This window comes from Streptomyces sp. AHA2 (genome assembly GCF_036857595.1).
Taxonomy (GTDB): Bacteria; Actinomycetota; Actinomycetes; order Streptomycetales; family Streptomycetaceae; genus Streptomyces.
The window spans coordinates 112266-284310 of record NZ_JAUQWJ010000010.1 but is presented as its reverse complement, the minus strand read 5'-3'; the positions used below and the strand labels follow the sequence as shown (position 1 = coordinate 284310).

The 172045-nt window shown below is 72.9% G+C and carries 149 protein-coding genes and 3 pseudogenes; 85 read left to right on the top strand and 67 right to left on the bottom strand.

Features of this window, described 5'->3' with window-relative positions; translation table 11 throughout:
* The 7 genes from Q5694_RS22200 to Q5694_RS22170 all read left to right on the top strand — a co-directional run.
* Positions 1–824: acyltransferase domain-containing protein (locus Q5694_RS22200; RefSeq protein WP_333934955.1), on the top strand; the 824-nt coding region annotated here is incomplete at its 5' end.
* Positions 817–1938, top strand: coding sequence for a DNA alkylation repair protein (locus Q5694_RS22195; protein WP_333934954.1), 1122 nt, complete (start codon positions 817–819; stop codon positions 1936–1938). The genes Q5694_RS22200 and Q5694_RS22195, both read left to right, overlap by 8 nt.
* A complete protein-coding gene (locus Q5694_RS22190; protein WP_333934953.1) occupies positions 1935–6056 on the top strand; it encodes an aminotransferase class I/II-fold pyridoxal phosphate-dependent enzyme in 4122 nt (1373 codons plus the stop codon). Before Q5694_RS22195 ends, Q5694_RS22190 begins: the two co-directional genes overlap by 4 nt.
* Before the next feature lie 102 nt (positions 6057–6158).
* A complete protein-coding gene (locus Q5694_RS22185; protein ID WP_333934952.1) occupies positions 6159–6461 on the top strand; it encodes a hypothetical protein in 303 nt (100 codons plus the stop codon).
* Positions 6458–7627, top strand: coding sequence for a class II histone deacetylase (locus Q5694_RS22180; protein WP_333934951.1), 1170 nt, complete (start codon positions 6458–6460; stop codon positions 7625–7627). Before Q5694_RS22185 ends, Q5694_RS22180 begins: the two co-directional genes overlap by 4 nt.
* A complete protein-coding gene (locus Q5694_RS22175; RefSeq protein WP_333934950.1) occupies positions 7624–8454 on the top strand; it encodes a thioesterase II family protein in 831 nt (276 codons plus the stop codon). Before Q5694_RS22180 ends, Q5694_RS22175 begins: the two co-directional genes overlap by 4 nt.
* A 22-nt stretch (positions 8455–8476) precedes the next feature.
* On the top strand, positions 8477–10045 hold the full coding sequence (locus Q5694_RS22170; protein ID WP_333934949.1) for an MFS transporter: 1569 nt from the start codon (positions 8477–8479) through the stop codon (positions 10043–10045).
* Positions 10046–10125: 80 nt separating this feature from the next.
* Here the strand turns inward: Q5694_RS22170 and Q5694_RS22165 are convergent, their stop codons facing one another.
* On the bottom strand, positions 10126–10566 hold the full coding sequence (locus tag Q5694_RS22165; protein ID WP_333934948.1) for a VOC family protein: 441 nt from the start codon (positions 10564–10566) through the stop codon (positions 10126–10128).
* 182 nt (positions 10567–10748) lie between these two features.
* Here Q5694_RS22165 and Q5694_RS22160 point away from each other — a divergent pair, with 182 nt between their 5' ends.
* Positions 10749–11096, top strand: a complete 348-nt coding sequence (locus tag Q5694_RS22160; RefSeq protein WP_333934947.1) for a VOC family protein — start codon at positions 10749–10751, stop codon at positions 11094–11096.
* A 44-nt stretch (positions 11097–11140) separates the two neighbouring features.
* Here the strand turns inward: Q5694_RS22160 and Q5694_RS22155 are convergent, their stop codons facing one another.
* Positions 11141–11734 carry a TetR/AcrR family transcriptional regulator gene (locus Q5694_RS22155; protein ID WP_333934946.1) on the bottom strand — a complete coding sequence of 198 codons (594 nt, stop codon included), beginning with the start codon at positions 11732–11734 and terminating at the stop codon, positions 11141–11143.
* Positions 11735–12163: 429 nt separating this feature from the next.
* Between Q5694_RS22155 and Q5694_RS22150 the strand changes: the two genes are divergently transcribed.
* A complete protein-coding gene (locus Q5694_RS22150; protein WP_333934945.1) occupies positions 12164–12946 on the top strand; it encodes a 4'-phosphopantetheinyl transferase family protein in 783 nt (260 codons plus the stop codon).
* Between the two features lie 46 nt (positions 12947–12992).
* On the opposite strand, the gene Q5694_RS22145 is transcribed toward Q5694_RS22150, so the two are convergent.
* Positions 12993–13262 (bottom strand): DUF3253 domain-containing protein, encoded by a 270-nt coding sequence (locus Q5694_RS22145; protein WP_333934944.1) that lies wholly within the window; start codon positions 13260–13262, stop codon positions 12993–12995.
* Positions 13263–13550: 288 nt separating this feature from the next.
* Here Q5694_RS22145 and Q5694_RS22140 point away from each other — a divergent pair, with 288 nt between their 5' ends.
* The 8 genes from Q5694_RS22140 to Q5694_RS22105 all read left to right on the top strand — a co-directional run bounded on the left by Q5694_RS22140 (position 13551) and on the right by Q5694_RS22105 (position 18278).
* Positions 13551–13952, top strand: coding sequence for a hypothetical protein (locus Q5694_RS22140; RefSeq protein ID WP_443040917.1), 402 nt, complete (start codon positions 13551–13553; stop codon positions 13950–13952).
* A 39-nt stretch (positions 13953–13991) separates the two neighbouring features.
* A complete protein-coding gene (locus tag Q5694_RS22135) occupies positions 13992–14387 on the top strand; it encodes a DUF5994 family protein (protein WP_333934943.1) in 396 nt (131 codons plus the stop codon).
* Positions 14388–14502: 115 nt separating this feature from the next.
* Positions 14503–14997 (top strand): DUF5994 family protein, encoded by a 495-nt coding sequence (locus Q5694_RS22130; protein ID WP_333934941.1) that lies wholly within the window; start codon positions 14503–14505, stop codon positions 14995–14997.
* A 368-nt stretch (positions 14998–15365) separates the two neighbouring features.
* Complete coding sequence (locus tag Q5694_RS22125) at positions 15366–15872, top strand: DUF2243 domain-containing protein (protein ID WP_333934967.1); 507 nt, start codon at positions 15366–15368, stop codon at positions 15870–15872.
* Positions 15873–15918: 46 nt separating this feature from the next.
* Complete coding sequence (locus Q5694_RS22120) at positions 15919–16167, top strand: hypothetical protein (protein WP_333934939.1); 249 nt, start codon at positions 15919–15921, stop codon at positions 16165–16167.
* 372 nt (positions 16168–16539) lie between these two features.
* Positions 16540–17601, top strand: coding sequence for a peptidoglycan recognition protein family protein (locus tag Q5694_RS22115; protein ID WP_333934938.1), 1062 nt, complete (start codon positions 16540–16542; stop codon positions 17599–17601).
* 104 nt (positions 17602–17705) lie between these two features.
* The gene (locus tag Q5694_RS22110) at positions 17706–17936 is read left to right on the top strand and encodes a DUF2945 domain-containing protein (protein WP_333934937.1); all 231 of its coding nucleotides are present in this window, start codon (positions 17706–17708) and stop codon (positions 17934–17936) included.
* A 6-nt stretch (positions 17937–17942) separates the two neighbouring features.
* Positions 17943–18278: a DUF3140 domain-containing protein gene (locus Q5694_RS22105; RefSeq protein ID WP_333934936.1), complete on the top strand. Its 336-nt coding sequence runs from the start codon at positions 17943–17945 to the stop codon at positions 18276–18278.
* Here the strand turns inward: Q5694_RS22105 and Q5694_RS22100 are convergent.
* Both Q5694_RS22100 and Q5694_RS22095 read right to left on the bottom strand, forming a co-directional pair.
* On the bottom strand, positions 18268–18435 hold the full coding sequence (locus tag Q5694_RS22100) for a hypothetical protein (RefSeq protein WP_333934935.1): 168 nt from the start codon (positions 18433–18435) through the stop codon (positions 18268–18270). The genes Q5694_RS22105 and Q5694_RS22100 overlap by 11 nt on opposite strands.
* A 163-nt stretch (positions 18436–18598) precedes the next feature.
* Positions 18599–18688: pseudogene (locus Q5694_RS22095) on the bottom strand (carbohydrate ABC transporter permease); the annotation flags it as partial.
* Positions 18689–18792: 104 nt separating this feature from the next.
* Between Q5694_RS22095 and Q5694_RS34860 the strand changes: the two are divergent.
* On the top strand, positions 18793–18954 hold the full coding sequence (locus Q5694_RS34860) for a hypothetical protein (RefSeq protein WP_443040916.1): 162 nt from the start codon (positions 18793–18795) through the stop codon (positions 18952–18954).
* 10 nt (positions 18955–18964) lie between these two features.
* Here Q5694_RS34860 and Q5694_RS22085 read toward each other — a convergent pair whose 3' ends face one another.
* The 4 genes from Q5694_RS22085 to Q5694_RS22070 form a co-directional block, all read right to left on the bottom strand.
* Positions 18965–19138 carry a hypothetical protein gene (locus tag Q5694_RS22085; protein WP_333934934.1) on the bottom strand — a complete coding sequence of 58 codons (174 nt, stop codon included), beginning with the start codon at positions 19136–19138 and terminating at the stop codon, positions 18965–18967.
* Between the two features lie 258 nt (positions 19139–19396).
* The gene (locus Q5694_RS22080; protein ID WP_333934932.1) at positions 19397–19624 is read right to left on the bottom strand and encodes a class IIb bacteriocin, lactobin A/cerein 7B family; all 228 of its coding nucleotides are present in this window, start codon (positions 19622–19624) and stop codon (positions 19397–19399) included.
* Positions 19625–20010: 386 nt separating this feature from the next.
* Positions 20011–21033 (bottom strand): hemolysin family protein, encoded by a 1023-nt coding sequence (locus Q5694_RS22075; protein WP_333934931.1) that lies wholly within the window; start codon positions 21031–21033, stop codon positions 20011–20013.
* The gene (locus tag Q5694_RS22070; RefSeq protein WP_333934930.1) at positions 21030–22382 is read right to left on the bottom strand and encodes a hemolysin family protein; all 1353 of its coding nucleotides are present in this window, start codon (positions 22380–22382) and stop codon (positions 21030–21032) included. Before Q5694_RS22070 ends, Q5694_RS22075 begins: the two co-directional genes overlap by 4 nt.
* 324 nt (positions 22383–22706) lie before the next feature.
* Between Q5694_RS22070 and Q5694_RS22065 the strand changes: the two genes are divergently transcribed.
* From Q5694_RS22065 to Q5694_RS22050, 4 genes are all read left to right on the top strand, one after another.
* Positions 22707–23102: a cell division protein SepF gene (locus Q5694_RS22065; protein WP_333934929.1), complete on the top strand. Its 396-nt coding sequence runs from the start codon at positions 22707–22709 to the stop codon at positions 23100–23102.
* Between the two features lie 96 nt (positions 23103–23198).
* Positions 23199–24413 (top strand): ATP-binding protein, encoded by a 1215-nt coding sequence (locus tag Q5694_RS22060; protein WP_333934928.1) that lies wholly within the window; start codon positions 23199–23201, stop codon positions 24411–24413.
* Positions 24406–24756, top strand: a complete 351-nt coding sequence (locus Q5694_RS22055) for a nucleotide pyrophosphohydrolase (protein WP_333934927.1) — start codon at positions 24406–24408, stop codon at positions 24754–24756. The genes Q5694_RS22060 and Q5694_RS22055 overlap by 8 nt, the downstream gene beginning before the upstream one ends.
* A 195-nt stretch (positions 24757–24951) precedes the next feature.
* Positions 24952–25422: a DUF6099 family protein gene (locus Q5694_RS22050; RefSeq protein WP_333934926.1), complete on the top strand. Its 471-nt coding sequence runs from the start codon at positions 24952–24954 to the stop codon at positions 25420–25422.
* Positions 25423–25602: 180 nt separating this feature from the next.
* Here Q5694_RS22050 and Q5694_RS22045 read toward each other — a convergent pair whose 3' ends face one another.
* Positions 25603–25854, bottom strand: a complete 252-nt coding sequence (locus Q5694_RS22045) for a hypothetical protein (protein ID WP_333934968.1) — start codon at positions 25852–25854, stop codon at positions 25603–25605.
* Positions 25855–26092: 238 nt separating this feature from the next.
* On the opposite strand from Q5694_RS22045, the gene Q5694_RS22040 reads away from it, so the two are divergent.
* The 6 genes from Q5694_RS22040 to Q5694_RS22015 all read left to right on the top strand — a co-directional run bounded on the left by Q5694_RS22040 (position 26093) and on the right by Q5694_RS22015 (position 35177).
* Entirely contained in the window at positions 26093–27016 is a 924-nt protein-coding gene (locus Q5694_RS22040) for an LLM class F420-dependent oxidoreductase (RefSeq protein WP_333934925.1), read from the top strand.
* Between the two features lie 159 nt (positions 27017–27175).
* A complete protein-coding gene (locus Q5694_RS22035) occupies positions 27176–28639 on the top strand; it encodes a 3' terminal RNA ribose 2'-O-methyltransferase Hen1 (protein WP_333934924.1) in 1464 nt (487 codons plus the stop codon).
* Complete coding sequence (locus tag Q5694_RS22030; RefSeq protein ID WP_333934923.1) at positions 28636–31176, top strand: polynucleotide kinase-phosphatase; 2541 nt, start codon at positions 28636–28638, stop codon at positions 31174–31176. The genes Q5694_RS22035 and Q5694_RS22030 overlap by 4 nt, the downstream gene beginning before the upstream one ends.
* 137 nt (positions 31177–31313) lie before the next feature.
* Positions 31314–32537, top strand: coding sequence for an arginine deiminase (locus Q5694_RS22025; RefSeq protein ID WP_333934922.1), 1224 nt, complete (start codon positions 31314–31316; stop codon positions 32535–32537).
* A gap of 98 nt (positions 32538–32635) precedes the next feature.
* On the top strand, positions 32636–33643 hold the full coding sequence (gene argF / locus Q5694_RS22020; protein ID WP_333934921.1) for an ornithine carbamoyltransferase: 1008 nt from the start codon (positions 32636–32638) through the stop codon (positions 33641–33643).
* A 103-nt stretch (positions 33644–33746) separates the two neighbouring features.
* On the top strand, positions 33747–35177 hold the full coding sequence (locus Q5694_RS22015; RefSeq protein ID WP_333934920.1) for an amino acid permease: 1431 nt from the start codon (positions 33747–33749) through the stop codon (positions 35175–35177).
* On the opposite strand, the gene Q5694_RS22010 is transcribed toward Q5694_RS22015, so the two are convergent.
* Positions 35134–35601 (bottom strand): ATP-binding protein, encoded by a 468-nt coding sequence (locus Q5694_RS22010; protein ID WP_333934919.1) that lies wholly within the window; start codon positions 35599–35601, stop codon positions 35134–35136. The two genes, Q5694_RS22015 and Q5694_RS22010, sit on opposite strands and share 44 nt — an antisense overlap.
* A gap of 310 nt (positions 35602–35911) precedes the next feature.
* Here Q5694_RS22010 and Q5694_RS22005 point away from each other — a divergent pair, with 310 nt between their 5' ends.
* Positions 35912–36739: an enoyl-CoA hydratase family protein gene (locus Q5694_RS22005; RefSeq protein WP_333934918.1), complete on the top strand. Its 828-nt coding sequence runs from the start codon at positions 35912–35914 to the stop codon at positions 36737–36739.
* Between the two features lie 74 nt (positions 36740–36813).
* Positions 36814–39075 (top strand): bifunctional salicylyl-CoA 5-hydroxylase/oxidoreductase, encoded by a 2262-nt coding sequence (locus Q5694_RS22000; protein WP_333934966.1) that lies wholly within the window; start codon positions 36814–36816, stop codon positions 39073–39075.
* Positions 39076–39084: 9 nt separating this feature from the next.
* On the opposite strand, the gene Q5694_RS21995 is transcribed toward Q5694_RS22000, so the two are convergent.
* From Q5694_RS21995 to Q5694_RS21985, 3 genes are all read right to left on the bottom strand, one after another.
* Positions 39085–39654: a cysteine hydrolase family protein gene (locus tag Q5694_RS21995; protein WP_333934917.1), complete on the bottom strand. Its 570-nt coding sequence runs from the start codon at positions 39652–39654 to the stop codon at positions 39085–39087.
* A gap of 88 nt (positions 39655–39742) precedes the next feature.
* Positions 39743–40555, bottom strand: a complete 813-nt coding sequence (locus Q5694_RS21990; RefSeq protein WP_333934916.1) for a PaaX family transcriptional regulator — start codon at positions 40553–40555, stop codon at positions 39743–39745.
* A gap of 32 nt (positions 40556–40587) precedes the next feature.
* Positions 40588–42204 carry an AMP-binding protein gene (locus tag Q5694_RS21985; RefSeq protein ID WP_333934915.1) on the bottom strand — a complete coding sequence of 539 codons (1617 nt, stop codon included), beginning with the start codon at positions 42202–42204 and terminating at the stop codon, positions 40588–40590.
* Positions 42205–42331: 127 nt separating this feature from the next.
* On the opposite strand from Q5694_RS21985, the gene Q5694_RS21980 reads away from it, so the two are divergent.
* Both Q5694_RS21980 and Q5694_RS21975 read left to right on the top strand, forming a co-directional pair.
* A complete protein-coding gene (locus Q5694_RS21980; RefSeq protein WP_333934914.1) occupies positions 42332–43462 on the top strand; it encodes an acyl-CoA dehydrogenase family protein in 1131 nt (376 codons plus the stop codon).
* Positions 43459–43857, top strand: coding sequence for a RidA family protein (locus Q5694_RS21975; protein WP_333934913.1), 399 nt, complete (start codon positions 43459–43461; stop codon positions 43855–43857). The genes Q5694_RS21980 and Q5694_RS21975 overlap by 4 nt, the downstream gene beginning before the upstream one ends.
* Before the next feature lie 78 nt (positions 43858–43935).
* On the opposite strand, the gene Q5694_RS21970 is transcribed toward Q5694_RS21975, so the two are convergent.
* Positions 43936–44130 carry a DUF5999 family protein gene (locus Q5694_RS21970; RefSeq protein WP_333934912.1) on the bottom strand — a complete coding sequence of 65 codons (195 nt, stop codon included), beginning with the start codon at positions 44128–44130 and terminating at the stop codon, positions 43936–43938.
* A gap of 247 nt (positions 44131–44377) precedes the next feature.
* Between Q5694_RS21970 and Q5694_RS21965 the strand changes: the two genes are divergently transcribed.
* The 6 genes from Q5694_RS21965 (at position 44378) to Q5694_RS21940 (ending at position 50147) form a co-directional block, all read left to right on the top strand.
* On the top strand, positions 44378–44812 hold the full coding sequence (locus Q5694_RS21965; RefSeq protein WP_333934911.1) for a DUF6299 family protein: 435 nt from the start codon (positions 44378–44380) through the stop codon (positions 44810–44812).
* Positions 44813–44987: 175 nt separating this feature from the next.
* Positions 44988–46577, top strand: a complete 1590-nt coding sequence (locus Q5694_RS21960) for an ABC transporter substrate-binding protein (RefSeq protein ID WP_333934910.1) — start codon at positions 44988–44990, stop codon at positions 46575–46577.
* Positions 46578–46597: 20 nt separating this feature from the next.
* Complete coding sequence (locus Q5694_RS21955; RefSeq protein WP_333934965.1) at positions 46598–47566, top strand: ABC transporter permease; 969 nt, start codon at positions 46598–46600, stop codon at positions 47564–47566.
* On the top strand, positions 47556–48455 hold the full coding sequence (locus Q5694_RS21950; RefSeq protein ID WP_333934909.1) for an ABC transporter permease: 900 nt from the start codon (positions 47556–47558) through the stop codon (positions 48453–48455). The genes Q5694_RS21955 and Q5694_RS21950 overlap by 11 nt, the downstream gene beginning before the upstream one ends.
* Positions 48456–48571: 116 nt before the next feature.
* On the top strand, positions 48572–49501 hold the full coding sequence (locus Q5694_RS21945; RefSeq protein ID WP_333934964.1) for an ABC transporter ATP-binding protein: 930 nt from the start codon (positions 48572–48574) through the stop codon (positions 49499–49501).
* Complete coding sequence (locus Q5694_RS21940) at positions 49494–50147, top strand: ABC transporter ATP-binding protein (RefSeq protein WP_333934908.1); 654 nt, start codon at positions 49494–49496, stop codon at positions 50145–50147. Before Q5694_RS21945 ends, Q5694_RS21940 begins: the two co-directional genes overlap by 8 nt.
* Positions 50148–50188: 41 nt before the next feature.
* On the opposite strand, the gene Q5694_RS21935 is transcribed toward Q5694_RS21940, so the two are convergent.
* The 5 genes from Q5694_RS21935 to Q5694_RS21915 form a co-directional block, all read right to left on the bottom strand.
* Entirely contained in the window at positions 50189–50488 is a 300-nt protein-coding gene (locus Q5694_RS21935) for a hypothetical protein (protein ID WP_333934907.1), read from the bottom strand.
* Positions 50489–50718: 230 nt separating this feature from the next.
* Positions 50719–51483, bottom strand: coding sequence for a class I SAM-dependent methyltransferase (locus tag Q5694_RS21930; RefSeq protein WP_333934906.1), 765 nt, complete (start codon positions 51481–51483; stop codon positions 50719–50721).
* 90 nt (positions 51484–51573) lie between these two features.
* Complete coding sequence (locus Q5694_RS21925; protein WP_333934905.1) at positions 51574–52770, bottom strand: aminotransferase class V-fold PLP-dependent enzyme; 1197 nt, start codon at positions 52768–52770, stop codon at positions 51574–51576.
* A 2-nt stretch (positions 52771–52772) separates the two neighbouring features.
* Positions 52773–54092: a pyridoxal-phosphate dependent enzyme gene (locus Q5694_RS21920; RefSeq protein ID WP_333934904.1), complete on the bottom strand. Its 1320-nt coding sequence runs from the start codon at positions 54090–54092 to the stop codon at positions 52773–52775.
* Positions 54089–55582 carry an alanine racemase gene (locus Q5694_RS21915; RefSeq protein WP_333934903.1) on the bottom strand — a complete coding sequence of 498 codons (1494 nt, stop codon included), beginning with the start codon at positions 55580–55582 and terminating at the stop codon, positions 54089–54091. The genes Q5694_RS21920 and Q5694_RS21915 overlap by 4 nt, the downstream gene beginning before the upstream one ends.
* 310 nt (positions 55583–55892) lie before the next feature.
* Here Q5694_RS21915 and Q5694_RS21910 point away from each other — a divergent pair, with 310 nt between their 5' ends.
* On the top strand, positions 55893–56966 hold the full coding sequence (locus tag Q5694_RS21910) for a type I phosphomannose isomerase catalytic subunit (protein ID WP_333934902.1): 1074 nt from the start codon (positions 55893–55895) through the stop codon (positions 56964–56966).
* 33 nt (positions 56967–56999) lie between these two features.
* On the opposite strand, the gene Q5694_RS21905 is transcribed toward Q5694_RS21910, so the two are convergent.
* From Q5694_RS21905 to Q5694_RS21895, 3 genes are all read right to left on the bottom strand, one after another.
* Positions 57000–57530, bottom strand: a complete 531-nt coding sequence (locus Q5694_RS21905; RefSeq protein WP_333934901.1) for a DUF488 domain-containing protein — start codon at positions 57528–57530, stop codon at positions 57000–57002.
* Between the two features lie 73 nt (positions 57531–57603).
* Positions 57604–59133: a helix-turn-helix domain-containing protein gene (locus Q5694_RS21900; protein WP_333934900.1), complete on the bottom strand. Its 1530-nt coding sequence runs from the start codon at positions 59131–59133 to the stop codon at positions 57604–57606.
* Between the two features lie 83 nt (positions 59134–59216).
* Entirely contained in the window at positions 59217–59417 is a 201-nt protein-coding gene (locus tag Q5694_RS21895; RefSeq protein WP_161368811.1) for a DUF4236 domain-containing protein, read from the bottom strand.
* 291 nt (positions 59418–59708) lie between these two features.
* Between Q5694_RS21895 and Q5694_RS21890 the strand changes: the two genes are divergently transcribed.
* Positions 59709–62543, top strand: coding sequence for an aconitate hydratase (locus Q5694_RS21890; RefSeq protein WP_333934899.1), 2835 nt, complete (start codon positions 59709–59711; stop codon positions 62541–62543).
* 145 nt (positions 62544–62688) lie between these two features.
* Here Q5694_RS21890 and Q5694_RS21885 read toward each other — a convergent pair whose 3' ends face one another.
* The 4 genes and pseudogenes from Q5694_RS21885 to Q5694_RS21870 all read right to left on the bottom strand — a co-directional run bounded on the left by Q5694_RS21885 (position 62689) and on the right by Q5694_RS21870 (position 67668).
* On the bottom strand, positions 62689–63039 hold the full coding sequence (locus Q5694_RS21885) for a hypothetical protein (RefSeq protein WP_333934898.1): 351 nt from the start codon (positions 63037–63039) through the stop codon (positions 62689–62691).
* Positions 63036–63410 (bottom strand): annotated as a pseudogene (locus Q5694_RS21880) (ATP-binding protein); the annotation flags it as partial. The gene Q5694_RS21885 and the pseudogene Q5694_RS21880, both read right to left, overlap by 4 nt.
* A 6-nt stretch (positions 63411–63416) precedes the next feature.
* Positions 63417–63938 carry a hypothetical protein gene (locus Q5694_RS21875; RefSeq protein ID WP_333934897.1) on the bottom strand — a complete coding sequence of 174 codons (522 nt, stop codon included), beginning with the start codon at positions 63936–63938 and terminating at the stop codon, positions 63417–63419.
* 133 nt (positions 63939–64071) lie between these two features.
* A complete protein-coding gene (locus Q5694_RS21870; protein WP_333934896.1) occupies positions 64072–67668 on the bottom strand; it encodes an ALF repeat-containing protein in 3597 nt (1198 codons plus the stop codon).
* A 700-nt stretch (positions 67669–68368) separates the two neighbouring features.
* Between Q5694_RS21870 and Q5694_RS21865 the strand changes: the two genes are divergently transcribed.
* From Q5694_RS21865 to Q5694_RS21855, 3 genes are all read left to right on the top strand, one after another.
* The gene (locus Q5694_RS21865; protein ID WP_333934895.1) at positions 68369–68839 is read left to right on the top strand and encodes a hypothetical protein; all 471 of its coding nucleotides are present in this window, start codon (positions 68369–68371) and stop codon (positions 68837–68839) included.
* A gap of 83 nt (positions 68840–68922) precedes the next feature.
* Entirely contained in the window at positions 68923–71115 is a 2193-nt protein-coding gene (locus tag Q5694_RS21860; RefSeq protein WP_333934894.1) for a trypsin-like serine protease, read from the top strand.
* Positions 71116–71238: 123 nt separating this feature from the next.
* Entirely contained in the window at positions 71239–72159 is a 921-nt protein-coding gene (locus Q5694_RS21855) for an alpha/beta hydrolase (RefSeq protein ID WP_333934893.1), read from the top strand.
* Positions 72160–72836: 677 nt separating this feature from the next.
* Here Q5694_RS21855 and Q5694_RS21850 read toward each other — a convergent pair.
* Positions 72837–76634 carry a GH92 family glycosyl hydrolase gene (locus Q5694_RS21850; protein ID WP_333934892.1) on the bottom strand — a complete coding sequence of 1266 codons (3798 nt, stop codon included), beginning with the start codon at positions 76632–76634 and terminating at the stop codon, positions 72837–72839.
* 368 nt (positions 76635–77002) lie between these two features.
* On the opposite strand from Q5694_RS21850, the gene ngcE reads away from it, so the two are divergent.
* The 9 genes from ngcE to Q5694_RS21805 all read left to right on the top strand — a co-directional run bounded on the left by ngcE (position 77003) and on the right by Q5694_RS21805 (position 89247).
* Entirely contained in the window at positions 77003–78457 is a 1455-nt protein-coding gene (gene ngcE / locus Q5694_RS21845; protein WP_333934891.1) for an N-acetylglucosamine/diacetylchitobiose ABC transporter substrate-binding protein, read from the top strand.
* A gap of 43 nt (positions 78458–78500) precedes the next feature.
* A complete protein-coding gene (locus Q5694_RS21840; protein ID WP_333934890.1) occupies positions 78501–79427 on the top strand; it encodes a carbohydrate ABC transporter permease in 927 nt (308 codons plus the stop codon).
* Positions 79427–80350, top strand: a complete 924-nt coding sequence (locus tag Q5694_RS21835) for a carbohydrate ABC transporter permease (protein ID WP_333934889.1) — start codon at positions 79427–79429, stop codon at positions 80348–80350. Before Q5694_RS21840 ends, Q5694_RS21835 begins: the two co-directional genes overlap by 1 nt.
* 410 nt (positions 80351–80760) lie before the next feature.
* The gene (locus Q5694_RS21830) at positions 80761–81972 is read left to right on the top strand and encodes an ROK family transcriptional regulator (RefSeq protein ID WP_333934888.1); all 1212 of its coding nucleotides are present in this window, start codon (positions 80761–80763) and stop codon (positions 81970–81972) included.
* A gap of 133 nt (positions 81973–82105) precedes the next feature.
* Positions 82106–83206: an ABC transporter substrate-binding protein gene (locus Q5694_RS21825; RefSeq protein WP_333934963.1), complete on the top strand. Its 1101-nt coding sequence runs from the start codon at positions 82106–82108 to the stop codon at positions 83204–83206.
* Positions 83207–83390: 184 nt separating this feature from the next.
* Positions 83391–84182, top strand: a complete 792-nt coding sequence (locus tag Q5694_RS21820; RefSeq protein WP_030838725.1) for an ATP-binding cassette domain-containing protein — start codon at positions 83391–83393, stop codon at positions 84180–84182.
* Positions 84179–85471, top strand: a complete 1293-nt coding sequence (locus Q5694_RS21815; protein WP_333934887.1) for a sugar ABC transporter permease — start codon at positions 84179–84181, stop codon at positions 85469–85471. The genes Q5694_RS21820 and Q5694_RS21815 overlap by 4 nt, the downstream gene beginning before the upstream one ends.
* A 181-nt stretch (positions 85472–85652) precedes the next feature.
* Positions 85653–87575: a 1-deoxy-D-xylulose-5-phosphate synthase gene (gene dxs, locus Q5694_RS21810; RefSeq protein WP_333934886.1), complete on the top strand. Its 1923-nt coding sequence runs from the start codon at positions 85653–85655 to the stop codon at positions 87573–87575.
* A 169-nt stretch (positions 87576–87744) separates the two neighbouring features.
* Positions 87745–89247, top strand: coding sequence for an amino acid permease (locus Q5694_RS21805; RefSeq protein ID WP_333934885.1), 1503 nt, complete (start codon positions 87745–87747; stop codon positions 89245–89247).
* Between the two features lie 95 nt (positions 89248–89342).
* On the opposite strand, the gene Q5694_RS21800 is transcribed toward Q5694_RS21805, so the two are convergent.
* Positions 89343–89714 (bottom strand): NTP pyrophosphohydrolase, encoded by a 372-nt coding sequence (locus Q5694_RS21800; protein ID WP_333934884.1) that lies wholly within the window; start codon positions 89712–89714, stop codon positions 89343–89345.
* 82 nt (positions 89715–89796) lie between these two features.
* On the opposite strand from Q5694_RS21800, the gene Q5694_RS21795 reads away from it, so the two are divergent.
* Entirely contained in the window at positions 89797–90816 is a 1020-nt protein-coding gene (locus Q5694_RS21795) for a hypothetical protein (protein ID WP_333934883.1), read from the top strand.
* Between the two features lie 100 nt (positions 90817–90916).
* Here Q5694_RS21795 and Q5694_RS21790 read toward each other — a convergent pair whose 3' ends face one another.
* From Q5694_RS21790 to Q5694_RS21770, 5 genes are all read right to left on the bottom strand, one after another.
* Complete coding sequence (locus Q5694_RS21790) at positions 90917–93046, bottom strand: 3-hydroxyacyl-CoA dehydrogenase NAD-binding domain-containing protein (RefSeq protein WP_333934882.1); 2130 nt, start codon at positions 93044–93046, stop codon at positions 90917–90919.
* Positions 93043–94260, bottom strand: a complete 1218-nt coding sequence (locus Q5694_RS21785; RefSeq protein WP_094052740.1) for a thiolase family protein — start codon at positions 94258–94260, stop codon at positions 93043–93045. Before Q5694_RS21785 ends, Q5694_RS21790 begins: the two co-directional genes overlap by 4 nt.
* 227 nt (positions 94261–94487) lie before the next feature.
* On the bottom strand, positions 94488–95777 hold the full coding sequence (locus tag Q5694_RS21780; protein WP_333934881.1) for a ribonuclease D: 1290 nt from the start codon (positions 95775–95777) through the stop codon (positions 94488–94490).
* A gap of 128 nt (positions 95778–95905) precedes the next feature.
* Positions 95906–96568, bottom strand: coding sequence for a response regulator transcription factor (locus Q5694_RS21775; protein ID WP_003993737.1), 663 nt, complete (start codon positions 96566–96568; stop codon positions 95906–95908).
* 327 nt (positions 96569–96895) lie between these two features.
* Positions 96896–97570 (bottom strand): DUF3000 domain-containing protein, encoded by a 675-nt coding sequence (locus Q5694_RS21770; RefSeq protein WP_333934879.1) that lies wholly within the window; start codon positions 97568–97570, stop codon positions 96896–96898.
* Between the two features lie 100 nt (positions 97571–97670).
* Between Q5694_RS21770 and hemE the strand changes: the two genes are divergently transcribed.
* The gene (hemE, locus tag Q5694_RS21765) at positions 97671–98738 is read left to right on the top strand and encodes a uroporphyrinogen decarboxylase (protein WP_333934878.1); all 1068 of its coding nucleotides are present in this window, start codon (positions 97671–97673) and stop codon (positions 98736–98738) included.
* Positions 98739–98751: 13 nt separating this feature from the next.
* On the opposite strand, the gene Q5694_RS21760 is transcribed toward hemE, so the two are convergent.
* Positions 98752–99570, bottom strand: a complete 819-nt coding sequence (locus tag Q5694_RS21760) for a rhomboid family intramembrane serine protease (RefSeq protein WP_333934877.1) — start codon at positions 99568–99570, stop codon at positions 98752–98754.
* A 134-nt stretch (positions 99571–99704) separates the two neighbouring features.
* On the opposite strand from Q5694_RS21760, the gene Q5694_RS21755 reads away from it, so the two are divergent.
* Positions 99705–100037, top strand: a complete 333-nt coding sequence (locus tag Q5694_RS21755) for a hypothetical protein (RefSeq protein WP_333934876.1) — start codon at positions 99705–99707, stop codon at positions 100035–100037.
* A 95-nt stretch (positions 100038–100132) separates the two neighbouring features.
* Here the strand turns inward: Q5694_RS21755 and Q5694_RS21750 are convergent, their stop codons facing one another.
* The gene (locus tag Q5694_RS21750) at positions 100133–101524 is read right to left on the bottom strand and encodes an FAD-dependent oxidoreductase (protein WP_333934875.1); all 1392 of its coding nucleotides are present in this window, start codon (positions 101522–101524) and stop codon (positions 100133–100135) included.
* 27 nt (positions 101525–101551) lie between these two features.
* Positions 101552–102553 carry a DUF4349 domain-containing protein gene (locus Q5694_RS21745; RefSeq protein WP_333934874.1) on the bottom strand — a complete coding sequence of 334 codons (1002 nt, stop codon included), beginning with the start codon at positions 102551–102553 and terminating at the stop codon, positions 101552–101554.
* Between the two features lie 156 nt (positions 102554–102709).
* Between Q5694_RS21745 and hemG the strand changes: the two genes are divergently transcribed.
* Together hemG and hemQ are read left to right on the top strand one after the other, a co-directional pair.
* Positions 102710–104170, top strand: a complete 1461-nt coding sequence (gene hemG, locus Q5694_RS21740) for a protoporphyrinogen oxidase (RefSeq protein WP_333934873.1) — start codon at positions 102710–102712, stop codon at positions 104168–104170.
* A gap of 5 nt (positions 104171–104175) precedes the next feature.
* Positions 104176–104907: a hydrogen peroxide-dependent heme synthase gene (hemQ, locus tag Q5694_RS21735; protein WP_333934872.1), complete on the top strand. Its 732-nt coding sequence runs from the start codon at positions 104176–104178 to the stop codon at positions 104905–104907.
* A gap of 72 nt (positions 104908–104979) precedes the next feature.
* On the opposite strand, the gene Q5694_RS21730 is transcribed toward hemQ, so the two are convergent.
* From Q5694_RS21730 to Q5694_RS21700, 7 genes are all read right to left on the bottom strand, one after another.
* Entirely contained in the window at positions 104980–105750 is a 771-nt protein-coding gene (locus Q5694_RS21730; RefSeq protein ID WP_333934871.1) for a TIGR04222 domain-containing membrane protein, read from the bottom strand.
* A 150-nt stretch (positions 105751–105900) separates the two neighbouring features.
* Positions 105901–107334 carry a DUF692 domain-containing protein gene (locus Q5694_RS21725; RefSeq protein ID WP_333934870.1) on the bottom strand — a complete coding sequence of 478 codons (1434 nt, stop codon included), beginning with the start codon at positions 107332–107334 and terminating at the stop codon, positions 105901–105903.
* Between the two features lie 239 nt (positions 107335–107573).
* Positions 107574–108035: a DUF7144 family membrane protein gene (locus Q5694_RS21720; protein WP_333934869.1), complete on the bottom strand. Its 462-nt coding sequence runs from the start codon at positions 108033–108035 to the stop codon at positions 107574–107576.
* 150 nt (positions 108036–108185) lie between these two features.
* Positions 108186–108905: a peptidyl-tRNA hydrolase gene (locus Q5694_RS21715; RefSeq protein WP_333934868.1), complete on the bottom strand. Its 720-nt coding sequence runs from the start codon at positions 108903–108905 to the stop codon at positions 108186–108188.
* Positions 108906–108946: 41 nt separating this feature from the next.
* Complete coding sequence (locus tag Q5694_RS21710) at positions 108947–109129, bottom strand: hypothetical protein (protein WP_333934867.1); 183 nt, start codon at positions 109127–109129, stop codon at positions 108947–108949.
* A gap of 18 nt (positions 109130–109147) precedes the next feature.
* The gene (locus Q5694_RS21705) at positions 109148–110002 is read right to left on the bottom strand and encodes a polysaccharide deacetylase family protein (RefSeq protein ID WP_333934866.1); all 855 of its coding nucleotides are present in this window, start codon (positions 110000–110002) and stop codon (positions 109148–109150) included.
* A gap of 62 nt (positions 110003–110064) precedes the next feature.
* Positions 110065–111582: an FAD-dependent oxidoreductase gene (locus Q5694_RS21700; RefSeq protein WP_333934865.1), complete on the bottom strand. Its 1518-nt coding sequence runs from the start codon at positions 111580–111582 to the stop codon at positions 110065–110067.
* Positions 111583–111668: 86 nt separating this feature from the next.
* Between Q5694_RS21700 and Q5694_RS21695 the strand changes: the two are divergent.
* Positions 111669–111818: pseudogene (locus Q5694_RS21695) on the top strand (transcriptional regulator); the annotation flags it as partial.
* Positions 111819–112018: 200 nt separating this feature from the next.
* On the opposite strand, the gene Q5694_RS21690 reads toward Q5694_RS21695, so the two are convergent.
* The 6 genes from Q5694_RS21690 to zapE form a co-directional block, all read right to left on the bottom strand.
* Positions 112019–113401, bottom strand: a complete 1383-nt coding sequence (locus Q5694_RS21690; RefSeq protein WP_333934864.1) for a PhoX family protein — start codon at positions 113399–113401, stop codon at positions 112019–112021.
* Between the two features lie 90 nt (positions 113402–113491).
* Positions 113492–114346: a slipin family protein gene (locus Q5694_RS21685; protein WP_333934863.1), complete on the bottom strand. Its 855-nt coding sequence runs from the start codon at positions 114344–114346 to the stop codon at positions 113492–113494.
* Between the two features lie 160 nt (positions 114347–114506).
* Positions 114507–116003 carry a SulP family inorganic anion transporter gene (locus Q5694_RS21680; RefSeq protein ID WP_333934862.1) on the bottom strand — a complete coding sequence of 499 codons (1497 nt, stop codon included), beginning with the start codon at positions 116001–116003 and terminating at the stop codon, positions 114507–114509.
* Positions 116004–116011: 8 nt separating this feature from the next.
* Positions 116012–116593 (bottom strand): carbonic anhydrase, encoded by a 582-nt coding sequence (locus tag Q5694_RS21675; RefSeq protein ID WP_333934861.1) that lies wholly within the window; start codon positions 116591–116593, stop codon positions 116012–116014.
* A gap of 78 nt (positions 116594–116671) precedes the next feature.
* Positions 116672–117094, bottom strand: coding sequence for a hypothetical protein (locus Q5694_RS21670; RefSeq protein ID WP_333934860.1), 423 nt, complete (start codon positions 117092–117094; stop codon positions 116672–116674).
* Positions 117095–117292: 198 nt separating this feature from the next.
* The gene (zapE, locus tag Q5694_RS21665; RefSeq protein ID WP_333934859.1) at positions 117293–118390 is read right to left on the bottom strand and encodes a cell division protein ZapE; all 1098 of its coding nucleotides are present in this window, start codon (positions 118388–118390) and stop codon (positions 117293–117295) included.
* A gap of 37 nt (positions 118391–118427) precedes the next feature.
* Here zapE and Q5694_RS21660 point away from each other — a divergent pair, with 37 nt between their 5' ends.
* The 4 genes from Q5694_RS21660 to msrB all read left to right on the top strand — a co-directional run bounded on the left by Q5694_RS21660 (position 118428) and on the right by msrB (position 121862).
* A complete protein-coding gene (locus Q5694_RS21660) occupies positions 118428–119240 on the top strand; it encodes a pyrimidine reductase family protein (RefSeq protein ID WP_333934858.1) in 813 nt (270 codons plus the stop codon).
* 240 nt (positions 119241–119480) lie between these two features.
* Positions 119481–119954: an indole-3-glycerol phosphate synthase gene (locus Q5694_RS21655; protein WP_333934857.1), complete on the top strand. Its 474-nt coding sequence runs from the start codon at positions 119481–119483 to the stop codon at positions 119952–119954.
* A 94-nt stretch (positions 119955–120048) separates the two neighbouring features.
* Positions 120049–121434, top strand: a complete 1386-nt coding sequence (gene murC, locus Q5694_RS21650; RefSeq protein WP_333934856.1) for a UDP-N-acetylmuramate--L-alanine ligase — start codon at positions 120049–120051, stop codon at positions 121432–121434.
* A 20-nt stretch (positions 121435–121454) separates the two neighbouring features.
* The gene (msrB, locus tag Q5694_RS21645; RefSeq protein WP_333934855.1) at positions 121455–121862 is read left to right on the top strand and encodes a peptide-methionine (R)-S-oxide reductase MsrB; all 408 of its coding nucleotides are present in this window, start codon (positions 121455–121457) and stop codon (positions 121860–121862) included.
* A 12-nt stretch (positions 121863–121874) separates the two neighbouring features.
* Here the strand turns inward: msrB and Q5694_RS21640 are convergent, their stop codons facing one another.
* From Q5694_RS21640 to Q5694_RS21625, 4 genes are all read right to left on the bottom strand, one after another.
* Entirely contained in the window at positions 121875–124784 is a 2910-nt protein-coding gene (locus Q5694_RS21640) for an ABC transporter substrate-binding protein (protein ID WP_333934854.1), read from the bottom strand.
* A gap of 149 nt (positions 124785–124933) precedes the next feature.
* The gene (locus Q5694_RS21635; RefSeq protein WP_333934853.1) at positions 124934–125665 is read right to left on the bottom strand and encodes an FAD:protein FMN transferase; all 732 of its coding nucleotides are present in this window, start codon (positions 125663–125665) and stop codon (positions 124934–124936) included.
* Between the two features lie 5 nt (positions 125666–125670).
* A complete protein-coding gene (locus Q5694_RS21630; RefSeq protein WP_333934852.1) occupies positions 125671–126081 on the bottom strand; it encodes an FMN-binding protein in 411 nt (136 codons plus the stop codon).
* Between the two features lie 13 nt (positions 126082–126094).
* Positions 126095–127381 carry a ferredoxin reductase family protein gene (locus tag Q5694_RS21625; RefSeq protein WP_443040918.1) on the bottom strand — a complete coding sequence of 429 codons (1287 nt, stop codon included), beginning with the start codon at positions 127379–127381 and terminating at the stop codon, positions 126095–126097.
* A 207-nt stretch (positions 127382–127588) separates the two neighbouring features.
* Between Q5694_RS21625 and Q5694_RS21620 the strand changes: the two genes are divergently transcribed.
* The 6 genes from Q5694_RS21620 to Q5694_RS21595 all read left to right on the top strand — a co-directional run bounded on the left by Q5694_RS21620 (position 127589) and on the right by Q5694_RS21595 (position 133340).
* Positions 127589–128287, top strand: a complete 699-nt coding sequence (locus Q5694_RS21620) for a response regulator transcription factor (protein WP_333934850.1) — start codon at positions 127589–127591, stop codon at positions 128285–128287.
* Positions 128284–129741 carry a sensor histidine kinase gene (locus Q5694_RS21615; protein WP_333934849.1) on the top strand — a complete coding sequence of 486 codons (1458 nt, stop codon included), beginning with the start codon at positions 128284–128286 and terminating at the stop codon, positions 129739–129741. Before Q5694_RS21620 ends, Q5694_RS21615 begins: the two co-directional genes overlap by 4 nt.
* 83 nt (positions 129742–129824) lie before the next feature.
* Positions 129825–130949 (top strand): ABC transporter ATP-binding protein, encoded by a 1125-nt coding sequence (locus tag Q5694_RS21610; protein ID WP_333934848.1) that lies wholly within the window; start codon positions 129825–129827, stop codon positions 130947–130949.
* Positions 130946–131647: an ABC transporter permease gene (locus tag Q5694_RS21605; RefSeq protein WP_333934847.1), complete on the top strand. Its 702-nt coding sequence runs from the start codon at positions 130946–130948 to the stop codon at positions 131645–131647. Before Q5694_RS21610 ends, Q5694_RS21605 begins: the two co-directional genes overlap by 4 nt.
* Positions 131644–132309, top strand: coding sequence for an ABC transporter permease (locus tag Q5694_RS21600; protein ID WP_333934846.1), 666 nt, complete (start codon positions 131644–131646; stop codon positions 132307–132309). Before Q5694_RS21605 ends, Q5694_RS21600 begins: the two co-directional genes overlap by 4 nt.
* 77 nt (positions 132310–132386) lie before the next feature.
* Entirely contained in the window at positions 132387–133340 is a 954-nt protein-coding gene (locus Q5694_RS21595; protein WP_333934845.1) for an ABC transporter substrate-binding protein, read from the top strand.
* Between the two features lie 67 nt (positions 133341–133407).
* Here Q5694_RS21595 and Q5694_RS21590 read toward each other — a convergent pair whose 3' ends face one another.
* From Q5694_RS21590 to Q5694_RS21560, 7 genes are all read right to left on the bottom strand, one after another.
* A complete protein-coding gene (locus Q5694_RS21590) occupies positions 133408–133989 on the bottom strand; it encodes a GTP-binding protein (protein ID WP_333934844.1) in 582 nt (193 codons plus the stop codon).
* On the bottom strand, positions 133976–134335 hold the full coding sequence (locus tag Q5694_RS21585) for a DUF742 domain-containing protein (protein ID WP_333934843.1): 360 nt from the start codon (positions 134333–134335) through the stop codon (positions 133976–133978). The genes Q5694_RS21590 and Q5694_RS21585 overlap by 14 nt, the downstream gene beginning before the upstream one ends.
* A gap of 1 nt (position 134336) precedes the next feature.
* Entirely contained in the window at positions 134337–134768 is a 432-nt protein-coding gene (locus tag Q5694_RS21580) for a roadblock/LC7 domain-containing protein (RefSeq protein WP_333934841.1), read from the bottom strand.
* Between the two features lie 14 nt (positions 134769–134782).
* Positions 134783–137269: a sensor histidine kinase gene (locus tag Q5694_RS21575; RefSeq protein WP_333934840.1), complete on the bottom strand. Its 2487-nt coding sequence runs from the start codon at positions 137267–137269 to the stop codon at positions 134783–134785.
* Between the two features lie 178 nt (positions 137270–137447).
* Positions 137448–138449 (bottom strand): substrate-binding domain-containing protein, encoded by a 1002-nt coding sequence (locus Q5694_RS21570; protein WP_333934839.1) that lies wholly within the window; start codon positions 138447–138449, stop codon positions 137448–137450.
* Positions 138450–139120: 671 nt separating this feature from the next.
* Positions 139121–139573, bottom strand: coding sequence for a DUF6114 domain-containing protein (locus Q5694_RS21565; protein ID WP_333934838.1), 453 nt, complete (start codon positions 139571–139573; stop codon positions 139121–139123).
* Positions 139573–140241: a DUF6230 family protein gene (locus Q5694_RS21560; protein ID WP_333934837.1), complete on the bottom strand. Its 669-nt coding sequence runs from the start codon at positions 140239–140241 to the stop codon at positions 139573–139575. The genes Q5694_RS21565 and Q5694_RS21560 overlap by 1 nt, the downstream gene beginning before the upstream one ends.
* A 632-nt stretch (positions 140242–140873) precedes the next feature.
* On the opposite strand from Q5694_RS21560, the gene Q5694_RS21555 reads away from it, so the two are divergent.
* Positions 140874–141515, top strand: coding sequence for a Tat pathway signal sequence domain protein (locus Q5694_RS21555; RefSeq protein ID WP_333934836.1), 642 nt, complete (start codon positions 140874–140876; stop codon positions 141513–141515).
* An 18-nt stretch (positions 141516–141533) separates the two neighbouring features.
* Here the strand turns inward: Q5694_RS21555 and Q5694_RS21550 are convergent, their stop codons facing one another.
* Entirely contained in the window at positions 141534–142466 is a 933-nt protein-coding gene (locus tag Q5694_RS21550) for a lytic polysaccharide monooxygenase (protein ID WP_333934835.1), read from the bottom strand.
* A 357-nt stretch (positions 142467–142823) separates the two neighbouring features.
* Between Q5694_RS21550 and Q5694_RS21545 the strand changes: the two genes are divergently transcribed.
* From Q5694_RS21545 to Q5694_RS21515, 7 genes are all read left to right on the top strand, one after another.
* Positions 142824–144623, top strand: coding sequence for a S8 family peptidase (locus Q5694_RS21545; protein WP_333934834.1), 1800 nt, complete (start codon positions 142824–142826; stop codon positions 144621–144623).
* Positions 144624–144917: 294 nt separating this feature from the next.
* On the top strand, positions 144918–145565 hold the full coding sequence (locus tag Q5694_RS21540; protein ID WP_333934833.1) for a ScbR family autoregulator-binding transcription factor: 648 nt from the start codon (positions 144918–144920) through the stop codon (positions 145563–145565).
* Positions 145566–145621: 56 nt separating this feature from the next.
* Positions 145622–146809, top strand: a complete 1188-nt coding sequence (locus Q5694_RS21535) for a damage-control phosphatase ARMT1 family protein (RefSeq protein ID WP_333934832.1) — start codon at positions 145622–145624, stop codon at positions 146807–146809.
* A gap of 145 nt (positions 146810–146954) precedes the next feature.
* Positions 146955–149120, top strand: a complete 2166-nt coding sequence (cyc2, locus tag Q5694_RS21530) for a germacradienol/geosmin synthase Cyc2 (RefSeq protein ID WP_333934831.1) — start codon at positions 146955–146957, stop codon at positions 149118–149120.
* Positions 149121–149397: 277 nt separating this feature from the next.
* Positions 149398–149967: a PDZ domain-containing protein gene (locus tag Q5694_RS21525; RefSeq protein WP_333934830.1), complete on the top strand. Its 570-nt coding sequence runs from the start codon at positions 149398–149400 to the stop codon at positions 149965–149967.
* 145 nt (positions 149968–150112) lie between these two features.
* Complete coding sequence (locus tag Q5694_RS21520) at positions 150113–151240, top strand: aminopeptidase P family protein (protein ID WP_333934829.1); 1128 nt, start codon at positions 150113–150115, stop codon at positions 151238–151240.
* Positions 151241–151287: 47 nt separating this feature from the next.
* Complete coding sequence (locus tag Q5694_RS21515; RefSeq protein WP_333934962.1) at positions 151288–152283, top strand: aminoglycoside phosphotransferase family protein; 996 nt, start codon at positions 151288–151290, stop codon at positions 152281–152283.
* Positions 152284–153076: 793 nt separating this feature from the next.
* Here Q5694_RS21515 and treZ read toward each other — a convergent pair.
* Positions 153077–154822: a malto-oligosyltrehalose trehalohydrolase gene (gene treZ, locus Q5694_RS21510; RefSeq protein WP_333934828.1), complete on the bottom strand. Its 1746-nt coding sequence runs from the start codon at positions 154820–154822 to the stop codon at positions 153077–153079.
* Positions 154823–154994: 172 nt separating this feature from the next.
* On the opposite strand from treZ, the gene Q5694_RS21505 reads away from it, so the two are divergent.
* The gene (locus tag Q5694_RS21505; RefSeq protein ID WP_333934827.1) at positions 154995–155594 is read left to right on the top strand and encodes a DUF1707 and FHA domain-containing protein; all 600 of its coding nucleotides are present in this window, start codon (positions 154995–154997) and stop codon (positions 155592–155594) included.
* A 275-nt stretch (positions 155595–155869) separates the two neighbouring features.
* Positions 155870–157207 (top strand): M14 family zinc carboxypeptidase, encoded by a 1338-nt coding sequence (locus Q5694_RS21500; protein ID WP_333934961.1) that lies wholly within the window; start codon positions 155870–155872, stop codon positions 157205–157207.
* Between the two features lie 69 nt (positions 157208–157276).
* On the opposite strand, the gene Q5694_RS21495 is transcribed toward Q5694_RS21500, so the two are convergent.
* The 3 genes from Q5694_RS21495 to glgX all read right to left on the bottom strand — a co-directional run bounded on the left by Q5694_RS21495 (position 157277) and on the right by glgX (position 163322).
* Positions 157277–158527: a M14 family zinc carboxypeptidase gene (locus tag Q5694_RS21495; RefSeq protein ID WP_333934826.1), complete on the bottom strand. Its 1251-nt coding sequence runs from the start codon at positions 158525–158527 to the stop codon at positions 157277–157279.
* A gap of 168 nt (positions 158528–158695) precedes the next feature.
* Positions 158696–161059 (bottom strand): malto-oligosyltrehalose synthase, encoded by a 2364-nt coding sequence (gene treY / locus Q5694_RS21490; protein ID WP_333934825.1) that lies wholly within the window; start codon positions 161057–161059, stop codon positions 158696–158698.
* A 127-nt stretch (positions 161060–161186) separates the two neighbouring features.
* The gene (gene glgX / locus Q5694_RS21485) at positions 161187–163322 is read right to left on the bottom strand and encodes a glycogen debranching protein GlgX (protein WP_333934824.1); all 2136 of its coding nucleotides are present in this window, start codon (positions 163320–163322) and stop codon (positions 161187–161189) included.
* Between the two features lie 182 nt (positions 163323–163504).
* Here glgX and Q5694_RS21480 point away from each other — a divergent pair, with 182 nt between their 5' ends.
* From Q5694_RS21480 to Q5694_RS21465, 4 genes are all read left to right on the top strand, one after another.
* Positions 163505–164317 (top strand): Tat pathway signal sequence domain protein, encoded by an 813-nt coding sequence (locus Q5694_RS21480; protein WP_333934823.1) that lies wholly within the window; start codon positions 163505–163507, stop codon positions 164315–164317.
* 56 nt (positions 164318–164373) lie between these two features.
* Entirely contained in the window at positions 164374–165690 is a 1317-nt protein-coding gene (locus tag Q5694_RS21475; RefSeq protein ID WP_333934822.1) for a copper amine oxidase, read from the top strand.
* 132 nt (positions 165691–165822) lie between these two features.
* Positions 165823–167064: an SAV2148 family HEPN domain-containing protein gene (locus tag Q5694_RS21470; protein WP_333934821.1), complete on the top strand. Its 1242-nt coding sequence runs from the start codon at positions 165823–165825 to the stop codon at positions 167062–167064.
* Positions 167065–167191: 127 nt separating this feature from the next.
* The gene (locus tag Q5694_RS21465; RefSeq protein ID WP_333934820.1) at positions 167192–167914 is read left to right on the top strand and encodes a 3'-5' exonuclease; all 723 of its coding nucleotides are present in this window, start codon (positions 167192–167194) and stop codon (positions 167912–167914) included.
* An 18-nt stretch (positions 167915–167932) separates the two neighbouring features.
* Here the strand turns inward: Q5694_RS21465 and Q5694_RS21460 are convergent, their stop codons facing one another.
* Entirely contained in the window at positions 167933–168796 is an 864-nt protein-coding gene (locus Q5694_RS21460; RefSeq protein WP_333934819.1) for a phosphotransferase enzyme family protein, read from the bottom strand.
* 160 nt (positions 168797–168956) lie between these two features.
* Here Q5694_RS21460 and Q5694_RS21455 point away from each other — a divergent pair, with 160 nt between their 5' ends.
* The 3 genes from Q5694_RS21455 to Q5694_RS21445 are packed head-to-tail and all read left to right on the top strand — an operon-like array spanning position 168957 to position 172017.
* Positions 168957–169901, top strand: coding sequence for a carbohydrate ABC transporter permease (locus tag Q5694_RS21455; protein ID WP_333934817.1), 945 nt, complete (start codon positions 168957–168959; stop codon positions 169899–169901).
* Positions 169898–170731 carry a carbohydrate ABC transporter permease gene (locus tag Q5694_RS21450; protein ID WP_333934816.1) on the top strand — a complete coding sequence of 278 codons (834 nt, stop codon included), beginning with the start codon at positions 169898–169900 and terminating at the stop codon, positions 170729–170731. Before Q5694_RS21455 ends, Q5694_RS21450 begins: the two co-directional genes overlap by 4 nt.
* Positions 170731–172017, top strand: coding sequence for an ABC transporter substrate-binding protein (locus Q5694_RS21445; protein WP_333934815.1), 1287 nt, complete (start codon positions 170731–170733; stop codon positions 172015–172017). The genes Q5694_RS21450 and Q5694_RS21445 overlap by 1 nt, the downstream gene beginning before the upstream one ends.
* Positions 172018–172045: the final 28 nt, after the last annotated feature.

Genomic DNA, 172045 nt, shown 5'->3' with positions numbered 1-172045 from the left:
TGGGGGATCTGCTGCGTTTGGCGGTGGTGCGTGGTGGGTTGATGCAGTCGCAGCCGGGTCGGGGTGCGATGGCGGTGGTGCATGCGGATGTGGATGTGGTGCTGGGTGTGGTGCCGCGGTTCGCGGGTGTGGAGGTGGCGGCGTTCAACGCGCCGAGGTCGGTGACGGTGTCGGGGCCGGCGCAGGCGGTGGAGCGGTTCGTGGCGGGGTCGGGGTTGCGGGCGCGGCCGTTGGTGGTCAGTCACGCGTTTCACTCGGCGTTGATGGAGGGTGCGGTGCAGCCGTTCGCCGAGGCGGTGGCGGGTGCGGTGTTGTCGGCTCCGCGGGTGGCGTTCGCGTCGTCGGTGACGGGTGGGTGGCATACGGCGCAGTCGGCGGTGGATCCGGGTCATTGGGGGCGTGGGGTGCGTGAGCCGGTGCGTTTCGGTGATGCGGTGGGGTTGCTGGGCGGGGTGGGTGCGGGTGTGGTGTGGGAGATCGGTGCGCAGCCGCAGTTGACGTCGTCGGCGCGTGCTTCGTGGCGGGGGGAGCAGCAGCCGTTGTGGTTGACGACGTTGCGGCGTGAGCGGGTCGATCAGCGTGAGATGCATCAGGCCCTGGCCGCCTACGCCGATGTCGTCCCGGGTGCGATCGACTGGGCCGGAGTCCATGCCGGCAAGGGACACCGGACCATGACCCTGCCCACCTACCCCTTCAACCGAAAGCGGTACTGGGTGTCCCCACCCCCGCACACCCCCGGCAGCGCCGTCCCGAACCACCGTCAGGACCTGCAAGACGGGCAACACCCGCACCACCCGAACGAGAGGCACCAGCACCATGGCTAGCGAGTACGGACTGAAGCGTCACTTCAACGGCGAGGCCGCCCGGCTCATCGGCGGCAAGATCCGAGCCGTCCACCCCGACTTCGATGTGGAGGACTATGCGGCCGAGGTCGACAAGCGCATCCCCGGACTGGAGCTGAAGGACCGCGTCCTGGTCCTCGCGGAAGGGCTGCGGGCGCGCCTGCCCGAGGAGTACACGAAGGCCGTGCCGATCCTCCTCGCCATCCTCGAGGACGAACTCGCCGAGGGCGAGGGCATGTTCAACAGCAGCTGGTTCCTGATGCCGGTGGCCCGCTTCGTGGAGGAGTACGGCCTCGGCCACCCCGAGCTGTCCCTCGACGCCATCGAGGAGATCACCAAGCGGCACACGGGCGAGTACGCGATCCGGCCGTACCTCGAACAGCACTACGAGCTGACCATGGACCGGGTGGCCCGATGGGCCCTCAGCCCGAGCCACAACGTGCGGCGGCTGGCCACCGAGGGCGTCCGTTCCCGGCTTCCCTGGGCCCGCACGCTCACCGTGTTCGTCAAGGATCCCCACCCGGTCCTGGAGATCCTCGAACCGCTGCGCAGCGACCCCTCCGAGTACGTGCGCAAGTCCGTCGCCAACAACCTGAACGACATCTCCAAGGACCATCCCGAGGTCGCACTCGCCACCGCGCTGCGCTGGCTGGAGGAGAGTCCCACCCCCGAGACCCGGTGGATCGTCAAGCACGGGCTGCGCACCCTCGTGAAGAAGGGCGACCAGCAGGCCCTGGCCCTCCTCGGGGCGACCGGAGGCGAGCACGTCCTGGTGCCCCGGCTGCGGATCGCCCCGGACGCCGTGACCGTCGGCGACACCCTCGTCATCGACTTCGACATCGAGAACACCGACGACCGCCGGCACAGCATCGCCATCGACTACGTGGTGCACCACGTCCGCAAGAACGGGCGCAGCATCCCCAAGGTCTTCAAGCTGACCACCCTGGAACTGGGCCCCGGTGAGAGGCGGACCCTGGAGAAGTCCCACCCGATCAGGGAAGTCCAGACGCGCAAGTACTACCCCGGCGAGCACGCCGTCGACATCCAGGTGAACGGCCTCGTGCGGGCCAGCGGGCGTTTCGGGTTGCGCACGTGAGCGCCCGCCGGATCACCCTGAGGGCCGCCGATCCGCTGGTCGCCGACCACCGGATCGGCGGCGTCCCGGTCGTGCCCGCCGCCGCGCAGATCGACGCCCTGCTCTCCGCCTGCGACGCCGACCGGCCCGACCGGGTGTGGACGCTGGAGCAGCTCGCCTTCAGTACGCCGCTGACGGTCCCCGGCACCGAAACCGGCATCGAGGTGCGGGGCACCGGGGACGGGCGGTACGCGGTCCGCTCGGTGCCGTCCGTCCCCGGCGCCGAGCCGGTCGAGCACAGCACCGCCCGGGTGTCCGGCGCCCCGCTCCCGCCGCCCCGCTACGTCGACGTGGCCGGGCTCGGGGCGGGCTGCACCCAGCAGGTGCCGCTGGCGGACATCGCCGCCTGGCGGGACGCGAGCGGCATCGCGTACGGGCCCGCCTACCGGGTGATCCGGTCGGCGCACCGGGGTCCCGGCCGCATGCTGCTGATGCTCCGCGCCGAGGACGGCCCCGGCGGCGCTGCGCCGCCCCCGTTCGTCCCGCCGCCGCTGCTCGACAGCGTCTTCCAGGCGCTCGGGATGCTCGACGACGGCTCGGCCGGGGCCTGCCTGCCGTGGTACGTCGGCCGGCTGGTGGCCCGCCGCCGTGTCTCCGGCACGGTGATCGCCGTGATCGAGCGGGACGAGCCCGGCGGCGGCGGTGGCGCGCCCGGCCGGGGCGTACGCGGCCGGGCCGTGGTGTGCAACCAGCAGGGAGAGGTGCTGCTGGAACTGGACCGCATCACTCTCAAGGCCGCCGGCCCCGCGAGCCCGCCCGCGCCACCCGCTCCGGCCTCCGCACGTGTCCCGGTCACCGGGTCCGCGCCGGCCACGGCGTCGGCACCGGCACCCGCCCCGGCCGCCACCCGGTTCCCGGCTCCCGCGCCCGCCCCGGCCGCCTCACCGGCGTCCGCCCCGGCGGCCCGGTCCGGTCGCGTTCCCGCGGTGCCCGCCGTGGGCGGCCGGGCCTGTGACGAGCCGGCACCGGCGGTGGTCCCGACGACCGAGACCCTGGTCTGGCTGAGGGCGGACCCGTTACCCGCGCGTCCCGCCGGACCCGGCACGGCGGCCGAGGCCGAGGGCGCCGTCCTGGTGGTGGCGGCGCACGCGCCCCGAGCGCCCGAGGGCCGGCGGGTCCTGCACCTGACGCCGGACCAGGTCGTCGGCGAGGGCCTCGGCGACCTGCCGGACGGCACCACCGTGCGGGAGGTCGTCTACGTGGCGCCCGACGGGCCCGCCGACGACGCGGCTGCGGCGACCGAGGCCCTCCAGGGCGTCTTCGCACTGGTCCGTCGGCTCGCCGCCCGCCCGCCGATGCCCGACCTGCTGATCGTCACGGGCACCGCGCACGCGGTGACGGAGGGGGAGACCGTGGACCCCTTCATGACGGCGTTGTGGGGCCTCGGCCGCACCCTGCGCGTCGAGCACCCCCGCAGCAGGATCCGTCTCGTCGACCTCGGTTCCGGCCGGGGCGCGACCGTACCGGAGGGCGAGGAACGGCCGCCCCTGTGGGAGGCACTGCGCCGGGACGGTTCGGAGCTCGCACTCCGCGACGGCGATTGGTACGAGCCCTCCCTGCTGCCGGCGCCCCCGGCACCCGCCCGCGACGTGCGGTACCGGGGCGGACGCTTCCTCATCACCGGGGGCATGGGCGGCATCGGCCTGCGCGTGGCGGAGTTCCTCGCGGACGAGGGCTGCGCCGGGCTCACCCTGGTCGGGCGCACCGTCCCGGACCGGGGCGAGGCCCGCGAGCGCCTCGACCGGCTGGCCGGGCGCTGCGACCTCGACGTCGTCGCCGCGGACGTCCGTTCCCTCGGCGAGGCGGTGTCCGGGCCCTTCGACGGGATCTTCCACGCGGCGGGTGTGCTCCGCGACGGGCTCGCCCGCAGTCTGACACCGGACCGCGTGGACGCCGTCCTCGGCCCCAAGGTCGGCGGCGTACACGTCCTCGCCGACCTCGTCGCGGACGGCGAGCACCCCGGTTTCGTCGCCCTGTTCTCCTCGATCGCGGCCGTCCGGGCCAACCTCGGCCAGAGCGCCTACGCCGCGGCCAACGGCTACCTGGACGGCTACGCCGCCCGCCGTCGAGCCGAGGGCCTGCCCTGGTACAGCCTCGGCTGGGGCCTCTGGACGGTCGGCATGGGCGAGGCCGTCGCCCCCAAGGCCGCCGCGCACGGCATCGCCGCACTGGGCGAGGACGACGGCATCGCACTGCTCCGCACGGCCCTGGGCCGCCCGCCCGCGCACTACGTACTCTCCGCCGCGAAAGCGAAGGACGCACCCATGACTGCTGTCACGCCCGACGCCGGCCTTCGGCCCTCGCTCACCCTCGCCCTCAGCAGGATCCTGCACGTCGAGTCGGTCTCCGCCGACGACGACCTGCTGGAACTGGGCCTCGACTCCATGATGGCCGTCGAACTGGCTGCCGCGCTGAGCACCGACGGGCTCGACGTGGATCCCATGGTGTTCTTCGAGCACACCCGGGTCGGCGCCCTCCTCACCCACCTGGAGACCCTCCCGCGCGGCACCGTGACCGCGGCGGCCGCGGAGCCCTCCGCCGTCCCCACGCTGCGCGCAGCGCCCTACGAGACACCCATGACGTCGACCGCACCGGCTCCGGCGCCGGCCGTGCGGGCCCCGGCGCAGCCGCCCGTACCGGAGCCGGCCGCCGTCCGGGGCGGTGGCGACGGCTTCGTCCCCGACTGGGACCGCTTCCGCGCCGCGGAACCCGCGCCGCCGATCCCCGTGGCGCGGGTGGCCCCGGCACCGGCGCCCGCCGCGGTGGCACCCGTCCCCGCGAGCCCCGCCACCGCCTCCGCCGGACCGTCCGCCCTCGGCCCGGAACCGGCCGCCGGGACGCGCCCACCCCGGCGGACCCTGCCCGGCCGGCTGGCCGACGCCCCGCACGGCACCTTCCTCGACCGCCGCATCGACGCGCTGTCGGCCGATGACCGCAGGATCGTCGCGCAGGGCGAGTACTTCTACGAGCCGGTGATCGAGGAGGCCTCCGGCTCACGCATCAAGTTCGACGGCCGCTGGTACCTCAACTTCGCCTCGTACAGCTACCTCGGCCTCATCGGGCACCCCTACATCGACGACCAGGCACTGCGCGCCGTCGAGCAGCACGGGACCGGCGCGCACGGCGTGCGGCTGCTGGCCGGCACCCTGCACCTGCACCGCGAGCTGGAGCTGGCCCTCGCCCGCTTCCTCGGCGCGGAGGACGCCATCGTCTTCTCCAGCGGCTACATGGCGAACGTGGCCACCGTGGGTGCCCTGGTCGGCCCCGGCGACACCGTCATCGGCGACGTCTACAACCACGCCAGCATCCTGGACGGGTACCGGCTGTCCGGCGCGAAGGTCGTCACCTACGCCCACAACGACCTCGCCGACCTCGAACGAGCCCTGCGCAAGGCGGGCGACGGCGGCCGTCTGGTCGTCACCGACGCCGTGTTCAGCATGGACGGTGACGTGGCCGACCTGCCCGGCATCCTGGAGCTGTGCGAGCGCCACGACGCCCCGCTGATGGTCGACGAGGCGCACAGCCTGGGCGTGCTGGGCGACACCGGCCGGGGCATCACCGAGCACTTCGGCATCGACCCGGACCGGGTCCACGTCAAGATGGGCACGCTCTCCAAGACCGTGCCGAGCGCGGGCGGCTACGTCGCGGGCTCCCGTGACCTGATCTTCGCGCTGAAGAACAACGCGCGGGGCTGGATGTTCTCGGCGGCGGCGACGCCCGCCCAGGTGGCGGCGGCCAAGGCGGCCGTCGAGGTGATGGCCGCCGCACCGAACCTCCCCCGCGAGCTGAAGGCCAGGACCACCCGGTACCGCGACCAGTTGCACGCCCTCGGGTTCGACACGCTGGCCAGCGAGACGCCCGTCGTCCCGCTCGTGTGCGCCACCGCCGACCAGGCCGTGGCCATGGCGCGGCTGTGCCAGCTCGACGGGCTGTTCGTCCAGCCGATCGTCTACCCGGCCGTGCCGCGGACCCTTCCCCGGCTGCGGACGATCGTCAACCTCAGCCACACCGACGCCGATCTGGACGCGGCGGTCGTCACGCTCGAGAAGGCGGGCCGCGCCTGCGGCCTCATCCGCTGACCGCCCGGGCCGCCCGGCCCCGGTCCCGGGGACCGGGGATCACCCTGCACACGCATCGACCGATGCACCGACCGATGTACCGCGAACAAGGGGGATACGACCATGACCGACACCACGGCGTTCTTCGGAGCGGTTCTCAAGACCATCGCCTCCACCCGCGACCACGGCAGTGACCCGGAGGCGTTCGCGTCCGGCGTGGCCGAGCCGGCGGCGCGCATCCGCGCGCTGGAGAAGGAGATCGGCGAAAGGGGACTGACCCCCGCCGAGGCCGAGGAGATCCTGCGCCTGCTGGAGACCACGCTGAGCACCAAGCGCACGCCCGACGAGGAGCGCGAGTACTACCTGCAGTACATCGAGAAGGTGTCCGGCGTCAGCCGCGCCTCGCTGGGTGTGTCCGGCTGGTGAGCGGCTCGCGTCTCGCGTGGTTCAGCCACGAGATCTGCTTCTGGCACGACCCCGGCGCGGGGTCGGGGTACGTGCCGGTCGGACCGGGCGTCGAACCGCTGCGGCAGTTCGCGGTCGACCCCGATCTGCGGCGGGCCGAGGGGCTGGTCAAGGCGACCGGGGTGATGGACCGCTACAGCGCCCTCACCCCGGCGCCCGCCACCGACGAGGAACTGCTGCTCGTCCACCTGCCCGGCCACATCGAACGCGTCGAGGCCGCCTCGGCGGCCGGCGCGGGCGACGCCGGTGTCTACGCCCACGTCAACTACCACAGCGCCCGGGCCGCCCGGCTCGCCGCCGGGGCTTGCGTCCAGGCGGCGCTGGGCGTCCTGGACGGCCGGTTCGACCGCGCCTACTGCCTGGTGCGCCCGCCCGGCCACCATGCCGAACCCGACAGGGCCATGGCGCTGTGCCTCTACAACAACCTGGCGGTGGCCGCCCGTGCGGCCCGGCGCCACGGGGCGCGGCGGGTCCTCGTCCTCGACTGGGACGTCCACCACGGCAACGGCATCCAGCGCACCTTCTACGAGGACCCCGACGTCCTGTACATCTCCGTTCATCAGGACGGGCTGTTCCCGGCGGCGTCGGGTCTCGTCATGGAGACCGGTGCCGGCGCGGGGACGGGCAGCACGCTCAACGTGCCGCTGCCCGCCGGCTCCGGCCACGGTGCCTACCTGGCGGTGATGGAGCGGATCGTGGAGCCGGCCGCCCGCGCGTTCGCCCCCGACCTGATCCTGGTGGCGGCGGGCGTCGACGCGGGCGGCCACGACCCGATGGGCCGGATGATGTGCACCAGCCGGACCTTCCACGCCATGGCCTCGGCGATGTGCCGCCTCGCCGGGGAACTGACCGGCGGCCGGGTCGTGTTCGCCCACGAGGGCGGTTACTCGGCGTGGTACCAGCCGATGCTGGTGCTCGGGACGGCCACCGGGATCGCCGGGCTGCCGGCTCCGGAGGACCCGTTCCTGCACTCCCTGGAGCACCTGCCGGGGCAGCGCCTCCAGCGCCACCAGGAGCGGGTGATCCGGCACCTGGAGGAGCACCACCCGCTGCTGGCCGGCCGGCCGGCCGCCGAGCGGCCCGTGCCGGCCGGACACGCCGTGTCCGGGGACGCGGGGCCCTCATGAGCGGCTGGTGGATGAGGGCGGGCAGCGGGGCCCGCCGGGCGGCGGGCGGCGGCTCGGGGTCCGCGCCCTGGGCCCGCCCGCGGTTCCGGCTCGTGGCGCTCCCGCACGCCGGCGGGTGGCCGTCCGCCTTCCGCTCCTGGTGGCAGGTGCTTCCCGAGGACGTCGAGTGCGTCGTCGCGCAGCTGCCGGGCCGGGGCGCGCGCATCAACGAACCGCTGCTGCACCGGGTGGAGCCGATGGTCGACGCCCTCGCCCGGGAGCTGGCCGAGCTGGAGCCGCTGCCGTACGCGGTCGTCGGCCACAGTTTCGGCAGCGTGCTCGGGTACGAGCTGACCCGCGCCATGGAGGCGAAGGGGCTGCCTCCGGCGCTGCTGGCGGTGTCGGCGCGGCAGCCGCCGTGCTTCCCCAGCGAGCCGCCCTTCGCCCACCGCAGGACCGACGCGGAGCTGCTGCAGCACCTGACGGACATCGGCGGGATGTCCCCGGGCCTGATGGGCCGCGCCGACCTGGTCGGTCCGTCGCTGCGGGCGATCCGTGCCGACCTGGAGGCGATGGAGACCTACCGGCGGCCCCGTTCCGGCACGGGAGTCCCGATCCTCGCCCTCGGAGCGGTGGACGACCCGGTGGTGATCGGCGACCGGATGCACCTGTGGTCGCTGGAGACCTCCGGCGCGTTCGGCCACCGCACCTTCACCGGCGGCCACTTCTACCTCTACACCCCCGCCAACGCGGCGGCCGTGGCGGCACTCGTGCTGCCCGCCTCCGCCGTGCCGCTGCCCGCGGCCTCCTCGACCCCCTCGCCCGACGTCCCCGTCGGGCACCGATGAGCACGATCCCGAAAGGAACCCCGTGAGCACCGAAGACGACACCCCCACACAGGCGGGGCCACGCGAGTGGCTGGGTCTGGCCGTACTGGCGCTGCCGACCCTGCTGCTCTCGATCGACGTGAGCGTCCTGCACCTCGCCGTGCCGCACATCAGCGCGGCGCTGGACCCCTCGGCCTCCCAGATGCTGTGGATCATCGACATCTACGGCTTCCTCATCGCGGGCTTCCTGGTGACCATGGGCACCCTGGGCGACCGCATCGGCCGCCGGAAACTGCTGTTGATCGGTGCCGCGGCGTTCGGCGTGGCCTCGCTGGCCGCGGTCTACGCCGACGGCCCGGTCACGCTGATCGCGGCACGCGCGGCGATGGGCCTCGCCGGAGCCACCCTGATGCCCTCGACGCTCGCCCTGATCATCAACATGTTCCGTGACCCCAAGCAGCGCGGTGTGGCGATCGCCGTCTGGGTCACGATGTTCTCCGTGGGCATCGCGCTCGGGCCGGTGGTCGGCGGCGCCATGCTGGAGTACTTCTGGTGGGGCTCGGTCTTCCTGCTCGGCGTGCCGATCATGGCGCTGCTGCTGGTGGCCGGTCCGCTGCTGCTGCCGGAGTACCGTGACGAGGAGGCCGGCAGTCTCGACCTGACGAGTGCGGCGCTGTCGCTGGCCGCGATACTGCCGGTGATCTACGGCTTGAAGGAGATCGCCAACGACGGGTTCGGGGCGGTCCCGGTCACCGCGCTCGTCGTGGGCCTGGTCGTCGCAGTGCTCTTCGTCCGCCGGCAGAGCACCCTGCAGAGCCCGTTGATGGACCTCGCGCTCTTCCGTACGGCCACGTTCCGCACCGCGCTGGTGACCCTGCTGCTCAGCATGCTGGTGGCGGGCGGCACCTACCTGACGGTGACGCAGTACCTGCAGCTCGTCGGCGGACTGACCCCCATGAAGGCGGGTCTGTACCTGCTGCCGGCGGCGTTCGCGCTGATCGTCACCGCGGTCCTGTCCCCGATGGCCGCGAGCCGCTTCCGTCCCTCGTACGTGGTTGCGGCCGGTCTGGTCGTGTCGGCGATCGGCCACGTGACGCTGGGCCTGGCCGACAGCTCCTCGGGCATCGCCCAGGTGGTGACCGGCTTCGCCTTCGTGTACGCCGGCGGCGGCCCGCTGATCGCGCTGGGCACGGACATCGTGGTCGGCTCGGCCCCGCCGGAGCAGGCCGGTTCGGCGGCGGCCCTCTCGGAGACCAGCACCGAACTCGGCATGGCGCTGGGTGTGGCGCTGCTCGGCAGTCTCGGCGCCGCCGTCTACCACGCCGGTGTGGAGATCCCGGCCGGGGCTCCGGAACACGCCGGGGACTCGCTGGCCGCAGCGGTCGACGTGTCGCAGGGCCTGCCCGCGGACATGGCGTCGGGTCTGCTCGCGTCCGCACGGGACGCCTTCACCGACGGCCTGAACCTCATCGGAGGCATCGGCGCCGTCGTGGCGGTCGCCTCCGCGGTCCTCGTGGCGGTCGTCGTGAAGCTGCCGCCCACGGGCGCGGACGCCGACGACTCCGGCGCCGTCACCGACGACGCCGTGCCCGCCGTCGGTGTGGAGGGATAAGGGGAGGGCGCTTCGCACGTCCCTCAGGTGAGGGACGGCCCCTGATGCGGCCCGCGTCGTCACGACGCGGGCCGCATCCGTCATGCCCCGGTGCCGGAGCCGTCCTGGTAGGCGTCGACGTACTCGCCGGTGGGAGCGATGGGGGTGATCACGTCCACCAGGACCCCGTCCGGGGCGGCCAGGATGAAGTGGCGCTGCCCGAAGTCCTCGCTGCGCAGGTCGAGTGCGACCCGGAGCCCGGCCTCCCGCACCAGCCGGGTGTACTCGGCGTCGACGTCCGCCACCTCGAAGTTGAGGAGGACGCCGCCGGCGGGGCGGCGGTGGCCCTCGGGCACGGTGGGATGGCTCGCCGAGACCAGCGCCAGCTCGTAGTGCGGTGGTTCGGGCCGGCGCAGGCTGACGTACCAGTCACTCGTGTAGGTCGTCTCGAACCCGAAGTGCGCGCGGTAGAAGGCCACGGACTCATCGATGCGTTCGCTGCAGAGCACCGGATAGAAGCTGGTCAGAGCAGAGGAGGTCATGACGGCACCGTTCTGGGTGGGGCACATGGTCGCCCGTGTCAACGAAGCCCGCGCCCCGGCGTCACGCTGACGGGTGACCTCGCCGTCGCCGGCTCGTTGTCCTCTCAGGGGCGCGTTGACATACCTGCGGTATGGCTTTAGCGTCGACTGACATACCGTCGGTACGCGAGCGGAGCCTCTCCATGCTGACCAGTTTCTGTCCGGTGATCTGCACCTCGCGCATGGACGAGTCCCGCAGCTTCTACGGCGAACTCTTCGGCTTCACCGCCGCCCATGCGACCCCCTGGTACACCGCCCTGGCCGGGTCCGAAGAGCGCCACCCCGTGCTCGCCCTGCTCGACCACACGCACCCCGCCCTGCCGGAGTCCCTCCGCACCCCCGTGCGCGCGGTCCGGCTCACCCTCCGCGTGACGGACCGGGCGCCGGTGTGGGAGAGGGTCGGCGTCCGGGCGGCCGTCCGGTCGGGGGAGCGGCGGCGCACCGCCGTCGTCGACCCCAACGGGGTCCGGCTCGACGTGGTGACGGCCTGACCCGGGCGGAACCCACCCGGCGGGCAGCCCTCGCCGACGGACCGTCACTCGGCCCGCAGCGCCTCCAGTATCCGCGTCAGCGCCTGCCGTGTGGCCTCCAGGTCGGCGGCGTCCTCGGAGGTGGCCAGCCACAGTGCCGCCTCGTTCATCGCGCCGGAGAGCAGATGCGTCAGCGGTGCCACCGGCTGTGCCGGGACGGTGCCCTCCAGGACCAGCGCGCTGAGGGCGCTGGCCAGATGGCGGCCGGAGGTCGCCTCGGTCATCGCCCGCCAGCTGCGCCAGCCGAGCACGGCCGGTCCGTCCACCAGCATGATGCGCTGCACCGAGGGTTCCGTGGTGGCCCTGAGGAACGCGTGGCAGCCCGAGGTGAGCTGGCTCCAGGAGTCCTCCTCGGCGTCCGCCGTCGCCGCGACGTGGGCGGCCACCTCGTGCTGGACCTCTTCCAGCACCGCCCGGAAGAGCGCGGCCTTGCTCTCGAAATAGTGGTAGAGCGCCCCCTTGGTGACACCCGCCGCCCGGACGACCTCCGACAGGTGGACGGAGGCGTATCCCTGGGCCGAGAAGAGCCGACGGCTCTCGCGCACGAGGGAACGCCGAGTCTGTTCGCGCTGCTGTGCCCGGACCCCGTTCCCCACCATGCGCCCCCGTCCTCCCCCTGGCCTGCCGCGACCTCGTCCACACGGTACTCGGTGGCCCTCGCGGACCCGTCGCGGTCCTCGCCGGCCGCCCCTGTGCCGCGGCCGGGGGAGCGGGACGCCGTCACCGCACCGGCGCGCCCGAGTGCCCCGCCTGCCGACTCGTCAGCGGTCCACAGAAGTATGGCATTTCGGCCTGTGAGCCGACGTGTTCCTCCCTCCCGCGACGAGGACCGCGCACCGGGAGGGCCGCCGGCCGGTGCCCCGCCCGGGGCATCGCGCCGGCCCCGCCGGAACCGGCCCGGGTTCCGCTAGTGTGCCCATGAAGCGGGCGGTACCCGGAACCGCGACGCCCCGGTGGCAGCGGCGCGTGATCCGTCGGGCACACCGGACCGGGGGACCGGGAACCGACACTGCGATGGAGAACCCCACATGCATCAGGTACCGGCGACGGGTCACCGGGAAGCCGGGCCCGGCACACCCGCTCCCGGCGAGTGCCACCTGTGGCACGTCCCCGTGCGGGAGCGTCCCGACTGGCTGCCGATCCTGAGCCGCGAGGAACGCGCCACCGCCGACCGTTTCACCCGGGTCCGCGCCCGCCACGTCTTCACGACCTCGCGCGCGGTCCAGCGCCTCGTCGGCGCGCACTACCTCGGGCTGCCGCCCGGTGACGTGGTGATCACCCGCCACTGCCACCGGTGCGCAGCCCCGACGGCCGCCCCGCACGGCCGGCCCCGCTTCGCTCACGGCACCCCGCCCCCGGTCGACTACTCCGTCTCGCACACCGAGGAGCACCTGCTCGTCGCCGTGACCGGACACGGGGCGGTCGGCGTCGACATCGAGGGCCCCGGCTCGCTCCGGGACGTCGACGGTCTGGCCAGGGCGGCACTGACGACGGCGGAGAGGGAACACTTCGGGACGCTGTCCGCCGGGGACCGGGCCCGCTGGCTGCTGGCCGTCTGGACGCGCAAGGAAGCGGCGATGAAGCTGACCGGTCTCGGACTGCGCGTCAACCCCCGCGAACTGGACGTGCGCGGTCCACTGCTGTCCGCCGGCTCGGTGCCCGAGTGGCCGGACACCCCCGTCCACCTGTACGACCTGCCGGCCCCTGAAGGCCACGCCGCGGCGCTCGCGTCGACCGTTCCGATGACCCGGACGCGCACCTGCGCACTGCCGGCCGCCGCCGACGCGGGCCCCCGGCCGGCGAGGCGGTGAGACGACCGCCGGACGCGTCAGCCGTCAGGCGCGGGTCCGGACGGCATCAGGCGCGGCGGATCCGGACCGGGCCGCGAGCCTCGGCCTGCGTGACGGGCCGGCCGGCCTGGGTGACCTGGACCTCGCCGGCCGCCACCAGCCGCCAGGCCGCCCGGCGGGCCGGCTCCATCAGCGTCCGCCAGCCGTCGTCGTCGCTCTCGTAGACCTCGCGCGCGGCGTCGGACGGGCAGATGGAGGCCGTGGCCGCACGTCGCTCGAGCAGGTCCACGATGGCCCGCTCCAGTCGCCGGCCGAGCTGCCGGTCCCTCTCCGTCACGCGTTCCAGTCTGGCACCGTTCCCGCCGACCCGGCGCGATGATCGCCGGGGCACGGAGCCGCGCCGGGCCGCCGGGGGGCCGGAAGCGGCTGTGCCGGGTGGTGACAGGGCCTGGAGTACGGTGGGGGACACCAGCACCTTCTGCGCCGGTACCCTCCGGCCCCGGACCGTCGCCTCGTCTCCGGCGCGTCCCTTCGCTCGCGCTCCCTCCACAGCACGTCGACCGTCCGCACTGGTTCAGCCCGTGACCCCGGCCGCGCCATCCGCATCCAGGCCGAGGAGCCCCGCATGTCGTCCCTGCCGCAGACGCTCACGGCGGGTCACGCCGTCCGGCCCCGGGCCACGACGGCGTCTCCCCCTTCCCGCCGGGCCTTCCCGGCCCTGTGCCTGCTCACCCCGGCCCTTCCGTTCGCACCGGGCCGGGCGATCGGCGGCAGCCGGCTGTACGGCGAGACCGCCCTGCTGTGCGCAGGCATCGTGCGCAGGGCATCGCTCCACCACGTCACCCGGAGCGTCAACTCCCAGTGCCACCTGATCGGTGAGCGCCCGTTGCGCACCCGCCGGCACGACCGGGCCACCGACCTGTGGCCCCTGGCGCTGTCGTCGTTCGGCGGAAGCCGGCACACCCTGCACCACGCCCACCCCACCAGCGCCCGCAGTGCCGAGCGCGTCGCGGCCCGTCGCCCGTGACGCGTCCCCCTCCCCCCGACAGACGGCAGGAGCCCAGTCGTGACCACCTCGCCACCGCCCCCCTCCCACCCCTCCTCCCTCCGGCTGCGTCTCGCACCCCGCATCGGTATGCCACGGCCCATCGACGGCGCCTGGTGGCCACGCTCCTACGACCTGCCGGCCGAACTCCCCGCACTGCTCGCCGGACTGCCACGGGCCTGGGGCGACATCACGAGCGTCACCGTCAGCGGGGCGACGTGGTCCCGCGTACCCGGCCGGATGCTCGTCGCCGACCAGACGGTGCGGCTGCACCGGGCCCTCGCGGCGTCCGCCCCGGACACCATCGTCCTGCTCGCTCCCGGCCAGGGGCGCTGGGACCTGCTGGTCGTACCGCCGGAGACGGCCGAGGAGGCGGCGGGGCCCCTGATGGCGGCCGCGGTGGACCCGCAGGACTGACCGCACGGCGCCGGGCGCGGAACGGCCCACGCAACCGCTCCGGCGGCGGGCGGGCGGAGAGTACCGTGGGACGAGGAGGCTGTTCGGCCTCCTGTCCAGGGAAGCAGGCCGTGCCATGTCCGACTCCGACCGGGCGCGTGAGACCAGCCCCCTGCCCGATGCCGTCCACGGGAGCGTGCGGCCGGGGTCGGCCCTCGTGCGGCTGGAGACGACGCACGACCGGCAGGGCACGCTGGACGGGGCGTGGTGGCCGCGGTCGCGGGACGTCGCCGCCGAACTCCCCGGCCTGCTGGCAGTGTTGACCGAGTACCTCGGACCCGTCACGCGCGTCGGCCTGGACTCCGCCGCCTGGGAGGGACTGCCCACGCGGATGACCATCGACGACCGGGTCGTCCACATCGACTCCTCCCCGGTCGGCGACGACACCGTGCTCGTCACCCGCGGTGGGCAGGATCTCTTCTCCCTCCTCGTGATCCCGCCGCACGCGACGCCGGAAGCCGCGCGCGCCGCCATGGCCGAGGCCGTCCGCGCGGGAAGCGTGACCCGGGCCGGGCAGATCCTCCTCGACACCGGCACCGGTCGGGCGGGCCAGCGGCCGCCGGACGCCTAGTACCCCCCCGGCGCACGGCCGGGGCGCCGGGCGCCGGTGGGGTCGCGCGGCGGTACACGCCGGGTGTTCGGCGCGGGCAGGCGCGTGCAGCCGACGTGTGGTCAGGCGGCCGGCCCGCGGGGCCGCCGTGCGGAGTAGGTTCACGGTGCCGAGGATTCTCCGCACGCCGGCTCCTGGCCGGCGGCGGGTCCGTGCAGTGCGAGGGACGTGACCGGCCGGTGCGCCGCCCGCGCGGGGCCGTCGGGTCCCGGAGGAACCGGAACCGCGTCGCGGCGGGTGCAGGATGCGCGGATCCGTGGGTACCCGGTGCGGGCCGCCGCGGTCGTGGGCGGCGGGCGGTGCCCACGTACGGACGGAGGCGGATGTCCATGACGCGAGCGGCCCGGCCGGGCACCTCGGCGGTCGCCCGGCCCGAGCCACGGCGGACGGCGGCTGTCTGCGCGCTGATCGGCGCTGCCGTGATGGCAGCGGTGGACGAGATCGTCTTCCACCAGATCCTCGGCTGGCACCACTTCTACGACCGGTCCACCACCGGCGTGGGTCTGCTGTCGGACGGCCTGTTGCACAGCGCCGAGCTGCTGGCTCTGGTGGCCGGATTCTTTCTCCACGCCGATCTCCGCCGCCGCGGATCGCTCGACCGGGCCCACGCCTGGGCGGGCTTCTTCCTGGGACTGGGCGCCTTCCAGCTGTTCGACGGGATCGTCGACCACAAGCTGCTGCGCGTGCACCAGATCCGCTACGGCGTGGACGTCACCCCGTACGACTGGGCCTGGAACATCGCGGGGCTCGTGCTGCTGCTCGTCGGCGCCGGGCTGGCCCTGCGCGCCCGGGCGCGCAAGGGAGCCGCGCGGGGGCCGGGCGACGGGACGCCATGACCGCACGGTCGGAAAACGAGTCACGAACACGGAGGACGCTGCTGACATGATCACCCCCGAGCAGATCAAGGACCTGCTGGAGTCCGACGCCGATGAACCGGTCCTCGTCGTGGTGGCCGGCGCCGCCGAGGTCGTGCCGGCGTCGGCGCTGGAGACCGACGACTACCGAGGGGCCCTGGAGATCGCCTCCCGCAAGGACCTCCTCACCGAGCTGGACGGCGAGGTCCCGTCGCGGCACGAACTGGAGGAGATCGCCGCCCGTCTGGACGCCTCCGTGACCCGGCTCGGCGCCTGACACACCGGTCCGAACCGAACTCCGGCCGGGGGCCGGGTGCGCGCAGCCACGTGCGCACCCGGCCCCGGAGGGCGCTCCCGCGCGGGGGACGCGGCCGTCGCACAGCGTCGTAATCGCGCCTAATTCGCGATCGCGGTCCGGCGAAGGTGAGCAAAGGGGTGGACCGCGGGAATAACCGCATCCCGGACGCGTGCGCGGCACCGCACCTCGCGCAGCCCCGTACGCATCACGGCCCGGCTCGTTCAACGCATCCCCCCGATCGCACGTACGTACAGGCAAGTTCACTTTCGCGTCCTTCCGCGGACGCGCTCCCCAGGTGTGTTCGCACCGTCTTCAGACCGGTACCCCCACGCCGGAACGGAGGACCGACTCATGGCCACCCCGCTCACCGCCGCCCGGCTCGTCGCCGCGCTGAAGGCCGAGGGCTGCGCCGTCCACGAGGTGGCCGGATGGCGCACCAACAACCGCAACCACGTGGGCCCTTGGGGGCCCGTGCACGGGGTGATGATCCATCACACCGTCACCGGCCCGGGCACCGACGTCGTCGGGCTGATCTACCGCGGCCACAGCGCCCTGCCCGGCCCGCTCGCCACCGGCTGCATCACCAAGGACGGCGTGGTCCACCTGACCGGCAACGGCCGGGCCAACCACGCCGGGGGCGGTGACGGCGACGTGCTGAACGCCGTCATCGGCGAGTCCTACGGCACGTACCCGCCCGCCACGCACGAGCACGACGGCTCCGCCGGCTCCGTCGACGGCAACGCCCGCTTCTACGGCTGGGAGTGCGAGAACAAGGGCGACGGCAAGGACCCCTGGCCGCCCGCCCAGTACCTCGCGATGGTCAAGGCCACCGCCGCGGTCTGCCGCGCGCACGGCTGGGGCCGCAGAAGCACGATCGGCCATCTGGAGTGGAGCGACTGGAAGGTCGACCCGCGCGGGTTCGACATGGCCGACTTCCGGCGTGACGTCGCCGACGCCCTGGCCCTGCCCGCGGGCCGCTGGAAAGGAGAGGACCCCATGCCCCAGTACGTCAACCTCGGAGTCGCGCGGCCGTACGCACTGCGGCCCGGTGCCTGGGACTCGGTGGAGTTCACCGCCGAGTGGGCCGACGAGGCCGGCGGCCACGCCTCCGGCGGCAGCGTGTTCGTGCGCGGGCCGGCCCGCTTCACCGGCACCGTCAGCCTGCACCTGGAGGGCCTGCCGGTGGGCGCGGTCGTCCAGGCGCGCATGTCGGAGTACCAGGGCGACCAGCTCCGGACCGACCACCCGATCCACGAGATCACCGGGACCGCCGGCGGCACCTTCGCCGTGGTGCCCCTGACCAAGCGGCTCGCCTCGGGGCGCGGCATGCGGGTGCGGCTGCTGAACCAGGCCGCCGTCCCGGTCACCGTCGCGGGCGCGGTGCTGACGGTGCTCGTGTGGGAGGAGCCGTGAGCGCACCCCGCCCACGGGCACCCGGCTGACGCCCGCCGAGCTGCGCCGTCCAGGCCGGACCCGCACGCTGGAGGGAGAGCACGTCACCCCGAGGGAGCATCGGCATGGCGAAGAACCGCAGCGAGGGCGACCAGCCGAAGAAGGGCGACAAGGTCGCCTGGAGCAGTCACGGCAGCAGCACCGAGGGCAAGGTCGAGCGGAAGATCACCGAACGGACGGAGGCGGCGGGCCGGACGGTCGACGCCTCCCCCGACGACCCCCAGTACGAGGTGCGCAGCGACAAGTCCGGCCGGACCGCCGTGCACAAGCCGTCCGCGCTCAAGAAGAAGAAGTGAGGCGGCGTGGACGACGGGCAGCGCGAGCAGACCTGGGAAGAGTTCCGTGAGCTGGTGAACATGACGCCGGCCGAACTGGAGAGGTGGCTGGAGTCGGACGACTCGCGCGCCGCCGGTCAGCACAAGGACGGGGGCGAGTCCACCGGGCACGCCTCCGGCCGGCGGATCCTGGAGATCCTGCGGGCCGGCAAGGGCGACCTCACCGACGACGACTACCAGCACATGCGCAAGGTCGTCGGCTACGTCCGCCGCCACCTGGCCCAGAAGCCCTCCGGGGACGTGCGGGACACGAAATGGCGGTACTCGCTGATGAACTGGGGCCACGACCCGCTCAGCGGGTGACGGCCCGCTCCAGCAGCGTGTGCGGGTACCGCCCGCGCCGGGCGTCGAACGCGCCCGGCGTCCTCGTGACCACGGCCGTGGCGAAGTCGCGGCGCAGCGCCGGCCGGCACTCCTCGCGGTCGATGCCCGCGGTGCCGTGGACCAGGGGTCGTGCCACGCGAACAGCTCGACCCGGGTGAGGACCCGGGGCACGGCCACGGAGTCCGGCAGGGACGCGCGGCTCACGGCGCCGTTCTCGTGCTCGCAGGTCGGCTCGATGCGGTGGCGCGGGGGTCACCGGTGGTGCCGCGCACGTCCGTGACGGGGCCGGCGGCGGCGTCCAGCACGGTCGACATCAGGGAGGGCGGGGACAGAGGCAGGGTCATCCTGCGCACGGCCTGCAGCCGGGAGCAGCCGTCCAGGGCCGCGGCCGTCCTGCCGAGGGGCGGCGCCTGGCCGCACGGCAACGCGATCACCGCGCTCGGCCGCGCGCCGAGGTCTCGCCGACCGGCCGGCGCGGCTCACGGAGGGGCTCGTGGCGACGGCCGCGCACCACGGGCACCGGCTGCCCGAGGTCATCGCCGGCGACGACCGCTCGGTCGCGCCCCGGCCGGTGCCGTACCCGCGCGCCTGCTCGCCGCAGGCGTGGGCGGCGGCCACCCCGCTCGCCCCGCGCACGACTCGGCGGCACATCTGACGGCCGGCGTTCAGCCCGCGGCGGGCTCTTCCTCCGAGGGCACGGAAAGCCCGCCGAGCGCCTGGCTCATCCGGTGCTGGGTCTCCTCGGAGACCGCGCGGGCCTCCTCGACCACGTCACCGCGCTCGCGTATGAGGCTCGCGTAGATCGGCAGTTCTTCGGTCCGGGTCGTTTCGGTCGTCACCACGGTTTTCCTATCGCTGTCTCGGGCGGGGCCTGAAGGGACCGAGTAAGTCTGCGACACGCCCTTCCGGCGTGTCGGCCACCCCCTTCCCGTGCAGATTTCCGTCACGGGTTTCGCACAATCCCCACATGTGTGACGCGGTGATGCCGGGGTAGGGCGCGATGTTCTTGCCGTATCGCCCGTGCCGGTGCGTTCGTGCCGTGCGGGCACGTGAAAAGCCCCGGGATTCGTCCCGGGGCCTTTCACGGGGCTGTGCGATCAGAGCGAGGTGGTGTGCACGCCCGTGTGCGCGCCCGCCGCGGCGCCCTGCGGCGACAGCGCGGCCTGGAGGTCGGCGCAGGCACCGGCGGTCAGCGGCTCGACCAGGCCGGTGGACAGGCCGCCCACGAGGCTCGCCGAGGCGCTCACGGCGGCGTTGCCGCCGGAGACGTTCTCCAGCTCGGCGTCGGAGAGCTCGACGGCGGTGACCGGGGAAGTGAGGTCCATGGGAATTCCCTTCGCGTGAATGTCGCAGGATCAAAACACTCGCCGGAGCGGAACTGCCAATCGAGGAGGGGCAGTTCGGCCTGTCATTCCATGACGCTTTTCACCGCTGTGGCCGCACGGTCACCCGAAACCCGCACTCGTTCACGATTCCCGTCGCCCCGCCGCACTCCCAGGGGTTGCGCCCCGAATTCCGAAGCGGGCTTTTCGGTGCCGATTCCCCGCGCAGCGCCACCCGGGCGGCGGCGGCCCGGCCGGGCCGCCGTCCCCGGACGGGCGATGTGCAGATCCGCGGGAGGTTCGGGCGCCGGGCCCGATCGGGCAGGGGGCCTGCCACGGCCTCGCGTCCGCCGACCGGCGCCCGCCCGCGGGAACGACCCGCCGGGGCGTCAGGCCGCCGCGGCCGGCTGCATCAGACGGGCCAGGAGGTCGTCCAGGGTGACCAGGCCGGTCAGCCGGCCCGTGTCGTCCCGGACCACCGCCAGGGAGGCCCGGCGGCGGCGCAGCACCTCGATCGCGTCGGCGACCGTGGTGGCCTCGGTCAGCTCCGGAACCGGCCGGGCCAGTTCCCGTGCGGACGTGGCGCGGCCCCGGGCCCGGGCGACCAGGGCGTCCCGGGCGTGCACGGACCCCAGGACCGCCCCACGCTCCCGCACCAGGAGCCGCGTGCGGTCGTGCTCGGCGGCCAGCCGCAGCAGTGCCTCGACGTCCGCGCCGCCCTCGACCCAGGTGATGTCGGCGGCCGGGATCCGCAGCGCCGCCACCGGCGTCTCCGGCTCGGTCAGGGAACGGGTCAGCAGCTCCGAGTCGGCCGTGCTGATCAGGCCCAGCCGCTCGGACTCCTCCACGAGGTGCGTCAGCTGCTCCCGGTTGTGCACCGAGGCCAGCTCGTCGCGCGGTGCGACCCGGCACAGCCGTACCAGGCCGTTGCTGACCCGGTTGAGCAGCCGGATCAGCGGGCGCACGGCCCGTACCACGGCCCTGAACGGCGGGGAGAGCAGCATGGCCGAACGCTCGGGGTGGGCGATCGCCCAGGACTTGGGGGCCATCTCGCCGACCACCATGTGCAGGAACACCACCACGATCATGGCGACGGCGAACGCCACGCCGTAACTGACCGCGCTCGGCAGGCCCACGGCGTGCAGCAGCGGGTCGAGCTCGTGGGAGATCGCCGGCTTGGACACCGAGCCCAGGCCCAGCGTGCACACGGTGATGCCCAGCTGGGCACCGGCCAGCATCAGCGACAGCTCACGCATCCCGGCCAGGGCCGCCCCGGCACCGCGCCGCCCCTCGGCCGCCGCCTTCTCCATGCGGTGCCGCTTGGCGGCGACCAGCGCGAACTCGGCCGCCACGAAGAAGCCGCTGCCGATCAGCAGCAGCACGGTCACGAAGACCGCCATCGGGAAACTCACGCCATCTCCTCGGCTTCAGCGGCTTCCTCGGCCGCCACGAGCGGACGGATCCGGACACGGTCGGCCACGTGCCGGTCGAGCGTGCGCACCTCGATCAGGGCGCTCCCGCCGCCGGACACTCCGACCGTGACGCGGTCCCCCACGGTCGGGAAGCGGCCGAGCCGGTCCACGACCAGTCCGGCCACGGTGTCGTAGTCGTCGTCCTCGGGCAGCCGGACGCCGGTGGCCTCGGCCACCTCGTCCAGCCGGCGGCCGGCGTCCACCAGCCAGCCGTCGCCGTCGGCCACGGCGACGGCCGTGACCGTGTCGGACTCGTCGGCGATGTCGCCGACCAGCTCCTCGGCGATGTCCTCGTAGGTGACGATGCCGGCCACGCCGCCGTGCTCGTCCAGGACGACCGCGAACTCGTCGTCCTGCTCCCGCATCCGGGCGACCGCGTCGGGCAGGGCGAGGGTGTCGGGCAGCAGCAGCGGCCGCCGGGCCAGCTCCCCCGCCCTCGCGCCGTCGACCCGGGAGGCGGGCAGCGCCATCAGCTCGCGTACGCCCAGCACCCCGGAGACGTCGTCCGGGTGGTCGCCGAGGACCGGGTAGTTGGAGTGGCCGTGCCGGGCGATCAGGCCGATGGCCTCACCGGCGCCGGCGTCCTTGCGGACGAAGACGGCGTCGGCGCGCGGCACCATCACCTCGTCCAGGGTGCGCTCGGAGAACTCCAGCGCGTGGTCCAGCAGCGCGGCCGTGTCCTTGGGCAGCGCGCCCTGCTCGTGCGACTCGCCGATCAGATGGCCCAGCTCCTCCAGCGTGGCGCCGTGGTGCAGCTCCTCGACCGGCTCGATGCCGGCCCTGCGCAGCAGCCTGTTCGCCGCGGAGTCGAAGACGTGGACGACGGGACCGACCACCTTGAGGTAGGCCAGCGTCGAAGGGGCCAGGGCCTTCGCCAGCCGCTCCGGCACGGCGATCGCGAGGTTCTTCGGGGCCAGCTCGCCCAGCACCATCTGCACGACGGTGGCCAGCACGAACGCGAGCACCACGGAGACGCCGCCGACGGCGGCGCCGGGCAGGCCGAGGCCGGACAGGGCGGGCCGGAGCAGGGCGGACACCGACGGCTCGGCGATGAAGCCGACGACCAGTCCGGTGACGGTGATGCCGAGCTGCGCGCCCGACAGCATGAACGACAGCCGCTCCAGCACCGTCAGTGCACGGGCGGCCTTTCGGTCACCGGCTTCGGCCTCGCGCGCGAGGGTGAGCCGGTCGGCGGAGACGTAGGCGAACTCCTGGGCCACGAAGTAGCCGGTGCCGGCGGTCAGCACGAACACGGCGAGCAGGCCCAGCAGGGCATCGGCGGCACTCATCGAACACCACCCCGCCGTGTGCCGCGATCCGTGATGCCGTGGCGGGATGGTCGGGGACTGTGCCCCGGAGGGTCCGTCGATCTGGCGGACAAGAACGTGCTCCTTAAGGTGCGGTCTGTTCCCGGGTCAACGTCTGCCGCCGCCCCGGTGTTCCCGGATTCTACGGTCGTGTAGATGACAGCGCCCGGGCGGAAGCCGGCGACGCGGTCCGAAGAGGCCGTTGCGCGCCGCATTGACATCGCGGAGCGTGTCGCATTGGGCCGAACGGGTGACGGTGCGCAACAATTGGCCGATGCAGACAGCCAGTGCGAGCCAGGACGGAGCATGCCGGTGAACAGCCACGATGTCACCGACGAACAGTGGGAGGGGCTCGCCCAGGTCGTGCCGCTGCGAGGCAGGGACGCCTGGCCCTCGTCCGTCGGCCACCGCGCGGTGCCCGAGGCCGCGACGGAGGCCCGGCGCCGCTTCGTCGTGCTGCGGGTGAACGTCTTCGCCGACGCCCGTGAGGTCGCCGAGACGCTCATGGCGGGCGTGCCGGTGCTGCTCGACCTGACCGGCGCCGAGACGGACGTCGCCAAACGGGTGCTGGACTTCAGCACCGGGGTCGTCTTCGGCCTCGCGAGCGGGATGCACCGGGTCGACCGCAACGTCTTCCTGCTGACGCCCGCGGGGACCGAGGTGACGGGCCTGATGGAGGGCATCGGCGTCCCCGGGACGTGAGGCCGGGTCGGCTGCGCCCCGAGCGGGTCGCCCGTTCGTAGGAACCCGCCGGTGACGGAACGGTTCGGCCCGGCCGCGCGGCCCTACCGTCCGGGCATGACCCACCCCCCGCACCACGACCGCCCGCGCGTCACCGAGCTGCGCCTGGCCGCCTTCGCCGCCCACCGCCGCGCCGCGCTCCCGCTCGGGCCGCTCACCCTCCTCGCCGGCCCCAGCGGAGCGGGGAAGACCAGCGCGCTGCGGGCGTACGAGGCGCTCGCCCGGCTCGGGGGCGGCGCCGAACTGGGGGAGGTGTTCCCGGAGCCCGTCGCCTGCGTCCCGGAAGGGGCCCGGCCCGACGGCCAGAACCGGCGCGGCTTCCGCATCGGCTGCACGGCCGACGGCCCGGCCGGTCCCGTGCGGCTCGACGTCGCCGTGCAGGCCGAGCCGGACTTGCGCATCGTGGGCGAGCGGCTGTCGGCGGACGGAACGGTCCTGCTGGAGACCGCGCTGCGCGACCCGCGCAAAAGCACCGTGCAGGCCGCCTGGCACACGGCCGGTCCCGCCCCGGTGACCCGCGGCCCACTGCCGGACGACCGGCTCGGCACGGCGCTGCTCCCCTTGCGTGTGGCGGGCCGCACTCCCGGCCAGCGGCGGGTGCTGGCCGCCGCCGAGCAGATGGTGGTCGCCCTGCGCTCCGCCTACTCCTGCGACCCCGAGCCCTCCCGCATGCGCGGACGCGTCCCGGCCGGTTCGGGCAGGCTGCTCGGCGACTGCGCCAACCTCGCCGACGTCCTGTGGCGCACCCGCGCCGAGTGCGGCCGCCGGCACGCCCTGTTCGTGGCGGCGGTACGGGCCGGCTGCGCCGGGCCGGTTCGGGACGTGTGCGCGGAGCGGACGGGCGCCGTCCCCCCGCCCGCCCGGCAGGGCACCGGCACCCTCAGCGCCGGGCCCCGGGCGGCCGGCTCCACGCGCCCCGACGGCCTCGCCTCGGTCCGCGCCCTGCTGGACCGCGGCACCGGTGTGCGCACGGACCTCGCACGGCTCGGGCACGGCGAACTGCGCTACCTCGCCCTCGCGCTGGTCCTGCTCACCGGTCCCGGAGTCCTGGAGGTCGACCCGGCCGGCGAGGTGCCCGCGGCCCTGCAGACGCTCACCGTCCTCGCCGACGGGTTCGACCGGGGCCTGGACCGGCGGCAGCGGCGGGAACTGCTGGACCTGGCGGTGCGGATGTGCGACCGGGGGCACATCCGGCTCGTCGGGGCGGTCAGCGACGCCTCCTGGGCGGCCGGGACCGAGGGCGTGACGGTGGTAGACCTGGACCGTGACTGATCCGTCTCCCGTACCGCGCGACGAACGCCCGGACCTGGCGGCGCTCCGGCGCCGGCTGGCCGATTTCGCCGCAGCGCGCAACTGGCAGCCGTACCACACCCCCAAGAACCTGGTCGCCGCCCTCAGTGTCGAGGCGTCCGAACTGGTCGAGATCTTCCAGTGGTTGACACCCGAGGAGTCGGCCCGGGTGATGGACGACCCGGAGACCGCGCACCGCGTGAGGGACGAGGTCGCCGACGTGCTCGCGTACCTGCTCCAGCTGTGCGAGGTGCTCGGCGTCGACCCGCTGGCCGCGCTGGCGGCGAAGATCGACCGCAACGAACAGAGGTTCCCGGTCGAGTGACACCGCGGTGAACAGCAGGAGTCAGACAGTCCGCTTGTACTCTGCGTAGTCGAATCGCGGCCCGAATCCGAATTGTTGTCCGTTAATTTCCGTCTTCCTCTGGCTTTTCGTCTCAGGGCACCTCACTCTGGGTAGTGAACAGGGGAGTTCGGGCAGCGGACGCGCGCGGCGCGTCGGGACAGACGGGGGCAGCGCATGGAAGCGGTGCGGCTCATCGTGACGAGCAAACGGTCCCTGGCCGCCGGCGGCGAGGTCCGGGAGATCCTGGCCGAGGTGTGGCAGGCGCAGGCCCTCGCGCAGGCGATCGGCAGCCGCCTCGCGGTCGCCGGGCCACCCGAACTGCGCGGCGAGGCACTGGGGTTGACAGAGCTGGCGGGCCGCGGCTGCGGTGTCCTGGACGCGCCCGAACTGGCTCCCGGCGAGCTGCGGGCGGGCCAGCTCACGGAGTTGGGCGACGCCCGCCACACCCTGATGTACCTGGGCGGGCTCCTCGGCGAGGTCGGCATCGCGCTGGTGGCCCTGGCCTGCGCCGCGGACGACGAGGGCACGTACTGGCAGTGCATGGAGGCCATCGACGCGGCCGACGAGTCCCGCGACCGCGTCCTGGAGATGCTCCGCAGACTCGCCGACCGCGAACAGGCCCTCCCGGCACGAGAGGCGGGCTGACACCTGCCTGGCCATTGCCGTCTGCGCACCGGCGCGTCGGGCCGGCGGTGGCCGTCTCCGCCCGTGTCCGGCGGCCGCACGCGCCGGTGAGGACACGTCCCTCGCGCGGGGCGCCCCGCCGCGGGGCGGCCGGCCCGGCCCGGCCGGCGCCGCGCGACCGCAGCTCGGTCCGCGGGAGGGTCAGCGCAGCTCCCGGTCGGCCCTCTCGCGCCGCCTGGCGGCCCCGCTCGGGAGGGCGGCCGGTCCAGCCCCCGGGCGGCCGGTCTGGCCCGCCCGTTCCTCCTCCGTCGCGCGGGCCGCCTCGCCCGCGGACTGCAGGTCCGCGTCCAGCGCCGACAGGTCCGCGTTCAGCGCCGCCATCAGCTCCTCCATCTGCTGCAGCAGCCCTTTCGGCTGCGCCCCGCCCTGCTGCGGCACGGTCTCTTCGGACATGACGGCCTCCTCGGCCCCTGGCCCCCGGGGAGGCCGACACGGACGACGCCCCGGCGCTCACCGGCCGGGCGCGGAAGCCGGGTGCTCCGGCTCCGCCCGAGCCAACGATCACCACCGGGGCCGGTCACTGGCCGGATCGGGCGCGGACCGCGGTATGGACGTAATTTCGCCCGACCGGGGACCGGCCGGGCCGGGGTCCGGTCGCGAGATCGCCCACCCCGGCGTGCAGGATGGAGGCATGGACCTGCGCATCTTCACCGAGCCCCAGCAGGGGGCCACCTATGACACGCTGCTCGCCGTCGCCAAGGCCACCGAGGACCTCGGCTTCGACGCCTTCTTCCGTTCCGACCACTACCTGCGCATGGGCAACGTCGACGGCCTGCCCGGCCCCACCGACGCCTGGATCACCCTGGCCGGGCTCGCCCGCGAGACCAAGCGCATCCGCCTCGGCACCCTGATGACGGCCGGCACCTTCCGGCTGCCCGGCGTGCTCGCCATCCAGGTCGCCCAGGTGGACCAGATGTCCGGCGGCCGGATCGAACTCGGCCTCGGGGCGGGCTGGTTCGAGGAGGAGCACAAGGCGTACGGCATCCCCTTCCCCAAGGAGAAGTTCGCCCGCCTCGAGGAGCAACTGGCGATCGTCACCGGCCTGTGGGCGACGGAGACCGGCAAGACCTTCGACTTCCACGGCACGTACTACGACCTCACGGAGTCCCCCGCGCTGCCCAAGCCCGCACAGCGCAAGATCCCCGTCCTCGTCGGCGGTCACGGCCCCACCCGCACCCCGAGGCTCGCCGCCCGCTACGCCGACGAGTTCAACATGCCCTTCGCCTCCGTCGAGGACAGCGAGCGCCAGTTCGCCCGGGTGCGGGCCGCGGCCGAGGAGGCGGGCCGCGGCGGTGACGACCTGGTCTACTCCAACGCCCTGGTCGTCTGCGTCGGCCGGGACGACCAGGAGGTCGCCCGCCGGGCCGCGGCCATCGGCCGCGAGGTGGACGAGCTGAAGCTCAACGGCCTGGCGGGCTCCCCGGCCGAGGTCGTCGACAAGATCGGCCGCTACGCCGAGGCCGGTTCCGGCCGCATCTACCTCCAGGTCCTCGACCTGCAGGACCTGGACCACCTGGAGCTGATCTCCGCCCAGGTGCAGTCGCAACTGTCCTGACCGGCCGGGCCCCCGGCCGCCTCGATAACCGAAGGCGCTGGTGGGCACGGGTGTGCGAAGCTGTGGGCGTCGTCCTGCCGGGCCCCCGGGATCACCACTCCCGGGGGCTTTCGCGCGCACGGCATCCCAGACGTCCACCCAGCCGGAGAGGCCCTCCGCATGTTCCTGACGATCACCACCACCGGCACGCCCGAACGCCCCGCGACCGACCTCGGCTACCTGCTGCACAAGCATCCCGGCAAGGCGCAGGCGTTCTCCACCTCCCACGGCACGGCCCACGTCCTCTACCCCGAGGCGGACGACCGGCGCTGCACGGCGGCACTGCTGCTGGAGGTCGACACGGTGGCCCTGGTCAGGAAGGGCAAGGGCAAGGGCCGCGGCGGCGCCCCGGACGCGGCCCTCGCGCAGTACGTCAACGACCGCCCCTACGCGGCTTCCTCGCTGCTCGCCGTCGCGCTGAGCAGCGTCTTCTCCAGCGCGATGAAGGGCGTCTGCAACGCCCGTCCGGAACTGCCCGGCCGGGCCAGGCCGTTGCGCGTGGAGGTGCCCGCACTGCCCGCCCGCGGCGGCCCAAGCCTGGTGGCGGAGCTGTTCGAGCCGCTGGGCTGGACGGTCACGGCCGAACCGGTGCCGCTGGACGCCGAGTTCCCCGAGTGGGGCGACTCGCGGTACGTGCGCCTGGTCCTGGAGTCGGACGCGCTCACCCTCGCCGAGGCCCTGCGCCACCTGTACGTGCTGCTGCCGGTCCTCGACGACGCCAAGCACTACTGGGTCGCCCCCGACGAGGTCGACAAACTGCTGCGCGCCGGCGAGGGCTGGCTGCCCGGGCACCCGCAGCAGAGGCTCATCACCAGCCGCTACCTGACGCGCCGCTGGTCGCTGACCCGCGCGGCGGCCGAGCGGCTGGAACTGGTGCGGCTCGCCGAGGCCGACGACAGCGAGGTCGAGGACATCGACAACGCGGTCGCGGCGGAGACCGAGACGGAGGAGAAGCCGACCCCGCTGGCGGTGCAGCGCCGCGAGGCGATCGTCACCGCGCTGCGGCGGTCCGGGGCCGCCCGGGTTCTCGACCTGGGGTGCGGTCAGGGCCAGTTGGTGCAGGCGCTCCTCAAGGACCCGGCGTTCACCGAGATCGTCGGCGTCGACGTGTCGATGCGCGCGCTCACCATCGCCTCCCGCCGGCTGAAGCTGGACCGCATGGGCGAGCGCCAGGCGTCCCGCGTCACGCTCCTCCAGGGCTCGCTCGCCTACACCGACGTCCGGCTCAAGGGCTACGACGCGGCCGTGCTCAGCGAGGTGATCGAACACCTCGACCTGCCCCGGCTGCCCGCCCTGGAGTACGCCGTGTTCGGCTCGGCCCGGCCGCGCACGGTCCTGGTGACGACCCCCAACGTCGAGTACAACGTCCGCTGGGAGAGCCTCCCGGCCGGCCACGTCCGGCACGGAGACCACCGCTTCGAGTGGACCCGCGCCGAGTTCCGCGCCTGGGCGGACGCGGTGGCCGCACGGCACGGCTACGGCGTCGAGTTCGTCCCCGTCGGCCCCGACGACCCCGAGGTCGGGCCACCCACGCAGATGGCCGTGTTCACGATGACCACCCCGAAGGAGGCGAAGGCGGCATGACCGACGAGACGCAGGGGCGCGTGCTGCCCGTCACCGACCTGTCCCTGGTGGTGCTGATCGGGGCCTCGGGCTCCGGCAAGTCCACCTTCGCCCGCAGGCACTTCAAGCCCACCGAGGTGATCTCCTCCGACTTCTGCCGCGGTCTGGTCTCGGACGACGAGAACGACCAGAGCGCCACCAAGGACGCCTTCGACGTGCTGCACTACATCGCCGGCAAGCGCCTGGCCGCCGGCCGCCGCACGGTCGTGGACGCGACCAGCGTGCAGTCCGACGCCCGCCGCCAGTTGATCGACCTGGCCAAGCGGTACGACGTGCTGCCCATCGCCATCGTCCTCGACGTGCCCGAGGAGGTGTGCGCCGAACGCAACGCGGCGCGCACCGACCGCGCCGACATGCCCCGCCGGGTCATCCACCGCCACACGCGCGAACTGCGCCGCTCCCTGCGTCACCTGGAACGCGAGGGCTTCCGCAAGGTGCACGTCCTGCGCGGCGCGGAGGAGGTCGAGCGCGCCACGGTCGTCACCGAGAAGCGCTTCAACGACCTCACCCACCTCACCGGCCCCTTCGACATCATCGGCGACGTGCACGGCTGCTCCGCCGAACTGGAGACCCTGCTGGGCAAGCTGGGCTACGTCGACGGAGTCCACCCCGAAGGCCGTACGGCCGTCTTCGTCGGCGACCTGGTCGACCGCGGCCCGGACAGCCCGGGCGTGCTGCGCCGTGTGATGGGGATGGTGAAGTCCGGCAACGCCCTGTGCGTGCCCGGCAACCACGAGAACAAGTACGGCCGTCACCTGCGCGGCCGCAACGTGCAGCACACGCACGGGCTCGCGGAGACCATCGAGCAGATGGCGGGCGAGAGCGAGGAGTTCGTCGCCGAGGTGCGCCGGTTCCTCGACGGGCTCGTCAGCCACTACGTCCTCGACGGCGGGCGGCTCGTGGTCTGCCACGCCGGCCTGCCCGAGAAATACCACGGCCGCACCTCCGGCCGGGTCCGCAGCCACGCCCTGTACGGCGACACCACCGGGGAGACCGACGAGTTCGGTCTGCCGGTGCGCTACCCGTGGGCGGAGGACTACCGGGGCCGTGCGGCCGTCGTCTACGGGCACACCCCCGTCCCCGAGGCCACCTGGCTCAACAACACCATCTGCCTGGACACCGGCGCCGTCTTCGGCGGCAAGCTCACCGCGCTGCGCTGGCCGGAGCGCGAGCTGGCCGAGGTGCCCGCGGAGCGGGTCTGGTACGAGCCGGCGAAACCGCTGCGCACCGAGGCGCCCGGCGGCCAGGACGGCCGGCCGCTGGACCTGGCCGACGTGCGGGGCCGCCGGGTCGTGGAGACCCGGCACCAGGGCCGGGTCACGATCCGCGAGGAGAACGCGGCGGCGGCCCTGGAGGTGATGAGCCGCTTCGCGGTGGACCCGCGCCTGCTGCCGTACCTGCCGCCGACGATGGCCCCGACGGCCACCAGCCGGGTCGAGGGCTATCTGGAGCACCCGTCCGAGGCGTTCGCCCAGTACCGCCAGGACGGTGTCGCGCGCGTCGTGTGCGAGGAGAAGCACATGGGCTCGCGCGCGGTGGCCCTGGTGTGCCGCGACGCCGAGGCGGCCCGCCGGCGCTTCGGCGTGGACGGGCCCACGGGGTCGCTGTACACCCGGACCGGCCGCCCGTTCCTGGACGACGAGGCGCTCACCGAGCAGATCCTCGACCGGGTGCGCGCGGCGGCCGGCGAGGCGGGCCTGTGGGACGGGCTGGAGACGGACTGGCTGCTGCTGGACGCGGAGCTGATGCCCTGGTCGCTGAAGGCCTCCGGGCTGCTGCGCTCGCAGTACGCGGCCGTGGGCGCCGCGTCCGGCGCGGTGTTCCCGCCGGCGCTGGAGGCGCTGCGGGGCGCGGCCGGCCGGGGCGTGGCGGTGTCCGGCCTGCTGGAGCGCACCGGTGAACGCGCCCGGGACGCCGCCGCCTTCACGGCGGCGTACCGGCGCTACTGCTGGACCACCGACGGGCTGGACGGCGTCCGCCTGGCGCCGTTCCAGATCCTCGCGGTCCAGGGCAGGAGCCTGGCCGCGCTGCCGCACGACGAGCAGCTCACCCTCCTCGACCGGCTGGTCGAGCACGACGGCAGCGGCCTGCTGCAGACCACCCGGCGGCTGTACGTCGACACCGCCGACCCCGAGTCCGTGCAGGCCGGTGTCGACTGGTGGCTGGAGATGACCGGCCGCGGCGGCGAGGGCATGGTCGTCAAGCCGGTGGGCGCCGTCGTCCGGGACGGGCAGGGCCGCCTGGTGCAGCCCGGCATCAAGTGCCGCGGCCGCGAGTACCTGCGGATCATCTACGGCCCGGAGTACACGCGTCCGGAGAACCTGGCCCGTCTGCGCTCGCGGTTCCTGAACCACAAGCGGTCCCTGGCGATCCGCGAGTACGCCCTGGGGCTGGAGGCCCTGGACCGCCTGGCCGGGGGAGAACCGCTGTGGCGGGTGCACGAGGCGGTCTTCGGGGTGCTGGCCCTGGAGTCGGAGCCGGTGGATCCGAGGCTGTGACGGCGGCCGGGCCGGGCACCCACCGGGATGCCCGGCCCGGCGCCACCGTCCCCGTTTCCGCCCGCGGAAGCGAACAACCGGGGACGGAAACGTGCGAGGAGCGCGTCAATGCGGCCTTCCGTGGTCAGGATGGAGGCATGGCATACCACGTCCACTCCGAGGCCGGGCGGCTGCGCCGCGTCATCCTGCACCGGCCCGACCTGGAGCTCAAAAGGCTCACCCCCAGCAACAAGACCTCGCTGCTCTTCGACGACGTGCTGTGGGTGCGCCGGGCCCGCGCCGAGCACGACGGTTTCGCCGACGTGCTGCGCGACCGCGGTGTCGCCGTCCACCTCTTCGGCGATCTGCTGGCCGAGACGCTCGAGGTCCCGGCGGCCCGGAACCTCGTCCTGGACCGGGTCTTCGACGAGAAGGAGTACGGCCCGCTGGCCACCGACCACCTCAGAGCCGCCTTCGAGGCCCTGCCCGGCCGGGAACTGGCCGAGGTCCTGGTCGGCGGCATGACCAAGCGCGAGTTCCTGGACGCGCACCCGGAGCCCACCTCCGTGCGCTTCCACGTCATGGAACTGGACGACTTCCTCATCGGCCCCCTGCCCAACCACCTCTTCACCCGGGACACCTCCGCCTGGATCTACGACGGCGTGTCCATCAACGCCATGCGCTGGCCCGCCCGGCAGCGCGAGACCGTGCACTTCGAGGCGATCTACCGGCACCACCCGCTGTTCCGTGACGAGTCCTTCCGCGTGTGGTCCGAGGGGCAGAGCGACTACCCGTCGACCATCGAGGGCGGGGACGTGCTCGTGATCGGCAACGGGGCCGTCCTCATCGGCATGAGCGAGCGCACCACCCCGCAGGCCGTCGAGATGCTCGCGCACAAGCTGTTCGCCGCGGGTTCCGCCGAGACGATCGTGGCGCTCGACATGCCGAAGCGGCGGGCGTTCATGCACCTGGACACCGTGATGACCATGGTCGACGGCGACACCTTCACCCAGTACGCGGGCCTGGGCATGCTCCGCTCCTACACCATCGAGCCGGGCGTCGGGGAGAAGGAGCTGAAGGTGACCGACCACCCCCCGGAGCACATGCACCGGGCGATCGCCGCCGCGCTGGGCCTGAGCGAGATCCGGGTGCTCACCGCCACGCAGGACGTCCACGCGGCCGAACGGGAGCAGTGGGACGACGGCTGCAACGTGCTGGCGGTCGAACCCGGGGTCGTCGTCGCCTACGAGCGCAACGCCACCACCAACACCCACCTGCGCAAGCAGGGCATCGAGGTGATAGAGATCCCGGGCAGCGAACTGGGCCGGGGCAGGGGCGGACCGCGCTGCATGAGCTGCCCGGTGGAGCGCGATCCCGTGTAGCCCCGACCGGGGGCGCTCCGGGACCGCCACCGTATAGACATGCCGACGCTCGTATACTGTTCCAATCGTCCGTGTCCCCGTATCCCTGGAGCGCCCCCATGGCGACTGTCCCGACCGCCCTCGCCGGCCGCCACTTCCTCAAGGAGCTGGACTTCACCGGGGAGGAGTTCCGCACCTTGGTCGAGCTGGCGGCGGAGCTGAAGGCCGCCAAGAGGGCCGGGGACGAGACCCGGCACCTGCGGGGCAGGAACATCGCCCTGATCTTCGAGAAGACCTCCACGCGCACCCGTTGCGCGTTCGAGGTCGCGGCCGCCGACCAGGGCGCCTCGACCACCTACCTCGACCCCTCCGGCTCCCAGATCGGGCACAAGGAGTCGGTCCGGGACACCGCGCGGGTGCTGGGCCGGATGTACGACGCCATCGAGTACCGGGGCGACAGCCAGCAGAAGGTGGAGGAGCTGGCCGCGTACGCCGGGGTGCCCGTCTACAACGGGCTCACCGACGACTGGCACCCCACCCAGATGCTCGCCGACGTGCTGACCATGACCGAGCACTGCGCCAGGCCGCTCACGGAGATCTCCTTCGCCTACCTGGGCGACGCGCGCTTCAACATGGGCAACTCCTACCTGGTGACCGGAGCGCTGCTCGGCATGGACGTCCGCCTGGTCGCACCGAAGGCCTACTGGCCCGCCGAGGAGGTCGTCGACCGGGCCCGGGCGCTCGCCGAGCGCAGCGGGGCCCGCATCACGCTCACCGAGACGCTCGACGAGGGCGTGCGCGGCGCCGACTTCGTCGCCACCGACGTCTGGGTGTCCATGGGCGAGCCGAAGGAGGTCTGGGCCGAGCGCATCGCCGCCCTCGCCCCCTACGCCGTGACCATGGACGTGCTGCGCGCCACCGGCAACCCGGACGTGAAGTTCCTGCACTGCCTGCCCGCCTTCCACGACCTGGGCACCCAGGTCGGCCGGGACGTCCACGCCGCGCACGGCCTGGAGTACCTGGAGGTCTCCGACGAGGTCTTCGAGTCGGCCCACTCGGTCGTCTTCGACGAGGCGGAGAACCGGATGCACACCATCAAGGCGGTCATGGTGGCAACGCTGGCCTGAACAGGCCCTATGCTGACCGGCGGCCCGGAACCACCCCTCCTCCGCGGCCGTCCGCGCGACGCACCCGTCGCACTCCGCACCACCAGAAACGAGCACCACCCGCATGCCCCGCTACAAGTCGCCCCGTCTGCTGGTGGCCGAATCCGGCGCCGACCGCGAAGGCCACGGCCTCAAGCGCACGATGGGCCTCTTCCAGCTCGTCTGCTTCGGCGTCGGCGCCATCGTCGGCACCGGCATCTTCGTCGGCCTGTCCGACTCCGTCGCCCAGGCCGGTCCGGCCGTCGTCGTCTCCTTCGTCCTGGCCGCGATCACCTGCGTCTTCACCGCGTTCGCCTTCGCCGAGCTGGGCGGAGCGATCCCGGTGTCCGGTTCCTCGTACTCGTTCGCCTACGCCGGGCTCGGCGAGGGCACGGCCTTCCTGGTCGGCTGGTGCCTGCTGCTGGAGTACGGCGTGTCGGTGTCCGCGGTGGCGGTCGGCTGGAGCCAGTACGTCAACGAGCTGCTCGACAGTCTCGTCGGGCTGCAGCTGCCCGCCGCACTGTCGGCGGGCCCGGCCGAGGGCGGGGCCGTGAACCTGCCGGCCGTCCTCGTCATCGCCATGGCCGCCGTGCTGCTGGTGCGCGGCGTGCGCGAGAGCGCCCGGGCCACGGCCGCGATGGCCGTGCTGAAGCTGGCCGTGCTCGTGGCCTTCGTCGCGATCGGGTTCACCGCCTTCGAGGACGGCAACCTCACGCCGTTCTCGCCGGAGGGCCTGGCCGGCATCGGCGCGGGCACCACCGCCGCCTTCTTCTCCTACATCGGCTTCGACGCGATCACCACGGCCGGTGAGGAGGCGAAGAACCCGCGCCGGGACATCCCGGTGGCGATCCTCGTCTGCATCGGCCTGGTCACGCTGCTGTACTGCGCGGTCGCCCTCGCCGCGATCGGCGCCATCGGGGGCGACGCGGTCGGCGGCCGTCCCGCCGCCCTCTCCTACGTCGTCGACCGGGTCACCGGTTCCGGCGTCGGCGGCGGCGTGATCGCCTTCGGCGCGGTCGTCGCCATCGCCTCGGTGGTGCTCGCCGTGATGTACGGCCAGACCCGGATCCTGCTGTCCATGTCCCGTGACGGACTCATCCCGCGCGTCTTCGAGAAGGTCTCGCCGCGGACCGCCACGCCGGTCGCCGGCACGCTGATCGTCGCCGTCGTCTTCGCGGTGCCGGCCGCCTTCGCGCCGCTGGACGCCGTGGTGAACCTCTGCACCATCGGCACGCTCGCCGTCATGGCCGCGGTCAACATCGCGGTGCTCGCGCTGCGCCGCCGCGAGCCCGACCTCGCCCGCACCTTCCGGGTGCCGCTGTACCCGGTCGTCCCGGTGCTCGGCGTCGGCTTCTGCCTGTACCTGATGTACGAGACGGGCGTGACGACCTGGATCCAGTTCGCGGTGTTCCTGGCGGTCGGGGCCGCCCTGTACCTGCTCTACGGGCGCCGGAACTCCCGGCTCGCCCGCGTCACTCCGCCGGACGCCGAGGAGCGGGTACCGCAGGCAGTCTGAACCAGACCGCCTTGCCCGACTCGGTCGGCCGGTGCCCGCAGGAGGAACTCAGGGCGCGGATGAGGAGCAGTCCGCGCCCGTGCTCCTGCCAGGGGTCGGGCGGCCCGCCGACCGGGCTGGTGAGGTCGCCGGGCGGGGCCGGGTCGGTGTCGTGCACCTCGACCCGGCAGCCCGACGGCATCAGCTCCACGACCAGCTCTATCGGCTTCTCGCCGGTGGTGTGCTCCACGGCGTTCGCCACCAGCTCGGCCGTGAGCAGCTCCGCGGTGTCGCAGTCCGCCCCGTGCTCCAGCTCGGCCAGCGCCGTGCGGACCAGGGCACGGGCCACCGGCACCGCGGCGGCGGTGTGCGGCAGCGCGACGCGCCAGGAGGCGGGGGCTGAGGGGAGTTCGTACAAGGCGGGTCCGTTCATGGAGCAGGACATCCTGCTTTCAACCTTATGAATGGTACGGCGCCGCTTTCCGGAGACGTCCGAGGGGCACCGCGGGAGGCACCGTCGCCCCCTCGCCGGACGGCTTACCCAGGTGAACGCGGGCTTGCGCACCGCCGCTCCCGCCGTTACGCCGGTGTGGACGATCTGTGACGGATGTAACCGGCCCAGGTCACCTCCGGGCCCCTCACCAGGGTCCTACCCCGTCGGCGTATCGCGCACTCATGACGACGGTCACGAATGAGTGATAGCTTCGTGGGGTAGAGCTCAGTGAGGCAGTGCCCGCCCGAGGAGGCCGCCCGTCATGAGTCCCTTCACCGGCTCCGCCGCCCGCACCCCGCGCTGGGAGCATCTGCGCGTCGAGGTCTCCGACGGCGTCGCCACCGTCACCCTGGCCCGTCCCGAGAAACTCAACGCGCTCACCTTCGGCGCCTACGCCGACCTGCGCGACCTGCTCGCCGAGCTGTCCCGGGAGCGGTCCGTCCGGGCGCTGGTGCTGTCCGGTGAGGGCCGCGGCTTCTGCTCCGGCGGTGACGTCGACGAGATCATCGGCGCCACCCTGGCCATGGACACCGCCCAGCTCCTGGACTTCAACCGGATGACCGGACAGGTGGTCCGCGCGATCCGCGAGTGCCCGTTCCCGGTGATCGCCGCCCTGCACGGCGTGGCGGCCGGCGCCGGCGCGGTCCTGGCCCTGGCCTGCGACTTCCGGATCGCCGACCCCACCGCCCGCCTCGCCTTCCTCTTCACCCGCGTCGGCCTGTCCGGCGGCGACATGGGCGCGGCCTACCTGCTGCCCCGCGTCGTCGGCCTGGGCCACGCCACCCGCCTGCTGATGCTCGGCGACCCGGTCCGTGCCACCGAGGCGGAGCGCATCGGCCTGATCAGCGAGCTGACGGAGGAAGGCCGGGCCGACGAGGCGGCCGGGCAGCTCGCCCGGCGCCTGGCACAGGGCCCGGCCCTGGCCCACGCCCAGACCAAGGCCCTGCTGACGGCGGAGCTGGACATGCCCCTGGCGGCGTCGGTGGAGCTGGACGCGGCGACCCAGGCGCTCCTGATGAACAGCGAGGACTACGCCGAGTTCCACGCCGCGTTCACAGAGAAGCGCCCTCCCAAGTGGAGCGGACGGTGACAGCCGCATCCTCGAAGACGCGGGGAACTGCGCGACAAGCCACGAACGAGCGGCACCCGCACACCACCCCCGGCCTGGCCCGGCGCGTCGCGGTCGTCGGCGGCGGCCCCGGCGGCCTCTACGCCGCCGCCCTCCTCAAACGCCTGGACCCCGCCCGGGAGGTCACCGTCTGGGAGCGCAACCCCCCGGACGCCACCTTCGGCTTCGGCGTCGTCCTGTCCGACGAGACCCTCGGCGGCATCGAGCACGCCGACCCGGAGGTCCACGAGGCCCTGCAGAAGGACTTCGTCCGCTGGGACGACATCGACATCGTCCACCGCGGCACCCGGCACACCTCCGGCGGCCACGGGTTCGCCGCACTGGGCCGGCAGCGCCTGCTGGAGATCCTGCACGCCCGCTGCCGCGACCTCGGCGTCGACCTGCGCTTCACCGCCGAGGCCCCACAGGACCTCGCGCGGACCCACGACCTGGTCATCGCGGCCGACGGCGTCCACAGCACCACCCGCGAGCGGCACGCGGACGTCTTCCGTCCCCGGATCACCCGCCACCGCTGCCGCTACATCTGGCTCGCCGCCGACTTCGCCTTCGACTCCTTCCGCTTCGAGATCGCCGAGACCGAGCACGGCGTGATGCAGCTGCACGGCTACCCCTACTCCCCGCACGCCTCGACGGTGATCATCGAGATGCGCGAGGAGGTCTGGCAGGCCGCCGGCCTGGACGAACTCGGCGAGAGCGAATCCGTCGAACGCTGCGCCAAGATCTTCGCCGACGCGCTGGACGGCCGCCCGCTGAAGTCGAACAACTCCACGTGGACCACGTTCCGCACGGTGGTCAACGACCGCTGGTCGCACGGCAACGTCGTCCTCCTCGGCGACGCCGCCCACACGGCCCACTTCTCCATCGGCTCGGGCACCAAGCTCGCCGTCGAGGACGCCCTCGCCCTGGCGGCCTGCCTGAGCGAGCACCCCACGCTGCCCGATGCCCTGGACGCCTACGAGGCGGAGCGGCGTCCCGTCGTGGCCTCCACGCAGCGCGCCGCCCGGGCCAGCCTGGAGTGGTTCGAGAACCTCGCCCTGTACCTCGGCCAGCCGCCGCGCCAGTTCGCCTTCAACCTGCTCACCCGCAGCCGCCGCGTCACCCACGACAACCTGCGGCTGCGGGACGCCCGTTTCACGGAGGCGGTGGAGCGCGAGTTCGGCTGCCCGCCCGGCACGCCCCCGATGTTCACCCCGTTCCGGCTGCGCGGCCTGACCCTGCGCAACCGGGTCGTCGTCTCGCCGATGGACATGTACTCGGCCGCCGACGGCGTCCCCGGCGACTTCCACCTGGTCCACCTGGGCGCGCGGGCGCTGGGCGGGGCCGGGCTGGTGATGACGGAGATGGTGTGCGTCAGCGAGGAGGGCCGGATCACGCCCGGCTGCACCGGCCTGTACAGCGGCCGGCAGGCCGAGGCCTGGAAGCGGATCACGAATTTCGTGCACGACCGGGCCCCGGGCACCGCGATCGGCGTGCAGCTCGGCCACAGCGGCCGCAAGGGCTCGACGAAACCGATGTGGGAGGGCATGGACGAGCCGCTGGACGACGGCAACTGGCCGCTCGTCGCCGCCTCCGCGCTGCCCTACAAGCCGGGCGGCCGGACGCCGCGGGAGCTGTCCCGCGCCCAGCTGACGGACCTCCGCGAGCAGTTCGCGGCCGCCGCCTGCCGGGCCGCCCGGGCCGGGTTCGACCTGCTCGAACTGCACTGCGCCCACGGCTATCTGCTCTCCGGCTTCCTCTCCCCGCTGACCAACCGCCGCACCGACGCCTACGGCGGCGCCCTGGACAAGCGGCTGCGCTTCCCGCTGGAGGTCTTCGACGCCGTGCGCGCCGTGTGGCCGGCGGAACGGCCCATGACGGTGCGCGTCTCGGCGACCGACTGGGCACAGGGCGGCACCACGGCCGAGGAGGCCGTCGAGATCGCCCGGGCCTTCGCCGCGCACGGCGCCGACGCCATCGACGTCTCCACGGGACAGGTGGTGGCCGACGAGCAACCCGAGTTCGGGCGCTCGTACCAGACGCCGTTCGCCGACCGGATCCGCCACGCGACCGGCGTCCCCGTGATCGCCGTCGGGGCGATCTCCTCCTGGGACGACGTCAACTCCCTGATCCTGGCGGGCCGCGCGGACCTGTGCGCCCTGGCCCGGCCCCATCTGTACGACCCGCACTGGACCCTGCACGCCGCGGCCGAACAGGGTTACACGGGCGGGGGAGCGGTGTGGCCCGCCCCCTACCGCGCGGGCAGCCGCCGGCCACGGACGGGACGCACGGACGCGCCGAAACCCCGGTTGAGCCTGTGAGCGGAGCTCCTACGAAGCACCCTCGCCGAAGTCGGTCTCCTCGGCCGTGGTGATCCGGGCGCCCATGTTGAGTTCCATCATCTCCAGGGCGGCGGAGGCCAGATGGGGATGGATGGAGGCGACGGCGTCCTTGGGGATCGTGACGTCCAGGTGCCGGATGTGGGCGTCCAGGGCGGAGTACAGCACGCACTGCTCGGTGACCTGGCCGGTCAGCACCACGTGACCGACGCCCAGGCTCCACAGCAGGTAGGCCAGGGGCGTCTCGTAGAAGACGGAGTGGCGGGCCTTCATCACGAAGAGCGACTCGTCGTCGGGCCGGATCGGCTCGATGAGGTTCGCGTGCGGCCGGGAGAGGGCGGTCTCGACCAGCTCCCCGTGGTGCGAGCGCCACCGCCCGAAGTTGTCGTTGGCGTAGATGACCGGCACGTCGGCCTCCCGGGCCCGGCCGATCAGGCCGGCGATGACCGGCACGACCTTCTCCACGGAGGGCAGCAGCAGTTCCGCGTCCTCGTGGTCGTACGTGTTGATCATGTCGACCACGATCAGCGCCGGCCGCTTGGGGCCCGACTGTTCTTCCATGGGAGCGTCTCCCGGTGTGCGGCGTGGGGTGCGGGGACGCGCCGGGTACCCGGGGGGCCGGGGGGACTAACAACACCGTACGGGCAGGTCACAGCCCCACGAATCCGGCCCCCGCGTCCCGCAGCCGCTCGTGCAGCCCCCGGAACACCTCCGCCGAGCGGGCCCCCGGCCAGTCCTCGGGCAGCAGCGCCGAGGGCAGGCCCGGGTCCGTGTACGGCAGGTGCCGCCAGGAGTCCAGGGCGAGGAGGTAGTCGCGGTAGGCCTCCTCCTCGGGGGTGCCGTCGCGCTTGTCCCAGTCGTGCAGCACGCGCTCGTGGCGGTCGAGGAAGGCCTCGTGCTCCTTGGCGATGGCGGCCAGGTCCCACCAGCGGGCCACGGCCTCGGCGGTCGGCGCGAAGCCCAGGTGGTCACCGCGGAAGAAGTCGACGTACGCGTCCAGCCGCAGCCGCTGAAGGGTGTGCCGGGTCTCCTCGTACAGCCGCGCCGGCGCGATCCACACGCCCGGGGCCGCTGTGCCGAAGCCGAGGCCGGCCAGCCTCGAGCGCAGCACGTGCCGCTTCTGCCGCTCCGACTCCGGCACGGAGAACACCGCGAGCACCCAGCCCTCGTCCTCCGGCGGGGCGGTCGCGTAGATGCGCCGGTCACCGTCGTCGAGCAGTTGACGGGCGTCCGGGGACAGGGCGTACCCGGCGGCGCCCTGCGCGGTGCGGGCGGGCACCAGCAGGCCGCGTCTCTTCAGCCGTGACACCGAGGAGCGCACGGAGGGGGCGTCCACGCCGACCGCGGCCAGGAGCCGGATCAGTTCGGCGACGGGCACGGGGCCCGGCGCGAAGCGCCCGTACGCGCCGTAGAGCGTGACGATGAGAGACCGTGGTGCATGCTGGTCGGACACGTTGATCATCTTAGGTCGTACGGATCACTAGGTCGTACGGATCAGTGCCGGTCCTCCTCAGCCGAGCCGCCCCCGGCCGCGCGCAGCCGGAAACGCTGGAGCTTGCCCGTGGCGGTGCGCGGCAGGGCGTCGAGGAAGACGATCTCGCGCGGGCACTTGTAGGGCGCCAGTTCGGCCTTGACGAAGGCGCGCAGCGCCTCGGCGTCCCGCGCGGCGCCCTCCTTGAGGACGGCGAACGCCACCACGACCTGCCCGCGCGCCTCGTCCGGGCGCCCCACGACCGCCGCCTCGACCACGTCCGGGTGCCGCAGCAGCGCATCCTCCACCTCGGGGCCCGCGATGTTGTACCCGGCCGAGATGATCATGTCGTCGGCGCGGGCGACGTAGCGGAACCAGCCGTCGGGCTCGCGGACGTAGGTGTCGCCGGTGATGTTCCAGCCATCGCGTACGTACTCCCGTTGCCGTGGGTCGGCCAGGTACCGGCAGCCGACCGGACCGCGCACGGCGAGCAGTCCGGGCTCACCGTCGGGCACCGGGTCGCCGTCCGGGTCCTGCACGCGCGCCTGCCAGCCCGGCACGGCCGTCCCGGTGGTCCCGGGCCGGATCCGGTCGTCGGCCGCGGAGATGAAGATGTGCAGCAGCTCGGTGGCGCCGATGCCGTTGATGATGCGCAGGCCCGTCCGTTCCCGCCAGGCCCGCCAGGTGGCCGCGGGCAGGTTCTCGCCGGCCGAGACGCAGCGGCGCAGGGACGACACGTCGTGGCCGTCCAGGTCCTCGAGCATGGCCCGGTAGGCCGTCGGGGCCGTGAACAGCACCGACACCCGGTGCCGGGCGATCGCCGGCAGCAGCTGCTTCGGCCCGGCCTGCTCCAGCAGCAGCGCGCTCGCCCCGGCCCGCAGCGGGAAGACCACCAGGCCGCCGAGGCCGAAGGTGAAGCCCAGCGGGGGGCTGCCGGTGAAGACGTCGTCGGGGCGCGGCCGCAGGACGTGCCGGGAGAAGGTGTCGGCGATCGCCAGGACGTCCCGGTGGAAGTGCATGCAGCCCTTGGGGCGGCCCGTGGTGCCCGAGGTGAAGGCGATCAGCGCCACGTCGTCGGCCGCCGTGCCGACGGCCTCGTAGGGGGTGCCGGGCGCGGGGCGGGCGAAGAGGTCGTCCGGGCCGTCACCGCCGTAGGTCGTGATGCGCAGGTCCGGGACCTCGGCCTTGGCGAGGTCGTCGACGGCCCGGATGTCGCACAGCGCGTGCCGGACCCGGGCGATCTCGCACATCGTGCTCAGCTCGTGCGGCCGCTGCTGCGCGAGCACCGTGACCGCCACGGCCCCCGCCTTCAGCACCGCCAGCCAGCAGGCGGCGAGCCGGGGCGTGGTGGGGCCGCGCAGCAGCACACGGTTGCCGGGGACGACGCCGAGCTCGCCGGTGAGCAGGTGGGCGACGTGGTCGACCCGGGCCCGCAGCTCGCCGTAGGTCCACCGCCCGCCCGCCGGGGTGAGGAACGCCGGGCGGTCGTCGGGCGGGCCGCCGAGCAGCTCGGCGGCGCAGTTGAGCCGGTCGGGGTAGCGCAGCTCCGGCAGGTCGAAGCGCAGTTCGGGCCACTGGTCCGGGGGTGGCAGATGGTCGCGCGCGAAGGTGTCGACATGCGCCGTGCGCCGTGCATCCATACGGTTCGCCCCCTTGGCGTGGGTGGCTCGCTCCTGGAGCGTATCGTGTTGGTGACGGCAGTCAACGGTTCGCGATAGCCTCGGAGTGGCCCAGCCGGAACGCAGGGTGGCGGAGAAGGGACCGGCGATGACCGCATTCTCGCTCGAACCCGCACAACTCGCCTGGTGCGCCGAGCTGCGCACCCTCGGCGCGGAGCGCCTGCGCCCGCACGCCGAGAAGGGCGAGCCCGGCCGGGTGAACCGCCCCCTGGTCGCCGAACTCGGCCGGGCGGGGCTGCTCGGCAGGCTGTTCACCTCCGGCGCGCTCGACCTGTGCCTGATGCGCGAGTCCCTCGCCCACGGCTGCACGGAGGCCGAGACGGCCCTGGCCCTCCAGGGCCTCGGCGCCCACCCCGTCCACCTGCACGGCACCCCGGAGCAACGGGACCGCTGGCTGCCGGGCGTGGCCGACGGCACCACGATCGCCGCCTTCGCGCTGAGCGAGCCGGGGGCGGGCTCGGACGCCGCCGCCCGCGCGCTGGCCGCGGTCCCCGACGGCCCGGCCCGCTGGCGTCTGACCGGTGAGAAGTGCTGGATCTCCAACGCCCCCGAGGCCGACTTCTACACGGTCTTCGCCCGCACCGGCCCGGATGGCGGAGCCCGCGGCGTCACGGCCTTCCTGGTGCCCGCCGACCGCCCGGGGCTGACCGGCCGCGGGCTGGACATGCTCTCCCCGCACCCCGTCGGCGCGCTCGACTTCGACGCCGTACCGGTCACCGCCGACGACGTACTGGGCGAGAGGGGCTCCGGGTTCCGCGTCGCCATGGGCACCCTCAACCTGTTCCGGCCCAGCGTCGGCGCCTTCGCGGTCGGCATGGCCCAGGCGGCCCTCGACGCCACCCTGGCCCACACCGCCGCCCGGGACGCCTTCGGCGGCACCCTGCGCGACCTGCAGGCCGTCTCCCACCAGGTCGCCGAGATGGCCCTGCGCACGGAGGCCGCCCGGCTGATGGTCTACGCGGCGGCCACCGCGTACGACGACGACGCCCCCGGCGTGCCCCGGCGCTCGGCCATGGCGAAACTGCTCGCCACCGAGACCGCCCAGTACGTCGTCGACACGGCCGTCCAACTGCACGGAGCCCGGGCGCTGCAACGCGGCCACCTGCTCGAACACCTCTACCGCGAGGTACGCGCCCCGCGCATCTACGAAGGCGCCAGCGAGGTGCAACGCGGCATCATCGCCAAGGAGTTGTACGCCCACCAGGAGGACCACCGGTGACCACCCAGCGCGTCAACCCGCCCCACCTGGCCCCGCCGGCCGGCTTCTCCCACGCCGTGGTGGCCTCCGGCTCGCGCGTGGTGTTCCTGGCCGGCCAGACCGCCCTCGACGGCGACGGCACGGTGGTCGGCGCGACCCTGCCCGAGCAGTTCGCGCGGGCCCTCGCCAACCTGCTCGCGGCGCTGGCGGCCGCGGGCGGCGCCCCGTCCGACCTCGCCCGGGTCACCGTCTACGCCACCGACGTCGAGGACTACCGCGCCCACGCGCCCCGGCTCGGCGAGATCTGGCGCGAGGCGGCCGGACGCGACTACCCGGCGATGGCGGTCGTCCAGGTCGTCCGCCTGTGGGACACGGAGGCCCTGGTGGAACTCGACGGCTTCGCCGTCCTGTCGTAAAGCCTGCCGTCCGGGCACGCCGCAGGCGGCTGATCCGGCAGGCGGCCGCCGTCCGGGCGGTGCCCCGGCGCCCGCGCGTCAGGCCGCGACGGTCAGGCCCTGCGCCGTGACCCGGTGGGGCTCCACCACCCGGCCGTCCGGCAGGAGCTCGCCGGTGTCGTCGAAGACGATGACGCCGTCGCACAGCAGGCTCCACCCCTGCTCGGGGTGGGCGGCGACGACGTGCGCGGCGGACGAGCCGGTCGCGGGGCACTGGGTCCGGTGGGCACACATGGCGCACCTCCACGTCGATAGGGCCGTGTGAAGCATTCCCATACCTCTTACGGACAGACGGTCCTCCCGTCTCGACCGCGGCGGAACGGGGTGCCGGCAAGTGTGACGAGTCCAGGACATCGCCGCGACCGTTCCACGACGGCCGGTGCGGACTCGCCACCGAAGGGGTGAGGGTCACGGACCCCGGCCCGAAGGGCCGGTACCAGTGGGGACCGGACATTCCACCTCATTCGGGAGGTTCCTCCTCATGCGTCCACGTTCCCTTCTCGGCGCCGCGGCCGGTGCCGCGCTGCTCCTGCTCACCGGCGCGGGCGCGGCCCCCGCCACCGCGTCCGCCGTGGCCGACAGCGTCACCGTCGACGCCGCCGGCCGGATCGCCGCCGACGGCACGGTCACCCTGACCGGCACCTACCGCTGCGCGAGCTCCAGCGGCCCGGTCTTCGTCAGCTCCTCCGTGAGCCAGGGCGTGTCCACCACCCGCTACGGCATCGGCGGCACCCGGGCCGTGTGCGACGGCGCCGAGCACCGCTGGGTGAACACGGGCCGTCCCATGCCCGGCTCCCTCGTGCCCGGCGCGGCCCGGGTCGAGGCCACGCTGATGGAACTGCGCCTCTTCGGCGGCCTGCCGCTGCCCAGCGTCCACGCCGCCTCGGACCAGGCGGTCACCCTGACCCGAGTCTGAGGTCGGGGACCCCGGCGGACCGGCGCGCGAGCCGCACACGCGGCCGCCGCCGGTCCGTCGCGCGTCGTCGACCAGGGGCTTCCTTGCGGGGGGTGGTGCGCCGCAGCCCTCGTTGACTGTTTAATTGCGAGGTCTGTGCAAAAGCCTGATGGAAGCAACAAGGGTGTGAGGTCACATGTCGACCCGTCGGATACGAGGGGCCGCCGCCACGGCGGCACTGGCCGCGGCGGTCACCGCCTGCTCCGCTCCCGGCGGCGGGGAAGGCGACGGCGCCGGGTCCGCGGCGTCGGTCGTCATCGGAGTGGCCACCGAGCCCGACACCCTCAACCCGCTGCTCGGCTACGGCAAGGACGGCAACTCCAAGATCTTCGACGGGCTCTTGGCCCGCGACGCCGAGCTGAAACTGAAGCCCGCCCTGGCGAAGGCACTGCCCGAGATCACCGACGGCGGCCGCACGTACACCTACACCCTGCGCGACGGCGTCGAGTTCAGCGACGGCGAGCCGCTCACCTCCGCCGACGTCGTCTACACCTACCGCACCGCGCTGGACGCGAAGACCAACAACACCTTCAAGAGCGAACTGGACGCCGTGAAGGAGGTCCGCGCGGACGGTGACGACAAGGTCGTCTTCACGCTGAAGTACCCCTACGCGCCCTTCGCCGCCCGCACCGTCCTGCCCGTCGTCCCCGAGCACATCGCGGGCAAGCAGGACCCGAACACCGGCACCTTCAACACCGAGCCCGTCGGCACCGGCCCGTACGTCCTCAGCGCGTGGAGCAAGGGCGAGAAGCTCACCTTCAAGGCCAACCCCCGCTACTGGGGCGGCAAGCCGAAGGTCACCTCCTTCACCATGGCCGTCATCGGCGACGACAACGTACGCGCCACCCGGCTGCGCTCCGGCGACCTCGACGGCGCCGTCCTGCCGCCCAACCTCGCCGCCACCTTCGAGCACGACGACGGCAAGCGCACTCACGAGGCCCGGTCCTACGACTTCCGCGCCGTCACCCTCCCCACCGCGAACGAGGTCACCGGCGACCGCGCGATCCGGCGCGCCCTCGACGCCGCCGTCGACCGCAAGGCCATGGTCGACAAGATCCTCGACGGCGCGGGCCGCCCGGCCTACGGCCCGCTGCCCGTCGACGACCCCGCCTTCACCCCGGACATCGAGCGCACCCGGGACCTGGACAAGGCCCGCGAGATCCTCGACGAGGCCGGCTGGAAGCCCGGCAAGGACGGCGTCCGCGCCAAGGACGGGCAGCGCGCCACCTTCACCCTGCTCTACCCCTCCGGCGACAAGGTCCGCCAGGACCACGCCCTCGCCTACGCCTCGGACGCCAAGGAGGCCGGCATCGAGGTGAAGGCCGAGAGCGCCACCTGGGAGGTCATCGAGCCGCGCATGAAGGACACCGCCGTCCTCGCGGGCTTCGGCAGCACCGGCGACCCCGACTTCGGCCTCTACACCCTGCTGCACTCCTCCCTCGCCGGCGACGGCTTCAACAACATGGCCCGCTACGACAACCCAACCGTGGACCGCGCCCTCGACGAAGGACGCCGCAGCCAGGACCCGGCCGAGCGCAAGGCCGCGTACGACAAGCTCCAGCGCGCCCTGGTGCGGGATCCCGGCTACACGTTCCTCACCCACATCGACCACCTCTACGTGCTGGCCGACCGCTGGGACGGGCTGAGCACCCAGCTGGAGCCGCACGAGCACGGCTTCGCCAGCGGCCCGTGGTGGAACATCGAGGACTGGCGGCCCGCACGGTGATCCGCCTGCCCTGGGCCGCGATGGCGCGGCTGGCGGGGCGGCGGGCGCTGTTCGCCGGCCCCGTCCTGCTCGTCGTCACCTTCGGCGTGTTCGCCATCGCCGCCGCCTCCCCGTTCGACCCCGTGAAGGCCTACGCAGGGACCGCCGCGCTCGGCGCGGACCGGCAGACCCTGGACCGGCTGCGCGAGAACCTCGGGGTGGACGAGCCGTTCGCGGCCCGATGGTGGCACTGGCTGACCTCCGCCCTCGGCGGCGACCTCGGCCACTCCACCGTCATGCGCCAGCCCGTCACCCAGGTCATCGGCGAACGGCTGGTGTGGTCGGCGCTGCTGTGCGCGGCCGCGTTCGCCGTCGCCGTGCTCGCCGGCACGGTCCTCGGCGTGCTCGCCGCCCGCCGCCCCGGCTCGGCGGTCGACCGGGCCGTCACCTCCCTCGCCTACACCCTGGAGGCGGCCCCGGTCTTCTGGATCGCGCTGCTGGCCGTCTGGCTGCTCGCCCTGCAGTGGGACGTCCTGCCGGCCGGCGGTCTGACCGACACCGGCAGCGAACAGGTCACCTTCGGGCAGGTCGCGAGCCATCTCGTCCTGCCCGCCGGGGTCCTGGCGGTGTCCCAGCTGCCCTGGTTCACGCTGTACGTGCGCCAGGGCGTCGGGGACGCCCTGGCCGAGGACCCGGTGCGCGGCGCCCGCGCCCGGGGCCTGAGCGAACGCACCGTCCTGCTCGGCCACGCCCTGCGCTCCGGGCTGCTGCCGGTGCTCACCCTCATCGGCTCCCGCGTGCCGGAACTCATCACCGGCGCCCTGCTCGTGGAGAGCGTCTTCAGCTGGCCGGGCATCGCCGCGGCCACCGTCGAGGCGGCCACCGCGGTCGACTTCCCGCTGCTCGCGGCCCTGACGACCCTGGCCACCGCCGCCGTGCTCGCCGGGAACCTGCTCGCCGACCTGCTGTACGGACTGTTCGACCCGAGGGTGAAGCTCAGTGACATGTGACGCACCCGCGCCCGCCGGCGCCCCGGAGGAGACCGAGTGGCGGTCGCACGGCCCGCGGCGCCGGTCCACCCGCACCCTGCGCGTGCGCACCTCCGCCGCGCTGGTGGCCCTCACCGTCCTGGCCGTGCTGCTCGTCCCGCCGCTGGTCCAGCTCGACCAGCAGGCCGTCGACCTGGCCGCCAAGCTGCGACCGCCCTCGTGGGCGCACCCCTTCGGCACCGACGACGTCGGGCGGGACCTGCTGCTGCGCTGCGTGTACGGGCTGCGGGTCTCGCTGCTCGTCGGAGTGGCGGCGGCCCTGACGGCGACCGTGGTCGGCACGGCCGTCGGCGCCGCCGCCGGGGCGCTGGGCGGCTGGGCCGACCGGGCGCTCATGCGGCTGGTCGACACCTTCTCGTCCGTGCCGCACCTGCTGCTCGGCATCTTCATCGTCGCCATGTTCCGGCCGGGTGTCTGGCCGGTGGTGATCTCCGTGGCCCTGACCCACTGGCTGTCCACGGCACGCATCGTCCGCGCCGAGGTGCTGTCCCTGCGGTCCCGGCCCTACGTCGACGCGGCCGTCTCGGGCGGGGCGTCGCGGTGGCGGGTGACCGTACGGCACCTGCTGCCGGCGGTGCTTCCGCAGGCCGCTCTCGCCGCCGTGCTGATGGTGCCGCACGCCATGTGGCATGAGTCGGCCCTGTCGTTCCTCGGGCTCGGCCTGCCGACGCACACCGCGAGTCTCGGCACCCTCATCCAGACCGCCCGCGGCTCCCTGCTCGCCGGCCAGTGGTGGCCGACCCTCTTCCCGGGCCTGTTCCTCATCGTCCCGACCCTCGCCGTCGCCGGCCTCGCCGGTGCGTGGCGGGAGCGGATCAACCCCCGTCACCGATCGGAGCTGATGCTGTGAGCACCGAGACCGACTCAGGGACCGGCCCCGCCGAGACGGTCGCCGCCACCGGCCGCGGCTTCGGGGCCGGGCCGGCCCCCGTGCTGTCCGTGCGGGGACTGTCCGTGCGGTTCCTGATGCCGGGTGGGCGTCGGGTCGCCGCTGTGACCGACGCCCGGTTCGACGTGGCGGCGGGGGAGTGCCTCGCCCTCATCGGGGAGAGCGGCTGCGGCAAGTCCGTGCTGGCCTCCGCCCTGCTGGGGCTGCTCCCCGGCAACGCGCAGACCGCCGGATCCGCCCTGCTCGGCGACCTCGACCTGCTCACGGCCGGCGAGCGCGTCCTGGCCCGGACCGTGCGCGGCCGGCTCATCGGCCTGGTCCCGCAGAGCCCGGCCGCCCACCTCACGCCCGTGCGCACCGTCCGCTCCCAACTGGAGGAGACGGTCGCCGCCCTGACCGCGACCCGGGGCCGGTCCGCCCTGCGCGCCGCGGCGGAGGCCGCCGCCGCACGGGCGGCCTTCCCCGCCGACCACCTCGACCGCCATCCCCACCAGCTCTCCGGCGGCCTGGCCCAACGGGCCGCCACCGCCCTCGCCCTGGTGGGCGGCGCACCCCTGCTGCTGGCCGACGAACCCACCACCGGACTCGACCGCGACCTCGTGGACCGCACCGTCGACGAACTGCGCCGGCACGTCGACGACCCCGCCACGACCGACGGCCGCGGACGCGCCCTGCTGATGATCACCCACGACCTGTCCGCCGCGGAACGCATCGCCGACCGGGTCGCCGTCATGTACGCGGGCCGGATCGTCGAACTGGCCGACGCCCGCGACTTCTTCGGCTCGCCCGGCCCCCGCCACCCCTACAGCCGCGGCCTCCTCCAGGCGCTGCCCGACCGGGCCTTCACCCCGATCCCCGGCATGCCGCCCGAACTCGGCGACCTCCCCGCCGGCTGCGCCTTCGCCGCCCGTTGCGACCGGGCCACCGACACCTGCGTCACCGGCGCCCCGCCGACCGGTACGGTCGCCTGCCACCACCCGTACGTGCCGGAGGACGTCCGTGCTTGAACTGCGTCGCGTCACCGCCGGATACGACCGGCACGCCCCGGTGGTCCGCGGTGTCTCCCTGACCGTGCAGGCGGGGGAGTCCGTCGGCCTGCTCGGGCCGAGCGGCTGCGGCAAGTCCACCCTGGCCCGGGTCGCGGCGCTGCTGCACCGTCCCGACGCCGGCACCCTCCTGCTCGACGGCGTGCCCGTCCGGCGCTGGCGCCACCGCGCCCCGCGCGAGCTGCGTACCGCCTTCGGGGTCGTCTTCCAGCAGGCCAGGCTCTCCGCCGACCCGCGGCTGCCGCTGGCCGACCTGATCGCCGAGCCGCTGCGCGCCACCGGCCGGGGCGGGCAGGCGGCGCAGCGGGTCGCGGAACTGGCCCCGGCCGTCGGCCTCACCGCCGACCTGCTGACCCGCCGGCCGCACGAGGTCAGTGACGGCCAGCTGCAACGGGCCTGCCTGGCGCGGGCGTTGGCCCTGCGGCCGCGCGTGCTGGTCTGCGACGAGATGACGGCCATGCTGGACGCCTCCACGGCCGCCGCCCTGGTCGCCGCCGTCGAGGACTACCGCTCCACGACCGGCGCCGCCCTGCTGGCCGTGGGGCACGACCGCACGCTGCTGCGACGCTGGTGCGACCGCACGGTCCACTGGGACGACCTGGGCTGAGCGGCGCTGCTTCCCGCCCGTGGGGCGGACGCCCGGCTTCGTCAGTGATCGTCCCAGTGGCCCTCGTGGGCGGCGTGCCGGTGGCCGTCGTGCACGTAGTCGGTGTGGTCACCGTGCCGTACGGCCTGGTGGCCGCAGCGGTCCCCGTGCTGGTGGTCGTGGTTGTGGTGCACCTCGTGGCCGTCGTGGCCGCACTCGTCGGCGTGGCCTTCGTGCATCCGGTGGATGTGGCCGTCGTGGGCGTAGTCGGTGTGGTCACCGTGGGGGAAGGCGAGGTGACCGCAGTCGTCGCCGTGCGTGTGGGCGTGGTCCCGGTGGGTGCGGTGTTCGGCGGTGGTCATGGCGGGGCTCCTTGCCTGTGCGCCGGGCCGCCCGGCGGACGCGGGGGCTTCCTGGCGACATCGACCTATAGCGGCTTCTGTGCCGATTGTCCCGGCGGCGGGCCGCCGTGCACCATTCGGCGGGAGCGCGGACGGGTGACCGGGCCGGGTGCGAGCCGCCGCGGCCGGCCCGCGGGCCGGGGATGACCGAGGCGGTCGTCGCACGAGCCGCCCCGGGCGGGCGGCCGCGCTCAGCGGACCGCCACGACCACGCAGCTGTCGCCGTACTGCCACACCGGGCCCGCCGTGCGGAAGCCGGCCTGCCGGAGCAGCTCGAGGTGGGCGGGCAGGGAAAGCTCGGCGGGGCGGCCGCCGCCGGCGGCCTCCTCCCGGCGGTCGCGGTCGGCCAGCAGGTCCGTCAGCTCCGGGTCACGGGCGGCGCCGGCCCACCAGGAGTCCCAGTCCTCCTGCGCGAACACCCGCTGCCGGACGGCCCGGCACCGCCCGACGTGCGCGGCGATCGCGGCCGGGCCCCCCTCGCCCTGGGGCAGGTGGTCGCCGTTGACCAGGACGCCCCCGGGCCGCAGCGCGGCGGCGAGCTGCCGGTACACGGCGGACAGGGTGTCCCGGTCGAGGTAGTGCAGGGCCGTGGTGGAGACGGCCGCGTCCAGGGGCCGGTCCAGGTCCAGGGCCCGCAGCCAGCCGGGCGCGCCGATCTCCGCGTCCACGTAACGGGCCGCGTCCGGGTGGTGGGTGCGGCCCAGCTCCAGCAGCAGCGGATCGCGGTCCACGGCCACCACCTCGGCGTCCGGCAGCCGCCGGACCAGCCGGGCGGCCAGCGAACCCGGTCCGCAGCCCAGGTCCACGACCAGCGGCCGTGCCGCACGGCCCGCCGTCACGTGCTCGACGACGTCGGCGATCACGGTGAACCGCTCCTCGCGGTCGACGGCGTACCGCTGCTGCTGCAGTTCCCAGCGCTCCACCCACCGCTGCGCCGTCGCCAGACTCAGCCCCATCCGCCTCGCGCCACCTAGCCGTCTCGCCCCGACCCTTGCCGGCCCGAGCCTACAGGTGGAAACGGTTCCCATTACGCACTGCCGCCGCCGTCACGCGAGTGAGGCGAGAACGGACAGCAGCCGGTCGATCTCCTCCTCGGTGTTGTACACGTGCAGACTCACCCGGACCGAACCGGTCCGCTCGCCGGCGTCGCCCTGGCAGAGGTGGTCGGAGCGGACCATGAAGCCGTGGCTGAACAGCACGAAACCCAGGTCCCCCGAGTCCACGGCCCGGTGCCGCAGCGTCACGATCCCCCGCCGGCGCTGCACCGCCGAGTCGGCGGCCAGACTCAACGGGCAGCCCAGCACCTCGTAGGCGTCCAGGCCGCGCAGGCCCTCGGTGAGCCGGGCGGCCAGGTCGACCGTCCAGCGCTCGACGCGCTCCACCCCGGCCGCGTCCAGCCAGTCCAGGGCCGCCTCCAGGGAGGCGACGCCCACGGTGTTCGGCGTGCCGCTCCATCCGCCGGGCGTGAAACGCGGCCCGCGCTCCTGCCGTGCCCACACCGCCCCGGAGCCCGGCAGGGCCAGCGCCTTGTGCCCGGAGAACACCACGAAGTCCACGTCCAGGTCGTCCACGGACAGCGGCACATGACCGACGCCCTGGGCCGCGTCGAGGCAGATCACCGCCTCCGGGCCGACCGCCCGGCGGATGCGGTGCACGTTCATGTCGCCGCCGTACACGTGGTGCACATGGGTGGCGGCGACGAACCGGGTCCGCGGTCCGGCCCGTTCGGCCAGCGCGCGGTGGTCGTAGTCCCACGAGCCGCTCTGGTACGGCATCGGCACGACGTGCACCCGTACGCCTTCGCGGGCCAGTTGGCGCCGGGCCTCCAGCCAGGGCTCGATGTTGGCCCGGTGGTCGGCCCCGGGCACGACGATCTCGTCGCCGTCCCGCAGGAACCCGGGCAGCCAGTCCCGCGCGATCGTGCGCAGCCCCTCGGTCGTGCCGCTGGTGAAGTGCACGGCCGACCGCTCGGCACGGGTGTCCCCGAGAAACCGGGCGACCCGCTCCCGGGTGCGCTCCACCAGCTCCGTCGTCCGGTTGGCCCAGGTGTACGTGCCGCGCGCGGCGTTGGCGTTCGAAGTGGTCAGATACGTCTGCACCGCGTCCAGCACCGCCTGCGGCTTCTGCGAGGTGGCCGCGCTGTCCAGGTACGCCAGTTCCGGGTGCCCGGCGACGATGGGGAACTGGGCGCGCAGCTCCCGCTGCCACGCGCGCAGGTCCTCGCAGATGGTGGGTGCCGTCATGGTCAGTCCCGCACCAGGGGCGCGCCCGCGTCCCGCCAGGCGATGATGCCGCCGGCCAGGCTGCGCACGTCCGGGTGGCCCATGCGGGTCAGCAGCGCCGCGTACCGGGCGGACTGCTCACCGACCGGGCAGGCCAGCAGGACCGGGCGGCTGCGGCTGAACGGCAGCCCGCCGCGGGCGAGTTCGGCGAACAGCTCGTCGACGATGTTGACCGATCCGTCGATGTGCAGCGCCGCGTAGGCGAACGGGCTGCGCAGGTCGACCACGAGCGGAGCGCCCGTTTCGATCCAGCGCCGGGCCTCGTCCACGGTGACCGTCGCCGCCCCGGCGACCTCGGCCTCGGTCAGGTCCGCCGCCGAGTTCCGCCGGGCCGGCCGCCCCAGCAGATCGGGCCGGCGCTCCCTGACGTAGCCGAGGTAGCTCTCCACGCGGTCGCAGACGATGAACACCGCCGTGCGCCGGCCGGCCGACCCCTCGTCCAGGGCGCGCAGGTGGCGTACGGCGCCGAAGTAGGCCGCGCCGCCGGTCGGCCCGCCCAGGATGCCGCAGCGGCGGTTCAGCGTGAGCATCCCCTCGATGGCCTCGTCCGCCGTCACCGCCTCCATCGTGTCGTACGTCCCGGGGTCGAACAGGCCGACCTCCTGCACCTCGTCGATGGTGCGGATGCCGGGGATGAAGTCCGACTTGGCCGCGACCAGGCCGACCACGCGCACCGACGGGTCCTCCTCGCGCAGCGCCCGGGCGACGCCGGTGGACGAACCCGCCGTGCCCACGCAGGCGACGAACCAGTCCGGGACCCGGCCGTCCAGGTCCTTGACGATCTCGGGGCCGGTTCCGGTGAGATGCGCCTCGGTGTTGCGGTGGTTGAAGTACTGATCGGTGTGCAGGTACGAGTCGCCCGACGCGGACAGGGTCCGGTGGAACAGGGTCAGCGGGTCGTCCGTCGCGGTCGGGTCCAGGCACTCGCTCTGGCCCGGCAGTTCCTCGATCTGTGCGCCGAGCAGCAGCAGGAGGTCCTTGATCTCCGGCACCCGCATGCGGTTGGTGACGCTCCGGAAGCCCAGGCCGTGCATGCCCGCGATGACCGCCAGGGCCTTCGCCGTGTTGCCGCTGGACAACTCGACCACCTGGCTGCCCCGTTCGACCGCCTCGGCCAGCAGCGGCTCCGCCATGCTCCAGGCGGCCCGGTCCTTCACCGAACCGAAGGGGTTGAGCATCTCCAGCTTGGCGTACAGGTCGATGTGGCGCAGCCCGTGCACGGCCGGGTCGATCCGCACCAGCGGAGTGTTGCCTATCGCCTCGGTGATGCTGTCGTACCTCACTGGACTCCCCCCGAGGGCGTGATCGGCCAGAACTGCTCGTCGAGACACCACCGCCACGCGTCGCCGTCCTGCCAGGCGGCCACTTTCCGTGCGGCGGGCTGCAGTTGGGCGCCGGTGGCGTGGAAGTCCATCGCGTACCCGGCGGTGTTGGCGAAGGCCAGCAGGTCGCCCGGTTCGGGGCGGCGCGGCAGGAACACCGTGCGCCGGGTGATCAGGTCCGACTCCAGGCACAGACTCCCGAAGAGGTGGACCGCGACGGGCCCGTCGCCGGCTCCGGCGGCGCTCCTGGGGACGACGACCGGGTCCACCAGCACGCCGTGGTCCTCCAGGGCGACGTCGTCCGCCTTCGCGGCCAGCCGCACGAGCAGGGGGCCGCCGCCGTCCTGGGTGCGCACCTCCAGCACACGCGCCAGCGTCAGCCCGCACTGGTCCAGCAGTGCCCGGCCGGGCTCGGTGTGCAGGTCGTACAGGTGCTCCAGCAGCAGCGAGGCCAAGGGCCGGCCGCCCAGTGACGCGGCGGGCCGGCCGAGCAGCTCGTCCAGGTAGGCCGCGCCCGCGACGGGCCGGTACGCCGGGTACAGGCCGAGCGCGCCGCGCAGGGTGCCGGACTCCTCGCGCAGCCCGTACCCGTGACCGCCCCAGGTCAGCGGCGGGCGGCGGCCCAGGACGGCCGCGGTGAGCTCCGTCGTGTACGCGTCCCACTGCTCCCGCTCGGCGAGATAGCTGACCCCGAACCCGCCGCCGATGTCGACGGCGCGGGGCCGCAACCCCCGGCTGCGGAACGCCTCCAGCGCCGCCAGGCACCCCTCCAGGGCGACGGCCTTCTCCGCGACGCTCGTGGTGTCCAGGTGGAACGCCACCCCGGCCGGCTCCACCGCGTCGCCGTGCCGCTCGACCGCCTCCAGGAGCACCTCCGACTCCCGTACAGGCGTGCCGAACCGGCTGCGCCGGCTGAGCACCCGGACCCCCGGCGCCTCGAACCCCGACAGTCTCAGCATCACCGGCACCGGGGGCAGCGCGTGTTTGCGCACGAGCGCGGCCAGCTGCTCCAGTTCCGCGGCGGAATCGGCGCTGACGGTGACGCCCGTGCGGGCCGCCAGCCACAGGAACTCGGGGTTCTTGGGGCCCGTGGCCGTGATGCGCCGCGCGTCGAACCCGGCCCCCAGCGCGTGCTGCAGCTCGCCGAGGGAGGCGACGTCCACCCCCGCGTCCGTGGCCGCCAGCCGCCGCAGCAGGGCGCTGGAGCGGCTCGCCTTGTGGGCGTAGAAGATCTGCCCCGGCAGCCGGTGCGCCCGGTACACGGACCGGAAGCTCTCCACGTTCTCCGCGATCTGGTCGGGCACCACGATGTGCAGGGGCGAGCCGAGGGCGTCCGCGAGCGAGTGCAGCGTCCCGTGCGCCGCCATGAGCGACCGGAGCCGTGGCTCCAGCCGTGGTGCGAGGTACAGAGGCTCCGGCTGTGGTTCGACGTACAAGGGCCGGCCGTCCATGCGCGCTCCCTCCCCTGAAGCCGCTGGGCCCGCTGTCCGGGCACGTCGGACACTCCCCGTGTGTCGCCGTATGACCCCTATCCATTCCCCGGTCGCTTTACGCCCTGCGCGGCCCGGGCCCGCCGCCGCGCCGGTGTGAAGCGGATCACGGGCCGGGCCGGGGCGCGCGCCGGGCGTGAGGGGGCGGTCGCCGCGGCGCGGCGGGTCCGTGCGAACGCGCCCCGGCGCCTCCCCGGGCCGCGCGCATGCGCCTGCCCACCCGGGGTACTCCGGGTGTCCGGGACCGGCCCCGACCTGCCCGAGGAGGCCCGTGCACTGGCACCCGCTGCGAGTCACCGCACCCGTCAAGCAGCACGTCTTCGGCGGCCGGGCCATCGCCGAGCGGCTCGGCCGCACCGGACTGCCCGACGGCCCGATCGCCGAGACGTGGGAGGTCAGCGACGTCGAGGGCGACGCCTCGACCGTCCTGGACGGCCCGCTGGCCGGACGCACCCTGCGGCAGATCGTGGCCGAGCACCCCGGAGAGCTGCTGGGCCCCCGCCTGCGGCCGGGGCCCCGCTTCCCCCTCCTCACCAAGTTCATCGACGGCCGCGGCGCGCTGCCGGTGCACCTGCACGCCGACGACGCCACCGCGCGGCGCCTGGAGGGCGAGCCCAACGGCAAGACGGAGGCGTGGCACGTCCTGGACGCCGCACCGGGAGCCACCGCCCTGGTCGGGGTCCGCCCCGGCGTGGACCGGGACACCCTGCACCGGGCGCTGCTCGCGCAGGACTTCGACGCCGTCATGCGGCGCCTGCCGGTCCGCGCCGGACAGACCGTCTACATCCCCGGCGGCACCCTGCACAGCTTCGGCCCCGGCACCCTCGTGTACGAGATCGAGCAGACCTCGGACATCCAGCAGCACGCCATGCGCAACCGCATGGAGGACGGCTCGCCCGTGCCCGACGACGAGTGGCACGACAACCTCGGCCGCCTCCTCGACGAGTGGCGCCCCGGCCCCCGGCCCGAGTTCCACCCGGGCCTGAGCGTCCCCGTGGCCGACGGCGTCGTGCGCACCGTCCTGTGCGCGGGCCCGTACTTCGCCCTGGAGCGCTGGTCCGCCGCGGCGGCGACGCCCCTGGTGCACCGCTTCTCCACCGTGCGGATCCTCACCAACGCCGGCGCCCCGGTCACCGTGACCGCCGGCTCCTTCACCGGAACGCTGGAGCGCGCCCGCACCCTGCTGCTCCCGGCGGCCCTGGAGGAGGTCCGGATCGAGGGCCCCGCCGACGTCCTGCTCGGCCACGTCCCCGACCTGGAGCGCGACATCCGCGCCCCGCTCCTGGCCGCCGGGCACGGCACGGCCGCGGTGGCCGCGCTCGGGGAGGGCCTGGAGCCGCGCTAGGACGCGCGGGTCGCGCACGCAGTCCGGGGCCGGTCAGGCGGGGGCGTCGTACACCAGGAGCCCGTCGTCGCGCAGACGGGCCCCCGGCGTCGGACGGTGGGCGTTCAGGCGCCCGTCGTGCATCAGGTGCAGGACCGGCACGCCCCGGGCGAGCACGGCGAAGTCGGCGATCAGCCGCCGGTGACAGCGCCACCAGACCGCTTCGCTGCACATCACGGCGGTCCGGGCACCGGCCGCCTCACGCAGCAGCCGGTCCATCGCGGCGACGAACCCGGGGGAGCGGGTGTGGGCGGCGTACCCGCGGAAGGACTCGTTGCGCCAGACGACGTCCGGGCTGTCCTGCGGCAGCGGACGGAAGCCCCCGAGGTCGCGCTCCCACCGGTACGCGACACCACCGTCCGGCAGCCACTCGGCGAGCCGCTCCCGCAGCAGGTCGGGGTCGCGCCGGCTGCCGGGGGCGGTGCGCACGTCCACGAGCGCGGCGACACCGGCCCCCCGCAGCAGCTCGAGGATCCGCTCCCGCCCGGCGGTGCTGTGCCCGAAGGTCACCAGAGGTGTGTCCACGGTGTCGGACTATCCCGTTCGGGCGGGCGCACACGTGGTCGCCCACACCGCCGGCGGACGGGGCGACGTGCCGTCAGATGTCCCGGAACGTCTCGATCTGCGCCCCGATCGAGTTCAGCCGCTCCGCCAGATCCTCGTACCCCCGGTTGATGACGTAGACGTTGCGCAGCACCGACGTGCCCTCGGCCGCCATCATCGCCAGCAGGACGACGACCGCGGGACGCAGCGCGGGCGGGCACATCATCTCGGCGGCACGCCAGCGGGTCGGTCCCTCGACCAGGACGCGGTGGGGGTCCAGCAGCTGGAGCCGGCCGCCGAGGCGGTTCAGGTCGGTGAGGTAGATGGCGCGGTTGTCGTAGACCCAGTCGTGGATGAGGGTCTTGCCCTGGGCGACCGCCGCGATGGCCGCGAAGAACGGGACGTTGTCGATGTTCAAGCCGGGGAACGGCATGGGGTGGATCTTGTCGATGGGCGCCTCCAGCTTGGAGGGCCGGACGGTGAGGTCCACCAGCCGGGTGCGGCCGTTGTCGGCGAAGTACTCCGGTGTGCGGTCGTGGTCGAGGCCCATCTCCTCCAGGACCGCCAGCTCGATCTCCAGGAACTCGATGGGCACCCGGCGCACCGTCAGTTCCGACTCCGTCACCACGGCCGCGGCCACCAGGCTCATCGCCTCGACCGGGTCCTCGGAGGGGGAGTAGTCCACGTCCACGTCGATGGTCGGCACGCCGTGCACGGTGAGCGTGGTGGTGCCGATGCCGTCGACCTTGACGCCCAGCGCCTCCAGGAAGAAGCACAGGTCCTGGACCATGTAGTTGGACGAGGCGTTGCGGATGACGGTGGTGCCGTCGTGCCGGGCGGCCGCCAGCAGCGCGTTCTCGGTCACCGTGTCGCCGCGTTCGGTCAGCACGATGGGCCGGTCCGGGACGGTCGAGCGGTCCACCTGGGCGTGGTACTGCCCCTCCGTCGCGGCGATGTCCAGGCCGAACCGGCGCAGCGCGATCATGTGCGGCTCGATCGTGCGCGTGCCGAGGTCGCAGCCGCCGGCGTAGGGCAGCTTGAAGTGGTCCATGCGGTGCAGCAGCGGACCGAGGAACATGATGATCGAGCGGGTGCGGCGGGCCGCGTCGGCGTCGATCGAGGCGAGGTTCAGCTCGGCCGGCGGCACGATCTCCAGGTCGACGCCGTCGTTGATCCACCGGGTGCGCACACCGATGGACGCCAGCACCTCCAGGAGGCGGTAGACCTCCTCGATGCGGGCCACGCGGCGCAGCACCGTGCGCCCCTGGTTGAGCAGCGAGGCGCACAGCAGCGCCACGCACGCGTTCTTGCTCGTCTTCACGTCGATGGCGCCGGACAGGCGCCGCCCGCCGACGACCCGCAGGTGCATCGGACCGGCGTAGCCGAGGGACACGATCTCGCTGTCGAGCGCTTCCCCGATCCGCGCGATCATCTCAAGGCTGATGTTCTGATTGCCGCGCTCGATCCGGTTGACGGCGCTCTGGCTGGTGCCGAGCGCCTCCGCCAGCTGCGACTGGGTCCAGCCCCGGTGCTGCCGGGCGTCACGGATGAGCTTGCCGATGCGTACGAGGTAGTCGTCTGCCATGGGGCCGAGGTTATCTCAGATATGAGATGGCGCCTGCCCGGGGGTCCGTTCGGGTGACGAACCGTCAACCCCGCCCGGCCGTCTCAGTGTCGCGACGTGCGCGTGGTGCGCCGCCAGCCGAAGGGTCCCGGCAGGTCCATCGACGTCGTGCGGCGTCCGGTACTGCTGCGGGTGTAGCGGGGGCCGTTCTTGCCGCCGCCGGTGGTGATGGACCAGGAGCGCTTGTTGATGTTCAGCCGCACCCCCGGAAGAATCCGGAAACTCTTGCGGAACGTGAGGGGCATTCAGGGCCTCCTTCCGGTGTTCACCGGGCCCATCCCGGTCCCGTTCGCTTACCCCGGGTTCCCGGATGGATGGCAGGCGGGATCCGGCCCGTCCCACATCTCGTCGGGTCAGGGCATGACCATCCGGCCCTCGTGTACTAGAGTTATCTCGACATCGAGATATCTGCCGAGAAGCACCGCACGCCGCCACTCGGTAAGGGTTACCTAACTTAGCCTTACCTTAGCGGATCGGTCGAGATGCCGTGGCGGCAGGATCGTGGTGGTACGCGCACATCAATGAAGGAGACTGTCGTGTCGGCGAACAGCTTCGACGCCCGCAGCACGCTGCAGGTGGGCGACGAGTCGTACGAGATCTTCCGGCTGGACAAGGTGGAGGGCTCGGCCCGCCTCCCCTACAGCCTCAAGGTCCTGCTGGAGAACCTGCTCCGCACCGAGGACGGCGCGAACATCACCGCCGACCACATCCGTGCCCTCGGCGGATGGGACTCGCAGGCCCAGCCCAGCCAGGAGATCCAGTTCACGCCGGCCCGCGTGATCATGCAGGACTTCACCGGCGTGCCCTGTGTCGTGGACCTCGCCACCATGCGTGAGGCCGTCAAGGAGCTGGGCGGCGACCCGGCGAAGATCAACCCGCTCGCGCCCGCCGAGCTGGTCATCGACCACTCCGTCATCGCCGACAAGTTCGGCACCAACGACGCGTTCAAGGTGAACGTCGACCTGGAGTACGGCCGCAACAAGGAGCGCTACCAGTTCCTGCGCTGGGGCCAGACCGCCTTCGACGAGTTCAAGGTCGTCCCGCCGGGCACCGGCATCGTCCACCAGGTGAACATCGAGCACCTGGCCCGGGTCGTGATGGTCCGCGACGGCAAGGCCTACCCGGACACCCTGGTCGGCACCGACTCGCACACCACCATGGTCAACGGCCTCGGCGTGCTCGGCTGGGGCGTCGGCGGCATCGAGGCCGAGGCCGCCATGCTCGGCCAGCCGGTCTCCATGCTCATCCCGCGCGTCGTCGGCTTCAAGCTCACCGGTGAGCTGCAGCCCGGCACGACCGCCACCGACCTCGTGCTGACCATCACCGAGATGCTCCGCAAGCACGGCGTCGTCGGCAAGTTCGTCGAGTTCTACGGCGAGGGCGTCGCCGCGACCTCCCTGGCCAACCGCGCCACCATCGGCAACATGTCGCCGGAGTTCGGCTCCACCGCCGCGATCTTCCCGATCGACGACGAGACCCTGAACTACCTCAAGCTCACCGGCCGCTCCGAGCAGCAGGTCGCGCTCGTCGAGGCGTACGCCAAGGAGCAGGGCCTCTGGCTGGACCCGAAGGCCGAGCCGGACTTCTCCGAGAAGCTGGAGCTCGACCTGTCCACGGTCGTGCCCTCCATCGCCGGCCCGAAGCGCCCGCAGGACCGCATCGAGCTGTCCCGCGCCGCCGAGCAGTTCGCCGCCGACGTGCTCAACTACGTCGACGCCGACGTCACCGGCGGCGACGACCGCAAGGCGGGCGTCCCGCAGCAGGAGCAGCCGCACGGCGTGCAGTCCCCGGTCGACGAGGCGTCCGCCGAGTCCTTCCCGGCCTCGGACGCCCCGGCCTACGGCAGCGACGACAACGGCGCCGGCGCCCCGCAGCACTCCGCCGTCGTGGCCGGCCCCGGCCCGTCCAACCCGGTCCGCGTCACGGCCCCCGACGGCTCCTCCTACGAGCTGGACCACGGCGCGGTGACGGTCGCGGCCATCACCTCCTGCACCAACACCTCCAACCCGTACGTCATGGTCGCCGCCGCCCTGGTGGCCAAGAAGGCGGTGGAGAAGGGCCTGACCCGCAAGCCGTGGGTCAAGACCACCCTCGCCCCGGGTTCCAAGGTCGTCACCGACTACTTCGAGAAGGCGGGCCTGACCCCCTACCTCGACAAGGTCGGCTTCAACCTCGTCGGCTACGGCTGCACCACCTGCATCGGCAACTCCGGCCCGCTGCCGGAGGAGGTCTCCAAGGCCGTCAACGACCACGACCTCGCGGTCACCTCGGTCCTGTCCGGCAACCGCAACTTCGAGGGCCGGATCAACCCCGACGTCAAGATGAACTACCTGGCGTCCCCGCCGCTGGTCGTCGCCTACGCGCTGGCCGGCTCCATGAGGGTCGACATCACCAAGGACGCCCTGGGCACCGACCAGGACGGCAACCCGGTCTTCCTGAAGGACATCTGGCCTTCCGAGGCCGAGGTGAACGACGTCGTCGCCAACGCCATCGGCGAGGACATGTTCGCCAAGTCCTACGCGGACGTCTTCGCGGGCGACGCCCAGTGGCAGGCGCTGCCGATCCCGACCGGCGACACCTTCGAGTGGGACAGCGAGTCCACCTACGTGCGCAAGCCCCCGTACTTCGAGGGCATGACGATGGAGACCACCCCGGTCTCCGACATCTCCGGCGCCCGGGTGCTCGCCAAGCTCGGCGACTCGGTCACCACCGACCACATCTCCCCGGCCGGTGCCATCAAGGCCGACACCCCGGCCGGCAAGTACCTCACCGAGCACGGTGTGGAGCGTCGTGACTTCAACTCCTACGGCTCGCGCCGAGGCAACCACGAGGTCATGATCCGCGGCACGTTCGCCAACATCCGCCTGCGCAACCAGATCGCGCCGGGCACCGAGGGCGGCTACACCCGCGACTTCACCCAGGACGGCGGCCCGGTCTCCTTCATCTACGACGCCTCGCAGAACTACCAGGCCGCCGGCATCCCGCTGGTCGTCCTGGCCGGCAAGGAGTACGGCTCCGGCTCGTCCCGCGACTGGGCGGCCAAGGGCACCGCGCTCCTCGGCGTCAAGGCCGTCGTCGCCGAGTCGTACGAGCGCATCCACCGCTCGAACCTCATCGGCATGGGCGTGCTGCCCCTGCAGTTCCCCGAGGGCCAGAACGCCGAGTCCCTCGGCCTGACCGGCGAGGAGACGTTCTCCATCACCGGCGTCACCGAGCTGAACGACGGCACCACCCCGCGCACGGTGAAGGTCACCACCGACACCGGCGTCGAGTTCGACGCGGTCGTCCGCATCGACACCCCGGGTGAGGCGGACTACTACCGCAACGGCGGCATCATGCAGTACGTGCTGCGCAGCCTGATCCGCAAGTAGGCGGACCGGCACAGCAGTTGGGCCGCGCTCCCGGTGACCGGGGGCGCGGCCCGCGCCGTTGTCCGGGGCAGACGCCCTCTTCGGCCGGCCGTCTTCACGGGGCAGGTGCTCCCGCCCGGCGGGGTTCCTCGCCGGGCCGGCGGTCTCACGGGTGCCCGCGACGGCCGCCGCGACCTGCTGCGAGACCACCGTGAACCGCGGCGTCGGCCCCCGCCCCTACGGCGGCACCGGCTTCCCGGACATCCGCGAGTTCGCGGTGCTGGGCGGTGCCGCAGGCGTGCATCCCCGTGCACTCCGCCCACAGTTCCTCCGGCCGCTTCTCCAGCCGCTTCCGCGGCAACGGCCTGTCGGCCCGCTCCCGGCGCGGCACCGCCCGGCTCGGCGGCAGCACCCCGGCGGTGAGGCCCTCGCCGCCCCGCCCGCCGTCCTTGCAGCACCCGGCGGGAGACACCGCCCGCAGCGCCGCCGGCAGGGTGACGGCCGCACGCCGCCTCACCTCGGGCCCGCCTCCCCGGGCTGCCGTCCCTCACGGCCGGGCCCGCGCAACCGCGCCCGTCCCGCGTCCCTGCCCCGCCCGCGGTTCCGGGCGCGGCCCACGCCCCAGCTCCGGCCGCGTTCCCCGTCCGTCTCCTCCTCCGGCGCGGCCACCGGCTCCTCGTGCGCACCCGCCGCCGGATCCGGCTCGGCCCGGTCGACCACCAGCTCGCTCCACACCTGCTTGCCGCCACCGACCGGCAGCGTGCCCCAGGCCGCCGACACCGCCTCGACGAGGAAGAGCCCCCGGCCGCCCGTCGACTCCCAGTCCACGACGACCGGCTTGGCGGGTGCGCGCGGCGAGGAGTCGCTCACCGTCACCCGCAGCCGGTCCGCCGCTTACATGTACTGGAAGTACCGGTCGTACCAGGCCGGCGGAAGGTCGTCTTCCTCGTCGTCTTCCTCCTCGTCCGGTGATGAGGCGGCCAACGCCGCCAGGGTCGCCTCACCGGCCTCGTCGTCTCCCAGCCGAGTTGGTCCGTCGTACGGCTCCATCACCAGCTCGATGGGCACATAGATGCAGCCGAGCTCCTCGCACAGCTCGTCGAGCCAGGCCACGAACTCGTCACTCAGGCCCTCCTGGCAGCCCGGCAGACCCCATGCCCTTCCCGTTCCGGCGGTGACGAAGGGACCGAAATTGCTCATCAGCACCCACAAGGACCGGCCCGACCCCGTGGCCTCAGCGGGGACCGAGACGGCGCCGAGAAAGCTCGAATCCTGCCCCATGCCTGCCGATACGGACGGCCCGAACCGCCGCTCGAGGGCGTCGGCGAACTGCCGAAAACGCAGCCGGGCGGCCGGAACGTCATAGTCCCGGGGCATCTCGCGATGGTCGGGATCGGGATCGTCCAGCTCGCGCAAGAGCTCCCGGAGGCGGTCTAGGGGAAGCATGGGTTGTCCTTCCTGGTGATCGCCGTTCTCCGGCGTTCAGTGGTTGATTCTCGCGTCTCGACTTGCGGCTGGACCCAGTCGGCTCCGATCGCGGCTGGGTAGCTCATTCCGTCGGGCACGTCTTCGACATCGACGGGTACGCCGTGATGACGCGGTACTTCTTCTTGAACCGAGTGACGATGCACAGAAACCTCTCGCCGCCGTCTCCGACCGCTTCGTCGTACTCGACGGGGAAGACCTTGTTGCCCCGCTTGAGGATCGGATCGTTGCCGCGCTTCTTCCAGGCGTCGTCGATCAGCGCCAGGAGCTTGCCCTGATCCTTCTCCTTGAAGATGCTGTGCAATGGCTTGCCCGGTTTCGGCCTTGTGTGGTCCATGACATGGTCGATGCGGTGTTTGGTCGCACTTTCCCGCATGTACACCAAGCCCGCCGGCGACTGGAACACCTCGTTGCCCAGGTCCTGGAACCCCACCGGACAGCTGAGCGCATTCGCCGACCGTGCGAGCGACATGGCGCGCATCGACCGCGCGCACAACGCGAACGCCGGGTTCTTGCCGAAGAGCTTGCGGAAGAAGTCGTCGGCCTTGGTGCCCCACTTGCCGAACTTGACGCCCGCGGCGCCCCATCCGACGAACGGCACGGCACCGGCGCAGGACAAACCCGCGTCGATCTTGTTGTCCTCGCCGAAGTACCAGACGCAGTTGATGCCGTCGGCGGCTTCTCCGAAGCCGGGGACCAGCCCGAGGACGTCGAGTGCGAAGTGGCCGCCCTCGGAGAAGAGCCGGCCCCAGTCGATCTCGTCGAGCTCGGCCATGTACTCCGCGAACTGCTCGTCCTCCGCTCGCAGAGCACGCTCCTCGAATTCGGCGGCGACATCCGCGAAGTGCTCCCGGATCTCTTCCTGAAGCTTGCGGAACGCCGCGTCACCGGCTGCGTCCGCTGCCTTGCTCGCGGCGGCCGCGTCCTTGCCGGCGGCGATCGACGAGGCGTACGCGGCGTCCGCCGCCGCCCAGGCGTCGCTTGCGGAATCCCGGGCCGCTGCGGCGGATGCCGCCGCGCGGTCCGCCGACAGGTCGGCCGAACGCGCGGCGTTCCTCGCGTCGGCTTCTGCGGCGCGCGCACGGCGGGCCGAGGCCGCGGCCTCGGCTGCGGACTTCTCGGCGGCGTCGGCGTGCGCGTCCGCCTCCTTGGCGTACTCTCCGGCCTGCGTTGCCGAGGCCTTTGCCTGCTTGGCATGGTCAGCGGCCTCGTCGGCCGCCTTGCGAGCCTCGGCCGCCACTTTGGCGGCCAGCGCCGAATCCTGCTGAGCCGTCGCCGCCACCTTGGCCGCTCCGGCGATCACGCCCTGGACGCGCGAGACGTGGGTGGCGGTGAGCTTGTCCTGGCGCGCCGCGCGATACTGCTCCACCTCGATGAACTGGTGCAGCACCGCCGGCGGTCCGGCCAGCGCCACATCGGCCGCGGCCTTGAGCTCCGGTCCACCCGTGCTGCGCAACTGGGTGGCCCGAACCCGCTCGTCGCTCGTCCGGGCCGTGTAGTACTGGGTATGGATGAAGTCCCGCATCGTCTCGGCCGACCCGGAGTCGAGCGCGTCCTGGCCGGCCTTCTTCACCGCGGAACCGGCGTTTTGCATCAGCTGGGTGACCCGGACACGGTAGTCATTGCGGGCGGCTTCGTGCTGACCGGTCGCGATGAAGGCGGTGATGCGCGCCACGTCGCCGTCCAGCGCCGTCTTGGCGGCCGTCCGGACGGCCTCGTACTCGGAATCCCACGCCAGATTCACCGTCCGCGCGTACTCGTCGCGCTGGGTGGCCTCCTTCCAGCCGCTCCTGATGTACTCCACGACCAGCGCGTCCGAACCCGCGAGCGCGGCCTCGGCCGTGGTGACGCTCCACGGGCCGCGGGTCTTGGCAACGTGCAGCGCGACCTTCCGGGCCTTGGCGGCGGCGGTCGGCAGGTCAGCGCCCGGCGAGTTCACCTCGGCGGCGAGGCGCTGTGCCTCCTCGTCAGCCGCACGGATTTCCGCGGTGGTCCTCTGCTCACCTGTCTTGCGTTCGTCGTGCGCGGCCTTGAGAGCCTTGGCCTTCTCCACCTCGATGTAGCGGCGGTCGGCCAGTTCCTCCGCCTCCACCTCGCGAGCCAGGTCGAATGTGTTCTTGGCCGTGACGACGGCCGCAGTCGCGGCGTCGGCAGCCTTCTTGGCCTCGGTGGCGTGCTTCGCGGACTCGGCGGCGGCGGTGGCGGCCTCACCGGCGTTCTTGGCCGCCTCGTCGGCGGCCCTTCCGGCGTTGCGTGCGTGCGATGCCGCCGAGTTGGCGGCATCCCGGGCCTCCCGGGCGGCCTGGGCGGCCTTCCCCGCCAGGGTCACCGCCCGGTTCGCGGCCCGGGTGGCCTCTGCTGCCTGCCGCCGGGCATCGGCGGCCGCGTCCCTGGCACGCTGGGCCTGGGCGGCGGAGACACCGGCGTGACCGCTCGCTTCCTGTGCCGCGCTCGCCGCGCTGTCTGCGTTCGCACCCGCGCTGGCGGCTGCCTTGGCCGCCTTGCCGGCCTCGTCAGCCGCGGTGGCCGCGTGATCGGCCGCCTTTGCGGCGGTCTCCGCGCCTGCGGCCGCAGTGTAGGCGCCCTTGGCCGCCTTGCGCGCGGATTCTGCCTTCCCCGCGTCCGTGGCCGCGTCGGCGGCAGCGCTACGGGCCCGGGAGGCGGCTTGTGCCGCGGCGGCGGCGGCGGATGCCGCCTGGGCCGCGGCGTTGGCCGCGATCCGTGCCGAGGTGTTGGCAGCCCGGGCGGCGCTGATCGCTTCCTGAGCCGCCTTCGCGGCACCGTGCGCGGCGTCGGCGGCGCGGCCGGCGGCGTTGGACGCCTTGGTCGCGTCGTTCTTGGCGGCCGCCGTCTCGACAGCGGCCTTCTGTGCGGCTTCCTTGGCCAGCTTGGTCGCCGCGATGGCGCGTGCGGAGGCCTCCTTGGCCGCCTCCGTCTCCTGTCGTGCCTGTCGACCGGCTTCCTGCACCAGGGCGGCCAGGTCCTCGACGGTGGCTTGTTCCTGGTCCCGCGCCCGGGCGATGTGCTGGCCCACCGCCAGGAAGTCGGTGACGTCCTCGGGCGTACCGTCCAAAGCCGCTTGCGCAGCCTCCCGGGTGGCCGCTCCGCCAGTGCTGAGGATCTGCACCACCTGCACGCGCTCGTCGTTGCGTCGGGCGTCGTACTGACCTTCGGTGAGGAAGCGCTGCACGTCCTCGGGCGTGCCGTTCAGGGCGGCCTGGCCGGCCTTCCTCACCTCCGGCCCGGCCCCGCTGACGATCTGGGTCGCGCGGACTCGCTGGTCCTGCACCAGCGGTGCCTGCCAGCCCGACTTCAGGAAGGCGTCCAGTTCTTCGGGCGTTCCGGCCAAGGCTTTCTCGGCGGCCTCCCGTACTCCCCGGCCGCCGACCGAGAAGATCTGCACGGTGGCCACCCGGTCGTCCGCCAGTTCGGCTACCGCCCTCTCACGGTCCAGGAAGGCCCGCACCTGTTCGTCCGAGCCCAGCAGAGCCGCCTCCGCGGCGGCCTTCACACCGGGCCCACCCGACTTCCACGCCTCGAGTACCTGGCCCCGGGGAGTCTCGGGTATGTGGTCTGTACCCCCCGCGGCGCCATGGCCGGGGACGGCTGCCGTCGGCGCCGCAAGTGCCGGGACGCTGAGGCCGCCTGCGGCAAGGGACAATAACAAGGCCAGGCAGAGCGCTCGAAAGGAGCGTTGCGCGGCTTGCGAACGGTGGATCCCACCGGCTGTCCGGGATCCAGTGGTCCGGTCTCTGAGTCTCAAGGGTCAGAAAACTTTCTGTTCCGGTCGGCTGAGAAGCCGATCACGAATTGGATCCAGTGAGGATACGCCCGCAGATTTACTCCGTCAGTCGTAAATCTCGACGAGTTGAGCCGACTGGTGTGCGGGGTAACGCCGAGATGACCGGATGCCCGCATTCCGAATGTGGTATCGGTCACGGCTCGATCGTGATGAAGCAGCAAACAGGCTGCTTTCGGACTCTGCTGGAGCAAGTATGCGTCACCCTTATTGGCGCAAATCCGGACCAATGGGCGTGATCAACGCTTTAAGCTCGCTGGATGCCTGGGCGGTCGGCGCTTGCTATCGTGCATCCGCCGCCATGACCGGGTGGCCACGAGGGGGCGTTCGGGCGACTGTGCAGAACGCATTCCGGGGGATTAGGGGAAACGTATTCCGGCCGCGCGTCTTACCCTTGCTTTTCACGTCCATTACCACCCGTCTGCACTCCTGGCTTCCTTTCTCGACGGGTCACTCCGGCATGCTTGCGGTGCTGGCCGGCATTTACCGGACAGTCCTTGTTCGCATGCGTTGCATGTCGTTCCGAAAGGAATCCTGCGTGATATCCAGAGCCCGTAGAGCTTTGGCCGCCAGCATCATGGGCGGCGCCATCCTCATTGGCGGAACGGCGCTGGCCGTCGCCGTCCCGGTCACGGCGCCCGCCGGTCCGGCCGAGGCCCAACCGCCGGTCGCGGTGGAGGACTTCTCCTACCCTGGCGCTGAGCGGATCCTCGCCGAGCAGGGCATCCAACTCAAACGAGGCGACGGCCGCATCACGCTGGCCACCTGCAATGAGGCCGCCGACCAGATCAAGGTCCTCACCCGGGTCGGCGGTGGTGAGTTCTGTTTCACCGCCACGCACACCAGCGGCCACCTCACGTTGGAACTGCCTGACGTCTTCGCCATCCAGACGGAGAGCCACCCTGTGCGGGCCGAGCTGACCGCTGAGGGCAAGAGCCAGACCGTCAACGTCCCGAAGAACGAGATGAAGGGCGTCGGCGAGGGTCTGGGCGAGCCTCCGGCCGTGCTCCTGGAGATTCGCGTCACCGGCTGACCGGCGTGATGACGCCCCTCCTGCCCGCCCGGCGGTGGCTGTGCACGGCCACCGTCTCCCGACCGACCTCAGAGGAATGCAACGTGTCTCCCCTCCGTCCACACGCGGCGCTGGTGCGCACGGCCGTCGCCGCCGCCCTGCTGACCGGCGTGTTCAGCGGCAGCCCCGCACAGGCCGTGACCGGCGATCAGGCCCCCGACGGGCGCTTCACCTTCGCGGCCCGGATCGATATCGGCTCCGGTGAACGGGCTTGCTCCGGAGTGCTCGTGGACCCCCGCTGGGTGCTGACCGCCGCAAGTTGCTTCGCCGACACCCCGCAACAAAGCTTCCAGATCCGCGCCGGCAAGCCTGCCAAGGCGACCACCGCCACCATCGGTCGCACCGATCTGACCACCACCGCCGGTCAGGTCCGCCAGGTCGTGGAACTCGTACCGCGTACCGACCGCGACGTCGTGCTCGCCCGTCTCGCCACGCCGATCACCGGTGTCACGCCGGCGCACGTGGGCACCACCATGCCCGCCGGCGGCGAAACCCTCACCGTCCCCGGCTTCGGCCGTACCAAGGCCGAGTGGTCCCCGCTGAAGCTGCACTCCGGCGACTTCACGGTCGGCGCGACGGCGACCGAGACACTCGACCTCACCGGCAAGGACGGGGTCGCCGTGTGTGCCGGGGATACCGGCGGCCCGGTACTGCGCCCACGTACAGGCGGAGCCGGCGGATACGAGGTAGTGGCCCTTGCGACGAGGTCATGGCAGGGCGGTTGCTTCGGTCAGGATCCCGCCGAGACCCGCACCGGCGCGATCGGCGCACGGGTGGACAATCTGCGCCCTTGGTTGGACACCACCATCCAGGCCGCCCCGATCACCGACTTCAACTGCGACGGCGTTCGCGACACCGCGATAGGCGATCCCGACGCGGCCGTCGGCGGTGACGCCGGGGCGGGTCTGGTGCGGGTCGTGTACGGCGGGGGCAAGGGGGTCGCCGAAATCACGCAGGATCTTCAGGCCGTGCCCGGCGGATCGGAGGCGAAGGACCGGTTCGGCTCTTCGCTCGCCACGTACGATCACAACCTCGACGGCTGCACCGACCTCGTGGTCGGTGCCCCTGCCGAGGACCTGGGAACGGCCACCGATGCCGGCGCCGTGAGCATCGTCTACGGTGCCCCGGCGGGTCTGACAACGGGCAAGGCGGCCGTCAGCCTGGAGCAGGGCTCCGGGAGCGGTGCTCTCGCCTCCATGGCGTCCGAGGCCGGAGACCAGTTCGGTGCCGCCCTCGTCGCCGGCACGACGCTCTCCGGTGAGCCGTACCTGGCGGTCGGCGCGCCCGGCGAGGACGCCGCAGGCGGCGTCACCGACGCGGGCGGGGTCATCTACCTACGCGGCACCGGCGCGACGAACGTCCTGATCCACCAGGACAAGACGGGTGTGCCCGGCGCGATGGAGGCGGGCGACAAGTTCGGCTCCACCCTCGCCGGCTCACCGCAGCACCTCGCCGTGGGTGCTCCCGGAGAGGCCATCGGCGCGCTGGCCGCCGCGGGCGGCGTTGCCCTGTTCAGCCACACTCTCAACGCCGACAAGTCGCCCACCGGTGTGACCGGGATCGACCAGGACCTCGACACCGTCGAGGGCGGCGCGGAAGCGGACGACCGGTTCGGTGCCTCGCTGGCCATGGTGCAGTTCAGGGCCAACGCCTCCGCGAACGGCACCGAGTCGATCCTGGCCATCGGCTCACCCGGCGAGGACGGCTCCCAGGTCGCCAACGCCGGCCGCGTCGACACCTTCCGCCTCACGGGCTCCGGGTTCACGCAGCTCTCCGGCATCTACCAGGGCGTCTCCGGTGTTCCGGGCGCCCTCGAAGCCAACGACCACTTCGCCCAATCCCTGTCTGCCGTGAACACCGCCCCGGGCGCCGTCAGCACTGCACAGAACACCCTGCTCGCGGTGGGCGCGCCCGGTGAGGACAGCCCCGGAGCGACCGACGGCGGCACTGTCTACACCTTCGGCCTGACCAGCGGGGCCTTCATCAACACGGTGTACCCGGGCAAGTTCGGCATCCCCGGTGCGCTGGGCAACGCGCAGAAGGTGGGTACCGCGATTCACGCCACCGCTTCCGAGCTCTACGTCGGCCTGCCCAACGGCCCCGTGTCGTTCGGCTCCGCGCACGCCGTGCCGTGGGGCAACGTCCTCAGCGGCGGCACCCAGCCGGTCACCACGTTCCAGCCGGGCACCGGTGGCCTGCCTGCCGCCGGTGAGACCTTCGGCTCCGTGATCCGCTGAGCGCAGACCTGTCGGCCCGCCGTTCGCCGGGCTCGCGGCCGGCTCACGCCGCCGCGGGCCCGGCCGGTCACCCAGCCCTTCCTTCCCTTCGCGTCCTTTGCCCCCGTTCGAAAGTACACGCCCATGCGTCGTTTACTGCTGCCCGCGTTCGCCGCCCTCACCGTGGCCGGCGCCGCCGCCCTCTCCACCACCGCATCGACGGCCTCGTCCGCCCAGGGCACCCGCACAACGCAGACGGTGCGGGACGCCGCTGCGAGCTCCACCCACCGATACGGCACACACCCGCGCCAGACCCTCGATGCCCACTGGAAGCAGAGCGGTTCGGGGCCCAGACCCGCGCTGGTTCTGATCCACGGTGGTTACTGGTACCACCAGACTGACTGGTCGTCCTCCGCTGAGCGCTTCGCCGCCGAGGGGTTCCAGGTGTTCGCCATCAGATACCGACTGAACTTCGAGGCAGGCTGGCCGGCCCAGCGCGACGACGTGGCGGACGCGGTGGCCTGGATCCGTTCCCATGCCGCCGACTTCGACGTCGACCCCGACCGAGTGCTGCTCCTCGGCTCGTCCGCCGGCGGTCAGCTCGCCACCGACGCCGCGACCCATGGTGCCAACGGCCTGCGTCTGAAGGGCGTTGTCGCCCTCTCTCCCGTGGCCTCCCCGTACCGGGCGTACAACGACGGCAACAGCGCCACCGACACGAAGAAACGTAAACTCCGCGACAACGCGGTCATCCTCGCCCGCTGCCACCCGGACTCCAAGGACACGTCGACAACACTTCACCCCTCCTGCTGGGAGACCTGGCGCAGCATGGTGTCGAAGAACTGGGTCGATCCGGCGGACGCCCCCATGTATCTGATCCACTCCGACGACGACTTCGTTCCGCCTACGCACTCCACGGATCTGGAAGCCACGGCTGAGTCCCGAGGTGTGCCAAGCGGCCGGATACAGACACACGTCGTCACCGGCTCCGCGCACGGCGGGTCTCTGCTGAGCGAGCCGGGCGTCTTCGACCGCGTCGTCGTCTGGCTCAAAGGCAAGGTGTGACCTTCCGTGCTCCCACACGGCCGGGCTGACACGCGGTGCGGAGACGCGCTGTCTCACCGCAGGGCACGGCCCAGCTCACGCGGGGGGCGGCACTCGCCGTGATCGGCGTCGTCCGTGCACGCGCCGGGTCAGGCGCGGCGGCGTGCCCGGGCCGGCCAGGCCGCGCACGCGGGCGCCACGCCCAGCCCCGTCTGAGGTCACGGCACGTCAGCCGGCAGTGCGGCCCCGGCCGACGCCCCCTGTGCGTCGGCCGGAACCCGTGGGGGCCCGGTGGGGCGGAAGCACCGGTCATCGGGCCCCACAGGCGCGCCCGGTTCGCCCCATCCGGCACGGCAGGCTCGTGGTGCTGTCATCTCCCGGCGGACGTGACGTAGCCGAACGGCGGCGGAGCGGAAGCGACCGCTGCGGGCGGGTTCCGGTCCGTCCACGTGTGGGAGCGCTCCCACTCCGCCTGGGCGGACGGTAGCGTCGTACACCTCCGTTGTCCACGGCCCGCGCGGCCCGCACCGCACCGGCAGCCCGCCGGGCCCTGGCACGAAGACGAAGCGGGCGCCGGCACGAAGCGGGCCCCGGCACGAAGCGGGCCCCGGCACGAAGCGGGGCCGGGCCGTGCGTGCCGCCGTCCGGCGGTCCCGCACGACCCGGCCCCGAACTCCGGCCGGCTCCGCATTCCCGGCTCAGCCCAGCAGTTCCACCTCCGCCAGGGTCGCTTCGCCGTCGAGGACCAGGCGGTACTTCGCGTAGGTGGCCGGTGACTTCACCGAGAACGCCCGGGTCTGCCGGTCCCAGGCGAAGGACTCGCCGGAGCGCCGGTCCAGCGTCCGCCAGGTCTCACCGTCCGAGGAGCCCTGCAGGGTCCACGCGGCAGGTGCCTTCGTGCGGTCCTCGGGCGACGTCAGCGTGTACTGCACGGCCTCGGTGCTCTCGCCGGCCGGCAGGTCGATGGACGTCAGTGTCGCCTCCGTCGCCGACGTGTCGTCGAACAGGGCACCGTCGCCCTTCAGCACGTCGGCCCGGGGCTCGGGCACCTCGTCGTCCTCGGTGATCGACACCGGGGCCGCGTCCTTGCCGGTGCCCCACGACGACGGCCTCGGGCCCATGTCGAACTCCAGGACACCGCCCCTGGCGACCACCGAGTGCGGCAGGGAGGTCTTGGACCAGGTGCGGCCGTTGACCTTCAGCCCCTGCACGTAGACGTTCTTCGCGCTGTTGCGCGGCGCCTTCACCACCAGCTCACGCCCGTTCTCCAGGTGCACGGTCGCCTTCGTGAACAGGGGCGAGCCGATGGCGTACTCGCCGCTGCCCATCACCAGCGGGTAGAAGCCGAGCGCGGAGAACAGGTACCAGGCCGACTGCTCGCCGTTGTCCTCGTCGCCGTGGTATCCCTGCCCGATCTCGCTGCCCGTGTACAGGCGGGACAGCACCTCGCGGACATTCTTCTGCGTCTTCCAGGGCTGCCCGGCCGCGTCGTACATGTACAGGGCGTGGTGGGCCACCTGGTTGGAGTGGCCGTACATGCCCATCCGCACGTCCCGCGCCTCGGTCATCTCGTGGATGACGCCGCCGTAGGAGCCGACGAACTCCGGGGAGGCCGTCTCGGGGGTGGAGAGGTACTCGTCCAGCTTGTCGGCGAGGCCCTTGCGCCCGCCGTAGAGGTTGGCCAGGCCCCGGCTGTCCTGGGGGGCGGTGAAGGCGTAGCCCCACCCGTTGGTCTCGGTGTAGTCGTGGCCCCACACCCGCGGGTCGTACTTCGAGGACTCGACCCGCCAGTCACCCTTGGCGTCGCGGCCCTGGAAGAACCCGGCCTTCTCGTCGAAGAGGTTGACGTAGTCCTGCGCCCGGTTCAGGAAGTACTCCGACTCCTCCTTGTAGCGCCGCTCGCCGGTCTCCTCGTACAGTTTCCGGCCCATGCGGGAGATGCCGTAGTCGTTGAGGTAGCCCTCCAGGGCCCAGGACAGGCCCTCGTGGGTCTCGGTGCTCGTGTAGCCGAGGAACGGGGAGGTGGCCATGCCCTTGCGGCCGACGCCCGGGTTCGGCGGCACGACCGTCGCGTTCTTGACGGCCGCGTCGTACGCCGCCTTCGCGTCGAAGTCGACGCCCTTGACGTACGCGTCCGCGAACGCCACGTCCGAGGAGGTGCCCGTCATCAGGTCCGCGTAACCGGGGGAGGACCAGCGGGAGGTCCAGCCGCCGTCCTTGTAGTGCTGCACGAACCCGTCGACCAGCTCACCGGCCCGGGACGGCGTCAGGAACGAGTAGGCGGGCCAGGTCGTCCGGTAGGTGTCCCAGAAACCGTTGTTGACGTACACCTTGCCGTCGACGATCTTCGCGCCGGTGTGCGTCGGGGAGTCGGGGTTCGGCATGCGCGAGAACGGCGAGGCGTACTTGTACTCGCCCCCGACCTTCTCGTGCCCGGAGTTCGGGTACAGGTACAGGCGGTACAGGCTGGAGTACAGGGTCGTGAGCTGGTCGGGCGTCGCGCCCTCGACCTCGACCTTGCCGAGCAGCCGGTCCCACTGGCGCTGGGCGCTCTTCTTGACCGCCTCGAAGGACCGGTCCCGGGGGATCTCCTGGCGGAGGTTGTCCTTCGCCTGGTCGATGCTGATGAGCGAGGTCGCCAGGCGCAGGGTCACGGTCCGGTCGTCGGCCGCGAAGCGCAGGTAGCCCTTGACGCCGGACGCGTCCCCCTCGGTCACCGGCTTGTCGAACTCGCCGTAGACGAAGAGCCGCGTCGCGCCCGTCGACAGCCCGGACTTGACGTCCGAGTAGCCGGTGACGACGCCGTTGTCCTTGTCGAGGGTCAGGCCCGCCTGGTCGGTCACGTTGTCGAACACGACGCTCGCGTCGTCGCCCGGGTAGGTGAAGCGCAGGGCCGCCGCGTGGTCGGTCGGCGCCATCTCGGCCTTCAGCCCGTTCTCGAACCGCACCCCGTAGTAGTAGGGCCGCGCGATCTCGTTCTCGTGCCGGAAGGCCAGTTCCCGCGCCTCGCGGCCCAGTTCGGGCGTACCGGCGGCCACGGACGGCATCACCTGGAAGGTCTGCCGGTCACCCATCCAGGGGCTCGGCTCGTGGCTCGCGCTGAACGCCTGGATCGTCGGCAGGTTGTCCGCGTTGTTCGACCGCGCGTAGTCGTACAGCCAGCTCAGCGAACCGGCGTTGGTCACCGGCGTCCAGAAGTTGAAGCCGTGCGGGACCGCCGTCGCCGGGAAGTTGTTGCCCCGGGAGAAGCCGCCACTGGAGTTGGTGCCGCGGGTGGTCACCGCGTAGTCCGACAGGTGCGCCTTCGGCCGCTCGGGGGCGACGGAGGCGATGCTCACGTCGTCCAGCCAGCCGCGGAACTTGGCCGGGCCCTTGGGGGAGTCGTAGGCCACCAGGATCCGGTCCACGGTCTTGCCGGCCGCGACCGAGCCGATCCTCGAGGCCACGTTGTTCCACTGGTTGACGTAGAGAATCTTCGAGGCGCCCTGCCCCTGCGGGGTCAGCGGGAAGCCGTGCTGGTCGGTGGCGCGCAGCTCGCTCAGGTGGGTGCCGTCGGTGAACGCCAGGTCGACCGAGACGTTCGTGGCGTCGTAGTCCAGGTCGCCGTCCGCCATGGAGGGGAAGATCCGGTAGGACAGCCGCGTGTTCCGGCCGACGGCCACGTTCACGTCGAAGACCTTGTTGTACGAGTACGCCCGCCCCTCGGCGGTGTGCCGGCCGGCGTAGCGCAGCGCCCGCTTGCCCGTGAACCCGGCGCCCGCCTTGGCGGTCGGGGAGCCGCTCGGGCCGCGGTCGACCAGGGAGAGCATGTCCTGCGGGACCGGCCCGTCGCTGCCGCCCGTGGAGAGCTGGAGGTCGGCGAGCTGCAGGATGCCGGCGCCGTTGTTCCGGGTGACCTCCAGCCGGAAGTGCCGGTACTCGGCGGGTTCGGCCAGGTCGTACGTCTTCGTCTGGAACCGCTCCGGGAAGGACTCCCCGGAACGGGTGTCGAGCGTCGTCCACTCCTTGCCGTCGGCCGACCCCTTCAGGGTCCAGTCCGCGGGGTCGCGCTCATCGGCGTCATTGGCCGACGTCAGCGCGTAGCGCACCAGTTTGACCGGCTTGTCCAGGTCGAACTCCACCCAGCCGGTGGGCTCGAAAGCCAGCCACTTGGTGCTCGGTTCGCCGTCGACGAGGTTCTCCTTCACCTCGCCGCCGCCCGTGTTCTCGGCACTCGCCCGGACGTTGGTGACCTGGTCGGTCACATTGCCCGGTATGCCACTGCTGTAGCCGCCGTCGACGCCCGAGGCGCGTTCGGCGCCGCCGGGGCCGGTGTCGACGGTGTTCGTCCAGTCCGGAAGCGGGTCGTCCGCCTCGAAGGAGGACGCGAATTCCCGATCGGGTTTCGCCGGGGCCTGGGGCAGTGCGACCGCAACGCCCTGCGAACCCAATGCCAAGGCGAAGGCGGTCGCCGACACGACCGCCGAACCCCATCTGTGCCGAGCTTTCCGCTGCATCAACGGGTACCCTCCCTGCGCAGTGGACAACGTTGTCAGATTCAATGCGCAAGGACCAGTAGTTGCCCAAGTGCCGGGATGTGTCAAGGGTGTTGCCTGTGCCATTCGAGGGCGGCGACCGGGATTTTTCCGTCGGGAAACGTACAGGCCGCGCATACTTCCACGAGGTCTCAACTCGGATAAGACCCGCGGCGAACCTTGTGTTCGATCTTGATCCGTTGGCGGGAAGTGGACTATACCTGTCGGGCGATTCACACGATCCGCACGTCACCAACCGCACTTTCCTGCACGACCCAGCTTGACCCGATCGCGGTGCCGGCAAGGATCCGGTTCACCGCCTGAGTCCTGGAGAAGGCGAGGACTTGAGCATGGGATCCACTTCCGCCGAGCACCGCGGCACCGAGGGTGTCGGCCGCCGTGATCTGATCAAAAGGTCCGCCGCGCTCGGGCTGATCTCCGTCCCCACCATGAGTTTCCTGTCCGCCTGTGCGAGCAGCGGCGGGGACGACAGCGGGGACAAGGCCAAGGCCGGCAAGAAGACCGCGAAGAACCCGCTCGCCGTCAACGACACGGCCGGCATGGAATTCGTCCTGTTCGACGGTGGTTTCGGCAAGGAGTACGCCGAGGACGCCGTGAAGATCTACGAGAAGAACTTCCCCAAGGCGTCGGTGAAGTTCTCCGCCACCCAGAAGATCCAGTCCACGCTCCAGCCCCGCTTCAACCAGGGCACGCCGCCGGACCTCATCGACAACTCCGGTGCCGAGCAGATGGACATGGGCGTCCTCGTCGGCAAGAACCAGCTCACGGACCTCACCCCGCTGCTGGACGCGCCCTCCTACGACGACCCGGCCAAGAAGGTCCGCGACACGCTGCGCCCCGGCATCGTGGAGATGGGCCAGTTCGACGGCGACAAGGTCTGGATCCTGTACTACGCCTACACGGTGTACGGCGTCTGGTACTCGCAGAAGGCCCTGGACTCGCTCGACGAGCAGTACCCGGAGACCTGGGACCAGATGCTCGCGGTCTGCGCCAAGGCCAAGAAGAAGGGCATGGCGGGCTGGACGTACGCGGGCAAGTACCCGTACTACATCCCCTTCTCGCTCTACCCGATGATCGGCAAGGTCGGCGGCCGCGAGGTCCTCGACGCCATCGACAACCTGGAGCCGAACGCCTGGAAGCACCCGGCCGTCAAGGCCTGCTTCGAGGCCTACTACGAGCTGTACAAGAAGGGGTACGTCCTCAAGGGCACGCCGGGCCTGGACCACATCCAGTCGCAGACGGCGTGGGCCGAGGGCAAGGCGCTGTTCATCCCGAACGGCTCCTGGGTGGAGAACGAGTCGGCGAACGTCATCCCGGAGGACTTCGACCTGGCCGTCTCCGGGCCCACCGGCCTCGACTCCTCCGACAAGCTGCCCTTCGGCACCATCTGGGCCTCCGGCGGCGAGCCGTTCATCGTCCCGGCCAAGGCGAAGAACGCCGCCGGCGGCATGGAGCAGCTGCGCATCATGCTCAGCGAGGCGTCCTCGAAGAACTTCACCAGCAAGGTGAAGTCGCTGACCGCCTACGACGGCGGCACCGACGGCATCCCCCTCACCCCCGGTCTGAAGTCCGGTGTCGCGGCACTGGACAAGGCGGGCGAGAACGTGGTGAACCCCCGTCTGCAGGACTGGTACGTGCAGTTGCAGAAGGAGAAGATCGGGGTGTCCGGCCTCGGCGAGATGATGGCCGGCCGCCTCACCCCGGCCGAAGCCATCAAGAAGATCCAGGGCTTCGCCGACGAGGCGGCCAAGGACGACTCCATCAAGCACTACAAGCACCAGTAACGGCAACCGGAAACCCAATTCCCGCAACGGCACCGGAGTGGCGATGCAGCACGGCAAGTACCGGTTCATCGTGGGCTTCCTCGCGCTGCCCCTGGGACTGTACGCGCTCTTCGTGGTCTGGCCGTTCATCCAGTCCATCTACTACTCGTTCACGGACTGGACCGGCCTGAGCCCCGAATTCCAGATGGTCGGTCTCGACAACTACAGCCGGATGCTCGACGACGACATCTTCTGGAAGTCGTTGCAGCACAGCCTGCTGTTCGCCCTCCTGCTGCCGGTGGTGACGATCGGCCTCGCGCTGTTCTTCGCCTTCATGATCAACGTGGGCGGCAGAAAGAGGAGGAACGGCCCGGTCGTCACCGGTGTGCGCGGCTCCTCCTTCTACAAAATCGTCTACTTCTTCCCGCAGGTCCTCTCGATCGCCATCGTCGCGCTGCTGTTCGCGTTCGCGTACAACCCGGACAGCGGCGCGATCAACTCGGTCCTGCGCGGGATCGGCCTCGACGACGTCCAGCCCCTGTGGCTGGGCGATCCCGACCTCGCGCTGTGGGCCGTGATGGCGGTGCTCGTCTGGTCCACGGTCGGCTTCTTCGTGGTCCTCTTCTCCGCCGGCATGGCCTCCATCCCGGCGGAGATGTACGAGGCGGCCCTGCTGGACGGGGCCAACCGCCTCACCACCTTCTTCCGCGTCACCCTGCCCCTGCTGTGGGACACCGTGCAGTCCGGCTGGGTCTACATGGGCATCCTCGCCCTGGGCGCCGAGTCGTTCGCGGTCGTGCAGATCATGACGACCGGGCCGGGCGGTCCCGACTACTCGACCACCGTCATGGTCCTGTACGTGTACCAGAAGGCGTTCCGGGACGGGCAGGCCGCCTACGCCACCACCATCGGTGTCGCCCTGCTCGTCGTCACGCTGGCCTTCGCGGCCGTGGTGATGCGGCTGGGCCGCCGCGAGCGGCTGGAGTACTGATGAAGACCACCGAATCCCCCGCTCCGCTCCCGGCCGAGTCCGGTGCCCTCCTCACCAAGGAGGACCTGCCCCCGGCCGCACCGCCCCGGGCGAAGAAGGAGGGCACGGTCCTCAACGTCTTCTCCCACGGCGTCCTGGTCATCTGGGCGATCATGGTGGTCATGCCGCTGCTCTGGGCGGTCATGACGTCCTTCAAGGACGACCGCTCCATCTTCAGCTCACCCTGGTCCCTCCCGGACTCGCTGCACTTCAACAACTGGTCGAGGGCGTGGACCCAGGCCAACATGAGCGACTACTTCCTCAACACGGTCCTCGTGGTCGGCGGTTCGCTCGTCGGCACGCTCGTCCTGGGTTCGATGGCGGCCTACGTCCTGGCCCGCTTCGACTTCCCGGGCAACCGCTTCATCTACTACCTGTTCATCGGCGGCATGAGCTTCCCGATCATGCTGGCCCTGGTCCCGCTGTTCTACGTCGTGAACAACATGGGCCTGCTGAACACCATCCACGGCCTGATCCTGGTCTACATCGCGTACTCGCTGCCGTTCACGGTGTTCTTCCTGACGGCGTTCTTCCGTACCCTGCCGACCTCGATCGCCGAGGCGGCCTTCGTCGACGGCGCCTCCCACAGCCGTACGTTCTTCCAGATCATGCTGCCCATGGCCAAGCCGGGCCTGATCAGCGTGGGCATCTTCAACTTCCTGGGCCAGTGGAACCAGTACATGCTGCCCACGGTCCTCAACACCGACCCCGACAAGCGGGTCCTCACCCAGGGCCTGGTGCAGCTGGCGGTGAGCCAGGGCTACAAGGGCGACTGGTCGGGTCTCTTCGCGGGCCTGGTCATGGCGATGCTGCCGGTCCTCGCCGCGTACGTCGTCTTCCAGCGGCAGGTGGTCCAGGGGCTGACGGCGGGCGCGCTGAAGTAGCGCGGCCGATCCACCCAGCGAGGTGCTGCGCGCCGGCGCAGAGGTGCCCGCAGCCGGGTCGGACCCGCACCCGCCGTCGTACGCGAGGGGGCCCGTGTCGAGGGGTGCCCGCCCGCAGCGGTGGGCGCGTCGACGCCGGTCGGTCGGCAGGAAGGTCGATCGCGCCGTTCCGCGGACGGACACCCTCCGGCGCGGCCCCGACCCGCCCCCCACGGTCAGGCGATGCGGACGCGCACCCACCGCCCCCGATGCGAAGGCGAAGCCCCGTGTAGCCGTCCGCGACGAGACGCACACACCCTGGAATCAGTTCAACCTCTTGACGGGAGGCAACCCGAACGGCTCAGCTTAGAGTTCACTAGTTGGACATGGACGGGGCCTCATCGATGCGGTCCCGCGCGCAGGAGGTCGTCGTGGAGACTCCGGGGTCGCAGTCGTCGCTGCACCGAGCCAACCTGGAGCGTGTCGTACGAGCCGTGCGCCTGGCGGGCTCCCTCACCCAGGCCGAGATCGCCCGGACGACGGGCCTGTCCGCGGCGACGGTCTCCAACATCGTCCGGGAGTTGAAGGACGGCGGCACGGTCGAGGTCACCCCGACCTCCGCCGGCGGCCGCAGGGCCCGCAGCGTGTCCCTGAGCGGCGACGCCGGCATCGTCATCGGCGTCGACTTCGGCCACACCCACCTGCGCGTCGCCGTCGGCAACCTCGCCCACCAGGTCCTGGCCGAGGAGTCCGAGCCCCTGGACGTCGACGCCTCGTCGGCCCAGGGCTTCGACCGCGCCGAACAGCTGGTCAGCCGCCTGATCAAGGCGACCGGCGTCGACCGTTCCAAGATCGCCGGCATCGGTCTCGGCGTGCCCGGCCCCATCGACGTGGAGTCCGGCACCCTCGGCTCCACCGCCATCCTCCCGGGCTGGACCGGCACCAACCCCGCCGAGGAGCTGCGCGGACGTCTCGGCGTCCCCGTCCACGTGGACAACGACGCCAACCTCGGCGCGCTCGGCGAGATGGTCTGGGGAAGCGGCCGGGGCGTGCGCGACCTCGCGTACATCAAGGTCGCCAGCGGCGTCGGCGCCGGGCTCGTGATCAGCGGGAAGATCTACCGGGGACCCGGTGGCACCGCAGGAGAAATCGGGCATATTACACTCGACGAGTCAGGCCCCGTCTGCCGCTGCGGCAACCGCGGCTGCCTGGAGACCTTCACGGCCGCGCGCTACGTGCTCCCGCTCCTCCAGTCCAGCCACGGCACCGACTTGACCATGGAGGGCGTCGTACGGCTGGCGCGGGACGGAGACCCGGGCTGCCGTCGGGTGATCGCCGACGTCGGCCGCCACATCGGCAGCGGAGTGGCCAACCTGTGCAACCTGCTGAACCCGAGCCGCGTGGTGCTCGGCGGTGATCTCGCCGAGGCCGGTGAGCTGGTGCTCGGGCCCATAAGGGAGTCCGTCGGACGCTACGCGATCCCCAGTGCGGCACGGCAGTTGACCGTCCTCCCCGGTGCCCTCGGGGGCCGTGCGGAGGTGCTCGGGGCCCTCGCTCTGGCCCTCAGTGAAATGGGTGATTCGACCCTGCTTGACGGGACTGCCGCCGCACCCCGGCAGGCGGTCACCCCTGCCTTCACTTAGAGAACGGATGGCACCGTTGCCATCTCGTTAAGGATTTACTTCTTGACGTCGCACGCGTGGCCGAGTTGACTTCCAGCCACCTCGGCCGCAACGTCGCGGCCTCGTCAGGGAGGTTTCTGAAGTGAACACGCGTATGCGTCGCGCCGCCGTTGCGATTGCCGCCGGTGCCATGGCTGTTTCGCTTGCCGCTTGTGGCAGCGCCAAGGAGTCCGGCGACAAGGCCGACTCCTCCGGGTCCGCCAAGAAGGGCGACGACATCAAGGTCGGCCTGCTCCTTCCCGAGAACGCGACCGCCCGTTACGAGAAGTTCGACCGTCCGCTCATCGAGAAGAAGGTCAAGGAGCTCACCAACGGCAAGGGCGAGGTCGTCTACGCCAACGCCAAGCAGGACGCCAGCACGCAGAACCAGCAGGTCGACACGATGGTGACCAACAAGGTCGACGTGCTGATCGTGGACGCGGTGGACTCCAAGGCGATCGCCGGCTCGGTGAAGAAGGCCAAGGACGCGGGCATCCCCGTCGTCGCCTACGACCGCCTGGCCGAGGGCCCGATCGACGCCTACACCTCGTTCGACAACGAGACGGTCGGCAAGACCCAGGGCGAGGCCCTGCTGAAGGCGCTGGGCGACAAGGCCAAGGACGGCCAGATCGTCATGATGAACGGCTCCTCCACCGACCCCAACGCCGCCCAGTTCAAGAAGGGCGCGCACTCCGTGCTCGACGGCAAGGTCAAGATCGGCCGCGAGTACGACACCAAGGAGTGGAAGCCGGAGAACGCCAACGCCAACATGGAGGGCGCCATCTCCGCCCTCGGCAAGGACAAGATCGTCGGCGTCTACTCCGCCAACGACGGCATGGCGGGCGGCATCATCACGGCCCTGAAGGCCGCCGGCATCGCCGACATCCCGGTCACCGGCCAGGACGCCGAACTCGCGGGCGTGCAGCGCATCGTCTCGGGTGAGCAGTACATGAGCGTCTACAAGCCCTACCCGCAGGAGGCGAACGTCGCGGCCGAGATGGCCGTCGCCCTCGCCCAGGGCAAGTCGCTCGACTCCCTCGCCAAGGACAAGGTCGACAGCCCGACCACCAAGGCCGTTCCGTCCGTCCTCGTCCCGGTCGTCTCCCTGACCAAGGACAACATCAAGGACACCGTCATCAAGGACGGCATCTACACCGTGAACGACATCTGCACGGGCAAGTACAAGGCCGCCTGCGACAAGATCGGTCTCAAGTAAGCAGCCGCCTCGTCCCCGGGACACGGGGGTCCGCCCGCGGACTCCCGCGCCCACCAGGGGACCGGCTGCCCCCGAGTTCCTCCGGCGCCCCGCCACATCAGCCCCGCAAGCTATGCGGGGCGCCGGAGTGATCACTCCTCCCACACTTCTGCACAACCTCCCGCCGGGTCAGGCGGCGAAGGAGATGGTTCACGTGTCCGCTACGCCCGTGCTGGCGTTGCGCGGGGTCTCCAAGCGGTTCGGTGCCGTTCAGGCGCTCACCGACGTAGAGCTTGAGGTCCACGCCGGTGAGGTGGTCGCCCTGGTCGGCGACAACGGCGCCGGAAAGTCCACGCTGGTCAAGACGATCGCCGGCGTGCACCCCATCGATGAAGGCGTCATCGAGTGGGACGGCAGGTCCGTCCAGATCACCAAACCGCACGACGCCCAGAACCTGGGCATCGCGACCGTCTACCAGGACCTCGCGCTGTGCGACAACATCGACGTCGTCGGCAACCTCTACCTGGGCCGGGAGATCCGCAAGCGCGGCGTCCTGGACGAGGTGGAGATGGAGCGCCGCTCCCGCGAGCTGCTCGACACGCTGTCGATCCGCATCCCCAGCGTGCGCATCCCGATCGCCTCGCTGTCCGGCGGTCAGCGCCAGACCGTGGCCATCGCCCGGTCCATGCTGGGCGAGCCCAAGCTGGTCATCCTCGACGAGCCCACCGCCGCCCTCGGCGTCGAGCAGACCGCCCAGGTCCTCGACCTCGTCGAGCGGCTGCGCGAGCGCGGCCACGCCGTCATCCTCATCAGCCACAACATGGCCGACGTGAAGGCCGTCGCGGACAAGGTCGCCGTGCTGCGCCTGGGCCGCAACAACGGCGTCTTCGAGGTCAAGTCGACCTCGCAGGAAGAGATCATCTCCGCCATCACCGGCGCCACCGACAACGCCGTGACCCGCCGTGCGGCGCGCACGAACGGGGAGGTTTCCAAGTGAGCATCGACAAGACCTCCGCGGCTCCGGAAGAACACGTCGTGGAGAACCCCGAGGCGGCCAAGGCCGCCGTCACGGTGGTCGACCCCCGGCTGCTGGTGCGCGAGCAGGGACTCAAGGGCTACGTCAGCGAGTTCAAGCGGAAGATGAAGTCCGGTGACCTCGGGTCCATCCCGGTCGTCATCGGCCTGGCGATCATCTGGATCATCTTCGCCAGCCTGAACTCCAACTTCCTCACCGCCGGCAACCTGTCGGACATGTCCGTCGCCATGGTCGGCACCGGCATGATCGCCGTCGGCATCGTGTTCGTGCTGCTGCTCGGCGAGATCGACCTGTCGGTCGGCTCGGTGTCCGGTGTGGCCGGCGCCAGCTTCGCGGTGCTGAACGTCACCAACGGCATGAACGAGTGGCTCGCCTTCGTGCTGGCCATCCTCACCGGCACGGTCGCCGGTGTGCTGCACGGCTTCTTCTTCGCGAAGATCGGCGTCCCCGCGTTCGCCGTCACCCTGGCCGGTCTGCTGTTCTGGAACGGCTTCATGCTCCAGATCCTGGGCGACAACGGCACCATCAACCTCGACCCGGACGGGGTCGTGGCCCAGCTGACGAGCTACTACTTCTCCGACGTGGCCGCCGCGTACGCGCTGGCCGCGGTGGTGACCGCCGGGTACTTCCTCAGCTCCTTCCTGGGCAACCGCCGCCGCGAGGCCGCGGGCGTGCCGTCCCGGCCGCTGAGCGAGACGATCGTGCGGACCGTGCTGCTGGCGATCCTCGCCTTCGCGGTGGCGATCGTCTTCAACCAGTACAAGGGCCTGCCGCTGGCCGTGGTGATCTTCATCGTGGTGCTGCTGGTCACGGACTTCGTCCTGCGCCGCACCGCGTACGGCCGCAAGGTGTTCGCGCTCGGCGGCAGCGTCGAGGCGTCGCGCCGAGCCGGCATCAACGTGGAGATGGTCCGCATCTCCGTGTTCGCCATCTCCGGCACCTTCGCCGCGGTGGGCGGTCTGTTCATCGCCTCGAAGATCGCGGCTGCCAACCAGGGCGCCGGCGGCGGTGACCTGCTGATGAACGCGATCGCCGCAGCGGTGATCGGCGGCACGTCGCTCTTCGGCGGCCGCGGCCGCACCTGGAACGCGCTGCTCGGTGTGCTGGTCATCGTGTCGATCCAGTACGGGCTCGCCCTGGAGGGCATCGCCTCCCCGGTGCAGTACATGATCACCGGTGGTGTGCTCCTGGCCACGGTCGTCATCGACGCCGTGACGCGCAAGACGCAGAAGACCGCGGGTCGCGCGTAACCCCGAACCGCACGCCTGTGCCCGGTACCGCCCCGGTACCGGGCACAGGCATGTCGTAGGCGGGGCGCATCATGGGTAGAGCCGAACGCGTGACGTACGTTCCGGAGCCACGGCGCCGCCCGCCCGGGCGGAACATTAGACTCGACAAGCCCGGCAACAGCTCTACTGCAAGGAGGCACGGGTGCCGCTGCTGACCCGTATCAGGGGACCGCGCGATCTGGACCGGCTCAGCCCGGAGGAGCTGAACCAGCTGGCGGAGGAGATCCGGACCTTCCTCGTCGAAGCCGTCTCCAAGACCGGCGGTCACCTCGGCCCCAACCTCGGCGTGGTGGAGCTCACCATCGCCCTGCACCGGGTGTTCGACTCGCCCAAGGACAAGGTGCTCTGGGACACCGGCCACCAGTCCTACGTCCACAAGCTGCTCACCGGCCGCCAGGACTTCTCCAAGCTGAAGATGAAGGGCGGCCTGTCCGGCTACCCCTCGCAGGCGGAGTCCGAGCACGACGTGATCGAGAACTCGCACGCCTCGACGGTCCTCGGCTGGGCCGACGGCATCGCCAAGGCCAACCAGCTGATGCAGCGCGACAGCCACGTCGTGGCCGTCATCGGCGACGGCGCCCTGACCGGCGGCATGGCCTGGGAGGCACTGAACAACATCGCCGACGCCAAGGACCGCCCGCTGGTCATCGTCGTCAACGACAACGAGCGCTCCTACGCGCCGACCATCGGCGGCCTCGCCAACCACCTGGCGACCCTGCGGACCACGGACGGCTACGAGCGCTTCCTGGCCCGCACCAAGGAGGTCCTGGAGCGCACCCCGGTCGTCGGTCAGGCCCTGTACGACACCCTGCACGGCGCCAAGAAGGGCCTGAAGGACTTCATCGCCCCCCAGGGCATGTTCGAGGACCTGGGCCTGAAGTACGTCGGCCCCATCGACGGGCACGACGTCGAGGCCCTGGAGTCGGCGCTCGCCAAGGCCAAGCGGTTCGGCGGGCCGGTCATCGTGCACTGCCTCACCGAGAAGGGCCGCGGCTACCAGCCCGCCCTCCAGGACGAGGCCGACCGCTTCCACGCCGTCGGCAAGATCCACCCCGACACGGGCCTGCCGATCGCCAGCTCCGGCGCCGACTGGACCTCCGTCTTCGGCGAGGAGATGGTCAGGCTCGGCGAGGAGCGCGAGGACATCGTCGCCATCACGGCCGCCATGCTCCAGCCGGTGGGCCTGGACAAGTTCGCCAAGCGCTTCCCCGAGCGCGTCTACGACGTCGGCATCGCCGAGCAGCACGGCGCGGTGTCCGCGGCCGGTCTCGCCACGGGCGGCGTCCACCCGGTGTTCGCCGTGTACGCCACCTTCCTCAACCGCGCCTTCGACCAGGTGCTGATGGACGTGGCCCTGCACAAGTGCGGTGTCACCTTCGTGCTGGACCGGGCCGGGATCACCGGCACCGACGGCGCCTCCCACAACGGCATGTGGGACATGTCGATCCTGCAGGTCGTCCCCGGCCTGCGGCTGGCCGCCCCGCGCGACGCGGACCAGGTGCGCGCCCAGTTGCGCGAGGCCGTGGCCGTCGAGGACGCCCCGACCGTGGTCCGCTTCTCCAAGGGCGCCGTCGGCCCCGCCGTACCGGCCGTGCGGCGCGTGGGCGGCATGGACGTGCTGCGCGAGCCGGGCGCGGACCGGCCGGACGTGCTGCTGGTCTCCGTCGGCGCGCTCGCGCCGATGTGCCTGGAGATCGCGGCGCTGCTCGACAAGCAGGGCATCTCCACGACCGTCGTCGACCCGCGCTGGGTCAAGCCCGTCGACGAGGCCATGGCCCCGCTCGCCGAGCAGCACCGCGTGGTCGTCACCGTCGAGGACAACAGCCGGGTCGGCGGTGTCGGTTCGGCGATCGCCCAGGCGCTGCGCGACGCGGGCGTCGACGTGCCGCTGCGGGACTTCGGCATCCCGCCGCGCTTCCTCGACCACGCCTCGCGCGCCGAGGTCATGGCCGAGATCGGGCTGACCGCGCCGGACATCGCCCGCCAGGTGACCGGGCTGGTCGCCAAGCTGGACGGCCGGTTCGAGCGCAGCACGGCGGACGCCGTGGAGTCCGCGCGCGACTGACCGGCGCGGGCGCCGCGAGTCGGGCGCAACCGGACAGATCGGAATGGGCCGGTTACCCCACCGTGAGGGTGGTGTAACCGGCCCATTGGCGTGAATGCGTCCGTGCCGGGGCATACGGAGGGTGCCACCTCTCGATCATGTCGAGGACGACAAGCGTGGGAGGTACCCCGTGAGCAGTACCCTCTTCCGGACGAAGAAGGTCGAGCAGTCCATCCTCGACACCGAGGAGCCAGAGCACGCGCTCAAGAAGTCCTTGTCCGCGCTGGATCTGACCGTCTTCGGCGTCGGTGTGATCATCGGTACCGGCATCTTCGTACTCACCGGCACAGTCGCCAAGAACAACGCCGGGCCCGCCGTGGCCCTGGCGTTCGTGGCGGCCGGCGTCGCGTGCGCGCTCGCCGCGCTCTGCTACGCCGAGTTCGCCTCCACCGTTCCGGTCGCCGGGTCCGCCTACACGTTCTCGTACGCCTCGCTCGGCGAACTGCCCGCCTGGATCATCGGCTGGGACCTCGTCCTGGAGTTCGCGCTCGGGACGGCGGTGGTGGCCGTCGGCTGGTCGGGCTACATCCAGTCGCTGATGGAGAACGCGGGCTGGACGATGCCCGCGGGCCTGGGCAGCCGCGAAGGCTCCGACGTGTTCGGCTTCGACATCCTCGCCGCCGTGCTCGTCCTCGTGCTCACCGGCATCCTCGTGCTCGGCATGAAGCTGTCGGCGCGGGTCACCTCGATCGTCGTCGCCATCAAGGTGACCGTCGTCCTCGTCGTGATCATCGCGGGCGCGTTCCTCATCAAGGGCGCCAACTACGACCCGTTCGTCCCGAAGTCCAAGCCGGTGGAAGCCGGGGCCAGTCTGGACTCCCCGCTGATCCAGCTCATGTTCGGCTGGGCGCCCTCGAACTTCGGCGTGATGGGCATCTTCACCGCCGCGTCGGTCGTGTTCTTCGCGTTCATCGGCTTCGACGTCGTGGCCACGGCGGCGGAGGAGACGCGCAACCCGCAGCGGGACATGCCGCGCGGCATCATCGGCTCCCTGATCATCTGCACCACGCTGTACGTGCTGGTGTCGATCGTCGTCACCGGCATGCAGCACTACAGCAGGCTGTCCATCGACGCGCCGCTCGCGGACGCGTTCAAGGCCACCGGGCACCCGTGGTTCGCGGGCTTCATCAGCTTCGGCGCCGCGGTCGGCCTGACGACGGTGTGCATGATCCTGCTGCTCGGGCAGACGCGCGTGTTCTTCGCGATGAGCCGGGACGGGCTGCTGCCGCGGTTCTTCTCGCGCGTGCACCCGCGGTTCAAGACCCCGCACCGGCCGACGATCCTGCTGGGCGTGATCATCGCGATCCTGGCCGGGTTCACGCCGCTGACCGAGCTGGCCGCCCTGGTGAACATCGGCACGCTGTTCGCGTTCGTGGTCGTGGCGATCGGCGTGATCATCCTGCGCCGGACGCGCCCGGACCTGCCCCGCGCCTTCCGCACCCCGTGGGTGCCGGTCATCCCGATCCTGTCGGTGTGCGCCTCCCTGTGGCTGATGATCAACCTGCCCGCCGAGACGTGGGTCCGGTTCGGCATCTGGATGGCCGCCGGGTTCGTCCTGTACTTCGTGTACGGCCGTACGCACAGCCGCCTGGCCAAGGGGGAGGAGCCGGCGGCGCCGGCCGGCCGGCGGTAACCCCCGCTGCGCTGCACGCACCCGTGCGGCCCCGGCAACGGCGCCGAGCGGCAGCAGACCCCGGCCCGGCCACGTCACGACGTGGCCGGGCCGCCCTACGGCCGGGCCGTCCGGGGACCGGCCACGTCGGCGCCCAGTTCCCCGACCCGGCCCCGGAGTTCACGGTCCGCCGTGATCACCAGGACGCGGCGGTCGCCCGCCGACGCGACCACCTCCACGATGTGGTCGTCGCCGCTGCCGCGCGCCGGCGACACCCTCACACCGGGTACGGACCCGACGTCCCGCGCCGCCCCCTCCACCACGAGCACGATCTCCACGGGCCCGGGCACCCCGGCGATCCCCTCCGACGCGAGCCGGTCCCGCAGCCGCTCCGCGGCTCCCTTCCGGTCCCGCCACCATCCGTCCGGCACCGATCCGACGACGTTGGCCGCGTCGACCACGACGAGGACAGGCTCAGGCGTGTTCATGTGGCCAGGGTCGCACGGCGCCGGGCGCGCCACGCGGGGGTGGGCCGCGCGCCGGGCACCGGGGCCCGCATAAAGTGAACTGGTGAACGGCGACTGGCTCCTCCGCGGCCGCGACGGCCGCCTCACCGTCTACCTGCCCTCCGGCGAAGCCGTCCTGTGCCGCGCGGAACGCGGCCCGGGAGGCCCCTGGGAGGAGGTCCCGCGCACCGTCGGCGGCAGCCAGAAGCTGCACCCGGGCGGGGCGGTCGGACAGGGCACCGACCGCTACGCGCACCTGGCGGCCTGGCGCCCCACCGTGCCGGGGGAGTCCGGCCTGGTGCACACCACCCACTTCCGGCCCCGCCTGGCGCCCCTGGACTGGGTGCCGATCGGGCACCCGGACAAGCAGGGCGAGCGGACGGGCCCGCCGGCCGTGGCCGTCGACGGCCCGGGGCGCGGCTACGTCTTCGTGCGCAACGGCGCCGGCGGGGTGAGCCTGCGCAACCAGAAGGTCAAGGGCGGCTGGGGCGGCTGGCTGGACCTCGGGGGCGAGGACGTCGGCGAGCAACTGGCGCCCGTGGCGGCGGAGTCGGGCCGGGTGGAGCTGTACGCCTCGGCGCCCGGGGCGATCCTGCACTGGGTGCAGGAGGGGGACGGCAAGAAGCCCGTGCTGGCCGAGACCGTGGAGGTCGCCGTCCGGCCGGGGACGCTGCGCGCGCTCGCCACCTCCGCCGACCACACCACCGTCTTCTTCACGGACGAGTCCGGCGACCTGTGCGCCTGGCGCCCCGGCGGGAAACCGGTGACTCTCCTCGCGGCCGCCGGGCCCGGGCCGGTCTGCGCCGTGCGGTGCGTCATCGAGGGGCACGACTGCACGGTCCTCGCCCAGCGGTCGGCGAGCGGCCGGGTCGCCTTCGCCGCCTACCCGACCGAACAGGAGCCGGCCGGGGCCTGGTGGACCGAGTCGGGCCCGCACCTGCCGTCGGACGCCCTGGTGTCACTGGCGCTGGACGAGCACGAGGAGGTCGTCGCCGCCACCTTCTCGCCCTCCGCCGGCACGCTCAGGCTCGCCCGGCGCAAGGACGAACCGGGCCTGGCGCTCACCGCCTGGCGCGAACTCTGAGCAGCCCGGCCGGGGGCGCACCGAAGGACACCCGCACAGGACGGGAGGGCCTTCCGCGCGGTCGCGGAAGGCCCTCCTGCTCGTCAGTTCAGCGCGGGGTTCACGCCGGGACGGACGCCACGCCCTGTGCCAGGAACCGCTTGCCGTTGACCCGCTCGGAGACACCCTCGCGGTCCAGGTACGGCGTGATGCCGCCCAGGTGGAAGGGCCAGCCGGCGCCCGTGATGAGGCAGAGGTCGATGTCCTGCGCCTCGGCGACGACACCCTCGTCGAGCATGATGCCGATCTCCTGCGCCACCGCGTCGAGCACGCGGTCGCGGACCTGCTCCTCCGTCAGGACGGTGTCGCCCTGCTTCAGCAGCGCGGCGACCTCGGGGTCCAGCTCCGGCTTGCCGGAGTCGTGAACGTAGAAGCCGCGCTTGCCCGCCTCGACGACCGCCTTGAGGTTCGGGGAGACCGTGAAGCGGTCCGGGAACGCCCTGTTGAGCGTCTCGGAGACGTGCAGGCCGATGGCCGGGCCGACCAGCTCCAGCAGGACCAGCGGCGACATCGGCAGGCCGAGCGGCTCGACGGCCTTCTCGGCGACCTCGACGGGGGTGCCCTCGTCGATGACGTTCTGGATCTCGCCCATGAAGCGGGTCAGGATGCGGTTCACGACGAACGCCGGGGCGTCCTTGGTGAGGACCGCGGTCTTCTTCAGCTTCTTGGCGACGCCGAACGCGGTGGCCAGGGAGGCGTCGTCGGTCTTCTCGCCGCGGACGATCTCCAGCAGCGGCAGGACCGCGACCGGGTTGAAGAAGTGGAAGCCCACGACCCGCTCGGGGTGCCGGAGCTCGGAGGCCATCTCCGACACCGACAGGGACGAGGTGTTGGTGGCGAGGATCGCGTGCGCCGGGGCGACCGCCTCGACCTCCGCGAACACCTGCTGCTTGACGCCCATCTCCTCGAAGACCGCTTCGATGATGAAGTCGGCGTCCGCGAAGCCCTCGGCCTTGTCCAGCACACCGGACACCAGAGCCTTGAGGCGGTTGGCCTTGTCCTGGTTGATGCGGCCCTTGCCCAGCAGCTTGTCGATCTCGCCGTGGACGTACCCCACGCCCTTGTCGACGCGCTCCTGGTCGATGTCGGTCAGCACGACCGGCACCTCCAGACGGCGCAGGAACAGCAGCGCGAGCTGGGAGGCCATCAGACCGGCGCCGACGACACCGACCTTGGTGACCGGGCGGGCCAGGTTCTTGTCCGGGGCGCCGGCGGGGCGCTTGCCGCGCTTCTGCACCAGGTTGAAGGCGTAGATGCCGGCGCGCAGTTCACCGCCCATGATGAGGTCGGCGAGGGCCTGGTCCTCGGCGTCGTAGCCCTGCTGGAGGTCGCCGTTCTTGGCGGCGGCGATGATGTCCAGGGCGCGGTAGGCGGCCGGGGCGGCGCCGTGCACCTTGGAGTCGGCGATGAAGCGGCCCTTGGCGACGGCCTGGTCCCAGGCCTCGCCGCGGTCGATCACCGGACGCTCGATCTTCAGCTCGCCCTTGAGGACGGCGGAGGTCCAGATCAGGGACTGCTCCAGGAAGTCCGCGCCCTCGAAGATCGCGTCGGCGATCCCGAGCTCGTAGACCTGCTTGCCCTTGAGCTGCTTGTTCTGGTTGAGGCTGTTCTCGATGATCACCGAGACGGCCTTCTCGGGGCCGATCAGGTTCGGCAGCAGGGTGCAGCCGCCCCAGCCGGGGACCAGGCCGAGGAAGACCTCGGGCAGGGAGAACGCCGGCACGGCCGCGGAGACGGTGCGGTAGGTGCAGTGCAGACCGACCTCGACACCGCCGCCCATCGCGGCGCCGTTGTAGTAGGCGAAGGTCGGCACGGCCAGCTGCGACAGCCGCTTGAAGACCTCGTGGCCGCCCTTGCCGATGGCGAGCGCGTGCTCGTGCTCCTTGAGGATCTCCACGCCCTTGAGGTCGGCGCCGACCGCGAAGATGAACGGCTTGCCGGTGATGCCGGCGCCGACGATCTCGCCGTCCGCCGCCTCCTTCTCGACCTGGTCGATCGCGGCGTTCAGGTTCGCCAGCGAGGCCGGGCCGAAGGTGGTCGGCTTGGTGTGGTCGTGGCCGTTGTCCAGGGTGATCAGGGCGAAGCGCCCGGCACCCAGGGGGAGGTCGAAGTGGCGTACGTGCGCACTCGTGACGACCTCGTCCGGGAACAGTTCGGAAGCCTGCTTCAGCAGCTCGGCGGTGGTGCTCACTTGTCCCCCTCGAAGTGCGGGTTCTCCCAGATGACCGTCGCGCCCATGCCGAAGCCGACGCACATGGTGGTCAGGCCGTAGCGGACGTGCGGCTGCTCCTCGAACTGGCGGGCCAGCTGCGTCATCAGGCGGACGCCGGAGGAGGCCAGCGGGTGGCCGAAGGCGATGGCGCCGCCGTACTGGTTGACGCGCTCGTCGTCGTCGGCGATGCCGTAGTGGTCGAGGAAGGCCAGGACCTGGACGGCGAAGGCCTCGTTGATCTCGAACAGGCCGATGTCGGAGATCGACAGGCCGGCCTGGGCCAGGGCCTTCTCCGTGGCCGGGATCGGGCCGTAGCCCATGACCTCCGGCTCCACGCCCGCGAAGGAGTAGGAGACCAGGCGCATCTTCACGGGGAGGTCGTTCTCCCGCGCGAACTCCTCGGAGGCGATGAGGGAGGCCGTGGCGCCGTCGTTGAGACCGGCCGCGTTGCCCGCGGTGACCCGGCCGTGGACGCGGAACGGGGTCTTCAGGCCCTGCAGGTTCTCCAGGGTCGTGCCCGGGCGCATCGGCTCGTCGGCGGTGACCAGGCCCCAGCCCGTCTCCCCGGCTTCGGCGTTGGTGCGGCGGACCGAGATCGGCACCAGGTCGGCCTGGATCTTGCCGTTGGCGTACGCCTTGGCGGCCTTCTCCTGGGAGCGCACGGCGTACTCGTCGGCGCGCAGCTTGGTGATCTGCGGGTAGCGGTCGTGCAGGTTCTCCGCGGTCATGCCCATGAACAGGGCCGACTCGTCGACCAGCTTCTCGGAGACGAACCGCGGGTTGGGGTCGACGCCCTCGCCCATGGGGTGGCGGCCCATGTGCTCGACACCGCCGGCGATGGCGATGTCGTAGGCGCCGAAGGCGACGGAGCCGGCGACCGTGGTGACGGCGGTCAGGGCGCCGGCGCACATGCGGTCGATGGAGTAACCGGGCACGGACTGCGGCAGGCCGGCCAGGATGCCCGCGGTGCGGCCGATGGTCAGGCCCTGGTCGCCGATCTGCGTGGTCGCGGCGATGGCGACCTCGTCGATCTTCTTCGGGTCGAGGCCGGGGTTGCGGCGCAGCAGCTCCCGGATCGCCTTCACGACGAGGTCGTCGGCACGGGTCTCGTGGTAGATGCCCTTCGGGCCCGCCTTGCCGAACGGGGTGCGGACGCCGTCGACGAAGACGACGTCCCTGACGGTACGAGGCACGATGGCTCTCCTCCAGGGTCAGGATTGCGGTGCTGCTGCGATGCGCTGAGCGCGCGCTCAGTCCCCATGCTACTTATGAGTAACGTAGCTGCACACCCCTGACAGCCGGAGCGGTGAAGGTCACACCTTCGGCGGTGCGGACCGTCTGCGCAGGACGCGGCGGCGGCGCCGAGGATCTTGGCGTGATCTCGACGCCTCCCTCGCCCCCTGTGAGGGGCGGCCAGCCTCTACGCCGTCTGGGCGGTCAGCGCCTCCACCAGCACCGGTGTGACCTGCTCCACCTGCCACGGACGCGCCCCGTGCCCCGCCAGCGCCTGGGCGACCGACTCGGCGGTGATCTCCTTCGGCGGCTCCCAGCACACCCGCCGGACGGTGTCCGGGGCGATCACGTTCTCCTGCGGCATGGTGAGCCGCTCGGCCAGTGCCGACACACCGGCCCGGGCCGCGGACAGCCGGGCCGCGGCGACGGGATCCTTGTCGGCCCAGGCGCGCGGTGGCGGGGGGCCGGCGACCGGCTGGCCCGGCTGGGGGAGCTGGGCCTCGCTCAGCGCCTTCGCCCGGTCCACGGCCGCCTGCCACTGCTCCAGCTGGCGCTTGCCCATCCGGTGGCCGAAGCCGGTCAGCGCCGCCAGGGCGTGCACGTTGGCGGGCAGGGCCAGCGCGGCCTCCACGATCGCCGCGTCCCCGAGCACCTTGCCGGGGGAGACGTCCCGCCGCTGCGCGATCCGGTCCCGGGTCTGCCACAGCTCCCGCACGACGGCCAGCTGCCGGCGCCGGCGCACCTTGTGCATGCCCGAGGTGCGCCGCCAGGGGTCCTTGCGCGGCTCGGGCGGCGGCGCCGAGGCGATCGCGTCGAACTCCTGCCGCGCCCACTCCAGCTTGCCCTGCCGGTCCAGCTCCTTCTCCAAGGCGTCACGCAGGTCGACGAGCAGCTCGACGTCCAGCGCCGCGTAGCGCAGCCACGGCTCGGGCAGCGGCCGGGTCGACCAGTCGACGGCGGAGTGGCCCTTCTCCAGCACGAAGCCCAGGACGCCCTCGACCATGGCGCCGAGGCCGACCCGGGGGAACCCGGCGAGCCGTCCGGCCAGCTCCGTGTCGAACAGACGGGTGGGCACCATGCCTATCTCGCGCAGGCAGGGCAGATCCTGGGTGGCGGCGTGCAGCACCCACTCGACGCCGGTCAGGGCCTCGCCCAGACCGGACAGGTCGGGGCAGGCCACGGGGTCGATCAGGGCCGTACCGGCGCCCTCGCGGCGCAGCTGCACGAGGTAGGCGCGCTGGCCGTAGCGGTAGCCGGAAGCCCGCTCCGCGTCGACGGCGACGGGCCCGGACCCCGCGGCGAAGGCGGCGACCACCCGGGCCAGGGCGGCCTCGTCCGCGACGACGGGCGGAATGCCCTCACGCGGTTCCAGCAGGGGGATCGGCGCCTCCGTAGCAGAAGATCCGCCGTCGTCCGGAGGGGCGCCTCCGGTGGTTCGCAGTGAGCTGTCTGCTGCGGTGTCGTGGGCGTCGGTCACCTGTCAAGGGTATCCATGTATGGACAGCGCCCGCCGACGGAACGTTCCGTCGGCGGGCGCCCGGGGGTCGCAAACCAGTCATGCCGGGGAAGAGGCGGGTTCGCGAACCGCGTGTGACGCGACCGGGGTCAGTGGATGATCCCGGTCCGCAGGGCCACCGCGACCATTCCGGCACGGTCGCCGGTGCCGAGTTTGCGGGCGATGCGGGCGAGGTGGCTCTTGACGGTCAGCGCGGACAGGCCCATGGAGACGCCGATCGCCTTGTTCGACTGGCCCTCGGCGACCAGCCGCAGCACCTCGACCTCGCGGCCGGACAGCTCGCGGTAGCCGCCCGGGTGGCTCGGGGCACCCGGGGGGCGGCGGTGCAGGCGGGCGGCGGCGGCGCCGATGGGGGCGGCGCCCGGCCGGGTGGGGAGCCCGACGTTGGTGCGGGTGCCGGTGACGACGTACCCCTTCACACCGCCGGCGAGCGCGTTGCGCACGGCGCCGATGTCGTCGGCCGCCGACAGGGCGAGCCCGTTGGGCCAGCCCGCGGCGCGGGTCTCGGAGAGGAGGGTGAGGCCGGAGCCATCCGGCAGGTGGACGTCGGCGACGCAGATGTCGCGGGGGTTGCCGATGCGGGGACGAGCCTCCGCGATGGACGAGGCCTCGATGACATCGCGCACACCGAGCGCCCACAGGTGGCGGGTGACGGTGGAGCGGACGCGCGGGTCGGCCACGACCACCATGGCGGTCGGCTTGTTCGGGCGGTAGGCGACCAGGCTTGCGGGCTGCTCGAGGAGAACGGACACCAGGCCTCCTGGGGTGCGGGACGGGGCCGGCTCGTGGGGGGTGAAGCCGGGACGAACCGTGCTTTCAAGGTCACAGTCGTCTTCGGCACCGACCGCGTCCGCCTTTAGAGAATGATCACGATTCAGTGATAACAATCCGTGCAATTCGGACACGCGGTCGATCATTCGAAGGCCGGACGGTTTCGGTCTGCGTCGCTACACGGTCGAAAGTGGCCGTATCGACAAAGTGATTCGGCCAAGAGGGGGACTCAGGTGTGATCGTCGGCAGGGCATGGTTGACCGCCCCGTACAGGTTCGATCAGTACGGGGTCGGAAACGGGGGGCGGATCAGTGCGAGCGGGGTCCGCGCCGCTGCGGCAGCGTCACGACGGACGCGTCGCCGGGCACGGCCGGGGGCAGTCCTCCGACCTGGGCGAGCAGATCGCACCAGGAGGCCAGGTGCGCGGCCGTGTCCGGCACCCCGCCCAGGCCCTCGCGCGGCGTCCACGACGCGCGGATCTCGATCTGCGAGGCGGCGGGCCGGGCGGACAGCCCGCCGAAGTAGTGGGAGCTCGCACGCGTGACCGTGCCGCTCGGCTCCCCGTAGGTCAGCCCGCGGGCCTGCAGCGCGCCGGTCAGCCAGGACCAGCACACCTCCGGCAGCAGCGGGTCCGCCGCCATCTCCGGCTCCAGCTCGGCGCGCACCAGCGTCACCAGGCGGAACGTGCCGCGCCAGGCGTCGTGCCCGGCCGGGTCGTGCAGCAGCACCAGCCGGCCGTCCGCGAGGTCCTGGTCGCCGTCGACGACCGCGGCCTCCAGGGCGTGGGCCCAGGGGGCGAGGCGCTTGGGGGCGGGCGTCGGCTCCACCTCGATCTGGGGCCGCAGGCGCGCCGTCCGCAGCGCGTCGACGGCGGCCCGGAACGCCGGCGGGGCGGAGTCCGCCTCCCGCCGGTCGTTCCCGGTGTCCTTCGCTTCGTCCATACCGCCAGCGCCGTCCGACAGTCGTCCCTGAGCCGCAGCCATGCGGGAAGGTTACGGGGACCGGGGCCCCGCGCGGGGCTAGACACCCCGCGCCCGCCCCGGGGCCGGATCACGCCGTCCGGCAGCGTGCGAAACTTGCCCCGTGAGTGCCAACGACGCCCCCCGGGCCCAGCAGCCGTCCGCCACGTACGACTCCGCCTTCCTCAAGGCCTGCCGGCGCGAGCCCGTACCCCACACCCCGGTGTGGTTCATGCGGCAGGCCGGGCGCTCACTGCCGGAGTACCGCAAGGTCCGCGAGGGCGTGCCGATGCTCGAGTCCTGCATGCGGCCCGAGCTGGTCACCGAGATCACCCTCCAGCCGGTGCGCCGGCACGGCGTCGACGCGGCGATCTACTTCAGCGACATCGTCGTGCCCCTCAGGGCCATCGGCATCGACCTCGACATCAAGCCCGGCGTCGGCCCCGTCGTCGAACGCCCGATCCGCACCCGCGCCGACCTGGCGCAGCTGCGCGACCTGACCCCCGAGGACGTCTCCTACGTCACCGAGGCCATCGGCCTGCTCACCCGCGAACTGGGTGCCACGCCCCTGATCGGCTTCGCCGGGGCCCCCTTCACCCTCGCCAGCTACCTCGTCGAGGGCGGCCCGTCCCGCACGTACGAGAACGCCAAGGCGATGATGTACGGCGACCCGGAGCTGTGGGCCGACCTGCTCGACCGCCTCGCGGACATCACCGCCGCGTTCTTGAAGGTGCAGATCGAGGCGGGCGCCTCGGCGGTGCAGCTCTTCGACTCCTGGGCGGGCGCCCTGGCGCCCGTCGACTACCGGCGCTCCGTGCTGCCCGCCTCGGCGAAGGTCTTCGAGGCGGTCGCCGGGTACGGCGTGCCGCGCATCCACTTCGGCGTCGGCACCGGTGAACTGCTGGGCCTCATGGGCGAGGCGGGCGCGGACGTCGTCGGCGTCGACTGGCGCGTCCCGCTCGACGAGGCCGCCCGCCGGGTCGGCCCCGGCAAGGCGCTTCAGGGCAACCTCGACCCGACGGTGCTGTTCGCCCCCACGGAGGCCGTCGAGGCCAAGACGCGCGAGGTCCTGGAGTCGGCGGCGGGCCTGGAGGGCCACGTGTTCAACCTCGGCCACGGGGTCATGCCCTCCACCGACCCGGACGCCCTGACCCGCCTGGTGGAGTACGTCCACACGCGCACCGCCCGCTGACGGCAGCCCGCCCCTACCAGCCGGGTCGCGCACGCCTGCCGAACAGGATGCCGCGCGGCTCGGGCGGTGCCGGGGTGCCGGGGCGCAGCGGCCAGGCGATCAGCATGCCGGCCACGAAGCCCACGACGTGCGCCGCGTACGCCACCGTGCCCGCCTCGGACACGCCCGCGCCCCAGGAGTACACCGCCTGCAGCACGAACCACAGGCCCAGCACGATCCAGGCGGGCAGCCGCAGCGGCAGGAAGATCAGGAACGGCACGAGGACCCAGACCCGGGCCCTCGGGTACAGCACCAGATAGGCGCCCAGCACCCCCGCGATCGCCCCCGAGGCACCGATCAGCGGGGCCCTCGAGCCGGCGTCGAGCAGGGCGAAGCCGTAGGCCGCCGCGTAGCCGCAGACCAGGTAGAAGAGCAGGAAGCGGACGTGGCCCATGCGGTCCTCGATGTTGTTGCCGAAGATCCACAGGAACAGCATGTTGCCCAGCAGGTGCAGCCAGCCGCCGTGCAGGAACATCGCCGTCAGGACGCTCAGTTCCGGCGACTTGTCGTAGGCCGGCGGGCCGACGACGCAGCCGGCTCCCTGCGGTCCCACGCCGGTCTCGCCGGTGGGCACCACGGACGGCATCCGATGGTGGATCAGTTCCTGCGGCACCGCCGCGTAGTGGTCGAGGAACGCCTGCAGGTGGCACAGCTGCGCCAGACTCGACTCGCCCGTCAGGGAGCCGGCCATGCCCGGGGTGCGCAGGAACACCACGAGGTTGGCGGCGAGCAGCGCGTACGTCACCCAGGGGGTGCGCCGCGCGGGATTGACGTCGTACACGGGGATGACCACGGCCCACGGGTGCCCGGGCGGGCGGCGGTGAATCGGCCGGTCCGGTGAACGCGGCCGCACGGGCGTGCGTATGAACCGGCAACCGCCCGCGGCGCGGGGAAGGCGCATCGCGGGGCCGACGTGAGGAACAGGCGATGAACGACCGAGTTACTCCTCCGATGCACGCCCTGCCCGACGGCGAGGCCGAACTGACGCTGGTGGTGCGGCTGCCCTGGGAGGACGTGGCCCGGCTCGGCCAGGAGGCCGGGCGGCTGGCGGCCCAGATGCGGCGGCCCGTGACGCTGGACGAGGCGGTGAGCCACCGGTTGCGGTCGGCCCGGGTCGCCGCGCACGCGAAGCCGGCGGGGGAGCAGCCGGCGGCGGTGACGGCCGCGTCGGGGTCGGTGTCGTCCCTGCCGGCCCGTCCGCCCGCGGAGCAGGCGCGACAGGCCATCGACCGGATCAACGGGTCGGTGGGGACCGCGTAGGGCCGCGCCGTGGGGCTGCGGGTCCGCTGCCGGTGCGGGCCCGCCGGGGCCGTTCGCGCAGGTGCCCGCGCCCCTCAAGGCGCCGGCCGAGGGCGCTACGACGAGCTGCGGATCTTCGCCGCCGCCTTGCGGGCCGCCACCAGGACCGGGTCCCAGACCGGGGAGAACGGCGGGGCGTAGCCCAGGTCCAGGGTGGTCATCTGCTCGACCGTCATCCCGGCGGTGAGGGCCACCGCGGCGATGTCGACGCGCTTGCCCGCGCCCTCCCGGCCGACGATCTGCACCCCGAGGAGGCGGCCGGTGCGCAGTTCCGCGAGCATCTTGACGGTCATGGGGGAGGCGTCGGGGTAGTAGCCGGCGCGGCTGGTCGACTCGACGGTGACCGCCTCGAAGCGCAGCCCGGCCCGGTGCGCGTCCTTCTCGCGCAGGCCCGTGCGGGCGATCTCCAGGTCGCAGACCTTGCTCACCGCCGTGCCGACCACACCCGGGAACGTGGCGTAGCCGCCGCCGGCGTTGGTGCCGATGATCTGGCCGTGCTTGTTGGCGTGGGTCCCGAGGGGGATGTACCGGTCCTGCCCGGAGACCAGGTCGAACACCTCGACGCAGTCGCCGCCCGCCCAGACGTCCTCGTGGCCGCGCACCCGCATCGAACGGTCCGTGAGCAGACCGCCGTGCGCGCCGAGCGGAAGACCGGCCTGGCGTGCCAGGGACGTCTCGGGGCGCACGCCGATGCCCAGCACGACGACGTCCGCGGGGAACTCGGCGTCCTGGGTGGTCACCGCCTTGACGCGGCCGTCCTCACGGGTGAGGATCTTCGTCACCTCGGCGTCGCCGGCCATCGTGATGCCCAGGCCCTCCATCGCCTCGTGCACCAGGCGGCCCATGTCCGGGTCGAGGGTCGACATCGGCTCGCTGCCGCGGTCGACCACCGTCACCTCGTAGCCGCGGTCGACGAGCGCCTCCGCCATCTCCACGCCGATGTAACCGGCCCCGACGACCACCGCCCGGCGGCCACGGGTGCGCTCCAGCGTGTCGATCAGGGCCTGGCCGTCGTCGAGCGTCTGCACGCCGTGCACGCCCTCGGCGTCGGCCCCCGGCATGTCGGGCCGGATCGGCCGGGCCCCGGTCGCGATCACGAGCTTGTCGTACGCCGTCCAGGACTCGGTGCCCGAGGCCAGATCGCGGGCGCGCACCCGCCGGCCCTCGACGTCCAGGGCGGTGACCTCGGTGCGCAGCCGCAGGTCGATGCCGCGGGCGCGGTGCTCCTCGGGGGTGCGGGCGATGAGCTGGTCCCGGCCGGTGACGGCGCCGCCCACCCAGTAGGGGATGCCGCACGCCGAGTACGAGGCGAAGTGGCCCCGCTCGAACGCCACGATCTCCAACTCGTCGGGGCCCTTCAGCCGGCGGGCCTGCGACGCCGCGGACATGCCCGCGGCGTCGCCCCCGACGACGACCAGTCGCTCCCTGCGCGTACGGCTCATGCTCATGCGAACACGCTACGGGAGCAGGTCACTTCAGTCCCGCCCGCCCGGCTGCCCGGACTCCGGCGCGGGCACCGGGCGGGCCGTCGGCAGCGGTGCCGGGGTGCCCGTCGCCGCGGCGGGCCGGGGACGGCGGGGCAGGCGAGGGCGCACGACCTTGAGCCAGAGCAGCAGCAGGGCCGCCGCGACCGCGGCGAACGGCAGGACCGCGCCGAGGGCGACGGCCAGCCAGCGCAGCATGGTCAAGAACGCGTGCCAGCCGCCCGCGAGCGCGTCGAGGAACCCGGGGTCGCCGTCCCCGGCGGCCTTGGCCACCGGCGTCCGGGACAGCGACAGCGAGATGGTGGCCAGGCCGACACGGTCCTCCAGGGACGCCTGCCGGGCGAGCAGCGCCTCCAGATCGGCCTGGCGGGTGCTCAGTTCGCCCTCCAGGGTGACCACGTCGCTCAGCTTGGTCGCCCGGTCCATCAGCTCGCGGATGCGCGCCACGCTCGCGCGCTGCGTCTTGACGCGGCTCTCGACGTCCACCACCTGGTCGGTGACGTCCTCCGCCTTGGCCCTGCGCTCCAGGAGCCGTCCCGAACCCTCCAGCCCGGCGAGGACCTCGTCGTACTTCTCCACGGGCACGCGCAGCACCACGCGGGTGCGTTCACGGCCCTCCTCGTCGCGGGTGGTGGTCTCGTCGCCGACGTAGCCGCCCGCGTTCTCCGTGCGGGCGCGTGCCCGGTCCAGGGCCTCGGGGACGTCCTCGACCTGCACGGTCAGTTCGGCGGTGCGGATGACGGCGCTGCCGGGGAGCTTCGGCGGCGCGGTCGCCCGGGCGCCGTTCGCGCCGCCGCCCGCCCCGGCCTCGCCGCCGGCGGCCTTGTCACCGGGGGCCTTGCCGTCGGACTGGGGCGCGGCGGCCCCCCGGTCGGCGGCCGATTCGCCGCCGGAGTCGTCGGCGGCGCCGCTGCACCCGGTGAGCGCCAGGGCCGCGGCCAGCAGCAGGGCGGCCAGCGGCGGGGCGGAGTGTCGTACGGGTCGTGTGCGCATGCGGGCATCCCCCGGGGTCGATTCGCCTGATGCCTCTTCGACGCCGGCGCGGCGCCCGGCGTTCGCCCGGGACGGTCCCGATGCGGTCACGGCCGGGACTCGGGACGGACACCGGGGCGCGGCCGTCGGCCCGGCGGGGTCTGAGAGGCTGGGGGCATGCGCGAAGTTCACGCCCGCGAGGGCACGGGTCGGGTCGTCGTCGTCGGGGCGGGCATCGCGGGGCTGGCCGCCGCGCACCGGCTGCTGCAACGCGGGGCGCGGGTGACCGTGCTGGAGGCGTCCGGCCGGGTCGGCGGCAAGCTGCTGCCCGGGGAGGTCGCCGGTGCCCGGGTGGACCTGGGCGCCGAGTCGATGCTGGCCCGCCGCCCCGAGGCGGTGCAGCTCGCCCGCGAGGTCGGCCTCGCGGACCACCTCCAGCCTCCGGCCACCGCGACGGCCTCCCTGTGGACCCGGGGCGCGCTGCGGCCCATGCCCAAGGGCCATGTGATGGGCGTGCCCGGCACCGCGGCGGCCCTGTCCGGCGTGCTGTCGCCGGAGGGTCTCGCCCGCATCGAACGCGACGCCGAACTGCCCCGCACGGAGGTCGGGGACGACGTGGCGGTCGGCGCGTACGTGGCGGCCCGCCTCGGCCGCGAGGTCGTCGACCGCTTGGTGGAGCCCCTGCTGGGCGGCGTCTACGCGGGAGACGCCTACCGCATCTCCCTGCGCTCGGCCGTCCCCCAGCTCTTCCAGGCCGCCCGGACCCACACCTCCCTGACGGAGGGCGTGCGGGAGATCCAGCAGCGGGCGGCCGCCGCCCGGCAGACCGGCCCGGTGTTCACGGGCCTGCGCGGCGGCGTGGGCACCCTGCCGCTCGCCGTCGCCGACTCGGTCCGCTCCCGCGGGGGCGAGATCCTCACCGGCACGCCGGTGACGCGGCTGCGCCGCACCCCCGAGGGCGGTTGGCAGGTCGCCTCCGGCGAGCGCACCTGGCGGGCGGACGCCGTGATCGTCGCCGTCCCCGCCCCGGCCGCGGCCCGGCTGCTGCGCGAGGAGAGCCCCGCGGCCGCCGCCGAGCTGGACGCCGTCGAGTACGCCTCCATGGCCCTGGTCACCCTGGCCTACCGGCGCGACGAGGCGGCCCTGCCCGAGGGCAGCGGATTCCTCGTCCCGCCGGTGGACGGGCACACCATCAAGGCGTCCACGTTCGCCTCGCACAAGTGGGGCTGGATCGCCGAGGAGAACCCCGGCCTGCTCCTGGTGCGCACCTCCGTCGGACGCCACGGGGAGACGGAGATCCTCCAGCGCGACGACGCCGACCTGGTCGACGTCTCCCGCCGGGACCTCGAGGAGGCGACCGGGCTGGACGCCACGCCCGTCGCCACCCGGGTCACCCGCTGGGACGACGGCCTGCCCCAGTACCCCGTCGGACACCACGCGCGCGTGGCCCGCGTCCGCGAGCACGTCGCCGCGCTGCCCGGCCTCGCGGTGTGCGGTGCCCCGTACGACGGCGTCGGGATCCCGGCCTGCATCGCGAGCGCCCGCGCCGCCGTCGACCGGATCCACGGCGACCCGCGCGGTGTGCAGCAGCTCACCGCCCACCCGGTGCAGAGCCTGCACGGCGGAGCGGGAGAATGAGGGACATGAGTGACGACGCCTCCACCACCGAGCCCGGCAGGATCCCGAACAAGGGCAAGCTGGCCAAGGACCTCAACGAGGTCATCCGCTACACGCTCTGGTCCGTCTTCCGGCTGAAGGACGTCCTGCCCGAGGACCGCGCCGGGTACGCCGACGAGGTCCGGGAGCTGTTCGACCAGCTCGCCGCGAAGGACGTGACGGTCCGCGGCACCTACGACGTCTCCGGCCTGCGCGCCGACGCCGACGTCATGATCTGGTGGCACGCGGAGACCAGCGACGCGCTGCAGGAGGCGTACAACCTCTTCCGCCGCACGAAGCTGGGCCGCGCCCTGGAGCCCGTGTGGTCGAACATGGCGCTGCACCGCCCCGCGGAGTTCAACCGCTCGCACATCCCGGCGTTCCTCGCCGACGAGACGCCCCGCGACTACGTGAGCGTCTACCCCTTCGTGCGCTCCTACGACTGGTACCTGCTGCCCGACGAGGACCGCCGCCGCATGCTCGCCGACCACGGCAAGATGGCCCGCGGCTACCCGGACGTGCGCGCCAACACCGTCGCCTCGTTCTCCCTCGGCGACTACGAGTGGATCCTCGCCTTCGAGGCCGACGAGCTGTACCGCATCGTCGACCTCATGCGTCACCTGCGCGGTTCGGAGGCCCGCCGCCACGTCCGCGAGGAGGTGCCGTTCTACACGGGCCGCCGCAAGGACGTCGCCGACCTGGTCGCCGGCCTGGCCTGACCGGCCCCGCCGCGCGGTGGTCCCGGTCCCGTCCGGCCCACCGCGCGGCGGCGGCTCCCGGCGCCGTGCGGGTCAGCCGCGTGCCTGCCGGTGGGTGAAGGCCGCGCGCAGCTCCGGCTCGCCGATCGCGTGGACGCCGCGCACGGCCACGGACGTGAGGTACGTACGGTCGTCCCCGGTGCCGTCCGCGGTCCGGGTCAGGGCGCCGAGCAGCCGCTGACCGGCCGGTGAGGCCCAGCGCGAGTACGGGTGCGCCTCGATCCGGGCGACGGCCAGACAGCTCAGGGTGAGGGCCAGCGGCAGCGCGAACCACAGCGCCACCAGGTGCCGCGGCATGTCCGGCGGGACGGGCACCAGCAGCGCGAGGAGCCCGAGACCGAGGACGGCGACGGCTGCGCGCCGCACCCGGCGTACCGCCGAAGCGACCGTCGTACGGGCGCTGTCGGGCACCGCGAGGCCCGCGCGGACCAGCCCGTCCGCGATGCCGCGCACCGCTTCCGCCGCGGCGGCCGTGCTGCGCACCGGTGCGAGGCGGCTCTGCCCCTCGGGGCCGATGGCCCCTATCACCGACCGCTCCATCTCGTCCCGTCCGAGCGGGTCGACGACCGTGGCCCAGCCGGTGTGGGCCAGCAGCAGCCGGCGCTGCCGGGCCATCGCCACCAGCGTCACGTCGGCGACCCGCCGGGGCCCGCCGGAGAGGAACGCCGCCTCGTACAGGGTGAGTTCGCGGTCCCGGCCGGTGTCGGTGCCCCCGGCCGCGGCCCGTACGGCCGCCAGGCACAGGCGGGTGCACGCCGTGCCGGCCACGGCCCAGGCCGCCAGGAGGAGAAGGACCCAGAGCATATGTCGTTTGTATGTGACACCGTCGCGGGAACACCATGCCTCGTCCACGATCCGGACGCAGTGTTGCCGGGACGTGACGTTCCGTTTCCCCGCGGCCGGGCGCACGGCCGCGGGTGACGCGGTGCCGGAGGCGGCCCGCAAGGACGGGCCTCAGCGCCGCAGCAGCACCCTGCGCGTGGCGCGGGCCAGCCGGTGGGCCGGGCGGCGGGAACGCGGCTTCGGCCCCGACCGGTCCAGCCACCACTCGCGCAGCTCGCGCCGGGCCGCGGAGTCCCCGGGCAGCCCGGCGGTGAGCAGGTGCTCGGCGAAGGACAGGGCGTCGTGCCGGTAGCCGCCGGTCATCGGCCGGGCCTGGGCGTAGCCGAGGAACGCCGGACGGTACTCCGGACCGAGGATCCGCGGCAGTTCGGATGCCACCTTGGCGACGACGTCGGCCCGCTTCGCGGCGAGTGCCCGCGCCTGCACGCCGATCCGCACCCGGTCGAACCCTTCGGGCACGGGCGTCCCCGCGACCAGCGCCGACAGCAGTGCGGCCTGCGCGAGCCCGACCCGCTCCCGCGCCTCCCCCGCACCCCCGGCGGCCACCGAACCCGAGGCGCCCCGCGCCGCCCGCGCCGGACGGCCCCCGACGGGGTCGCCGGTCGCGGCGTCGGCGCCGGTGGAGTCCGCACTGCCTGCCGGGGCGCCGGGGAGGTGCCCCGCACCGTGTGCGACGAGGACGTGGGCCGTGGCGCGCACCTCCGTCTTCACCCGCTCCACCGCCCCGGCCTCCACGGCCCGGCGGATCGCGGTCAGTTCGCCCTCCAGTTCCGCCGGGGCGGGGAAGTTCTCGTCGCGCTCCAGCAGGACGCCCGGCGGGCGGACCCGGGAGGCCAGGTCGGTCAGGATGTCCAGGACCGGTCGCGGGACGGGGTGGGCGTGGCTGTCGTGCCAGACCCCGTCGCGTTCGAAGCCGCCGGCGACATGGACGTAGGCGACGGCCTCCAGAGGCAGCTCGGCGAGCGCCCTGGCCGGGTCCTCGGCGCGGTTGACGTGGTTGGTGTGCAGGTTCGCCACGTCGATGAGGAGCCGCACGCCCGTGCGGTCCGCGAGCTCGTACAGGAACTGCCCCTCCGTCAGCTCCTCGCCCGGCCAGGTCAGCAGTGCGGCGATGTTCTCGACGGCCAGCGGCACCGGCAGCGCGTCCTGAGCGATCCGCACGTTCTCGCACAGCACGTCCAGGGCGTCACGGGTGCGCGGCACGGGCAGCAGGTGCCCGGCCTCCAGGTGCGGGGTCGCCGTCAGCGCCCCGCCGGCCCGGACGAACGCGATGTGCTCGGTGACCAGCGGCGAGCCGAGGACCTCGGCCCGCTCGGCCAGCGCGGCCAGCCGGCCCGGGTCGGGCCGGTCGGCGCCCCCGAGGCCCAGCGAGACACCGTGCGGCACCACGGTGACGCCGCGCTCGCGCAGCCGCAGCAGCGACGCCGGCAGATGCCCGGGGCAGACGTTCTCGGCCACGGTCTCGACCCAGTCGATGCCCGGCATGCGCTCCACGGCGTCCGCGATCTCCGGGCGCCACCCGATGCCCGTCCCCAGTCGCTCCATCGTTCCCCCTCCTGCACCCGGCCGATCCCCGGACGTGACGGGGGTATGGCCCGGCCGTCCGCGCCCGAACCCTCCGCGGCCCGGCTTCAGAGCAACATTTGAGGTTCGGCGCCCGCAGCCCGCAGCCCGCAGCCCGCAGCCCGCAGCCCGCCGGCGGAGGCGCACCGCGTGCGCCCCGCCCCGGCACGCACGCGGTGGCCGCCGGACGTGACCGGCGGCCACCGCCCTCCGGCCGAGCCCTAGGCCCGGCGGGAGGAGGAGTGGTAGTTGAACACCGACCACAGGACGAACAGGCCGGTCACGATCATGATGATCGACCAGAACGGCTGGTACGGCAGCCACAGGAAGTTCGCGATCAGTGTCAGGCCGACCACGACCGCGCTCACGGCCCGCGCCCAGGTCGCCCCGGTGAACAGGCCGAACCCGGCGATCATCAGGAGCAGGCCGACGATCAGGTGGATCCAGCCCCAGGCGGTCAGGTCGAACTCGAAGACGTAGTCGCCGAAGCTCGTGTACACCTCGTCGTTGGCGATCGCCGCGATGCCCTGGAAGATCGCGAAGAACCCGTAGACGATCATCAGGGTGGCGCCGAGGGCGAGGCCGCCGGCCGCCCACGGGCCGCCCGAGCCGCCGGAGCCGCCCGGCTTCCGGTCGTCGTCGGCGGCGGGAGGAGCGGGGGGAGGGGTCGCGGCGCTGCTCATGGCTGCCTCCTGGGTCGGGGTTGTCCGGCTAACCCCACTGGAGCACCCGGCCGCGTCCGGCGCGCCCGCGATTGCTCCGAACGGGTGACGCTCGTGCGCGCCCGCGGTCGCTGTCGAGCGGGTGGTGCTCGCCGGCCGCGCCGCGTACCGCTACCGGCGCAGGGCCGGGTGGTCGGCGACCACGGTGCACGAGCCGGGCGCGATCTCCGTGAACCCGGCGTCCCGGACCAACGGCAGTCCCGCGGAAGTCAGTTCGGGCCAGCGGGCGGGGTCGGCCGTCCGCACGGCGAGCGGGAAGCCGGCCTCCCGCCAGGCGGTCCGCTCGGGCCCGGACAGCTCCCACCAGGCCAGCTGCGCGCCGTGGCCCGCCTGGGCCATCGCCTTGCCCGCCGACATGCCGAGCTCGGGGTTCAGCCAGAGCACGACGGCGCCCGGGCCGGCCGCGTCGGGCTCCTGCGGGTCGTCCAGGTCGGTGCCGGAGACCTGGAGCCGGGCGAGGTCCTTCGGCCAGCCGTCCAGGGGGACCGGCGGGAAGACCCGCACCTCGGCGGACTTGCCGGTGACCGTGATCCCGGGCAGGGCCTCGGCCCGCCGCCACTCGGCGCCCCGGGCACGGCGCACGACCTTGCGGATGCGGGCGTCCTGCCAGTCGCGCATCGCCCGGGCCCACTCGCCCTCGCCCGCCGAGCGCTCGTCGGCCAGGATCGTCAGCACGGCTCGGGCCGCCGTCTCCAGCGCGTCGGTGCGGGCCGGCGGGTCCGCCCGCTCGATCCGCACGACCAGCGGCAGCACGAACTGCGGCGCCTGATCGCGCGCGGAGGGGTCGGACCGGAAGGGACTGTCGCTCACAGGCGTCGGATCTGCGCTCACGCTCCCAGTGTGCCAGCCGGAAGATCGCACAGAATCGGTGCTCAGCCCGAGCAGGAGGTGCGCTCGGCCTCGCGCCATTCGCAGACGGGGCAGTAGGTGACGCCCTTGTACGACTCCGGGTACTCCGTGGGCTCCCGGCACAGCACGCACTCCGCGTACGGCGGCCCGTCCGCCCGGGGAGGCCGGGCCGCGTCGATCAGGCAGTAGTCGTCGTCCTCGCTCATACCTCCAGCGTAGGACGGTCAGCGGCGTCCGCCCGCGGTCCGGATCAGGTCGGACACCTTCACGAACCGGTAGCTCCGGTGCCGCAGCTCGGGCACGATCCTGCGGACCGCCCGCTCGGTCGCGGGGGCGGCACTGCGCGTGCAGTGCAGCACCACCACCGACCCCGGCCGCACCGCGTCCAGGACCTGCCGGACCACCACGTCGGGGTCGTCCTCGAACGCGTCGCCGCCGACCACGTCCCACTGCACGGCGGTCACCCCGGCCGGCGCCAGCGCCTTCAGGGCCCGCCGGTCGTGGCAGCCCCCGGGGAAACGGAAGTACGGCATCGGGTCGGGCACGCCCGCCGCACGGAACGCGGCGTAGGCGCGCTCCACGTCCTGGCGCATGCGCCGGGCGGCCACCTCGGGCAGCCCGTAGCAGTCACCGGTGAAGGCGTGGTGGCTGTAGGAGTGGTTGGCGACCTCGAAGAGCGGGTCCCGGCCGATGGAGCGGGCCTGGCCCGGGTACTCCTCGGCCCACCGCCCGGTCATGAACACGGTGGCCGGCACCTTCAGCGTCCGCAGCGTCGCGATCAGCCGGGGGTGGTCGAAGCGCTCGCCGGCCGCCGCGCGTTCCCCCTGGTCCGCGGTCATGTCGGCGTCGAAGGTGAGCGCGACACGTCTGCCCTGGGTGCGGGAGCCGTGTGCGAAGACGGGGGTCAGGCCGGCGGGGCCGGGCGCGAGGGTCGGCGGCTCGGCCACCGGCGCCGGAACCCGTACGGCGGTGGAGGCCGGGCGCGGGGGCCGTTCGGTGCCGCAGGCGGCGAGGGCCGCGGCCAGGGCGCACACGGCTGCGGCACGGCGCAGAGCGGGACGGCACAGGGGGACGATCACCGTATGAGGATGTGACCGGGAGCGTCCCGCCATGCGTGTGTGCCGCCGGTGTCACCCGGCCGTCAGATGTCGCGCTTCTCCAGCGGCTTGGTCGCCGGGCCCTGGATCACCTTGCCGTCGGTGTCGAAGCGCGAACCGTGGCAGGGGCACTCCCAGGCCCGCTCGGCGGCGTTGAAGTCGACCAGACAGCCCAGGTGGGTGCAGCGCGCGGAGACCGCGTGCAGGGCGCCGTCGTCGTCCCGGTAGACGGCGACCCGGTGACCGCCCGCGCGGACCACGGCGCCCTCGCCGGGCGGCAGGGACTCCACCGGCGGGGACGGCCGCAGCCGGTCGCCGACGAAGTGCCCGGCCACCTTGGCCTGCGTCTTCAGGAACGACGGCGCCTCCCGCACGGCCGGCTTCACCCGCCGCGGGTCGTACAGCCCGCTCCACTCGCACTCCTCGCCGGTGATCTGCGCCGCGAGCAGGCGACCCGCCATGATGCCGCCGGTCATGCCCCAGCCGCCGAAACCGGTGGCCACGTAGGAGTGCCGGGCGCCCGGGTGCAGCGGGCCGACCATCGGCACGGTGTCCGTGGGGGTGTTGTCCTGCGTGGCCCAGCGGTGCGTGACCTCCAGGCCGGGGAAGTGCCCGGTGGCCCAGGAGGTGAGGCGCTCGAAACGGGCCCGGGTGTCGCCGGTGCCCGGCGTGAAGTGCTCCCCGGTGACGATGAGCAGCCGCCGGTCCCCGTCGTACGGAGCCGTGCGCACCGACCGGGTGTTCTCGTCGGGCGTGATGTACATGCCGTCCGGGTCCTGCCCGGCCGGGATGGTCCCGGCGACGACCAGCTCCCGCTTCGGGGTCAGGCGGGTGAACAGCAGCGCCCGGTCGAACACCGGGTAGTGCGTCGCGACGACGACGTCCCGGGCCCGTACGCTCGCCCCGGTCGAGGTCGACAGCCGGCACGGCTCGCCCTCCTCCATGTCGAGGACGGTGGTGTCCTCGAAGATCCGCCCGCCGTGCCCGGCGAGGTCGGCGGCGAGGGCCAGCAGGTACTTGCGCGGGTGGAACTGGGCCTGCCCGGTGACCTCGACCGCGCCGGCCACCTCGAAGGGCAGCCCGGTCTCCGTGACGAACGAGGCGGGCAGTCCCGCCTCGGCCGCGGCACGCGCCTCCGCCCGCAGTTCGTCCACGCGGCTCGGGTCACTGGCGTACGTGTAGGCGCTGCGGGCCTCCCAGTCGCAGTCGACGCCCAGCTCGGCGGCCACCCGGGCCGCGTGCTCGATCGCCTCGGACTGCGAGCGGGCGTACAGGCGCGCGCCCTCGGGGCCGCGGGTGCGGCGCAACGTGTCGTAGACGAGGGAGTGCTGGGCGGTGACCTTGGCGGTGGTGTGTCCGGTGACCCCGGCCGCGACCCGGCCGTCCTCCAGGACCGCCACGCTGCGCCCGGCCCGTGCCAGTTCCCACGCCGTGCACAGTCCCGCGATCCCGGCGCCGATCACCGCCACGTCGACGTCCAGGTCCTCCGCCAGCGCCGGATGGCGGCCGTCCGGCGCCGTCTCGAGCCAGTACGAGCCCCTGACCTGCTGCTTCTCGCTCATGAAGCATCGAGTACCCCGGCCGGCCCGCGTCAGTGCCGACGCGGACCGCTTTACCGCCGGGACCCGGTGGGCTCACGTACACCCACATGGTCGTGGATGAGTTGGGCGACGGGACCGTGGACCGGCTGTTCCACGCCCTGGCCGACACCACGCGCCGGGACATACTGCGCCGCTGCGTGCGCGGGGAGCTGTCGGTGTCCCGGCCGGCCGAGGCCCACCCCATGAGCTTCGCGGCCAGATCGACGCCCTGCTGACCGGACCGGCGCCCCGCTGACCGCCTGACCGGCCGGTTCAGGCCCCCCGGCCGCTTCACGCCCGCCCGAGCGGTCCCGGTCAGCGGCACTCGGCCACGTCGGAGTCCGCCCCCTGTTCCCTCACGCTCCGGCCGGGGCACCGGGCCGGGCATCCGGCGCCCCTCCTGCCCGGGCGGTCCCGGTCAGCGGCGCCAGGGCCCCGTCACCGCGAACGTCGTTCCCGGCGTGTAGCAGTTGACGTACATCGTGTCGCCGTCGGGGGAGAAGGTCACGCCCGCGAACTCACCCCACTCGGGCTCCTCGGGAGTGCCGATGTTCTGCCGGTTGCGGGCCATCGCGTAGACCTCGCCGCGCCGGGTCACGCCGAAGACGTGCTGGGCGCCCCCGCCGTCCTCGCAGACCATCAGGCCGCCGCTGGGCGCTAGGCAGATGTTGTCCGGTGACTCGCCCGGCATCTGCACGTCGGTGTCCGGGCCGAAGACGATCACCAGGGTCAGCCGGTGGCGCTCCGGGTCGTAGCGCCAGACCTGTCCGTAGTGGTCGGCCGCCGAACCGTCCGACCGGTGCGCGAAGGACGACACGAAGTACACCGACCGGCCGCCCCAGTAGCAGCCCTCCAGCTTCTGCGCGTGCGTGATGCCCTTGCGGCCGAAGTCCTGGAACCGGATGGGCGTCCGCGCGGCCAGCGGGTCCGGCACGTCCACCCACTCGATGCCGTCGAACTCGGCGCCGGTCTCCCGCACGGAAGACAGGTCGGGCACGCCCGGCACCCGCATCGCCTGGAGCCGGCCGCCCGCGCGCAGCGAACCCCGGCCGCCCAGCGGCTTCCTCGGCAGGAACCGGTAGAACAGGCCGAAAGGCCTTTCGAAGGCGTCCTCCGTCTCGTACACCACGCCCCGGCGCGGGTCGACGGCGATCGCCTCGTGCTGGAAGCGGCCCATCGCCGTCAGCGGCACGGCCCCGGTGCGGTGCGGGTCGACCGGGTCGACCTCGAAGATGAAGCCGTGGTCCTTGGTGTAGCCGTTGGTGCCCGCCTTGTCCTCGGTCTCCTCGCAGGTCAGCCAGGTGCCCCACGGAGTGGGGCCGCCCGCGCAGTTCACGGCCGTGCCGGCGATGCCGACCCGTTCCGCCAGGACGTTGTTGCGGGAGTCCAGCGTCAGCGCCGTACAGCCGCCCTTGCCGGCCGGGTCGTAGGTCAGGCCCTCGACCGCCGGGACGGGGATCTTGCCGTTGGCGCGGTTCTCGTGGTTGCGGACCAGGTGGACGCGGCCGCCCCGGCCGGCGAAGGCCGACATGCCGTCGTGGTTGGAGGGGACCTCGCCCTCGCCCGAGCGCAGCCGGTCCCCCTCGCGGGAGAGGATCCGGTAGCGGAAACCTTCCGGCAGATCGAGGACGTCCTTCGGGTCGGGGACGAGCGGGCCGTATCCGGTGCGGCCCAGGGTCTGGGCCGCGGCGGTACCGGCGAAGAGTTCGGACAGGGCGCCGGAGAACGCGATCCCGATGCCCAGGGCGCCCGTCCCGGCGAGCACCTGACGTCGTGTGGCGAAGCGACCGGATTCGGTCATGGGACAACCTTCCTGCTGGCGGACAGGAACTGTGATCCCGCTGTGTCTACCACCTGGTGCGGACGGCGGGAACCATGCGGGCGGCGCGGGTCATCCCTGCACGGAGCGCCGCAGCTCCTCCAGGGCCTGACCGGCCTGCTCGGCACGGTCGAGGGTGGCCTCCGCGGACGTCGGCGCACCACCCTCACGGCCGCCCCTCTCGAGGAACCTCAGCAGCTCCACCGGAATGGGCAGCACCAGCGTGGAGTTCTTCTCCGCCGCGACGGCCATCACCGTCTGCAGCAGGCGCAGTTGCAGGGCCGAGGGTGTGTCGGCCATCTGCTGGGCGGCCTGCGACAGCTTCTTGGACGCCTGGTACTCGGCGTCGGCGTTGATCAGCCGGGCCCGCCGCTCGCGGTCGGCCTCGGCCTGGCGGGCCATCGAGCGCTTCATGGTGTCCGGCAGGGAGACGTCCTTGATCTCCACCCGGTCGATGGTCACGCCCCACTCGACGGCAGGGCTGTCGATCATCAGCTCCAGGCCCTGGTTGAGCTTCTCCCGGTTGGACAGCAGATCGTCCAGCTCGCTCTTGCCGATGATCGAGCGCAGCGAGGTCTGGGCCATCTGCGACACGGCGAAGCGGTAGTCCTCGACGTTGACGACCGCGGCAGCCGGGTCCACCACCTTGAAGTACACGACCGCGTCGACCCGCACGGTGACGTTGTCGCGGGTGATGCCCTCCTGGGCGGGGATCGGCAGGGTCACGATCTGCAGGTTGACCTTGCGCATCCGGTCGACCGCCGGGACGACCAGGTTGAGTCCGGGCCGCCGCACGTCCCCGTGCAGCCGGCCGAGACGGAAGACCACCCCGCGCTCGTACTGCTTGACCACACGCGCCGCCGACGCCAGGTAGACCAGGCCGCCGGCTCCCACCGCCGCCGCGGCGGCGATCAGCTCTTCGACCATGCCGACCTCCCGTTCGAGGTCCGGTGTGCGTGTCCTTCTGTCACGATATGCCCCCACCCGGGCGTGAGGCCATGCCCCGGGCGGCCGGGGCCGGACACGGGACGGTCCGGGGCCCACGCGGGGGTGCGCGCGTGCCCCGGACCGGGAGAGGGACGATCCGCTAGGCGGCGGTGACCTCCTGCGCCGCCGGCGTGGCCCGGCTCTGCTTGCCCTCCGTGACCTTCACCGGTTCCGTACCGGCGGTGCTGTGCCGCGCGGCCCAGCTCTCCAGGGCGGTGCGGCAGGCGTGGTCCAGGTGGTGCAGACCCGACAGGTCCAGCTCCACCGGGCGGTCCTGCGGCAGGCTCTCCAGGCTGTCCAGGATCTTCGGCAGCCGCAGGAACGTCGCGTTGCCCGACAGGTACACCTGGATCGGCCCCGCGCCCTTGTCTATGGTCTCGACCTTGAGGTGCGAGGCTTCCCAGGCGGTCTTGACGACCGACAGCGCCAGACCGATGAGCACGCCCTCGAACATGTTCACCGCGACGATCGACACGGCCGTGATCATGAGGATCAGCGCCTCACCGCGGTGCTCCCGCCACAGCGGCACGATCTTGGCGAACGGGATCAGCTTGAAGCCCGCGTGGATCAGGATGCCGGCGAGCGCGGGCAGCGGGATGAGAGCCAGCGTGGCCGGCAGGAGCGCGGCGAACAGCAGCAGCCACAGGCCGTGCATCACCCGGGACGCCTTGGTCCGGGCGCCCGCGGCGACGTTCGCCGAGCTGCGCACGATGACCGCCGTCATCGGCAGCGCGCCGAGCACGCCGCAGACCGTGTTGCCCGCGCCCTGCGCCATGAGCTCCTTGTCGTACCGGGTGCGCGGGCCGTCGTGCAGCCGGTCCACCGCGGCGGCGCTGAACAGGCTCTCGGCGGAGGCGATCAGCGTGAAGGCGACGATCGTGCCGACGACACCCGCCCCGAGGCCCGTGAGGACGTCCGGGCCGGGCGGCTGGATCGAGCCGAGCAGACCCTGCACCTCGACGGTGGCGACCGGCAGGTCGAGCACGGCGGTGGCCGCGATCGCCAGGACCACAGCGGCGAGGGCGCCCGGCACGGCCTGGGCCGGCTTGGGCAGCCGCTTCCACAGCACCATGACCGCGACGGTGGCCGCGCCGAGCGCGAGGGAGGTCAGGGCCGCCGTGCTGCCGGCCGCGTCCACCACGGCACCGGGCAGGCCCAGGATCTTGTCGACGCCGGAGGCGGGTGCTTCCAGCCCGGCTGCCGCGTACAGCTGCCCGGCGATGAGCACCAGGCCGATGCCGGCCAGCATGCCCTCGACGACCGAGAGGGATATGGCGCGGAACCAGCGGCCCAGTTTCAGCGCGCCCATGAGGAGCTGGAGCAGACCGGCGGCCAGCACGATGACGCCGAGCGCGGGCAGCCCGTACTCCTGCACGGCCTCGAAGACCAGCACGGTCAGACCCGCGGCCGGACCGGACACCTGCAGGCTGCTGCCCGGCAGCAGGCCGGTGACCAGGCCGCCCACGATGCCGGTGACCAGGCCGAGTTCGGCCGGGACACCGGAGGCCACGGCGACCCCTACGCACAGCGGCAGGGCGACCAGGAACACGACGAGCGAGGCGGTGAAGTCCTGCCTGAAGTGGGGGAACTTGGTCATGGCGCCCCTCACAGCGTCTCGAAGGCGTCGGTCTGCGCGCGGTGCTGACGCACGACCCCGGTGTGCACCTCGTAGAACCAGGCGTGCAGCCCGAGTCCGCCGTCGGCCAGCCGCCGTTCGACGCACGGGTAGGAGCGCAGCCGCAGCACCTGGGTGAGGACGTGGTTCTGCACGGCGTCGGCGACCGTCGGGTCGGCCGGGTCGGCGCAGTCGGGCCGGCCGGCGGCGTGCGCGAGCCAGTCGCGCACCGCCGGGACCGCGTCGAGGTCCTCGCCGCGCACCATGGCGCCCACGGCGCCGCAGTGCGAGTGGCCGCAGACCACGATGTCCTTGACGCCGAGGACGTCGACGGCGTACTCGATCGTGGCGGCCTCGGAGGTGGGGTGGTCGAAGGAGTGGGGGGGAACGACGTTGCCCGCGGTGCGCAGCTCGAAGAGCTCGCCGGGACGGGCGCCGGTGATCAGGGCCGGGACGACCCTGGAGTCGGAGCAGGTGATGAACAGGACGTCGGGGGACTGGCCTTCGGCGAGGCGGGCGAACTCCTCAGGGCGCTGTCCGAACCTACGGGCGTTGTCGATGAGGGGCTGCATGGCGTGGTGAATCCTCCTGGCGCGCAGTGGGGGCGCGTCGGACGGGCATGACGAAGGGTGGGGGGAGTGCGCCGCGGCTCAGCAGCGGAAGACCTGCAGCCTTGCCGGGGTGTGCGGCACCGGGGGTCTGGAGGTGCGCGCGGTGCCGTCGTCGGCCGGTTCGGCCACCGCCGGTGCGAGGCGCCGAGGCAGCGGCCTGCCGGGCGCCGAGGGTGCGCGGTCGGCGGGGTGGGACCGGGCACGGGTGCGCAGGGGACCGGTCGGCTCCCCTGTGTGTGCCGTGCGGCACGAAGTCGTCTCGTCCCGCAGGGCCTGTCCGGCGGGGGTGCTCGCCGGACCCGGGAACGTGCCGAGGGGTGTGGCTCCGGGGGCGGCCTTGGCCTGGGCTTCACTGAAAGTGTGCGCGGATGCGAACGACGGCGCGGGTGCGAACAGCTGGAGAGTCAGCAGGGCGGCGGCGAGGACCGTGATCACGGTCCGTACCGTCGTACCTCGGAACATGCGCCCCCCTCCACCGCGTCACACTTCTGGAGCGGACCAACGGTTGGTCAACTGCTGGTCAAGAAACAACATTAACCCTGCAAAGTCATTTGCAGGGTTAACTGAATGTTTCCGGCAGAAGAGCGCCTGAAAATCGTGGGTGGGATGGCCTGAAGCGGCGCTCACCTCACGGAACCCGCCGCGGGATCGGGGTGGCGGTCACCCGGGGTCGGCCAAGGCGCCCGCGTCGCGGGCGAGGGCGGTGAGCCGGGATATGGCCCTGAAGTACTTCTTGCGGTAACCGCCCTGCAGCATCTCCTCGCTGAAGAGCCGGTCGAACGGCATCCCGGACGCCATCACGGGCACCTCACGGTCGTAGAGGCGGTCCGCGAGGACGACGAGCCTGAGCGCCGTGGACTGGTCGGGGACGGGCTGCACCCCGGTGAGGCACACCACGTCGACCCCGTCGGTCAGGGCGCCGTAGCGGCTGGGGTGGACGCGGGCGAGGTGCTCCAGCAGGTCGGGGAACGCGTCGAGGGTGGCGCCCTCGGTGGCGTGCGCCGTCGCGGTCACCTGCTCGTCGGAGAACGGCGGCGGCGCCTCGGGCAGGCCGCGGTGGCGGTAGTCCTCGCCGTCGATGCGCAGGGCGCGGAAGTGGGCGGACAGGCCCTGGATCTCGCGCAGGAAGTCGGCGGCGGCGAACCGGCCCTCACCGAGCTTGCCGGGCAGCGTGTTGGACGTGGCCGCGAGCGCGACGCCCGCCTCGACGAGCTTGCCGAGCAGGGTCGACACCAGCACGGTGTCGCCCGGGTCGTCGAGCTCGAACTCGTCGATGCACAGCAGGCGGTGCCCGGACAGGGTGCGCACCGTCTGCTGGAAACCGAGCGCGCCGACCAGGTTGGTCAGCTCCACGAACGTGCCGAACGCCTTCAGCGCCGGTTCCGCCGGGGTGGCGTGCCACAGGGAGGCGAGCAGGTGGGTCTTGCCGACGCCGTAGCCGCCGTCGAGGTAGACGCCGCGCGGGCCCGAGGAGGCCTGTTTCGCCGCCCTGCCGAAGCCGAACAGGCGCCGCCTGCCGGTGGCGGCGCTCCCGCCGAGCCCGGCCGCGAAACCCTCCAGGACCTCGACGGCCTCGGTCTGGCTGGGCTGGTTCGGGTCCGGGATGTAGGTGCTGAAGCGGACGGAGTCGAACCGTGGCGGCGGCACCATCTCGGCGACCAGGCGGTCCGCGGGCACGTGCGGCTCTCGGGCGCACAGCGACAGCGGGGCCGGGTCGGTCACGGGGCCGGTTCCGGATGCGGCGGGGGAGGAGGACACGGTTCACCATGCTACGGCGCGTGGAACACTGCACGGCATGCGACGTCTGTTCCCTGTGACCGATGAAACAGCAGCTCCGGCGCCCGGTGGCGCGTCCGGCGAGGGAACCGGACGGGAGTGGAGCCGGGCCGAACTGGCCGCCGCCTACGCCTACCCCGAGCCGGGCCCCGAAGGGCCGGTGCCGTACCTGCGCGCCAACATGGTGTCCACGCTGGACGGGGCCGCCCAGCACGACGGGCGCTCGCAGCCCATCTCGAGCGCGGCCGACATGCGGATCTTCGGCACGCTGCGGGCGCTGGCGGACGTCGTGGTCGTCGGCGCGGAGACGGTGCGCCGGGAGGGGTACCGGCCCGCACGCGCGCGTGCCGACTTCGCCGCCGCCCGCGAGGCGGCCGGCCAGGGTCCCGCCCCCGCCATCGCGGTCGTCACCGCCGGGCTCGACCTGGACTTCTCGCTGCCGCTGTTCACCTCCCCGCCCGTGCCCACGCTCGTCCTGACCGGAGCCGCCGCCCCGCCGGACCGCGTGGCCGCGGCGGAGAAGGCGGGCGCCCGGGTGGTCACCGCGGGGGAGGGCGTCGGCGTCGACCCCGCACGGGCCGTGCGGGCCCTGGCCGGGCTCGGCCACACCCGGCTGCTCACCGAGGGCGGTCCGCGGCTGCTGGGCCAGTTGGTGGCGGCGGAGGTGCTCGACGAACTGTGCCTGACCCTCTCGCCGATGCTCACTGCGGGCGACGCGCAGCGCATCGCGGGGGGCCCCGCCGTCGCGGTCCCGCAACGCTTCGCGCTGCTGTCGATGCTGGAGGAGGACGGGTTCCTCTTCACCCGGTACGGACGGCCCCCGGCGCACTGAACGGCCCGGACCGGGGCAGAAGGTGCGGGCGGCCGGGAGTGCGGCCGCCGGACCGTCCGCGAGGCGGCACGGAGGACCGCCGCCGGGCATGAGCGGAATGTTCCGTTCCGCTCGGTTGCCGCAGGGCACACTGAATCCGGCAGTACCCGTGCGATCACGGGGCAGGATGGTTTCCGCAGGGCCCGTCACGGCCCACGCAGCAGTGGGGCCCCGCGGCCCCCGGAGCAGAAGGGGCGCCTGGTGTTCACAAGCGTTTTGATGATCGAGAAGGCCCTGACGTCCGCCGACGTGGAGTTCGTCACGACCTTGCACGGCGAGGAGGAGGTGTCCTTCCAGGTGCTGCTCCAGCCGCGTGGCGAGCAGGCGGACCGGCTGCTGCGGGCCATCGACGACGTGGCACTCGGTGAACTGGACGAAGCCGTGCGCGAGGGCGAGACCCCCGAGGGGGAGGAGGCACTGAGCGTGGGCCAGCGGGCCCTGGAGGTGTCCCTCGCCGCGTTGCGTGCCTCGGGGAGCCGGGCCGAGGGCCGGCTGATCGAGGACCATCCGCTGGACGCGCTGAAGTCCCTGGTCGCCGAGGCCGGGGCGGACGAGGTGATCGTGCTCACCGACCCGCACTACGTGGAGGAGTTCTTCCACCGGGACTGGGCCTCGCGCGCCCGGCACAAGGTCGGCGTGCCGGTGCTGAAGCTGTTCTCGCACAGCAAGGCGTAGCGCGGAAGGCATCGGGTCCGGCCGGCGCGGCCCCCGGCGCCGCTGAAATAAGGTGGGGGCGCCCACACCCGTCACGCCGCACTTGGAGAACCGCATGGCACCCGGCCTTCCCACCGCCATGGACCGACCGCACTTCATCGGCATCGGTGGGGCGGGCATGTCGGGGATCGCGAAGATCCTCGCCCAGCGCGGGGCCGTCGTCGCGGGCAGCGACGCCAAGGAGTCGGCCACGGCCGAGGCGCTGCGGGCCCTCGGCGTGACCGTGCACATCGGGCACGCCGCCGCGCACCTGGCGGACGACGCCAGCTGTGTGGTCGTGTCCTCGGCGATCCGCCGGGACAACCCCGAGCTGGCCCGCGCCGCCGAGCTGGGCGTCCCGGTCGTGCACCGCTCCGACGCGCTCGCCGCGCTGATGGACGGGCTGCGGCCGATCGCCGTGGCCGGCACGCACGGCAAGACCACCACCACCTCGATGCTGGCCGTGTCGCTGAGCGAACTGGGCCTGAAGCCCTCCTACGCCATCGGCGGCGACCTGGACGCGCCCGGCTCCAACGCGCTGCACGGCGAGGGGGAGATCTTCGTCGCCGAGGCCGACGAGTCGGACCGCAGCTTCCACAAGTACGCGCCCGAGGTCGCCATCGTCCTCAACGTCGAGCTCGACCACCACGCCAACTACGCGTCGATGGACGAGATCTACGCCTCGTTCGAGACGTTCGTGGACCGGATCACCGAGGGCGGCACCCTGGTGATCGCCGCCGACCACGAGGGCGCCCGCGAGCTGACCCGGCGGGTCGCCGGGCGCGGTGTGCGGGTGGTGACCTACGGCGAGTCCGCGGACGCCTCGGTGCGGATCCTGTCCGTGGTGCCGCAGGGCCTCAGGAGCGAGGTCACCGTGGACCTGGACGGCGAGCGGCTCACCTTCGCGGTCTCCGTGCCCGGGCGGCACTACGCGCACAACGCGGTCGCGGCCCTGGCGGCGGGCGTGGCGCTCGGTGTCCCGGCGGCCGAGCTGGCCGGGGCGATCGCGGCGTACACGGGCGTCAAGCGCCGGCTGCAGCTCAAGGGCGAGGCCGCGGGCGTGCAGGTGATCGACTCCTACGCGCACCACCCCACCGAGATGACGGCCGACCTGGAGGCGATGCGCGCCGCGGCGGGCGACTCCCGGATCCTGGTCGTCTTCCAGCCCCACCTGTTCTCGCGCACCCAGGAGCTCGGCAAGGAGATGGGGCAGTCGCTGGCCCTCGCCGACGCCTCGGTCGTGCTCGACATCTACCCGGCCCGCGAGGACCCGATCCCCGGGGTGACCAGCGAGCTGATCATCGAGGCGGCCCGGGCCGCAGGCGCCGACGTCACGCCGGTGCACGACAAGGCGGACGTCCCCGCGGTCGTCGCGGGAATGGCGAAGCCCGGTGACCTGGTTCTCACCATGGGAGCGGGCGACGTCACCGACCTCGGCCCGCTCATCCTGGACCGTCTGTAGGACCGAGGGGCTGGAGGCTCATGCCGTACGACGTTCAGAAGCCGGACGAGCAGTGGCGCGCGGAACTGTCCCCGGGCGAGTACGCGGTACTGCGGCAGGCGGCGACCGAGCCCGCCTTCACCGGTGAGTACACCGACACCAAGACCCGGGGCGTCTACTCCTGCCGTGCCTGCGGCGCGGAGCTGTTCACCTCGGACACCAAGTTCGAGTCGCACTGCGGCTGGCCGTCCTTCTTCGACCCGAAGGACACCGACGCGGTGGAACTGATCGAGGACCGCTCGCACGGCATGGTGCGCACCGAGGTGCGGTGCGCGCGGTGCGGCTCGCACCTCGGGCACGTCTTCGAGGGCGAGGGGTACCCCACGCCCACCGACCAGCGATACTGCATCAACAGCATCGCGCTGCGGCTGACGCCTCAGGAGGACTGAGCGCCGGGCGCCTCACCGCAGCCGGCACTCCCGCTGCGTGAGGCGCCGGGTGTCCCCGGCGATGCGGCGGCACAGCACCATCGTGTCGGCGGTGCCGTCTTTCGCGCGGCGCACCCTCTTCAGGACGATGCTGTGCCCGGTGCGGTCGCCGTACAGCGGGGCGCCGGTGAAGTCGACGGTGCCGGTCGCCATGCCCTCGATCTTGACGCTGCGCAGGTTCACCCAGGTCGAGGCGCGGCTCTGCGGCCGGTCGCCCCGGGTGGCCGCCCAGAACAGGGCGCGGGTCGCGTCGTGGGCGAGGGCGGTCTGGCCGCTGGCCAGGGCGGGACTTTCGTGGCGCGGCCGGTGGCCCCGCAGGCCGGGCAGGTGCTCGGCCGCGTCCAGGTAGAAGGCCGTCCTGGTGGCGGCCTTCTCCAGCTCGGCCAGGGCCGCGTGGTACAGCGTGACGTTCGGTGCGACGGACTGGCCGCCGCCCGCGAAGTCCGCCTTGGACAGGTCGTCCCCGGTGAGGATCGCCAGCGGCCTGCCCGCGCAGCCCGGCTCGGTGCCCAGCTGCGTCATCAGCGGGTCGACGTCCTCCACCCGGCCCGCGAAGTAGATCAGCGACGGCACCCGGCCGCCCCGGCAGATCTCCTGGGCGTGCGAGCGCAGTTCCGGCTTGCCGCCGCTGAGGCTGTAGCGGCGCTCGGGGTGCAGCGCGAAGCCCTGCCGCTGCAGCATCCGCCGGCCGTAGCGAGCCTGCTCGTCGGTGTACAGGTCGTCGGTGCGGGCCGTGTCGCGGGCGAGGACGAGCGCGTACTGACGCCGGCCCGGCGTGCGCAACTGGGCCGCCACAAGACCGAGCTGGCGGGTCTGCCACTCGTCGGTCGCGGCCAGGCTGAACCAGTTGGCGAACTCGCGCGGCAGATAGGTGGCGGAGTTGGTGCCGGAGACGACCGGCAGCCCGGCCCGCATCAGGACGTCCGTCGTCGCCCGGCTCGACTTCAGGTCCCGGCCGGTGCCGACCACCCCGACCACGGTCCGGTCGCGCGCGGCGTACGCGGCGATCGACTCGGCCATCTCCTCCTGATGGCCCAGGTCGACACCGCCGTTGGCGATCAGCACGCGCAGCTTGACGCTGGAGTTCTCGTTCACCACCGCCTGCGCCAGGTACACCCCGGCCAGTTCCTCGGCACCCTTCACGAGCGAGGACCCGGAATCGGTGTCGGCGCTGAGCGGCCCGGCGTAGACGACGGTGACGTACGTGGCGCTGTGGCGGGCCAGGACAGCGGCGTTCTGCCGGGCGATGCGGTCCTCCAGTTCGGCCACCGTCCAGGGGTGGCCGCCGGCGGTGGGGGCCGAGTCCCCGCTCTGCAGGAGGGGAGCAGGCAGCCAGTCGGCGAAGCGGACGCCGCCCGTCGCGATGCCGATGCACTCGGTGGACCCGCCGGGGGTCTGGGCGCGTCTGGTGTCCCGGTTGGCGGTCAGCACGGACGCCGAGCAGTAACGGTCCTGCAGGGCGTCCGCCCGCATCACGGTGCCCGCGGTCAGCAGCGCCACCACCAGGACGAGGGTGTGCAGCGCCCACACCAGCCGGGCGAACGTCGGCCGGGCCGAGGCCCGCCGGTGCGGACGGCCCTCCTCGAGGGGAGCGAGCTGGTCGTGCGGCAGCGGGATCTTCATCACCCAGGGCAGCACGGACCGCTCCCGGCTGGGCGACTGCTCGGCCCGCAGGTTGTACCCCCACTCGCGGTACCAGGTGCGCAGCCGGTCACCGAACCTCGGGGGCTCGGCGGCCGGCGCGGCTGCCGTGCGGACCACACTGCGCTCCAGCCGCGCCACGTCGTCCGCGCGCACGGCGGCGACCACCAGCAGCGGATCCAGCTCACTGCGCCGGCTGCGCACGTCGCTGATCGCGCGGATCAGTTCGATGCCGCCGTTGCGGTCGTCCGCCCGCGGCAGGAACAGCACCGGCGGACGCGGCCGTTTGAAGCCGCGCAGGTCCCAGCTCCACCGGCGGTGGTTGTCGCGCAGGTCCTCCCGCAGCGCCAGCACGCACAGCTGCAGGTGGAAGTCGCCGCCCGACTTCAGCGCCTCGGCCACGCCGTGGGCCCGGGCGGCGATCGCCTTCCACGAGCGCACGGGCCGCAGCAGCGAGACCTCGGTGGGCTGGTCCTGGTCCGCCGCCCTGAGGAAGGTCGTCGTCATGAACCAGCGGCTCTCCCGGCGCAGCCACAGGAAGATCGGCGCCCGGCCGGGTAGCACGTAGTTGAGGACGGTCAGCAGCAGCAGGAAGGCCAGGCCGGCGCCCACGGCCACGTACCACTCGCTGCGCGCCAGGAGCGCGGCGAGCACGGTGACCAGGCTGGCCGGCAGGATGTGCGCCATGTCGAACAGCGGCAGGCCCGAGCGCCAGCGCCCCGTCGTGTTCCGCGGCCGCCAGCGCTGCTCGGCCAGCTGGTCGAGCAGCAACTGCCGCTGGTCCTGACCGCCCCCCGGACTTCCCGGGGCGGGCGCCGGCCACTGGTCGCCGAGCGCGGCGACCGCGTCCTCGACGGCGTGCACCAGCCGCAGCCGCGGGAAGGCGTAGCGCCGGTAGACCGACTTCGGGCCGCCCCACTTCTTCGGGTCGCTCAGCGCGCGCACCATGGCCGCGGCCCGGCGCACCTCCGTGCCGCCCTCGTAGGCGTCCTGCGCGACCGCGCAGCGCGTGCCGTGCGCCCCCTGGCCGGTGTACAACTGCCGCACCAGCGCGGCCACCGCCTCGTCGTCGGCGCCGTCCTGCGCGTGCACCACGAAGACCGGCATGGGCGGCTCGGTGCTCGTGCGGAAGTCCTGGATGAGGATCTCGAGCTGGTTCTGCAGGTGCACGCCGGCGCCGGTGTCCGGCGTCCCGTCGTGGCCCCCGGGGCAGACCGGCGGTGTGCGGTCGCTGTTCACCATGGGCAACCCCCGTTCACCTTCGGTGAGTTACGAGGTTAACCGCTGCGGATGGGGTGCGAGTGGGTGACGGACCGACTCCGGTTCCGGGCGGCCCGGGGCCGGCCGGGCGGGGTGCCGGACCGGGGGACCGGCGCCGGACGGACGGGGTGTCAGGCGAGGGCTTCGGCGTCGGCCACCGGCAGGCCCGCGCTGCGCAGCACCCGTCCGCCCTCCTCGACCGCGAACACCTCGCAGTGCTCCCGGGAGGCCGCCCACCGCGCGCCCCCGGCCCCGAGTGCGAAGGCCGCGGTCGCCACCGCGTCGGCCTCCGTGAGGGTCGGGGCCACGACGGTCACGGCGAGCAGCCCGGTCGCCGGACGGCCGGTGCGTCCGTCGAGGATGTGGTCCCCGCGTTCGTAGCGGGCCGAGGTCGCGACCGCCCGGTCGGTGAGGTCCAGGACCGCGCACAGCCGGCCGGCGTGCTCGGGATGGCGCACGCCGACGCGCCAGGGGCCGCCGCCGACGACGACGTCACCCCCCGCGTTGACGCAGAAGCGCCGGGCACCGGCGGCGCGCAGCAGCTCCGCCCCCCGTTGCACCGACCAGCCCTTGACCACGGCGCACGGGTCGAGGCCCCGCCCCGGCAGCCGGACGTCGAAGGCGCCCCCGGTGGCGAGCCGGTACTCCTCGCACAGGTCCAGCACCTCCCGCAGGTCCGGGCCGACGAGGGGGAGTTCGCCCCGGCCCAGCCGGGACACCTCGCTGTCCGGGCGGAACGGGCTGAACCGCGCGTCGGTCTCGCGCAGCCACGCGAACAGCTCCTCCACCGGGCCGGCGGGGAAGTCCGGGTCGTCGATGCGGACCGACACCGGGAACCCCATGACGTGCTCCACGCGCCGCACGGGGCTCAGCCCTGCGCGTCGAGGGCGGCCTGGAGGGACTCCCGGTAGCCGTCGCTGGTGACCGTCGCCCCGGACACGGTGTCGACGTCGGCGCTCTGCACCCGCAGCGTCTCCTCGATCAGCCGCGGCACCGCGGCCGTGGTCTGCGGGTGGTCCGGCTGCCGCAGCATCCGCACCGAGGCGATCGTGCCGCCCTCGAAGGTCACCTCGACCTGCACCGGCCCCTTCTCGGTGTCGACCGTGGGACCGGCGACGACCGTGGCACCGCCGCCCGAGGAGGACACCGACGGCGTGGACGCCGGGGCCGGGACCGCGGCCGAGGCCGACGGGGAACCGGTGTCGGGCGACGGGGCGTAACGCCAGACCGGGACCAGGCCCGCGACGCTGAGGACGAGGACGGGTACGGCTCGTTTCACGACGGTCTCCTCGTCATCCGGCCAGGCTGAAGCGTTCGAAATGGATCTGCGGCCGGGGCACGCCCAGCGCGCGCAGCGAGGCCAGCACCGCGGTCATCATCGGCGGTGGGCCGCACAGATAGACGTCCCGGCCGGCGATGTCCGGCACCAGCCGGGCCAGTTCCCCCGCAGCCAGCCGGTCGGGCACCGGCGGGCCGGTCACCACGTGCAGGTCGGCGCCCTTGGCGCGGGCGAGGTCGCTCAGTTCGCCGTGCAGGACCGCGTCCCGGTCCGCGGCGACCCGGTAGATCACCACCGCGTGACCGTCCAGCTCCTCCAGCAGCGCCCGGATCGGCGTCACCCCCACGCCCCCGGCGATGAGCACCGCGTCCGGGCGGGTGCGGTGCAGGGTGGTGAAGGCGCCGTAAGGGCCCTCGGCGAAGACACGCGTGCCCGGCCGCAGGTGCCGCAGGGCCGCGCTGCCCGCACCGGCCCGCTTGACGGTCAGCCGGAGCGTGCGGCCGTCCGGCGCGGCGGACAGGGAGAACGGGTTCGCCTGCCACCAGCGGTCCCTGGTCAGGAACCGCCACAGGAAGAACTGCCCGGCCCGCGCGGGCAGCCGGCCGAGATCGCGGCCGGTGACGTAGACCGACACCACGTCGTCGTTCTCCGGGACGACGGCCGTCACGCGCAGCCGGTGCCGCAGGTTGCGCCACAGCGGCAGCACCAGCCGGCCCGCGAACACCGAGCCGAGGGCCGCGCCCCACACCCCGTACCAGTACGCCGTCGCCGCCGGGGACGAGGTGAAGGTCGTCCCCGCCGCGACCTGGTGGGTGAAGGCCAGCACCACCGCCACATAGGTGTACAGATGAATGAAGTGCCAGGTCTCGTACGCCAGCCGGCGCCGGGCGGCGCGGGCCGACACGGCGCCGACGACGAGGAGCAGCCCGAGGGCGACGATCGCGCGCAGCACGCCCTCGACCGTCCCGGCGAGGTCCACCAACTGGTCCAGCGGGTCCAGGGACGAGGAGTGCGCGTAGCCGAGGACGACGAACACCGCGTGCGCCAGGAGCAGCCACAGCACCGACATGCCCGTCCAGCGGTGCCAGGACGTCAGCCGGTCCATGCCGATCCGCCGGTCGAACCACGGCAGCCGGGCCACCAGCAGCAGCTGGAACGCCATGAGCAGGGCCGCGTACAGGCCGGTCAGCCGGCCCAGCACGATCAGCGCGTTCGAGGCGAAACCGGCCTGGACGAAGAACACGGCCACCACGACCGCGTTGGCGAGGAGCACCGCGTACAGGCCGGTGCGGCCCACCACGCGGGGGCGCACCCCCGGCCGGGTCGCCGCGGGGGGTTGTCGGAGGGTCGTCACCGTCGGCAGCTCCTCGATCGGGTCCTGGGGAGACCGAGCTTGGCCCGGGGGAGCTGTCGGGAAGCTGTCACCCGACTTTCAAGTGGTTATCGATCCCGCGGGCAGGAGCCGGGCGGCTATGGCGGCCCCGGACCCGTACCGCAGTATGTGGGCGTGGAGAAAGTACGACTTCTCGTCGTCGACGACGACCCGCCGATCGCCGACCTCGTGGCGACCGTCGCCCGCTACGAGGGCTGGGAGGCGGTCACCGCGTACACCGGCGAGGACGCGCTGCGGCGGGCCGCCGACTTCCACCCGGACATCGTGGTGCTCGACCTGATGCTGCCCGGCGTGGACGGCTTCGGCGTCCTGGACCGGCTGCGGGCCTCCGGCACGATGGTGCCGGTGGTCTTCCTCACCGCCCGCGACGGTGTCGCCGACCGGGTCGCGGGCCTGACCCGGGGCGGCGACGACTACCTCGTCAAACCGTTCGCGGTGGAGGAGCTGATGGCCAGGCTGCGGACCGTGCTGCGGCGCAGCGCCGGGCCGTCCTTCCAGCGGTCCGTGCTCCGGGTCGGCGACCTGTCGATGGACGAGGACACCCGCGAGGTGCGGCGCGGCGAGAGGCTGCTGTCCCTGACCCCGACCGAGTACGAGGTGCTGCGCTACCTGCTGCGCAAGTCGCCCACCGTGCTCACCAAGGCGCAGATCCTCGACCACGTGTGGGAGTACGGCTTCGGCGGCCGCTCCAACGTCGTCGAACTGGTCGTCAGCAGGCTGCGCCGCAAACTCGACGAGTCCGGCGACGGCGCCGCCCCGCTGATCCACACCGTGCGGGGCTTCGGATACGTGCTGCGGCAGGCCGCCGAGTGATCGCACGGCTGAGGGGGACCTACCGCAGGATGCGCCTGGGCACCCGGCTGGCCCTGGGCCTGGGCGCCCTGTCCCTGGTCGTGTTCGCCGTCGTCGGCACGGCCATGACCACGTACATGCGCGACTACCTGTCGGCCCAGCTCGACACCCAGCTCGCCCAGGCGCAGATCGCCCAGTCCAAGAGCATCGCCGACTACGGCACCCTCTCGGGCAAGAAGTACTACAGCTGGTTCTACGCCGTCTACGACGTGTCGGACGGCAGGCCCGAGCTGCGCCGGCCGGAGGACCCGGTCGACCTGCCGAAGGACGTCGACGACTTCACCGCCCTGGCCTCCGCGCAGACCGCCGCGCACACGGAACTGCTGCGCACCGAGCACCTGAGGGGCGCGGGCACCTACCGGCTGCGCGCCTGCGAGGTCGAGCCCGGGGTGGTCCTGGTCAGCGCCGCGCCCATGGGCGAGATCCAGGACACGGTCGGGCAGCTGATCACCGTCCAGGTCGTCACCTTCGCGCTCGCTTTGCTCGCCCTGGTCGTCTTCGGCCGCCGGATGCTGCGCCGCGGCCTGAAACCGCTCAGCGACATGGCGACCACCGCGCACGGCATCGCCTCCCACGACCTGACCGAGTCGGCGGCCCGGTTGCCGCTGCGCGCCGACGGCCGTGACGGCGGGCCCGAGGTGGACGAACTGCGCACCGCCTTCAACACGATGCTGGAACACATCGACGACTCCCTCGCCGTGCGCGCCGAGGCCGAACAACGGCTGCGCCGGTTCGTCGCCGACGCCTCCCACGAGCTGCGCACCCCGCTGATGTCGGTGCGCGGCTACGCCGACCTCTTCCAGTACGCCGCCGCCAACGCCCCCGCCGAACGCGACCGCCACCTGGCCCGGCTGCGCGCCGAGGCCGCCCGCATGGGCGTGCTCCTGGACGACCTGCTGCTGCTCGCCAGGCTGGACGCGGCCGAGGTGGACACGCCCCTGCGCCTGGAGGACGCCGACCTGACCGAACTGGTGGGCCAGGCCGCGGAGGCCTTCCGCGCCGGCCGCCCCGACCACCCCCTGACCGTATCGGCGGATTCCGGTCCGGTTCGGCTGCGGGTGGACCCGCTGCGCCTGCGCCAGGTCCTGGACAACCTGCTGACCAACGCCGCGGTGCACACCCCGGCCGGGACGCGGGTGTCGGTGGAGGTGCGCGCGGTGCCCGGTGCCGCCGAGGTGCGGGTCCGCGACACCGGACCCGGCATCCCGCCCGAGGACCGGGCCCGGGTCTTCGACCGCTTCTACCGCGTCGACAAGGCCCGCAGCCGCGACCGCGGCGGCAGCGGTCTCGGCCTCGCGGTCGCCCGCTCCCTGGTCCACGCCCACGGCGGCCGGATCGAGGTCACGAGTGAACCGGGGACGACGGTGTTCACCGTCCGCCTGCCGGTGCGGGAAGCGGCCCCCGCGGGCCCCTGACGTGCGCCCTCTAGACTCGCTCGGGACAACAGCGCGCACGACCACGGCCAGCAGCGTCCGCCAACCCGAAGGGCCCCGGCGTCTTGATACGGATGGAATCAGTCACCAAGCGGTACCCGGACGGCACGGTGGCCGTCGACCGGCTGTCCCTGGAGATACCCGACCGCTCGATCACCGTCCTCGTCGGGCCGTCGGGCTGCGGCAAGACCACCACCCTGCGCATGATCAACCGGATGGTCGAACCGAGCGAGGGAACGATCCTCCTCGACGGCGAGGACATCCAGCACCGCCCCGTGACCGCCCTGCGCCGGTCGATGGGCTACGTCATCCAGAACGCCGGGCTCTTCCAGCACCGCACGATCGTCGACAACATCGCCACCGTGCCCCGCATGCTCGGCTGGGGCAGGCACAAGGCCCGGGCGCGGGCCGCCGAACTCATGGAACGCGTCGGCCTCGACCCCGCCCTCGCCAAGCGCTACCCCTACCAGCTCTCCGGCGGCCAGCAGCAGCGCGTCGGCGTGGCCCGGGCCCTGGCCGCCGACCCGCCCGTGCTGCTGATGGACGAACCGTTCTCGGCCGTCGACCCGGTGGTCCGCAAGGGACTCCAGGACGAACTGCTGCGTATCCAGGACGAACTGGGCAAGACCATCGTCTTCGTCACCCACGACATCGACGAGGCGATCAAACTCGGCACGACGGTCGCCGTCCTGCGCGAGGGCGGCCGCCTCGCCCAGTACGCCCCGCCCGCCGAGCTGCTGTCGAACCCCGCCGACGCCTTCGTCGAGGACTTCCTCGGCGCCGACCGCGGCATCCGGCGGCTGTCGTTCTTCCCCTCCACCGAACTCCCCCTGGACGACGGCCCGGTGATCCCGCTCGACGCCACCGCCGAGCAGATCGCCGCCGCCGGCGCCCCCTGGCTGCTGGTGACCGGCGCCGACGGCCGCCCACTCGGCTGGGGCGAGCCGAGCGCCCTGACGGCCGGCACCATCACGCCCGGCGAACTCCTCCCGTACGGACGGCCGTTCGTGCCGGGCATCGACTCGCTGCGGACCGCCCTCGACAGCGCCGTGCTCTCCCCGGCCGGTCACGCCGTCGCCGTCGACGACGCCGGGCGGGTGACCGGGGTGGTGTCCCAGGCGGCCATCGGCGAGGCCATCCGCAGCGCCCACACGGCCGACCGGGCCGACGAGGCCAAGGTCGCCTCGTGAACCTCGACCGCCTCTTCGACATCCCGAGCGACCTCCAGCACGGCTGGCCCGGCCTGATCGGACTGCACCTGCGCGAGGCCCTGCTGCCCGTACTGGCCGGACTGCTGCTCGCCCTGCCGCTCGCCCAGCTGTGCGTCCGCTTCCGCTGGCTGTACCCGCCCGTCCTCGGCCTCACCACCGTCCTCTACGCGGTGCCGTCCCTGGCCTTCTTCGTCGTCCTCATCGACTACACCGGCCAGACCGAACTGACCGTGATGATCCCGCTGGCCGTCTACAGCCTCGTGGTGCTCGTCCCGGCCATCGTCGACGGTGTGCGCTCGGTACCGCAGGAGACCCTCGCCGCCGCCACCGCCATGGGCTACGGGCCCGTACGCCGGTACGCGCAGGTGCAGTTGCCGATCGCCGTGCCCGCCCTCATCGCCGGGCTGCGGGTCGCCACCGTCTCCAGCATCTCCCTGGTCAGCGTCGGCGCCCTGATCGGCAACCAGGGCGCCCTCGGCAACCTGCTCGCCGCCGCGCAGAAGTACGACCGCCCCGAACTGGCCCTGAACTCCGTGCTCACCACGGCCGTCCTGGCCATCGTCTGCGACGCCCTGCTGGTCCTGCTGCGCATCGGGCTGACCCCCTGGATGCCCGGCGGCAGGCGCCCGAAGACGGCCTCGCGGCAGCGGCCCGTGCCCCAGGACGTGATGCGGTGAACGTACTGAACTTCGTCCAGGCCTTCTTCGGCGACAGCGCCCACTGGCACGGTTACGACGGCATCCCGCAACGCCTGCTGGAGCACGTCCAGTACTCGCTGCTGGCGCTGGCGCTCGCCGCCGCGATCGGCCTGCCGCTCGGGCTGCTGACCGGCCACACCGGGCGCGGCGGCAACGCGCTGGCCCTCATCGCCACCGCCGCCCGCGCGCTGCCCAGTTTCGGGCTGCTGGTGCTCATCGTCATCGTGATGGGCTTCGGCCTGCTGCCGGTGATGATCCCGCTGGTCGTCCTCGCCGTCCCGCCGATCCTGGTGACGACCTACGAGGCGGTCCGCTCCGTCGACCCGTCCCCGGTGGACGCCGCCCGCGGCATGGGCATGCGCGAGTCGCGGATCCTCTTCCAGGTCGAACTGCCCGTCGCCCTGCCGCTGATCCTGAGCGGCCTGCGCTCGGCGGCCGTCCAGATCGTTTCCACGGCCACCATCGCCGCCTACGTCAGCCTCGGCGGCCTCGGCCGGTACATCGTCGACGGGCTCTACCAGCGCGACTACGAGAAGGTGGTCGGCGGCGCCACCCTGGTCGCCGTCCTGGCGCTCGTCACGCTGGGCGTGTTCTGGGCGGCGGGACGCCTGGCCGTGTCGCCCGGTGTGCGCAGACGATGAATCCCTATCGATCTCGTAGGGAAACCGTGACCAGGGCGACCTTGACTGATCGCGAGGCCGCTGGATTGGATCGACGGATGACTTCCACCGCGCGCAACAGCTGGTCCAGGACGAGGAACACCGGTGCGGCGGCCGTCGCGCTCGCCGCGACGGCGCTGCTCGCGGGCTGTTCGTCCGGTGACACCTCCGACGACCCCCTGGCAGGCGAGAAGGCCGAGAAGGGCACCGTCGTCGTCGGCTCCAACAACTTCGCCGAGTCCACCCTGCTCGCCGACATCTACGGCGAGGCGCTCAAGGCCAAGGGCGTCAAGGTCGCCTACAAGCACAACATCGGCAGCCGCGAGACCACCTACGGCCTGATGAAGAACGGCTCCGTCACCGTGCTCCCCGAGTACAACGGGTCGCTGCTCGCCTATCTGGACCCCGAGGCCGAGCAGAAGTCCGCGGACGCCGTGAACGAGGCCGTCAAGGCCGAGCTGGACAAGAAGCTGACGCTGCTGAACTCCTCGCCGGCCGAGAACAAGGACTCGGTCACCGTCAACGCCGAGACCGCGAAGAAGTACGAACTGACCTCCTCCTCCACCCTGGCCGACCTCAAGGACGCGGCTGCCGACCTGGTGATCGGCGGGTCGCCCGAGTTCCAGACCCGGCACCAGGGCCTGAAGGGCCTGAAGTCCGTGTACGGGCTCGAGTTCAAGTCCTTCAAGGCGCTCGACGCGGGCGGCCCGCTCACCCAGGCGGCGCTGACCCGCAACACCGTCCAGGCGGCCGACGTCTTCACCACGGACCCGACCATCGTGAAGGAGAAGTTCGTCGTCCTGAAGGACCCGGAGAACCTGTTCGGGTTCGCCAACGTCACCCCGCTGGTGAACAGGAGCGGACTGCCGAAGGAGGGTGCCGAGGCGCTCGACGCGGTCTCCGCGAAGCTGGACACCCGCACGCTCCTGGACCTGGACGCCCAGGTCCAGCTGGAGAAGAAGGACCCGCTCGACGTCGCCAGGGCGTGGCTGAAGTCGGCGGGCCTGAGCTGACCGACCGGCGGTGAGCACCCGGGCGGCGAAGGCCGCCGGGGTGCTCACCGCCGAACGGCGAGCGGCCCTACGCCCGGACCGCCGACGCGATCAGCTGGTCGATCAGGGCGATCAGCACGTCCCGGCACGACTCCCTCTCCCGCGCGTCGCACAGCAGCACCTGCACGTGCTCCGGCACCGCGAGCGCCTCCCTGATGTCCTCCGGCGGATACGGGTGCTCCCCGTGGAAGCCGTTGACGGCGACGACGAACGGGATGCCCCGGCGCTCGAAGAAGTCGATCGCGGCGAAACTCGACTCCGGGCGGCGGACGTCGACCAGCACCACGGCGCCGAGCGCGCCGAGGGCCAGGTCGTTCCACATGAACCAGAAGCGCTGCTGGCCCGGCGTGCCGAACAGGTACAGCACCAGGTCCCGGCTGATGGTGATGCGGCCGAAGTCCAGGGCCACGGTGGTGGCCCGCTTCTCCTCGATGCCCTCCAGGTCGTCGACCCCGAGGCCGGCCATGGTCAGGGGTTCCTCGGTGCGCAGCGGGGCGATCTCGCTGACCGATCCGACCAGGGTGGTCTTGCCGACGCCGAAGCCCCCGGCGATGAGGATCTTGACCGTGTCGGGTGCGGAGGCGTCGGTGACGACGTCAGAGCCGGCCAAGGCCGTCCCTCACTTTCTGCAGCAGGTCCAAATCCGGTGTGGTGCGGGTGACGAGACGCGGCGGCCGGACCGTGATCCGGCCCGCCTCCAGCAGATCGCAGAGCAGGATCACGACCACGCTCACCGGCAGGTCCAGCCGGGCCGCCAGTTCGGCCACGGCGACCGGCTCGGCGCACAGCCGCAGGATCCGCAGGTGCTCGGGCTGGCAGCGGACCGCCGCGGCCGGCGGGGGATCGACCGCGGTGACCGTCGAGATGAGCGTGAAGTCGCCGCGGCTGGGCCGCGTCCGGCCGCCGGTCAGCGTGAACGGTCTGACCAGCCGGCCCGCCGGATCGCCTTCGCCCACCTCACACGCCGGGATCGGTCGCGGGCCCGGCCGTGCCGCGCGGTGCCGCGCTGAGGTGCTCGCCGATCTTCTTCACCAGCATGTTCATCTGGTACGCCACCACGCCCACGTCGGCGCCCGGCCCGGTCAGCACCACCAGGTGGGCGCCGGGTCCGGCGGAGGTCAGGATCAGGTAGCTGTTGGCCATCTCGATCAGCGCCTGGCGCACCGGACCACCCCGGAAGTCCATGCTGACGCCCTTGCTGAGACTCATCAGCCCGGACGCGGTCGCCGCGAGCCGCTCGGCGTCGTCGCGCAGGAAACCGGTGGACTTGCTGACCACCAGGCCGTCCTCGGAGAGCACCACGGCCTGGTTCACGTCGGCGACCCGCTCCACGAGTCCGGTCAGCAGCTGGTCGAGCTGGGTGTGCGTGGCGGGGATGGGGCGTGTCATTGCGGTGTCCTTCGTCAGCGGTCGGCGGGCGGAGTCGAGGGAACGGGGCCGGGGTCGGCCTGCCGGGGTGGTGCGGCCGTCTCCCCGGCGGCCGGCGGCTCGTCGCCGTCCCGGGCCCGGAGGGTGCCGCGCTGGAAGCCGGCCAGGGAGGAGGCGGCCGCCTCGGCGGTGAAGTCGTCGGGGAAGCCGTCCTCGGGGGCGGGCGCGGCGTCCTCGCGCAGTTCCTCCACCAGGCTGGTCTGGGGCACGCGGCGCGGCAGCGGGGCGAGGCCGTCGGTGCGGGGGACGACCGTACGGGCGGTGGCCGACGCGACGGACGGGGCCGTGCGGGCCGTGACGAGCGGTCGCGGCTCCCGCGCCCGCGCGGGACCGGCGGGACGGTCGGCCGTGCGCGACGCACCGGCGCCGCCTCGCGCTCCCGGCCGCTCCCCGTTCGTCTCGCCGTTCCCGGCCACGGGTGCCTCCCCGTCCGCCGGGGCGCCCCCGTGGGCCCCGGCGCCCGGCCGGTCCGCCGGACCCCGCGCCCCGGCCGCGCTCCCGGTCCGCCCGGCCCCCGGCGCCTCGCCACCGGGCGTCTCGCGCACCACGATCTCGTGCGGCACCAGCACGATCCCCGTGGTCCCGCCGTACGGCGACGGGCGCAGGGTGACGGTGATGCCGTGCCGGTGGGCCAGCTGGGCGATGACGAACATGCCCAGGCGCAGGTCGTCGGCGAGCGCGACGACGTCGAACTGCGGGGGCACGGCGAGCTGTTCGTTGAAGGAGGCGTAGTCCTCCTCCGACATGCCGAGCCCGCGGTCCTCGATCTCCACGGCCAGTCCCCTGGCCACCATCGTGGCCCGCACCGTGACCGGGCTCGGGGCGGGGGAGTAGGCGGTCGCGTTGTCGATGAGCTCGGCCAGCAGGTGGATGACGTCGGCCACCGCGGGCGGCGCCACACACACCTCCTCCTCGGTGTGCACCTCCACCCGCTGGTACTCGGCGACCTCGCCGATCGCGCTGCGCAGGATGTCGATCAGCGCGACGGGCTCGGTCCAGCTGCGGCCGGGCCGTTCGCCGCTGACGATGACGAGGTTCTCCTCGTAGCGGCGCAACTGGCTGGCGGTGGAGTCCAGTTCGTACAGGCCCTGGAGGATCTCGGGGTCGGTGTGCCGGCGTTCCAGCGTGTCGAGCTTGCTCAGCTGCAGGTTGACCAGGTTCTGGCTCTGCCGGGCGATGCCCAGGATGACCTTCTGGAAGCCCCGCCGGGTGTCGGCGAGTTCGACCGCCGTGTGCACGGCCGTGCGCTGGGCGGTGTTGAACGCCTGTGCCACCTGGCCGAGTTCGTCGTTGCCGTAGTCCAGCGGGGGCGTCGCCGACTCCGCGTCGACCGTCTCGCCCCGCTCCAGCCGGGCGACCACCTCCGGCAGCCGCTCCTGCGCCAGGCTGACGGCTGCCCGGCGCAGGCCGCGCAGCCGCCGCGACAGCGAGCGGGTGATCCGCCAGGACATGCCGACGCACAGCAGCAGCGCGATCAGTCCGCCGGCGCTGAGCAGCGCCGCCTTGAGCAGCAGGGCGTCCGCCCGGTCGGCACTGCGCTGGAGCAGGCCCGTCGTCTGCTGGTCGATGAGTCCCGCGTACTGCTCGGACAGCCGGTCCATGGCGGCGTCCCACCGCTGCCGCTCGTCGGGCAGGGCGATCCGGTCGCGGGCGGAGGAGGAGGCGCGGGCCGCCAGCACCCGGTCCTCGACCGACTCCAGTGCCCGCCACTGCGGTCCCGCCATGATCCGCTCGGTCTGCGCCTTGGCGCCGCCGGTCAGCTGCGGCAGCACCTGGTCCTGCACGAGCCAGCGGCGGGTGTGGACCAGCTCCGTGAACCGCGTCCACGCCTTGTCGTCCATGTGCCCGGACGGCCAGGCCAGGGTCAGCTGCGCGTCCTCCCGCGAGACCAGCTCCGCCGCGTGCTCCAGCCCGACCAGCGGCCCGGCCTGCGAGGTGAGATCCCCGTCGTCGACCTGGGACAGCGCCTGGAAGGCGTGGATCTGGTCGTCGATGATCGAGGAGTACTGGTCCAGCGCCTGCTGGGGGGTGATGTCGGTGGGATCGTCCACCTGGTCCCGGTAGTACTCGAGACTGCCGACCGAGCCCAGGACCGAGTACAGCCGCTCGGAGATGCGGGCGGGCGCCTCTCCGATGGCGTCCGCTTGCGCGACCAGCCGGCCGACCGCCTCGTCGGTCTCCTCGCGTTGTGCCTCCAGGGCGGACCGGGAGCCCTTCGGCGAGGCCAGCCAGGCGGCCGACAGGCTGCGCTCCCGCTGCAGCGCCAGGGTCGCGTGGGTGCCCATCGCGCCGGTCGACCGGCTCAGTTCCGTCTGCTCGCGCAGCGTGAGCCCCTCCGAGAACATCTGGATCGTCGTCACGCCCCACATGGCGGCGAGGGTGACGCTCGGCACCAGGGCCAGGAGCACCAGGGAGATGCGTATGGAGCCGAGGTGGCGCCGGGCACCTGTCCGTCGAGACATCGTCGTCCTAGGGCGATCAGCGGGAGGCGGGGAACGGGGAGGGGAAGCGGTCGGGGAGGGCGGGAGCGGGGCGTGGGGGCGTGCCGGGCACGGCACGCGGGCTGCGCAGGATGCTATCCGCACACGTGGACGTACGGACCCTGCCCCGGGGAAACGTCGGCGTCACGAGGGCGTCCGGTCACCGGGTCCCGGCCGCGGCGAACCGGGCCACGGCCGACACGTTCGACCTCGTCACGAACGCCGGGCCGGTGAGGACCGGAGCCGTGCCGCCGCCGCTGACGTTGCCGTTGGTCCGGTACAGCCACAGGGCGTCCACCGCGAGGTAGCCCTGCAGGTACGGCTGCTGGTCCACGGCGAACTGCACCTCGCCGCCGCGGACGGCCTTGACGAGGTCCTTGTCGAGGTCGAAGGTGGCGACCTTCGCCCTGCTGCCCGCCTGCCGCGCGGCCTCGACCGCGCCGAGCGCGAACTGGGCGCCGTTGGTGACGACCTGGTCGATGCCCGAGTCCTGCCGCAACCGGGCGGTGATCGCGGCGGTCACCGCGTCCAGGTCGGTGCCGTCCACGTACAGGTTGTCGGTCTCACCGCCGAACGTCTTCTTCACACCGGCGCAGCGGGCCTCCAGCGCGACGTTGCCCCGCTCGTGCACGACGCACAGGGCGTGCTTGGCCTTGAGGCCGTCCAGCTTGTCGCCGACGGCCCGGCCCGCGACGGACTCGTCCTGGCCGAAGTACTCCAGGAGCCCCGCCGGACGCCAGGCGTCGATACCGGAGTTGAGTCCGACGACGGGGATGCCGGCCGCCTTCGCCTGGGCGACCGGACCGCGCATCGCCGCAGGTTTGGCCAGGGTCACGGCGATGCCGTCGACCTTGTCGCGGACGGCGTCGCGCACCAGGTCGGCCTGGGCGGCGGGATCGGCGTCCCCGGCGTAGGTGAGGTCGATGCCGTCCTTGGCGGCCGCCGCCTCGGCGCCCTTGCGCACCAGGTCCCAGAACGCGTCGCCCTCCCCGCCGTGGGTGACGAGGGCGACGCGCATCCCGCCGCCGGAGCGCGCCGGGTCCGCGCCGTCCCCGTCGTCGCCCAGGGCCGAACAGCCGGACAGCAGCAGACACACGGCGAACGCCAGCGCCGCGACCCGGACGGGACCGGCCGGGGTGTGCGGCGGGGGAGGAGTGTTCATGAGGGGCGGACCTCGCTGTGCGGCCGAGCAAGAGCAGGAGGAGAGTGCGGACGGGGCCGCGGGAGGGGACACCGGCCGGACGACTCTCGCTGGCCGGAGCCAACCCTGTGTGACCACCGGTCGTCAAGTGAGCAGCCACCAGCAGTGAGTTGATGCTGCCGCATCGTGATGATCTGTCCGACCGGCCGAACAAGTACTCCCGGGCTGCGGGGTGCGGGCCGGCGTCCGCAGCGGCGCGCACGCACGGGCGCGCTCACGGGTCCGCAGTGCGGGCCAGCTCGGCTCGGTGTGCTCACGAGTGGGCGTGGTGCGGCCCGTTGGGGGTGGGCTTCCGGGTCCGGCGCGGTGGGCTCGCGTGGGCGTGGGGGGCTCCTGCGCATCGGGCGTCCGGCGCGGTCGATCACGCGGGCATGGGCGTGGGGCGGCCGTGCGCGCACGCCTCCGGCGTCCGGCGTGGTGCGCTTGCGGGGGCCCTCGGGCCGCCGTCGCAGTGCGACGGCACCGGCGCGCTCGTCGGGCCCGTCGACGCGCAGGCCCGGAAGCGAGGTGCAGGCCCCTGACGGCAGGAACCGGCAGGCTGCGACCGACCCCGACCCCGACCCCGACCCCGGCCCCCTTCCCGGGCCGGGGCGGTGCAGCGGTGGACGCCGGGCGGGCGGCGCCCGGGCCGGTCAGGCCCGCTGCGCCGGGATCCTCCCGGTCGCGGCGGCCCGTGCGGCCCTGGCCTCCTTCCGGCGCCTGCGGCGGCCGACCCGGGGCTCCTGGTCCGGGAGCCAGCCGAAGGTGAGGCAGCTGCCGACGACGCCCAGCAGCAGTCCGACGAAGAAGCCGCCCAGGTTCGACGTCATCCAGCTGCCCAGGGAGACGAGCACGCCGACGACGGAGTAGAACAGCCGCTGGGCGGGGTTGGCGAGCACGAGCACGCCGCACAGCAGCATCACCACCGGCAGCAGATAGCCGGCCAGGCCCTGCATGCCGACGTGCAGGACGACGTCCAGCGAGGCCCTGAGGGTGAGCAGGATCTCCGCCCCGCCCAGGGCGAGCAGCAGCCCGCCCCAGAACGGACGGCCGGCCCGCCACCGGCGGAAGGCGGGCCGGAACCCGCCGCGCGGGCCGCCCGGCATCAGCAGCCCGATCCGCTGAAGCCCAGCTTCAGTCCGGGCAGCTTGAACACCCCTGCGGTCGTGGCGTAGTTGGTCTGCCGCAGGTTTGCGATGTGCACGGTGTCGGACTGCTGGCTGAACACGCCCTTCGGGCCGCGGCCCTGCGGCCCCGCCTTGTCCAGGGTGCTGGCGTCGTTGCCGATCTCGATGTTGTCGAACGCCGCGTCACCCGACAGCTCGGTCGAGTCGGTCGTCAGGTCGCTCGCGGTGACCTTCTGGGCGCCGCCGCCGGCCCTGATCACCAGGTTCGTGCCGCCGAGGTCGACGCTCTGGCACAGCTTGGTGAGAGTCGCCTTCTTGATCACGGAGGTGACGACCAGGACCTGCCCGCCGGTGTCACCCGCGTTCGGGCTGTCCTCGGCCATCTCGTCCAGGCCGCCGAACTGCGCGAAGCCGGTGCCGTTCAGCTCGGTCGCGGTGACGGTGAACGGCATGCCGGAGATGGCGAACTGCACGCCCAGCGCGCCCTGCGCGGTGAGCACGGCGAGGGTCGCGGCGACCAGGGTGGCCGGCACCGCCATCACCGCCGCCCGGCGCGCCCGGACCCGTCCGCGCCGCGCGGGGGCGTCGCCGGGGGCGGCGGGGCCGTCCGGTCTCTCGGGGAGGTGCTCGGTGGAGGAGGTGGTCATGTCAGCTCCAGGTGCATGTCGGTGCGGATCGGACGTCGTGGGCGCGCTGTCCTGGCGCGGACACCGACCGCGTGCGCAGGCCCCCTCGCAACTCCCGGCTGTCGCAAGGGCTTTCCCGTTACGCCGCAGTAGCCGACGAGGAAGTTACCGGGGGTTACATCAAGGGTCAAGGGACGTGTGGACACAGAGTGGGGACGGTGTCCCGCAGGTGAGTCCCCGGTGTTCCGGAAGACTCACTCGGTGCACAACTCCCTTACACCGCCTTGACGTTGACTCCGGGCCAGGTCTACAACTCTCCTCGTCCCATCGGATCCGTGGCGCCGGATCCGCCGCGCGGTGCCGTCCGCGCCTTCCGGACCCCACCCGTACCGCACGGCAGCTCGTCGCCCGGCGTCCCCGAACGGGCTTTCCCTCGCCCGCGTTCCGCTCGCACGGCACGACCGCACCGTCGATCACCGTCGGCAGCCACCCCCGCCCGGCCGGCGGACCGGCGCCCGTGTGCGCCCTCCGACCGGCCGCGGCCGGCCGTCGCCGGTCCGCCTCGTAGGGAGAAGGCGTGACGGACCGGCGACGGCGGACGCGCCGTCCTCCCCGACCCCCGCACCCCACGCCAGCGAAAGAGGTACACCCGCATGCGCACTCGCACCCTGATCGCCCTCACCGCCGCCGTCGCCGCCCTGGGCCTGGCCGCCCCCGCCTCGGCCGCCGACACCCCGGTGCTGACCACCGCCGACGGCGCCGCCGTCGCGGTCGGCGCGGTCCTCGACGCCTCCCTGGCCGAGGGCACCGCCGCGACCTTCCGCTCCAGCGCGACCGGCACCAGCGGCATCTCCTGCACCGCGTCGGCGTTCTCCGCCACCGTCACCGACAACCCGGCCGCGCCCGGCACGGCCACCGAGTCGCTGAACTCGCACAGCTTCGCCACCAGCGGCTGTTCGGCCAACGTCACCGGAGTGCTCGGCGTCAGCGGCATCACCGTCGACAACCTGCCCTACACCGCGAGTGTGTCCTCCGGCGGCACCCTGTCCGTGACGCCGGCGGCCGGGTCCACCATCCAGTCCACCGTCAAACTGCGCACCCTGCTCGGCACCATCACCTGCGTCTACCAGGCACCCGCCCTGACCGGCACGGCGAGCAACGCCGACCACAGCATCTCGTTCACCAACCAGCAGTTCACCAAGGTGTCCGGCTCGTCCCTGTGCTTCGCCAACGCCTTCTTCACCGCGAAGTACGCCCCGGTGACCACGGGAGGCTCCGCGGTCACCGTCAACTGATCCGTCGTCCGGCCGAGTTCAGCGCCTGCGCAGGCGCATGACCAGGGCGGCGCCGCCGGTGAGCACCAGCACCGCCGCGGCGCCGCCCGCGAGCGTGCGCGAGGACGGGCCCGGCGCCGGTGCGGAGGCCGGTGACGTCCGGGCGCCCTGTGGCCGGGACCGGGGACCGTCCGTGCCGGGTGCGGCCGAGGCGCGGGCGCTCCCGTCCGGCCGGGGTGTCCCGGGAGCCGGAGCCGCCGGGGCGGTCGTCTCCACGCCCCCGGCCCCCTCCTTCTTCCCCGTGCCCTGCCCGCCTCCCTTCCGCGCGTTCGCCTCCCGCGCCGGGAACACCACGTCCGAGCAGGAGTAGTAGGTGTCCGGTGTGCTGCTGTTCTGCCACACCGTGTAGAGCACGTGACGCCCCACCCGGTCGGACGGCAGGGTCGCCGTGAAGCGGTAGGCGCCTGCCCTCAACGCCGGGTCGGTCACCCGCGCGAAAGGCTCCTTCGGCAGGTCGGCCCAGGTGAGCGGACGGGCCGGGTCGAATCCGGGCTTCGTCAGGTACAGCCGGAAGGTGCCGGTGTGCGGGATCGTCGAGGCGTACCGCAGGGCGAGCCTCGCGCCGGGCGCGACCCGGGTCGACGGCCAGTCGGCGCGGGGCAGGTCGAGGCCGCGGTAGGCGGGCAGGCCCCCGCTGCACAGCTTCCGGTCCGGCACGGCCTCGCGGTCCCGCCCGTTCACGTTCGCCACCCGCAGGTTGTCCCACGCCGTGAACGGCCCGCCGTTCGCGGCCACGGCCGCCCGGCACGCCGGTGTGCCGGCCCGCTCACCGCCCTCGGGGGAGCAGGCCACCACCCGGCTCACCGGATCCGTGGGCGCACCGTGCGCCGCGGCCGGCGTCGCCGTCCACAGCGGCAGCAGGGTGGTCAGCGCGGCGGCCGGCGCCGCGCGCCGGGCTGTCGTACGGAACATGTCCGGGTCTTCCTGGGCGGGCGGGAGGGTCGGTCATGCAGTACGGGAAACCGGGCCACCGCGTTCACTTCGCCACGACCTGTTCGAATCGGGCCATTCCCGCTCGACCGCCCTTCATCGAGGGTCCGTTCGCGATCGGATCGAGGGTTTCCCCCGTATCCCGGTGACCTTCCCTTTGCCTATCGTTCGACCACCGCTGACCCACAGGTAACCCCGAACGGGTCCGCGCCCCACTCGCGCCTGGCCGGCCATCGCGTCGCTCTCCGCTTTTCGAACCACCCCCACCTGCGCTTCGAGGACGAAGCGACCCCGCTGCCGCTCCGCCCCGTCGGAGTCCGGCCACGAAAGGCAACGACCGTGCGTACCTCCCCAGAGCCCAGACGGAAGCTGATATCCGTCGCCGCCGTCTCCGTCGTCCTGCTGACCGCCGCCCCCGCCTCGGTCGCCGTCGCCCAGGAGTCCGCCCCCCGCCCGGCCGCCGTCCCCGCGGCTCAGACGGAGGCCGCCCCGGGCACCACCGCCGAGCGCCTCATCGTCGGCTACAAGTCCGGCGCCGGCGAGGCCGCGTCCGACAAGGCGGCCGCCGCCGACGCCGCGGCCAAGGCCGAGAAGACCGGCGAGGACGTCGACTTCCGTCGCCGCCTCGGCACCGGTGCCGCCCTCGTCGACCTGGGTACCGACCCCTCCACGTCCTCCGTCGCCGACGTCGTGGCCGCCTACCGGGCCGACCCGCAGGTCGCCTACGTGGTGCCGGACCGGCTGAACAAGCCGACGGCCGTCACCCCCAACGACACCGACTACGGCAAGCAGTGGGACCTGTTCGAGGCCACCGCGGGCATGAACGTCCCGGGCGCCTGGGACACCACGACCGGCAGCGGCGTCACCGTCGCCGTCATCGACACCGGCTACGTCACGCACTCCGACCTGGCCGCGAACATCGTCGGCGGCTACGACTTCATCTCCGACACGGCCGTCTCCGTCGACGGCAACGGCCGCGACAGCAACCCGGCCGACCCGGGCGACTGGTACAACGCGGGCGAGTGCGGCGTGGGCGTCCCGGCCTCCACGTCCTCCTGGCACGGCACGCACGTGGCCGGCACCATCGCCGCCGCCACCAACAACGGCAAGGGCGTCGCCGGCATCGCCCACGGCGCGAAGATCTCCCCGCTCCGCGTCCTGGGCAAGTGCGGCGGTTACGACTCCGACATCATCGACGCCATCACCTGGGCGTCCGGCGGTTCGGTCTCCGGCGTCCCCGCCAACACCAACGTCGCCAAGGTCATCAACATGAGCCTCGGTGGGAGCGGCGCCTGCTCCAGCGCCACGCAGAGCGCCATCAACGGCGCGGTCAGCCGCGGTACCACGGTCGTCGTCGCCGCCGGCAACGAGAACACGAACGCCTCCGGCGCGTCCCCCGCGAACTGCTCGGGCGTCATCACCGTCGCCGCGACCAACCGCGCGGGCAGCAGGGCCTCGTACTCCAACTACGGCTCGGTCGTCGACATCTCCGCCCCCGGCGGCGAGACCCGGACGACCACCGCCAACGGCATCCTGTCCACGCTGAACTCCGGCACCAGGACGCCGTCGACCGAGAACTACGCCTTCTACCAGGGCACCAGCATGGCCGCCCCGCACATCGCGGGCCTCGCCGCGCTGATGAAGTCGGCCAACTCCGCCCTGACCCCGGCGCAGATCGAGTCGGCCGTCAAGGCCAACGCCCGTCCGCTGCCGGGCACCTGCTCCGGCGGCTGCGGCGCCGGCCTCGCGGACGCCGCGAAGACGGTCCAGGCCGTCAAGGGCGGTACGTCCACCGGCACCACCTTCTCCAGCGCCACCGCCGTCGCCATCCCGGACAACGGCGCCGCGATCGAGTCCCCGATCGGCGTCACCGGCCGCAGCGGCAACGCCCCCTCGGCCCTCCAGGTCGGCGTGGACATCACCCACACCTACCGCGGCGACCTCGTCATCGACCTGGTGGCCCCGGACGGCACGGCGTACCGCCTGAAGTCCGCCGCGTCGGACTCCGCGGACAACGTGAACACCACCTACACGGTGAACGCCTCCGGCGAGGTCGCCAACGGCACCTGGAAGCTGCGCGTGCAGGACACCGCGGCGCAGGACACGGGCACCCTCAACAGCTGGAAGCTGACCTTCTGATCCCTTCGATCTTTCCCTGACGGGAACTCACAACAGGGCGGGGCCACAAGCGGGCGGGCCGGCCGGTGCGGATGGGGCACCGGCCGGCCCGCCTTCGTGTCGACCCGCGGGATGCCCGAACTTCAAAAACCGGATGCGCTGTTTCCTGTCCACGGCCCGGAGTGCTATGCCGGAAGTGCCCCCGAATCGAGGCCCCCCTGCCCGGTGAACGCCGTCTGAGGGTGAGTTATCGTGTGCGGGGGGTAAAAACAAACGGCATGACCCGTTCATTTCCGTCCCGGGAGAGTTCAGCCGATGGCGAGGCAGTTGCGAGCCGAGCAGACCCGTTCGACGATCATCACGGCCGCCGCTGACCTGTTCGACCGCCGCGGCTACGAATCGACCAGTCTCAGCGACATCGTGGAGCACGCCCGCGTCACCAAGGGCGCCCTGTACTTCCACTTCGCGGCCAAGGAGGACCTCGCCCACGCGATCCTCGAACGCCAGTCGCTCACCGCCCGGCGGCTGGCGACGGAGACCGAGAACCGCGGCCACACGTCCCTGGAGGCGCTGATGCGCCTCACGTTCGGCATCACCCGCCAGTCCGTCGACGACCCGGTCCTGCGCGCCGGACTCCGGCTCGCCACCGGCGGGATCCGCCCCCGGCCGCCGCTGAGCCACCCGTTCAACGAGTGGCTGGACATCGTCACGGCCCGGCTCGTCGGCGCGGTCAAGGAGTCCGACGTCCACCCCGACATCGACATCGACGTCGTCGCCCACTCGCTGGTCTGCTTCTTCGTCGGCACGCGCGTGGTGGGCCGCTCCCGCGAACCCGTCGCCCGCCAGCCGCGCCGCACGGCGGAGATGTGGACCATACTCATCCGCGGCCTGGTCCCGGTGACCCGCCGCGCCCGCTACCTGAGCCTCGCGGCCCGCCTGGAGCGGGAGATCGCGCCGGTGTGACCGGCACGGCGGGCGCCTCGTCCGGCGCGCACCGCACGCGCGTTACGGTGAGGCCCATGCCCGACACCTCCCACCCACCCGTGCTCCTCGGCGACCGGCCGTTCCCGCACAGTGTGCTGGCCGAGCGGCACCCGGCGATCATCCGGCAGGTCCGCGAGGCCCTCCCGTACGGCCCGGCGCAGCACCGCGCACTCGACGAGCTGCTCGCCGAATGCACCGAGGGCCGGATCGAACCCCTCCCCGCCGACGCGCACGACCGTGCCCGCTGGGCGGACTGGGGGCTGAACGCGTACGTGGGCCGGTCATGGTTCGAGGTGCCGTGGCTGTGGTCGGAGAGCTGGTTCTACCGTCGGCTGCTCCAGGCGGTCGGCTACTTCGGGACCGGGCCCTGGCAGGGCGTCGACCCCTTCCGGCCGTCCAAACAGGCCGAACTCGACTCCGCCGGGACCGACGAGGAACTGGCCGCGCTCGACGCACTCGACGCCCGTCCCGCCGAGGAGCGGGAGCGCGCCCTGCTGCACGGCTCCCTGTGGGGCAACCGCGCCGACCTAGGCTTCCGCCTGTCGGCGCAAGGCGCCCGGCAGGCGGACGCGGTGCCCGGTCTCGTCGCCGACGACAGCGACCGGCTCCGGTCGCTGCTCGACGCCCCGGGCGGCCCGGGCCCGCGCACCCTGTGCCTGGTCGCCGACAACGCCGGCCGCGAACTCGTCCCCGATCTGCTGCTCCTGGCCCACCTGCTGGCCACCGGCCGCATCGACCGGGCCGTCCTGCACGTCAAGCCGTACCCCTACTACGTGTCCGACGCCACCACCGCCGACGTCGTCGACGCCCTGCGCCGCCTGACGGGCGCCGGGGGAGCGGCCGCCCGGTACGGACGGCAGCTGTGGTCCGCCCTCGCCGACGGGCGCCTCACCCTGCGCGCCCACCCCTTCTCCTGCGCCCCGCTGCCCTACGCGGAGATGCCCGCCGACCTGCGCGCCGAATGCGCCTCGGCCACGCTGACGGTGTTCAAGGGAGACCTCAACTACCGCCGCCTGGTGGGCGACCGGCTCTGGCCGCCCACCACGCCCTTCGCCGACGTCACCGCCTGGTTCCCCGGTCCCGTCGCCGCGCTGCGCACCCTCAAGTCCGACGTGATCACCGGCCTGGACGCGGACACCGAGGCCCGGCTGGACGCGACGGAGGGCGGACGCTGGCGCACCGGCGGCACCCACGCCCTGATCCAGGTGAACGTCCCCGGCTAGCGGCCCGGCGACGGCCAGCGGTACCGCCCACGAGGGAACGCATCGCCACGGGGCGGAAGTCGCCGGTTCGCCTCCGATTCACGCGATGGTGTGATCATGTCCGGGGTGGTGGATGCGCCCAGGGGGCGGTGGGTAACCCCCGGCCATGACGCAGCCGTTCGAGCTCCCGCACTTCTACATGCCGCATCCCGCGCGGCTCAACCCGCACCTCGACGAGGCCCGTGCCCACTCGACCGCGTGGGCACGCGAGATGGGCATGCTGGAGGGATCCGGCGTCTGGGAGCAGGCCGACCTCGACGCGCACGACTACGGCCTGCTCTGCGCCTACACCCACCCCGACTGCGACGGTCCCGCGCTCTCCCTCGTCACCGACTGGTACGTGTGGGTCTTCTTCTTCGACGACCACTTCCTGGAGAAGTACAAGCGCAGCCAGGACCGCGCCGCCGGCAAGGCCCACCTGGACCGGCTGCCCCTGTTCATGCCGCTGGACCTGTCGGCGGCCGTGCCGCAGCCGCAGAACCCGGTCGAGGCCGGCCTCGCCGACCTCTGGGCGCGCACGGTGCCGGCGATGTCCGAGGACTGGCGCCGCCGCTTCGCCGTGGCCACCGAGCACCTGCTCAACGAGTCGATGTGGGAGCTGTCCAACATCAACGAGGGGCGGATCGCCAACCCCGTCGAGTACATCGAGATGCGCCGCAAGGTGGGCGGCGCCCCCTGGTCGGCGGGGCTCGTGGAGTACGCCACCGCCGAGGTGCCCGCCTCCGTCGCCGGCTCCAGGCCGCTGCGGGTGCTCATGGAGACGTTCTCCGACGCCGTGCACCTGCGCAACGACCTGTTCTCCTACCAGCGCGAGGTCGAGGACGAGGGAGAGAACAGCAACGGCGTGCTCGTACTGGAGACCTTCTTCGGCTGCACCACCCAGGAGGCCGCCGACACGGTCAACGACGTCCTCACCTCCCGGCTGCACCAGTTCGAGCACACGGCGTTCACCGAAGTGCCCGCCCTGGCCCTGGAGAAGGGGCTGCGCCCGGACGAGGTCGCGGCCGTGGCGGCGTACACCAAAGGGCTGCAGGACTGGCAGTCGGGCGGCCACGAGTGGCACCTGCGCTCCAGCCGCTACATGAACGAGAACGCCGTGCGCGGCGGCAGTCCCTGGCCGGGCTGCACGGGCCCCGGCACCTCCGCCGCCGACGTGCGGGCCCTGCTCGCCTCCGCCGGAGCCGAGCGGACGCGGTCCTACACGCACGTGCCCTACCAGAAGGTCGGACCTTCGCAGATCCCCGACATCAGGATGCCGTTCCCGCTCCAGCTCAGCCCGCACCTGGACAACTCCCGCGCCAACCTGCGCGCCTGGGTGACCCGGATGGGCATCCTGTCCGAGGGCGTCTGGGACGAGGACAAGCTCCGCGCCTACGACCTGCCCCTGTGCGCCGCCGGCCTCGACCCGGACGCCACCCAGGAGGCCCTCGACCTCAGCTCGCAGTGGCTGGCCTGGGGCACCTACGGCGACGACTACTACCCCCTGGTGTACGGCCACCGCCGCGATCTGGCCGCCGCCCGGATCACCACGGCCCGCCTGTCCGACTGCATGCCCGTCGACGGCAGCGCGCCACCGGCGCCGGTGAACGCCATGGAGCGCAGCCTGATCGACCTGTGGCTGCGCACCACGGCCGCGATGACGCCCGACGAGCGGCGCACGCTCAAGAACGCGATCGACTCGATGACCGAGAGCTGGGTGTGGGAGCTGTCCAACCAGCTCCAGAACCGCGTCCCCGACCCGGTCGACTACCTGGAGATGCGCCGGTCGACGTTCGGCTCGGACCTGACCCTGAGCCTGTGCCGGATGGGCCACGGCCCGGCGGTCCCGCCCGAGGTGTACCGCAGCGGCCCGGTCCGCTCCCTGGAGAACGCCGCGATGGACTTCGCGTGCCTGCTCAACGACGTCTTCTCGTACCAGAAGGAGATCGAGTTCGAGGGCGAGATCCACAACGCGATCCTCGTCGTGCAGTCCTTCTTCGGCTGCGACTATCCGACGGGACTCGGCATCGTGCACGACCTGATGAGCCAGCGCATGCGTCAGTTCGAGCACGTCGTCGAACACGAACTGCCCGTGCTGTACGACGACTTCCGGCTGTCGGACGAGGCGCGTGCCGCGATGGGGACGTACGTGGCGGACCTGCGCAACTGGATGTCCGGGATCCTCAACTGGCACCGGAACGTCGACCGTTACAAGGACGCCTGGCTGTCCCGGCGCGCCCACGGGTTCCTGCCCGACCGGCCGCCGGCCGTGCCCGTACCGGCCTTCCGCTGAGGAACGCGGCCCGCCCGGTGCGGGCCGCAGCGCCCTGCCGTCCCGCGGCTCGCGTCCGCACCCGCCCACGGGTGCGGACGCGAGCCGCGTCCGCGTCCCGCCGTCCTCCCCTGCCCCCTGGGGCTCCTCAGGCCTCCTCAGGGGGCTCCTTGTCCTCCTCAGGGGCCGCTCAGTCTCACTCGTTCGTGGCTCGTCGGCGGCGGAACCGTTGGGTAGAGCGTCTGCCGTGATCGTCCCGCGTCGGCCGGAGGCGATCGGCACCACCCGGAGGCGAGCCATGGAACAGACCGCGCTGCGACCCAAGCCCATGCCGGGCCAGGACCCCGCCGGGGCCCCACCGCAGCAGGCACAGAACGGAAGCGGCCCGTCCCGGCCCCGTCCGCACGCCGCCCGGCGGCGCGGGCGGAGGCTGCTGAACGTGCTGTTCGGCGGCTTCGCCGGAGCCGTCCTGGTGCTGTCCGGCGTCGGGCTCGGGGCGATGGGGTCCACGGTGGCCGCCCACGGCGCCTTCCTCGGCCAGCGCGCACCGCACGCGCAGGCCTCCCCCGCCCCCTCGCCGTCCGCCGCGGCCCCGGCGCCCGAGACCGCGACCCTCGGTGTGCAGGTCATGGACGCCCGCGGGCCCGGCGCCGTGGTCGTCGGGCTCCACGTCCCCGGTCCGGCACAGCGGGCCGGCCTGATCCGGGGCGACGTGCTGCTGACCTTCGGCCGGACCCGGATCGACACGGCCTCCGACCTGGTGCGGGCCGTCGCCCGGGCCCGTCCGGGGCGTGAGGTGAAACTGACGGTGCGGCACCGCGGCGGCGGCTACGAACAGCTCACGGCAGTGCCCGCGGTCGCCGCGTGAGCCGGGACGGGGATCCCGGCCGCCGCCGCGTACGGGTACCGGCCGCCCCTTCGGGACCGGGGGAAAGCCCGCAGACGGCTCGCGCGGCCCTCGTCCGCCGGGCAGGATGCTGCCCGTAGCCCTTCGTCCGTCCTGGGAGGCCCGGATGACCGCGAGTACGGCCGTGTCCTTCACCGCCGACGACTACCGCGCCCGCATGGAGCGCGCCGCACGGTCGGCCGCCGAGGCCGGGCTCGCCGGTCTGCTGGTCGCCCCCGGGCCGGACCTGGTGTGGCTGACCGGTTACACACCCCCGGCCGTCACCGAACGGCTCACCCTGCTGATCCTCGCCGGGGACCGGGACCCCGTCCTCGTCGTTCCCGCCCTGGAGGCCCCGGACGCGGGCAAGGCGGCCGGCGCCTCCGCCCTGGACCTGCGCGACTGGACCGACGGCGAGGACCCCTACGCCGCCACGGCCGCCCTGCTCGCCCCGGCGGGCCGGTTCGGCGTCAGTGACAACGCCTGGGCGCTGCACCTGCTGGCTCTCCAGCGGGCGGTGCCCGGCAGCGCCTACGTCTCGCTCACCGAGGCGCTGCCGATGCTGCGGGCCGTCAAGGACGCGGCCGAACTGCAGCTCATGGCGGCCGCGGCAGCCGCCGCCGACGCCACCTTCGAGGAGATCCGCGCGGTCCCCTTCGCCGGGCGCCGCGAGGCGGAGGTGGCCGCGGACCTCGACCGGCTGCTGCGCCGGCACGGCCACGAGCAGGTCGACTTCACCATCGTCGCCTCGGGCCCGAACGGCGCCGATCCGCACCACGAGGCCGGCGGCCGGGTCATCGAACGCGGCGACACGGTCGTCCTCGACTTCGGCGGCCTGCGCCACGGCTACGGCTCCGACACCTCCCGCACGGTGCACGTGGGCGAACCCACCGACGAGGAGCGCCGCGTCCACGACGTCGTGCGCGCGGCCCAGGAGGCCGGCTTCCGCGCGGTGCGGCCGGGCGCAGCCTGCCAGGACGTGGACCGGGCGGCCCGGGCGGTCATCGCCGACGCCGGGTACGGCGAGTACTTCGTCCACCGCACCGGGCACGGTATCGGGGTCACCACCCACGAGCCGCCGTACATGGTCGAGGGCGAGGAGCAGCCCCTGGTGCCGGGCATGTGCTTCTCCGTGGAACCCGGCATCTACCTGCCCGGCCGGTTCGGCGTGCGCATCGAGGACATCGTGACGGTCACGGAGGACGGCGGGCGGCGTCTGAACACCACCACCCGCGAGCTGGTCATAGTGGAGTGACGCCCCCGATGTCCCCACGAAGCCTCCCGAACGGCAACGGCGCGACCATGACCCAGGCACCCACCCCCTCCGCGGACACCGTCCGCCGGCTGGTCCGCTCCCTGCTCAAGGACGGCGGGGGCGGCGAGGACGGCGTGCGCGGCGCGGAGGGCCGGGGCGGTGCGGCGACCGCGCGGGGCGCCGGCGTAGGGCCCGCCGGCCCCGACGTACGGCCCGCCGGTGAGGGTGCCTCGGCCGCCACCTGGTGGGTCGGGTCCCGCCATGTGCTGCGCCTGGCCCCCGACCGCGAGGCCACCCTCCGCCAGCGCCGGGAACTGCGGCTGCGCGACCTGGTCCGCCCGCACCTGCCCGTGACGGTGCCGGTCAGCGTGGCCTCCGGCGAGTGGGCGCCGGGGCTGAGCTACACACTGGACACCAGGGTGCCGGGCGGCTCCGGCGAGCGGCACGACGTGTCCGCCGTCGGCGAGGCCGACCTCGCGGCGCTGCTCACCGGCCTGCGCGAGGTGCCCGTCCGGCAGGCCGAGTCCCTGGGGGTGCCGCGCACCGCGCCGCGCTCCCTGGAGGCCCTGCGGAGGGCGGCCGCACGGGCCGTGCAGCGCCTGGCCGAGGCCGACGAGTTCGACGCCGCCGGGCTCGACCGGCTCACCGCACCCGCCGCGGCCCAGCTCGCCGCCCAGCCCGGCTCGGCCGTCCTCACCCACCACGCGCTCACCGGCGGCCACCTCGTGGTGAGCGCCGACGGGCGGGTGCGCGGCGTGCTCGGCTGGGGAGGGGCCGTGGTCGGGGACCCGGCGGAGGACATCGCCGGCCTCGCCGCCGCCGTCGGCTCACCGGCCGCCGTACGCGCCGCCACCCTCGCCGGGTACGGCGCCCGCCCGTGCCTGCGGGGCCTGTGGCTCGCCCGCTGCGACACGGTCGTCCACCTCGCCGAAGCCCTCGCCGCCAAGGACACCACCGCGCTGCGCACCCGCCTGCGTCACGCCTGGGAACCGATTCTGCTGGAACGGGTGACGGACCTCGAAGCCCCGAAGGACGTCCCGTAGCGGGCATCGCCGTACGGCGACTTCCGGTCCGATGTGGGGGAGTCCCACCCAACTGCCGCTCGGGCGAGTTGAGTTCCTATCGTCCGGTTAGGCCGTGTTTCTCACCCTTCCTGACTGAAAAGGGAGGGGCCGATTCCTGCCCGCGTGAGAGGGGAGTTGCCGGGAACGGCCCGGACGTCTGTGCGAGTTCTGTGACAACTTGTGGGCCGATGAGGGCCGCGTCATGCCCGAAGGCGCTGCCGGCCTGGGGATCCTCGGCATTGCCGTCGCCGCCCCGATAGCCATGATCACCTATGGCAGGGTGCGCCGGAACCGCGAACGCCGAGGCTGATCGGTCCGCCCGGAGACGTGAACGGGAGTTCGTATGCCACCGCAAAGGGCACAGAGGGAAGTTCGAGCGACCAGGTGGAAAGGATCAGCCGGGACCTTCCTGTCCCTCGCTCTGCTCCTCAACTTCGTGGATGCCTTCTGGAGCCTGGACACAACGGCGTGGCGGGTGGTTCGCTTCTGCGTCTCCACCCTCTTCCTGGTGGGAGTGATCGGCTGGTCGGTCGCCTGGTTCAACGCGAGACGTACGACTTGAGGTCCGTTCCCGTCGTCCGCGGGGATACCGCTCGCAAGAACGGTCCCTCGTAACCCGCCCTGCCCGTGAGCGCCTCCGCTGCCCCCGAGCCGTTGGAGCCCGGGGCAGCGGACGAGCCACCGGTTGCGGTGAGGGACCACTCTCGCGCTGAGCCCATCGAGGCGACCTCCACCGCCCAGCCTGTCGTCGTGGGTCGCCGTCCGGCGGCCGTCACTCCTGCAGCAGCACCACGCCCGACTCGGCGGGTACCCGCACCACCCCGTCCGCCCCGGGTGTGTCCACCGGCTCCCACGCGGCCAGCACGCGGGCGTTCGGCACACCGAGCGGCAGGTCGGCCGGTTCGGCGGCCAGGTTCACCGCCACGAGGACGTCCCCGCGCCGGAAGGCGATCCAGCGCCGTTCCTCGTCGTAGGCGACCTTGGTGTCGGCGAGGTCCGGGTCGGTCAGGTCGGGCTGTGCGTGACGCAGGGCGAGCAACTGCCGGTACCAGGCGAGCACACGCGCGTGCGGCTCGCGTTCCGGCTCCGACCAGTCGAGGCACGAGCGGTCCCGTGTGGCGTGGTCCTGCGGGTCGGGAACGTCCTCCTCCTTCCAGCCGTGCGCCGCGAACTCCCGCCGCCTGCCCTGCCGTACGGCCTCCGCGAGCTCCGGGTCGGTGTGGTCGGTGAAGAACTGCCAGGGCGTACCCGCCGCCCACTCCTCACCCATGAACAGCATCGGAGTGAACGGCGCCGTGAGGATCAGCGTGGCGGCACAGGCCAGCAGGCCGGGGGAGACCAGGGCCGAGAGGCGGTCGCCCTGGGCCCGGTTGCCCACCTGGTCGTGCGTCTGGCCGTAGCCGAGCAGCCGGTGCCCGGCCACCCGGGCACGGTCCAGCGGCCGCCCGTGGTGCCGTTCGCGGAAGCTCGAGTACGTCCCGTCGTGGAAATAGCCGCCGGTGAGGGTCTTGGCGAGCCCGGCGAGCGGAGCCCGCGCGAAGTCCGCGTAGTAGCCCTGCGCCTCGCCGGTCAGCGTGGTGTGCAGGGCGTGGTGGAAGTCGTCGTTCCACTGCGCGTGCAGCCCCAGCCCGCCCTCGGAGCGCGGGGTGATGAGCCGGGGATCGTTCAGGTCCGACTCGGCGACCAGGAACAGCGGCCGGCCGACCTCGGCGGCCAGGGTGTCCACGGCCGTCGACAGTTCCTCCAGGAAGTGCAGCGCGCGCGTGTCCACCAGCGCGTGCACCGCGTCCAGCCGCAGTCCGTCCAGGTGGTAGTCCCGCAGCCACGCCAGCGCGCTGCCGATCAGGAAGTCGCGCACCTCGTCCGAGCCGGGCGCGTCCAGGTTGACCGCGGCGCCCCACGGCGTGTGGTGCGTGTCGGTGAGGTACGGGCCGAAGACCGGCAGGTAGTTGCCGGAGGGGCCGAAGTGGTTGTGCACCACGTCGAGCACCACGCCCAGTCCCAGGTCGTGGGCCCGGTCGACGAAGCGTTTGAGTGCCTCGGGCCCGCCGTAGGGCTCGTGCACCGCCCACAGCGAGACGCCCTCGTAGCCCCAGCCGTGTGTGCCCGGGAAGGGGGTGAGCGGCATCAGCTCCACGTGTGTGACGCCCAGTTCGGCGAGATGGCCGAGCCGTTCGGCGGCCGCGTCCAGCGTGCCCTCGGGCGTGTACGTGCCCACGTGCAGCTCGTACAGCACGGCACCGGCCAGCGGGCGTCCCCGCCACTGCGCGCGCCAGGTGTAGCGCTCGTGGTCGACCACGGCGCTCAGTCCGTCCGGTCCGTCCGGCTGCCGGCGCGAGCGCGGATCGGGCAGCACCGGCCCGTCGTCCAGGGCGAAGCCGTACCGTGAGCCCTCACGCGCTTCCGCCTCGCCCCACCACCACCCCGGCCGTTCCGGATCGCGCTCCAACGCCCGCGTGACGCCGTCGCACTCCAGCGTCACCCGGTCGGCCTGCGGTGCCCACACCTCGAACTGCACGGACGGTTCCCCTTCGTCTGCTCACCGTGATGTAGCCCGTCCATGGTGCTTCAAACACGATCAATCCGCTGGCGCATCCACCCATTTGCGGCGGGTCTCCCCGGTGCCGGGCGCCGGGCGGCCGCCGTCCCGTTTCCTGGACAGTGCGCCCGCGCTGCCCGACAATCACCGGGTGACGTCGTCCTTCGAGTTCAACACGTACCCCGCGCGGCTGTCCGACGCGGAGCGCGACAGGGCGCTGAAGGTGCTCCGGGACGGCGCCGCCATGGGCCGCCTGTCCCACGACACGTTCGTCCGCCGCATGGAACTGGCGCTCGCCGCCCGCCGTCCCGACGAACTCGCCGTGCTCACCGCCGACCTGCCCACCGAGAGCCGCCTTGCCCGCCTGGTGTTCGGCAGCGTCGAGGCGGTCTCCGGGTTCACCGTACGGCTGCGCAGGGCCTGGCAGGCCGAGCGGCTGCCCAAGCTGCTGCTGCCGCACCCGCAGCACGGCCACCCGCTGCGCATAGGACGCGACCCCGCCAGCGGGCTGCGTCTCAGCCACGAGACGGTCTCCCGGGTGCACGCCGAGCTGCGGCACCAGGGCGGCCTGTGGGTCCTGCGCGACCTCGGCTCGACCAACGGCACCACGGTGAACGGACGGCGGGTCGTCGGCGCGGCCGTCGTCCGCGAGGGTGACCAGGTGGGCTTCGGCCGCATGACGTTCCGGCTGTCGGCCGGGCAGGGGCCCGACGGCCCGCGGGACTCACACCCCCACGGCATCGAGCCCTGACGCCCTGACTACGTCCTGACGGCATCACGGCTTGGCGTCCGACCTCATCACGCCCCACCCCCTCCCACCCCCGCACGCCCCGCCGCGCCGGTCCACTGGCCGGAAGCCGGCCCACTCTTCAGCTCTGGCCTGGGGCTTACCGGTTGTAGATCAACCGCGGGTGGCTCAAATGCCGATGCCATCCAAGGTGTTGACGTGTCCTCGAACTCGTGACTGACTGTGCGTACGCCCTCCACATCGGGTGAAGCCACGGCGCCGCATCGGGGAGGTGTGCCCTGCCGCCCCTGCCCCGCTACCCCACCGTCGACGAACTCGGCGTCCGGGCCGCGGCCCTCGTCGCCCGTCACCCCCGGGACGCCCGGCTGCGCCGGGTCGGCACCTCCCGGGCCGGCACCCCCCTGTGGCTGCTGTCCGTCGGCCACGGCGACCGCCAGGCCCTCGTCGTCGCCGGACCCCACGCCAACGAGCCCGTGGGCGGGGCCACCGTGCTGCGCCTGGCCGAGCGGGCCCTGACGGACCCGCGGCTGACCGTCGGCGCCGACGTCACGTGGAACCTGCTGCTGTCCCTCGACCCGGACGGGCTGCGCCGCAACGAGGGCTGGCTGACCGGCCCGTACACCCTCGGCCAGTACTTCCGTCACTTCTTCCGGCCCGGCTTCCTGGAGCAGCCCGAGTGGCTGCCCGACGGCTCGGACGCCGTCGCCCTGCCCGAGACACGGGCGCTGCTCGACGTGCAGGACGAGCTGCGGCCCGTGCTGCAGTGCTCCCTGCACGGCGTAGACGTCGGCGGGGGCTTCGTCGAGCTGACCCACGACCTGCCCGGTCTCGGCAGGCGCCTGGCGCACATCGCCGCACGGCTCGGCATCCCCCGCGAGCTCGGCGCCTACGACGCCCTGTACTGGCCCGGCCTGGAGCCCGCCGTCTACCGCATACCGCCACCGCGCCGGGCCGGCCTGGCCGCCGCCATCACGGAGGCCGCGGTCGCGTCGACCTGGTTCCACCCCCACCGGCACGGCACCGTCACCGCGGTCGTCGAAGCGCCCATGTGGGGCGTGGCGGCCGTGTCGGACGCCTCCCCGCCCCCGGACCGGGACACCGTGCTGCGGGAGGTCAGCCGTACCCTGCGCCACGACACCCACCTGCTGCGGCTGCTGCTGGCCAGGATCCGCCCGCAGCTCACCGGTGTGCCCGACGCGGCCCGTCTGCTCGCCCCGGTCGGCGACTACCTGCTGGTCTGCCCCGGCCTCGCGGACGCCTGGGACCCCGACACCGGCGGCGGGCCGCACCCCATGCCGCCCCTGACCGCCGCGCACCTGGCCGCCCTGCGCATCTCCGGACGCCGGCTGGCGCTGCGCACGGCGGGCCTGCTGCACCAGCTGGTACGGGCCACCGGTCGCGACCCGGGGGGCGTGCTGCCGGAGCTGGACCGGCTGATCGACACCTGGTGCGCCGACTACCGCGACGGCTGCCGGGCGCGCTGGATCCCGGTCGCCCGTCAGGCCGAGTACCAGACGCGCGTGGTGCTCTCGGCGTTCGAACTGGCCGCTCGCCGCGTGCGCCCGGCCGCTCCGTCCGCCGGCCCGGGGCGGGACCCCGGAGCGGCGGTCCCGTAGCGCTTCGCGCCGCTGACGCCCGCGCCCCCCTCGGCTGCGCTGCCGTGCCGCGCCGGCGCGCTGCGCGGGCTACTGCGCCTCCTCGCGCGCGTGCAGCGCCGCCGTGACGACCGTGCGGGCCTGGTGCTCGACCTGGTTCTCCAGCGGCACCCAGCGGGCGCGGAAACGCTGCGCGAACGCGTCGCTCCAGGTGGCGACCAGCGTCTCGAGCTGCTCCGCCGCCCGCTCGTCGGTCCCCCGCAGCACCCGCAGCAGCATCGCCGCCGCACGCAGCGGCACCCGGCGTACGAAGGCGTCGACGCTGCCGACATAGGCCCGGGTCAGGTCGGGGGGCGGCGTGTGGAGCAGGTCCGAGGCCAGACCCGGCACCAGCTCCAGGCCCCACCGGGCCGCCCGCAGCAGCGGCCCGTCCAGTCCGGCCAGCCGGGGCAGCGCGCCGTCGAGCACGCGCGTCACCTCCAGCGCGTCGCGCTGCAGCCGCCGGGCCAGCCGGCCGATGGCAGCAGCCGGGGACGGGTGGGGAGCCGGGTCGTCGACCAGGTCGCTGGCCCACATCGGCACCTCCACCACCGCGGTCAGGCCGCCGTAGCGGTGGGCGTGGTACCAGGTGCTCAGCCGCGCGTCGTCCGGCAGGCTCGGGTACGCCGGCCCGATCCCCTGCGCGGGCATCACATGCACGCCCGGGCCGGAGGCGGGCCAGCCCGCGGCGTCCGACGCGCCGGTCTCCACCGGGATGTGCAGCTCCGCCGCGGACTTGGCGAACGGTTCGGCCAGCCCCGGCACGTCCCGCGTCAGCTGCACCCAGCTGCCGCCCAGGTCCGTGCCGTGCAGCGTCACCTGCAGGTAGGGGCGCAGCTCGTCGATGACGCCGGTCAGGGCCAGGGTCTCGGGCGGCAGCCGGTCCGGCGGCAGCAGGGACGGCGCCCACTCCGGCTGTTCGGGCCCCGCGGGCCGGAAGAAGCCGAGGTGGTAGTCGTGCAGGCTGCGCGGCGCGGGCGTGACGTGCAGGCTCGCCCCGTCGGGGTCCGCGCACAGCAGGAAGTGCCAGGAGATGCCGTCGCGCAGCTCCCGCTGCTCCAGCACCCGGCGGGCGACCGCGAGCAGGGTGCAGGAGCCCGTCGGCTCGTTGGCGTGGGCGCCGGCCACCACCAGGACGGCGCGGCGCGCGTGGCCCACGGACAACAGGTGCAGGGGCCGCCCCGCGCGTGAGGCACCCACCTGCCGCAGGGTGCACACGCCGGGGCGTTGGGCGGTCAGCGCCCGGGCGGCCGAGACCAGTTCGGTCACCGTCGGGTAGCGCAGCTCCGGCAGGACACTCACCCCCGTCACATCCGCCCGAGTTCGCCTTCGCAGTACCCCACGGCCATGGTGCTAAGTCAAGGGCGCGGCGGGGGAGGCTCCCGGGGGCGCTCGGAGGCACCGGGAGCCCGGTCCAGGGGGACGGAGGGCCGGGTCACACCGGACGGTGGCCCGGCCCTCCGTGACGCCTCAGTCGCCCGTCCGCTCCAGCAGCGCCACCGGCAGGTCGGTGAACAGCTCCGCCGGGGCGACCTGACCCGTGAACGCGCGGTCCGGGCGCAGGGCGTCCGACCAGCGGCCCGGGGGCAGCGTCAGCGTCGTGTCCTGCCAGCCGCCCGCTTCCGCCAGCCGCAGCGACAGCCGGGTCACGGCCGTCACCACCTCGCCCGAGCGCGCGAACGCCAGGCAGTGCCCGGCCGCCGCGCCCCTCGCCGGCAACGGCATGTAGGTCGCGGTGTCGCCGAAGGCGCCGGGGCGGCGGGCCCGCACGGCCAGGGCGGCGCGGGTGAGGGCCGCCTTGTCCGCGGACGTGCCGCCGGAGTCCCGGGGCGGATAGTCCACCGCCCGCCGGTTGTCCGGGTCGACCAGGGCCAGGGCCTCGGCCTCCGTGCCCTGGTAGACGTCCGGGACCCCCGGCATGGTCAGGTGGACCAGGGCCGTGCCCAGCACGTTGGCGCGGATGTGCTCCCGCAGCGACTCGCGGAACGCGGCGATCCGCTCACCCGGCGCCCCGCACGGCCCGGCCGCCACGAACCGCTCCACGGCCTCCTCGTACGGCGGCTCCTGCTCGGTCCAGCTGGTGAACAGGCCCGCCTCGCGCACGTGCTTCAGCAGCGCGCCCTGCACCCGCTCCGGCTCCGCCGGACCCAGCCCGAACACCGTCTGCCAGGCCGCCCACGCCAGCTGCGCGTCCGGCACGCCTGCGCCGTCGCGGGTGACCTCCGTGAGGACGTCGGCCCAGCGCTCGGGGCACTCGGTGAGCACGTTCAGCGCCGCCCGGACGTCCGCGCTGCGCTTGGTGTCGTGCGTGGAGACGACCGTCCCGGTCAGCGGCCAGTCGCGCTGCAGGCGCGCGCAGTACGCGTGGAACTCCTCCGGGGACAGGGCGGGACGGCCGGGGTCGCCGCCCACCTCGGTCGCCGACAGCAGCGGCACGTACCGGTAGAACGCCGTGTCCTCCACGGACTTGGCCCGCAGCGCCGAGGAGGTCTGCGCGAACCGCGTGCGGAACTCCACATGCGCGGGGCCGTCGCCGTACCGCCCCAGCACCAGGTCCCGGACCACGTCCACCGCCCCGGCCTCCTCGGGCACGGCGAAGGCGTGCCGGGCCTCGGCCGCCGCCTCCTCGGTCACCACCGACGCGGCGCCGGTGGACTCGTAGGGCCGGTAGACCTCCATGCGCACCAGCAGCTCCTGCAGCGCGGTGCGCAGCGCCCAGGGCGCGCGGTCGCGCAGAGCCGGTTCCGGCGAGGAGGCGCACAGCCGGGTCGCCACCCGCGTCAGCCGGTCCGTCTCGGTGGCCAGCTCGTGCGTGAGGACCTTGTACGCGGCCCGCCGCACGGTCGCCTCCCACTGGCCGCCCCGGTCGGTCTGGGGGGCCGCGAAGCGGCGGTAGTGCCCCAGCAGGTCCCCGAAGCCGGCCGGGTCGGCGAACACCCCGTCCACGTGCCGCAGGGCGTCGTAGCCGGTGGTGCCGGCCACGGGCCAGGAGGCCGGCAGGTGCTCGCCGTCGGCCAGGATCTTCTCCACGACCGTCCAGCGGCCGCCCGTCGCCTCGTGCAGGCGGGTGAGGTAACCGTCGGGGTCGGCGAGCCCGTCGGGGTGGTCGATGCGCAGCCCGTCGATCACGCCCTCGTGCAGCAGCTTCAGGATCTTGTCGTGGGTGGCCTCGAAGACCTCCGGGTCCTCCACGCGCACGCCGATCAGCTCGGAGATGCTGAAGAACCGCCGGTAGTTGAGCTCGGTGCGGGCCAGCCGCCACCACACCGGGCGGTACCACTGCGCGTCCAGCAGGTGCGGCAACGACAGGTCCTCGGTGCCCTCGCGCAGCGGGAAGACGTGGTCGTAGTAGCGCAGGACGTCCCCGTCGACGCGCAGCTCGTCGAGCACCTCGCCCAGCGGCCCGCCGAGCACCGGCAGCAGCAGCTGCCCGCCCTGGGCCTCCCAGTCGATGTCGAACCAGCGGGCGTAGGGGGACTTCGGGCCCTCGCGCAGCACCTCCCACAGGGCGCGGTTGTGGCGCGGGGACATGGCCATGTGGTTGGGAACGATGTCCACCACCAGGCCCAGCCCGTGCGCGCGGGCGGTGCGCGCCAGCGCCCGCAGGCCGTCCTCGCCGCCCAGCTCCTCGCGCACGCGCGCGTGGTCGACCACGTCATAGCCGTGCGTCGAGCCCGGCACCGCCTCCAGCACGGGGGACAGGTGCAGGTGCGAGACGCCGAGCGAGGCCAGGTACGGCACCGCGGCCTCGGCTGCTCCGAACGGGAAATCGCGCTGCAACTGCAGCCGGTAGGTGGCCGTGGGCACCACCGGGTCAGGTCGCTCAGGTGTCATGCAGAGCTAGGTACCCGCACACCCGGGGTTCGTGCCTCCCGCGCCGCCGGGTGCGCCGCGCGTCGCCCGGACGAGTGGCTTCGTCCGGGCGACGCGGCGGCGGGGCGGCCCGCGGGCCGCGGTGCGGCTAGACGGGCCGGCGCAGCACCGTCATGCTCCGGTCGGTCAGCGTCAGCCGGTCCCCGGCCTGGACCTTAAGGCCGGTGTCGGCGGGCACGCCCTTCGGCCGGGCCGTGTCGACCACGACCTCCCACTGCCGTCCGTGGTTGACCGGGATCTCGAACTCCAGCGGCTCCGGCGAGGCGTTGAACATCAGCAGGAACGAGTCGTCGGTGATGCGCTCACCGCGCGCGTCCGGCTCCGAGATGGCGTTGCCGTTGAGGAACACCGTCAGTGCCGACGCCTGGGCCGAGTCCCAGTCCTCCTGGGTCATCTCCCCGCCCTCGGGGGTGAACCAGGCGATGTCGGACAGGTCGTCGTGGGTGCCCTCCACGGGCCGACCGTGGAAGAAGCGCCGCCTGCGGAAGACCGGGTGGTTGCGGCGCAGCCACACCATCGCGCGCGTGAAGGCGAGCATCTCGGTGCTCAGGCCCTCCCCGGCCTCCTCCCCCTCCTCCTCGGGCCACTCCACCCAGGACAGCTCGTTGTCCTGGCAGTAGGCGTTGTTGTTGCCGCCCTGGGTGCGGGCGAACTCGTCGCCGTGGCTGATCATGGGCACACCCTGGGACAGCATCAGCGTCGCGATGAAGTTCCGCATCTGCCGCGCCCGCAGCGCCAGCACGTCCGGATCGTCGGTCTCGCCCTCGGCGCCGCAGTTCCAGGAGCGGTTGTGGCTCTCGCCGTCCCGGTTGTCCTCGCCGTTGGCCTCGTTGTGCTTGTCGTTGTAGGCCACCAGGTCGTGCAAGGTGAAGCCGTCGTGGCACGTAACGAAGTTGATCGAGGCCAGCGGACGGCGGCCGTCGTCCTGGTACAGGTCCGACGAGCCGGTCAGCCGCGAGGCGAACTCCGCGAGGGTGCGCTGCTCGCCCCGCCACAGGTCGCGCACGGTGTCCCGGTACTTGCCGTTCCACTCGGTCCACAGCGGTGGGAAGTTCCCCACCTGGTAGCCGCCCTCGCCGACGTCCCACGGCTCGGCGATCAGCTTCACCTGGGAGACCACCGGGTCCTGCTGCACCAGGTCGAAGAACGACGACAGCCGGTCCACCTCGTGGAACTGCCGGGCGAGCGTCGCCGCCAGGTCGAAGCGGAACCCGTCGACGTGCATGTCCGTCACCCAGTACCGCAGCGAGTCCATGATCAGCTGCAGGACGTGCGGGGACCGCATGAGCAGGGAGTTCCCCGTGCCCGTGGTGTCCATGTAGTAGCGGGGGTCGTCGGTCAGCCGGTAGTAGCGCGGGTTGTCCAGGCCCTTGAAGGACAGGGTCGGGCCCAGGTGGTTGCCCTCGGCGGTGTGGTTGTAGACCACGTCGAGGATCACCTCGATGCCCGCTTCGTGCAGGGCCTTCACGGCCGACTTGAACTCCAGCACCTGCTGGCCCCGGTCGCCCCAGGACGCGTAGGCGTTGTGCGGGGCGAAGAAGCCGATCGTGTTGTAGCCCCAGTAGTTGTTCAGGCCCATGTCGACCAGGCGGTGGTCGTTCACGAACTGGTGGACGGGCATCAGCTCCAGGGCGGTCACCCCGAGCTCGGTGAGGTGCTCGATGATCGCCGGGTGCGCCAGGGCCGCGTAGGTGCCGCGCAGCTCCTCCGGGAGGCCGGGATGGCGCATGGTGAGGCCCTTGACGTGGGCCTCGTAGAGCACCGTGTGGTGGTACTCGGTGCGCGGGCGCCGGTCGTCGCCCCAGTCGAAGTAGGGGTTGACCACGACCGACGTCATGGTGTGCGGCGCGGAGTCGAGATCGTTGCGCCGGTCGGGATCGTCGAAGTGGTAGCCGTAGACCTCCTCGCCCCAGTCGATGGAACCGCTGATCGCACGCGCGTACGGGTCGAGCAGCAGCTTCGCGGAGTTGCAGCGCAGTCCGTGTTCCGGCGCGTACGGGCCGTGCACACGGAATCCGTACCGCTGTCCCGGCATGATCCCGGGCACGTACGCGTGCCGGACGAACGCGTCGCTCTCGCGGAGCTCGATCGCCGTCTCCGAGCCGTCGTCGTGCAGCAGACACAGCTCTACTCGGTCCGCGGCTTCGGTGAAGACCGCGAAGTTGGTTCCGGCGCCGTCGTACGTGGCACCGAGTGGATACGCCTCTCCAGGCCAGACCTGCATGGATACGACTCTTTCAGGTGTGCGGCGCCGGTGGGGACGCCTAGGTCCCGAGTCTCCCCGAAAGTGAGGGAACCTCCTGTGACTTATCTCCCTCTTACCGAGTGACCAGTGCATACGCGGTATGCCGAAACGTTGGGGCAAAACACATACTCCCGGAGCTGTCGGGGAGCAGGGGGACATACGTGCGCAGCAGAGTGCACCGCCATCTGGGCAAGGTGGTGGCCGGGACGGCCGTCGCGGTGGCCGGCACCGCCGTGATGATCGGGATCACGCTCCCGGGCACGGCGGGGGCGGACGACGCGCGGACCGGGGCGGGGCGGTCCGTCCCACAGGAAGCCGGCACGGACGGGGCGGGCCGGACGGTGCCGCCGGGGGTCGTCGAGCAGGCGCCGGCCGAGGGCGAGAAGGGCACGGGCCGCGACCCGCTGACCGACGACGAGACGGAACGGGTCGCGAAGATCGCCCTCAGCCGGCAGCTGTTCCGCAGCGGCGAGGGCGTGGACGGGGAACGGGGACCGCAGCTGCTCGGCGTCGACCTCGCCGAGCCGGAGGCGGACGAAGTGGGGGACCCGGCCGCGCCGCGGCGCGCCGACGTGACGTTCTACGACTACCGGGACGACACCCTCGTCACCCGGACCGTCGAGCTGGGCACCGGCACGGTGGTGCGGACCGGCACCCAGCGCGGGGTCCAGCCGCCGCTCAGCCTCGCCGAGAAGGCCGAGGCGGCAGCCCTGCTGATCGCCGACCCGCTCGGCGCGGGCCTGAAGGCCGACTACAAGGACGCCACCGGGCGGCCGCTGACCTCGCCCGACCAGCTCCGGCTCAGCGGTGCCGTCTACCGGGCCGCGCCGGGCGCCCAGCCCGCCGCGCTGGACCGCTGCGGCGAGCACCGCTGCGTCCGGCTGTTCCCGAAGATCAAGAACGGGCCGTGGGTCGACGCCAGGTCGATCGTGATCGACCTGAGCGCCCGCAAGGTCGCCCGGCTCGACCACTGACCCGCTCCGTCCGCTCACCCGTCCACCTCGCTTCCCCGGCAGGGAGTCATCTCGTCATGCGCGTGAACAGCACCATCACGGCCCGTACCCGCGTGGCCACGGGCCTGACCGTGGCCGCCCTGGCCGCCGGTGTCACCACCGGCGCCGGACCGGCCACCGCCCGCCCGCAGGCCGCCCCCGCACCGGCCGCCGACTGCAGCGCGGCCTACCGCATCGAGCAGAAGCTCTCCACCGGCACCACCTGGCGGATGTGCTGGCGCTACGACGGCAAGGCCGGCCTCGTCCTGGAGAACATCACGTACCAGCCCAGGGGGGAGGCCAAACCGATCAAAGTCCTCAACAGCGCCCGGCTCGGCCAGATCCACGTCCCCTACGACGACGGCAACGTCGAGTACGACGACCTGACCGGCTTCGGCTTCGCCCAGGGGCTGATGAACCTCGCCCCCGGCGAGTGCCCGGGCGGCACGATCAAGACGGTCAAGGTCCCCGAGTCCTGGAACGAGAATGCGAACGTCAAGGGCCTGTGCACCACCACCCGATCCCGCGGCCACGCCTACCGCATGCAGGGCGACACGGCGAACAAGGTCTACCAGACCGCGGGCAAGGACCTCCTCGTCTACACGGTGAACCAGGTCGGCTGGTACGAGTACATGTCCGAGTGGCGCTTCCAGGACGACGGCACGATCACCATGAACGTCGGCGCCACCGGCAGCCTCTCCTACGACGACTACGACGCCGGTGACGGCCGCGGCTGGCCCATCGGCAAGGGCGCGAGAGCCAAGGCCACCAGCCACAGCCACAACGCGTTCTGGCGGCTGGACTTCGCGCTCGACGGCTCCACGAAGAACACCGTCGAGCAGTACGACTCCACCGTCAGCGCGCCCACCCGCGGGCAGCGCGCCCCCACCACGAAGACGACCCGCACCAAGGTCACCAAGGAGCTGGCCGGGGACAGCAAGAACTACCGGTGGTGGCGCGTGGTCAGCGCATCCGGCAAGAACAAGGACGGACACGCGCGCTCCTACGAGATCGTCCCGGGGCCCTCCACCAAGTACCCGGGCCGCGGCTACACCAAGCACGACGTGTACGTCACCCAGTACAACAAGTGCGAACTGTTCGCCAGCCACAACCCCGGCAACTGCGGGGCCGGCGCCGGCAAGTCCGTCGACAAGTGGGTCGACGGGCAGACCCTGACGCACCCCGTGGTCTGGACGAACATCGGCTTCCACCACATAGCCCGGGACGAGGACCAGCAGCCGATGCCCGTCCACTGGCAGGGATTCTCCATCGCCCCGCGCGACGTCACCGCGATGAACCCCCTCACCCCGGCCGAGCTCGGCTGGCAGAACGGGCACTGGCAGCCGCGCAGATGAGAAAGATGCCGCCCATCCGGCTGCACCGCCGACCGCTCCCGGAGTACCCTTCCTTGATCGTTGGGTGGGGCCTCGGGACGTGTGACGCCGGGCCCCTCGGGAGTGCTCGGGGGAGCGGAAGGCGGTGCGCGGGTGGGCTCGGGAGGGCTGGAGCTGCCCCCTGGTGACGACGGTCACGAGGGGAGCTCCGCAGACGTCCCGCCCGCTGCCGTGTCCCTGGCGCGGCCGATGGACGCGGCGGGTTCGATCGGGCCCGAGCTGGACTGGGGCGCCGACGCCTGGCGCGAGGTCCGCACCCGGGCCCAGCGGGCCGGCCGGGCCTACATCTGGCTGAACCTCGTCGAGCAGCGGCTGCGCGCGGTCGTCGCCGCCGTCCTGCGCCCCGTCTACGAGCCCGTCCACGGTGAGGACTGGGTGGTGGCCGCCGCCGGTCCGGCCGGCCAGGAGTGGGTGCAGCGGGCGGTCGCGGTCCGCGAGGTGAGCCGCCGCAAGGGCTACCTGCTCGACCCGGCCGACGACAACGTGCTGTCCTTCCTCACCCTGCCCCAGCTGCGGGAGCTGATGGTGCAGCACTGGCCCTGCTTCGAGCCCTACTTCGACGACCGCCGCGACGTCGAACTGGCCCTGGACGAGCTGGAGGTCACCCGCAACGTCGTCTCCCGCAACCGCGCCCTGTCCGAGGCGGTGCTGAACCAGGCCGAGCGGGCCTCGGCCCGGCTGCTGGAGATGCTCGGTGCCGGCGGCGACGTGCCCTCCGCCCGCCGGCTGCCGGTCGACGCCGTCGAGGACCTGGTCGGCGACCGGTACGCCGACGTCGTCGCCGTCCACTCCGACCGGGTGCGGCTGATGCGGCAGTTCCCGGCGGAGGACATCTTCGGCGGCGCCCGCCGCCTCGACGCCATCGGCATCGGCCTCAACCTGCTCGTGCAGAACTTCTCCGGGCGGCGTCTGGTGCGGCTGGCCGAGTCCGGCTGCCGCGTCCGGCTGCTCTTCCTCAACCCGGCCTCCAGCGCGGTCAAGCGCCGCGAGCGGGAACTGGGCATCAAGCGCGGCGAACTCGGCCGGGCCGTGGAGATGAACATCCTGCACATGCGCCGGGTGCGCGCCCGGCTGCGCGACCCGGGGGCCTTCGAGATCCAGGTCTTCGACGAGACGCCGCGCTTCACGGCGTACCTCGTCGACGGCGACGGGGCGGACGGCGTCGCGGTCGTGCAGAACTACCTGCGCCGCACCCGCGGCATGGAGGCGCCCGTGTTCGTGCTGCGCAACAGCGGCAAGGTGGTCAAGCCGGGCGAGAACGACGAAAGCGGACTCTTCCCCACCTATCGCGAGGAGTTCGAGGTGATGTGGGCGGATTCGCGACCGGTGTCGTGAACCAGCCGGGCGGCAGCGGACGGCCCGAGCGGCCCGGCGGAAACGGAGCGCGCCCCTTCGATTGTCAGTGGTGCGTGGGAAGGTGGGGACCACTGGGGGAACGCACCACAAGAAGGGGGGCCCGCCCATGGGCTGGCACCGGGAGCTGCTGATCGGCTTCGACCTGGAGACGACGGGCACGGATCCGCGCGAGGCGCGCATCGTCACGGGGGCCGTGATCGAGGTCAGGGGCGGGGAGCCGATGGGCCGCCGGGAGTGGCTGGCCGACCCCGGAGTGCCGATCCCCGAGGACGCGGTGGCGGTGCACGGCATCAGCAACGAGCGGGCGGCGGCCGAGGGCAGACCGGCCGACCGGGTGGCGGACGCCCTCGCGGACGTCCTCACCTCCTACTGGAAGGCCGGCGTCCCCGTCGTCGCCTACAACGCCACCTTCGATCTCACCCTGCTCTCCGCCGAGTTGAGACGGCACGGCCTGCCGTCCCTGCGCGAGCGCCTGGGCGGGGCGGACCCGGCCCCGGTCATCGACCCGTACACCATCGATCGCCGGGTCGACCGCCACCGCCGCGGAAAGCGCAACCTCGAAGCGGTCTGCGCGGAGTACGGCGTCGTGCTGGACACGGCGCACGACGCCCTGGCCGACGCCCTGGCCGCCGCCCGCCTGGCCGGCGCGATAGCCGACCGCCACCCCAAGATCGCCACGCTCGGCCCGGCGGACCTGCACCACCGCCAGATCGAGTGGTACGCGCAGTGGGCGGCGGACTTCCAGGACTTCCTGCGTGCCAAGGGCGACCCGGCGGCACGGGTCGACGGGGCCTGGCCGCTGCGGGAGCTCGCCGGCGAACCGGTCTGAGCGGGCCGGGCCGCTCGTTCAGAAGGGATACCAGCGCACGGTCTCGTCCCCGTCGCGCAGGGACTTCACGCGCCGCTCGAACTCGGCCCGCGCCTTCGGGTTGCCGGGCGCGTGCTGGGCGACCCACGCGCAACTGGCCGTCTCCCGCGCCCCGCGCAGCACCGAACAACCCTCCCAGGCGCGCACGTCCCAGCCGTAGGTGCGGGTGAAGGACGCGTAGTCCTCGTCCGGGAGCCCGTACCGGTCGTGGGACAGCGCCATCACCACCAGGTCGTGCTCGCGCAGGTCGGCGGAGACCGTCTCGAGGTCGACCAGGACCGGCCCCTCCGGTCCGACGTGGACGTTGCGCGGCAGGGCGTCCCCGTGGATCGGGCCGGGCGGCAGTTGCGGGGTCAGGGCGGCGGCCTGCGCGGCGAACCCGTCCCGGCGGGCGCGCAGATACGCCGCGTCCGCGGGGTCGACGGCGTCCCCGGCGAGCCGCAGCCACCGTTCCACCCCGCCCAGCAGGTCCCTGGCCGGCAGTTCGAAGGGAGGCAGGGGGACGGCGTGCAGGATCCGCAGCAGTTCGGCCAGATCCCGCGGCTCGGCGGGCCGTACGGCGTCCGGCAGCCGGTGCCAGACCGTCACCGGGTGCCCGTCGGCCAGCAGCGCCTCCGGCTCGGCCGCCCGTGCCGCGGGTACGCCCGCCTCGGCGAGCCAGGCCGCGATCCGCAGTTCGCGCCGTGCCCGGTCCAGGAGTTCGGCGTCGCGGCCGACCTTGACGACCAGGTCACCCGCGGCGAACACCGCGTTCTCGCCCAGGGCGAGCAACCGCGCCTCACCCGCCGCCCCGGGCAGCACCCCCGCCCGGGCCAGTACGTCCCGCGCCCGTGCCTCGTCCATCGTCCGCCTCCGTCGTCGGTGCGGCGACCGCCGTGTTCCGGCCATCGCTTGCGACAGTGTCGCATCGGCACAGGTCGCGGGGCACGAGCGGTCCCTTGACGAGCCGGACGGCCTTCACGACCATGACCTGGCCGGCCGAGCGCACAGAGGGGCTGATTCCGTGACGTCCGTGAGCGAGGCGCCGCCCCCGGGCCCGCGGGCCGGCCGCGAGCCCGGCCGGGCACCCTCCCGGCGGGCCGTCGGCCACGGCGCCTGGTTCCTGGTGCTGCCCGCCCTGATCCCCATCCTGGTCCTGAGCGTCGGCCCGTTGCTCTACGGGGTCCTGCTGGCCTTCACCGACGCCCAGTCGGGCCGCACCCGGGCCACGCAGTGGATCGGCGCCCTCAACTTCCGGGACCTGCTGCACGACACGCTGTTCTGGGAGTCGTTCCGGATCGGGCTGGTGTGGGCGGTCGGGGTCACCGTGCCGCAGTTCCTGCTCGCCCTCGGTCTGGCCCTGCTCCTCGACCAGGACCTCCGGCTGCGCTGGCTGGCCCGCGCCCTGGCGATCGTCCCGTGGGCCATGCCCGAGGTCGTCGTCGGCGTCATGTGGCGGCTGGTCTACCACCCCGACGCGGGCGTGCTGAACGAGACCCTGCGCGACATCGGGCTGGGCGGCGGACGGGACTGGCTGAGCGGCCTGGCCACCGCGCTGCCCGCCGTGATCCTCGTCGGCGTGTGGGCGGGCATGCCCCAGACGACGGTCACCCTGCTCGCCGGCCTGCAGAGCACCCCGCGCGAACTCCACGAGGCCGCCGCGGTCGACGGCGCGGGCGCCTGGCGCCGCTTCCGCACGGTCACCTGGCCCGCCTTGAGACCCGTCGCCCTGGCGGTGACGGCCCTGAACCTCATCTGGAACTTCAACTCCTTCGCCCTGGTCTACGTCCTCACCAGCGGCGGCCCGGGCGGCCGGACCCGGCTGCCGATGCTGTTCGCCTACGAAGAGGCGTTCCGCTACGGGCAGTTCGGGTACGCGGCGGCCATGGGCTGCGTGATGGTGGCGCTCGTCTCGATCGCGCTGGCCGTGTTCCTGGCCGGGCGCCTGAGGGCAGGTGACGACACGTGAGGACCCGGACAGCGGCCCGCGCCGGCCAGTACGCCGCGCTGCTCGCCTACCTCGTCTTCCTGGCCTTCCCGTTCCTGTGGCTCGTCTCCACCGCGTTCAAGCCGCCGCGCGAGCTGGGCAGCCTGCACCCCACCTGGATCCCGCGCGATCCCACCCTCGGCAACTTCCGCCAGGCCTTCGACGAGCAGCCGCTGCTGCACGCCGCCCTCAACTCCCTGCTCGCCGCGGCCTCGGCGGCGGTCGTCGCCGTGCTGATCGCCACGCCTGTGGCCTACGTGCTGGCCCGGCGCCGCACCCGGCTCACCCGGGCGGTGACGGGCTGGGTCGTGGTCAGCCAGGCGTTCCCGTTCGTGCTGCTGATCATCCCGCTGTTCCTCGTGCTGAAGAACCTCCGGCTGATCGACTCCCTGCCGGGGCTGGTGCTGGTGTACGTGGTGTGGGCCCTGCCCTTCGCGCTGTGGATGCTCGCCGGGTACGTCCGGGCCGTCCCGCCCGAGCTGGAGGAGGCCGCCGCCGTCGACGGGGCCGGCCGGGTGCGGACCCTGGTGTCGGTGACCGCGCCCCTGCTCGCGCCGGGCCTCGTGGCGACGGCGCTGTTCGCGTTCATCACCGCGTGGAACGAGTTCTTCTTCGCGCTGGTGCTGCTCAAGACACCGGAGAAGCAGACCCTGCCGGTCGTGCTCACGCACTTCATCGGCGCGGAGGGCGTCGCCGACCTCGGGCCGCTCGCGGCCGCCGCGTTCCTCGCGACCCTGCCCTCGCTGGTCGTCTTCGCGATCGTCCAGCGGCGCATCACCGGCGGCATGCTCACCGGGGCGGTGAAGAGCTGATGCGCCCCCGCCCGCCGGTCCTCGTCCTGACCCTGGTCCTGACCCTCCTCCTCGCGGGCTGCTCCGCCGGCGGCCGGAGCGACGACGGGACCGTCACCCTCCGCTTCCAGTCCCTGGCCTGGCAGGAGGAGTCCGTCCGGGCCACCGAGGAACTGGTGGCGGAGTGGAACGCCACCCACCCGGACGTGCGCGTCGAGTACGTGCAGGGCAGCTGGGACAGCGTCCACGACCAGCTCCTCACCGCCTTCGAGGGCGGCGAGGCGCCCGACATCGTCCACGACGCCTCCGACGACCTCGCGGACTTCGCCTACGGCGGCCACCTCGCCGACCTCACCGGCCTGCTGTCCACCCGGCTCACCTCGGACATCCCGCGGCGCAGCTGGGAGACGACCACGTTCGGGGACGGCGTCTACGGAGTGCCGTTCCTCCAGGAACCGCGCGTGCTCATCGCCAACACCGCGTGGCTGGAGCGGGCGGGGGTGCGGATCCCGACCCCCGAACGGCCCTGGAGCTGGGCCGAGTTCCGCCGGATCACGGCACGCCTGAGCGGCCCGGGGAAGTACGGCGTGGCCTGGCCCCTCAAGGAGCCCGTCTCCGCCACGCTCAACCTCTCGCTGTCGGCGGGCGGCCGGCTCTTCCACCGCGGAAGCGACGGCAGGGTCACCGTGCGCTTCGACGAGGCCGACCAGGTCGTGCCGCGGACCGTCCACGACCAGGTGAACACCGACCGCAGTGCCTCGCCCACCACCCTGGGCAGCGGCGGCTCGGACACCCTGCCGGGGTTCTTCGGCGGCCGTTACGCCATGGTCCCGCTGGGCTTCTCCTACCGGCAGCAGATCGTCCAGCAGGCCCCCGAGGGGTTCGACTGGCAGGTGCTGCCCGCCCCGGCCGGCGCCGACGGATTCACCCAGGGCGTCAGCCCCCAGACCCTGTCCGTCGCCGAGGACTGCCCGCACAAGCGCGAGGCCGCCGCGTTCCTGGATTTCCTGCTGCGCCCGGACAACATGGTCCGTCTCGCCCTGGGCGACTGGATGCTGCCCACGGGCACCGAGGCCCTGCGGGACCCGGCGCTGCACACCGCCCGGCACGGCTGGGCCACCGGCACCGCCCTGGCCGGGCACCTGCGCCCGGCGCCCGCGCAGACGGTCCGGGGCTACCCGGAGTGGAAGGACAAGGTGGCGACACCGGCACTCCAGGAGTACTACAGCGGAGCGATCGGCCTCGACGATCTGCGCGAACGGCTGGAGAAGGACGGCAACCTGGTCCTCGCCCGGTACCAGCGCTGACCCCGGCGGGCCACCGCCCCGCCGCCCC

Excerpts from the sequence above, each read along its gene's own strand:
- Q5694_RS22040 (WP_333934925.1), top strand. The coding sequence starts at position 26,093 with ATGGACCTGCGCATCTTCACCGAGCCCCAGCAGGGGGCCACCTATGAC.
- Q5694_RS21960 (WP_333934910.1), top strand. The coding sequence starts at position 44,988 with ATGTCGACCCGTCGGATACGAGGGGCCGCCGCCACGGCGGCACTGGCC.
- Q5694_RS21565 (WP_333934838.1), bottom strand. The coding sequence starts at position 139,573 with ATGCCGGGCGGCCCGCGCGGCGGGTTCCGGCCCGCCTTCCGCCGGTGG.
- Q5694_RS21895 (WP_161368811.1), bottom strand. The coding sequence starts at position 59,417 with ATGCCCCTCACGTTCCGCAAGAGTTTCCGGATTCTTCCGGGGGTGCGG.
- Q5694_RS22120 (WP_333934939.1), top strand. The coding sequence starts at position 15,919 with ATGATCACCCCCGAGCAGATCAAGGACCTGCTGGAGTCCGACGCCGAT.
- Q5694_RS22115 (WP_333934938.1), top strand. The coding sequence starts at position 16,540 with ATGGCCACCCCGCTCACCGCCGCCCGGCTCGTCGCCGCGCTGAAGGCC.
- Q5694_RS21935 (WP_333934907.1), bottom strand. The coding sequence starts at position 50,488 with ATGACCACCGCCGAACACCGCACCCACCGGGACCACGCCCACACGCAC.
- Q5694_RS21710 (WP_333934867.1), bottom strand. The coding sequence starts at position 109,129 with ATGAGCGAGGACGACGACTACTGCCTGATCGACGCGGCCCGGCCTCCC.
- Q5694_RS22045 (WP_333934968.1), bottom strand. The coding sequence starts at position 25,854 with ATGTCCGAAGAGACCGTGCCGCAGCAGGGCGGGGCGCAGCCGAAAGGG.
- hemQ (WP_333934872.1), top strand. The coding sequence starts at position 104,176 with ATGAGTGACGACGCCTCCACCACCGAGCCCGGCAGGATCCCGAACAAG.
- Q5694_RS21675 (WP_333934861.1), bottom strand. The coding sequence starts at position 116,593 with ATGCAGCCCCTCATCGACAACGCCCGTAGGTTCGGACAGCGCCCTGAG.
- Q5694_RS21595 (WP_333934845.1), top strand. The coding sequence starts at position 132,387 with ATGACTTCCACCGCGCGCAACAGCTGGTCCAGGACGAGGAACACCGGT.
- Q5694_RS21900 (WP_333934900.1), bottom strand. The coding sequence starts at position 59,133 with ATGGCAGACGACTACCTCGTACGCATCGGCAAGCTCATCCGTGACGCC.
- Q5694_RS21770 (WP_333934879.1), bottom strand. The coding sequence starts at position 97,570 with ATGGCTGCGGCTCAGGGACGACTGTCGGACGGCGCTGGCGGTATGGAC.
- Q5694_RS21755 (WP_333934876.1), top strand. The coding sequence starts at position 99,705 with ATGAACGACCGAGTTACTCCTCCGATGCACGCCCTGCCCGACGGCGAG.
- Q5694_RS21945 (WP_333934964.1), top strand. The coding sequence starts at position 48,572 with ATGCCGGGTGGGCGTCGGGTCGCCGCTGTGACCGACGCCCGGTTCGAC.
- Q5694_RS22140 (WP_443040917.1), top strand. The coding sequence starts at position 13,551 with ATGTCGTCCCTGCCGCAGACGCTCACGGCGGGTCACGCCGTCCGGCCC.
- cyc2 (WP_333934831.1), top strand. The coding sequence starts at position 146,955 with ATGACGCAGCCGTTCGAGCTCCCGCACTTCTACATGCCGCATCCCGCG.
- Q5694_RS21550 (WP_333934835.1), bottom strand. The coding sequence starts at position 142,466 with ATGTTCCGTACGACAGCCCGGCGCGCGGCGCCGGCCGCCGCGCTGACC.
- Q5694_RS21475 (WP_333934822.1), top strand. The coding sequence starts at position 164,374 with ATGCGCGTGAACAGCACCATCACGGCCCGTACCCGCGTGGCCACGGGC.
- treY (WP_333934825.1), bottom strand. The coding sequence starts at position 161,059 with ATGACACCTGAGCGACCTGACCCGGTGGTGCCCACGGCCACCTACCGG.
- Q5694_RS21515 (WP_333934962.1), top strand. The coding sequence starts at position 151,288 with ATGACCCAGGCACCCACCCCCTCCGCGGACACCGTCCGCCGGCTGGTC.
- Q5694_RS21725 (WP_333934870.1), bottom strand. The coding sequence starts at position 107,334 with ATGGAGCGACTGGGGACGGGCATCGGGTGGCGCCCGGAGATCGCGGAC.
- Q5694_RS22010 (WP_333934919.1), bottom strand. The coding sequence starts at position 35,601 with ATGTCCTGCTCCATGAACGGACCCGCCTTGTACGAACTCCCCTCAGCC.
- Q5694_RS21690 (WP_333934864.1), bottom strand. The coding sequence starts at position 113,401 with ATGACCGAATCCGGTCGCTTCGCCACACGACGTCAGGTGCTCGCCGGG.
- Q5694_RS21750 (WP_333934875.1), bottom strand. The coding sequence starts at position 101,524 with ATGAGCATGAGCCGTACGCGCAGGGAGCGACTGGTCGTCGTCGGGGGC.
- Q5694_RS21580 (WP_333934841.1), bottom strand. The coding sequence starts at position 134,768 with ATGACACGCCCCATCCCCGCCACGCACACCCAGCTCGACCAGCTGCTG.
- Q5694_RS21995 (WP_333934917.1), bottom strand. The coding sequence starts at position 39,654 with ATGGAAGAACAGTCGGGCCCCAAGCGGCCGGCGCTGATCGTGGTCGAC.
- Q5694_RS22175 (WP_333934950.1), top strand. The coding sequence starts at position 7,624 with ATGAGCGGCTGGTGGATGAGGGCGGGCAGCGGGGCCCGCCGGGCGGCG.
- Q5694_RS21840 (WP_333934890.1), top strand. The coding sequence starts at position 78,501 with ATGCAGCACGGCAAGTACCGGTTCATCGTGGGCTTCCTCGCGCTGCCC.
- Q5694_RS22110 (WP_333934937.1), top strand. The coding sequence starts at position 17,706 with ATGGCGAAGAACCGCAGCGAGGGCGACCAGCCGAAGAAGGGCGACAAG.
- Q5694_RS21835 (WP_333934889.1), top strand. The coding sequence starts at position 79,427 with ATGAAGACCACCGAATCCCCCGCTCCGCTCCCGGCCGAGTCCGGTGCC.
- Q5694_RS21660 (WP_333934858.1), top strand. The coding sequence starts at position 118,428 with ATGCGACGTCTGTTCCCTGTGACCGATGAAACAGCAGCTCCGGCGCCC.
- Q5694_RS22025 (WP_333934922.1), top strand. The coding sequence starts at position 31,314 with ATGGCATACCACGTCCACTCCGAGGCCGGGCGGCTGCGCCGCGTCATC.
- Q5694_RS22005 (WP_333934918.1), top strand. The coding sequence starts at position 35,912 with ATGAGTCCCTTCACCGGCTCCGCCGCCCGCACCCCGCGCTGGGAGCAT.
- Q5694_RS21570 (WP_333934839.1), bottom strand. The coding sequence starts at position 138,449 with ATGAACACTCCTCCCCCGCCGCACACCCCGGCCGGTCCCGTCCGGGTC.
- Q5694_RS21985 (WP_333934915.1), bottom strand. The coding sequence starts at position 42,204 with ATGGATGCACGGCGCACGGCGCATGTCGACACCTTCGCGCGCGACCAT.
- Q5694_RS21980 (WP_333934914.1), top strand. The coding sequence starts at position 42,332 with ATGACCGCATTCTCGCTCGAACCCGCACAACTCGCCTGGTGCGCCGAG.
- Q5694_RS22050 (WP_333934926.1), top strand. The coding sequence starts at position 24,952 with ATGGAAGCGGTGCGGCTCATCGTGACGAGCAAACGGTCCCTGGCCGCC.
- Q5694_RS21520 (WP_333934829.1), top strand. The coding sequence starts at position 150,113 with ATGACCGCGAGTACGGCCGTGTCCTTCACCGCCGACGACTACCGCGCC.
- Q5694_RS21970 (WP_333934912.1), bottom strand. The coding sequence starts at position 44,130 with ATGTGTGCCCACCGGACCCAGTGCCCCGCGACCGGCTCGTCCGCCGCG.
- Q5694_RS21680 (WP_333934862.1), bottom strand. The coding sequence starts at position 116,003 with ATGACCAAGTTCCCCCACTTCAGGCAGGACTTCACCGCCTCGCTCGTC.
- Q5694_RS21720 (WP_333934869.1), bottom strand. The coding sequence starts at position 108,035 with ATGAGCAGCGCCGCGACCCCTCCCCCCGCTCCTCCCGCCGCCGACGAC.
- Q5694_RS22165 (WP_333934948.1), bottom strand. The coding sequence starts at position 10,566 with ATGACCTCCTCTGCTCTGACCAGCTTCTATCCGGTGCTCTGCAGCGAA.
- hemG (WP_333934873.1), top strand. The coding sequence starts at position 102,710 with ATGCGCGAAGTTCACGCCCGCGAGGGCACGGGTCGGGTCGTCGTCGTC.
- Q5694_RS21800 (WP_333934884.1), bottom strand. The coding sequence starts at position 89,714 with ATGAACACGCCTGAGCCTGTCCTCGTCGTGGTCGACGCGGCCAACGTC.
- Q5694_RS21825 (WP_333934963.1), top strand. The coding sequence starts at position 82,106 with ATGCGTCGCGCCGCCGTTGCGATTGCCGCCGGTGCCATGGCTGTTTCG.
- Q5694_RS21915 (WP_333934903.1), bottom strand. The coding sequence starts at position 55,582 with ATGGACGGCCGGCCCTTGTACGTCGAACCACAGCCGGAGCCTCTGTAC.
- Q5694_RS21555 (WP_333934836.1), top strand. The coding sequence starts at position 140,874 with ATGCGCACTCGCACCCTGATCGCCCTCACCGCCGCCGTCGCCGCCCTG.
- Q5694_RS22060 (WP_333934928.1), top strand. The coding sequence starts at position 23,199 with ATGACCCACCCCCCGCACCACGACCGCCCGCGCGTCACCGAGCTGCGC.
- Q5694_RS21460 (WP_333934819.1), bottom strand. The coding sequence starts at position 168,796 with ATGGACGAGGCACGGGCGCGGGACGTACTGGCCCGGGCGGGGGTGCTG.
- Q5694_RS21965 (WP_333934911.1), top strand. The coding sequence starts at position 44,378 with ATGCGTCCACGTTCCCTTCTCGGCGCCGCGGCCGGTGCCGCGCTGCTC.
- Q5694_RS21535 (WP_333934832.1), top strand. The coding sequence starts at position 145,622 with ATGCCCGACACCTCCCACCCACCCGTGCTCCTCGGCGACCGGCCGTTC.
- Q5694_RS21820 (WP_030838725.1), top strand. The coding sequence starts at position 83,391 with ATGGTTCACGTGTCCGCTACGCCCGTGCTGGCGTTGCGCGGGGTCTCC.
- Q5694_RS21640 (WP_333934854.1), bottom strand. The coding sequence starts at position 124,784 with ATGGTGAACAGCGACCGCACACCGCCGGTCTGCCCCGGGGGCCACGAC.
- Q5694_RS22130 (WP_333934941.1), top strand. The coding sequence starts at position 14,503 with ATGTCCGACTCCGACCGGGCGCGTGAGACCAGCCCCCTGCCCGATGCC.
- argF (WP_333934921.1), top strand. The coding sequence starts at position 32,636 with ATGGCGACTGTCCCGACCGCCCTCGCCGGCCGCCACTTCCTCAAGGAG.
- Q5694_RS22030 (WP_333934923.1), top strand. The coding sequence starts at position 28,636 with ATGACCGACGAGACGCAGGGGCGCGTGCTGCCCGTCACCGACCTGTCC.
- Q5694_RS21685 (WP_333934863.1), bottom strand. The coding sequence starts at position 114,346 with ATGGTCGAAGAGCTGATCGCCGCCGCGGCGGCGGTGGGAGCCGGCGGC.
- Q5694_RS21575 (WP_333934840.1), bottom strand. The coding sequence starts at position 137,269 with ATGTCTCGACGGACAGGTGCCCGGCGCCACCTCGGCTCCATACGCATC.
- Q5694_RS22125 (WP_333934967.1), top strand. The coding sequence starts at position 15,366 with ATGACGCGAGCGGCCCGGCCGGGCACCTCGGCGGTCGCCCGGCCCGAG.
- Q5694_RS21465 (WP_333934820.1), top strand. The coding sequence starts at position 167,192 with ATGGGCTGGCACCGGGAGCTGCTGATCGGCTTCGACCTGGAGACGACG.
- Q5694_RS22015 (WP_333934920.1), top strand. The coding sequence starts at position 33,747 with ATGCCCCGCTACAAGTCGCCCCGTCTGCTGGTGGCCGAATCCGGCGCC.
- Q5694_RS22195 (WP_333934954.1), top strand. The coding sequence starts at position 817 with ATGGCTAGCGAGTACGGACTGAAGCGTCACTTCAACGGCGAGGCCGCC.
- Q5694_RS21700 (WP_333934865.1), bottom strand. The coding sequence starts at position 111,582 with ATGAGCGAGAAGCAGCAGGTCAGGGGCTCGTACTGGCTCGAGACGGCG.
- Q5694_RS21855 (WP_333934893.1), top strand. The coding sequence starts at position 71,239 with ATGCGTCGTTTACTGCTGCCCGCGTTCGCCGCCCTCACCGTGGCCGGC.
- Q5694_RS21850 (WP_333934892.1), bottom strand. The coding sequence starts at position 76,634 with ATGCAGCGGAAAGCTCGGCACAGATGGGGTTCGGCGGTCGTGTCGGCG.
- Q5694_RS21445 (WP_333934815.1), top strand. The coding sequence starts at position 170,731 with ATGCGCCCCCGCCCGCCGGTCCTCGTCCTGACCCTGGTCCTGACCCTC.
- Q5694_RS21745 (WP_333934874.1), bottom strand. The coding sequence starts at position 102,553 with ATGCGCACACGACCCGTACGACACTCCGCCCCGCCGCTGGCCGCCCTG.
- Q5694_RS21670 (WP_333934860.1), bottom strand. The coding sequence starts at position 117,094 with ATGTTCCGAGGTACGACGGTACGGACCGTGATCACGGTCCTCGCCGCC.
- Q5694_RS22150 (WP_333934945.1), top strand. The coding sequence starts at position 12,164 with ATGCATCAGGTACCGGCGACGGGTCACCGGGAAGCCGGGCCCGGCACA.
- Q5694_RS22035 (WP_333934924.1), top strand. The coding sequence starts at position 27,176 with ATGTTCCTGACGATCACCACCACCGGCACGCCCGAACGCCCCGCGACC.
- Q5694_RS22185 (WP_333934952.1), top strand. The coding sequence starts at position 6,159 with ATGACCGACACCACGGCGTTCTTCGGAGCGGTTCTCAAGACCATCGCC.
- msrB (WP_333934855.1), top strand. The coding sequence starts at position 121,455 with ATGCCGTACGACGTTCAGAAGCCGGACGAGCAGTGGCGCGCGGAACTG.
- Q5694_RS21730 (WP_333934871.1), bottom strand. The coding sequence starts at position 105,750 with ATGCTCTGGGTCCTTCTCCTCCTGGCGGCCTGGGCCGTGGCCGGCACG.
- Q5694_RS21560 (WP_333934837.1), bottom strand. The coding sequence starts at position 140,241 with ATGACCACCTCCTCCACCGAGCACCTCCCCGAGAGACCGGACGGCCCC.
- Q5694_RS22155 (WP_333934946.1), bottom strand. The coding sequence starts at position 11,734 with ATGGTGGGGAACGGGGTCCGGGCACAGCAGCGCGAACAGACTCGGCGT.
- Q5694_RS22065 (WP_333934929.1), top strand. The coding sequence starts at position 22,707 with ATGCCGGTGAACAGCCACGATGTCACCGACGAACAGTGGGAGGGGCTC.
- Q5694_RS21990 (WP_333934916.1), bottom strand. The coding sequence starts at position 40,555 with ATGATCAACGTGTCCGACCAGCATGCACCACGGTCTCTCATCGTCACG.
- glgX (WP_333934824.1), bottom strand. The coding sequence starts at position 163,322 with ATGCAGGTCTGGCCTGGAGAGGCGTATCCACTCGGTGCCACGTACGAC.
- Q5694_RS21930 (WP_333934906.1), bottom strand. The coding sequence starts at position 51,483 with ATGGGGCTGAGTCTGGCGACGGCGCAGCGGTGGGTGGAGCGCTGGGAA.
- Q5694_RS21925 (WP_333934905.1), bottom strand. The coding sequence starts at position 52,770 with ATGACGGCACCCACCATCTGCGAGGACCTGCGCGCGTGGCAGCGGGAG.
- Q5694_RS22080 (WP_333934932.1), bottom strand. The coding sequence starts at position 19,624 with ATGGACCTCACTTCCCCGGTCACCGCCGTCGAGCTCTCCGACGCCGAG.
- Q5694_RS21955 (WP_333934965.1), top strand. The coding sequence starts at position 46,598 with ATGGCGCGGCTGGCGGGGCGGCGGGCGCTGTTCGCCGGCCCCGTCCTG.
- ngcE (WP_333934891.1), top strand. The coding sequence starts at position 77,003 with ATGGGATCCACTTCCGCCGAGCACCGCGGCACCGAGGGTGTCGGCCGC.
- Q5694_RS21525 (WP_333934830.1), top strand. The coding sequence starts at position 149,398 with ATGGAACAGACCGCGCTGCGACCCAAGCCCATGCCGGGCCAGGACCCC.
- Q5694_RS21540 (WP_333934833.1), top strand. The coding sequence starts at position 144,918 with ATGGCGAGGCAGTTGCGAGCCGAGCAGACCCGTTCGACGATCATCACG.
- murC (WP_333934856.1), top strand. The coding sequence starts at position 120,049 with ATGGCACCCGGCCTTCCCACCGCCATGGACCGACCGCACTTCATCGGC.
- Q5694_RS22070 (WP_333934930.1), bottom strand. The coding sequence starts at position 22,382 with ATGAGTGCCGCCGATGCCCTGCTGGGCCTGCTCGCCGTGTTCGTGCTG.
- Q5694_RS22160 (WP_333934947.1), top strand. The coding sequence starts at position 10,749 with ATGCTGACCAGTTTCTGTCCGGTGATCTGCACCTCGCGCATGGACGAG.